At 57.2% G+C, this 186,232-nt stretch carries 175 protein-coding genes, 2 tRNA genes and 1 pseudogene; 66 read left to right on the top strand and 112 right to left on the bottom strand.

The genetic code is table 11. The features are described from left to right. The coding region (locus BLV81_RS15200) for an integrase core domain-containing protein (protein ID WP_143036344.1) at window positions 1-327 on the top strand (327 nt) is incomplete at its 5' end. 65 nt (window positions 328-392) lie between these two features. Here the strand turns inward: BLV81_RS15200 and BLV81_RS15195 are convergent. Continuing rightward, the gene (locus BLV81_RS15195) at window positions 393-935 is read right to left on the bottom strand and encodes an FKBP-type peptidyl-prolyl cis-trans isomerase (RefSeq protein WP_092357738.1); all 543 of its coding nucleotides are present in this window, start codon (window positions 933-935) and stop codon (window positions 393-395) included. A 201-nt stretch (window positions 936-1,136) separates the two neighbouring features. Between BLV81_RS15195 and BLV81_RS15190 the strand changes: the two genes are divergently transcribed. After that, window positions 1,137-2,258 (top strand): cupin domain-containing protein, encoded by a 1,122-nt coding sequence (locus BLV81_RS15190; protein WP_092357709.1) that lies wholly within the window; start codon window positions 1,137-1,139, stop codon window positions 2,256-2,258. A 570-nt stretch (window positions 2,259-2,828) separates the two neighbouring features. Continuing rightward, complete coding sequence (locus BLV81_RS15185; protein WP_092357707.1) at window positions 2,829-3,140, top strand: hypothetical protein; 312 nt, start codon at window positions 2,829-2,831, stop codon at window positions 3,138-3,140. Window positions 3,141-3,255: 115 nt separating this feature from the next. On the opposite strand, the gene BLV81_RS15180 is transcribed toward BLV81_RS15185, so the two are convergent. The 8 genes from BLV81_RS15180 to htpX all read right to left on the bottom strand — a co-directional run bounded on the left by BLV81_RS15180 (window position 3,256) and on the right by htpX (window position 10,644). Next, entirely contained in the window at window positions 3,256-4,032 is a 777-nt protein-coding gene (locus tag BLV81_RS15180) for an MBL fold metallo-hydrolase (RefSeq protein WP_092357705.1), read from the bottom strand. A gap of 54 nt (window positions 4,033-4,086) precedes the next feature. Further along, window positions 4,087-5,262: an outer membrane protein assembly factor BamC gene (gene bamC / locus BLV81_RS15175; RefSeq protein WP_092357703.1), complete on the bottom strand. Its 1,176-nt coding sequence runs from the start codon at window positions 5,260-5,262 to the stop codon at window positions 4,087-4,089. A 58-nt stretch (window positions 5,263-5,320) separates the two neighbouring features. Beyond that, window positions 5,321-6,199 (bottom strand): 4-hydroxy-tetrahydrodipicolinate synthase, encoded by an 879-nt coding sequence (dapA, locus tag BLV81_RS15170; protein ID WP_092357701.1) that lies wholly within the window; start codon window positions 6,197-6,199, stop codon window positions 5,321-5,323. Window positions 6,200-6,339: 140 nt separating this feature from the next. Continuing rightward, window positions 6,340-6,930, bottom strand: a complete 591-nt coding sequence (locus BLV81_RS15165; protein ID WP_369823886.1) for a class I SAM-dependent methyltransferase — start codon at window positions 6,928-6,930, stop codon at window positions 6,340-6,342. A 72-nt stretch (window positions 6,931-7,002) separates the two neighbouring features. Next, complete coding sequence (locus BLV81_RS15160; protein ID WP_092357697.1) at window positions 7,003-8,205, bottom strand: tryptophan--tRNA ligase; 1,203 nt, start codon at window positions 8,203-8,205, stop codon at window positions 7,003-7,005. Between the two features lie 37 nt (window positions 8,206-8,242). Next, on the bottom strand, window positions 8,243-8,902 hold the full coding sequence (locus BLV81_RS15155) for a site-2 protease family protein (RefSeq protein WP_092357695.1): 660 nt from the start codon (window positions 8,900-8,902) through the stop codon (window positions 8,243-8,245). Window positions 8,903-9,063: 161 nt separating this feature from the next. Then, on the bottom strand, window positions 9,064-9,687 hold the full coding sequence (locus tag BLV81_RS15150) for an L-threonylcarbamoyladenylate synthase (protein WP_092357693.1): 624 nt from the start codon (window positions 9,685-9,687) through the stop codon (window positions 9,064-9,066). Window positions 9,688-9,759: 72 nt separating this feature from the next. Next, a complete protein-coding gene (htpX, locus tag BLV81_RS15145; RefSeq protein WP_092357691.1) occupies window positions 9,760-10,644 on the bottom strand; it encodes a protease HtpX in 885 nt (294 codons plus the stop codon). Window positions 10,645-10,813: 169 nt separating this feature from the next. Between htpX and BLV81_RS15140 the strand changes: the two genes are divergently transcribed. Further along, entirely contained in the window at window positions 10,814-11,953 is a 1,140-nt protein-coding gene (locus BLV81_RS15140; protein WP_092357689.1) for an SLC13 family permease, read from the top strand. 24 nt (window positions 11,954-11,977) lie between these two features. Here the strand turns inward: BLV81_RS15140 and BLV81_RS15135 are convergent, their stop codons facing one another. The 8 genes from BLV81_RS15135 to BLV81_RS15100 form a co-directional block, all read right to left on the bottom strand. Then, complete coding sequence (locus BLV81_RS15135; RefSeq protein ID WP_092357687.1) at window positions 11,978-12,292, bottom strand: cytochrome C oxidase subunit IV family protein; 315 nt, start codon at window positions 12,290-12,292, stop codon at window positions 11,978-11,980. Window positions 12,293-12,300: 8 nt separating this feature from the next. Continuing rightward, window positions 12,301-13,005, bottom strand: coding sequence for a heme-copper oxidase subunit III family protein (locus tag BLV81_RS15130; protein WP_092357685.1), 705 nt, complete (start codon window positions 13,003-13,005; stop codon window positions 12,301-12,303). Window positions 13,006-13,029: 24 nt separating this feature from the next. Then, window positions 13,030-13,671, bottom strand: coding sequence for a cytochrome c oxidase subunit 3 family protein (locus tag BLV81_RS15125; protein WP_092357683.1), 642 nt, complete (start codon window positions 13,669-13,671; stop codon window positions 13,030-13,032). After that, a complete protein-coding gene (locus tag BLV81_RS15120; RefSeq protein ID WP_092357681.1) occupies window positions 13,668-15,419 on the bottom strand; it encodes a cytochrome c oxidase subunit I in 1,752 nt (583 codons plus the stop codon). Before BLV81_RS15120 ends, BLV81_RS15125 begins: the two co-directional genes overlap by 4 nt. Window positions 15,420-15,449: 30 nt before the next feature. Further along, the gene (locus BLV81_RS15115) at window positions 15,450-16,625 is read right to left on the bottom strand and encodes a cytochrome c oxidase subunit II (RefSeq protein WP_092357679.1); all 1,176 of its coding nucleotides are present in this window, start codon (window positions 16,623-16,625) and stop codon (window positions 15,450-15,452) included. Window positions 16,626-16,824: 199 nt separating this feature from the next. Continuing rightward, entirely contained in the window at window positions 16,825-17,325 is a 501-nt protein-coding gene (locus tag BLV81_RS15110) for a hypothetical protein (protein ID WP_092357736.1), read from the bottom strand. Window positions 17,326-17,554: 229 nt separating this feature from the next. Beyond that, entirely contained in the window at window positions 17,555-18,385 is an 831-nt protein-coding gene (locus tag BLV81_RS15105) for a 3',5'-nucleoside bisphosphate phosphatase (RefSeq protein WP_092357677.1), read from the bottom strand. 131 nt (window positions 18,386-18,516) lie between these two features. Beyond that, entirely contained in the window at window positions 18,517-19,572 is a 1,056-nt protein-coding gene (locus BLV81_RS15100) for an SDR family oxidoreductase (RefSeq protein WP_092357675.1), read from the bottom strand. 121 nt (window positions 19,573-19,693) lie between these two features. Between BLV81_RS15100 and BLV81_RS15095 the strand changes: the two genes are divergently transcribed. Continuing rightward, on the top strand, window positions 19,694-20,323 hold the full coding sequence (locus BLV81_RS15095) for a TetR/AcrR family transcriptional regulator (protein WP_092357673.1): 630 nt from the start codon (window positions 19,694-19,696) through the stop codon (window positions 20,321-20,323). Here the strand turns inward: BLV81_RS15095 and BLV81_RS15090 are convergent. Next, window positions 20,316-21,227, bottom strand: coding sequence for an alpha/beta fold hydrolase (locus BLV81_RS15090; RefSeq protein WP_092357734.1), 912 nt, complete (start codon window positions 21,225-21,227; stop codon window positions 20,316-20,318). The genes BLV81_RS15095 and BLV81_RS15090 overlap by 8 nt on opposite strands. A 29-nt stretch (window positions 21,228-21,256) precedes the next feature. Further along, entirely contained in the window at window positions 21,257-22,282 is a 1,026-nt protein-coding gene (locus BLV81_RS15085) for a patatin-like phospholipase family protein (protein WP_092357671.1), read from the bottom strand. Between the two features lie 568 nt (window positions 22,283-22,850). On the opposite strand from BLV81_RS15085, the gene BLV81_RS15080 reads away from it, so the two are divergent. The 5 genes from BLV81_RS15080 (at window position 22,851) to BLV81_RS15060 (ending at window position 28,218) form a co-directional block, all read left to right on the top strand. Continuing rightward, window positions 22,851-25,085, top strand: coding sequence for a TonB-dependent receptor (locus BLV81_RS15080; protein ID WP_092357669.1), 2,235 nt, complete (start codon window positions 22,851-22,853; stop codon window positions 25,083-25,085). Between the two features lie 30 nt (window positions 25,086-25,115). Then, window positions 25,116-25,802: a Fe2+-dependent dioxygenase gene (locus BLV81_RS15075; RefSeq protein ID WP_092357667.1), complete on the top strand. Its 687-nt coding sequence runs from the start codon at window positions 25,116-25,118 to the stop codon at window positions 25,800-25,802. 259 nt (window positions 25,803-26,061) lie between these two features. Then, window positions 26,062-26,649 (top strand): 2OG-Fe(II) oxygenase, encoded by a 588-nt coding sequence (locus BLV81_RS15070; RefSeq protein ID WP_255365239.1) that lies wholly within the window; start codon window positions 26,062-26,064, stop codon window positions 26,647-26,649. A 168-nt stretch (window positions 26,650-26,817) separates the two neighbouring features. Continuing rightward, complete coding sequence (locus BLV81_RS15065; protein WP_092357663.1) at window positions 26,818-27,588, top strand: slipin family protein; 771 nt, start codon at window positions 26,818-26,820, stop codon at window positions 27,586-27,588. 135 nt (window positions 27,589-27,723) lie between these two features. Beyond that, entirely contained in the window at window positions 27,724-28,218 is a 495-nt protein-coding gene (locus BLV81_RS15060) for a DinB family protein (protein WP_092357661.1), read from the top strand. 14 nt (window positions 28,219-28,232) lie between these two features. On the opposite strand, the gene BLV81_RS15055 is transcribed toward BLV81_RS15060, so the two are convergent. Beyond that, window positions 28,233-29,120: an alpha/beta fold hydrolase gene (locus tag BLV81_RS15055; protein WP_092357659.1), complete on the bottom strand. Its 888-nt coding sequence runs from the start codon at window positions 29,118-29,120 to the stop codon at window positions 28,233-28,235. Between the two features lie 262 nt (window positions 29,121-29,382). On the opposite strand from BLV81_RS15055, the gene BLV81_RS15050 reads away from it, so the two are divergent. From BLV81_RS15050 to BLV81_RS15035, 4 genes are all read left to right on the top strand, one after another. Next, window positions 29,383-31,113 (top strand): CocE/NonD family hydrolase, encoded by a 1,731-nt coding sequence (locus tag BLV81_RS15050; RefSeq protein ID WP_092357657.1) that lies wholly within the window; start codon window positions 29,383-29,385, stop codon window positions 31,111-31,113. Window positions 31,114-31,231: 118 nt separating this feature from the next. After that, a complete protein-coding gene (locus BLV81_RS15045; RefSeq protein ID WP_092357732.1) occupies window positions 31,232-31,666 on the top strand; it encodes a hypothetical protein in 435 nt (144 codons plus the stop codon). A gap of 34 nt (window positions 31,667-31,700) precedes the next feature. Further along, window positions 31,701-32,306: a pyridoxamine 5'-phosphate oxidase family protein gene (locus BLV81_RS15040; protein WP_092357655.1), complete on the top strand. Its 606-nt coding sequence runs from the start codon at window positions 31,701-31,703 to the stop codon at window positions 32,304-32,306. 3 nt (window positions 32,307-32,309) lie between these two features. Next, entirely contained in the window at window positions 32,310-32,834 is a 525-nt protein-coding gene (locus BLV81_RS15035) for a DUF1697 domain-containing protein (protein WP_092357653.1), read from the top strand. 111 nt (window positions 32,835-32,945) lie between these two features. On the opposite strand, the gene BLV81_RS15030 is transcribed toward BLV81_RS15035, so the two are convergent. From BLV81_RS15030 to prpB, 5 genes are all read right to left on the bottom strand, one after another. Further along, window positions 32,946-34,526 carry an isocitrate lyase gene (locus tag BLV81_RS15030; RefSeq protein WP_092357651.1) on the bottom strand — a complete coding sequence of 527 codons (1,581 nt, stop codon included), beginning with the start codon at window positions 34,524-34,526 and terminating at the stop codon, window positions 32,946-32,948. Window positions 34,527-35,262: 736 nt separating this feature from the next. Further along, entirely contained in the window at window positions 35,263-36,453 is a 1,191-nt protein-coding gene (gene prpF / locus BLV81_RS15025) for a 2-methylaconitate cis-trans isomerase PrpF (RefSeq protein WP_092357649.1), read from the bottom strand. Window positions 36,454-36,468: 15 nt separating this feature from the next. Further along, entirely contained in the window at window positions 36,469-39,075 is a 2,607-nt protein-coding gene (acnD, locus tag BLV81_RS15020; protein WP_092357730.1) for a Fe/S-dependent 2-methylisocitrate dehydratase AcnD, read from the bottom strand. A gap of 137 nt (window positions 39,076-39,212) precedes the next feature. After that, window positions 39,213-40,382: a bifunctional 2-methylcitrate synthase/citrate synthase gene (gene prpC / locus BLV81_RS15015; protein WP_092357647.1), complete on the bottom strand. Its 1,170-nt coding sequence runs from the start codon at window positions 40,380-40,382 to the stop codon at window positions 39,213-39,215. A 56-nt stretch (window positions 40,383-40,438) separates the two neighbouring features. Continuing rightward, the gene (prpB, locus tag BLV81_RS15010; protein WP_092357645.1) at window positions 40,439-41,326 is read right to left on the bottom strand and encodes a methylisocitrate lyase; all 888 of its coding nucleotides are present in this window, start codon (window positions 41,324-41,326) and stop codon (window positions 40,439-40,441) included. Window positions 41,327-41,587: 261 nt separating this feature from the next. Between prpB and prpR the strand changes: the two genes are divergently transcribed. After that, window positions 41,588-43,237: a propionate catabolism operon regulatory protein PrpR gene (gene prpR, locus BLV81_RS15005; protein ID WP_092357643.1), complete on the top strand. Its 1,650-nt coding sequence runs from the start codon at window positions 41,588-41,590 to the stop codon at window positions 43,235-43,237. A gap of 97 nt (window positions 43,238-43,334) precedes the next feature. On the opposite strand, the gene BLV81_RS15000 is transcribed toward prpR, so the two are convergent. The 6 genes from BLV81_RS15000 to BLV81_RS14970 form a co-directional block, all read right to left on the bottom strand. Next, window positions 43,335-43,409: transfer RNA gene (locus BLV81_RS15000), tRNA-Val, on the bottom strand. Window positions 43,410-43,503: 94 nt separating this feature from the next. After that, complete coding sequence (locus BLV81_RS14995; RefSeq protein ID WP_092357641.1) at window positions 43,504-45,768, bottom strand: RelA/SpoT family protein; 2,265 nt, start codon at window positions 45,766-45,768, stop codon at window positions 43,504-43,506. A gap of 10 nt (window positions 45,769-45,778) precedes the next feature. Beyond that, window positions 45,779-46,129: a RidA family protein gene (locus tag BLV81_RS14990; RefSeq protein ID WP_092357639.1), complete on the bottom strand. Its 351-nt coding sequence runs from the start codon at window positions 46,127-46,129 to the stop codon at window positions 45,779-45,781. A 42-nt stretch (window positions 46,130-46,171) separates the two neighbouring features. Next, window positions 46,172-47,038, bottom strand: coding sequence for an alpha/beta fold hydrolase (locus tag BLV81_RS14985; RefSeq protein ID WP_092357637.1), 867 nt, complete (start codon window positions 47,036-47,038; stop codon window positions 46,172-46,174). A gap of 250 nt (window positions 47,039-47,288) precedes the next feature. Continuing rightward, on the bottom strand, window positions 47,289-47,942 hold the full coding sequence (locus BLV81_RS14975) for a 3-oxoacid CoA-transferase subunit B (RefSeq protein WP_092357633.1): 654 nt from the start codon (window positions 47,940-47,942) through the stop codon (window positions 47,289-47,291). Between the two features lie 23 nt (window positions 47,943-47,965). Beyond that, a complete protein-coding gene (locus tag BLV81_RS14970) occupies window positions 47,966-48,664 on the bottom strand; it encodes a CoA transferase subunit A (RefSeq protein WP_092357631.1) in 699 nt (232 codons plus the stop codon). A gap of 183 nt (window positions 48,665-48,847) precedes the next feature. Between BLV81_RS14970 and BLV81_RS14965 the strand changes: the two genes are divergently transcribed. Next, window positions 48,848-49,423, top strand: coding sequence for a LuxR C-terminal-related transcriptional regulator (locus tag BLV81_RS14965; RefSeq protein WP_092357629.1), 576 nt, complete (start codon window positions 48,848-48,850; stop codon window positions 49,421-49,423). 10 nt (window positions 49,424-49,433) lie between these two features. Here the strand turns inward: BLV81_RS14965 and BLV81_RS14960 are convergent, their stop codons facing one another. Then, window positions 49,434-49,853 carry an acyl-CoA thioesterase gene (locus BLV81_RS14960; RefSeq protein WP_092357627.1) on the bottom strand — a complete coding sequence of 140 codons (420 nt, stop codon included), beginning with the start codon at window positions 49,851-49,853 and terminating at the stop codon, window positions 49,434-49,436. A 425-nt stretch (window positions 49,854-50,278) separates the two neighbouring features. Between BLV81_RS14960 and BLV81_RS14950 the strand changes: the two genes are divergently transcribed. Further along, window positions 50,279-51,970: an electron transfer flavoprotein-ubiquinone oxidoreductase gene (locus BLV81_RS14950; RefSeq protein WP_092357623.1), complete on the top strand. Its 1,692-nt coding sequence runs from the start codon at window positions 50,279-50,281 to the stop codon at window positions 51,968-51,970. A 78-nt stretch (window positions 51,971-52,048) separates the two neighbouring features. Here BLV81_RS14950 and BLV81_RS14945 read toward each other — a convergent pair whose 3' ends face one another. The 23 genes from BLV81_RS14945 to BLV81_RS14835 form a co-directional block, all read right to left on the bottom strand. Then, entirely contained in the window at window positions 52,049-52,606 is a 558-nt protein-coding gene (locus BLV81_RS14945; protein ID WP_092357621.1) for an NUDIX domain-containing protein, read from the bottom strand. Window position 52,607: 1 nt separating this feature from the next. Further along, on the bottom strand, window positions 52,608-52,928 hold the full coding sequence (locus BLV81_RS14940) for a DUF2818 family protein (RefSeq protein ID WP_092357619.1): 321 nt from the start codon (window positions 52,926-52,928) through the stop codon (window positions 52,608-52,610). Between the two features lie 4 nt (window positions 52,929-52,932). Next, window positions 52,933-54,438: an NADH-quinone oxidoreductase subunit NuoN gene (gene nuoN / locus BLV81_RS14935; protein ID WP_092357617.1), complete on the bottom strand. Its 1,506-nt coding sequence runs from the start codon at window positions 54,436-54,438 to the stop codon at window positions 52,933-52,935. Between the two features lie 79 nt (window positions 54,439-54,517). Then, on the bottom strand, window positions 54,518-56,008 hold the full coding sequence (locus BLV81_RS14930; RefSeq protein ID WP_092357615.1) for an NADH-quinone oxidoreductase subunit M: 1,491 nt from the start codon (window positions 56,006-56,008) through the stop codon (window positions 54,518-54,520). A gap of 58 nt (window positions 56,009-56,066) precedes the next feature. Continuing rightward, on the bottom strand, window positions 56,067-58,097 hold the full coding sequence (nuoL, locus tag BLV81_RS14925; protein WP_092357613.1) for an NADH-quinone oxidoreductase subunit L: 2,031 nt from the start codon (window positions 58,095-58,097) through the stop codon (window positions 56,067-56,069). Window positions 58,098-58,182: 85 nt separating this feature from the next. Further along, a complete protein-coding gene (gene nuoK, locus BLV81_RS14920) occupies window positions 58,183-58,491 on the bottom strand; it encodes an NADH-quinone oxidoreductase subunit NuoK (protein ID WP_092357611.1) in 309 nt (102 codons plus the stop codon). A gap of 13 nt (window positions 58,492-58,504) precedes the next feature. After that, window positions 58,505-59,173: an NADH-quinone oxidoreductase subunit J gene (locus BLV81_RS14915; RefSeq protein ID WP_092357609.1), complete on the bottom strand. Its 669-nt coding sequence runs from the start codon at window positions 59,171-59,173 to the stop codon at window positions 58,505-58,507. A gap of 118 nt (window positions 59,174-59,291) precedes the next feature. Beyond that, complete coding sequence (nuoI, locus tag BLV81_RS14910; protein WP_014005585.1) at window positions 59,292-59,780, bottom strand: NADH-quinone oxidoreductase subunit NuoI; 489 nt, start codon at window positions 59,778-59,780, stop codon at window positions 59,292-59,294. 17 nt (window positions 59,781-59,797) lie between these two features. Then, window positions 59,798-60,865: an NADH-quinone oxidoreductase subunit NuoH gene (gene nuoH, locus BLV81_RS14905; RefSeq protein WP_092357728.1), complete on the bottom strand. Its 1,068-nt coding sequence runs from the start codon at window positions 60,863-60,865 to the stop codon at window positions 59,798-59,800. Continuing rightward, window positions 60,865-63,219, bottom strand: coding sequence for an NADH-quinone oxidoreductase subunit NuoG (gene nuoG / locus BLV81_RS14900; RefSeq protein ID WP_092357726.1), 2,355 nt, complete (start codon window positions 63,217-63,219; stop codon window positions 60,865-60,867). Before nuoG ends, nuoH begins: the two co-directional genes overlap by 1 nt. Window positions 63,220-63,408: 189 nt before the next feature. Then, window positions 63,409-64,704 (bottom strand): NADH-quinone oxidoreductase subunit NuoF, encoded by a 1,296-nt coding sequence (gene nuoF, locus BLV81_RS14895; RefSeq protein ID WP_092357607.1) that lies wholly within the window; start codon window positions 64,702-64,704, stop codon window positions 63,409-63,411. Then, on the bottom strand, window positions 64,701-65,192 hold the full coding sequence (nuoE, locus tag BLV81_RS14890; RefSeq protein WP_092357724.1) for an NADH-quinone oxidoreductase subunit NuoE: 492 nt from the start codon (window positions 65,190-65,192) through the stop codon (window positions 64,701-64,703). The genes nuoF and nuoE overlap by 4 nt, the downstream gene beginning before the upstream one ends. 102 nt (window positions 65,193-65,294) lie before the next feature. Continuing rightward, the gene (locus BLV81_RS14885) at window positions 65,295-66,548 is read right to left on the bottom strand and encodes an NADH-quinone oxidoreductase subunit D (protein ID WP_092357605.1); all 1,254 of its coding nucleotides are present in this window, start codon (window positions 66,546-66,548) and stop codon (window positions 65,295-65,297) included. Then, the gene (locus BLV81_RS14880) at window positions 66,548-67,144 is read right to left on the bottom strand and encodes an NADH-quinone oxidoreductase subunit C (protein ID WP_092357603.1); all 597 of its coding nucleotides are present in this window, start codon (window positions 67,142-67,144) and stop codon (window positions 66,548-66,550) included. Before BLV81_RS14880 ends, BLV81_RS14885 begins: the two co-directional genes overlap by 1 nt. Before the next feature lie 9 nt (window positions 67,145-67,153). Beyond that, complete coding sequence (locus BLV81_RS14875) at window positions 67,154-67,630, bottom strand: NuoB/complex I 20 kDa subunit family protein (protein ID WP_014005578.1); 477 nt, start codon at window positions 67,628-67,630, stop codon at window positions 67,154-67,156. Window positions 67,631-67,633: 3 nt separating this feature from the next. Further along, window positions 67,634-67,993: an NADH-quinone oxidoreductase subunit A gene (locus tag BLV81_RS14870; RefSeq protein ID WP_092357601.1), complete on the bottom strand. Its 360-nt coding sequence runs from the start codon at window positions 67,991-67,993 to the stop codon at window positions 67,634-67,636. Window positions 67,994-68,144: 151 nt separating this feature from the next. Then, a tRNA-Leu gene (locus tag BLV81_RS14865) sits at window positions 68,145-68,229 on the bottom strand. A gap of 85 nt (window positions 68,230-68,314) precedes the next feature. Continuing rightward, window positions 68,315-68,737: a preprotein translocase subunit SecG gene (secG, locus tag BLV81_RS14860; protein ID WP_092357599.1), complete on the bottom strand. Its 423-nt coding sequence runs from the start codon at window positions 68,735-68,737 to the stop codon at window positions 68,315-68,317. A gap of 76 nt (window positions 68,738-68,813) precedes the next feature. Then, window positions 68,814-69,563, bottom strand: a complete 750-nt coding sequence (gene tpiA, locus BLV81_RS14855; protein ID WP_092357597.1) for a triose-phosphate isomerase — start codon at window positions 69,561-69,563, stop codon at window positions 68,814-68,816. A gap of 161 nt (window positions 69,564-69,724) precedes the next feature. Further along, window positions 69,725-70,738: a threo-3-hydroxy-L-aspartate ammonia-lyase gene (locus tag BLV81_RS14850; RefSeq protein ID WP_092357595.1), complete on the bottom strand. Its 1,014-nt coding sequence runs from the start codon at window positions 70,736-70,738 to the stop codon at window positions 69,725-69,727. Window positions 70,739-70,799: 61 nt separating this feature from the next. After that, window positions 70,800-71,576 carry a peroxide stress protein YaaA gene (yaaA, locus tag BLV81_RS14845; RefSeq protein WP_092357722.1) on the bottom strand — a complete coding sequence of 259 codons (777 nt, stop codon included), beginning with the start codon at window positions 71,574-71,576 and terminating at the stop codon, window positions 70,800-70,802. A gap of 93 nt (window positions 71,577-71,669) precedes the next feature. Then, window positions 71,670-71,921, bottom strand: coding sequence for a transcriptional regulator (locus BLV81_RS14840; protein WP_092357593.1), 252 nt, complete (start codon window positions 71,919-71,921; stop codon window positions 71,670-71,672). A 90-nt stretch (window positions 71,922-72,011) separates the two neighbouring features. Then, window positions 72,012-72,521 carry a GNAT family N-acetyltransferase gene (locus BLV81_RS14835; RefSeq protein WP_092357591.1) on the bottom strand — a complete coding sequence of 170 codons (510 nt, stop codon included), beginning with the start codon at window positions 72,519-72,521 and terminating at the stop codon, window positions 72,012-72,014. A gap of 109 nt (window positions 72,522-72,630) precedes the next feature. Between BLV81_RS14835 and BLV81_RS14830 the strand changes: the two genes are divergently transcribed. The 4 genes from BLV81_RS14830 to BLV81_RS14815 all read left to right on the top strand — a co-directional run bounded on the left by BLV81_RS14830 (window position 72,631) and on the right by BLV81_RS14815 (window position 76,099). Beyond that, window positions 72,631-73,518, top strand: a complete 888-nt coding sequence (locus BLV81_RS14830) for a type 1 glutamine amidotransferase domain-containing protein (RefSeq protein ID WP_092357589.1) — start codon at window positions 72,631-72,633, stop codon at window positions 73,516-73,518. A 30-nt stretch (window positions 73,519-73,548) separates the two neighbouring features. Continuing rightward, window positions 73,549-74,061: a putative toxin-antitoxin system toxin component, PIN family gene (locus BLV81_RS14825; protein ID WP_092357587.1), complete on the top strand. Its 513-nt coding sequence runs from the start codon at window positions 73,549-73,551 to the stop codon at window positions 74,059-74,061. Window positions 74,062-74,156: 95 nt separating this feature from the next. Next, on the top strand, window positions 74,157-75,359 hold the full coding sequence (locus tag BLV81_RS14820) for a pyridoxal phosphate-dependent aminotransferase (RefSeq protein WP_092357585.1): 1,203 nt from the start codon (window positions 74,157-74,159) through the stop codon (window positions 75,357-75,359). Window positions 75,360-75,406: 47 nt separating this feature from the next. After that, entirely contained in the window at window positions 75,407-76,099 is a 693-nt protein-coding gene (locus BLV81_RS14815) for a glutathione binding-like protein (protein ID WP_092357583.1), read from the top strand. A gap of 31 nt (window positions 76,100-76,130) precedes the next feature. On the opposite strand, the gene greB is transcribed toward BLV81_RS14815, so the two are convergent. Next, window positions 76,131-76,685 carry a transcription elongation factor GreB gene (greB, locus tag BLV81_RS14810; RefSeq protein WP_092357581.1) on the bottom strand — a complete coding sequence of 185 codons (555 nt, stop codon included), beginning with the start codon at window positions 76,683-76,685 and terminating at the stop codon, window positions 76,131-76,133. A gap of 128 nt (window positions 76,686-76,813) precedes the next feature. Between greB and BLV81_RS14805 the strand changes: the two genes are divergently transcribed. Next, complete coding sequence (locus BLV81_RS14805) at window positions 76,814-77,740, top strand: hypothetical protein (RefSeq protein WP_092357579.1); 927 nt, start codon at window positions 76,814-76,816, stop codon at window positions 77,738-77,740. A 267-nt stretch (window positions 77,741-78,007) separates the two neighbouring features. After that, a complete protein-coding gene (locus tag BLV81_RS14800) occupies window positions 78,008-79,228 on the top strand; it encodes an EAL and HDOD domain-containing protein (protein WP_092357577.1) in 1,221 nt (406 codons plus the stop codon). On the opposite strand, the gene pnuC is transcribed toward BLV81_RS14800, so the two are convergent. The 3 genes from pnuC to BLV81_RS14785 are packed head-to-tail and all read right to left on the bottom strand — an operon-like array spanning window position 79,225 to window position 83,274. Further along, entirely contained in the window at window positions 79,225-79,830 is a 606-nt protein-coding gene (gene pnuC, locus BLV81_RS14795) for a nicotinamide riboside transporter PnuC (protein WP_176992843.1), read from the bottom strand. The genes BLV81_RS14800 and pnuC overlap by 4 nt on opposite strands. Then, window positions 79,830-81,056 (bottom strand): phosphotransferase enzyme family protein, encoded by a 1,227-nt coding sequence (locus BLV81_RS14790; protein WP_092357573.1) that lies wholly within the window; start codon window positions 81,054-81,056, stop codon window positions 79,830-79,832. Before BLV81_RS14790 ends, pnuC begins: the two co-directional genes overlap by 1 nt. 19 nt (window positions 81,057-81,075) lie before the next feature. Continuing rightward, a complete protein-coding gene (locus tag BLV81_RS14785) occupies window positions 81,076-83,274 on the bottom strand; it encodes a TonB-dependent siderophore receptor (protein WP_255365233.1) in 2,199 nt (732 codons plus the stop codon). Window positions 83,275-83,575: 301 nt separating this feature from the next. Between BLV81_RS14785 and msrB the strand changes: the two genes are divergently transcribed. Then, entirely contained in the window at window positions 83,576-84,064 is a 489-nt protein-coding gene (gene msrB / locus BLV81_RS14780; RefSeq protein WP_092357570.1) for a peptide-methionine (R)-S-oxide reductase MsrB, read from the top strand. 38 nt (window positions 84,065-84,102) lie between these two features. On the opposite strand, the gene BLV81_RS14775 is transcribed toward msrB, so the two are convergent. The 5 genes from BLV81_RS14775 to BLV81_RS14755 form a co-directional block, all read right to left on the bottom strand. Continuing rightward, window positions 84,103-85,011, bottom strand: a complete 909-nt coding sequence (locus BLV81_RS14775) for a 23S rRNA (adenine(2030)-N(6))-methyltransferase RlmJ (RefSeq protein ID WP_092357568.1) — start codon at window positions 85,009-85,011, stop codon at window positions 84,103-84,105. A 165-nt stretch (window positions 85,012-85,176) separates the two neighbouring features. After that, a complete protein-coding gene (locus BLV81_RS14770; protein ID WP_092357565.1) occupies window positions 85,177-85,716 on the bottom strand; it encodes a hypothetical protein in 540 nt (179 codons plus the stop codon). After that, window positions 85,716-85,970 carry a GlsB/YeaQ/YmgE family stress response membrane protein gene (locus BLV81_RS14765; protein WP_092357563.1) on the bottom strand — a complete coding sequence of 85 codons (255 nt, stop codon included), beginning with the start codon at window positions 85,968-85,970 and terminating at the stop codon, window positions 85,716-85,718. The genes BLV81_RS14770 and BLV81_RS14765 overlap by 1 nt, the downstream gene beginning before the upstream one ends. A 196-nt stretch (window positions 85,971-86,166) precedes the next feature. Further along, a complete protein-coding gene (locus BLV81_RS14760; RefSeq protein ID WP_092357561.1) occupies window positions 86,167-87,918 on the bottom strand; it encodes a ClcB-like voltage-gated chloride channel protein in 1,752 nt (583 codons plus the stop codon). A gap of 42 nt (window positions 87,919-87,960) precedes the next feature. Further along, window positions 87,961-88,329 (bottom strand): winged helix-turn-helix domain-containing protein, encoded by a 369-nt coding sequence (locus tag BLV81_RS14755; protein ID WP_092357559.1) that lies wholly within the window; start codon window positions 88,327-88,329, stop codon window positions 87,961-87,963. 174 nt (window positions 88,330-88,503) lie between these two features. Here BLV81_RS14755 and modA point away from each other — a divergent pair, with 174 nt between their 5' ends. The 3 genes from modA to BLV81_RS14740 all read left to right on the top strand — a co-directional run bounded on the left by modA (window position 88,504) and on the right by BLV81_RS14740 (window position 90,727). Continuing rightward, a complete protein-coding gene (modA, locus tag BLV81_RS14750; RefSeq protein WP_092357557.1) occupies window positions 88,504-89,277 on the top strand; it encodes a molybdate ABC transporter substrate-binding protein in 774 nt (257 codons plus the stop codon). A 78-nt stretch (window positions 89,278-89,355) separates the two neighbouring features. Then, complete coding sequence (gene modB, locus BLV81_RS14745) at window positions 89,356-90,033, top strand: molybdate ABC transporter permease subunit (protein ID WP_092357555.1); 678 nt, start codon at window positions 89,356-89,358, stop codon at window positions 90,031-90,033. Window positions 90,034-90,043: 10 nt separating this feature from the next. After that, window positions 90,044-90,727, top strand: coding sequence for an ABC transporter ATP-binding protein (locus tag BLV81_RS14740; protein ID WP_092357553.1), 684 nt, complete (start codon window positions 90,044-90,046; stop codon window positions 90,725-90,727). A gap of 50 nt (window positions 90,728-90,777) precedes the next feature. On the opposite strand, the gene BLV81_RS14735 is transcribed toward BLV81_RS14740, so the two are convergent. The 6 genes from BLV81_RS14735 to BLV81_RS14710 all read right to left on the bottom strand — a co-directional run bounded on the left by BLV81_RS14735 (window position 90,778) and on the right by BLV81_RS14710 (window position 97,411). Then, the gene (locus tag BLV81_RS14735; RefSeq protein WP_092357551.1) at window positions 90,778-91,866 is read right to left on the bottom strand and encodes a porin; all 1,089 of its coding nucleotides are present in this window, start codon (window positions 91,864-91,866) and stop codon (window positions 90,778-90,780) included. Between the two features lie 209 nt (window positions 91,867-92,075). Beyond that, window positions 92,076-93,152 (bottom strand): 4-hydroxyphenylpyruvate dioxygenase, encoded by a 1,077-nt coding sequence (gene hppD / locus BLV81_RS14730; RefSeq protein WP_092357549.1) that lies wholly within the window; start codon window positions 93,150-93,152, stop codon window positions 92,076-92,078. Between the two features lie 44 nt (window positions 93,153-93,196). Further along, window positions 93,197-94,471: a Glu/Leu/Phe/Val dehydrogenase dimerization domain-containing protein gene (locus BLV81_RS14725; protein WP_092357547.1), complete on the bottom strand. Its 1,275-nt coding sequence runs from the start codon at window positions 94,469-94,471 to the stop codon at window positions 93,197-93,199. A 65-nt stretch (window positions 94,472-94,536) separates the two neighbouring features. Next, window positions 94,537-95,331, bottom strand: a complete 795-nt coding sequence (locus BLV81_RS14720) for an ABC transporter ATP-binding protein (RefSeq protein WP_092357545.1) — start codon at window positions 95,329-95,331, stop codon at window positions 94,537-94,539. Beyond that, window positions 95,331-96,278, bottom strand: coding sequence for an ABC transporter permease (locus BLV81_RS14715; RefSeq protein ID WP_092357543.1), 948 nt, complete (start codon window positions 96,276-96,278; stop codon window positions 95,331-95,333). Before BLV81_RS14715 ends, BLV81_RS14720 begins: the two co-directional genes overlap by 1 nt. Before the next feature lie 155 nt (window positions 96,279-96,433). Beyond that, window positions 96,434-97,411, bottom strand: a complete 978-nt coding sequence (locus BLV81_RS14710; RefSeq protein ID WP_092357541.1) for an ABC transporter substrate-binding protein — start codon at window positions 97,409-97,411, stop codon at window positions 96,434-96,436. Between the two features lie 203 nt (window positions 97,412-97,614). On the opposite strand from BLV81_RS14710, the gene BLV81_RS14705 reads away from it, so the two are divergent. Then, complete coding sequence (locus BLV81_RS14705; RefSeq protein ID WP_092357539.1) at window positions 97,615-98,091, top strand: Lrp/AsnC family transcriptional regulator; 477 nt, start codon at window positions 97,615-97,617, stop codon at window positions 98,089-98,091. A 73-nt stretch (window positions 98,092-98,164) separates the two neighbouring features. Here BLV81_RS14705 and aceA read toward each other — a convergent pair whose 3' ends face one another. The 5 genes from aceA to BLV81_RS14680 form a co-directional block, all read right to left on the bottom strand. Beyond that, window positions 98,165-99,460, bottom strand: a complete 1,296-nt coding sequence (aceA, locus tag BLV81_RS14700; RefSeq protein WP_092357537.1) for an isocitrate lyase — start codon at window positions 99,458-99,460, stop codon at window positions 98,165-98,167. A 282-nt stretch (window positions 99,461-99,742) separates the two neighbouring features. Further along, on the bottom strand, window positions 99,743-102,112 hold the full coding sequence (locus BLV81_RS14695) for a TonB-dependent receptor (protein ID WP_092357720.1): 2,370 nt from the start codon (window positions 102,110-102,112) through the stop codon (window positions 99,743-99,745). 141 nt (window positions 102,113-102,253) lie between these two features. Beyond that, entirely contained in the window at window positions 102,254-102,589 is a 336-nt protein-coding gene (locus BLV81_RS14690; protein ID WP_092357535.1) for a hypothetical protein, read from the bottom strand. 236 nt (window positions 102,590-102,825) lie between these two features. Further along, the gene (locus BLV81_RS14685) at window positions 102,826-103,458 is read right to left on the bottom strand and encodes a hypothetical protein (RefSeq protein WP_143036343.1); all 633 of its coding nucleotides are present in this window, start codon (window positions 103,456-103,458) and stop codon (window positions 102,826-102,828) included. 188 nt (window positions 103,459-103,646) lie between these two features. Next, window positions 103,647-103,859 carry a hypothetical protein gene (locus BLV81_RS14680; protein WP_092357531.1) on the bottom strand — a complete coding sequence of 71 codons (213 nt, stop codon included), beginning with the start codon at window positions 103,857-103,859 and terminating at the stop codon, window positions 103,647-103,649. A 108-nt stretch (window positions 103,860-103,967) separates the two neighbouring features. Here BLV81_RS14680 and BLV81_RS24235 point away from each other — a divergent pair. Together BLV81_RS24235 and BLV81_RS14675 are read left to right on the top strand one after the other, a co-directional pair. Next, window positions 103,968-104,117 (top strand): annotated as a pseudogene (locus BLV81_RS24235) (methionine ABC transporter ATP-binding protein); the annotation flags it as partial. Between the two features lie 98 nt (window positions 104,118-104,215). Further along, a complete protein-coding gene (locus BLV81_RS14675; protein WP_092357529.1) occupies window positions 104,216-104,794 on the top strand; it encodes an ATP-dependent Clp protease proteolytic subunit in 579 nt (192 codons plus the stop codon). Window positions 104,795-104,898: 104 nt separating this feature from the next. On the opposite strand, the gene metE is transcribed toward BLV81_RS14675, so the two are convergent. Further along, complete coding sequence (gene metE / locus BLV81_RS14670) at window positions 104,899-107,187, bottom strand: 5-methyltetrahydropteroyltriglutamate--homocysteine S-methyltransferase (protein WP_092357527.1); 2,289 nt, start codon at window positions 107,185-107,187, stop codon at window positions 104,899-104,901. Window positions 107,188-107,331: 144 nt separating this feature from the next. Here metE and BLV81_RS14665 point away from each other — a divergent pair, with 144 nt between their 5' ends. After that, window positions 107,332-108,252 (top strand): LysR family transcriptional regulator, encoded by a 921-nt coding sequence (locus BLV81_RS14665; protein ID WP_092357525.1) that lies wholly within the window; start codon window positions 107,332-107,334, stop codon window positions 108,250-108,252. Between the two features lie 21 nt (window positions 108,253-108,273). Here BLV81_RS14665 and BLV81_RS14660 read toward each other — a convergent pair whose 3' ends face one another. From BLV81_RS14660 to BLV81_RS14630, 7 genes are all read right to left on the bottom strand, one after another. Beyond that, complete coding sequence (locus BLV81_RS14660; protein ID WP_176992842.1) at window positions 108,274-108,867, bottom strand: CVNH domain-containing protein; 594 nt, start codon at window positions 108,865-108,867, stop codon at window positions 108,274-108,276. An 83-nt stretch (window positions 108,868-108,950) separates the two neighbouring features. Continuing rightward, complete coding sequence (locus BLV81_RS14655) at window positions 108,951-109,475, bottom strand: tetratricopeptide repeat protein (RefSeq protein ID WP_092357718.1); 525 nt, start codon at window positions 109,473-109,475, stop codon at window positions 108,951-108,953. 8 nt (window positions 109,476-109,483) lie between these two features. After that, a complete protein-coding gene (locus BLV81_RS14650; RefSeq protein WP_176992841.1) occupies window positions 109,484-110,683 on the bottom strand; it encodes a trans-sulfuration enzyme family protein in 1,200 nt (399 codons plus the stop codon). Continuing rightward, window positions 110,680-112,062 (bottom strand): pyridoxal-phosphate dependent enzyme, encoded by a 1,383-nt coding sequence (locus BLV81_RS14645; RefSeq protein ID WP_092357521.1) that lies wholly within the window; start codon window positions 112,060-112,062, stop codon window positions 110,680-110,682. Before BLV81_RS14645 ends, BLV81_RS14650 begins: the two co-directional genes overlap by 4 nt. Window positions 112,063-112,236: 174 nt before the next feature. Next, window positions 112,237-115,092: a TonB-dependent receptor gene (locus tag BLV81_RS14640; RefSeq protein WP_092357519.1), complete on the bottom strand. Its 2,856-nt coding sequence runs from the start codon at window positions 115,090-115,092 to the stop codon at window positions 112,237-112,239. 591 nt (window positions 115,093-115,683) lie between these two features. Beyond that, window positions 115,684-117,072: a sensor histidine kinase gene (locus BLV81_RS14635; RefSeq protein ID WP_369823885.1), complete on the bottom strand. Its 1,389-nt coding sequence runs from the start codon at window positions 117,070-117,072 to the stop codon at window positions 115,684-115,686. Beyond that, on the bottom strand, window positions 117,069-117,737 hold the full coding sequence (locus BLV81_RS14630) for a response regulator transcription factor (protein ID WP_092357517.1): 669 nt from the start codon (window positions 117,735-117,737) through the stop codon (window positions 117,069-117,071). Before BLV81_RS14630 ends, BLV81_RS14635 begins: the two co-directional genes overlap by 4 nt. 200 nt (window positions 117,738-117,937) lie before the next feature. On the opposite strand from BLV81_RS14630, the gene BLV81_RS14625 reads away from it, so the two are divergent. Together BLV81_RS14625 and BLV81_RS14620 are read left to right on the top strand one after the other, a co-directional pair. Next, window positions 117,938-118,333 (top strand): MerR family transcriptional regulator, encoded by a 396-nt coding sequence (locus BLV81_RS14625; RefSeq protein WP_092357515.1) that lies wholly within the window; start codon window positions 117,938-117,940, stop codon window positions 118,331-118,333. Between the two features lie 17 nt (window positions 118,334-118,350). After that, window positions 118,351-118,740 carry a carboxymuconolactone decarboxylase family protein gene (locus BLV81_RS14620; RefSeq protein WP_092357513.1) on the top strand — a complete coding sequence of 130 codons (390 nt, stop codon included), beginning with the start codon at window positions 118,351-118,353 and terminating at the stop codon, window positions 118,738-118,740. Between the two features lie 340 nt (window positions 118,741-119,080). On the opposite strand, the gene BLV81_RS14615 is transcribed toward BLV81_RS14620, so the two are convergent. Then, window positions 119,081-120,016, bottom strand: coding sequence for a LysR substrate-binding domain-containing protein (locus BLV81_RS14615; protein WP_092357511.1), 936 nt, complete (start codon window positions 120,014-120,016; stop codon window positions 119,081-119,083). Window positions 120,017-120,249: 233 nt separating this feature from the next. Here BLV81_RS14615 and BLV81_RS14610 point away from each other — a divergent pair, with 233 nt between their 5' ends. From BLV81_RS14610 to BLV81_RS14585, 6 genes are all read left to right on the top strand, one after another. Continuing rightward, complete coding sequence (locus tag BLV81_RS14610) at window positions 120,250-121,566, top strand: MFS transporter (RefSeq protein WP_092357509.1); 1,317 nt, start codon at window positions 120,250-120,252, stop codon at window positions 121,564-121,566. A 62-nt stretch (window positions 121,567-121,628) separates the two neighbouring features. Next, on the top strand, window positions 121,629-122,090 hold the full coding sequence (locus BLV81_RS14605; protein WP_092357507.1) for a GNAT family N-acetyltransferase: 462 nt from the start codon (window positions 121,629-121,631) through the stop codon (window positions 122,088-122,090). A 129-nt stretch (window positions 122,091-122,219) separates the two neighbouring features. Continuing rightward, window positions 122,220-122,546 (top strand): hypothetical protein, encoded by a 327-nt coding sequence (locus tag BLV81_RS14600; protein WP_092357505.1) that lies wholly within the window; start codon window positions 122,220-122,222, stop codon window positions 122,544-122,546. Between the two features lie 356 nt (window positions 122,547-122,902). Beyond that, a complete protein-coding gene (locus BLV81_RS14595; protein ID WP_092357503.1) occupies window positions 122,903-123,040 on the top strand; it encodes a DUF3096 domain-containing protein in 138 nt (45 codons plus the stop codon). A 561-nt stretch (window positions 123,041-123,601) separates the two neighbouring features. Beyond that, complete coding sequence (leuA, locus tag BLV81_RS14590) at window positions 123,602-125,308, top strand: 2-isopropylmalate synthase (protein WP_092357501.1); 1,707 nt, start codon at window positions 123,602-123,604, stop codon at window positions 125,306-125,308. Between the two features lie 202 nt (window positions 125,309-125,510). Further along, window positions 125,511-126,812, top strand: coding sequence for a class I SAM-dependent methyltransferase (locus BLV81_RS14585; RefSeq protein ID WP_092357499.1), 1,302 nt, complete (start codon window positions 125,511-125,513; stop codon window positions 126,810-126,812). A 104-nt stretch (window positions 126,813-126,916) separates the two neighbouring features. Here BLV81_RS14585 and BLV81_RS14580 read toward each other — a convergent pair whose 3' ends face one another. After that, on the bottom strand, window positions 126,917-127,534 hold the full coding sequence (locus BLV81_RS14580; protein ID WP_092357497.1) for an FMN-dependent NADH-azoreductase: 618 nt from the start codon (window positions 127,532-127,534) through the stop codon (window positions 126,917-126,919). 188 nt (window positions 127,535-127,722) lie between these two features. Here BLV81_RS14580 and BLV81_RS14575 point away from each other — a divergent pair, with 188 nt between their 5' ends. Further along, on the top strand, window positions 127,723-128,619 hold the full coding sequence (locus BLV81_RS14575; RefSeq protein WP_092357714.1) for a LysR substrate-binding domain-containing protein: 897 nt from the start codon (window positions 127,723-127,725) through the stop codon (window positions 128,617-128,619). A 23-nt stretch (window positions 128,620-128,642) separates the two neighbouring features. Here BLV81_RS14575 and egtB read toward each other — a convergent pair whose 3' ends face one another. Continuing rightward, a complete protein-coding gene (gene egtB / locus BLV81_RS14570; RefSeq protein ID WP_092357495.1) occupies window positions 128,643-129,920 on the bottom strand; it encodes an ergothioneine biosynthesis protein EgtB in 1,278 nt (425 codons plus the stop codon). 20 nt (window positions 129,921-129,940) lie between these two features. Continuing rightward, window positions 129,941-130,903: an L-histidine N(alpha)-methyltransferase gene (gene egtD, locus BLV81_RS14565; RefSeq protein WP_092357493.1), complete on the bottom strand. Its 963-nt coding sequence runs from the start codon at window positions 130,901-130,903 to the stop codon at window positions 129,941-129,943. 380 nt (window positions 130,904-131,283) lie between these two features. Here egtD and BLV81_RS14560 point away from each other — a divergent pair, with 380 nt between their 5' ends. Both BLV81_RS14560 and BLV81_RS14555 read left to right on the top strand, forming a co-directional pair. Next, window positions 131,284-133,080 carry an ABC transporter transmembrane domain-containing protein gene (locus BLV81_RS14560; RefSeq protein WP_092357491.1) on the top strand — a complete coding sequence of 599 codons (1,797 nt, stop codon included), beginning with the start codon at window positions 131,284-131,286 and terminating at the stop codon, window positions 133,078-133,080. A 21-nt stretch (window positions 133,081-133,101) separates the two neighbouring features. Beyond that, window positions 133,102-134,211 carry an NADH:flavin oxidoreductase/NADH oxidase gene (locus BLV81_RS14555; RefSeq protein WP_092357489.1) on the top strand — a complete coding sequence of 370 codons (1,110 nt, stop codon included), beginning with the start codon at window positions 133,102-133,104 and terminating at the stop codon, window positions 134,209-134,211. Between the two features lie 68 nt (window positions 134,212-134,279). Here the strand turns inward: BLV81_RS14555 and BLV81_RS14550 are convergent, their stop codons facing one another. Next, entirely contained in the window at window positions 134,280-135,230 is a 951-nt protein-coding gene (locus tag BLV81_RS14550) for a LysR family transcriptional regulator (protein WP_092357487.1), read from the bottom strand. Between the two features lie 222 nt (window positions 135,231-135,452). On the opposite strand from BLV81_RS14550, the gene BLV81_RS14545 reads away from it, so the two are divergent. The 4 genes from BLV81_RS14545 (at window position 135,453) to BLV81_RS14530 (ending at window position 139,151) form a co-directional block, all read left to right on the top strand. After that, window positions 135,453-136,082, top strand: coding sequence for a TetR/AcrR family transcriptional regulator (locus BLV81_RS14545; protein ID WP_092357485.1), 630 nt, complete (start codon window positions 135,453-135,455; stop codon window positions 136,080-136,082). Window positions 136,083-136,151: 69 nt separating this feature from the next. Then, window positions 136,152-137,309: an iron-containing alcohol dehydrogenase gene (locus BLV81_RS14540; protein ID WP_092357483.1), complete on the top strand. Its 1,158-nt coding sequence runs from the start codon at window positions 136,152-136,154 to the stop codon at window positions 137,307-137,309. Window positions 137,310-137,395: 86 nt separating this feature from the next. Further along, a complete protein-coding gene (locus BLV81_RS14535) occupies window positions 137,396-138,439 on the top strand; it encodes an NADP-dependent oxidoreductase (protein ID WP_092357481.1) in 1,044 nt (347 codons plus the stop codon). A gap of 34 nt (window positions 138,440-138,473) precedes the next feature. Next, window positions 138,474-139,151 (top strand): type 1 glutamine amidotransferase domain-containing protein, encoded by a 678-nt coding sequence (locus BLV81_RS14530; protein ID WP_092357479.1) that lies wholly within the window; start codon window positions 138,474-138,476, stop codon window positions 139,149-139,151. 105 nt (window positions 139,152-139,256) lie between these two features. Here the strand turns inward: BLV81_RS14530 and upp are convergent, their stop codons facing one another. From upp to BLV81_RS14460, 13 genes are all read right to left on the bottom strand, one after another. Then, complete coding sequence (gene upp, locus BLV81_RS14525) at window positions 139,257-139,907, bottom strand: uracil phosphoribosyltransferase (protein WP_092357477.1); 651 nt, start codon at window positions 139,905-139,907, stop codon at window positions 139,257-139,259. Between the two features lie 194 nt (window positions 139,908-140,101). Then, a complete protein-coding gene (locus tag BLV81_RS14520) occupies window positions 140,102-140,509 on the bottom strand; it encodes a MerR family transcriptional regulator (RefSeq protein ID WP_092357475.1) in 408 nt (135 codons plus the stop codon). Continuing rightward, window positions 140,506-140,949 carry an integration host factor subunit alpha gene (locus BLV81_RS14515; RefSeq protein ID WP_092357473.1) on the bottom strand — a complete coding sequence of 148 codons (444 nt, stop codon included), beginning with the start codon at window positions 140,947-140,949 and terminating at the stop codon, window positions 140,506-140,508. Before BLV81_RS14515 ends, BLV81_RS14520 begins: the two co-directional genes overlap by 4 nt. Before the next feature lie 114 nt (window positions 140,950-141,063). Further along, window positions 141,064-143,490 carry a phenylalanine--tRNA ligase subunit beta gene (pheT, locus tag BLV81_RS14510; protein ID WP_092357471.1) on the bottom strand — a complete coding sequence of 809 codons (2,427 nt, stop codon included), beginning with the start codon at window positions 143,488-143,490 and terminating at the stop codon, window positions 141,064-141,066. Between the two features lie 126 nt (window positions 143,491-143,616). Then, window positions 143,617-144,633, bottom strand: a complete 1,017-nt coding sequence (gene pheS, locus BLV81_RS14505; RefSeq protein ID WP_092357469.1) for a phenylalanine--tRNA ligase subunit alpha — start codon at window positions 144,631-144,633, stop codon at window positions 143,617-143,619. A 191-nt stretch (window positions 144,634-144,824) separates the two neighbouring features. Beyond that, the gene (rplT, locus tag BLV81_RS14500; RefSeq protein ID WP_014005489.1) at window positions 144,825-145,184 is read right to left on the bottom strand and encodes a 50S ribosomal protein L20; all 360 of its coding nucleotides are present in this window, start codon (window positions 145,182-145,184) and stop codon (window positions 144,825-144,827) included. A 20-nt stretch (window positions 145,185-145,204) separates the two neighbouring features. Continuing rightward, entirely contained in the window at window positions 145,205-145,402 is a 198-nt protein-coding gene (rpmI, locus tag BLV81_RS14495) for a 50S ribosomal protein L35 (RefSeq protein ID WP_061539612.1), read from the bottom strand. A 272-nt stretch (window positions 145,403-145,674) separates the two neighbouring features. Next, window positions 145,675-146,199, bottom strand: a complete 525-nt coding sequence (gene infC / locus BLV81_RS14490; protein ID WP_082814671.1) for a translation initiation factor IF-3 — start codon at window positions 146,197-146,199, stop codon at window positions 145,675-145,677. A gap of 60 nt (window positions 146,200-146,259) precedes the next feature. Further along, the gene (gene thrS / locus BLV81_RS14485) at window positions 146,260-148,167 is read right to left on the bottom strand and encodes a threonine--tRNA ligase (protein WP_092357713.1); all 1,908 of its coding nucleotides are present in this window, start codon (window positions 148,165-148,167) and stop codon (window positions 146,260-146,262) included. Between the two features lie 332 nt (window positions 148,168-148,499). Then, a complete protein-coding gene (locus BLV81_RS14480; RefSeq protein ID WP_092357467.1) occupies window positions 148,500-149,963 on the bottom strand; it encodes an efflux transporter outer membrane subunit in 1,464 nt (487 codons plus the stop codon). 35 nt (window positions 149,964-149,998) lie between these two features. Continuing rightward, window positions 149,999-153,094: an efflux RND transporter permease subunit gene (locus tag BLV81_RS14475; protein ID WP_092357465.1), complete on the bottom strand. Its 3,096-nt coding sequence runs from the start codon at window positions 153,092-153,094 to the stop codon at window positions 149,999-150,001. Then, window positions 153,087-154,244 carry an efflux RND transporter periplasmic adaptor subunit gene (locus BLV81_RS14470; RefSeq protein WP_092357463.1) on the bottom strand — a complete coding sequence of 386 codons (1,158 nt, stop codon included), beginning with the start codon at window positions 154,242-154,244 and terminating at the stop codon, window positions 153,087-153,089. The genes BLV81_RS14475 and BLV81_RS14470 overlap by 8 nt, the downstream gene beginning before the upstream one ends. A gap of 407 nt (window positions 154,245-154,651) precedes the next feature. Continuing rightward, on the bottom strand, window positions 154,652-155,317 hold the full coding sequence (locus BLV81_RS14460; protein WP_092357459.1) for a VOC family protein: 666 nt from the start codon (window positions 155,315-155,317) through the stop codon (window positions 154,652-154,654). Window positions 155,318-155,675: 358 nt separating this feature from the next. Between BLV81_RS14460 and soxR the strand changes: the two genes are divergently transcribed. Then, on the top strand, window positions 155,676-156,161 hold the full coding sequence (soxR, locus tag BLV81_RS14455; protein WP_092357457.1) for a redox-sensitive transcriptional activator SoxR: 486 nt from the start codon (window positions 155,676-155,678) through the stop codon (window positions 156,159-156,161). 11 nt (window positions 156,162-156,172) lie between these two features. On the opposite strand, the gene BLV81_RS14450 is transcribed toward soxR, so the two are convergent. Next, window positions 156,173-156,898, bottom strand: coding sequence for a hypothetical protein (locus tag BLV81_RS14450; protein ID WP_092357455.1), 726 nt, complete (start codon window positions 156,896-156,898; stop codon window positions 156,173-156,175). Window positions 156,899-157,237: 339 nt separating this feature from the next. Here BLV81_RS14450 and BLV81_RS14445 point away from each other — a divergent pair, with 339 nt between their 5' ends. Next, window positions 157,238-158,326, top strand: coding sequence for a two-component regulator propeller domain-containing protein (locus BLV81_RS14445; RefSeq protein ID WP_092357453.1), 1,089 nt, complete (start codon window positions 157,238-157,240; stop codon window positions 158,324-158,326). A gap of 36 nt (window positions 158,327-158,362) precedes the next feature. On the opposite strand, the gene BLV81_RS14440 is transcribed toward BLV81_RS14445, so the two are convergent. Next, window positions 158,363-159,118: a DeoR/GlpR family DNA-binding transcription regulator gene (locus tag BLV81_RS14440; RefSeq protein ID WP_092357451.1), complete on the bottom strand. Its 756-nt coding sequence runs from the start codon at window positions 159,116-159,118 to the stop codon at window positions 158,363-158,365. 113 nt (window positions 159,119-159,231) lie between these two features. On the opposite strand from BLV81_RS14440, the gene BLV81_RS14435 reads away from it, so the two are divergent. The 8 genes from BLV81_RS14435 to BLV81_RS14400 all read left to right on the top strand — a co-directional run bounded on the left by BLV81_RS14435 (window position 159,232) and on the right by BLV81_RS14400 (window position 166,597). Beyond that, complete coding sequence (locus BLV81_RS14435; RefSeq protein ID WP_092357449.1) at window positions 159,232-159,810, top strand: NUDIX domain-containing protein; 579 nt, start codon at window positions 159,232-159,234, stop codon at window positions 159,808-159,810. Between the two features lie 182 nt (window positions 159,811-159,992). Then, on the top strand, window positions 159,993-160,745 hold the full coding sequence (msrA, locus tag BLV81_RS14430) for a peptide-methionine (S)-S-oxide reductase MsrA (protein ID WP_369823884.1): 753 nt from the start codon (window positions 159,993-159,995) through the stop codon (window positions 160,743-160,745). Between the two features lie 104 nt (window positions 160,746-160,849). Beyond that, window positions 160,850-161,467, top strand: coding sequence for a CDP-diacylglycerol--serine O-phosphatidyltransferase (gene pssA, locus BLV81_RS14425; RefSeq protein WP_092357447.1), 618 nt, complete (start codon window positions 160,850-160,852; stop codon window positions 161,465-161,467). A gap of 120 nt (window positions 161,468-161,587) precedes the next feature. Beyond that, entirely contained in the window at window positions 161,588-161,911 is a 324-nt protein-coding gene (locus BLV81_RS14420) for a hypothetical protein (protein WP_092357445.1), read from the top strand. Window positions 161,912-162,050: 139 nt separating this feature from the next. After that, complete coding sequence (gene otsB, locus BLV81_RS14415; protein WP_092357443.1) at window positions 162,051-162,791, top strand: trehalose-phosphatase; 741 nt, start codon at window positions 162,051-162,053, stop codon at window positions 162,789-162,791. Window positions 162,792-162,842: 51 nt separating this feature from the next. After that, a complete protein-coding gene (locus tag BLV81_RS14410; RefSeq protein ID WP_092357441.1) occupies window positions 162,843-164,687 on the top strand; it encodes a glycoside hydrolase family 15 protein in 1,845 nt (614 codons plus the stop codon). Between the two features lie 70 nt (window positions 164,688-164,757). Beyond that, window positions 164,758-166,134: an alpha,alpha-trehalose-phosphate synthase (UDP-forming) gene (gene otsA / locus BLV81_RS14405; protein ID WP_092357439.1), complete on the top strand. Its 1,377-nt coding sequence runs from the start codon at window positions 164,758-164,760 to the stop codon at window positions 166,132-166,134. Window positions 166,135-166,393: 259 nt separating this feature from the next. Further along, the gene (locus BLV81_RS14400) at window positions 166,394-166,597 is read left to right on the top strand and encodes a cold-shock protein (protein WP_092357437.1); all 204 of its coding nucleotides are present in this window, start codon (window positions 166,394-166,396) and stop codon (window positions 166,595-166,597) included. A 483-nt stretch (window positions 166,598-167,080) separates the two neighbouring features. Here BLV81_RS14400 and BLV81_RS14395 read toward each other — a convergent pair whose 3' ends face one another. From BLV81_RS14395 to BLV81_RS14380, 4 genes are all read right to left on the bottom strand, one after another. After that, on the bottom strand, window positions 167,081-167,347 hold the full coding sequence (locus BLV81_RS14395) for a DUF1488 family protein (protein ID WP_092357435.1): 267 nt from the start codon (window positions 167,345-167,347) through the stop codon (window positions 167,081-167,083). Between the two features lie 197 nt (window positions 167,348-167,544). Further along, a complete protein-coding gene (locus BLV81_RS14390; protein WP_092357433.1) occupies window positions 167,545-167,964 on the bottom strand; it encodes a hypothetical protein in 420 nt (139 codons plus the stop codon). Window positions 167,965-168,160: 196 nt separating this feature from the next. Beyond that, on the bottom strand, window positions 168,161-168,529 hold the full coding sequence (locus BLV81_RS14385; protein ID WP_092357431.1) for a cupredoxin domain-containing protein: 369 nt from the start codon (window positions 168,527-168,529) through the stop codon (window positions 168,161-168,163). A gap of 3 nt (window positions 168,530-168,532) precedes the next feature. Continuing rightward, entirely contained in the window at window positions 168,533-169,057 is a 525-nt protein-coding gene (locus tag BLV81_RS14380; RefSeq protein WP_092357429.1) for a DUF4142 domain-containing protein, read from the bottom strand. Between the two features lie 140 nt (window positions 169,058-169,197). Here BLV81_RS14380 and BLV81_RS14375 point away from each other — a divergent pair, with 140 nt between their 5' ends. Beyond that, window positions 169,198-169,869 (top strand): helix-turn-helix transcriptional regulator, encoded by a 672-nt coding sequence (locus tag BLV81_RS14375; protein ID WP_092357427.1) that lies wholly within the window; start codon window positions 169,198-169,200, stop codon window positions 169,867-169,869. Window positions 169,870-170,108: 239 nt separating this feature from the next. Here BLV81_RS14375 and BLV81_RS14370 read toward each other — a convergent pair whose 3' ends face one another. Further along, complete coding sequence (locus BLV81_RS14370; RefSeq protein WP_092357425.1) at window positions 170,109-171,005, bottom strand: LysR family transcriptional regulator; 897 nt, start codon at window positions 171,003-171,005, stop codon at window positions 170,109-170,111. A gap of 159 nt (window positions 171,006-171,164) precedes the next feature. Between BLV81_RS14370 and BLV81_RS14365 the strand changes: the two genes are divergently transcribed. After that, the gene (locus BLV81_RS14365; protein ID WP_092357423.1) at window positions 171,165-172,577 is read left to right on the top strand and encodes a parallel beta-helix domain-containing protein; all 1,413 of its coding nucleotides are present in this window, start codon (window positions 171,165-171,167) and stop codon (window positions 172,575-172,577) included. A gap of 133 nt (window positions 172,578-172,710) precedes the next feature. Beyond that, window positions 172,711-173,934, top strand: coding sequence for an SO2930 family diheme c-type cytochrome (locus BLV81_RS14360; protein ID WP_092357421.1), 1,224 nt, complete (start codon window positions 172,711-172,713; stop codon window positions 173,932-173,934). A gap of 165 nt (window positions 173,935-174,099) precedes the next feature. On the opposite strand, the gene BLV81_RS14355 is transcribed toward BLV81_RS14360, so the two are convergent. Together BLV81_RS14355 and BLV81_RS14350 are read right to left on the bottom strand one after the other, a co-directional pair. Then, window positions 174,100-176,172: a sensor histidine kinase gene (locus BLV81_RS14355; protein ID WP_092357419.1), complete on the bottom strand. Its 2,073-nt coding sequence runs from the start codon at window positions 176,170-176,172 to the stop codon at window positions 174,100-174,102. A 34-nt stretch (window positions 176,173-176,206) separates the two neighbouring features. Continuing rightward, window positions 176,207-176,923, bottom strand: a complete 717-nt coding sequence (locus BLV81_RS14350) for a response regulator transcription factor (RefSeq protein WP_092357417.1) — start codon at window positions 176,921-176,923, stop codon at window positions 176,207-176,209. Between the two features lie 343 nt (window positions 176,924-177,266). Here BLV81_RS14350 and BLV81_RS14345 point away from each other — a divergent pair, with 343 nt between their 5' ends. Together BLV81_RS14345 and BLV81_RS14340 are read left to right on the top strand one after the other, a co-directional pair. Beyond that, a complete protein-coding gene (locus BLV81_RS14345; RefSeq protein WP_255365227.1) occupies window positions 177,267-178,532 on the top strand; it encodes a prohibitin family protein in 1,266 nt (421 codons plus the stop codon). After that, a complete protein-coding gene (locus tag BLV81_RS14340) occupies window positions 178,529-179,935 on the top strand; it encodes an SH3 domain-containing protein (protein WP_092357413.1) in 1,407 nt (468 codons plus the stop codon). Before BLV81_RS14345 ends, BLV81_RS14340 begins: the two co-directional genes overlap by 4 nt. A 471-nt stretch (window positions 179,936-180,406) precedes the next feature. On the opposite strand, the gene BLV81_RS14335 is transcribed toward BLV81_RS14340, so the two are convergent. After that, a complete protein-coding gene (locus BLV81_RS14335) occupies window positions 180,407-180,721 on the bottom strand; it encodes a hypothetical protein (RefSeq protein WP_092357411.1) in 315 nt (104 codons plus the stop codon). A 689-nt stretch (window positions 180,722-181,410) separates the two neighbouring features. Between BLV81_RS14335 and BLV81_RS24090 the strand changes: the two genes are divergently transcribed. The 5 genes from BLV81_RS24090 (at window position 181,411) to BLV81_RS14320 (ending at window position 185,468) form a co-directional block, all read left to right on the top strand. Next, window positions 181,411-181,602 (top strand): hypothetical protein, encoded by a 192-nt coding sequence (locus tag BLV81_RS24090; protein ID WP_143036342.1) that lies wholly within the window; start codon window positions 181,411-181,413, stop codon window positions 181,600-181,602. Between the two features lie 93 nt (window positions 181,603-181,695). After that, entirely contained in the window at window positions 181,696-181,896 is a 201-nt protein-coding gene (locus tag BLV81_RS23670) for a hypothetical protein (RefSeq protein WP_143036341.1), read from the top strand. Window positions 181,897-182,063: 167 nt separating this feature from the next. Further along, the gene (locus BLV81_RS14330) at window positions 182,064-183,413 is read left to right on the top strand and encodes a 2-hydroxycarboxylate transporter family protein (RefSeq protein ID WP_092357409.1); all 1,350 of its coding nucleotides are present in this window, start codon (window positions 182,064-182,066) and stop codon (window positions 183,411-183,413) included. Window positions 183,414-183,551: 138 nt separating this feature from the next. Continuing rightward, window positions 183,552-184,589, top strand: a complete 1,038-nt coding sequence (locus BLV81_RS14325) for an isocitrate/isopropylmalate dehydrogenase family protein (RefSeq protein WP_092357407.1) — start codon at window positions 183,552-183,554, stop codon at window positions 184,587-184,589. A 93-nt stretch (window positions 184,590-184,682) separates the two neighbouring features. Then, a complete protein-coding gene (locus BLV81_RS14320; protein ID WP_092357405.1) occupies window positions 184,683-185,468 on the top strand; it encodes an alpha/beta hydrolase family protein in 786 nt (261 codons plus the stop codon). A 196-nt stretch (window positions 185,469-185,664) separates the two neighbouring features. Here the strand turns inward: BLV81_RS14320 and BLV81_RS14315 are convergent. Continuing rightward, a partial coding sequence (locus BLV81_RS14315) for a porin (RefSeq protein WP_143036340.1) occupies window positions 185,665-186,232 on the bottom strand: 568 nt, incomplete at its 5' end.

The raw sequence follows: 186,232 nt of genomic DNA, 5'->3' as shown, positions 1-186,232 counted from the left end.
GCGCTTCGGGGACGTCGTAGCAAAGGGCCGTTGATTCATCATTCGGACCGAGGTATCCAATACTGCTCCAATTACTACCAGGACATCCATCGCCGCCACGGGCTGACCTGCTCAATGACGGACGGCTACGACTGCTATCAGAATGCCTTGGCTGAACGAGTCAACGGCATCCTCAAGGGAGAGCTCTTGCTAAGCCGGTCGGCCGATCTGAAGCAAGCTCGTAAAATGGTGGCCCAATCCGTTCAAATTTATAATCAAGAACGGCCGCACACCGCCTTGAAATACAAAACGCCCGATGCAGTGCATCAAGCGTTTCTATGGCAATAAATATTGTCAACCTATTTTAGGACTGGACAACCGTCCTGATTGCTCCGGCGCACAACACTAATGAATCAGTGGATAGGATGACTGCGGAAATGGTCGTCCGCGCCATCGTCGTCCAGATCGTCGTGATGATGACCGTGGGCGCCGTGGACATGCTGATGGGCGATTTCTTCTTCCGAAGCGGCACGGACTTCCGTCACGCTCAGATCGAAACGCAGGGCAATGCCGGCCAGCGGATGATTACCGTCGAGCACAACCTTGTCGTCGGCAATGTCGGTCACCGTGAAAATCAATGCCTGCTCTTCTTCATCCTCGTTGTCTGGCGTGCCTTCAAATTGCATGCCGACTTCCAGTGGTGTCGGCAAGCGATTGCGCGGCTCTATCTTGACCAGATTCGAGTCGTACTCGCCAAACGCGTCGTCCGGCTCAACTTGCAGCTCGGTTTGATAGCCGACTTCCTTGCCATCCAGTGCTTCTTCGATTTTCGGCAACGTGTTTTCGTAACCGCCGTGCAAATACACCATCGGTTCGCTGCCTTCTTCGATCAGATTGCCTTGGGCATCTGACAATTTGTAGTGCACAGTCACTACCGTATTTTTGGCAATCTTCATGATCATTCCTTTCATTTAACATGCGCTGGGATTATACCCGCCGGAACGGCCCTGCTTCGCCAACAGCACAAATTTTTACGAAACCTGTCCCGATCAAGCTTGCCGCGGCATATTGCGCACTTGCTGATTACAGGCCGATTTACACGCCAACTCATGCGCCCAAGCCTGATTTTACGGCATGCAACCCGATATAATGACGACATGAAAAATTCCACACTCCTGGGCGGCCTGTCCCCCGCGCAATTTTTACGCGATTACTGGCATAAAAAACCCTTGCTGATCCGTCAGGCCCTGCCCGGCTTCAAGCCCCTGCTCTCGCCTGAGGCCCTGTTTGAACTGGCGCAGCGGGACGACGTCGAATCACGCCTGGTGACGCATTTCAAGCAGCAATGGCAAGTAGCCAACGGCCCCGCAAAGGATTTGCCGAGCACGCGCCAAAAGGACTGGACCCTGCTGGTGCAGGGCGTCAACCTGCACCACGATGGCGCGGATACCCTGTTGCGCCAGTTCCGTTTCATTCCCGATGCGCGGCTGGACGACCTGATGATCAGCTATGCCACCGATACTGGCGGCGTCGGTCCGCATTTCGACTCCTACGATGTGTTTTTGTTGCAGGCTCACGGCCAGCGGCGCTGGAAAATAGGCGCTAGCCAAGACCTTACCCTGGTGGAAGGCAGCGCGCTGAAGATACTCAAGAATTTCAAGCCCGAGCAGGAATTCATCCTGGAACCCGGCGACATGCTCTACCTGCCGCCGCAATACGCCCACGATGGCACGGCAATTGGCGAATGCATGACGTATTCGATCGGCTTCCGCGCCCCGCCATTCCAGGAGTTGGGTGAAGCGTTCCTGCAATTCATGGCAGATTCCATCGACCTGCCTGGGCGCTATGCCGACCCTGACCTGAAACCCAGCAAGCATCCGGCGGAAATCAGTGGCGGCATGCTGACGCAAATCTCGGACGAACTCAATAAAGTCCGCTTCACCGAGGACGATATTGCCATTTTCGTCGGCGAATATCTGTCGGAACCGAAAGCCAATGTATTTTTCGAATCGCCGGCGCGGCCGCTGACGCTCGCTCGCTTTACCGCTGCATTAAGCAAACGCGGCGTGGCGCTTTCACGCAAAACCCAGATGCTGTATCGTGGCAAGCACGTATTCATCAATGGCGAGTCATTCGCCGCCGGACGTGCCGATAAAACATCATTGACGCTGCTGGCTGACCAGCGCAGGCTCGACAGCGAAGCCGCCGCCAAAGTCTCGACCGACGTGCTTGAGGCGCTCTATACCTGGTACGAAGACGGCTGGATTACCTTAGGTTGAGCGCTTCAAGTATAAACAATAAAGATCAGGATTTTATGGCTGATGTTTAAATAGGCATGAGAGATGAAAAAGATTCTCATAAAACATCGGGATAGAATACATAAAATACATAATATTTCGAATAAGACTTTATTTTAATGTCATGAATAATAAAACAAATACCGGATTGCCATTTAATCCAATTTGCATAAATATAATCTGCAAGTGACATTATTTAACAAATCGGCTGCGAAATGTGTGTATCTCAAGATATCTGCGCAGCATAGCCATGCAACGATGGCGAGTGCGTTTTAGGCAGCAAATCGAGCTAACGCAGCGAGTCGCGCCCGCCGATGAAATAGGAACGGTTACCAGCACATCTGAAAGCGCTGTTGCATTGATACAAATTCTTACCAAATAGCAAACCGTTAATGTCATATTTAACAAATTCCGGCTATAATTCTGAGCTGGAAAGTTTTTGTTGCATCGCGATGCGCAGTCCCGGCAAAGCACTGCGAAAACATCCTGTAGAGCGATAATTACCGGTAATTATTCATCGCAAAATTTTTGATTACTACTGAAGGAACATTCATGAAAAAAACACTGTTGATCGCATCCCTGTTGGCTCTGACTCTGGCTGCTTGCGGCAAAAAAGACGAAGCTCCTGCTGCTGACGCTTCCACTCCAGCGCCTATGGCTGCTCCTGCTGCTGCTGCCGCTTCCGCTGCTTCCGACGCTGCTGCTGCTGCAACTGCCGCTGGTTCCGCTGCTGCTGACGCTGCAACTGCTGCCGGCTCCGCCGCTGCTGCTGCTGGCTCCGCTGCTGCTGATGCTGCTCACACAGCTGTTGACGCTGCTGCTGACGCTGCTAAAGCTGCTGCCGCTCCTGCTGCTTCCAAGTAATCATTGGTTGCTTAAAAAAAGCCGACCCTTGGGTCGGCTTTTTTATTATCGAAAATATCGGATGAAGTTCGAATCCGCGCCTCACAGGCCACGCTTTACACGTCAAGCGTCACTTTTACATCTCGATCCACTCGAAACCTTCCTCCTGGCAAGCGATCGTCACTTCCACCAATTCGCTATGACGTGCGCCGCACAACGCCGCGTACGCCAACTCCGGTAAATTGTTACGCACACTCAGGTGCGCACCGACCACCTTGCGCAAACGCGACTGATCCAGCGCCGCCAGGATTTCACGCGCAACATCGTTCGACAAATGGCCGTACTGGCCGCCGATACGGCGCTTGAGCGATGGCGGATAAGCCGAATCGCTAAGCATCTGCCGATCGTGATTGCATTCCAGCACCAGCGCATCGCTACCGCCCAGGACTTGCACCAGATGCTCGGTAAGCTTGCCGGCGTCGGTCAGCACGCCGAGCCGGCGATCGCCGTCGGTTGCCACGTATTGCACCGGCTCGCGCGCATCGTGCGGAACCGTATAGGGAATTAATTGGAGATCGCCGATGGCGAAGCGGTCGCCGTCACGGCAAAAACGCAGCGCCACATCGGCGGTGCTGTCCTGGCGCAAGGCTTGATAGGTGCCGTAGGTGAGCCACACCGGCAAGCGATGGCGGCGGGCGAACTTGAAAACGCCGCCGACATGATCCTGGTGCTCGTGGGTGACGATAATTGCGGAGAGTGCGGCGCCATCCAGACCCAGGCGGGCCAGGCGGCGTTCGGTTTCCCGGATGCCAAAGCCGCAATCAAGCATCACGTTAGTGGTCGTGCCGCCTGATGTTGCTGAAATCAGCAATGCGTTGCCTTCGCTGCCACTACCCAGACTTGCGAATTTCAAGAGTGGTTCCTAGCAGCCACGGCGCCGCATTGCGTCTTATAACTGACGGCCAGCCTACTTCAGCTGTTCGTTCAATAAAGCCAGGATCTTGTCGGAAGTTTTCGACAGTTCAGGCTTGCCATCCTTGTTCAACACGGCAACCTGGCTGCCGGTTTCAGAGCCCTTTACCAGAATACGGTAACTAGCCGCATTTTTTGCCTTGTCGCTATCCGAGCTGCTGAAAATCTTGGCGAAGAAACCCTTGTCCGATTTCTTGTCCTTGGCATCGGCATCCTGATCGACATAGCGTACGAAGTAGGTACCTTGGGTGCGGTCACGATCTTCCACCGTGAAACCGACGCGGTCCAGCGCCAGGCCGACACGACGCCATGCGCGGTCGAATCCCTCATCAACCTGCACGTAATCGCCGGCAGCGTTCTTGACCAGCTTGGAACGTGCTTGCAACGACGGCGCATTGGCGACCGCAGCCTTAGCCTTCACTTCGTCGCTGCCCAGGCGCACCATCAGGCGCGACAGGAATTCAGCTTCCAATTGCGGATCGGAAGGACGTGCAGTCCAGATGCTCGATTCCTTTTGCGCACCGGACAACACTTCTTCCGCACCGCGCTGGCTGATGTAAATCTCGGTAGTGCCGTTCGGTCCGCGTTCCAGGCGGGTGCGGAACTTGTCGCGCTCACCGGTCGAATACAGCGAATCGAATACCTTGCCCAGCGTGTTGCGAACGAAATCCTGCGGAATCTTGGCGCGATTTTCAGCCCAGTCGGTTTCCATCACGCCGGTTTCCGAATTTTCGATATTGATCAGGAAGCCAGAGTCCTGCCAGAAATCCTTGACCTTGGGCCACAGGCTTTCCGGGCTTGCATTGACCACCAGCCAGCGCTGCGAACCATCGCGCTCGATGTGCATGTCAGGGGTGGCGTTAGGCGCAATCGCCGCGGCCGCCGCAGCCGGGCGCACGCTCTGATCGAGGTTGTAGCCGGAAGCGGTCGCAGTGCCTGCATTCGATTCAGGAATCGCATAACGATTCTCGCGCTGCAACTGGGTCAGGTCGGGAGGGATATCGAGTTTTGGCGCCGTCACCTTGCCCGCGCTTTTATAATCGATACGATCCGGCTCGAGCACCGAACTGATCGACGAGCATCCTGCAAGACCGGCTAGCGCCAAGGCGATGACAACGCTGCGTTGTGTGAGACTGATTTGAGTCGATGAAATGTTCTTGCGAATAGTCATGTGGATACAGGATCAAAAAGACGAGAGAAGTTCTAGGGAAAACGCCTGTCAGCGCAGCTTATTTTAATACACCCGATTCACGCAGCGCCGCCCGCACCGTTGCATGAAACTCGGCGGCCAGCGGCACCAGCGGCAAACGAATGCCGTCAGACATCATGCCCATCTCTGTGAGCGCCCATTTCACGGGCAGAGGATTCGGCTCAACAAACAATTTGTTATGCAACGGCAAAAGCTTGTTGTTCAGTTTGACTGCTTCAGCAACATTTCCGCTCATCGCAGCGACGCACAGCAGGTGCATATCGCGCGGCGCGACGTTGGCGGTCACCGAAATATTACCCTTGCCGCCGCAGAACATCAGCGCCATTGCCGTAGCGTCGTCGCCGGAATAGACGGCAAAATCGGCCGGCGCCAGGCGAATCAAATCCGAACCGCGGCCGATATTGCCGGTTGCATCCTTGATGCCGATAATGCCAGGCACTTGCGCCAGGCGCAGGATGGTCTCGTTGCTCATGTCCGCCACGGTACGGCCGGGGACATTGTACAAAATGATCGGTAAATCGACCGACTCGGCGATTTTCTTGAAATGCTGGTACATGCCCTCTTGCGTCGGCCGGTTGTAGTAAGGCACAACCTGCAGCGATGCATCGGCGCCGGCTTCCTTGGCAAAACGGGTCAGCTGAATCGCTTCTGCCGTGGAATTGCCGCCGCTGCCGGCGATGATTGGAATCCGTTTGGCCGCGTGGTCGACCGCCAGCTTGATCAGGGCACAGTGCTCTTCCACCGTGACCGTCGGCGACTCTCCCGAAGTACCGACGATGACGATAGCGTCGGTCCCTTCAGCGATGTGCCAGTCAATCAGCTTTCGCAAACCTGGCAGGTCGAGACTGCCGTCGGTGTGCATGGGAGTAACGATTGCAACAATGCTGCCCTTGATCATGATCGTGAATGCTAAAAAATAAAAGACTGATTGTAGCGGATCGCCGTGGCTATGGGTTATTTCAACTTGTAAATCGGCTTACAAATACAATTTCCACACGGAAATTTCCGATAATCCACTCGCGCCCTGGACCAAACTGCCTACGCGATACGCAAGCTTGAAGCTGCGCCGCCGGCTAGCTTAATGCCACACTTAATGGCGCAAATCCGCTGCACCATAGCCGGCTTCGGCCCAGCCGCATAGCCATCCTCAAAGGCCACCACACGCCAGCTGCCAGCCGCATCGGCAGCCAGCAAGGCCAACAATTCGCCGGGCTGCAATAAAAAATCGGGATTCGACGGCTTGCCAAATTGCTCATTGCCGGCGGCAAACGTTTCATAGAGTAATACGCCTTGCTTTGCCACGCTTCCCAGTATCGCGGGAAACAAGGGCCGATGCAGGTAGTTGGTCACGACCACGGCGCTGAACCGATCGGCCTGGAACAATGCTGCAAGCGCATCCGAGGGGCCGGCTTCCAGCTCGATCCGGCGCGTAGCGATAGCGCTTATGCCGGCGGCGTCGATTTCGGCCAGCAATTCCGGATTGCGGTCAACCGCCAGCACCTGCAGGCCCCGCTGCGCCAGCCACAGAGCATGGCGGCCATTGCCGCAAGCGAGGTCAAGTACGGTACCCGCCGAGATCGGTATCAGGCCGCCGAAGCGGCTGATCCAGGGTGAGATTGAATTCGTCACCACGTTTTTATCCGCTGAATTGATTCAAGAATTGACTTTACAGCAAGTATCCCGGCTTCAGCCATGGTGCTCTTAGTTATAGCTCAAGCCCATCGCCTCGCGCACATCGCGCATCGTATCCTGCGCCAGCTTGCGCGCATGATCGCAGCCATCTGCCACTATCGCCCGCACCAGTGACGGATCGTCAAGATACTGCTGGGCGCGTTCGTGCATCGGCTCTTGCTCCTTGATGATGGCGTCGATCACCGGCTGCTTGCATTCGAGGCAGCCGATGCCTGCGCTGCGGCAGCCCTTGGTGACCCATTCCCTGGTTGCATCGTCGGTATACACCACATGGAATTGCCATACCGGGCATTTGTCCGGATTACCGGGATCGGTGCGGCGCACCCGCGCCGGGTCGGTCGGCATGGTGCGGATCTTCTTGGTCACCACATCCTTGTCTTCGCGCAGGGCGATGGCATTGCCATAACTCTTCGACATCTTCTGGCCGTCCAGCCCTGGCAAACGCGAAGATTCCGTCAGCAGCGCTTGCGGTTCCGTCAGAATCAGCTTACGGCTGCCTTCCAGGAAGCCGAACAAGCGCTCGCGATCTATCATCGACAGGTTCTGGGCATCGTCCAGCATGGCCTTGGCCTGGCCTAGCGCGTCTTCACTGCCCTCCTGCTGGAACTGGGTGCGCAGTTCGTTGTAGAGCTTGGCGCGCTTGCTGCCCAGCTTCTTGACGGCTTCCTGGGCCTTTTCTTCAAAGCCCTTTTCCTTGCCGTACAGATGATTAAAACGACGCGCGATTTCACGCATCATTTCAACATGCGGCACCTGGTCGTCCCCCACCGGCACCTGGCTGGCGCGATAAATCAGCACATCGGCGGCCTGCAGCAGCGGATAACCGAGAAAACCGTAGGTCGCCAGGTCGCGGTCGGCGAGCTTTTCCTGTTGATCCTTGTAGGTCGGCACCCGCTCCAGCCAGCCCAGCGGCGTCGCCATCGACAGCAGCAGATGCAGTTCGGCGTGTTCCGGCACCCTGGACTGGATGAACAGCGTGGCCTGCGAGGGATCGACCCCTGCCGCCAGCCAGTCGATCAACATGTCCCAGGTACTGGTTTCGATCTGGCTGGGATCGTCGTAATGGGTGGTCAATGCATGCCAGTCGGCGACAAAAAACAGGCAAGGCAGCTCGGATTGCAGCCTCACCCAGTTTTTCAAAGCGCCGTGATAATGGCCAAGATGCAAAGCGCCAGTCGGGCGCATGCCAGAGACAACACGGTCAGGGTACATAGTTAGTGTGAGCGGTCAGAATAAAATGGGATCAAATTCAGTTTAACAACAATAGCAGCGGCGACACTATCCATTGCAAGGCGATACGAGCAATCGACATCACCGGCGTCATCCAGAAATACAATACTTTCAGCAGCACCAGCGCCATCACGATGAAGAAACCGTATGGTTCGATCTGCGCAAATTTATAGGCGTATTTATTCGGCAGCAAACTGGTCAGGATGCGGCCGCCATCCAAAGGCGGGATCGGGAACAGATTGAAGGCAAACATCACCAGGTTGGTCAGGATGCCGGCACGCGCCATCAAGGCAAAGAAGTCCTCCTGCACCCGAAACGCCGCCAGCCCGATCAGCACCAGCAGCCAGATCAGCGCCATCACGAAATTCGCCGCCGGCCCCGCCAGCGCGACCCAGGCCATGTCGCGCTTGGGCTTGCGCAATTGACCGAAATTAATCGGCACCGGCTTGGCATAGCCGAACAGAAAGGCGCCGCCGGTAGAGAAATACAGCAATATCGGAATCAGGATGGTGCCGAACGGATCGATATGCTTGATCGGATTGAGACTCATGCGGCCCAGCATATAGGCGGTGGAATCGCCGAAATACTTGGCGGCGTAGGCATGCGCGGCTTCATGCAGCGTGATCGCGAACAGCACGGGCAAGGCATACACTGCGACGGTTTGGATAAGATCATTCATGGGCGGGATTCTATCAGAGGGGCCGAGCGTGCGACAAAAGATCCGCAAGCGGGCTGTATCGGACGGGGAAATTTCAAAAAGACAATAAGGACCAAGTATCGAATATCGGGAACAGAGTCCTTATCGCAAGCTAACAATCCGACTTTCCAATGATCCAACCATCACAAGCCAAACAAGCCGGCATCGCCACGTCCCTGCCGTATCAGCTCCGGTTCATCGCCGGTCAGGTCAATCACCGTGGTCGGCTCCAGGCTGCAGGCGCCGCCGTCGATCACCAGCTCGATTTGCTTTTGCAGTTGATCGCGCACTGCTTCCGGATCGGTCAAAGCATGTTCTTCACCCGGCAAAATCAAGGTGGTGCCGATCAACGGCTGTCCGAGTTCCTCCAGCACCGCATTCACGATACTGTGTTGCGGCACACGCAGGCCGATGGTCTTGCGCGCCGGATGGCTCAGGCGGCGCGGCACTTCCTTGGTCGCCTCCAGGATGAAGGTATAGGCTCCCGGCGTTGCGCTTTTCAGCTGGCGGAACTGGCGGTTATCGACCTTGGCGTACAGCGAAATCTCGCTCAGGTCGCGGCACAGCATGGTCAGATGATGCTTGTCGTCGACACCGCGAATACGCCGAACGCGCTCGACCGCATCCTTGTTGTCCAGCTGGCACACCAGCGCATAGCAGCAGTCGGTCGGCAACGCGACGATGCCGCCGGCCTGGATGATTTGTACCGCCTGCTTGATCAGCCGCAGCTGCGGATTGTCTGGATGTATTTGGAAAAACTGGCTCATGGCTCGATATTCTAAAAAATGAAAAAGCGGCGCTAGCCTTCGGACTAGCGCCGCCTGCATACTATAAAGAAATTACAGGGCTGTCGCTTGCGGATCGCGCAACGCTGCAATACGTTGTTCTATCGGCGGATGGCTGGAAAACAGCGCCATGAAACCCGGCTTGTCGTTGATGCCCAGCGCGGCCATCGACTCTGGCAGGGTCGCCGGCGCAACTCCGCCCAGCCTGGCCAGCGCCCGCTGCATCGGCAAAGCACTGCCCAGCAACCTGGCGGAACCGGCATCGGCGCGGAACTCGCGATGGCGCGAAAACCAGGCGACTATCAGCGATGCGCCTATCCCCAGCACGATCTGCGACACCAGCACAGTCGCCATGTAACCGATGCCAGGGCCGGCATTATTGTCACGCGACAAAGCGCGATCGACAGCATAACCGATGACGCGCGACAGGAACACCACAAAAGTATTCACCACGCCCTGGATCAAGGTCATGGTCACCATGTCGCCGTTGGCGACGTGGGCGATCTCGTGGCCCAGTACCGCTTCGACTTCTTCCTTGGTCATGCTTTCCAGCAGGCCGGTGGAAACCGCGACCAGCGCAGAGTTCTTGAAAGCGCCGGTGGCAAACGCATTCGGATCACCCTGATACACTGCCACCTCTGGCATGCTGATGCCGGCGCGTTGCGCCAGTTTGGCCACGGTATCCACCAGCCACAGCTCGGTCGAATTGGAAGGTGTGGTAATGACGCGGGCGCCGGTCGACCATTTCGCCATCTGCTTGCTGATCAGCAGCGAGAAAATCGAACCGGTGAAACCGACCACCAGAGAAAACACCATCAGCATCGGCAGGTTAAGACCGGCGCGCGTCAGGAAACGGTCCACGCCCAGCAACGACAAAACGACGCTCATCACCAACATCACAGCGATATTGGTAGCGAGGAACAAGAAAATACGTTTCATGTAGAAAACTCCGGAATGGGAAAGAACTTTCTATAAAATAAGGTCGCCGACGCGAATTTCAAGGGCTAAGGAAGCAATTATGCCAGACTGCCGGCCTGTCAAAACAGCACATTTAAATAATATCTTTACAACAAAACCATCGTTTCGCACGATACGCCAAAAAACTCGCATGCTTGAAATCACTCAACCAGCCACGCCGCCATCTTTCATCCGTCAAATCAGCCGGCCGTTTCTGCGCGATCGCTTGCTGCACCTGTTGCTGATCGCCACCGTCATGCTGTCGATTCTTTCGCCACAGCCATTCACGGAATACCGGGCCTGGGTCGACTGGGACACCATCGCGACGCTGGCCGGCATGCTGTTGCTGACCACGGGCATCGAAGTCAGCGGCTATCTGGAACACCTGGGACGAACCATCATCAACCGGTTGCAGCAGGAACGGGGGCTGGCCATCTTCCTGGTGGCGGCATCCGCCCTATTGTCAACCGTGCTGACCAACGACATCGCGCTGTTTATCATGGTGCCGCTGACCGTCGGCCTGGGCAGCATCAGCGGCTTGCCGATCGGCCGGCTGGTCATCTTTGAAGCATTGGCGGTGAATGCCGGCTCATTGCTGACTCCGATCGGCAACCCGCAAAACATCCTGCTGTGGCAGCGCTCGCATCTGTCCTTTGCGGGCTTCACCTGGCAAATGGCGCCACTGGCGCTGGCGATTTTCCTGCTGTTGCTGCTGGCGACCTGGTTCTGCTTCCCCAAACAAACCATACACGTTGAACTGGAAGACAATCCTGCCTCTTATCGGGTCGGCTTGCTGCGGACTTGCGGGCTGCTCTACCTGGCGTTTGTGGCGTCGGTGGAACTGGGTCATCCTGGCTGGGGCTTGCTTGGCGTGGCGGCTGCAGCGTTATTATTCTGCCGGGAAATCATCGCTAAAGTCGACTGGAGCCTGCTCCTGGTGTTTATCCTGATGTTCATCGATATCCGCCTGCTGACGCAGTTGCATCTCATCCAGGACTGGGTGGCGGCGATCCCGCATTTTTCCCGGTTTGAATTGTTTATGACCGCCCTGCTCGGCTCTCAGGTCATCAGCAATGTTCCGGCCACCATCCTGTTGGTGAATTATTCCGATGCCTACAAGGTGATCGCTTACGGCGTCAACGGCGGCGGTTTCGGCCTGGCGATCGGCTCGCTGGCCAATGTCATCGCGCTGCGCATGGCGCCGGAGCGCCATCTGTGGCTGCGCTTCCACCTGTACTCCTGTCCCTTCCTGGTTTTGTCGGCGCTGATTGCGTGGCTGCTGCTGGCTTAAATCCCGGCTTCTAACCCGCAGTGTTCAGCGGAAGAACAAAAGCCTGGTGAGGAAGGTGTAATCGGCTTCGGTCGCCATCAAGCCCACCAGCACCAGCAAGCACATCGGCGGCAGCAAGATCGCGATAACCAGCGCCAGGCGCTCCCAGGCCATGTGCATGAAGAAGGCGACGATCAGCCCGGCCTTCATCAGCATCAAGGCCACGATCAGGGTCCAGCGCAGGTAGCTGTGAAAATTGAAGTAATCGACCAGATAGGAAAGCGTGCTGAGCACGAACAGCAGGCCCCATATCTTGAGATACAGGCTGATCGGATGTTGTTGTCCTGTGGCGGAAGTCATGAGCGCACCTACCAGAGATAGAACAAGGCAAAAATGAAAACCCAGACCAGATCGACAAAGTGCCAGTACAAACCGGCGATTTCGACAATCTGGTAATTCCCGCCGCTCTTGCCAACTGCGTCATAGCGGCCCCGCAGCAGGCGCACAGCCACCGTAATCAGGTAGATAACGCCCGCAGTCACATGCAAACCATGAAAACCGGTGATCATGAAAAAGGTCGAGCCGAATTGCGGCGCGCCCATCGGATTGCCCCAGGGGCGCACGCCTTCCTGCAAAATCAACTTGCTCCATTCGAAGACCTGCATGCTGACAAAACACACGCCGAAACCGGCGGTGGCAATCATCAGGATGGCCGCCTTTACGCGCTCGCGGCGATAAGCGAAATTGACCGCCATCGCCATGGTGCCGCTGCTGCTGATCAGCACGAAGGTCATGATGGCGATCAGCAAGAGCGGCACCTCGGTCGAGCCGATCTTCAGGCCGAACACCAGGCTTGGATTGGGCCATGGAATCGTGCTGGAGATGCGCACCGTCATGTAGCCGATCAGGAAGCAACTGAAGATGAATGTGTCGGACAGCAGGAAAATCCACATCATCGCCTTGCCCCACGATACCTGGAACGCCTGCCGGTCCGAGGACCAGTCCGCCACCAGTTGCCGCCAGCGGCCGGCAACCGGCGCTGTTGCAGGTGATGGCGCAGTTGTCATGCTCATACATCCTCCTTTATGGCAGCGCCATCAACGCGTACCGCAAACCAGCCTTACCAGTTCCGGCGTCAGCCAGCCCAGCGCAGCAAACAACACCACCCAGACCGCCAGCAGGAAATGCCAGTAACGCGCGCATAGTCCGACACGCCAGGCAAGCCGGTGCCGGTCTGGCCGCCACGCAGTATTCGCGGTGAGCCCCCAGGCCAGCAGTCCGCCCGCCACATGGAGGCCGTGCATGGCCGTCAGCAGATAGAAAAAACTGGCGGCCGGATTGCCGCTGGCCGTCACATGCAGACCCATCAGAACTTGCCACCCCCACCATTGCACGCCCAGGAAAGCGAAACCGCAGACTCCCGCGGTGATCAGCAAAGCACGGGTGCGCTTCACTTGCAATGCGCGCGCAGCGACCGCGGCCGCATGCAACAAAACGCTGGACAGCACCAGCATGGAAGTGCTGAGCCAAAGCTGCCATGGCATCGCCAGCGGCGACCAGTCATTGGCGTCCATGCGCATTACATACGCCGCCAGGAACAGCAGGAACAGCGCTGTCGCAACCCCCATGAACAACCACAAGGCGGTGCTGACCGCGCTGCTGCGCTGATTGCCGGCCAGGCCGTATCCCGGCTGCAGGTAGCCGCCTGCCGGCGGTTTCAAAATAGCGGCCTGATTCATGCCAGAGCCTCCTTCGCGATACGCGATTCAGCATCGCCCGCCACCGGCGGTGCATTTTGCGCGATGAAATCTTGTGGCGCGCCCGGCACGCTGTAAGTGTACGCACCGCGATACACCACCGGCAGCTGCAGGCCCCAGTTGCCATGGGTAGGCGGGGTCTCCGGCGTCTGCCACTCCAGCGACGCCGCGCGCCATGGATTCGGCGAGGCCGGCTTGCCGCGAAAGACGCTCCAGATCAGATTGAAGATAAACAAGAGTTGCGCCGTCGCCACCAGCAAGGCGACCACGGTAATGAAGGCGTTCAGCGATTGCGCCGAATCGGGAATGAATTTATAACCCTCGAAGGCAAAGTAGCGGCGCGGCATGCCAAGAATGCCGAGGTAATGCATGGGGAAGAAGATCGCATAGGTGCCGAGGAAAGTGAACCAGAAATGCACTTTCCCCATCGTTTCGTTAAGCATGCGGCCGCTTACCTTCGGATACCAGTGATAAATCCCGCCAAAAATCACCAGCAAGGGCGAGACGCCCATCACCATGTGGAAATGCGCCACCACGAAATAGGTATTGGAAAGCGGGATGTCGACACTAACGTTACCGAGAAACAGTCCGGTCAGGCCGCCGATCAGAAAGGTGCTGATGAAAGCCAGTGCAAACAACATCGGCACCGACAGGTGGATATCGCCATTCCACAGCGTCAGCACCCAGTTGTAGACCTTGATGGCGGTAGGCACCGCAATGATCAGCGTGGTAGTCGCAAAGAAGAAGCCGAAGTACGGATTCATGCCGCTGACGAACATATGGTGCGCCCACACCACCACGCTCAACACCCCGATCGCCAAAATCGCCCACACCATGGTGCGGTAGCCGAAGATGCTTTTGCGCGCATGGACGCTGATCAGGTCCGACACAATACCGAACGCCGGCAAGGCCACGATATACACCTCGGGATGACCGAAAAACCAGAACAAATGCTGAAACAGCAAGGGACTGCCGCCCTTGTAAGCGGTGATCTGCCCCATCGATACCAGCGCCGGCATGAAGAAGCTGGTGCCCAGCGTGCGGTCCAGCAGCATCATGATGCCGCTGACGAACAACGCAGGAAAAGCTAGCAGCGCCAGGATGGTCGCAACGAAAATCCCCCATACGGTGAGCGGCATGCGCAGCAAGGTCATGCCCTCGGTACGCAACTGCAGCACGGTGGTGACGTAATTCAAGCCGCCCATGGTGGCGGCGACGATAAAGATCAGCAAGGACACCAGCATCAGGATGATGCCCCACTCGTAACCCGGCGTGCCCGGCAAGATGGCCTGCGGCGGATACAGGGTCCAGCCGGCGCCGGTGGGCCCGCCCGGCACGAAAAAACTGCTCATCAGCACAATCACCGAGAGCAGGTAAACCCAGAAACTCAGCATGTTCAGGTAAGGAAAAGCCATGTCGCGCGCGCCCACCATCAACGGAATCAGGTAGTTGCCGAAACCGCCGAGGAACAGCGCCGTGAGCAGATAGATCACCATGATCATGCCGTGCATGGTCATGAACTGGTAGTAATGCGGTGCATCGATAAAAGCGAATTTTCCGGGGAACCCCAGTTGCAAACGCATCAGGTTCGACAGCCCTACCCCCACCAGGCCTGCCAGGATGGCAACGCTGGCGTACTGGATCGCAATCACCTTGTGATCCTGGCTCCAGACGTATTTCCGAAAGAAGCCTTGCGGTGCATGGTGTTGGCTGTCGTCGGTGTAGGCCATGGCTTTCCCTGATTAAGGTGATGAAATGCGTTATGGAGCGGATTTCTGTGCCTGCTGCGTCGACGGTGCTGCTGCCGGCGCACCATAGGATTTGATGTAAGCCACCAGCGCCTCCAGTTCTGCATCGCTCATCTCGATTTTCGGCATCATCGGCGCAAAGCCCTTGACCACGCGCGCCTGCGGATTGCGGATAAAATTCTTCAAATAAGCTTCGTCCACCAATGCAGTGGCGCCGTTCTCCATGGTTTCGGTTTTACCGAACAAACCCTTCCAGGTGGGACCGACGCGGGGACTGCCATCCACCGTATGACAGGCAACACAGGCTTTAGACTCAGCCAGCGCCTTGCCTTGCGCCACCAGGGCATCGCCAGCTGCGGCCGCAATGAAGGCGCCAGGCGCAGCAACCGGCGCAGGCGGCGCCATGCTCTGGGCAAACGTCGGCTGCGCTTTCAGCCATTTTTGAAAACTCGCAGCGTCCTCTACCACCACATAACCGCGCATGCCGGCATGGCCGACACCGCACAATTGCGCGCACAAGACTTCGTAGCGGCCGATCTTGTCCGGCGTGAACCAGAATGAAGTCACCATGCCCGGCACCATGTTCATGCGGGCGCGAAACGGCGGCACATAAAAATCGTGCAGCGTATCCAGCGATCGCAACAGCATCCTGACCGGCTGGTTGATTTGCAGATGGAGTTCGTTGTTATTGATCAGCACATTGTCCTGCCCGGCCGGATCGGCAGGATCCAGTCCGAACGGATTGGCGGCGCTGATCAGGTCGACGCTGGAGCGCCCCAGCTTGCCGCTGGCGCCCGGATAGCGAAACCGCCATTGCCATTGCTGGCCGATGACCTCGACATCCAGCGCATTCGCCGGCACCGTGACGTAAGCTGCGTAGACAAACAGGCCCGGCGCCAGCAAGCCCATGATGGCGATGCTGGTGGCGATAATCAGCCAGCGCTCGAGTTTCTTGTTGTCAGGCTGATAGGCTGCACGCCGCCCTTCGCGATGACGAAAGCGCAGCAGTATGTAGACGATGAGCAGATTGATAACGACGAAGAAAATGGCAGTGATGACCAGCGTAATGGTCAGTGTCTCGTCCATTTGCCGCCAGTTCGATGCCAGCGGGGTCGCCCACCACGGGCTGAAAAAGTGGAACAGCAGCGAGGCAACCACCATCAAGACGAGTGCAACAGCCATGGCCATAGCTATCCTCTCCCTGGCAAGCCCCTAGCCTGCCGAAATAATATAGGCACACTGAAATTTACGGTTCGATCGCTTCAAAACGATAACTGCGAACGACAACGGCGCCAAGCGGCGAACCAGCCCGACCGGCATGTTGCGCCCTGCGGACCAGAGCCGTAGCCCTGATACGCCTCAGTCGACAACAGACCGGCCTTCGCCCTTATTGTCCTATCGGCCGTTCCAGCTTCCAATAAATGATTGCCGCCGTCATACCGAAAATCAAATGGGCAACCATCGTCGCCAAGCCGCGCATGTCGGCAAACCATGAGAAGAAGCGGACCATGCCGTAGAAATTGAACAGGTAGACGGCCAGGCCGAACACAGCGCCGGTCAGCAATATCATGCCAACGCTGGAGTCAAAGTGGAAAGGTGCAATGATGGTGGCCAGAATCAGGCCCAAAACAATGCCCAGCACGTAATGGGTAGCAAGGGCCACCGCTACCACGCCGGCACTGAAGGTGCTTGCCTGCATCGTATCCGGTCCGAGTACGATGGCGGCAACCATGCGCGCCGTGATCCAGGGGCTGGTATCCATGAACAGGGTTGACCAGAGCAATTCCAGCACCATCACGACCGCACCGGCGGCAAAACCGGAGACTGCTGCGGCTGGCCAGTCTGGCAAGCGCTTCTCCAAGTGATGCGAATGCATGTGAAGTTCCATGACGACCTCCTGAAAGGCAAAAACCGACAACCACATCATCGTTACAGATATGGCAAGACCGGGAGCAATACACTCTGCTGCAGGCTCTCTTTCAGAGTAGTACAGAATCATAGACATGCAAAGGGAGTAACTATGCTGCGACGCAGCAGGCAACATCGCTGATGCAGGACTTGGCGAAGGAATTGTTGTGGCGGGTGATGGCGGGGTTACAGAATGCCCGCTTACGGAATTACCAGTTGTACCAAACCGGCGTGACGCTGTCAGGCAACGGCGGTAAAGCGCCAAGATCGACCCGCGACTCGGCCGGGCTGTGGAAATCGGAGCCACGCGAGGCCAGGAAACCATAGTTGGCGGCGACCTTGGCGTAATAGGCATATTGGTCTGGCGTGTGGCTGCCGGTCATGACTTCGATTGCGACGCCGCCGAGTTGTTTGAACTCGCTGAAGAAGGCGTCGAATGCCAGGTCGCTCAATTTGTAGCGCCCGGGATGCGCCACCACCGCCACGCCGCCGGCGTCGCGAATCCAGCACACTGCCTGTTCCAGCGAAGCCCAGCGATGCGGCACATAACCGGGATTGCCCTCAGTCAGGAAATGACGGAATACTTCACTGGTATCGGCGCAACGGCCGATTTCCACCAGATAGCGGGCAAAATGGGTGCGCGATATCAGATCGGGATTACCGACATGTTTCAAAGCGCCTTCGAAAGCATCGGGAATGCCCGCCGTCGCCAGCTGCGCCGCCATTTCATGCGCGCGCCGTTCACGGCCGCCGCGGGTTACGCGCAAGCCTTGCACCAGCTCGGGATTGGTTTCATCGATCTGCAAACCGACAATGTGGATGGTCTGGCTGGCCCAGGTAACCGAGATCTCGACCCCGGCCACGTACTGCAAACCAAGTGCCGCCGCAGCTGCCCGCGCTTCGCTGACGCCGTCTACTTCATCATGATCGGTCAGCGCCCAGATATCGACGCCATTCGCCTTGGCGCGCGCAGCCACCGCGGCCGGCGCCAAAGTGCCGTCGGAAACAGTGGAATGGCAATGCAGATCAACGTTCAACATCAATAATCCGTACAGGGAGAGCAACAGTCATGCCATGATTGTACGCTCCTTGAGGCGCTCATGCTGCGAGCGCACATATCCTCGCGCCCAGGATACTAATCTACACACAGGCTTGCCATCCAATCTCCCGCTCAGGGATGCTGCAAGCCGTCATCCTCTACCGGCAACCCCGGCAGCCATTTGTGCTCCCGATACCAGACAATGACTTCACGCAAGGTGTCGTCGACCGGCCTGAATTTCAGGCCTAGTTCGCGTTCGCTCTTGGCGTGGCTGAAGCGAGTCCGGTCGGCTTCTTTGACCATCAGCTGTACCGTGGCAATACTAAGCAAGATCGGCTTTCCGGTGAGGCGTGCATAGATTTCCTGCAAGCCGGCGAGCGCAAATAAAAGCGGCACGGGAAGCATTCGTTGCGGCGTGTCGACCCTGGCAATCCGACCTATCATGGGAATCAATTCGCGCATTGTCATGTGGCGACCGGCTGCGAGGTAACGCTCGCCGCTGCGGCCCCGCTCTGCGGCGGCGATGTGCGCCAGCGCCACATCGCGGGCGTCCACCACGGAAAAACTGCCTGGCACGAGGCCCGGCAATTTCCCCAGAACGGTGTCAAGCGCCACCTGCCCAGAGGAAGTCGGACCGATGTCGCCCGGTCCCCACATCCATCCTGGCAAAATAAAGCAGGCATGCATTTCGGGATGCATTTTAAGGAAGTCCGACACCGCATGATCGGCCAGAATCTTGCTGCGATAATAATCATCGGCATCTGCCGGGTCGCGTAGACTGGTTTCATCGATCGCCTTGCCCGGCACACCGTTCAACACCGCGATGGAAGACGTTTGCACAAAACGCCGGACACCGTGGCGATGCGCTTGCGCAATAAGTGCTGCCGAGCCGTCGACATTGATACGCTTGAGCATTTCCCAGTGGCGGCCGCCCTTGTAATTGTCGCGAAAAAAGGCGGCGGTATGGAACACCACGTCGCAAGCTCTCATAGCGGCAGAGAACGCGCCGACGTCCGCCATATCGCCATGCACCAGCTCAATTCCCGCAAGACTGCCGAACTGGCGAGCGGCCTTTTCCGGCGAGCGCACCAGCGCTTTTACGGCGACCCCGCGGTTCACCAGTTCGCGCACCAGGTTATTGCCAAGCAACCCGGTCGCTCCCGTCACAAAGGCGGTTTGTAGTTTCATGCTTGTTCCCAGTAGGCGATTAGATTTAAGATATCAGTTGATATCCGAAATTATATCAATTGAACTTCAAATTTCAATTGATATTTGAAATTATATTTTACTCACGTGACAACATGACAAAATGACCCGGCAAACCACAACAAAGCGCCTGAACCGCGAACAAAGCCAGGCACAGACGCGCGAGCGCCTGATTCAGGCGGGACGAAAATTATTCGTGCAGAACGGCTTCGGGGCAGCGTCGATTCGAGATATCGCTGAGGAGGCGGGTTACTCGCAGGGAGCTTTCTATTCAAATTTTGCGGATAAAGAAGCGCTCCTGCTTGAACTGCTGCGCACCCACATGGAGGCTGAGGCGACGCAGCTCGCGGCAGTGCTTGCAGCGACCGAGCTTAGCGGCGATGAAGTGTTTGCGGCGCTCGATGCTTGGGGCGCCACACTGCATGCCGACGCCAATTGGGCCATGCTCTCTGTCGAGTTACAGTTGCATGCCAGCCGCAGTCCCGCATTTGCGGCAGCGTATAACGCTGTCTGGGACGCTCACCGCGACGCACTCGGGCGCATTATCGAACGTTTGTTTGGACATCTGGGCCTGACCCCGCCAGCCGCCCCCGGACAACTGGCGGCCGGATTCATGGCCCTGGCCCACGGACTTGGATTACAACGTGCGGCCGTCCATCCCGCCCCTGCCGGCAAGCTGATCATGTTGTTTCTTCGTGGCTTGATTGCCAGCGCAGCAAGTACGGTCAGTTAGTCCGATTGCGCCCGGACTGCACGGACTCGTCTTGCAGGAACTGTTCAATCAAGTCCGCCAGCGCCTGCGGCTGGTCGTGATGCAACATATGCCCGGCATCCGCGACGATCGCGCTCCTGGCTTGCGGCAGCTGGGCGACGCGGCTGTCGATCTGGTCGCGCATCACTTCCTTGCCGCCCATCCATTGCCACATATTGGTATGTTCCGCCTCGACGCATAGCACCGGCGCCGTGGTGGCGCGCCAGCAGGCCAGCATTTCTTCCACTCTCGGCAACACCGGATTGATGATTTTATGCGCGGGATCGGCCAGGATTTCCCAGCGCCCCAAATCATTCTGGCGCGACCAGTTCCCGGCCAGAAATGCAGCGCGCTGATCGCTTAGGCGCGGATTGGTTTTCTGCAAGCGCGCGCCCACCGCGGCCTGGTCCGGGTAACTCTGCAAGGCAGCCGCTTGAGCCAGTTGATCCAGCCATTTGGCATAGCGCGCGGGCGCCAGTTCGGCTGACAGATGTTCGCCGCCGAAGCCTTCCAGGTTGATCAGCGCCTTGATCCGTTGCGGCCGGGTGCCGGCGTACAGCCCAACCGCGTAGCCACCCATGCTGTGTCCGAGCAGATTGACCGGCGCATCGGCTGAATAATGCTGCAAGATGGCATCCAGGTCGGCCAGGTAATCGGGAAACCAATAACTGTCCACCGGCGGCCCTGCCGTCAGGCCAAAGCCGCGCCAGTCCGGTGCGATCACATGCCAGTCGCGCCGCAGGCAATCGACCACGAATTGGAACGAGGCCGATACGTCCATCCAGCCATGCATCATGAAAATTTTCGGGGCGCCGGCGCGGCCCCAATGACGCACGTGATAACGCTGGCCGCGCAACGGCAGGAATTCAGAACGGGATACTTTCATTTGCATGGCGCGCGCACTAAGCTAAAAAATTAGGCAAGAAACTGCTCGAGATTGAAATTGGATTGCAGCTCGGCCCCGGAGAATTTCTCGGTCAGCCAGTGTTCGGCGCGCGTACGGCCGGCGTCGCGCAGGGCGTGGATGAAGGACGCTTTGGTATTCAGTTTGCTGGCGACGCTCAACTGGCTCATCAGCGCATCCGAATCGATCACATGGATGCGTAATTCCTTGAGCCGTTCATGCATTTTGCCGCGCGCCTCGGGATCGGCCTCGGTTTCGCGTTTGGCCAAGGCAAGCCCGCCCAGCTCGGTAAAAAAGGTCGAGCTGAAACTGATTTCACTCAAGCGCTGGCCGATCTCGTCGGTGCCGGTGGGTGTCAGCGGACGGCGGAAGGGATGCAGCAGCACCGCCAATATATCGGGCGAGCTGCACAGGTGCAGCAAGGGGAAGATCGGCGGATTTGCGGTCAGGCCGCCATCCCAATAAGCCTCGCCGTCGATCTCGACCGCATGGTGCATCGATGGCAGGCAAGCCGATGCCAGCAAAGCGTCTTGCGTCAGATCGCTATTGCGAAATATGCGCAAGCGGCCGGTGCTGACCTGGGTTGCGGCGATGAACAGCTTGACCTTGCCTTCTGCGCGCAAGCGTTCGAAATCAATCTGCTTGCTGAGGATATCGCGCAAGGGGTTCAGGTCAAACGGGTTGAGTTGATACGGCGAGAACATCCTGGTCACGGAAAACATGTGTTTCAGCAGCGCCGACGAGGTCGCCTGCGCGGCGATCCCGGCCTCGCTCAATGCATCCGGCCGCATGAAACTGTAGAGATCCCTGGTGCTGACGCTATCCCAGAAATCCGCCAGCGCCTGCCGCGCACCGTCACGGCCGCCGATCGCCAGGCCGTAACTCATCGCTACCGCATTCATGGCGCCGGCGCTGGCGCCGCTGATGCCCTCGACCTCAATCCTGGGATCTTCCAGCAGGCGATCCAGGGCGCCCCAGGTAAACGCGCCGTGCGAGCCGCCGCCCTGCAATGCCAAAGTCACTATCTTGTTTTGCATGAAAATAAGTCCTGAAGATTGCCGCCGGTTGAAATCGCTCCTGCCTCAACATTATTTGATGCTGATGACAAGACGCGACCATACGCTCCTTTTCCCCTAATTTACCAATCTTTAGCTCGTCGCGTTCGCAAAACATGGATTACATGGGTAATCGATTGACATCTTTTGACAGGTTTTGGGACTGAATGAGAACCGATTAACGAAGCACCTACTGCGCACGCATTTTTTGTTGCCAAAAAAATTACATATACCATCAAATAATGTTGCCACCACACCAGCAATTACCATCTTGAACCGGTCAACAAGGGAAACAATAGGAAATATGACAAGCTGTCGCCAATCCGGTTCTTTTTACAATTTCCGGCTATCCCGACTACTAATTGACGACGGATTTCGTTCAGTTTGATTTATAATTGCCCACCAATTAAATCTAAATAAGAATCGATTACAAAATCGCCCTCATTTACAATGCAATACATGGCAGCCAGCAAAACGGGTTCATACGCCGCAGTAGCCAGCCAAAAATTCTGCTTCCTCATCGAAGCCAAACTTTTTGACGACTACACCAATGAACCGCCTTAACCCGATTGCCGCTGCCTTGATTGCAGCGTTCGCCGCTCCCCTGCCCTTGTACGCACAACAAGCCCCAAGCCTGACAACAGACGCCGCACCAGCAATGCTGCAGGAAGTAAAGGTAGAAGGCAGCCGCGGCGACTTCAATGCCAACGGCACCTCCCTCACCAAATTGCCAGCCGATCTGCATGACGTGCCGCAATCGGTCGTGGTGGTGAACAAGGCGCTGATGCAATCGCAAGGCGCGAGCTCGCTGGCGGATGCCCTGCGCAACGTTGCCGGCATTACCTTGGGTGGCGCAGAAGGCGGCCAAATCGGCAACAACATTAATTTGAATGGCTTCTCCGCACGCACCGACATCTATCTGGACGGCTTCCGCGATCGCGGCCAGTACTATCGCGACACCTTCGCCATCGATGAAATCGAAGTGCTGATGGGCCCGTCATCGATGCTGTTCGGCCGCGGCTCCACCGGCGGCGTGATCAACCAGGTGACGAAAAAAGCCAATCTGCATGCATCGACTGAAGTCTCGGCATCGGCCACCACCAACGGCCTGATCCGCACCACCGCCGACTACAATCGTCCGCTGTCGGATACCTCTGCACTGCGCCTGTCGGCTATGGCGCAAAACGGCAAGGCAACTACGCGCGACCAGACCGACCTCCAGGATTTCGGCCTGGCCGGCTCCTATGTATTCGGCATCGGCACCCCGACTGAAATCACCTTGTCGGCCCTGGTGCAGCACAATCACGACATGCCGGATTACGGCCTGCCGCCGCTCAATGGCCATCCAGCTACGGTCGACCGCAATACCGCCTACGGCCTCAACAGCGACCACACTAACCAGGATGTCGCAGCGCTGAACGCCACCATCAGGCACAAGATCACGCCGGACGTCGTGTTGCGCAACCAGACGCAATTCAACTATGTCCGCACCAGCGCGGTAGAGACTGCGCCTAACACTATCGGCACGGTTTCAGCCGCCGGCTTTAAGCCGTTGGCGCCGGCGGCTGTCAGCGCGCTGCCCTTGAGCAGCTTGTATGTGCGCGGCCAAAGCCATGACCGCGACATCCGCGACTATTCGATTTTCAACCAGACCGAACTGTCTGCCAATCTCAGCACCGGCGGCATCAGGCATGCGCTGCTGGCGGGCCTGGAACTCGGTCATGACGGCTACGACAACCAAGGCTACTACCGCAACGGCAGTTGCAACGGCGTGGCATTGAACGCAGCCTCGACGACAGCCGGTTATAACGACTGCGTACCGCTGGTAAATCCGGGCTACAGTGCGGCTGGCAGCAATGTCGCCAGCCCGGCCGGCAACCGCGCCGGCGGCTCCGCCAACACGATTGCCGCCTACATCAACGACACCATGACGCTGACGCCTGAATTCAAACTGGTCGGCGGCCTGCGCTACGACAGGTACATCGCCAGCATCACCAATTCGCTGAATTCGACCAATGCGCCTGCGGCCGCCAAGAACACCGCCCTCGCCTCTGCCCAGCAGACGGTCAACTTCACCAGCGTGCGCCTGGGCGGCATCTGGCAGCCAAGCGCCGAGCAGTCCTACTACCTGTCCTACGGCACCTCGTTCAACCCGTCGCTGGAACAGTTGACCGGCACCACCGGCCAGCAAAACCTCGATCCGGAAAAGAACCGTTCTTACGAACTGGGCGGAAAATGGGATCTGCTCAACGGCAAGCTGTCGCTCAACTCGGCCATCTTCCAGATCAAGAAAGAGAACGCACGCAGCCAGATCAGCACCGGCGTGTACGAACTGGACGGCACGGTCAGAGTCAATGGCGCACGCGCCGGCGCCACCGGGCATATCACCAAGGATTGGCAAGTCGCGCTCGGCTATACCTACCTGGACGCCAAGGTGATCCAGTCTTCCGGACTCGACGGCACGCTGGGCAAGATCCCTGTCAACACGCCGAAGAATACCCTGACGGCCTGGTCCACCTACAAGGTCGCACCGCACTGGGAAGTCGGCGGCGGCGCCACTTACATGTCGGAACGCTACGCCAACCCTGGCAACACCGTGCAAGTCGGCGGCTATACACGCTGGGATGCGACACTGGCTTACACCCAGCCGAAATACGATATACGCTTGAATCTGCTCAACCTGAGCAACAAGATGTATTACGATGCGCTGATCCAGTCCGACGGCGGACGTGCGGTGCCAGGCAATGGCCGCACCGCCATGCTGTCGCTCAACTATCGTATGTAATCGGGGACGCCTAGTCTTGAAGAGCCGTTCATGCTGATTGCCATTCCCAAAGTACTCAACCCGCCGCAGCTCGACGCTGTGCGTGACTTGTTAGACCAGGCCGCAGCGGCATGGGTCGACGGCCGTGTCACGGCCGGCTACCAGGGGGCGGCGCTCAAGTTCAATCAGCAGATCGATGAACGCTCCGCAGTGGCGTTGCAATGCCAGCAGATCATCCTGGAGGTATTGGAGCGCCACCCGCGCTTTATCAGCGCAGCGCTGCCGAATACGGTCTACCCGCCGATGTTCAACCGCTACGGCGAAGGCATGGCCTTCGGCGCCCATGTCGACGGCAGCGTGCGGATCCATCCGCGTGACGGCCGCAAGCTGCGCACCGACATCTCCGCCACCCTGTTCTTGTCGGACCCGGCCTCCTACGACGGCGGCGAGCTGCAAATTGAAGACAGCTATGGCATGCACTCGGTAAAACTGGCTGCCGGCGATATGGTGATTTATCCGGCCACCAGCCTGCATCAGGTGACGCCGATCACGCGCGGCGTACGCACCGCCTGTTTTTTCTGGGTGCAAAGCCTGGTGCGCGACGATGCGCAACGCAGCATGCTGTTCGACATGGATAACGCTATCCAGAAACTGAATCAGACCGACGCCGACGAACAGGCGCGACGCACCTTGATCGGCTGTTATCACAACCTGATGCGGCAATGGAGCGAGACCTGAGGGGCAGCTGCAGGTCACCTGGCACCGCGGCAAGCCTCAATCCGCTGCAGTGTTACACTGGTTGGCCAGCCTCACGATTCGCTTGTGCGAACTGCTGATGGCGGCATCGTTGAAACATCATTCCCGGCGGCATTTCCGGCAGCGCTCCCGGACTCTTGACGATTTGCAGTTAACGCACCTTTTCCAGCAAAGAGTGGTCGCGATGTTTTCGGAGTCCCCAGTTTCCCCCGAGTACCTCAGCGAGGCGCTGCAGCTGCATTTGGCCGATGATTTGGTCGAGCATGGCTGGTCACAGCAAAACATCTTCTTGCCGGCGCAACTGACACTGGAACTGGCCGCCGAATGTCATTTGCTGGCAGCCGGCGGCGCCCTGCATGCAGCCAGGGTGGGCCGCGGCACGGCGCAAACGATACGGACCGATATCCGCGGCGACCAGATTCTTTGGCTGAAAGCCGGACAATCGGCGGCATGCGACCGCTATCTGCACATCATGGAGAACTTGCGCATAGCGCTCAACCGCACGCTTTACCTGGGGCTGGCGGAGTATGAAAGCCATTTTGCGCTTTACGCGCCGGGCGCCTCTTACCAGCCCCATCTGGACCGCTTCCGCGACGACGACTGCCGCACGGTGTCGGTCGTCATCTACCTCAATCACGGCTGGCTGCCGGAACAAGGCGGCGCCTTGCGTTTGCATCCGCAGGGCGAGCGCACGCAGGATATTGCGCCGCTAGGCAGCCGTCTGGTGCTGTTCCTGTCGGCTGACATGCTGCACGAAGTACTCCCGGCGACGCGTGAGCGCCTGTCCCTTGCAGGTTGGTTCAGACGGCGGCCCACCTTAGGCAACTAGTTGCGAATTGAGAAACCTCGATTCATCCTGGGCCATGCGCTGCGCCCGGTATGTCCATGTAGCGCACGGTGACCTATACTGTTTGTATGACTTGCCGCTTGCTGCCCGATCTATCCGCTTGCCGGGCAAGCAGCGCACGCTCATCCTCGATAAGGAAGGAGGCAGAAAATGCCCTGGAATTTCGCCTGGTTCGGCCTAGCCGCATGCATTTTCGTATTGATCATCCTGCTGAATGCGGCAGTCTACATTTTTCGGGAATATGAACGTTGCGTAATCTTCACTCTGGGACGGTTTTCCGGCGTCAGAGGGCCGGGGCTGGTGCTCCTGATTCCTGCCATTCAACAGCTGGTCAGGGTGGATTTGCGGACCGTCGTGCTGGAAGTCCCGACGCAAGACGTGATCTCGCGCGACAATGTCTCGGTGCGGGTGAATGCGGTGGTGTATTTCCGTGTCGTCGACCCCAAGAAAGCCATCGTCGAAGTAGCCAATTTTTTCAACGCAACCAGTCAGTTGTCGCAAACCATGTTGCGCTCGGTGCTGGGCAAGCATCAGCTGGACGACATGCTGGCCGAGCGTGAAAAGCTGAACCTCGCCATCCAGCTGGCGCTCGATGCGCAAACCGACTCCTGGGGCATCAAGGTTTCCAACGTCGAAATCAAGCAAGTAGACCTGACTGAATCGATGATACGCGCCATCGCAAGGCAAGCTGAAGCGGAACGCGAACGGCGCGCCAAGGTGATCCACGCCGAGGGCGAGTTGCAGGCATCCGAAAAACTCTACCAGGCAGCCCACGTTCTGGCGCAAGAACCGCAAGCAATCCTGCTGCGCTACCTGGAAACGCTGACAGTGATCGGCGCCGACAAAAACACCACGGTCGTATTTCCGCTGCCGATGGACCTGCTGTCTGCAATCCTGGGAGATAAAAGAAAGGCGCCGTAATGGGCATCTGGACAGCGCGATATCGGCTACGTTAGCCACGCAATAGCGGGGCTGACTTCAGCAGTGCCGCGACGCATTTTTGGCGTTGCCATATAATTGGCTTTCCAAAAATCCTCGTCTCCCGGCGCGCCAAGAATGCACCCAATTACGATCGACGCCCTCGCCGCTTTCCCGCTGCAGCTGGAAGCGCACTTTGCCGCCATTCCTAGCGAATTTCGACACTGGACGCCAGCTTCCTGGGAAGGCGTGCCGAGTGAACCGTTCACCGCCATCGAACAGATTTGCCACGTACGCGATATCGAGATCGACGGCTATCAACTGCGCTTCCGACGAACGCTAGCTGAAGTCAATCCGCTGCTGGTTTCGATCGATAGCGACGCCCTTGCCGGCGAGCGCGCTTACGCCGCCGCCGATCCTGGCGCGGTCTTCGCGGCATTTCGCGCAGCGCGGGCCGAGACAGTTGAACTGCTGTCGAGCCTGCATCAAGAGCAGTTCAAGCGCTGCGCCGAATTTGAAGGTTATGGCCCCGTAACGCTACGCGGCCTGGTGCACTATCTGTGCAGCCATGACCAGCAGCACCTGGCAGGCTTGCAGTGGCTGCTTGGAAAAATAGAGGCTGCTCGCCTGTAATACCCTCTGCCTCCTTACGCCACATCCAGGATTGCGGCGGCGAAATCTTGCGCCGCCTCCTGCGGCAGATTATGCCCCGCAACCGGGATCACCCGGCGCTGATACGGCCCGGTAAAAAATTTCTCGTGCTGTTCGGAACCGCCTTTCAAACTGACGCCATCGCCGGCGCCGTCCAGCACCACGGTTGGTACGCTGATCGGCGGTTGCGCGGCCAGCAGCAACTCCGTTGCCTCAAGCGCCGGATCGCCAGGCGCCAACCCGAAACGATGGCGATAGGAATGGATGACGACGTCAACGAAATCGGGGTTATCGAAAGAGACGGCGCTGCGCCGGTATGTCGCCTCATCGAAATGCCAGTTGGGCGACCATAGTCGCCACAGCAATTTGCAAAACGCGTAGCGATCCTGTTGCAGTCCGGCCCGGCCACGCTCGCCGTGGAAATAGTATTGATACCAGTAGCGCAATTCGTTTTCCGGCGTTTGCGGATTTACCGATGCGGCAATATCCTGGATGTTGTAACCATCCAGGGACACCAGGCCGCGTGCGCGCGCCGGCCACAGGGCAGCCACGATGCACGCTGCGCGGCCGCCCCAGTCATAACCCGCCAGCACCGCATCCGGGATCGCCAAAGCATCCATCAATGCCAGCAAGTCGTGGGCGAGCGCCGCCTGCTGGCCGGAACGCGGCGTATCGGCAGACAGGAATCGCGTCGGCCCGAAGCCGCGCAAATAGGGCGTGATGACGCGGCAACCTGCTGCGGCCAGCACCGCCGTCACATCATCGTAGGCATGGATATCGTATGGAAAACCGTGCAACAGCAAGACCGTAAGGCCGGTGGCAGCGCCGCTCCCGCTCTCGTTGTAGGCAACATTCAGAACGCCGGCATCGACTCGCTTTAACATGGCCTTGCTCCGATTTGTTTTCACTGTGAACAGTACGCATCGATAGTTAGTCGCTATCTTCTAATTTTTTTATTGATGCTGCAATGCGATGCGTGGGTTAATAAAAAGAAATAAAAGAACGATCGTTCATTTTTATTCAGCTTTCCGATGTATGCAGTTTTAATACCGCAGCAATCGTCATCCAGCAATTCCTTGCCGCAAAACCCGGCCCCCGCCTTACTGTGACACAGAATAATCAAACATAAATAAAGGAGAACGTCGCATGCGCATTTCGTCTCTGTCCATCCTATCTGGAATTGTCTTGACGCTGGGCTTGAGCCTGGCCTCCTCTGCCGCCAATGCCGAGTTGTGCCGCAACGCCAGTTCGGCGGAAGCGGCAAGCTACACCACGCCCATGCAGTCCCCGGGGATTGTCTCGCCGATAGACGGAACCTGCTGGATCCCCGCCATGACCATCGCCAGTTTCGACGGCACCAAATTGGCGGCCAACCTGTTCCTGCCCAAGCGCAGCAGCAGCGATCAGAAATTCCCCGCCATCGTGATGATCGCCAGCTGGGCCGCACCCGGCCGTGTCGAATATATCGGCCAGCAGCAGAAACTGGCGCAAGACGGCTATGTCGTGGCAAGCTATACCGCGCGCGGCTTCTATCTTTCCGAAGGGCAGGTCGACGTCGCCGCGCCGGAAGATGCGCGCGATGTCTCATCGGTGCTCGACTGGCTGCAAGCCAATGCGCCTATCGACATCAACAACGTCGCCGCCAGCGGCATTTCCTACGGCGCCGGCCTGTCGCTGATCGCACTCGGGCAAGATCCACGCTTCAAGACCGCGGCCGCCCTGTCTGGCTGGGCCACCCTGGCGGACCAGCTTTACACGGCCGGCTCGCCCAACCAGACCTGGGCCACTGTCCTCGGCCTGGCCGGCAGCGTCACCGGCAGGCCCGCGCCAGAAGTGAATCAAAACATACAAGCCCTGCTTGATCCCAGCACCAGCGCGGCCAGAATTGCGGACATCACTACCTGGGCCAAACCGCGCTCGCCATCCACCTATGTGGCAGCCATCAACAAACGCAATGCGCCGGTGTTCATCAGCAAGAACTTCCAGGACGACATGTTCACGCCGAATTCTTCGCTGGCGATGTTTGCCGCCCTCAGCGGTCCTAAGAAGATGCTGCTTAACGCGGGCATCCATGCCTCCGCGGAATTGCCCGGCGCTCTGCTGGGCGCTCCCAATTATCCCTACGACCAGGCGCATCGCTGGTTTAACCGCTGGCTGAAGGGAGAGCAAAACGGCGTCGATACCGAGCCCAAGGTCACCATGCAAATCAAATTCAGCGACCGCCGCGAATCGTTTTCGACCTGGCCTGCGCCCGAGTTGAGCAACCAGACTTATTACCTGGCTCCGCGTGGCGCGATCCGCTTCGATCTCAGTTGCTTCTGCGGCAAAGGCGACAAAGGAAGCATTTCTAGAGCGCCCAATCAGAGCACCGACTCCGACCTGATCCAGAATCTGTTCGACACCACTGCCAGCAGCGGCCTGATTCCTATCCTGTCCACCCTGGGCGAAACTCTCAATGTGCCGGTGATCAACTCTCTGCTGACAGTCAGCCTTGCCGCCGGCGTACGCTATGAGGCGCCGGCGCTCGCCGCCGCGCAAAAAATCAGGGGCATTCCGAAATTGAATTTACGCGTCACGCCTTCGCAGGCACGTGCGCAAGTCGTCGCCTATCTGTATGACGTGGACGCCATCGGCATCGGCGTCTTGATTACCCACGGCGCGACTACCCTGCATTGGGCGACGCCGGGCCAGACTGTCGATTTCCCGATTGAATTCTCGGCCACGGCATATGATGTGCCGGCCGGCCATCATATTGGCGTCGTGCTGGATACCGCAGACAGCCTGTATGCCTCTCCGGTGAATCCCGGCGAACGGTTTGGCGTGCGCTTTGAATTCAATCCGAGCCGACAATCAACCTTGACCTTGCCAACCTTATAGCGCCGCCACGGCAACTTGCGCGGCTTTGCCGTGCAAATTGCCTGGCCACCTTTTAATGCAGGCCGGCACTGCCGGCGTTCGTCGGGATCGACTCGATCATTTGGTGTATCCTGCCGGGATGAACAGCGAAACCGACATCCAACTCAGCGGGCCATTCAGCGTTACCGACGCAACCGGCCGTAGTCATAACATAAAAGCCATTCGCATTTTCGACGAAGGCTATGGAATCATCGACGTCTATATCGACTTCGCCTCGGCGATCGGCAAAGACCGTCTGTATGAAGACAAAATACTGATCGCCCAGGTCCTGGGCCAGTTGCGCAAGATCGGTTATGTCGGCCCGGACTTCGGCCACGGCGATCTCGGTTTGCAGGACGACAAACTGATCGTGCTGGAAGCACCTGAAGAATTCAATGCCTTTGCGGCAAGCAAAGGCTGGAAAAACCTGGCTGACGAATTTGCCGAAGAAGATGACCCGGAGATAGGCGACGACAATGGGCAGGCGCCATCAAGCTCGAAACTTGACGCTCTCAAGAATAAATTCAAAACCTAGTTCTTACTGAAAACGTCATATCGACCTCAACAATATGCTTACCACCATCGAGCAGCTGGAAGAAATTTATGGAAAACCGCATGAGCGCTCATTGTGGAAAGAAATAGATTACCTGAACGAAGACTACCAGGCCTTTGTCAAAGCCTCGCCATTTGTGGTGTTCGCTTCCAGCGGCCCGGAAGGCATGGATTGCTCGCCCAAAGGAGACGCCCCGGGTTTCGTCCAGATTCTGGATGAACGCACGTTGGCGATTCCAGACCGTCCTGGCAACAACCGTATCGATACCCTGCGCAACATCATTGCCGATCCGCGCATCGCGCTGCTTTTCATCGTACCCGGCGTCGGCGAAACCTTGCGCGTCAACGGCCGCGCCGAAATTTCCGCAGAGCCCGCGCTGCTCGAACGATTCGCGGTGGATGGCAAGCTGCCGCGCACAGTCATCATCGTCAAGGTAGAAGCGACTTACTTCCACTGCTCAAAGGCAGTGGTGCGCTCAAAACTGTGGGACCCGGCCCGGCAAATTGAACGCGCCAGCTTTCCAAGCCCCGGCGCTATCCTGAAGCGCCTGAGCAGCGGCGGTTTTGACGGCGACGCTTACGACCGTGACTTGCCGGAACGCGTGAAAGCGACCCTCTATTAAACCATGACAGTTTACGTGGCCCTTTTGCGCGCAATCAATGTCGGCGGGACCGGCATATTGCCAATGAAAGAACTTGCTGCCTTATGCAGCGGATTGGGCTTCAACCATGTCCGCACTTATATCCAGAGCGGCAACGTGATCTTCGACAGTCCGCTTGGCGAAGATGTCGTGCAGCAGGCGTTGGAACAAGCGTTGGACAAAAAGATGGGTAAGCCGGTCGATGTCTTGCTGCGCACTGCCGCGGAGTTGGGCGCCATACTGAAAGCCAATCCCTTCCCTGCGGCGGAGCCCTCGAAAGTCGCGGTGGTTTTTTGCAGCGGCAACCTGCCCAAAGGCTGGCTTGAATTGCTGCGCATCCCTGGCAACGAGCAAGTCCAGCCGGGGAAGAAAGAAATCTATATTCACTATCCCGAAGGCATGGGCAAATCAAAACTGAAGCTGCCGCCGTCAACCGGCGCCGCTACTGCGCGCAATATCAACACGGTGGCCAAGCTGCTCGCGCTGGCCGTCGCACTACCCCTCACCTAAGCTCTGCCAGCTTTTTGTTGTCCTTGCCGTCTAAGGAAGCATGGATTGCGAGGCGTTAATTTAACCAAAAAAGCTCGCCGCAGCGAGCTTTTTTCACACTGGATCCAGTTGTCAGAACTGGTTCATCGTGTTGTCTTTACCAGATGCTTTCAGGGCAGCTTCGCCGCTGAAGTAATCTTTGTGATCATCGCCGATGTCTGAACCGGCCATATTCTGATGCTTGACACAAGCGATACCCTGGCGGATTTCCTTGCGCTGAACGCCGGCAACATAACCCAGCATGCCCTGGTCACCGAAATATTCTTTTGCCAGGTTGTCAGTAGACAGCGCGGCAGTGTGATAAGTCGGCAGAGTAATCAGGTGATGGAAAATACCGGCTTCACGCGCTGAATCAGCTTGGAAGGTGCGGATTTTTTCATCTGCAGCAATTGCCAATTCAGTTGCGTCGTATTCAACGCTCATCAGTGCAGCGCGATCATAAGCGGAAACGTCTTTGCCTTCGCTTTTCATGATGTCGAAAATTTGCTGACGGAAGTTCAGTGTCCAGTTGAATGATGGGCTGTTGTTGTACACCAGCTTGGCATTTGGAATAACTTTACGAATCGCATTGACCATGCCGCCGATCTGAGCGATGTGCGGCTTCTCGGTTTCGATCCAAAGCAAGTCGGCGCCGTTATGCAGAGATGTGATGCAATCCAATACGCAACGCTCTTCGCCGGTGCCGGCGCGGAACTGGAACAAATTGCTAGGCAAACGCTTAGGGCGGAGAAGCTTGCCGTCGCGCTTGATGACAACGTCGCCGTTGTTCATGGATTCAGTAGAAACTTCTTCAACGTCCAGGAAGGAGTTGTATTGATCGCCCAAATCGCCCGGCTCGCGAGTTACCGCGATCTGCTTGGTTAAGCCTGCACCCAATGAGTCGGTACGCGCCACGATCACGCCGTCGTCCACACCCAGTTCCAGGAACGCGTAACGTACCGCACGGATCTTCGCCAGGAAGTCTTCGTGAGGAACAGTTACTTTACCGTCTTGATGGCCGCACTGCTTTTCATCGGAAACCTGGTTTTCTATCTGGATACAGCATGCACCCGCTTCAATCATCTGCTTAGCCATCAGGTAGGTCGCTTCAGCATTGCCGAAACCGGCATCGATATCGGCAATGATGGGCACAACGTGGGTGACGTGGCTATCAATTTTGTCCTGGATCGCTTGCTTGGCAGCGCCTTGAGCAGCGTCTAATTGGCGGAATAAACCGCCCAGCTCACGTGCATCGGCTTGACGCAAGAACGTGTACAGCTCTCTGATCAGGTCGGCTACGGCAGTCTTCTCGTGCATGGACTGGTCAGGCAACGGCCCGAATTCAGAGCGCAGCGCAGCAACCATCCAGCCAGACAGGTACAGATAGCGACGGTCGGTGTTATTGAAGTGCTTCTTAATGGAAATCATCTTCTGTTGACCGATAAAACCGTGCCAGCAACCCAAAGACTGGGTGTATTTGGACGAATCAGCGTCGTAGTTTGCCATGTCATCGCGCATGATCTTGGCTGTGTACTTGGCGATATCCAGACCGGTTTTGAATCTGTTCTGGGCGCGCATGCGTGCGGCGGACTCTGGATTAATCGCGTTCCAGGCACTACCTTCTTTGTCTTTCAGGCCGGCAATGGCTTTGATGTCGTCTTGATATTGTGACATGTGTATATCCTAGATAATAAAGCAAGGTTAAAAAAAACGTATTGTGTGTCGGTGCATCTGTTCACCCTCGTACGAAAACCAGGGTGGTGAAATCGAAGAAAACTGCATGGGACAATAATAGCCGTTTTTTTAGATATCGACCATGTCTTATATAAGACATATGACTAAAATTAATACGTTTATTTTCAATTACTTATATATTGTTTTTTGCTATGTGAAATTAATTTTCAAAAAAACGAATCCGATTTCCTGATTCGCTTCGCACTCGCATCCCACAATGTGGAGCCAATTTTTCGTATCGTGGAAAACGTGGCCGCGCCAGCGACATCGAACTTGCCGTTTGACGAGTGGAGCGGCGCCCTCGTCCGGAGCAGCTGAAGCGGGCTATGAATCCGGTGCAATGATTTGGATAGTTCAATTGCATCGCCGGAACTGGCGATTTTGGAGAAAAAAGTAGTTTTATACCAAGGCGTGACCTGCTGCTCGCAGGTGTATAGGAAGGCTTACCCGGATTGGGGCGCCGGGGATACGCCGATCTTGATTTACGATTTTGATTTATTCAGCAACGCATCTTCGCGTTAAAACTTGCAAGAGCAACGGAAATGCAAATTTCGACACATCGCCGCCAAGGATGGCAATTTCATGCACGATGGTCCCGGTATTCCAGCAAAGCTGCCAGTCACGGATTCATACACGCCGGCAGCGCAGCAACGCGCTGCCGGACCGGCGTAGTCACTCAGAACGCGTCGCCAGGCACGCGTACCCATCCCTCCATCAGCACCCGGGCGCTGCGGCTCATGATGGCTTTGCTCACGCTCCATTCGCCGTTGGCCTGGCTGGCTTCCGCACCCACCCGCAAGGTGCCTGAAGGATGCCCGAAGCGCACGGCGTTTTTCACACCGCCGCCGGCGGCAAGGTTCACCAGCGTGCCGGGGATCGCGGCGGCGGCGCCAATCGCAACCGCCGCCGTACCCATCATGGCGTGATGCAGCTTGCCCATGGACAGCGCGCGCACCAGCAAGTCGATATCGCCAGCGGCGACCTGCTTGCCGCTGGAGGAAACGTAGCTGGCTGGCTTGGCGACGAACGCCACTTTTGGTGTGTGCTGGCGCTTGGCTGCTTCATCGAGCTGCTTGATGAGGCCCATGCGCAGCGCGCCATGCGCGCGAATGGCTTCAAATTTGGCCAATGCCTCGACATCGCCGTTGATGGCGTCCTGCAACTCGGTGCCGGTATAGCCGATCGCTTCCGCGTTCACGAAGATGGTCGGGATACCGGCATTGATCATGGTGACCTTGAGCGTGCCGACTCCCGGAACCTCGAGCTCGTCAACCAGGTTCCCGGTGGGGAACATGGATCCGCCCTCGCCCTCCCCGTCGGCTGCCGGCGCCATGAATTCAAGTTGCACCTCCGCCGCCGGGAATGTGACGCCGTCGAGCTCGAAGTCGCCGGTTTCCTGCACCGCGCCATTGGTGACGGGTACATGTGCGATGATGGTCTTGCCGATATTCGCCTGCCAGATGCGTACAGTCGCCATGCCGTTCTGCGGAATGCGGCTGGCATCAACCAGGCCGCTGGCGATAGCGAATGAACCAACCGCAGCGGACAGATTGCCGCAGTTGCCGCTCCAGTCGACAAATGCTTTATCGATGGCGACCTGACCGAACAGGTAATCGACATCGTGACCGGGCTTGCCGCTCTTGGACAGGATCACCGTCTTGCTGGTGCTCGAAGTCGCCCCGCCCATGCCATCAATCTGCTTGCCGTAAGGGTCCGGGCTGCCGATGACACGCAGCAGCAACGCATCACGTGCAGCGCCGGGCAGCTGCGCTGCTTCGGGTAAGTCTTGCAGGCGGAAGAACACGCCTTTGCTGGTGCCGCCACGCATGTAGGTGGCGGCAATCTTGATCTGGGGTACGTGGGCCATTGTATGTTGTCCTGTTCAGGCAGCCGTTGACGATTCGAGGAAGTCCTGCGCGAAACGCTGCAGCACGCCGCCCGCTTCGTAAATCGAAACTTCTTCCGCAGTGTCAAGGCGGCAGGTCACAGGCACTTCCACGCGCTCGCCGTTCTTGCGATTGATAATCAGCGTCAGGGTTGTACGCGGTGTACGTTCGCCAATCACGTCGAAGGTTTCGCTACCGTCGATGTTCAGGGTGATGCGGTTGACGCCGGGCTTGAACTCCAGCGGCAGCACACCCATGCCGACCAGATTGGTGCGGTGGATGCGCTCAAAGCCTTCCGCCGCGATGGCTTCCACACCCGCCAGACGCACGCCTTTGGCGGCCCAGTCACGCGAGGAGCCCTGGCCATAGTCGGCGCCGGCGATCACGATCAGCGGCTGCTTGCGCTCCATGTAGATTTCGATGGCTTCCCACATGCGAATGATCTTGCCCTCGGGCTCCATGCGGGTCAGCGAGCCCGCTTTCACTTTGCCGCTCATCTCGCCATTTTCTCGCACCATTTCATTCCTCAGGGTGGGATTGGCGAAGGTGGCGCGCTGGGCGGTGAGGTGGTCGCCGCGATGGGTGGCATAGGAGTTGAAGTCTTCCTCAGGCAAACCCATCTTGGCCAGGTACGCACCCGCTGCGCTATCGAGCATGATGGCGTTCGACGGCGACAGGTGATCGGTGGTGATGTTGTCTCCCAACACCGCCAGCGGCCGCATGCCTGTCATGGTCCGCGCGCCAGCCAGTGCACCTTCCCAGTAAGGCGGGCGACGGATATAGGTGGTCTGCGGACGCCAGTCGTACAGCGGGCTGACTTTCTCGCCGTTATCGGCGACCACCGCAAACATCGGCTCGTAGACCTTGCGGAACAACTCCGGCTTGACGCTGGAGGCGACGATGGCATCGATTTCTGCATCGGACGGCCAAATGTCTTTCAGCGTCACAGGATGGCCATCGGCGTCGATACCCAGGACATCTTTCTCGATGTCGAAACGGATGGTGCCGGCGATCGCGTAGGCCACCACCAGCGGCGGCGAAGCCAGGAAAGCCTGCTTGGCGTAGGGGTGGATACGGCCGTCGAAGTTACGGTTGCCCGAGAGGACGGCGGTGGCGTACAGATCGCGCTCCACCACTTCCTTCTGGATAAGCGGATCCAGCGCGCCGCTCATGCCGTTGCAGGTGGTACAGGCAAAGGCCACCACACCGAAGCCCAGCGTTTCCAGTTCCGGCAACAGCCCGGCGGCTTCCAGATACAGTGCGACCGTCTTCGAGCCCGGCGCCAGCGAGCTCTTTACCCAGGGCTTGCGAGTGAGGCCCCGGGCATTCGCGTTGCGCGCCAGCAGACCGGCGGCGATCATGTTGCGCGGGTTGTTGGTATTGGTGCAGCTGGTGATAGCGGCGATGATCACGGCGCCGTCCGGCATCAGTCCTGGCTCGTTCTCGACCTTGCCGCTGATGCCGCGTGCAGCCAGTTCGGAAGTCGGCACGCGATTGTGCGGGTTGGATGGTCCTGCAATGTTGCGCACCACGGAAGACAGGTCGAATTTGATGACGCGTTCGTACTCGGCGTGCTTCAGGCTGTCGGCCCAGAGGCCGGTTTGCTTGGCGTAGATTTCCACCAGCTTGACCAGCGCATCGTCGCGACCGGTGAGCTTCAGGTATTTGATGGTTTGCTCGTCGATGTAAAACATCGCGGCGGTGGAGCCGAACTCCGGCGCCATGTTGGAAATGGTCGCGCGATCGCCCAGCGTCAGGTGGGAAGCGCCTTCACCGTAGAACTCGAGATAAGAGGACACAACCTTCTGCGCACGCAGGAACTCGGTCAGCGCCAGCACGATGTCGGTCGCCGTGATGCCCGGCTGCGGCTTGCCGCTCAGCTCAACGCCGATGATATCCGGCAGGCGCATCCAGGAAGCGCGGCCCAGCATCACGCTTTCGGCTTCCAGACCGCCGACGCCGATGGCGAGCACGCCCAGCGCATCCACCATCGGGGTATGGCTGTCAGTACCGACCAGGGTATCCGGGAAGGCCACGCCATCTTTCACCTGCACCACCGGCGACATGCGTTCGAGGTTGATCTGGTGCAGGATGCCGTTGCCCGGCGGGATCACGTCGACGTTCTTAAACGCCTTCTTGGTCCAGTTGATGAAATCGAAGCGGTCTTCGTTACGACGGTCTTCGATGGCGCGGTTCTTGTCGAACGCATCCGGGTCGAAACCTCCGCACTCAACCGCCAGCGAGTGGTCTACCACCAGCTGTGTCGGCACCACCGGATTGACCAGGGCTGGGTCTCCGCCCTGGGCGGCAATCGCGTCACGCAGGCCCGCGAGGTCGACCAGTGCGGTCTGGCCCAGGATGTCATGGCACACCACGCGAGCCGGAAACCACGGGAAGTCCAGGTCGCGCTTGCGCTCGATGAACTGCTTCAGGGAGTCGGCCAGGGTCGCTGGTTCGCAACGGCGCACGAGGTTTTCGGCCAGCACGCGCGACGTGTAGGGCAGTTTATCGTAGGCGCCCGGCTGGATGGCGTCGACCGCGGCACGCGTGTCGAAAAAATCCAGCTTGGTGCCTGGCAGGGGTTTGCGGTTTGCTGTGTTCATGGCTAAGTCGGGAAAGAAGGCATCACCTGGTTGCGTCATTCCCGCGAACGCGGGAATCCAAATTGCCGGCGACGGCAGGGAAAATGGATCCCCGCGTACGCGGGGATGACGGAGTTTTTAGAGGTCGCTTTAAATGACTAGCGTTTGCCGATCGGCACAAACTCCAGATTATCCGGGCCGACATAGTTGGCCGAAGGACGAATGATCTTGTTGTCGATGCGCTGCTCGATCACATGCGCGGCCCAGCCGGACGTACGGGAAATCACGAACAGCGGCGTAAACATCGCAGTCGGCACACCCATCATGTGGTACGAGACGGCCGAGAACCAGTCCAGGTTCGGGAACATCTTCTTGACTTCCCACATCACCGACTCCAGGCGCTCGGCGATGTCGAACATCGCAGTCGAGCCCGCTTCCGCCGACAATTTGCGCGCCACTTCCTTGATGACCTTGTTGCGCGGATCGGACACGGTATACACCGGATGGCCGAAACCGATCACCACTTCCCTGTTCTCTACCCGGCTCCTGATGTCGGCTTCCGCCTCATCCGGATTATCGTAACGCTTCTGGATTTCAAACGCGGCTTCATTCGCGCCGCCGTGTTTCGGGCCACGCAAAGCACCGATTGCGCCGGTGATCGCGGAGTAGAAATCAGAGCCTGTGCCGGCAATCACGCGGCTGGTAAAGGTGGAGGCATTGAATTCGTGTTCCGCGTACAGGATCAGCGAAACGTGCATCGCTTTTTCCCATGAGGCGGATGGTTTCACGCCATGCAGCAGGTGCAGGAAATGAGCGCCGATGGAATCGTCGTCGGTCTCGACTTCGATGCGCCTGCCGTTGCTGCTGAAGTGATACCAGTACAGCAGCATGGAGCCGAAGGAGGCCATCAGGCGGTCGGCGATGTCGCGCGCGCCCGGCGCATTGTGGTCGTCTTTTTCAGGCAGCGTGCAACCCAGCGCCGAGACGCCGGTGCGCATCACGTCCATCGGGTGCGATGCGGCAGGCAGCGCTTCCAGCGCGGCCTTGACGCTGGCCGGCAAGCCGCGCAGCGACTTCAGTTTTGCCTTGTAGCCCTTGAGTTCGGCGGCAGTCGGCAACTTGCCGTGTACCAGCAGATAGGCGATTTCCTCGAACTCGCAGGTGTCGGCGATATCCAGGATGTCATAGCCGCGATAATGCAGATCGTTGCCGGTTTTACCGACCGAACACAGTGCAGTATTACCTGCGGTCACGCCGGACAGCGCGACGGATTTTTTTGGTTTGAAACCGCCTGCAGCTGCTTGTGTGCTTGCTTGTGCTTCACTCATTTTTTCGTCTCCTGACGGCAAGGAATAGGTGTAATTAATTAATTAATGCGGATGTCTTATTTCTTCTGGGCCGCAAACAGGGCATCCAGATGCTGTTCGAAATCGTGATAGTTGATCCGGTCATACAATTCCATGCGTGTCTGCATGGTGTCGACCACATTCTTTTGCGTGCCGTCGCGGCGGATTGCTGTGTACACGTTTTCTGCCGCCTTGTTCATTGCACGGAAGGCCGACAGCGGATACAGCACCAGCCCGACATCGGCTGATTTCAATTCTTCTACCGTAAACAGCGGCGTGGAGCCGAACTCGGTGATGTTGGCCAGTACCGGCACCTTGACGGCAGCGGCAAACTGCTTATACATCGCCAGCTCCGTAATCGCTTCCGGGAAGATCATGTCGGCGCCGGCTTCGACGCAGGCCATCGCACGATCCAGCGCCGATTCCAGCCCTTCCACTGCGAGCGCGTCGGTACGCGCCATGATCACGAAATTGTCGTCGGTACGGGCGTCGACCGCGGCCTTGATGCGGTCGACCATTTCCTGCTTGCTGACGATTTCCTTGTTCGGACGATGGCCGCAGCGCTTGGCGCCGACCTGGTCTTCTATGTGGATCGCTGCCGCGCCGAACTTGATCATAGCTTTGACGGTGCGCGCCACATTGAAGGCGCTGGCGCCGAAACCGGTATCCACATCGACCAGCAAAGGCAGGTCGCAGACATCGGTGATGCGGCGCACATCGGTCAGCACGTCGTCCAGATTGGAGATGCCGAGGTCGGGCAAGCCCAGCGAACCGGCCGCGACACCGCCGCCGGACAGGTAAATCGCCTTGAAACCGGCGCGCTTGGCCAGCAATGCGTGATTCGCGTTGATTGCGCCTATCACTTGCAGCGGGGATTCTTCTTGCATCGCCTTGCGGAAGGCGGCGCCTGCGGAATATTGACTCATGTCTTCTCCTGATGGATTGCGGATGTGTTTCATGCAGACGTCTGCACCGTGACTTTCCAGCTATACAGCAATCGCCGTGCCAAGCAAAATGCAATGATAACAAGGCCGGCGGAAAACGAAAATAAACCAATAAAATCAATTATTTAAGCAATAAAATTGCAAATAATTAAATTAATAGAATTCGAGTACATGCAACGGAATTGTTTCAAATCATGTTACATTTATGAACGATGAAACGTTCACATTAATCATATTTGAAACATGCCGCCCTCACCTCCCGCTCCGCGTGACGCCAGCAACGCCAGCCAAAAGCCGGTGATCTGGACCGTCTCGGTCTCCCGCCTGTCCGACCTGTTTCGCGACATTACGCTGGAATACGACGACCGCGCGATTATCGAACCCATTCATCTGGGATTCGACGAGGCCGCGCGCCATATCCGCGAACGGATGGAAACCGAGCGCTGCGATGCGGTGATCGCTGCCGGCTCCAACGGCGCCTACCTGAAAAGCCGGCTATCGGTGCCGGTCGTGATCGCCAAGGCCAGCGGCTTCGACGTGCTGCAGGCATTGTCGCGTGCGCGCCAGATCACGCCCGACATCGGCATCATCACTTACCAGTCCACGATGCCGGTGCTCAAGGAATTCCAGAATGCATTCGGTTTCAACATTCAGCAACGCGACTACGCAACCGAAGAAGATGCGCGGGCGCAAATCAATGAACTCAAGGCCGGCGGCGTCAAGGCGATTGTCGGCGCCGGCCTGATCACCGATCTGGCCGAAGAAGCCGGCCTGGCCGCAGTATTCGTCTATTCCGCCGCATCGATCCGCCAGGCCTTCGACGACGCGCTGGAAATCGCGCTCCTGGCGCAACTGGAATCGAACCGCAGCCACAGCCGTAGCACGCCGTTGGCCGACACGCTGCGCGCCAAGCATGGCCTCAACGATTTGCGTGGCGACTCGCCGATGATGGAAACCCTGCGCCAAGCTATCGTACTGTATGCCAAATCGCAGGCCACGGTGTTGATCCAGGGCGAAACCGGCACCGGCAAGGAACTGGTGGCGCAAGCGATTCACCGCGAAAATCCGCGCGCGCTCATCGGCAACAAGCCGTTTGTCGCAGTCAACTGCGGTGCAATTGCAGAATCGCTGCTGGAGTCGGAATTGTTCGGCTATGAAGAAGGCGCATTCACCGGCTCGCGCCGCGGCGGCCACGCCGGCCTGTTCGAAGCGGCCCATCGCGGCACGCTGTTTCTGGATGAAATCGGCGAAATGCCGCTGGCGCTGCAAACCCGTTTGCTGCGGGTACTGGAAGAGCGCGAAGTGGTGCGAGTCGGCGGCACCCGGCCGATTGCGGTGGATGTCCGCATCATCAGCGCCACTCATTGCGACCTGGAGCAGCGCGTACGCGAAGGCCGTTTCCGGGCCGACCTGTTTTATCGCCTGGCCGTGCTGCGCCTGACGCTGGCGCCCTTGCGTGAACGCCCGCAAGACCTGATCGCGCTGGCCGAATGGTGCCTGAAAAAAGCGCTGGCAGCCCTCGGCGCCCGCCCGCACCCGAATCTGCATGCTGAAATCGTCGCTTGCGCGCCCCTCCTTGGCGCCTATGCCTGGCCCGGCAATGCGCGCGAAGTACGTAACCTGATGGAAAGGCTGGCATTGTTCCTGGCGGCTGAACCGCTGCAGGCGCTGTCCCCTGCCTTCATCCTCAGTGTCGCGCCGGAATTTGTCCGGGCATCGATGCCCGGGCCGGCAATCGCACTGCCGACCGCAGTGGCAACATTAACTGCCGCACCGGCGACCACTGAGAGCATCGCGCAAGTGCTGGCCCGTTTCGGCGGCAACCGCGAGGCGGCAGCGAAGCATCTCGGCATTAGTCGTACCACGCTATGGCGCAAGATCAGGAACCAATGATCGGCAGCGTTACGTGGTTTCAGAGGCAATTAATTGGGAAGCAATGGGCAGTATCGACATGCGTCAGAGAGAAGCCGCATGGATAAAGACTTGGAAATGGTGGGAAGTACAAGTTTCGAACTTGTGACCTATCGCGTGTGAGGCGATCGCTCTACCCCTGAGCTAACCTCCCGGAGAGGCCGCTATTATGGCATAAAATTTCCAGTAAATAAAGCAGGCGCCGAGACGATTTTGCACACCCTCGCCCAGCCCCTGCCGTACCAGCCTTATTGGCGCTTGGCTTCCAGCACCCCTTTTACTTCACGGATCACGGTCAAGGCTTTTTGCAGCTGGGCGGTGGAAGCGATTTCCGCAGTGAACGCCATCCGCGCATGGGCCTTCGCACTTTGGGTGCTGACGCCGATGACGTTGATTTTTTCACGCAAGAACACTTCCGAGATATCCCGCAGCAAGCCTTGGCGATCGCTGGCCAGCACGAAGATATCCACCGGGTAGACGGTTTCCGCCTCCGGTGCGCCCCAGGTGGTCTGGATCACGCGTTCGGGCGCTTTGATGCGCATTTCGGCGAAATTCTTGCAATTTTCGCGATGGATAGACACCCCTTTGCCGCGCGTGATGAAACCGACCACCGGATCCGGCGGCGCCGGCTTGCAACACTTGGCCAGCTGCGTCATCAAGCCATCGGTGCCAACCACCAGCACCCCTGACTTGCCGCCATGCGTCACGCTTGAGGCGCGGCTCTTGCGGGTAATTGCCGCTTCTTCCAGTTCGCTGCTGTGCTCGACCGGCTTGACGCCATCATCGTGCAAGGCTTGTTCTACATGACGCAGGCTGAATTCATCCTTGCCCAAAGCCAGCAGCAGATCTTCCAACTTGGGGAACTCGAGCTTGCGCGCCAGTTCTTCCAGGTTGACCGCAGTCTTGCCTTCGCGCTGCAAGGTCTTGTCCAGCAGGCTGCGGCCGGTGGCCAGGGTCTCTTGCTGTTCGATCGCGTTGAACCAGGCGCGCACTTTGGAACGGGTGCGGGCGCTGGCGGCATAGCCCGGCGTCAGCCAGTCACGCGAGGGACCGGCGCCGCCGGGGGCGTTTTTGGCGGTGATGATTTCTACCGTCTGGCCGTTCTTCAGCGGCGTATTCAACGGCACCATGCTGCCATCGACGCGCGCACCGCGGCAGCGATGGCCGACGTCGGTATGCAGATAGTAGGCAAAATCGATAGGCGTGGCGCCGCTAGGCAGTTCGATCACGCGGGCTTGCGGCGTCAACACGTAGATGTGGTCGTTGAGCGTGGCCTGCTTGAGCTTTTCCAGCCATTCGCGACGACTGTCTTCTTGTTCGACAACCGCATCCACCACATCGCTTTTCCAGGCCAGCAATTGGCGCAGCCAGGCAATTTTTTCGTCGTATTTCTGCGCCGAGAAATTGGAGCCGCCGGCTTCCTTGTAGCGCCAGTGGGCGGCCACCCCGTATTCGGCGAAATGGTGCATTTCCTTGGTGCGTATCTGCACTTCGAGCGCCCGCTCATCGTCTGCCAATACCACCGTATGCAGGGACTGGTAGCCGTTTTGCTTGGGACGTGAAATGTAGTCGTCGAATTCTTTCGGGATCGGCACCCAGATGTTGTGGACGATGCCCAGCACGGCATAACAGGTCTTGACGTCATCGACAATCACACGGAATGCGCGAACGTCATAGAGCTCGGAAAAATCGAGTTCCTTGCCCTGCATCTTGTTCCAGATACTGTAGATGTGCTTGGGCCGGCCCGACACTTCGGCCTTGATGTCGGCCGCTGCCAGCTCGCTGCGCAAACGCGTGATTGCGGCATCGACAAAACCTTCGCGTTCGATGCGCCGCTCTTCCAGCATCTTGGCGATGCGCTTGTAGGTAACCGGATCGATGAAACGGAACGACAGGTCTTCCAGCTCCCATTTGAGCTGCCAGATCCCGAGCCGGTTGGCCAGCGGCGCGTACAAATCCAGCGTCTCGCGCGCGTACTGGCTGGTGCGCGCGTTTTCCATCTTGTGCTCGGAAAAATAGCGCAGCGCGGTCACGCGCGAAGCCAGCCGTACCAGCACCACGCGCATGTCGGTCGCCATCGCCAGCAACATCTTGCGCAGGGTTTCCACCTGGCTGGCTGCCTGCTGCGCAGCATTCTTGCCGCGCATGACTTCTTGCGGCAAGCCGGAGGTAAAGCCGTGCAGCCGCATCAATTGCCGGATGCCGCCGACCAGATCCGAGATCTCCTTGCCGAACCGCTGTTCGATCAGGTCGGCGTGGCTGGCGTCGAACAATGGCAGTTCGAACAGCAAGGCCGCGATCCGGGTTTCGACATCGGTATCGAGCATGGCCAGTATGCTGGTTACGCCTTGCGAGAAATCGAGCGCGCTTTGGCCGGTAGCGATGAAGTTATCGGCATACAGCGGTTCGACGAAAGCCAGGGCGTCAAGCACGCGCGCGCTATCCTCGGCACTCAAGCCGGCGGTGCACTGCTGGATTTGCGTAGCGCGTTGTGTTGCAGTGAGCGAAACCATGCTTACATCTTTATTTTTGTGCTGCGACCACGATAATTTCTATCAGGATTTCCGGACGGGCCAGCTTGGCTTCCACCGTCGCTCGCGGTGGCGCGTTGTTGGTCGACACCCACGTATCCCAAACCGCATTCATGCCATCGAAATCCTTGACGTCGGCCAGGTAGATCTGGCACGACAGGATGTGATGCTTGTCGCTGCCGGCTTCCGCCAGCAGGCGATCGATATGGGCCAGCGATTCACGCGTCTGGCCTTCGATGTTCTGGGTAGTGTCTTCTGCCAGTTGGCCAGCCAGGTAAACGGTGCCGTTGTGGATGGCGACTTCGGAAAGTCTCTTGCCGACATGCAGGCGTTGGATAGCCATAATTCGTCTCCTGAGTTTAATAACAATCTGAACAATAACAAATCAGCCGATCAGAAAATCGGTGACCACTTTTATCTGGTCGGTATGCAGGAAGGTTGGCGCATGGCCGACGCCGGCCAGCTCCACCAGCTTCGCTTTCGGCCCGCTTTCCGTCATCAGCCGTGCCGTCTCCGCCGAGAGCAAATCGGATTCGGCGCCGCGCACCAGCAAGGTCGGACAGGTAATCGCCCGGTACGCTTTCCACAACAGCATTTCCGATAGTTTAAAGGTTTCTTCGCTGGTCGAAATGAAAGGCTGGGCCAGCTTCAAATCGTAGTGACGGATCCATTGGCCCTCCTCATTCTGACGCAAGACATCGCTAGCCAGCTTGTGCCATTCGATGTCGGTATGCGGGCCGAACGACGCCGAGATGGCGCGTATATAGGCTGCAGCCTCGTCAAATGTAGGGAAGCGCATGTCGGCGCCGATATAGACGCCGATGCGCCCCATCGCCTCCGGATTCAGGCTGGGACCAACATCGTTCAATACCAGCTTGCGTAGGGGGTTTTCCGGCAACGAAGCCAGTCCGATACCGATCAGGCCGCCCATCGAAGTACCGACCAGGTCGACGGTTTCGGCATTCAGCCGCGCCAGCAAGGTGACCACGTCGTTCAAATACTGCGGCAGCACATAATATTGCGGATCGCGCAGCCAGTCGGAGCGCCCGCGGCCGACCACATCCGGGCAAATTACGCGATAGGTATCGCAGACCGCGCGCGCCAGCTGATCGAAATCGTCCGAGACCCGGGTCACGCCATGCAGGCATAACAACACATTGGGATTGTGCGGATCGCCCCATTCCTGATAAGCCATCTTGTGCAAACCGGCGGGCGAAATACATTGGACAGTCTTGTGCGCGGCTATTGTCATTGCGATCCCGTTTCGGTAAAGACTTGATGGATGCGGCAAGCAAAACCGGGGCAAACATGATGTTTTGCTTTGCGTATGAACAACATCTTATCGCATATGCCGCTACCCTTGCACGTTACCTCACACAGAACTGCCTAAAAATGGCGCTATCGATTAAATACGATCGCTTTTCAACAGATTTCCGCAGGCAAAAAAAAACGGCGTTTGACACTGAGACTTAGTGTCAAACGCCGCCTGCCTACTGCAAATTTTAATGCAGCGCGCTCAGATCCAAGGGTGCGCCGGTTTGCGCGACGATATCTTGCTGGCTGACGCCAGGCGCCAATTCAACCACCTTCAGGCCTTGCGGCGTCACATCCAGCACGCCGAGATCGGTGATGATGCGATTGACGACGCCGACACCGGTCAGCGGCAAGTTGCAGGCATCGAGAATCTTGTGCGAGGTGGAGCCGTCCTTGGCCTTGGCAACGTGCTCCATCAACACCACCACCCTGCCGACACCGGCCACCAGATCCATTGCGCCGCCCATGCCCTTGACCATCTTGCCGGGGATCATCCAGTTCGCCAGATCGCCATTCTTGGAAACCTGCATCGCGCCGAGTATGGCGATGTTGATTTTGCCGCCGCGTATCATGGCGAACGAATCCGCCGAACTGAAATACGACGACCCCGGCAACGAAGTCACGGTCTGCTTGCCGGCGTTGATCAGGTCGGGGTCGACCGCATCGTCGGTCGGGAACGGTCCTATGCCCAGCAAGCCGTTCTCCGACTGCAGCCAGACTTCAATCTCTTGCGGCACATGGTTCGCCACCAGCGTCGGCAAGCCTATGCCCAGGTTGACGTAAAATCCGTCCTGCAATTCCTTTGCCGCCCGCGCGGCCATTTCATCACGTGTCCATGCCATGGTGTTCTCCGTATTTTCTTGTGTTATGCCGTACGAACGGTACGCTGTTCGATCCGCTTTTCCGGCGTCGCATTGACCACGATGCGATGGACAAATATGCCGGGCGTGTGCACCTGGTCCGGATCGATCTCGCCGACCTCCACCAGATGCTCGACTTCCACCACGGTGATTTTTCCTGCCATCGCCACGTTCGGATTGAAGTTGCGGGCTGTCTTGTTGAACACCAGGTTGCCGCTGCGATCTGCCTTATAGGCTTTGACCAAAGAGACGTCGGCCACCAGCGAACGTTCCATCACATACTTGGCGCCGTCGAACTCGCGGACTTCCTTGCCCTCGGCGACCAGGGTGCCGACGCCGGTTTTCGTGAAAAATGCCGGAATGCCAGCGCCGCCGGCGCGCAGCTTTTCCGCCAGCGTACCTTGCGGCGTGAATTCAAGCTCCAGCTCGCCCGCCAGGTATTGCCGTTCGAATTCTTTGTTTTCGCCGACGTAAGAAGCGATCATTTTTTTGATCTGGCGGGTGGACAGCAATTGCCCGAGGCCGAAGCCGTCGACGCCGGCGTTGTTGGAGATGGCAGTCAGGTTTTGCACGCCCGAATCGCGCAGCGCCAGGATCAGGGCCTCGGGGATGCCGCACAGGCCGAAACCGCCTACGGCGATGATCTGGCCATCCTTGACTATGCCGGCCAACGCGCTTGCCGCGTCAGGATAAACTTTGTTCATACCGATGTCTCCTGTTTGTGTAAACTCGCACTATTATTGCTTTAGGTTCAGTCTGTTAGGATATGCCGAAGCGATGCTTCCAACAATACCGTAAAAATACGAATTTCAAGCATATGGGCGGATTGTCTGCCGGTATGTAGCGACTGCCATAACCCGACCACCAACACCCGACTGTCTCATCAAGTGCCCTTGCCTAATATTGCCATTGATTATGCTTCCATCTTTGCCCACGCGCCGATCGGCATGTGCGTCTCCGAACGCCGCATCATGCAGGTGTGCAACCTGGCATTGGCGAAAATGTTCGGCTACCAGCCTGGCGAGTTGAACGGCCAGTCGTTTCAGGTCCTGTATCCGACGCAGGACGAATTTGAACGCACCGGCGCCCGCATCGTGCCGATCATGAATGCCAAGGGCATCTATTCCGACGAAAGAATCATGCGGCGCGCCAGCGGCGAATTGTTCTGGTGCCATGTCACCGGCCATGCGCTGGTGCCGGAAGACACGCACGCCGCGGGCATCTGGACGTTCGAAGATCTGAGCGAAAAGCGCCGGGCCTCGGCCACACTCTCGCCGCGCGAGCGCGAAATTGCAGCGCTGCTGGTGGAAGGTAAAACCAGCAAGCTGATCGGCAAGCAGATCGGCCTGAGCCCGCGCACGGTGGAAATGCACAGGGCCAATCTGATGAAGAAGTTCACGGCGTCGACGTCGAGCGAACTGGTGCACCGCTTGCTGGGCATTTCCCAGAGCGAAGGCGTTTAGGGCCTGACGCTTAGGCCGCAAGCACAGGATTGGTCAGCAACTGACGCAGATCGTCAGGCAAAGGCATCGATTTTTCCAAGTCGAAATCAACCCAGACTATCTTTGCCGTCCCTTCGGCAAACACCACTTCCGGCAAGTCGGCACGGCGGATTTCGTAGCTGGCCTCGAAACTCGAACGGCCAATCGCGCCGATGTAGGATTTGACCTCCACTTCACAGGGATATTTCAATTGCCGCAAGAAACTGCATTGCGCATTGACCAGCACCGGTCCGTGGCGAGCGTCAAAGTCGCTGCCCAGCTGCTGCAGCCATTCGATGCGCGCCTGCTCCATATAGCGGAAATAAACGGTGTTATTAACATGGCCGAGCGCATCCATGTCGCCCCAACGCATGGCAATCCGTGTTGTATGAACGTGTTTTTTGTTTTCCATTGCTCTGATTTTCCTGACTACTCCATTTGGGGGGGCTGCAACAAGCGAGGAACCTCACTATACTGCCGACGAGACCTAGGGCCTGTTAACACCTGATTTGGGAGTGCGAACGCTCGGCAGGCGTTGCGTGCCTAGGCGCAGCGACGCGACGTAGCGGCGCTACGGCAAGGATGCGGATGGCCGCCCCCTGCAACAACGGCATGCGACGCCTGCAGCCGTTCCCGGAGGGTTCAAACCAGAACGTGCGCTGGCCGCGTTGCATGGCTTGCAGGGGCCCCGGCCCCTGCTGTGCCACGCGCCTTGCCACCACACGTTCTGGTTTGAACGCATCTCCCAAATCAGGTGTTAACAGGCCCTAGCATTCTGCCGCAAAATCCCCGACAATTAGCACATCCGTTCGAAAATTAATTATAGGTAAAGAGACAATGACTCCAACCCCAGGGCAGAACCAGCAGAACCTCCTCGAGCAATACGGCCCGCGCGAAGCCATGGAATATGACGTAGTGGTGGTCGGCGGCGGCCCGGCCGGCCTGGCTGCGGCGATCCGACTGAAGCAGCAAGCCGCCGAACAAGGCCGCGAAGTGTCAGTCTGCGTACTGGAAAAAGGCAGCGAAATCGGCGCCCATATCCTCTCCGGCGCAGTGATGGACCCGCAGGCACTGACCGAGTTGCTGCCAAACTGGAAAGAGCTGGGCGCACCGCTGACGACTGAAGTCAGCGAAGACCGCTTCCTGTTCCTGACCGAGAAAAAAGCCTATAAGACACCTAACTGGATGTTGCCGGCCTGCTTCCAGAATCATGGCAATTACGTCATTTCGCTGGCAAATGTGGTGCGCTGGCTGGGCCAGCAGGCGGAACTGCTGGGCGTGGAAATTTTCCCCGGCTTCCCGGCCGCCGAAGTGTTGTATAACGACGACGGTTCGGTCAAGGGTGTCGCCACCGGCAATATGGGCGTGGACCGCCATGGTCAGCCGACCGACGCCTTCCAGCTGGGCATGGAACTGCATGCCAAATACACCCTGTTTGCCGAAGGCGCACGCGGCCATCTGGGCAAGCAGCTGATGGCAAAGTTTGACTTGAACAAGGGCAAAGACCCGCAAACTTACGCTATCGGCATCAAGGAATTGTGGGAAATCGATCCCAAGCTGCATCAGCCGGGCCTGGTGGTGCATACCGCCGGCTGGCCGCTGGATACCCAGACCTATGGCGGCTCCTTCCTGTATCACCTGGAAAACAATCAGGTCGCGGTCGGCTACGTGGTCGGCCTGGCTTATGAAAATCCCTATCTGTCGCCTTACGAAGAATTCCAACGCTACAAAACGCATCCGGAAATCAGCAAGTTTTTCCAAGGCGGCAAACGCATTTCCTACGGCGCCCGCGCGATTACCGCCGGCGGCCTGCAATCGCTGCCTAAGCTGACCTTCCCTGGCGGCGCCCTCATCGGTTGCGACGCCGGCTTCCTCAACGCCAGCCGCATCAAGGGCAGCCATGCCGCCATCAAGACCGGCATGCTGGCCGCCAACGCGGCTTTTGAAGCCTTGGGCAACAAGCGCCAGTTTGATGAGCTGAGCGCCTATAGCGAAGCATTCGAACAATCCTGGCTGCATCAGGAATTGCACAAGGCGCGCAATTTCAAACCGTGGATGAGCAAGGGCCTGTATCTCGGCACCCTGATGGTCGGTATCGACCAGGTGGTATTCGGCGGCAAAGCGCCATGGACCTTGCATCACACCCATGCCGACCATGAATGCCTGAAACCGGCAGCCAACTATGCGCCGATCAAGTATCCGAAAGCGGACGGCAAGCTGACCTTCGACCGCCTGTCGTCGGTGTTCATTTCCAACACCAACCACGCCGAAGACCAGCCGATTCATCTGACCTTGAAAGATCCGAACGTACCGGTGAATGTCAATCTGCGCGATTATGCCGGACCGGAAGCGCGTTACTGCCCTGCCGGCGTGTACGAATTCGTGACCAACGAAGACAATAGCGAACGCCTGCAAATCAATGCGCAAAATTGCGTGCATTGCAAGACTTGCGATATCAAGGATCCGACGCAGAATATCGTGTGGGTGACGCCGGAAGGCGGCGGCGGGCCGAATTATCCGAATATGTAATTTGCAAAAAAGGCTGCGTACGCAGCCTTTTTTATGTCTGTCAGTTTGCCAATGGGGCTGAATACCGCTCCACGATTTTTATGGCAACTTCCAATTCCCTGCCACGATTTTTTCCAGCCAGAAGGTGCCGATTACCGTTTTGACGTCGGTAACCTTGCCTTCCCTCACCCAGCTCAGCATGTCCGCAAGCGGCGCCTTGAATACATCCAGGAATTCACCGTCATCGAGTTTACGCTCACCCGCGACCAGGCCGCGCGCCAGGAACAATTCCAGATGCTCGTCGGCATAGGCAATCGCATTGTGAATCGTGCAGACATGTTGCCATTCTGTGGCGGTATAGCCGGTTTCCTCCAGCAGCTCGCGCTTGGCGCAACTCAGGTGGTCTTCGCCCGGGTCGATTTTCCCAGCCGGGTATTCAATGAATACGCGCGCCAGAGGATAGCGGTACTGCCGCTCAAGCAAGACCGTGCCATCGTCAAACAACGGCAGGATGACCACTGCACCGGGATGCTTGATGTATTCGCGCGTGGTCAGTTTGCCGTCAGGCAGTTGCACCGTATCGCGCTGCACTTTGAGGAAGTGGCCGTCATAGGCTTCAGCGCTGGCGATCCGGGTTTCTTTCAGGTGGCGATCCATGTCAGCGATGTTTTTTCAGATAGCGCAATACGTAGCCGGGATAGGCCAGCACCAGGAACATGCAGCCGGTCACCGCATAGAACTCCCAGCGTTGCGTGAACGTATTGCCGATATTCGCTTCCAGGACATAGGCAACGGCGCCAACCAGCGCATACAGCGCCAACAGCTCCAGCAAGCGCATCCAGACCGGCTTGACCGCAGCCTGACTCTGGCTGCGCGATTTGAGTGGAATCAGCGCGAACAGCCGTTCGTTAAAAAACGGCAGGTTGGCAGCCAGCAGCGCCAACAGAATCACGAACCAGCTGGAGAGCGAGACGTTCACGTAATCAGGACACTACTTTGCCAAGGAACGAGGTCAGCGTCTTGACGATCGCGGTGGTAGTCGCATCCATCAACACGCCAGGCCACAAACCCAGCGCCAGCACTACCAGGCCGTTCAGGCTGAGCAATACCCGTACATCGAGATGGGCGACAATCGCCGAGCTATCTTGCGGTTCATCAAAATACATCAGCTTGATCACGCGCAAATAGTAATAGGCGCCGATCAGAGAGAACACCACGGCGACCACCGCCAGCCAGACCTGGCCGGTGCCGAGTACCGCCTGCAGCACGGACAACTTGGCGTAGAAACCCATCAGCGGCGGAATCCCCGCCAGCGACAGCATCAGGACCAGCATCACGCCGGCAAACCAAGGGCTCCGTTGATTCAGGCCTTTGAAGTCGTCCATGTTTTCCGCTTCGAAACCGGAGCGTGCCAGCAGCATGATGACGCCGAAGGTGCCGAGCGTGGTCAGCACGTAAGTGATCGAATAGAACAAGGCTGAGCTATATGCATTGGCCGCCGAGAACAGATTGCCGTCGACTACGCCGGCCAGCAGGCCAAGCAGCATGAAACCCATGTGGGAAATGGTCGAATACGCCAGCATGCGCTTGATATTGGTCTGAGCGATCGCGGTGATGTTACCGATCGCCATCGACAGCACCGCCAACACGGTCAGCATTTGCTGCCAGTCGAAAGCCAGGGGCAACAGCGCTTCAATCAGCAAGCGGAAGCAAATCGCAAAAGCCGCCAGCTTCGGAGCGCCGCCCAGCAACAGGGTGACCGCAGTCGGTGACCCCTGATAGACGTCAGGCACCCACATATGGAACGGCACCACGCCAAGCTTGAATGCCAGGCCGGACACTACGAACACCACGCCGAATACCAGCACGGTCGGGTTGATGCCGCCGGAAGACGCAGCGCGGGTGACTTCGACCAGGTCGAGCGAACCGGTAGCGCCGTACAGCATCGACATCCCGTACAGCAGGAAACCGGAAGCCATCGCGCCCAGCACGAAATATTTCATCGCCGCTTCGGTCGCGGCAGCGCTATCGCGCCGCATTGCCACCAGTGCATACAACGACAAGGACATCAATTCCAGGCCCAGGTAAATGCTGAGGAAATTGCTGCCGGAGATCATCACCATCTGGCCCAGCAGGGCAAACAGCGCCAACGGGTAGAACTCGCCGCCGAGATGGCCGCTGACCATGCCGCGTTCGCTCACGTAACGGCGCGAATACACCAGCGTGATGGCGACTGCCACATAAGAAACCAGCTTCAACAGGCTGCTCAGAGGATCCGAGACAAACATGTTGTGGAAGGTATAGACCGTCTCCCCGCTTTGGAACGCACCCAGCGTCAATACGAAACACACGGCCAGCACGGCCAGCGTCAGGTAATAGGTGAGGTGGCGCTTGGCATCCGAAACAAACATATCGATCAGCAGCACGACCGAGGTCGCAATCAGCAGAAAGATTTCCGGATAAACAGGGATCAGATTCATGTTATTCATTTATTTGCCGCTTATTTTTTGTGCACTGCACTTCAATCTAGTCAGTTGAGGGCAGAGTCGCCCAGAAAAGGGTAATTCGTCAATTCAGCTTGGTGATCGCGACATGCTTCAGCAGATCGGCTACCGATACCTGCATCGCATCGGTGAACGGCGCCGGATACACGCCCATCGCGATGACGGCAAGCGCCAACACGCCCAGCATGAAGAACTCACGCTTGTTCAGGTCCAGCATTTCCTTCACATGCGAATTGGTAACGGCGCCGAACACCACTCGCTTGACCAGCCACAGCGAATACGCAGCGCCCAGGATCAATGCGGTTGCAGCCAGCAGGCCGATCCAGAAATTGAACTTGACGGAGCCCAGGATCACCATGAACTCGCCGACGAAACCGGAAGTGCCCGGCAGGCCCGAATTGGCCAGCGAGAACAACACGAACAAGGCGGCGAAACGCGGCATGACGTTGACCACGCCGCCGTACTCGGCGATCTCACGCGTATGCATGCGGTCATACAGCACGCCGATGCACAGGAACATTGCGCCGGACACAAAGCCGTGCGAGATCATTTGCACGATACCGCCCTGCAAGCCGATGTCGTTGAAAATGAAGAAGCCGAGGGTGACGAAACCCATGTGAGCAATCGACGAATAGGCGATCAGCTTCTTCATGTCGTTCTGCACCATCGCCACCAGGCCGATATAGATCACGGCGATCAGCGACAAGGTAATGATGAAGCCGGCCAGATAGTGGCTGGCGTCAGGCGTGATCGGCAACGAGAAACGCAGGAAACCGTAACCGCCCAGCTTCAGCATGATTGCCGCCAGTACCACGGAGCCGCCGGTCGGCGCTTCGACGTGGGCGTCCGGCAACCAGGTATGCACCGGCCACATCGGCACCTTGACGGCAAACGCCATCAGGAACGCCAGGAAAATCAGGATTTGCGCCGTCATCGGCAGCGGCAGCTGCTGCCAGGTCAGGATTTCAAAACTGCCGCCCGACTGGAAATACAGGTACAGCAACGCAACCAGCATCAACAGCGAACCCATCAGGGTGTACAGGAAGAACTTGATCGCTGCATAGACACGGTTGGCGCCGCCCCAGACGCCGACGATGATAAACATCGGGATCAGCGTCGCTTCGAAGAAGACATAGAACAGCATGCCGTCCAGCGCGCAAAAGACGCCTATCATCAAGCCCGACAAGATCAGGAAGGCGCCCATGTATTGCGCGACCTTCTTCTCGATCACCTGCCAGGCGGAGATCACCACCATCACGGTAATGAAAGCCGTCAGCGGTATGAACCACAGCGAGATGCCATCGATACCCAGAAAGTAATTGATGTTGAAACGGTCGATCCAGGCGGCCTTTTCGACAAACTGCATGCCATGCAAACCGTTATCGAACTGGCTCACGAGCGGCAAGGTCACCGCGAAGCTGACCGCTGCACCCAGCAGCGACAGCCAGCGCACCAGAGTTGGATTGTCGTCGCGGCCCACTGCCAGGACGAGGATACCGAACGCGACCGGACACCAGATCGCGAGGCTGAGAAGAGGGAAAGTTGACTGCATCATATTTATTATTTATCTACCTTGCTGAGTTTGCCGAGTTTGCTGAATTTGCTTTAGCTGCTTATTTGGCAAACGGGAACGGCATGAACCAAACCAGGAAACCCAGCACGCCGATAATCATCACGAATGCATAGTGATAGATGTATCCGGACTGCCAGAGACGGGTAATTTTCGAAAACCAGCTGACTGCCTTGGCGCTGCCGTTGACGATCAGGCCGTCGATCAGGCCACGGTCGCCGGCGTTCCACAAGCCGCGGCCCAACATGCGGGCACCACCGGCAAACACCACATCGTTGAACTTGTCCATATAGTATTTATTGTCGAGCAGCGTGAAGATCGGCAGAAACTTCTGCTTGAGCGCTGCCGGCAAACGCGGATTGACCATGTAGCAGTAATACGCCGACGCCACGCCGGCGATCGCCAGCCACAACGGCGCCGAGCTGAATGCATGCGCGATCATGGCGACCGGGCCATGGAAGTCATTGCGCAGTTCTTCCATTGCATGGTGCGCCTCGTTGACGAAAATCACGTCCTTGAAGAAACTGCCGAACAGCATAGGCTCGACCGCCAGGAAGCCGATGACGGCCGATGGAATCGCCAGCAGGATCAGCGGCAAGGTCACCACCCAAGGGGACTCATGCGGTTTTTCCCCCGCACTCAAGCCATGATGGCCCGGCTCTTCGTCGTCGTGTTCGTGGCCGTTATGCGCCAGGCCGAAACGCTCTTCGCCGTGGAACACCATGAAATACATACGGAACGAATAGAAGGCTGTGACAAATACGCTTGCCAGCACGGCAAAGTAGGCAAAACCGGAACCGAACAGCGTCGATGCGTGGGCCGCTTCGATGATGCTGTCCTTCGAATAGAAACCGGAGAAGAACGGCGTGCCGATCAATGCCAGCGAACCGACCAGCGAAGTGATCCAGGTGATCGGCATGTATTTACGCAGGCCGCCCATGTTGCGCATGTCTTGATCGTGATGCAGGCCGATGATGACCGAACCGGCGCCGAGGAACAGCAAGGCCTTGAAGAACGCATGCGTCATCAGATGGAATACCGCCACCGAGTATGCCGAAGCACCCAGGGCCACGGTCATGTAGCCGAGCTGGGACAAGGTCGAGTAAGCCACCACGCGTTTGATGTCAGTCTGGATAACGCCAAGGAAACCCATGAACAAGGCGGTAATCGAGCCGATGATCAGGATGAACGACAAGGCGGTGTCGGACAGCTCGAACAGCGGCGACATGCGGGTCACCATGAAGATGCCGGCGGTCACCATGGTGGCGGCGTGGATCAGTGCGGAAATCGGGGTCGGGCCTTCCATCGAATCCGGCAGCCAGACGTGCAACGGAAACTGCGCCGACTTGCCCATGGCGCCGATGAACAGGCAGATACAGGCCACGGTCAGCAACATCCAGTCGCTGCCAGGCAAGGTCAGTTGCGCCAGCATGCCCTTTTGCGCGAATACTTCGGTGTAGTTCATCGAGCCGGAATACGCCAGCAGCAAGCCGATGCCGAGAATGAAACCGAAGTCGCCGACCCGGTTGACCAGGAACGCTTTCATGTTGGCGAAAATCGCTGTCGGACGGGTGTACCAGAAACCGATCAGCAGATACGACACCAGGCCCACCGCTTCCCAGCCGAAGAACAGCTGCAGGAAGTTGTTGCTCATGACCAGCATCAGCATCGAGAACGTGAACAGGGAGATATAGGCGAAGAAACGGTTATAGCCCTCGTCGTCTTTCATGTAGCCGATGGTATAGATATGCACCATCAGCGAGACAAAGCTCACCACGCACATCATCATCGCGGTCAGGCTGTCGACCAGGAAGCCGATCTCCAGCTTGACGCCGCCCACCGTCATCCAGGTGTACAAGGTGCCGTTGAATGTGGCGCCGTCGATCACCTGCAGCAAGGTCTGCACGGAAATGATCAGGGCGATCAGCACGCCCAGGATCGTGACCGTGTGCGAGGTCTTGCGACCGACCAGGTTGCCGAAGAATTTGGTACCGAATAAGCCCGCGATCGCAGCGCCAGCCAGAGGCGCCAACGGTACGGCAAGAAGTAATTGTGGGTTAAGTTGCCCCGCCATGATGAACCTTATCTTTATTCGTTATTTGTCTGTGTATTCTTTATCTGCCCATCCCGCCAAACCTGAGTTCGCCGGAACAAACCGCTTAGCCCTTAAGGCTGTCCAGATCTTCCACGTTGATGGTGTCCAGGTTACGGAACAGCGCCACCAGGATTGCCAGGCCAATCGCCGCTTCGGCGGCTGCTACGGTAAGGATAAAGAAAACGAAAATCTGTCCGGCCGCATCACCCAGGTAATACGAAAACGCGATGAAGTTTATGTTCACCGCCAACAACATCAATTCGATTGCCATCAGCAATATGATGAGGTTCTTGCGGTTCAGGAAAATGCCGACGATGCCGATCGAGAACAGGATCGCGCCAAGGATCAGATAGTGAGCGAGCGAAAGTGCCATTATTGCGTCCTTGTTATTTTTGTGGTGCCGCTGGTGCCGGAGGGTTGGCAGCGGGGTTGACCGGACTTGCGGGCGCAACCGGGTCGACCTTGGCTTCCGATTTCATCTTCACGATGCGAACCCGGTCGCTGCTCTTGACCTTGACTGCGGCAGAAGGTGAAAAATACTTGGTGTCTTTGCGGCGGCGCAATGTCAGGGCGACAGCGGCGACGATCGCCACCAGCAGCACGACGGCGGCGATTTCAAAGGCGTACACGTATTCGGTGTAGATCAGCATGCCCAGCGCCTTGGTGCTGCCGATGTTGGCCGAGACCGCAGGAACGTCGGCATCGGAACCTTGGAAACCGTGGAATATGACGGCAGCCATTTCCAGCACGATGACCGTGCCGACTGTCGCCGCCAACGGGAAATACCCCCAGAATCCTTCTCGCATCTTGTCCAGATTAATATCCAGCATCATCACCACGAACAAGAACAGCACCATCACCGCGCCGACATACACCAGCACCAGCACGATGGACAGGAACTCCGCTTTCAACAGCATCCAGATAGCGGCCGCCGAGAAAAACGACAACACCAGGAACAGCGCGGAATGCACTGGATTACGTGCGGTAATTACGCGCAAGGCGGCGATCACCAGCACCACCGAAAACGCGTAGAACAAGAAGGTCTTAAATTCCATAATGGCCTATAAACAAATTGAGGGACAGACTTCAAGAGTCGCCAAGGTTAGCTGTGCGATGAATTACACGCTCCGTGCGACACTTCCCGTACAGCTCCGTCCCCAACTAATCAAACAGTTAACGGTATGCAGCATCCGCTGCGCGCGCCGCAGCAATTTCAGGTTCGTAACGATCACCCACCGCCAGCAGCATTTCCTTGGTGTAGTAGAGATCGCCACGTTTTTCGCCGTGATATTCCAGGATGTGGGTCTCGACGATCGAATCGACCGGGCAAGACTCTTCGCAGAAACCACAGAAAATGCACTTGGTCAGATCGATATCGTAGCGCGTGGTGCGGCGCGAACCGTCTGCACGCTGCTCGGACTCGATCGTGATCGCCATCGCCGGGCAAACCGCTTCACACAATTTGCAGGCGATGCAACGCTCTTCACCGTTCGGGTAGCGACGCAATGCATGCAAGCCGCGAAAACGTGGCGACTGCGGCGTCTTCTCTTCCGGGAACAGCACCGTAATCTTGCGTGCGAACAGGTAGCGGCCGGTCAGCCGCAGCCCTTTGAGCAACTCCAGCAGCATCAAACTGCCGAAAAAATCCTTGATGGCTTCCATTTACACTAAACCTTCCATTACTTCCAGATATTCCACGGACTTTGAATCCAGGCAGCGACGATCACCAGGTAGGCGAGAATCAAGGGGATAAATACTTTCCAGCCCAAACGCATGATCTGATCATAGCGATAGCGCGGGAACGAAGCGCGTACCCAGATGAACACCGACAGCAAGAAGAAGGTCTTCGCGCCGAGCCAGATCCAGCCTGGAATCCAGTCCAGCATCGCCAGCGGCGATGCCCAGCCACCCATGAACAACAGCGTTGCCAGGATCGAGATCAGGATCATGTTGGCGTATTCAGCCAGGAAGAACATCGCGAACGACATGCCCGAGTATTCGATCATGTGACCGGCGACGATTTCCGATTCGCCTTCCACCACGTCGAACGGGTGACGGTTGGTTTCGGCAATCCCCGAAATGAAGTAGATCAGGAACACCGGCAGCAAGGACAACCAGTTCCACGACAGCACGCCGACGCCGTGATCGTAGAAATAGCCCTTGCTTTGCGCCATCACGATATCGGTCAGATTCAGGCTGCCCGACACCATCAGCACGATGACCAGGGCGAAGCCCATCGAAATTTCGTAGGACACCATCTGCGCCGAAGCGCGCATCGCGCCGAGGAAGGCATACTTGGAGTTGGAAGCCCAGCCGGCAATGATCACGCCGTAGACTTCCATCGAAGTGATGGCCATCACGAACAGCAGGCCGGCGTTGACGTTGGCCAAAACGGTTTCCGGACCGAACGGCACCACCGCCCATGCAGCCAAAGCCGGCATGATGGTCATGATCGGTGCGATGAAGAACAATACCTTGTTGGCGCGCGCCGGCAAGGTGACTTCCTTCAACAGCAGCTTGAGGGCGTCGGCGATCGGTTGCAGCAAACCGGCCGGACCAACCCGGTTAGGGCCGAGGCGGATATGCATCCAGCCGATCAGCTTGCGTTCCCAGTAAGTCATGTAGGCCACGCACAACAGCAGCGGCACGACGACAACGATGATCTTGATCAGATTCCAGATCAGCGGCCAGAGGAAACCGAACCAGTCGGCGCCGGTGGCATTGATGGCGGCGATGAAATGATCCATCATGCTTTCTCCACTACGATAGAACCAAACATCGCACCCAAGGCTGCGGTCGAGGCATGCGAAGCGGCTACCCGCACCACATTTTCCGGCAGCGAAGGATCAATCGCCGCGGCCAGCGCAGCAGCGCCCTGCCCTTGTTTAAGATTAACGCGATCGCCGGCAGCGATGCCCAGCTTTGCCGCCAGCGCAGCCGACAACCATGCTTGCGGCGCCTGGCCGTCAACGGTTTCCTGCAACGATGCCGCGCGACGCACTACCGCATCGGCAAAATAGATAGGCACATCCGCTAAACGTTCCAGCCCGCCCTCGCCATTGGCGTTGGCAGCCCGTGCTGCAGCTTGCGGCGCCAGATCGCTGAAGTTGTTCAGACGTGCCGACAGGTTGGCTTCAGCAACTTCGCCGGTACCCAGCACTTCATCGCGAATCGCTTCGGAAGTGTCGTAGTCGAAACCAGGCAGGCCCAGCAGGTTACCCAATACGCGCAATACCTTCCAGGCCGGACGGGCATCGCCCATGGGCCGGACGGTGCCGTTGAAACTTTGGGCACGGCCTTCGCAATTGACGAAAGTACCCGAGGTTTCGGTAAATGGCGCAATCGGCAGCAATACGTCGGCGTATTCAGCGCCGTGCTGGTATGCGGACAAAGTCACGACCATCTCGGCCTGCTTCAGCGCCGCCACAGCGACTTGCGGGTCGAAGCTATCAAGCTCCGGCTCGGCGTTCAACAGCACATAAGCCTTGTGCGGCTGAGCGAAAATCTGTTGCGCGTTGCGGCCCTTGCCGGCTGCCGGCAAGGCATTCGCCCAATAACCGCCGACAGTATTGCCAGCCTCGGTCATGTAGCCGAACTTGGCGTCGGTCTGCTGTGCAATCCACTGCGCCACTGCGTGCAGTTGCGAAGCCTGTGGATGCTGTGCCGCGGCATTGCCGAGCAATACCGCTTTCGCAGCGCCGGACAACAGGCTGGCAGCGGTTTGCTTGGCTTCGGCCGAAGCTTCGACATTCTCGAAGCCGGCAGGCACTGCGATGCTCTTGGCCTGTGCCACAGCAACCGCCACCTGACCCAATAGCGACAACCAGGCCGACGGTGCAGCGATCATCTTGTTAGCGACCGGCATCAGCAGATCGTCGTCAGCCGCATGCAGGATGCTCAGCTTGGCGCCGCGCTTGACGCCCAGGCGCAGCCGCGCCGACAACAGCGGATGATCCTTGCGCAGGAACGAGCCGATGATGAAAGCGCGATCCAGCTGCGCGAATTCGTTGATCGACATGCCGAGCCACGGCATGACTTTGCCATCCAGGGCGAAATCGGATTGACGCAGGCGGAAATCGATGTTTTCCGAACCCAGGCCGCGCACCACTTTTTGCAGCAGCGACAATTCTTCCAGCGTCGAATACGGCGTACCGACAGCGGCAATGGCGTCAGCGCCATGCTCATGGCGAATGTTGCGCAAACCGTGCGCCACATATTCAAGCGCAGTTTGCCATTCGACTTCCTGCCATTTGCCGTCTTGCTTGAGCATCGGCTTGGTCAGGCGTTCGGCGCTGTTCAAGCCTTCATAGGCGAAGCGATCCTTGTCCGACAGCCAGCATTCATTGACGTCGTTGTTTTCCAGCGGCAGCACGCGCATCACCTTGCCGGATTTGACTTGCACCACCAGGTTGGCGCCCAGGCCATCATGCGGGCTGACCGATTTGCGGCGCGACAATTCCCAGGTCCGGGCGCTGTAACGGAATGGCTTGGATGTCAGTGCGCCGACCGGGCACAGATCGATCATGTTGCCGGACAGTTCGGAATTGACGGTCTTGCCGACGAAGGTAGTGATCTCGGAGTGTTCGCCGCGGCCAACCATGCCGAATTCCATCACGCCGGCGATTTCCTGGCCGAAGCGAACGCAGCGGGTGCATTGGATGCAACGGCTCATTTCCTGCATCGAGATCAGCGGACCGGCATCTTTCGGCGCCACGACCCGCTTCTCTTCTTCGTAGCGGGAAGACGATTTACCGTAACCGACCGCCAAATCCTGCAACTGGCATTCGCCGCCCTGATCGCAGATCGGGCAATCCAGCGGATGATTAATCAGCAGGAATTCCATCACGCTCTTTTGCGCAGTGGTCGCCTTTTCACTGCTGGTGCGCACGATCATGCCGGCAGTCACCGGAGTGGCGCAGGCAGGCAGGGCCTTCGGCGCTTTTTCCACCTCGACCAGGCACATGCGGCAGTTGGCCGCGATGGAGAGTTTTTTGTGATAGCAGAAATGTGGAATGTAAGTGCCAATCTTGTTGGCAGCATCCATTACCATGCTGCCCTCCTGGACTTCCACCTTCTTGCCGTCTATTTCGATTTCAACCATGGCTTTGCTTTTCTTGCCTATGTTTTGATTAGTTGAGGACTGAGTCGCACGGGTCGCGTAATTCACCATGCAACGGTGCCCCTTAAACCCTGTCCAGCTACTTTTCTTTGCTATTCAAGCGTCTTATCTAGTCAGTTGGGGACAGAGTAATTCGCCACGCTACGGTGGCTCTTAAACTCTGTCCCGCAATTATTGATAACTAGGCACCAAGCAATGCTTATGCTCGATGTGATATTCAAATTCTTCGCGATAATTCTTCAGGAAACCGCGCACCGGCATCGCTGCCGCATCGCCGAGCGCACAAATGGTGCGGCCCATGATGTTGCCCGCTACCGTATCCAGCAGATCCATGTCCTCCGGACGGCCATGCCCGGTTTCTATGCGATGCACCAGGCGATACAGCCAGCCGGTGCCTTCGCGGCAAGGCGTGCACTGGCCGCAGGATTCCTCAAAATAAAAGTAGGACAGGCGCAGCAGCGATTTCACCATGCAACGCGTTTCGTCCATCACGATCACTGCGCCGGAACCGAGCATCGAGCCGGCCTTGGCGATCGAATCGTAATCGAGATCGGTATCCATCATGACCTCGCCCCTGATCACCGGTGCGGACGAACCGCCAGGGATCACGGCCTTGATCTTTTTGCCGCCGCGCATGCCGCCTGCCAGTTCCATCAGCTTGGCGAACGGCGTACCCAGCGGCACTTCGTAATTGCCCGGCTTTTCGACGTCGCCCGAGATCGAGAAAATCTTGGTGCCGCCGTTGTTCGGCTTGCCCAGCGCTGCATAGGCTTCGCCGCCCATGTTGAGCAGGAACGGCACGGCTGCGAAGGTCTCGGTATTGTTGATCGTGGTCGGTTTGCCGTACAGGCCGAAACTGGCCGGGAACGGCGGTTTGAAGCGCGGCTGGCCCTTCTTGCCTTCGAGCGATTCCAGCAATGCAGTTTCTTCGCCGCAGATGTAAGCGCCGTAACCGTGGAATGCATGCAGCTGGAAGTTGAATTCGCTACCGAAGATCTTGTCGCCCAGCGCACCGGCGGCGCGCGCCTCTTCCAACGCTTCTTCAAAGCGCTCGTAGCCGGACCAGATTTCGCCGTGGATGTAGTTGTAGCCGACCGAGATACCCATGGCGTAAGCGCCGATGGCCATGCCTTCAATCAGCGAATGCGGATTGTAGCGGATGATGTCGCGGTCCTTGAACGTGCCAGGCTCGCCTTCGTCGGTATTGCAGACCAGGTATTTTTGCCCCGGGAACTGACGCGGCATGAAGCTCCACTTCAGGCCGGTCGGAAACCCTGCGCCGCCGCGGCCGCGCAGCGAGCCGGCTTTCAGCTCGGCGATGACTTGTTCCGGCGTGATGCCTTCGGAGAGGATGCGCTTGAGGGCGGTATAGCCGCCGCGCTTGACGTAATCGGCGTAGTGCCAGTTGTCGCCGTCCAGGTTAGCCAGGATCAGCGGGTTGATATGACGATTGTGCAAGCTGGTCATTTCGGGGTTACCTCATTGAGTTCCGCCAACAAGCCGTCAATCTTTTCGTTCGACATCCAGCTACACATGCGTTTGTTATTGACCAGCAGTACCGGCGCATCGCCGCAAGCGCCCATGCATTCGCCTTCAACCAGAGTGAACCGGCCGTCCGCGGTGGTTTCGCGGAAATCGATGCCGAGCTTGTGCTTCAGATGCTGCGCCGCCCGATCGCCGCCGGACAACTGGCATGGCAGATTGGTGCAGATGCTGATCTTGTGCTTGCCGACCGGCTTGGTGTTGTACATATTGTAAAAGGTCGCGACTTCCTGCACCGCGATAGCCGGCATGCCGAGGTAATCCGCGACATCCTGCATGGTTTCCGGCGCCAGCCAGCCTTTTTCATCTTGCGCGATCGCCAGAGCGGCCATCACCGCCGACTGTTTCTGGTCGGCGGGGAATTTCGCTACTTCGCGATCGATCTTTTTGTATGTATCTTGACTTAACAACATGTGTTGGCCATTCGTGCGCGGTGTTTTGCGCGAGTAGTTAATATTGACATGCGTGACATGCGTGACAACTGTGATTGCGAACTGCAAGTAACAACAGCGGACTTAACGGTCAATTTCACCGAACACGATATCTTGTGTACCGATGATGGTAACCGCATCGGCAATCATGTGGCCCTTGGCCATTTCGTTCAAACCCTGCAAATGCGGGAAACCGGGTGCACGGATTTTCAAGCGGTACGGCTTGTTGGCGCCATCCGACACGATATACACGCCGAATTCGCCCTTTGGATGTTCCACTGCAGCGTAAGCTTCGCCCGGCGGCACGTGGAATCCTTCAGTAAAGAGCTTGAAGTGATGGATCAGCTCTTCCATGTTGGATTTCATGTCGACCCGCGACGATGGCGCAACCTTGTGGTTGCTTGTCATCACAGGACCGCCGTTGTTGCGCAGCCATTCTACGCATTGCTTGATAATCCGGTTGGACTGGCGCATTTCTTCAACCCGCACCAGGTAACGATCATAGCAATCGCCGTTCTTGCCGACCGGGATGTCGAAGTCGAGCAAGTCATACACTTCGTACGGCTGCTTCTTGCGCAAATCCCATTCGACGCCGGAACCGCGCAGCATCGCGCCGGTAAAGCCCATCGCCTTGGCGCGCTCTGGCGACACCACGCCGATGCCGACCAGACGCTGCTTCCAGATCCGGTTATCGGTCAGCAAAGTCTCGTACTCGTCCACATATTTCGGGAAGCGCACGGTGAAATCTTCGATGAAATCGAGCAAGGAACCCTGGCGATTTTCATTCAGCGCATTGATGGCCTTTGCATTGCGCACCAGCGACGCCTTGTGCTGCGGCATGGTATCCGGCAGATCGCGGTACACGCCGCCCGGACGATAATAAGCAGCATGCATGCGAGCGCCGGAAACGGCTTCGTAGCAATCCATCAGATCTTCACGTTCGCGGAATGCGTACAGCAGCACCGCCATCGCACCCACGTCCAGCGCATGCGCGCCGATCCACATCAGGTGATTCAGCAGACGCGTGATTTCGTCGAACATGACGCGGATGTACTGTGCCCGCAGCGGCACTTCCAGGCCCAGCAAGCGTTCGATTGCCATCACGTAGCCATGCTCATTACACATCATCGACACGTAGTCGAGGCGATCCATGTAAGGCACTGACTGCAGATAGGTTTTTTGTTCCGCCAATTTTTCGGTGCCGCGATGCAGCAAGCCGATATGCGGGTCGGCACGCTGGATCACTTCGCCATCCAACTCCAGCACCAGACGCAAAACACCATGCGCGGCCGGATGTTGCGGACCGAAGTTCAGCGTGTAATTCTTAATTTCTGCCATTATTTGATCCCGTAATGTTCTTCACGAATCACCCGCGGCGTAATCTCGCGCGGATCAATCGTTACGGGTTGATAAATTACGCGTTTTTGCTCAGCGTCGTAGCGCATCTCGACATAGCCCGACACCGGGAAATCCTTGCGGAACGGATGGCCGATAAAGCCGTAGTCGGTGAGGATGCGGCGCAAGTCGTTGTGACCTTCGAACAGGATGCCGAAAAAATCGAAAGCCTCGCGCTCATACCAGTTGGCCGAGGCCCAGATATCGGTCAGCGAGGCCAGCATCGGCATTTCGTCGTCCGGAGCAAACACGCGGACGCGCAGGCGCCAGTTGTGCTCGATCGACAGCAAGTGGGAAACCGCCGCAAAACGGGCGCCCTCCCAGATACCGTCGCCATAGGTCGAATAGTCGACGCCGCAGAGGTCGATCAACTCTTCAAAACGGGTATCGGCGTGATCGCGCAGGACGCGCATCGCTGACAGGTAATTCGACGCCTTGACCACGATCGTGATCTCGCCAAAGGCCACAGTCAGACTTTGAAGGTCGTCGCCAAGCGCATTGCGCACGGCGGCTTCCAGGGTTTCCAGTTTGGTCGTCATGGTGTTCTCTTAGCGCGCAATCGTGTTGGTGCGGCGAATCTTGTTTTGCAGCTGGATAATGCCGTACAACAGCGCTTCCGCAGTCGGCGGGCAACCGGGAACATAAATATCGACCGGCACGATGCGGTCGCAACCGCGCACCACCGAATACGAATAGTGATAGTAGCCGCCGCCATTGGCGCAGGAGCCCATGGAAATCACCCAGCGCGGCTCCGGCATCTGGTCGTACACCTTGCGCAAGGCAGGCGCCATCTTGTTGCACAGCGTACCTGCCACGATCATCACGTCAGACTGGCGCGGCGACGGCCGGAAGATTACGCCAAAACGGTCCATGTCGTAGCGCGAGGCGCCGGCATGCATCATTTCTACGGCACAGCAGGCCAGACCAAACGTCATCGGCCACAAAGAGCCGGTGCGGGTCCAGTTGATCAATTTGTCAGCCGTAGTGGTGACAAAGCCCTCGTTCAATACACCTTCAATAGACATGGCTTACTCCCAATCCAGAGCGCCGCGTTTCCAGATATACCAGAAGCCCACCACGAATTCAGCGATAAACACCATCATCGTGATAAAGCCCTGCCAACCGAGGTCGCGCATGGCAACCCCCCACGGGAAGAAAAAAGCGGTTTCCAGATCGAACAAAATGAACAAAATGGCGACAAGGTAATAACGCACATCGAATTTCATGCGCGCATCTTCGAATGCTTCAAAACCGCATTCGTATGGAGAAGTTTTTTGGGAGTCGGGCCGATGCGGCCCAAGTACACGACCAAGCACTTGCGGGGCGATGCCAACCGCGATACCGATCAGAATAAACAGCAGGACGGGAAAATAATTTTCGAGGTTCACGATTTTACGCCAGTAGTTTGGTTTGAACGATTAGCAGAATGATTTGCCGGTTCGAATTCTCAAACCTGACGCCCCCAATCCGGCAAACCAGACCACAAGTTCCTCGACAAAAAGCCAGCGCAGGGGCAACCGTTGCTGGCCTCATATTCTTTGGTGCCGACGGCGAGACTCGAACTCGCACAGCTTTCGCCACTACCCCCTCAAGATAGCGTGTCTACCAATTTCACCACGTCGGCATAAGCGCGTATTTTAACCTGATTTGATACTTTTGTTCAATGCACAATCGAGTTAAAAGTCAGCATTTTCACTCTATAACACTACTTATTTAGGAATTTGATTCGACTGCGCGCTACCGGTCGATGGCGCAGGCGCGGAAGCAGCCGCACTAGCCGATCCGGAAGCAGCTGCAGGGGCCGCAACAGGCTCCGCCGATGTCGCCGGAATGGCTGCCGCAGGCGCAGCAGCCGCCGGCAAATTCTCCATCACGCCGCCGGTCACCGCCGAACGATGATTCCCCAGGTACACCAACGCCAAAGTCGCGATGAAGAAAATCGCCGCCGCCAGGCCGGTCGACTTCGACAGGAAATTCGAAGAACCGGTAGCGCCGAACAGACTACCCGAGGCGCCGGAACCGAAAGCCGCACCCATATCGGCGCCCTTGCCATGCTGCAGCAGCACGAGGCCGATAATCGTCAACGCCGACAACACCTGAACGATGACAATGATGTTAAATACTGTGTTCATTTAATGATTTCCAATGAGAGTTGATTCTTGGTGATTCTTTATGATTCTTTGTTTTTACTGAATTTCTAAATCCGCACTACCGGGCTGCAGCAACGATCGCCAGAAAATCAAGCGCCTTCAACGCCGCGCCGCCGATCAAACCGCCGTCTATATCCGGCATGGCCAGCAATTCGGCGGCGTTGTCGGGCTTCATGCTACCGCCATGCAAAATCTTTACCTCGGCTGCAGCCGCAGGATTTTTTTCAGCCAGCTTGGCGCGCAAGGCCAGGTGCACATCTTGCGCCATTTGCGGGGTCGCCGTCTTGCCGGTCCCGATTGCCCACACCGGTTCGTAGGCCACCACAATCCTGGCCAGATCAGCCGCATCCAGCACATCCAGCACCGCTGCCAGCTGCCGCCCTACTACCGCGTCGGTCTGGCCGGCTTCGCGCTCAGCCAGGGTTTCACCGACGCATACGATAGGCGTAACGCCGGCCTGCAAGGCGCGCACTGCTTTCTGCGCCACCAGCGCATCGCTTTCGGCATGATAAGCGCGCCGCTCGGAATGGCCGACGATAGCGTACTGGCAAGCAAAATCCTGCAACATGCTGACTGCGATTTCACCGGTATAAGCACCTGCGGCGTGCGCGGAAACGTCTTGCGCACCCCAGGCAATTGCCGATCCGGCAAGCTCAGCCTGGCATTGCGCGAAATAAGGGGCCGGTACGCATAAGGCGATATCGCAAGCCGGCGCTGTCAGGCCAGCCTTGATTTCCGCCATCAATGCAGCATTGGCAACCAGACTGCCATTCATCTTCCAGTTACCCGCTACCAGTTTACGACGCATATTTACCAAGGCCTAGGTTTTCAATAACCCGGCATTCTAACGCGTCGAGGGGAAAGCGGTCAAACCGGCAAGAAATAGTTACCAAGCAGTTATCAAACCAATTGGCGGCCGACTTTACAATCGAACCGCGGGCCGAGCGCATGGGTTTAGCACCAGGCAACTCAGGAAAATGCTTTCGCAGCGGCAATACTGTTCGCAAAAAGCGCCATATCGACATTGCCGCCACTCACTATTACGCCGACTTTTGCTCCCGCAAACGCCAATGCCCGGTGCATCACCGCGGCGGCAGCCAGGCAGCCGGCCGGTTCGACCACGATCTTCATGCGCTCGGCAAAAAACCGCATTTGCGTGCGCAGTTGATCGTCACTCACGGTAACGATGTCCTTTACATATGCCTGCAGGATAGGCAACACCAGCTTGCCGACATGCTGCGTTTGGGCGCCATCGGCAATCGTGTCCGGCACCGGGATATGCACGATATTGCCGCTTCGCAATGATTGCTGCACATCGTTTCCCGCTTCCGGCTCGACGCCGATCACGATGCAGTCGGGAGACAAATGCGCCGCGGCAATGGCGCAACCGGACAGCAAGCCGCCGCCGCCAGTGCACACGAACAAATAATCGAGCGGGCCGACAGCATCGAACAATTCTTTCGCTGCCGTGCCCTGGCCGGCAATCACGTCGGGATGATCATAGGCCGGAATCACGGCGCAGCCGCGCTCAGCGGACAGACGGGCGGCAATCACTTCCCGGTCTTCACGCTCGCGATCGTACAGAATGATCTCGGCGCCGTATTCGCGTGTCGCCGCCAGCTTCATTGCCGGCGCATTGCTCGGCATGACAATGGTCGCATGCACGCCAAGCATGCGCGCCGCCAGCGCCATCCCTTGTGCGTGGTTGCCGGACGAAAATGCCACTACGCCGCGCTGCTTTTGTTCTTCGCTGAGGCAGCTGATGGCGTTATATGCGCCTCGAAACTTGAATGCCCCTACCCGCTGAAAATTTTCGCATTTGAAGAAAACGCTGGCATCCGCTTGCCGGTCAGCCTGGCCGGAAGTCAGTACCGGCGTCTGGCGCGCCACGCCCGCAAGCCGTTTAGCGGCAGCGACGATGTCTTGATACGTGACAGCAAGCCCAGCGGCTGCAACAGGTCCGGCATGGTTGGCAGCAGTCATTTTTAATCCTTTGTATTAATTAAACATCGCCAGCGCAGCAAACGCTTCGAATCCCCGAGCGCTATTCCGCCAGGCGCCGCCGAAACATCCAGTGGCCGTTATCCGAATCCTGCGGAATATATTGATAGCCGCCCAGATCGAATGCCTTGAGTTTTTCCGCATCGGTGATCTTGTTCAATGCCGCATAGCGCGCCATCATGCCGCGCGCCCGCTTGGCATAGAATGAAATGATCTTGTATTTGCCGTTTTTCCAATCCTCGAAAACCGGTGTGACGATACTGGCGTCAAGCACTTGCGGCCGGACCACCTTGAAATATTCCTCAGATGCCAGATTCACCAGCGTGTCGGCTTTTTGCTGGCTTAATTGCTGGTTCAAAGCCTGGGTCACCGTATCGCCCCAGAAAGCATAGAGATTCTTGCCGCGCGGGTTGGCCAGGCCGGTGCCCATTTCCAGCCGATACGGCTGCATCCGGTCCAGCGGCCGTAATACGCCATACAAGCCTGACAGGATCCTGATGCGGCTCTGCGCATAGTTCAACTGTGCAGCGCTCAAAGAGGCGGCATCCAGGCCTTCGTAGACATCGCCGTTGAAGGCCATGATCGCTTGCTTGGAATTGCTGCTGGTGAATTTCTTCGACCACGACGCAAAACGCGCCGTGTTCAGCTGCGCCAGCGGATCGGAGATCTTCATCATGCTGCCGATCTCGGCTGGCGACAGCTGTTTCAAGACGCTGATCAACTCTGCTGAATGGTCGATGAAATCCGGGGTGGTGTGCGTTTCGGTAGTGCTGGGAGTGCTGTAATCAAGGGATTTTGCGGGCGACAAGACAATCAGCATGTGACATCCAAATAAGCAGAAGAATGTCCGCAATGATACCGAAACAAACATTTCGGCGCTGGCGCTGCCGCCATCGCCGACTGCTATCGACATTCAGTCGAAAACACCTTGCGACAGATCTCGTTCGAATTCAGCAACCCAGATCGAACCGTCGCCGGTCGGATATTGTTGTTTACGGCCAGTGGATTTCCTGCTTACCGTGACAAAGCCGGTGAGCGCGAATATCTCATCGGTTTTGGGATCCGTCGTATCCACTTCATGCAATTCAAAATCGTCGGCAGCCAGATTCTGCGCCGACAAGACCGCATGGAAATCATGCTTTTCATCCGGTTCGATGAGCTTCATGTGCGCCTCCCGAAGTGACAACAAGTGACATCGCGAGTTCTTACCATAGCACGCTAATGCCTGCGCCGCTGTTCGCCCGGGCCGGCGGCATTAAAATTGACTGGCGAACAATTTCGTCTCTGAACCGTCATCCTTCAGCTGCAGCATTTTTTCAAACCTCAGGCCTATTTTTTCCAGCACTTTGATCGATTGATGATTGTCCGGCGCGGTAATGGCGACTATCCGCTGCAGGCCGCAAGTACGATTGCCATACTCCAGTACTGCCGACGCAGCCTCAAAGGCGTAGCCCTTGCCCCAGAACTCCGGCAGAAAAGCGTAGCCGATATCGACATCCGGCAAAGTCTCTCTTTTGATCAGGCCGCATATGCCTATCGGCTGCGCGCCGTCTTTCAATTCCGTCATATAGAAACTGAATCCATAGCGCTCCTGTGCCGCTATCGGTCCGCTCAGGAGCGCCGCGCGCGCCGCTTCAAGGGTTCTGATGCCGCGGTCGCCGATGAACCGCAGCCATGAAGGCTGGTTCACCAGACGCAGATAAAATTCAGCATCGTCCTCGTGCAAGGTACGCAAAATCAAACGCTCTGTGTCAAGAACTTTCATGGGCTTCATTTTTCCTTGGAGTGGGAATTTACCTGTAGCATGGGAGCATAAGCACCAGGACGATAATTGTCTAGCGAACTTGAGTTTGCGCTGATTCTGAAATGATACGATGCCAAAAATTATCCTGATTCCGATCCCGAACCTGGATTTCGATCCTAGCGAAGTGGCGGTCTCCTGGCGCATTTTGACTTCACGTGGACACAAGGTGCTGTTCGCCACGCCCGACGGCAAAACCGCCGCGGCCGATCCGCTGATGCTGTCCGGCGAAGGCCTGGATGCCTGGGGCTGGATACCGCTGCTCAGGAAAATCAAATTGCTGGGGCTGATGCTGCGCGCCAATACCTCGGCCCGCGCCGACTATGCGGCGCTTGAAGCCGACCGCGCATTCCAGGCGCCGCTGGCTTATGCCGGGCTTGATGTCGCCGACTATGACGGCTTGCTGCTGCCCGGCGGCCACTGTGCGCGCGGCATGCTGGCTTACCTGGAAAGCCAGCCGCTGCAGCATTTCACCGGCGCATTCTTCGACAGCGGCAAACCGGTGGCCGCCATCTGCCACGGCGTCGTCCTGGCCGCCCGCAGCCGCTCGCCGCGCAGCGGCAAATCTGTTCTGCATGGCCGCATAAGCACAGCACTGACCTGGAAGCTGGAACGTAGCGCCTGGACCCTGATGAAGTTCTGCGGCCGTTTCTGGAATCCTGCCTACTACCGCACCTATGGCGAACAAGACGGCGAAGCAGCCGGCTATCGCAGCGTACAGGCCGAAGTGACGCGCGCCCTGGCGCAACCCGGCGATTTCATCGATGCCGAACCCGGCGCGCCGGATTACTTTCGCAAAAGCAGCGGCTTGTTCCGCGACACCGACCGCGACCTTCGCCCCGCTTTCGTAGTGCAAGACGGCAATTACGTCTCGGCCCGCTGGCCTGGCGACGTGCATCACTTCGCCGCCACTTTCTCGCGCCTGCTGGAAGATGGCTTGACGAACTGGCAGCCGAGGTAAAATGCGCGCTACCGATTGATGGAAACCCGCATGAATTCAGACATACCCGCAGACACAACCGCTGATCTACCCGCAGCCCCCAACAGTCGCCCAGACAAACCACGCATCGTGATCGACACCAATGTCTGCCTCGATCTCTTTGTCTTCCGCGATCCGCGCTGGGCCGGCTTGATGGCGGCATTGCAAAGCGGCGCAGTCGAAGCCGTCACCCGGGCCGACTGCCGCCAGGAATGGCAAACGGTGTTGCATTATTCGCATCTGCCCATCACCGATGACACCCGGCCCGCCTTCAATGCCGAATTTGACGCCTTGATCACCTGCCTGGCAGCCGAAGCGCTGACACCGCGTACCGACATCCGCCTGCCCATCTGCACGGACAGGGACGACCAGAAATTCCTCGAACTGGCGCTGGGCGCTCACGCTACGACCTTGATCACCAAGGACAAAGCCTTGCTCAAACTGGCGCGCAAGACGGCCAAGATAGGCCTGTTCGCCATCATTCCGCCGCAGGCATGGGGCTCGCCGGCCGCGGCCGGCTCTTAGCTCGCGGGAAGCCCACAGGAATTCGCAACGCGCTGTGCAGTCCCGGACAAAACGCTAAAATGCCAGATTCAGACAGACACCGAGATTGATAGCAGATGAACCGTGATTTAAGAATTCCTGGCGGCGACATTGCAGCAGACCGCGCCGCCACACAGCTTCAATCCAAACTCCCCAAGGTCGGCACCACTATTTTTACTGTGATGTCGACGCTCGCCAGCGAAAAATCGGCAGTGAACCTGGGGCAAGGATTCCCCGATTTCGATTGCGATCCGGTCTTGGTCGACGCGGTTGGCGACGCCATGAAGAACGGCTTCAACCAGTATCCGCCGATGGCAGGTGTGCCGGCTCTGCGCCAGGCCATCGCCGCTAAAATCGAAAAACTGTATGGCCACAGCTACGATCCAGCCACCGACATCACCGTCACCGCCGGCGCCACCCAGGGCTTGCTGACCGCCATCATGTGCACGGTGCATGCGGGCGACGAAGTGATCGTGATCGAACCGGCATACGACAGCTACGTGCCAGCCATCGAACTGGCCGGCGGCAAGCCGGTGCCGGTGCAAATGACATTGGGCGCCGGTGGCTACGCCATACCGTGGGACCGGATTGCAGCGGCAGTCAGCCCGCGTACCCGCATGATCATGATCAACTCGCCGCACAATCCTACCGGCAGCGTACTGACCCCGGCCGATATCGAAGCGCTGAAAGATATCGTGCGCGGGACCGGAATCCTGATCTTGTCAGATGAAGTCTATGAGCATATGGTGTTCGACGGTGTGCGCCATGAATCGATTTGCCGCCATCCCGAACTCGCGGCGCGCGCCTTTGTCGTCTCCAGCTTTGGCAAGACCTATCACGTCACCGGCTGGAAAATCGGCTATGTGGCGGCGCCGGCGGCGCTTTCCGCGGAATTCCGCAAAGTGCATCAATACAATGTCTTCACCGTCAACACGCCGGTGCAGCATGGGATTGCGCAGTACATGCAAAATCCCGCACCCTACCTGGAGCTGCCGGCGTTTTATCAGCACAAGCGCGACCTGTTTCGCGCTGGCTTGAAGCAAACGCGCTTCAAACTGCTGCCAGCTGACGGCACCTATTTCCTGTGCGTCGATTACTCCGCCATCTCATCGTTGAGCGAGGCTGATTTCGCGATCTGGCTGACTTCTGAAATCGGTGTCGCCGCAATTCCGGTATCGGCGTTCTATCAAGCTCCACGGGAATCGGGCATCGTCCGTTTCTGCTTCGCCAAGCAAGACCAGACCTTGCAGCAGGCGCTGCAGCGCCTGGCAAAAATCTGAACGTATTTCAAGCACGCAGCGATACAACTTTAAAAAAGGAAATAGTCATGATCGATGTCTATAGCTGGCCCACACCGAACGGTCACAAGGTACACATCCTGCTGGAAGAGCTGGGCTTGCCCTATCGCGTGCACGCAGTCGATATCGGCGCCGGCGACCAGTTCAAGCCGGACTTCCTGTCGATTTCGCCCAACAATAAAATCCCGGCGATCGTCGATGCCGACGGCCCCGACGGCAAGCCGATTTCTCTTTTTGAATCGGGCGCGATCCTGATTTACCTGGCCGGCAAGAGCGGCAAATTCCTGGGCCATACCGATCGTGAGAAATTCAGCACCCTGCAATGGCTGATGTTCCAGATGGGCGCGGTCGGGCCAATGCTGGGCCAGACTCACCATTTCCGCATCTACGCGCCGGAAAAGATAGAGTATGCCGTCAATCGCTATACCAACGAAGCCAAGCGCATCTACGGCGTGATCGACAAGCAATTGTCACAACACCCCTACCTCGCCGGCAATGAATATACGATCGCCGACATCGCCACTTTCCCGTGGCTTCGTTCCTGGAAAAACCAGGGCATAGAACTGAGCGACTTTCCGCATCTGAAAGCCTGGTTCGATATGATCAGCGAACGCCCGGCGGTCCAGCGCGGCGTCGCAGTGCTGGCCTCGGCCCGCAAGCCGCTGACCGACGACAAGGCGCGGGATATCCTGTTTGGCGCTCAGCAATATCAGAAACGATAAAGAATGTAGGGTGGGCACGGAAGTGCCCACCCTACGATGCAGGATAACTAACCGCCAATATTTCCAGTTCATCAAGCCCGGCCGGCGTCATCAAGGTTACGCTCTCGCCTTCATGGGCCTTGGTCAAGGCGCGCGCCACCGGAGAAATCCAGCTGATCTTGCCATGCAGCGGATCCAGTTCATCGATGCCGACGATGGTCACCGTGTGCTCTTCGCCGGCATGATTCTGGTAAGTCACCGTGGCGCCGAAAAACACCTGGTCGCGGCCGTGATGCACACTCGGATCGACCACTTCGGCCAGATCCAGGCGCTTGGTCAAAAAGCGGATGCGGCGGTCGATTTCACGCAGTCTGCGCTTGCCATAAATATAATCGCCGTTTTCGGAACGGTCGCCATTCGAGGCGGCCCAGGAAACGATGCGCACCACTTCCGGCCGGTCCACATCAATCAGACGCAACAGCTCGTCTTTCATGCGTTGATAGCCTGCCGGCGTCATGTAATTCTTGGTGCCGGGCGGGATCGCCGGCAGTCCGAATTCCAGATCGTCGTCATCGCCTTCAGATTCTTTTACAAATGCCTTGTTCATAGCTGACATTGTAGTTCCAATTGCGCTGCGACTGCCGATTCGGCTCCTGAACATGGCTTTTATTGCATGGCGGTATGGTAAAGTCAGGCCGGTGCAATGTTGCCCGCGTCGACTCCAGATCCCGTCATATGCCTGCCAATTCTTCCCGCAATGCCCCTTCCGCTCCTTTCCGGATCGGCCTCGCCACCAGCCGCAGCCATCAGAACGGCGCCGATTCGGCGCTGGCGCAACTGCTCGCGGGTAGCCGCCACCTCATCGAGCAGCAACTGAAGCCGCAACTGATCGTCGTCGGCCGCACGCTGGACGCCATGCAGCGGCTCGGCTTGCTGCTTGACTATCCGCACATCGAACGCTTCCCTTACGGCCGTCACGGCGGCCTGATGAAACTGGTGTCGCGGGTGGTCGACGCCGATCCGGCGCGGACCCTGGATGCGGTGATCTACCTGATGGATCCGGTCGATCCGTCATCGACCTTTCCGGAAGCGGTAGCCCTGAAACGGCAATGCGTGATTCACGGAAAACCGTTTTTATCGACGCTGGCCGGCGCCCGCGAATGGCTGGAGCTGGAAGGCATGGCGGCCGGCGCCGCACCGAACCCGGAGCTCGACCCGACTTTCAATCTGGCCCAAGAAGGCATCGCGCTGATCGCCCACGACGCCATGAAAGAGCGGATGCTGGACATTGCTGAACGTCATTTCCCGCTGCTCGATCAGTTTGCATTTCGCTGCGCCACCGGCACCACCGGCAGCCTGCTCAATAAGCTGGCGCAAAAAATAAAAGGTGAAGAAGCCGGACGCAACTGGGTAAAACCCTTCCTCAGCGGCCCGCTGGGCGGCGACGCCCAGATCGCTGAACTGATCCTGGATCGCCAGCAATGCCGGCGCGTACTGTTTCTGGAAGATCCGCACGTCGCGCGCCAGCACGAAGCGGATATCCAGTTGCTGGAACGCGCCGCCCGCACCGTCACCGACTACGCGCTCTGTATCAGCGATGCTGAATGCGGCGAACGCTGGCTGACCTTGCTGCAGCAGCGCGCTGCATTGGCAAAACGCTAAGCAGTCACCGCACGGCAGTGAAAGCTGCCGTCGCTGTTACCGGTACTCTGGCATTCGAGCGCAACGGTCGCAGTGCCGTTGGCGGAGATGCGGTTTTGTCGTGACAATGCGACATTTTTATAGTGGTCGTGGCAGATTTTCCTGTAGTTCAGATTATCGGCTCAATTTTTTTGAAAAACAGCCGTTAACAGTGTTTAGGCAGTATTTAGCCTGTTTAGGAAAATCGATTTTGCAGCATTCACCATCATCCACTATAAAAATTCCAAGATGCGTAACGAAAATTTCATAGTTCGAGAACCTTTGCTAGATCCGAAACAGGTCGTTATCGGCTACGACCTCACCTGGCAGGAAACTGACGACGATGCCGATGTGCAGACGAAAGAATATGACTTACTTGTTTTGCTGAGTTTCGTCGCCGACAAACTGAGCGACGAAAAAACCGGCTGGTTGCTGGGTAATAAACTGCTGTTCCTGGAGGCATCGCCGGCCCTGCTTAAAAGCGAGGCGCTCAAAAGGATGCCGGCCGCCAGCATCGTGCTGACACTCAAGCACAGCGACCTCGCCGATCCGGACACCTTGGCTGCGGTAAATACCTTGCGCGCCGAAGGCTATGGCATATCGCTGCGTGATGCAGAGCTGGCCGGCGCGGCGCTACCCGCTGACATCTCACATCTTGAAGTACGATTTTCCGCCGGCAATTTTGCGGCGCAGGCACGCCACTACGCGGCGCTGAAAAAATCGTCGTTGCGCATGGTCGGCCGGCCGGTCAGCAACTGGCAGGACTATGACGCTTGCGCCTTGCTGGGACTGGATGCTTTCATCGGCAAGCTGCACCTGACGCCGCGCCCCGGCAAACGCGCCACCGGCTTGAATCCTGCTCAGAAACACATTGTGCAAATCATGAACCTGGTTGCCAAGAACGAGAATCTGCAAAAAATCGAAGAAATCTTCAAACACGATCCGGGCTTGTCTTACGAACTGCTGCGCTTCATCAATTCCGCTGCATTCGGCTTGAAAACGGAAGTGCAGTCACTGCGCGCCGCCCTCGCCTTGCTGGGCTACGAAGCGCTGTTTCAATGGCTGTCCTTGTTATTGGCGACCGCCAGCAGCAGCGGCTATTCGCCGGTGCTGATGGAAACGGCGATCGTTCGCGGGCGCTTCTCCGAGTTGCTCGGAAAAAAATACCTGCCTAAGGGCGAATCGGAAAACCTGTTTGTGGCCGGTATCTTTTCGCTGCTGGACCGCTTGCTCGGCGTCAGCATGGAGGAAGTTCTCGCCAACATCAAACTATCCGACCAGGTGGCCGCAGCGCTGCTGACACGATCCGGACCGTATGGCCCTTATGTGGCGCTGGCCGAGGCTTGCGAGCTGAACTCGCCGCTGATCGGCCCGTTGGCCAGCTCGCTGAAGATCAGCCCGGCGGAAGTCAACCTGGCGCATCTGTCGGCGCTGGCATGGGCGCAGAATCTGGGCGTGAAGGCCGTTTAAACTGCGGCGGCGGCTGCCGGCTGATTGCCGACCAGCTGCCGCTGCCAGTTGCGCAAGCCGATAACGGCCAGCACGATGAACGCGGCGTACAAACCCGCGGTCAGGTTCAGATCCTTATAGATATACACGCCGACATAGATGATGTCGACCGCGATCCATAGCCACCAGTTGGCGACGTATTTGCGCGCCATCCAGAACTGGGCCACCAGGCTGAAGCTGGTCAGCGCCGAATCCAGCCAGGGAATGTGCGCATCGGTAAAGCTGGCCATGACATAACCCAGCACTACGCTGCCTGACGCCCCGGCCAGCAAGCCGGTCAGCCAGCCGGATTTCGACAAACGCCGCGGCTGAATATGATGGTTGTCTTGCCGGCTATGGTGCTGCTCCGGCACGGCCCTGCTCCACTGCCACCAGCCATACAATTGCATGACCGCAAAGATCAATTGCAGCAACAGATCCGAATACAGCTTCGCATCCAGGAATATGCGCGCATATAACAGCACCGAGACCAGGCCGATAGGCCAGCACCACAAATGGCGGCGCGCGGTCAGCCAGACTGCCAAGGCGCTGATGATGACTGCACTGATTTCCAAACCTGACATCAGGACTCCTGTTGTTTGTTTTTATGGTTGCTGCGGCGCTGCAGATGATCCAGCAGATATTCGCCGGCATCGCTATTAAACCACTCGGCATGGCCGAGGAAATATGTATCGTAGGCCAGCGCCGAGTTTTCGGCGGATTTCTGCACGCCATGAAAATAAGCCAGCTCCGACAGCGCGAATTCAGCATGCGCCAAAGGCAGCAATGCCGGCAAGGCAGCCGCTTCCAGCACCGACAATGGACGCACCGCCTCGTAAGCATCGAGCATGGCGTCCAGTTGATCGATATGCACCAAGCCACGTTGATTGACAGGCATCGACGGCAGGGCCAGCCATTCGATCAGGTTGCGCTCGATGGCGATGGCAAGATCGTAGACAGCGCAGGTACGATCGGCCAGGCCGAAATCGACCACGGTCGCGACCGCAGTCGATAGTTCAGCTGGCACATGCGGCTGCCACAGCAGGTTGGAAGCATGCCAGTCGTTATGCGTCCATAAGGGCGTCAAGCCATGCAACATGGGGCTTAAACGCGCATGGAACGGCAACAGCACGCGCCCCACTTCCTGTTGCCAGTCACGCTGCGCCAGGTAGTCGGCCAATGCCGGCCGCTCCTGCATGTAAAGCCCGATCCGGCTCAGCACTCCTTGCGGATCTTCAATATTGAACAAGGTAAAGCCGGACGCCAGCAATTTGGTGCTGCGCGCCGGCGCATCGTAACCGCGCGCCGCGAGATGCAGCCTGGCCAGCGCGCCGCCTGCCGCCGCCGCATCCGCAGTGCTGGCGAAAGGCGTCCATGAGGTTGCATCGCGATAGCGGTCAACGCCCTGTCCGACGCGCTGCACCTCGTAAGTCCAGTCGCCGTCGGCATGGGCAGTGTTGCCGTCGCTGGCTTGCAATACCTCGCTGACCGCCATTCCATGCTGCTGCAGATGTGCCATGAAGCGGTGCTCGTCCATCAATTCGTCCGCGGTCCGTATCACCCGCAACAAGCGCTTTACAAATACCGGGCCTGATACTGTGTCGGCTACACAAGCACTGGAAAACGGCCGCGGACTATGCCAGTTCAGGCGTGCGACTGTGCCGACCTGCGGATAATGGCGCAACAGCCGCGCTACCTCATCCAGGGTCAGCGCCGGCCAGCTTGACGCCACCGCATCCAGGCCCATGCCGTGGCTCAACACCGCAGGCATGCCTGGGCCGATCGCGTCATCTTGTCTGGGGTCGCTCATGCGGCGTTCCTGATCCTTATCAAAAGTCGTACTGAACCGACAAACGGGCGGTACGCGGTGCGCCCAGATGCAGATAGCCATCGCCGATGTATTCGCCGACATCTTTCCAATAACGCTTGTCGAACAGATTATCTACGCTCAGACGCACCGCCGTTGCATGACCCGCCACGCTGGTCTTGTAACGCAAGCCGGCATTGAACAAAGAATAGGCCGGCACGTCGACGCTGCCTTCCCGCGTGGCCGCTTTGCTGCCGCTGTATTGCCAGCCGCCCAGCACGCTCAGGCCAGTAATCTGCGGCACTGCGTAGGCCGCATACAGGGCGGCGCGCAGCCGCGGCACATTGATTGCTTGATGGCCGTCGTAAGCCGGCGTGCCGGTATCCTCGGCGCGTGCCTGGATCATGGCCAGGCTGGCCGTCAGCCGCAGTTGCTTGCTGACCTGGCCAGCTGCATTCAGCTCTATCCCGCGATGCGTTTCGCTACCTTGCCGGACATAGGTGAAGCCATTCTCGTCCGGCATGGGATATTCGTAAGGCCTGCTCATCTGGAATATCGCCGCGCTCAGGCTGAGCTGGTCGCGCCAATCGTATTTGACGCCGGCTTCGATTTGGCGCGACACGGCCGGCGGCAGGAAAGCAAAGGCGTTCTCGGTCCACCACGGGGCCTGGCCGCCCATCGTCAACCCCTTGCTGTAGCTGGTGTACAGGGACAGGTCCGCTTGCGGTTTGTACACCAGGGCGATCTGCGGCAACAGCAGTGTCTTGTCGGTGGTGCGCATCGCCGCGCCGGTAATATCCAGCGCCCGTTCATTCACCCACACCTGGCGGGCGCCGGCGATCAGTTGCCATTGCGGATTGAAACTGAGGCGATCTACCGCAAACAATGCCTTCTGCCGGCTGTCCAGGCGCAGATAGGAAGCGTCCGGCGTCAACGGCGACGGCGCATAGACGATCGGGTTCGGGTTATAGATATTATCGCTGCCGACATACTCATTGACGCCATCGCTCTGCGCCACGGTGCGGCGGAACATGCTCGCCCCCAAGGTCAGATCGTGGCGCAGCTTGCCGGTATCGAGATGTCCTTGCAGCACCGCCTGCAACTGGTCGTTGCGTCGGGTGTCGTCAGGGAAACGATAATCGTAGATATCGAAATCGCCGCCGGCGCTGAAATAACGCGCCGGCGTCCCGCCTGCGCCGCAGCTGGCGCCATAACCGCAGCCGTACGGAAACGCTGAATTATCGTCGATCACCACCCGGCTGTGGCTGGCCGCCAGATACGCATGCCAGTCAGGCGTCAGGTCAAGATCCAGGCGCAGATTCAGGTTAACCGAGTTGATCGTGACCGGCTTGGCCCACGGTTGCGCGCCCAGCAATTTTTCCGGAGAGACGTTGCTTGGGACGACTGTGCCGCCCAGCAGTTGATAGCCCGGCGCGGAGCGTTGCTCGCGGTGCTGATACTCGGCGTCGAATTGCAGCCGCGCCTGCGGTGTGATCACCCAGTCGGCGGCCAGCGAGGCGAAATTACGCTCGCCGTCGGCATCGTTCACATACGAATGCAGGCTTTCGTGGGCGGCGTTGATGCGGATCCCGAACTGCTTTTGCTCGCCGAACAAGGCGCCGATATCGGCCGCCAGGTAACGCGAGCCGCGCGAGTCTGTCTCAAGCGTGACAGAGCGTACATCGGCCGGGCGCTTGGTCACATAGTTGATCAGGCCGCCTGGAGCGGCCATGCCGCTTTGCAGGCCGGCCAGCCCCTTCAGGATTTCAACGCTCTCCTTGTTTTCAAGCGCCACATTCTGTTCGCCGGCAATGCTCATGCCGTTGATCTGGTAACTCGACGCCAGATCCAGCGCAAAGCCGCGAATGGTGAAATTTTCGTAGTAGCCGACCGGCGCGTAATTGTCGCCGACCGCGGCATCGTTGCGCACTACTTCACTGAGTAAGCGTGATTGCTGGTCATCCAGCTGGCTGCGCGTGATGACCGAAATCGAGGCAGACGTGTCCAGCAAGGAAGCTTCGCCGAATGTCCCGATCGACGCCGATCTCTTGCGATAACTGTCGGCGCCGGTTACGGTAACGGTCGGCAACGCAGGAGCGTCGTCCGCCTTGGTTTGCAATTGCCCGGTCTGCCCGGAAGCATGTGCCGCAGTCTCTTTTTGATCGGAAATGCTTTGCGCATGCGCCATGTGGGCGGTGGCTGCGGCAATTAATGTAATCAACAGTTTTTTTCTGGCTGGCAGCGGTAACGTGCGCGTACGGATAGCTACAGAGTGCAATTCTTTTATATTTATCATTATTTTATTGTCATATATACACATCAACACACGTCAATACATATCGATTGATTAATGTACATATATAAAATCTAAAAATCCGGAGGCAATTAAAACAGGACTCGCATTATCCGTCTTTTTGATTAGATTGGAATTAGAGCGTGAGCAATATCGGCGTTTGCATCCGCAGCCCCTATTGCTTCGTATACCAATGTGACGCCATTTGAGAACCAAAGGAGGTGAGCTCATGGTTAGCCGACGCAATATGATCCTGAGAGCTGGCGCCACGCTGTTGGCGGGCGGATTGCTGGCAAGCCGGGAGCGGCGGACGTTTGCCGCTGAAACGTTTGAAATCACCCATACCGATGCCGAATGGAAGCAACGCCTGACGGCAACCCAGTATGCGATCTTGCGGCAGGAAGGCACGGAGCGGCCGTTTTCCAGTCCGCTCGACCATGAAAAACGCGCCGGCACCTATTTTTGCGCAGGTTGCGATTTGGCGGCTTTTTCGTCCAGGAGCAAATTCGACAGCGGCACCGGCTGGCCCAGTTTCTGGCAACCGCTGCCAAACGCGGTTGCCACCAGAACCGACACCACGTTCGGCATGAGCCGCACCGAAGTGCATTGCCGCCGTTGCGGCGGCCATCTGGGCCATGTATTCAACGACGGGCCGAAACCTACCGGCCTGCGCTATTGCATGAACGGCGCCGTGCTGAAGTTCAAACCCGAAGTCTGAACTCCGGGCTTTAACCAGGCTCGGCTCTACACTCGGTCTTATACGCGACGGGTGCCGGTATCGACTGCCTTGGTCTGCCCCGACTCCAGCGTAAAGCCGGCGCCGGAATCGGTGCCCAGCACCTTGACCAGGTAAGGCATCAATTCTTTCAGCATCGGCTCCAGCGTCCATGGCGGGTTGATCACGAACATGCCGCTGCTGTGCAAGCCGAAGCCATCCGGCGACGGCGTCTTCACGGTCAGCGTGACGTTCAGCCAGCCGTTGGCTTTCATGCGCTTCAGCTTGTCCGGCATCTGGCGCGACTCCATCCGGTTCAACAGCGGATACCAGACGGCATAGGTGCCGGTGGAAAAACGCGTCAGCGCGTCTTCGATGGTGTTCTTGACGTGGCGGTAATCTTCTTTGACCTCATACGGCGGATCGATCAGCACCAGACCGCGGCGCGACGGCGGCGGCAGCAAGGCCTTCAGGCCGAGGAAGCCATCGCCCAGCTGGATCATGACGCGTTTGCCGCGGCCGTTGCCGCGCGGGTTGCGCTCGGCTTCCAGGCGGCGGAAATTATCGGTCAGGATCTTGCCGTCGCTCGGGTGCAGCTCAAACAGGCGCAGGCGATCCTGCTCGCGCATGACGGCATCGGCGCAATACGGCGAACCGGGGTAGTAGCGCAGCTTGCCGTCGGGATTCAACTGGCGGACTACGTCCACATACTCCGCCACCGCCGGCGGCAAATCCTTGCGGTCCCAGAGACGGCTGATACCGGTCTCGAACTCGGCGTTTTTCGACGCATAACCGCCATCCAGCGCATATACGCCGGCGCCGGCATGGGTGTCGATGACCATGTAGGAGGTATCTTTCTGGCCCAGGTAGCGCAATAACTGGATGGTGACCAAGTGCTTCAGCACATCGGCATGATTGCCCGCATGGAAGGCATGGCGGTAACTCAACATAGGAAACTCTATCGTGGTGAAGTGTGTTGCCACACTCTACATCAAAGAACCGGTCGGCTGCTGTGTAGAAGTGCGGCGAGGTGGCCTGGGAACTGCGTAGTGCAACAAAGCGCCCCGTGCGCAAACGACCCGCATTCTAGCATTGTGGCAATCGAGAAGAAAAAGCTATTCGATTACCCGATTTTCAGCTTGCATTTTCAACATCTCTTCCGCCACTTTGACGCAAGCTTCAATATGCCTGTTCCCGATCGCCCGGAATGCAGAAAAACCGATCGCCGCCGACACCATCTGGCCGGCGATGGGCACCAGCCGGGTAGCATTCTTCGACGCCAGCTTGACGCCGCTGCGCGTGAGGATGTTAAGCATCAGCTCACGTGTCACCAGCCGCCCCACCAGCGTGCTGCCGAGGCCGACGATAGTGCTATAGGTCGCTACCATGAGTTTAGGCTGGAGTTTTTCGATCTGCTGCGGCGTCATGCCGAATTCGGCATTGATGTCCTCGATCAGGCGCGACAGCAAATGGATATCGATTGCAACATCGACGCCCATGATCGGCAGAGCCGAAGCGGCGGCGGACAGCAGCGCGCGCCTGGCCACCATCTGCCGGCAGCGCTGACGCACCGTGTGCAGCGCATGTTCGGAAGCGGGAATCAGGATTCCCGCGACCTCCCTGGCTGGCTTGCGCCCACGCAGCCGGTCGAACATCAGCTCGCCGCCTTGCCTTTGACGAAGCCGTAAATCAACAGCAGGATGAAAGCGCCGACGATGGAGCCAATAAAGCCCGCGCCCTGGCCGGCGTGATACCAGCCCAGAGCCTGGCCGATATAGCCAGCCAAAAACGAACCGGCTATGCCCAGCAAGGTAGTCACGATAAAGCCCATGTTCTCCCTCCCTGGGTGAAGAAACTTAGCAATCACGCCAACGATGAAACCCACGACGATTGTCCACAGAATTTCCATTGAAGCTCCTCAGAGTTGTTGTCGGCTGCGGGCCGCTGGTTCTGGTAAAACCGGCGGCCCGGCGTCCAATATAGAGCAAAGCTTGCCGCTGCGCAGCGCCTGGACAGCAAATTTATGTGAAATATTGCATTAAAGATAAATAAATAACAAACAAGGCGAGCTGCGAATTTTCTACGAGTTTCTATTTTTGACCGGGCTACGCATGCAGCTCGTGCGAGCGATCCAGCCGGAAATACGCATCCAGCAAGGACGTCTTGTAGACCGCGCCCAACAATTCCGGATCCTCGTGGCTGCGCACCACCGGCAGCCGCTCGCCCTGATGATCCAGGAAAGATTGCAAGGCATCCCCCAGGGACATCTCCGGCGTCACCACATGCAGGAATTCGCGCCGCACAAAATCTGCCGCCACCCGCGTTTGCGTATCGCTCTTCTCCAGCAGACAGGAAGTAATATCTTGCAACGCCACCACGCCGCAATAACGATTGCGCTGGTCGACGATATAAATATATTTCACCGGATATTTCAGGAACAGCCCGCTGATTTCGGAGAATGACGCTGTCAGCGGCAACACGGTATCCGCCGGCCGTATCAGTTCGCTCATGTGGATGCCGCGCAGGCGCACCCGCTCTTGGGCGTCGCGATTGCGCTTGATCGTGATGTCGTACATGGAAGCGCCGTTGATGCTGCGCGCGATGAAGTAAGCCACCACGCAAGACAGCATCAGCGGCAACACCACCTGATAGCTCAAGGTCATCTCGAATATCATCAGGATCGCCATCAGCGGCGCGCTGGTCGCCGCCGCCAGGAATGCGCCCATGCCCACCATCGCATAGGCAAACGGCGCCGAGGTGGCGCCTGGCAGCACGACATGCAGCGCTTGTCCGAACAGGTAGCCGATGGCGGCGCCGACGAACAGCGTCGGCGTGAAGATGCCGCCGACCGCGCCGGAGCCGGTGGTGATGGCAGTGGCCGCCACCTTGAACAACAGCATCAGCAATACGCTCCACCACAGCCAAGGCGTATGCAGCAGCGAATTGACCACGCTATAGCCGTTACCCCAGACCTCCGGCATCCAGATCGAAATCAGGCCCACCAGCAAGCCACCAAGGCCCAGCCGCAGCGGTAACGGCAATGCGCTCTTGGTAAACAGTTTTTTGGAAAATCCCAGCAAACGCAGAAATTGCGGCGCAGCGATGCCGGCCATGATGCCGAGCAACACGAACCACAAAATCTCGATGCCGGCGATAGGCGGGAACGGCGGCATCTCATACGCCGGATGGTAGCCGGGCAATTCGCGCATGGTGATGTTGGCGACCACCGAGGCCACCACCACCGGACCGAAACTCTCCATGACAATCGCGCCCAGCACGATTTCGGTCACAAAAAATGCGCCGGCAATCGGCGCGTTGTAGGCGGAGGTAATCCCGGCCGCCGCACCGCACGCCACCAGCAGGCGCAAGCGCGCCGGGTTGAAATGCGTGAAACGGCCCACCAGCGATGCCGCCAGCGCCGCCAGCTGCACCATAGGGCCTTCGCGCCCGATCGAACCGCCGGTGACCACAGTCGCCAGCGAAGACAAACTGCGCAACAAACTCTGCCGCACCGGAATGTTACCGTCGCCAATCGCTACCGCTTCCATGTAGTCCGAGGTAGCGCTGGACGGCACGCGCTTCGCCAGCACCAGGATCGCGCCGGCGATCAGGCCGCCGGCGGCCGGCAGCAACAGCCGCATAGACCACGGCAAGCTTTTGGCCATGGCGACAAAACTGCCGCTCTGGCCGGTCAGCAGCAACTGCAAACCGTAGATGCATTCGCGGAACAGCATCGTCGCCAGGGCGCCCAGGAAACCGACCACCGCAGCCCACAGCAGCATCGAGTGGCTTTCCGAAAAATGGAACTGCCGCTGCAGGCGAATCCGGTATCTTAAGAGCGTACTACGTGGAAGCATAGTGTGTGATGACAAGGAGATGGTGGTTGGAATGCTGCCGCTTTACCTGGCTGCCGGGCTATCCGGCGCCGCCATCAGCGCGTCGAAATACGCCATATCGGCAGCCACCGCCGCTTCCGCCTTGATTTGCATGGCTTGATAACGGGCGATGATCTCATGCCCGCTTGGCGTGACTTGTGCGCCGCCGCCTTTGGCGCCGCCAGTCGCGGTCGCCACCAGCGGCGACTGGAAGCATTGGTTCATCGCCTCGACCAGCAACCAGGCGCGGCGATAAGACATGCCGATAGCGCGCGCTGCCGCAGAAATCGAACCGCTTTGATGGATGGCTAGCAACAGTGCCGCCTTGCCTGGCCCGAAGGCGATTGCATCGCCCTGCATCACCCTGAGTCGAATCGATTTGGAATTTACCATACCCGGGATTGTAGCAAGGCGCTAGGCAGCGATTCAGGTATTTTAATGACAAGCACGCTGCGCCGGCAGGATTTCACGGCGTTCCAATCTCAGTTCCAACGTTATTAAGGTTGACCAGCGCTGTATCCTGCCATATATTTCGATTTTGCCATTTGCTGTCCAGGAGATATTGCGATGTTGCTTCGAATGTTACTTCCTTTTAAGCGCCTCCTTCTTGCCAGCGCCCTTCCTTTGCTGCTGTTGACGCCGGCAGCGCACGCGGCCGACCTGGTGGTTTCGGCTGCCGCCAGCCTGACCAATGCTTTCAAGGATCTGAGCCAGTCTTTTGAAGCCCTGCATCCAGACACCAAGGTGATACTCAACTTCGCCGCATCCGACGTCTTGCTGCAGCAAATCATCAAAGGCGCGCCGGCAGACGTGTTTGCTGCCGCCGACCAGGAAGCTATGAACAAGGCCGAAGCTGAAAAGGCGGTACTCGCCGCCAGCCGCAAGAATTTTGCGAGTAACCAGATCGTGCTGATCGTGCCGGCCGACAGCCAGCTGCACATCCAGCAATTGCAGGATCTGACCCAGCCGGCAGTCAAGCGGATCGCCTACGGCAATCCGGCTTCGGTGCCGGTCGGCCGTTACACCAAAGCGGCGCTGGAGCACGCCAACTTGTGGGACGCGGTTGCCGCCAAAGGCGTGCCGGCACAAAACGTGCGGCAAAGCCTGGACTACGTGGCGCGCGGCGAAGTCGAAGCCGGTTTCGTTTTCTCGACCGACGCGGCGATCATGCCAGCCAAGGTCAAGATCGCAATGCGCGTACCTTCGCCAACCGCGGTCAGCTACCCGATCGCCGTCACCGCCAATACCAAGCAAGCTGAGATGGCGGCCAAATTCGTCGCCTATGTGCTGTCGCCGGCCGGCCAGGCCACGCTGGCGCGCTACGGCTTCTTGAAACCCTGATGGCAGAGTGTTATCGTCAAGTTCTTCAGCACAGCAACAGGGTATGCGGTGAATAGAAAGCAGAAGTCATGAGTAGCCATGAATAGCGGGGTCTGGGTCGCCCTCTCGCTGTCCTTGAAAGTTGCAGGCTGGGCGACCCTGCTTAACATGCTGTTCGGTGTCGCTGCCGCGTATGGCTTGTCGCGCTGGCGCTCGCCGGCGCGCGATCTGGCGGACGCCATCCTGACCCTGCCGCTGGTACTGCCGCCGACTGTGCTCGGCTATTATCTGCTGGTGCTGCTGGGCCGCCGCGGCGTGTTCGGCGCCTGGCTGGAAAAATGGGGCATCGAGCTGGTGTTCACCTGGCAAGGCGCAGTGATCGCAGCCACCATCGTCGCCTTCCCGCTGGTCCTCAAATCAGCCCGCGCCGCCTTTGACAATGTCGATGTACAACTCGAAAACGCCGCCCGCGTACTGGGCGTGTCCGAGGCCGGCGTGTTCTTCCGCGTCACCTTGCCGCTAGCGTCCAAGGGCATTGCCGCAGGTGTATTGCTGGCATTTGCGCGCGCGCTAGGTGAATTCGGCGCCACCCTCATGATCGCCGGCAATCTGCCAGGCCGCACCCAGACTTTATCGGTCGCCATTTATGAAGCAGTACAAGCCGGCGACGACCAGAGCGCCAACCTGCTGGTGCTGATTACTTCGGCTACCTGCATCGTGGTGTTGCTGATCGCCGGCCGCCTGTTGCCGAAAAGCCAGCGGCGCAGGCAATCGTGATGAACTTCCTATGACCATCGACATCCGCATACGCAAACATTTGCAAGCCGGCGACCGCGGCTTCAATCTCGATATCGTCATGCATGCCGAGAGCGACCGCGTGGTGCTTTACGGCCCTTCTGGCGCCGGCAAGAGCCTCACCTTGCAGGCGATCGCCGGCTTGCTGACGCCTGACGAAGGCCTGATACGCCTCAAGCAAAAGCCATTGTTCGATAGCGCGGCCGGGATCTGCCTGCCGCCGCAAGAGCGCAAGGTGGCCTATCTGTTCCAGGACTATGCGCTGTTCCCTCACCTTACCGTGGCCCAGAACCTGGCTTTCGGCTTACGCTCAGGCTGCTTCAATCTGCGCCGGCCGCACGATCATCCGGCAGTAAGGAAATGGCTGGCCTCGTTCGAACTGAGCGCCACCGCCAATAGCTATCCGCATCAATTGTCGGGCGGCCAGCGGCAACGCGTGGCGCTGGCCAGGGCATTGGTGCTGGAACCGGATATCCTGTTGCTGGATGAACCGTTTTCTGCGCTGGATTTGAATTTGCGCGACAGGATGCGGCGTGAATTATCCGAGTTGCAACAGCAATTGAACGTGCCGATGATGGTGATCACCCACGATCCTGCCGACCTGGCCCTGCTGGGCGACGAAATATTCGAAATCCGCGACGGCATGATTACGCCGACGCCATCCGCCAGGACGTAAAAAAAGCGCGGTCGAAGCTGCGCTTTTTTTATGCTGCCGGATTACTTTGCTTAGAAAATGTGACGGATACCGACGGCGACGCCAGTCACACTATCCTTGCCAACCAGTTCCGACAAGGCTGCGTTCTTAGCCTTGTTGTAATCCACCGTACCGTAGACCTGGGTCCGTTTGGACAAGGCGTATTCGGCGACGCCGACCAGCGCGTAACGGGTGCCGTCGCCCAGGTTGCCCAAGGTAGCGACCGTGACGTTCTTGCTCTTGTCATAATAACCGGCTGCGGTCAGCGACCAGGCTGGAGTCGCCTGGTAAGTCGCGCCCAGGAAGTAAGCATCGTCCTTACGCTCGACACCGGCGATGCCGCCGTTGATGGCAGCCACGCTATTGGAAACACCGAAATATGCAGGAGTGGTGCCGGTGCTGTCCTTGATCCGATAGTAGCCGCCGAACAGTTTGGCCGCGCCCAAGGTGTAGGAAAGGCTCAGATTATAGGCAGTGTCTTTCCAATCCGAATTGGTCGGGCTGACAGTTTGCTGAAAGCCGCCGCCAATGGCAAACGGGCCGGCGGTATAAGCCAGCGTACCGCCGATCTGGCTGCCCAGCTTGACCGATCCGGCCTTCTCGCCCGCGGCATAGCTCACGCCGGCAGCAAGGCCGCCGAAGGTGCCGTAATATTTGAGCATGTTCGAATTGCGAACCAAGGTCGCGCCGGCCGGCATCCATGCGTTCTGGTCGTAATTGCCGACTGTCAGCGGATCGAAGTGATCTGCCATGAGATCGAACAGCGGAGTCTGTTGACGGCCTACGGTAACCTGGCCGAAACTGCCGCTCAAACCAACGTAAGACTGGCGGCTGAACAAGACGCCGGGGCTGGCCATGCCGCCGTTATCGGAATTGAAGCCATTCTCGAGACGGAAAATCGCTTTCAGGCCACCGCCCAGATCTTCACTGCCTTTGAATCCCAAACGACTGTTCGAGATCGCGCCGTTCGTGACTATGAAGTTTTTCTGTCCGGCCGCGTTATCGCTGCTGAGATATCGGATGCTGGTGTCGACAATGCCGTAGATAGTGACACTGGTTTGCGCCATTGCGCTGCCGCTGACCAAGCCCGCCGCCGCCAATAACAAAGGGATTTTTTTCATGCATGTCTCCATAGATTAAACATTTTTAGATTTTGTTCGATGGCATGGCCGCATATTGCTACGTCGCCCTAGCCATCGCCTTACCGCCACTGCTGCTACTTGCTACTACATCGCGCTGCCATTTCAGCGTTGTCGGGGGTAAAGCTGAACGGACATCATATCAGCACAACTTTTCCCCAAGACAAGTTGTTGCAAAAACCCCACTAGGTTTATTCCGCTTTCAAAACACCGCGCCGTATCTGATCGCGCTCGATCGACTCAAACAGCGCCTTGAAATTGCCTTCGCCGAAGCCTTCATCGCCTTTACGTTGGATAAACTCGAAAAACACCGGGCCCAGGGTGGTTGCTGAAAATATCTGCAACAGCAGGCGTTGGCCCTGGTCGTCCGAGACGCCATCCAACAGGATGCCGCGCGCTTGCAGTTCGGCGGTCGGCTCGCCGTGGCCGGGCAAACGCCCTTCCAGCATCTCGTAATAGGTTGCCGGCGGCGCTGTCATGAACGGCGTGCCCATTTTCTTCAAGGCGTCCCAGGTCTTCACCAGATTATCTGTTTGCAAAGCAATATGCTGGATCCCTTCGCCATTGAACTGCATCAGGAATTCTTCGATCTGGCCAGAACCCTTGGACGACTCTTCATTTAAGGGAATCCGTATCTTGCCGTCTGGCGCGCTCATCGCCTTGGATGTCAGCCCGGTGTATTCGCCCTTGATGTCGAAATAGCGGACTTCGCGGAAATTGAACAGTCGCTCGTAAAAGGCGGCCCAGTGCGCCATCCGGCCGCGATACACATTGTGGGTCAGATGGTCGATGGTTTTCAGGCCGGCGCCGACAGGATTGCGCTCGACGCCGTCGATGAATTCAAAATCGATGTCATAGATCGATTTGCCCGGAGTAAAGCGATCGATCAGATACAGCGGCGCGCCGCCGATACCTTTGATCGCCGGCAAGCGCAGTTCCATCACGCCGGTATCGATCTCCATCGGCTCGGCGCCGCGCTCCAGCGCGCGCTGGTAGGCCAGGTGCGCATCATGGACGCGAAACGCCATGCCGCACGCGGACGGGCCATGCTCTTTAGCAAAGTAATAGGCGGGACTTTTCGGCTCGTAGTTGATGATGAAATTGATATCGCCCTGGCGATACAGCGTCACGTCCTTGGAGCGGTGACGCGCCACCTTGACGAAGCCCATGGCTTCGAACGCAGGCTCCAGCACGTTCGGCGCTGGTGATGCGAACTCGACGAATTCAAAGCCGCACAGGCCCATAGGGTTTTCAAAAAGGTCGGACATAAGGCACTCCTGAATATAAAGTCTGGTGGACTGGGTCAAACGGATCAGCTGCGGGTAGCAGTTTGCTCCGGGATTTCTGGCGTAATTTCCGGCGTAATCAGTTGTTGCAAGGCGATTTCAAAAGCCACTTTCGCAATGCCGGTATGGCTGGCGGAATGGCTGCGGCATTTTTCAAGTGCCGCGGCCACCGTTGCCGAGACGTCGCCGAAGATGGCTTCATCCGATATCTCGACCTGGCTTTGCATCAGAAATGCGAAGGCGCGCGCCATGCCGCAATTGGCGACGAAATCCGGTATCACGGCGACGCGGTTATCGGCATGCTCGTAGATCGGGCCGTAGAATATGTCGCTGTCGGCAAACGGTACGTTGGCGCCGCTAGCAACCACTTCGAGGCCGTTGGCGAGCAACTGGTCCACCTGCTCCTGCTTGACCAGGCGCGAGCCGGCGCAAGGCAGGAAGATGTCGGCGCCGACGCTCCAGATCGCCGCATTGCAGGCGGCGAAGGACAGCATGTTCTCGGAGATCAGCTGATTGCCCTGCTTGGCCAGGAACAAGGCATGCACTTCTTCATGGCTGTAGCCAGCGGCATTGATCAGGCCGCCATTGCGGTCGATGATGCCGACCACGCGCGCGCCGGCCCTGGACAAGTAATATGCAGCAGTCGAGCCGACATTGCCCCAGCCCTGCACGATCACGCGCTTGCCTTCTACGCTGCCGCCATACAGCCGGTAGTAATGCAATACGGATTCGGCCACGCCCCAGCCGGTGATCAGGTCTGCCACCAGATATTTGCGGCTGGCAGCCGGCGTGTAGCGCACGTCTTCCACCACCTTGGCCACGCCCATGCGCAACTGTCCGACTTTCTGGATCCGTTCACTGTCGCTAGGCTGGAAATGGCCATTCACAATCCCTTCCTGCGGATGCCACAAGCCATAACTTTCAGTCATCGGTATCACTTCATGGACTTCGTCGACATTCAGATCGCCGCCGGTGCCGTAATAGGTTTTCAGCAAAGGCGTCACCGCCTTGTACCAGCGGCTCAGCACGCCATCCTTGCGCGGATCGGCGGGATCGAAATCGATACCCGATTTAGCGCCGCCGATGGCCGGACCAGAGACGGTGAATTTGACTTCCATGGTCTTCGCCAGCGACTCGACCTCGCGCCGGTCCAGGCCGCTGCGCATGCGGGTGCCGCCGCCGGCAGCGCCGCCGCGCAGCGAATTGATGACAATCCAGCCGCGCGCCGGGGTTTGCGCGTCATGCCATTCAAAGACGATTTCCGGCGCTTTGCTTTCAAACGCATTGAGTAAAGCCTTCATACTTCTCCTTGGTATATCTGTAGCGGCAATAATGCCGTGCGCCGCTATGTCTGCCCTTGTGTTTTTTAGCCGAGCAACAATTTGTCGTCATCAATTTTTTCACCGCGCGTGGTTTCAAACATGCGCAGCAGATCGGGCACGTCCAGACCGCGCCGCTGTTCGTCATGCACATCCAGAATCACTTTTCCTTCGTGCAGCATCACCGTCCGCGTACCGTAGTCGAGCGCCTGCCGCATGCTGTGCGTCACCATCATTGCCGTCAGCTGGCCGGACTCGACGATCTTGGCGGTCAGCGCCAGAATGAAGGCCGCGGTTTTCGGATCCAGCGCGGCGGTATGCTCATCCAGCAGCAAGATGCGCGACGGCTGCAACGAAGCCATCAACAGGCTGACTGCCTGACGCTGGCCGCCGGACAGCAAACCCATGCGATCGGACAGGCGGTTTTCCAGCCCCAGGCCGAGAATGCTGAGCTTTTCCCGGAACAGTTCACGCATCGAACGGTTCAAGGAGAAACGCAGGCCGCGCGCCGCGCCGCGCTTCCAGGCCAGCGCCATGTTTTCTTCAATCGTCAGGCTCTCGCAGGTACCCGCCATCGGATCCTGGAACACCCGCGCCACCAGATCGGCGCGCTGCCAGCTGGTGCGCCGGGTAGCGTCGGCGCCGTCGATCGTGATGCTGCCGCTATCCACCATCAGGTCGCCGCTGACCGCATTCAACATGGTCGACTTGCCGGCGCCGTTGGAGCCGATTACGGTGACAAACTGCCCTGACGGAATTTCCAATGAAAGACCGCGCAATACCTTGTTTTCGATGGGAGTGCCGGGATTGAAGGTAATTTCCAGATTATTCAGTTGCAACATCAGTTTTCCCCTTCCCGGGTGGCCGCCACGACACTGCCGCCAGAAGGTTTGAGTTTCACATTGCCGCGCATGCGGCCGAAGCGGCGCTTGAAATTAGGTATCAACAATGCGAACCCGACCAGCAATGCGGTCACCAGATTCAGGTCCTGCGCCTTGAGGCCGATAAAATCCATGTCCAGCGCCAGCGCAATGAAGAAGCGGTACAGCACGGCGCCGAAAATACAAGCCGCGGTAGTGATCACCAGGCTGCGCGCCGGCACCACTGTTTCGCCGATAATCACCGCCGCCAGTCCGATCACGATGGTGCCTATACCCATCGAAATATCGGCGCCGCCCTGCGTCTGCACATACAGCGCACCCGCCAGCGCCACCAGCGCATTGGAAATAGCCAGGCCCCAGACGGTCTGGCGGTTGGTGGAAATACCTTGGGCGCGCGCCATGCGCGCATTGGCGCCGGTAGCACGCATCGACAGCCCGGTCTCGGACGCAAAAAAGGCATCCAGCAGGATCTTGGCAATCAGTACGATCACCGCCATCACCACCGGCTGTACCCAGTAATCAGGCAAATCGCCGATACGTATCATGCTGAAAACCGTCGGCTCGCTGATCAGCGCCACGTTAGGTTTGCCCATGATGCGCAAGTTAACCGAATACAAGGCAATCATCACCAGGATACTGGCCAGCAATTGCATGATCTTGAGATACACGTTCAAACAAGCGGTCACGCAGCCGGCCAGTCCGCCGGCCAGCAGCGCGACGAAGGTGGCGAGGAAGGGATTCCAGCCAGAGACAATCAGGGTTGCGGCGACTGCGCCGCCGAGGGGAAAACTGCCGTCGACCGTCAGGTCGGGAAAATTGACGACGCGGAAAGACAAGAACACGCCAAGCGCAACCAGGCCGAAAATCAGGCCGATCTCGATGGCGCCAAGCGAAGCGATGAGCGACATATACTTCCTTTACTTCCTTAAACAAGCTACATGACTAAGCTACAGAATCGCCGCCCCAGCCAGGCGGCAGGCGGTTCGCCAACTAAACAGATCACCAGCAATACATCGCTGGCAAGACGAAGTGCGAACGGCCGCGACGGCCATCCGCGCACATCTTATTGTTCGACCACCTTGGCCGACTTGATCAATTCGGGCGACAAGGTCAGCCCCTGTCTCTGCGCAGCTTTAGGATTAACGTAGAGTTCAAATGTCGTGCTGGTTTGCGAGGCGATCTTGCCAGCCGCTTCGCCCTTCAGGATGCGCACCACGATCTTGCCGGTTTGACGGCCGAGATCGTAATAATTCAAACCGATGGCGGCCGCCGCACCGCGCTTCACCGCGCTGGTATCGGCTGCGACGATAGGCAGCTTGGCTTGTTCCGCCACCTTGACGATGCCTTCAAATGCCGACATGACGTTGTTGTCGGTAGGCGCGTAGATCACGTCGACCTTGCCCACCAGGCTTTGGGTAGCGCTAGGTACATCGATGGTGCGGGCGGCAGCGCCCTCGACCAGGGTCAGGTCGGTGCCGGCCAGCAGCTTCTTGAGCGATTCGACGATAGACACCGAATTCGCTTCGCCCGGGCTGTAGATCACGCCGATGCGCTTGGCCTTAGGCGCAACCTGGCGAATCAGATCGATCTGCTTGGCCAATGGCGACATGTCGGACACGCCTGTGACATTGGTGCCGGATGCATCCCAGCTCTTGACCAGCTTGGCCGCGACCGGATCGGTCACCGCGGCATACACGATAGGCACGCTCTTGGTGGCGGCCACCAGCGCCTGGGCTGAAGGAGTGGCAATCGCCACCGCGACATCCGGCTGGCTGCCGGCATACTTGCGGGCGATTTGCGAAGCCGTAGCGTTGTTGCCTTGCGCGCTTTGGTATTCGAATTTCAGATTCTTGCCAGCCTCGTAGCCGGCAGCTTTCAACTCATCCTTGACGCCATCGCGCACAGCGTCAAGCGCCGGATGTTCAACGATTGCAGTGACCACCACCGTTTTGTCGGCGGCATAGACGGCGGAAGCGGATACGCCCGCCAGACTGAGCAAGACTACAGATGCGATAGCGGAACGCAAGAAAGGAAATTTCATGACTTTGTCTCCAGATAAGTCAGTTTGGGTGCCGGGAATCGGCTTCTTTATTATATTGCAACAGAGATTTTCCCTCTGTGGCGCCATATGTTATTTTGAAAAAAGTATAGCTTTGAACGTTGAAAATTGGTTTGCGAGTTGAGACCGTTTTTTAATGGCTTATGAAATATAATTTCGCTACAAACCTATAAATCGAGAATAAATTGCACAAAATTGATATCGATCAAATCGACCGCAAAATGCTGACGTTTTTGCAGAAGAACGGTCGCGCATCCAATCTGGAGCTGGCGGCAGCAGTCAATCTGTCGGCTCCGCAATGCCATCGCCGCCATCGGCGACTGGAGGAAGCGGGCTTCATCGTCGGCTATGAGACCAGGTTGAGCCCCGCCAGCCTGGGTTTGAACGTGATTGCCTTCGTCCATGTATCGATGGAAAAAGGCCATATCAACGATCTGTCCGGATTCAGAGCCGCCATCAACGAATGGCCGCAGATTCTGGAATGCTACTCGATTACCGGTGATTTCGATTATGTGCTGAAGGTCACCGCACACGATCTGAAAGAGCTGTCGGATTTTCTGATGGAAAAGCTGATGCGCATGCGCGGCGTCAGCGGCGTCCGTTCCAGCGTCTGCCTGGATGAAATCAAAGCGACCAACATGCTGCCGTTGCCGGCCGCATAAAACGGCGGCCGAATAAAAAGGCCGCATCCTTGTGGGATGCGGCCTTTTGGACTACTAGCGAGATTCAAGCAGGTCAAGCAACCTTCGCTGCGAAGAATTGCTCATCTTCAGTCGAACCGTGCAAAGCGGTAGTCGATGACTGACCTTGCTGGATAGCCTGGGTCACTGCATCGAAATAGCCGGTGCCGACTTCACGTTGATGCTTGACCGCGGTAAAGCCCTTGTCGGCGGCTGCGAATTCGGCTTCTTGCAGTTCGACGAATGCGGACATCTGGTTGCGTGCATAACCGTGCGCCAGGTTGAACATCGAGTAGTTCAATGCATGGAAACCGGCCAGCGTGATGAACTGAAACTTGTAACCCATGGCGCCCAGTTCTTTCTGGAACTTGGCGATAGTCGCGTCGTCCAGGTTCTTTTTCCAGTTGAACGACGGCGAGCAGTTATACGCCAGCATCTTGCCTGGGAACTTGGCATGCACCGCTTCTGCGAATTTCTTGGCGAAAGCCAGGTCCGGCTTGCCGGTTTCACACCACACCAGATCGGCGTATGGCGAGTAAGCCAGTGCGCGCGAGATAGCCTGGTCGATCCCTGGACGCGTCTTGTAGAAGCCTTCGACAGTACGTTCGCCAGTCAGGAAGGGCTTGTCGTTTTCATCGACGTCGGAAGTCAGCAAATCAGCTGCTTCAGCATCGGTCCTAGCGATCACCAGAGTCGACGTGCCGGAAACGTCGGCCGCCAGACGCGCTGCGTTCAGCTTTTCGATCGCTTCGCGGCTTGGCACCAGTACCTTGCCGCCCATGTGACCGCACTTCTTGACGGATGCAAGCTGATCTTCGAAGTGAACCCCGGCTGCCCCGGCATCGATCATCGACTTCATCAGTTCGTAGGCATTCAGCACGCCGCCGAAACCGGCTTCCGCATCGGCCACGATAGGAGCGAAAAAGTCGATATCGTTTTTGCCTTCCGACCATTGGATCTGGTCAGCGCGCTGGAAAGTATTATTGATGCGCTTAACCACCAGCGGTACCGAATTGGCAGGATACAGCGATTGGTCAGGATACATTTCGCCGGCCAGGTTGGCGTCGCCGGCAACTTGCCAGCCTGACAGGTAGATCGCTTTCAAGCCAGCCTTGACTTGCTGCATCGCCTGATTGCCGGTCAGCGCCCCGAGAGCGTTGACGAAAGGCTCGTCGTGAACCAGGTTCCACAGTTTTTCGGCGCCGCGCTTTGCCAGCGTATGTTCGATCTGTACGGAACCGCGCAAACGGACCACGTCTTCCGCCGAATAGTTGCGGGTAACGCCTTTCCAGCGCGGGTTCTCGGCCCAGTCCTTGGCCAAGGCTGCTACTTGCTGTTCACGTGTGGTCATCGTCGCTCTCCTGTTAAAAACAAAAAGTAAAATCAAATCCGATGACTAAATAGTAGGCTTATCTGTGCGCGGCAACAATGTCTTATATAAGACATATAAGTATTTTTATATCGTTTAAATTCAATAACTTAACTATTAATTTTCGCGATGTGGAATAAAATTCCTGAAAGTGAAATATCGAAATGCTGCCTCGCATTTCTGATTTTCATATTATGAAACGCAAATTTCGCATACTGAAATATCGTGTTCGAAAGCGGGGAAGCCAACTCCCCCGCCTTACATTCAGAACGATTTTGTCATCGACAGATAGAAACCACGCCGCTGTCCAAACTGCGGCGCGCCGACGCCGATGCCGGAACCGTCGCGTATTTCATAGACCTTGTCGAACAGATTGATCACGCTTAAACGCGTAGTGAACTTGCCGATCGGGCTACCGCTGAACACATGGCTGGCGCCCAGGTTGACCTCGGTATACGCAGGCAGGTGCTCGGTATTGGCGAAGCCGCTGCGCAAGCCGCTGCCGAACAACGCGTCCGCGGTCCATGTCGTGCCTTGCCACAGATAGGAGACGCCGGTCGATGCGGTGATGGCCTGGTCATGATCGAGATGCACCCAATTGCTGGCAATGTAATGTAGTTCATCCTGCCCGAAGTTGTACTGGCTGGAAACGATGTTCTTACCCAGTGCGGTTGAGCGCGCCACATTCAAATATGCGCCCAGATCGCCCTTGCGGTAGTTGAGCGTCAGCTCCAGGCCATAGACCTTGCCTTGGGCATAGTTGAACGGCGTGTACAACAAGGCCGATCCGAACTGTCCCTCATCCAGCAGATTCTTGACTTTCTTGTAGTAACCATCCAATCCCAGCGTCAAATGCTGTGTCAGCTGATGATTGACGCCGAGATCGAAGTAATCCGAACTTTCCGCCTGCACCGGATCGTTCTGGCTGCTGGGAGATGCATTCGTGGTGCCGTTGAAGCTGGCGATGGTGCTGGAGCCGATCAGTTCGCTGGCCGGCGGCGTGAAGTATTTGGCGTAACCGGCATGGAAGGTGGTCTGCGGCGTCATCTGGTACACCACGCCGATGCGCGGGCTGAACTGGCTGGCGGTGACATAGGCATTGACCCAGTCGGCGCGGGCGCCGTAGTTGACGGTCACCTTGTCGCTCAGCTTCCATTCGTCTTGCAGGTACAAGCCGGTCTGGTTGGTGGTCTTCCGGTTGCTGTCGGCCAGCGCAATCGGCTGCGTAGCCAATTGATTACCGCTGTCGTCGGCCGGAAAGGTCAGGGAGTCGCTGCTGTTTTTTAAATTCTCTCGCGTATAGTTGATGCCGGCGCGCAGAGTATGGCTGGCGTTCAAACGGTAGCTGCCGTCAGCCTGCAAGCCATTCGCCAGACCGGTCCGCAATACGCGGGAAGCAACGCCGGTATACAAAAGGTCGCCGACCTGATCCGGCTCGAACAACACTTTCGAATAGCGGCTGAACGCGGCCACCTGATAGTCGATGTCAGAGCCGATTTTTCCTTGCAAGGCAAGAATCCCGTAGCGATTGGTTTCGCGCTGCCGTTCGTTCAGGTTGGCCGACGGGAAGTCGGTTACGCCGTCGAGCTGGAAACCTGGCGTCTGATCCGGGCGGTTCGGAATCTGGAAGCGGCCGTCCGAATTACCCAGGATCAGGCTGACGCGCGTATCCGCATCGAGCATATAGGAAAAATAACCGAAAGCCTTGTTTTGCAAAGTCCGGTCATGCAAGGCGCTCGAGGCGCCGGTAGGATTTTCGATGCCCAGGTTGTTGGCTTCGAAGGAACCGTTGAGGTAATAGCTGAAGGAGTCGGTGCTGCCGCTGACATCGCCGCTGACCTGGCGCGTATTGTAGCTGCCGACCTGCACGCCGATATTGCCGCCATTGACCAGTTCGCCGGTCTTGGTATGAATATCGACGACCCCGGCAGTCCGATAACCATATTGCGCCGGCAAGGCGCCGGTAAGGACGCTGACGCTATCGACAAAGCGGGTATCCAAAGTCTGGCCGAACCCGGAAATACTTTCCGGCAAAATGATGCCGTTCAGCCGATATTGCAGGTCGGCGTGGTCACCTCGCACATGCAACTGGCCGAAAGAATCCTGCGCCACGCCGGGGGCGCGCAGCAGGACTTCATTGAACGCCGTGTCTTCTCCCTGCGGCATGGCGGCGATTTCCTTGCGGCCGATACGATAAATGCTGCTGCCGGTTTCTACCTGGATCCCGTTCCTGGCGCGATCCAGCCGATCGGCTGTGACCACCACGGCGCTGCCCGCCTGGACCGTGTTTGCCTGGCTGGCTTTCAACGTGATATCGGCGGTTGCGCCGGCCTCGTCGGCCACCGTCACCGTGCCGTTTTCCGATTGGAAGGAAGGCTTGCCAACGCTGATGGCATAGCTGCCTGGGGCAATGTCGCTAAAGACAAAGTGCCCTTGCTGATCGCTCCTGGTGCTGCCGACCGCCTTGCCGGTCGCGTCTTTCAAGGCGACGGTGGCGTCCGGCAAAGGATGGCCGAGCGCATCATGGATGGCGCCGCTAATCTGTTTGGCGGCGGACTGCGCATAAGCCGCGGGAATAGCAAAGCCGTAGGCAAGCGCAATCAGGGCGCTCAGGTGCAACAGGCGTGTTTTCATTCTCAAACTCCAGTAAACGGAATAACCCAGCCGCCGGACCGCCGGCCGCCGGATCTGCAGCAAGCGCTGCATACAATCGGGAAATGGCATACAAACAGCTTCAAGGCTGTTTCAGGTCGGAAATAATGGGATAACAGAAGGTCAAACGACGACGGTCGGCGGGGCTTGAGAATGCGGGATCAGGAAATGTTTCTGCGCTGGTATAAAGGCATAGGCCGGTTCGATAGCAGTGCGATACGCAAACACCAGGACCGGCGTCAGCACCGGCACCGGGCTGGGTGGGGCTGGAGAAGGAAAATCGGCAGCCAGGTCGCAGCTGACGCAGTCGGACGAAGTTTCGGCCAGGCTATGATTATGGAATGCCATCCCGACCAGTTGCAGCACCAGGATCGCCAGCGCCAGCCATAGCGCGAACTGCTGCAAGCGCAGCTTGAAGCGGCGCCGGGCATGAAAATGCGGTTCGACGATCAGCCGCATGAGAAGCTCGCGCGGTTGCAGGGCACTGCTATCCCTCGCAAATCTGCAGACGTGCCTGCCGCGCGCGCTAAGCGCGGCGATGACGGAGCAGGACTGGTCTGAAGATACATGCGGTTCTGGCCTGGCTTATATGGTTTATATGGCTTACGTGGCTGACGGAAATCAAAGACGGCAAGCTGCAAGTGTAATCGCGAACCGGTATTGCTTGCAAGGCAATTGCAACAGAGTTGCATAATTTAGTTGACGACAAGCCCGGATGGTAGCGAACCAGCCCATGTGCCGGCGGCCGCAGTATCGGCCACATCCATGTCGATCTTGATATATTCAATGTTCAACGTAATGGCCTCGCTATAACGCAGCACGAAATAATCGCCATCGACCCCGTAGAAGCGCGCCAGATCTTCTGCTACGGTGCTGCTGTCTTCCTTGTCGGCGACCAGCGGCCGCCGCATCACCTGCGACAAGATGAGGCGATCCAGGCTGCCGCCGGCATCGACAAAAAAATCATCCAGGATGCCGGTAAACAATACCGCCTGCCCGGCCACATTCACAATCGCAGATACGGCAATCAGGTCGGGTTGCTGATCCCGGTCGAAATCGGCGCCGGTCAGCAGGTAGTACCAGGGCGCCTGGTTAAAGCGTAGCCAGGGAACAAACCAGCCGGCGTCGGAGCGATCCAGCCGAAAGCGGGTGATGGCGAGCCGAAAACAATTGGGCACGACCCAGGCGCCGCCATACAAACTCAGGAAATAAGCGCATATCCAGGAAAACTGCAGGGCGATCCCCTGGATTGCCCTGGACTGGCTGGCGGGATCGGAAGACAAGAGTTCCAGCAACAATAGCGGTTGCAGCGCACGGCCGAATAACACTGCGGACGCGAGCAACCACAAAGGGTGGAAAACGCAGTTCCACAGCATGGCCTCAGTGACAATCTGTCCGAACGGAGAATAATCAAGGGAAATGCGCTCTGCCCGCTTAAATCGGGAACGGGCAATAAAACCGGGGAGTAACAGCAGGAAGACGATTAAAGCAGGCAGCGCTACGTTCATCGTTCCGCTCAGGCGGCCTTGGGAACGATTTTGATACGGTACTGGACAGTTCCCTCTTGCGCGGAATGCAAGCTGATCACGTCTTCGTCATTGGAGACTGCGGTGGCCGTAGTGGATAGCGACGACTTGGAGTTCTTGCTGGCCAGGTAGGCGCGCAACTGCAGCGTCGCGCTGGGGTCAGCGAGAACTCTTTTGGCCAATTCGCTCTGGAGTGCTTTCATAGTGAGCTCACTATGCCATAAAAAAACATCTTTTGCATGATGTCATTCCAACATCTTCATCCGACATCTTTATGAAACGGAAGCATGGCCTAACACCGCTATTGTTAAATAGCGATCGACGGTGAAGACATCACTGCGCTGGACAATAACGGCCTGCATCGGCTGCGCCGGCGGATCGGCATGATTTTCCAGCATTTCAACCCGCTCAACGCCAAGACCGTGGCCGCCAATATCGATTGGCCGCTAAAGATTTCGGGCAAGTACATACAACTGGAACGAGTAGCAAATTGCGAGGGATTTTTAGTTTACACTGACTGTTTGACGATTAACGAACACATCGACCTCAGAGGCAAATCATGGAAGAAAAAGTGGAAACAAACGCATCTCAGCGCGATGCATTCCTGGAAGAAAAAGCATTTAAATCACGTACCGTGCTGGTCTTCGGCCAAATCAACGATACGCTTGCGCGGGATGTTGTCAGGCAGCTGATCGCCCTGTCCGGCGAATCTACAGCGCCGATCAATCTCCTGGTTTGCTCACCCGGCGGACACGTCGAGTCGGGCGACGTGATCCATGACGTCATTCGATTTATCGACGCGCCGGTCAACATGATCGGCAGCGGCTGGGTTGGCAGCGCGGCAGTCAACGTATTCCTGGCAGTGCCTAAAGAACGGCGCTACTGCCTGCAAAACACGCGCTTCCTGATTCATCAGCCGAGCGGCGGTGTAGGCGGCCAGGCTTCCGATATTGCGATTCAGGCGCGCGAGATCATTCGCGTGCGCGAACGCATCGGCGCCTTGATTGCTAAAGAAACCGGGCAGAAACCGGAAAAAGTGATGACCGACATCGACCGGGATTACTGGATGTCGGCGCCAGAAGCAATAGAGTATGGCCTGGTGTCGAAATCCATCGTGAGCGCCAAAGAACTTTCGTAACTCCAGACCACGATCGGTCCAATCAAGCTGAAACCTGATCTGGCGCGCAATGAACAAAAAGGGGGGCAAGTAAAACTTGCCCCCCCTTTTTTTTATTACCCCTGTTAAGCCGCCTTACGCTCCTGCGCCACGCTCTCACGCAGGCGCTTGGCTGCCAGCACCATGTTTTCCAGCGCCTCGTAAGTCTCAGGCCAGCCGCGCGTCTTCAGGCCGCAATCCGGATTGACCCACAAGCGCGCATCGGGAATCACACCGCGTGCCTTGTGCAACAGGCGTTCCATCTCGTCGACTTGCGGCACCCGCGGCGAATGGATGTCGTAGACGCCGGGACCGATGTCGTTCGGATAGGCGAACTGCCCAAAACCGTCCAGCAATTCCATATCCGACCGCGAAGTCTCGATAGTGATGACGTCCGCGTCCATCGCTGCGATCCATGGCAGGATATCGTTGAATTCCGAATAGCACATGTGGGTGTGGATCTGGGTTTCGTCGCCGACGCCGGCGGCGCTGATCTTGAACGCGCGCACCGCCCAGTCCAGGTAATGCGGCCAGTCGCGTGATTTCAACGGCAAACCTTCACGGAACGCCGGTTCGTCGATCTGGATCATGCCGATGTTGGCTCGCTCCAGGTCGCAGACTTCGTCGCGCAAGGCCAGGGCGATCTGCAGCGCGGTGGTTTCGCGCGGCTGGTCGTCGCGCACGAAGGACCATTGCAACATGGTCACCGGACCGGTCAGCATGCCCTTCATCGGCTTGCTTGTCAGGGTCTGGGCAAACTGGCTCCAGCCCACGGTCATCGCTTCCGGACGATACACGTCGCCATAAATGATCGGCGGTTTGACGCAGCGCGAACCGTAGCTTTGCACCCAGCCGTTGGCGGTGAAGGTGTAACCCCACAATTGTTCGCCGAAATATTCGACCATGTCGTTGCGCTCCGGCTCGCCATGCACCAGCACGTCAAGACCGAGCTGTTCCTGTTTCTCCACCACGACGCGGATTTCTTCGCGCATCTTGTCGAGGTAATCCAGGTGACCGATTTCACCGCGTTTGTAAGCGGCGCGCGCCTGGCGGATTTCCGCGGTCTGCGGGAAAGAGCCGATGGTGGTGGTCGGGAAAGCCGGCAATTGCCATTTGGCTTGCTGCTTGGCGATGCGCTCGGCAAAACCAGCAGAGCGCTCGGCATCCGCCGCCGTTACCGCAGCCAGACGCTTTTGCACCAGTGGATTGTGGATGCGGCTGGAGCTGCGCCGGCTGGCCTGGGCCGCACGTGAAGCGACGAATTGCGCTTCCACTTCGCCTGCCTTGCCATTCAATGCCAGCTTGAGGGTGACGATTTCGGCCAGTTTCTGGGTAGCGAACGCCAGCCAGCTTTTCAATTCGTCGTCGAGCTTGGTTTCGCTGGCCAGGTCCACCGGCACATGCAGCAACGAGCAGCTGGAAGCCACCCACAATCTGTCGCCGAGTTGCGCTTGCACAGGCTTGAGCCTGGTCAATACCTGATCCAGGTCGGTACGCCACAGGTTGCGGCCGTCGACCACGCCTAGCGACAGCACTTTGTCTTGCGGCCAGCCGGCAACGATCTGCTCCAGCTGATCGGCGCCGCGCACCAGATCCAGATGGACGCCGGCCACCGGCAGCGAACGCAGCAGTTCAGCGTGCTCGCTGACTTCGCCGAAATACGTGGTCAACAGCAATGCCGGCGCAGTGCCGGCCAATTGCGCATAGGCAGGGGCAAAGGCGGCACGCCAGGTCGCGTCCAGTTCCAGCGCCAGGATCGGCTCATCGATCTGTACCGATTCGATGCCGGCAAGCTGCAAACGCTGCAGCAATTGCTGATAGCCGGCCAGCACCTTGGGCAACAGATCCAGCTTGTGCGCGACGCCGGACTTGATCTTGCCTTGATACAGCAGCGTCAACGGACCGACCAGCGCTACTTTCACACGATGACCGAGCGCACGTGCTTCGGCAATCTCGTCGTGCAGCCAGTCGACGCCGCCGTCGAACTGCACATCGGCGCTCCATTCCGGCACCAGATAGTGATAGTTGGTATCGAACCACTTGGTCATTTCCATCGCGAAGTGATGCTTGCTGCCGCGCGCCAGGGTGAAATAGTCGGCCAGCGTCAGCTGTTTCGGATCGAAGCCGAAACGGCTTGGAATTGCGCCCAGCAGCGCCAGCGTGCCCAGCACCTGGTCGTACCAGGCAAAGTCGCCGACTGTCACGAAGTCGAGGCCGGCATCGGCCTGTGCCTGCCAGTGACGGGCGCGCAGCGTGGCACCGGTGGTGCGCAATGCAGCTTCATCGGATGCGCCCTTCCAGAACGATTCCTGGGCAAACTTCAGTTCGCGGTGAGCGCCGATGCGCGGAAACCCTAATACGTGTGCCAATGCCATCTTTATCTCCATAAAAACAAATTCAATGACTCGCATATTGGGCCAAGCTGGATTATGATTCAAACGATAAATATTAAGAATCAACTTGAATTTTACTCATACACAGTATTTTAATTACCATTTAAGCAATATATAAGCAAGCATATGCAATCCATCCTGGAACTACGCCACCTGAAAACCCTGCACGCCCTGCGCGAAGCCGGCAACCTGCTGCGTGCGGCGACGCTGCTCAACGTGACCCAGTCGGCGCTGTCGCATCAGATCAAGCAGCTGGAAGATCATCACGGCACCACGCTGTTTGAACGCAAATCGGTGCCGGTGCGGTTTACCCCGGCCGGCGAACGCCTGCTGAAACTGGCGGATGCGGTATTGCCGCAAGTGGCGGAAAGCGAGCGCGACCTGGTGCGGCTGGCGCAAGGCGTGGCCGGCCAGTTGCGGATTGCGGTGGAGTGCCATACCTGTTTCGACTGGCTGATGCCGGCCATGGATATTTTCCGCAAGCGCTGGCCGGAAGTGGAGCTGGATATCGTCTCGGGCTTCCAGGCGGATCCGGTCGGGCTGCTATATGAGCATCGCGCCGATGTCGCGATCGTGGCTGAAGTCGATCTTGATGAAAAGGTGGATTATCATGCCCTGTTCAGCTTTGAAATCGTCGCGCTGGTGGCGCACGATCATCCGCTGGCAGGCAAGGAATACCTGGTTGCCGAAGATTTTGCCGGCGACACGCTGATTACCTATCCGGTGCCGGACGACATGCTCGATGTGGTACGCCAGGTGTTGAAACCGGCCGGCGTCCAGACCGCGCGCCGCACCACGGAATTGACGGTGGCGATGCTGCAGCTGGTCGCCAGCCGCCGCGGCATCGCTACCTTGCCGATCTGGGCCGCGCAGAACTATCTGACGCGCGACTACGTGCTGGCCAAGAGAATCACCGCCAGCGGCCTGACCGGGCGGCTATATGCGGCTTGCCTGCCTGAGATGTCGCAGCAATCGTATCTGGCCGACTTTGTCAGCACCACGCGCGAGAGCTGCTACGTCAATCTGCTGAGCGTGGAATTGCTCTGATTGCTGCGGCTGCCTCTGCAACTAGCGGTCGCATTGCAGGTAGCCGTTTATATTGCTGAAGCTGCCGCTTCTGCAGGAACGCAGGGAGATTGAAGAGCGTACCCTGCGGTTGTCGCTGCCGCCGCAGGTTGCTTCCAGCACACCACCTCGTATCCCGACATCCGAGCAAGACTGGAGGTAGCTCCCCGGCGGCAAGTCTCTGTTGGAACCGCCGTAGTCACGGTCACGGCCACCCATGCACTGCAGGTTGCCGTTGATGTTTTCAAAACTGCCGCTGCGGCAAGATGACAGGGGAATCGCCGTCCTTCTGCCGCCGTTATCGCCTCCGCAAGTAGCTTCCAGCATGCCGCGCCGCACCACAATATCGCGGCAAGAATCGCGATAGCTTCCTGGCGGCGTCCAATTGCTGTCGCCGTAACGGTCGTCGTACCGGTCGGCGCGACGATCGCCATACGAGGGCGTATCATCATAGCCGCCATAAGCGACGACCGGCGCATTGCCATAACCGCCGGCAGCGGCAGGTGAATATCCGCTATAGCCGTTGTCGTAAGGGCCTGCGGCACAGGCGGTAAACACGCCGCAGGCAACGATGGCCAGCACGGATTTGATTGTCATTTTTATCTCCATTCAACAAAGCATTTGGTAGTTTCTAATTATACTTCGACAAAATAGAGATTTTCCTTAGGATTTCCTGACGATCAGGACCAGCTGGGGACCAGGGCCGTGTTCTTGAGAATTTCAGCTGCGTTTGCCGCCACCGAGCGATTGTAGCGAGACAAATGCGGCGCCAGCGTACCCAGCGCCAGGCAAGCGGCTTCCGTCGCTCTTCCCTGCAGCAGATAAGTAAGAGCAAGAATGGCCCGTGTTTCATCGTATAAAGCGTTGCCATAGCCGGCTTCTGCATAACGCTGAAGCTGAGCTGCAAGCAGCAGCTCGCTCTCTTCCAGCCGCCCCAGCAGACGCAAAGTACTGCCGAGCTGGATCGAGGCGCGAGCCTGGCGATATGGATCAAGATCTTTGCTCGCCAGGGCGGCCCGGTAAAACGGTTCCGCCGCCGATTCCAGTCCCGCTGTATCGCGCGCGCAGGCGCGCTCGAACAAAGCCCGGGCATCATCCGCCGGGCGCTCTGCCGCCAGCGCATCGATAGCGCTGACCAGCGCCGTGGGCGAAATCGCATCGACCTGCTGCCAAAGCGCAGCTACACGGGCTTCCCAGTCTTGCATGGCGACGCTCATGCTTGCATGGCCGCCAAGGCACTCTGCAGATCTTTTTTCAGGTCGCTGATATTTTCTACCCCGACCGACAACCTGACCAGTGAATCGCTGATCCCGAGCTTGGCCCGATGTTCCGCCGGAATGGTGGCATGGGTCATGATGGCGGGATGTTCGATCAGGCTTTCCACCCCGCCCAGGCTTTCTGCCAGTGCAAAAATCTTGCAGTGTTCCAGGAAACGTTTGGCGCCGGCCAGGTCGCTATTGAGTTCCACCGAGATGATGCCGCCATAACCCTGCATCTGGCGCTGCGCCAGTTCATGCTGCGGATGCGAAGCCAAACCCGGATAGTGGACCCGTTTAACCTCCGGCAGGCTTTCCAGCCAGCCGGCCAGCTCCAGCGCATTTTCGCAATGACGTTCGACCCGCAGCGCCAGTGTCTTGACACCGCGCAGAGCCAGGAAACTGTCGAACGGTCCGGCGATGGCGCCCACCGCATTTTGCAGGAACGCCAGGCGCTCGCGCCATTCCGCCTGGCGTGCTTCGCGGCCGACCACGGCGATGCCGCCGATGATGTCGGAATGCCCGTTCAGATATTTGGTGGTCGAATGCAGCACCACATCGAAGCCGAAGGTGAGCGGACGCTGCACCATCGGACTGGCGAAAGTATTGTCGGCGACGGCGATGATGCCGCGCTCACGGCAGATCTTGGCGATCGCGGCCAGATCGGCCAGCTTCAGCATCGGATTGGTCGGCGTTTCGACCCAGACCATTTTGGTTTCCGGCCGGATCGCTGCCAGCAGGTTGGCCGGATCGACCAGGTTGACGAAGCTGAACGACAAGCCGGCGCTGCGCTTGCGCACCTTGTCGAAGAGACGATAGGTGCCGCCATATAAATCGTCGCCGGCCACCACATGAGCGCCGCTATCCAGCAATTCCAGGACGGTAGCTGCTGCAGCCATGCCGGAGGCGAAGGCGAAGCCCTGAGCGCCCTCCTCCAGGTCGGCCACGCAGCGCTCCAGCGCCCAGCGCGTGGGATTGTGGGAGCGGCCGTAATCGAGCCCCTTGTGGACGCCCGGGCTTTGCTGCACGAAGGTCGAGGTGGCGTAAATCGGCGGCATGATGGCGCCGGTAGTAGGATCGGGAGCCTGCCCGGCATGAATTACGCGGGTGGCGAAATGCATGTCGGATGGATGCTCGGCGTCGTTGCTGCTGGTCATGACAGACTCCTTCGAAGATGGTTGAGCAGATCGAAACGGGTAATCAAACCGTAGAAGCGGTCGCCGTCGGCAATGATGGCGACCAGGCCACGGGCTAGCGTACTGCGTAGCGCATCGACACTTGCGGTCGGCGCCAGTTTTTCTATCGCACTGGTCATGGTGCTGCTCACCGGATCGCTGAAATGGACGGCATCGGCGGCGACTTTCAGCAACACATCGGATTCATCGATAATCCCGATCACATGCTGGCCCTGCCCCTCCATCACCGGCAATTGCGAAATCTCCGCGCTGCGCATGCGGTTAAACGCTGTCATCAAGGTATCGCCAGGCGTCACGCTGATGACGCTGCCCTCGTCGTAACGGCGACCGATGATGTCGCGCAAATCGCCCAGTGGTTCGCGCTTGAGCAAACCCTGGTCGTGCATCCAGTTGTCGTTGTACATCTTTGACAGGTAACGCGTGCCGGTATCGCAGACGATGGTGACGACGCGCTTCGGCTTACTCTGCTCACAGCAATAACGGAGCGCCGCCGCCAGCAAGGTGCCGGTCGACGAGCCGCCCAGGATGCCCTCCGCGCGCACCAGCTCGCGGGCGCTGCTGAAACTTTCTTCATCGCTGATCGTATACGTGTGTTTGACGCCGGACAGATCAGCGATGGCGGGCACGAAATCCTCGCCGATTCCCTCGACTGCCCAGGAACCCGGGATGGACTCTATTTTCCCGGTATTGACATATTCGGCCAGGATAGAGCCTTTGGGATCGGCCAGGACAAACTCCAGTTCCGGCTGCGCCTTGCGGAAAAACCGCGTAAGGCCGGTAAGCGTGCCGGCCGAACCGACACCGCACACGATGGCATCGAGCTGGTGCCCGCATTGCTCCCAAATCTCGGGGGCGGTGCTTTGCTCATGTGCCAGGGGATTGCTTGGATTGTTGAATTGGTCGGCATAGAAAGCACCTGGCATTTCACGCGCCAGGCGCGCTGCGTAATCCTGGTAGTACTCGGGATGGCCCTTGCCGACATCCGACCGGGTGATATGGACTTCGGCGCCGAGCGCTTTCAGATGCTGTATTTTTTCCACCGACATTTTGTCCGGCACCACCAGGATCACACGATAGCCCTTGGCGCAAGCAACCAGCGCCAGGCCCAGGCCGGTATTGCCGGCGGTCGCTTCTATCACGATGCCGCCAGCTCGCAGACGGCCATCCTGTTCGGCCGCCTCGATCATGGACAGGCCGATACGGTCCTTGATAGAGCCGCCGGGATTTTGCGATTCCAGTTTCAGAAAAAGCTGGCAACAACCGGTATCCAGCCGTGTCACTTCTATCAACGGCGTGTTGCCGATCAGGTCCAGCACTGCGGGGCGGCTTGATAAGTTCATGGGCGACCTTCCTGTTAGAAAATCGACAGCACTCGCTGCCTGTTTCAATTAAGGTGATCGGCCTATCTTATCAGTTCTTCACCGGAACATTTTGGTGCGGGAAATTGACGGCTGGCGCAAAAAAAAAAGCCGGACGCAAATATCGCGCCCGGCCGCTGCTACCTCACAAGTAAATTAGAACTTGTAGGCGCCTGTGATATAGAACTGACGTCCGAGCGGATCGGTGTAGCGAGCATCGTAACCAACCTGATTGCCGCCGCCTGCAACCACCAGAGACAACGGCGGAGTACGCGCAAACAGGTTCTTGATGCCAGCCGTAATCACCAGGCCTTTTTGCACTTGCGCCTTTACTTGCCAATCGAACGTGGTGTAAGAAGCCACGTTGTGATTAGGCATAGCCACATACGGACCGAACGAACCGTCCGGATTGACGATACGCACCGTAGCATCGTCGGCTGTGAAAGTTTGGTCGTGATAGCCGGAACGGTAGTTGGCGATCAGCGTATGCGTGAACATATCCGACACCTGCAGTGACGCTGCCAGTCTGGAGATCACGCGGAACACCACGTTCTGGTCCGCACCATACTTGCCAAGGCTGCTCTGCGTGCCGCTTCCAGGGAAGTTCTGCTCGGCTTTCAGCATGTAGGTACCAGTCCATTGCAGGCTCATGTCACCGATCGGTGACTTGGTCTTGAATGTATGATCCCAATCGATGCCGCTATACTTCGCGCTTGCCAGATTGACCGGAACCGAGGTGAACGCAACGGTCGGGCCATTGAACGGATCATTGAACAGCGTGAACAATTTCGAATAGGTCACAGGATCATTGAACGCCAGGTTTTCCTGGACTTGGCTGATTTGATCCTTGATCTTGACTTGCCACCAATCGAAACCAATCGACACATTGCGCACCGGTTCAAGCCGGAAGCCGACGGTGCTCTGCTTTGACGTTTCCGGTTTCAGACCGGCGGAGCCGGTGCTCGGATTACCGACTTGCAGCAAGTCATATTGTGTTTCGCCCTGACAACCTGCAGCTCGTGGATCAGGCGCCGAAAATGGACATGGATGCGAATTCGCGGTGCTGCCCAGGATAGCCGGCGAAGTGATCTGCGCCAGCGTAGGCGCCTTGAAACCGGTACCGTACGAAGCACGCAACAACAATGTCTCTACCGGCTGCCAACGTGCCGAAACCTTGTACGTGGCTTTGCTGGCGGAGTTACCTTGAGTCGCCGATCCAAGCGGATTGCCGACGTCGTCGAACACCATGTCGTTCTTGGCGGCTTCGTAGCTGTCGTAACGCAGTGCGCCGGTGACGTCCAAGTTCTTCGCCACGGGAACCAGCAATTCAGCGAACGAGCCGTAATTGTTCCGCTTGGATGAGGATGGCAGCGCGCCAAAACCGCCACCGAGGATGTTGTCGGTGAAGTTAGGCTGCATTCCGTTTTGACCTTGCAGAATGGCGCTAGGACTGTCGGTATGCGATTCCCGGGTAGCTTCGATACCGACGCCCAATTGCGCAGTACCGCCCGGCGCCTTGAACAAGTCGTGCGAACCGTGCAGGTTGAGGATATCGAGTTTCGAAGTCGATTGATCGAGGGTCTGGTGCAGCACGGATGGCGCCAGTGCAGCTACCCCTGATCCTGCAGGCAGGAAAGGATCGTAAGCGCCGCTGGCCAAGATGGCATTAAACGCGTTGTTGCTGGCATAGCCGCCTAGCGCATTGTCGTACCATCTGTTTTGCGAGTGGGTATAGGAAGCATTGTAGTCCCACCCCTTGAAGTTGCCATCGACACCGAATGCCATATGCAATGCGTCGGTCCGATACTCGTCTCTGCGGCCACCTGTATCGAACAGGCGCAAGCCCAACGAAGCGCTCTTGATGTTGGCTGGGTCTTCACCAAGTCGCGCCAGATAAGGCGTCACATATTTGGCATACAGCGGGCTGCTCAGCGACAACCCCACCGGCTGCGCCGGAGGCGCATATTGCGGCTTGATCGAGAACTTGGACACAACGATATCCGAGAACAGCGTGGTATCGCTATTGAGCTTGAGATTTCCCGAAGCCGTAAAACTGTCGCGCGTCGACTCGGGGATCAGTTCAACCGTTGACGCATAGTCAAATTTGCAATAGTTATTCGACCTGAATGTATGCGGTCCGCACACGCCATTTTTTAAGAAATCAGGTGAAAACTGCGTCGTCGAACCATCATTGTGATGCAATGTGACGCCAGCCGGCGACGTATTGCTGCTCAACTGATACAGCGAATAATTTTGCCCTCCGACACTGAAAGGCACCACGCCGGACTTGGCAAAACCCCGTTGATCGGCAACCAGATTTTTTTGTTCGTCGTGGCTGTATGCCAGCAGCACGTTGTAACCGTCTTTATCCAGATCGCCGAAGCCTTTGGAGATGCCGACATTAAAACTCTTGCCGCCCGCTTTCGTCGGCGCATTGTAGGTGGCAGAGATGTCAGTTGAAGTTGAATTTTTCTTGAGAATGAAGTTGACAACGCCGGCAATCGCATCGGAACCGTACAGTGCGGAAGCGCCATCGGTCAGGATTTCGACGCGCTCGACGGCTGCCAGCGGAATACTCGCCAGATTGACTGCGTAGTCGTTGTTGTTGATCGCCGATTTGGCCATCCGTCGTCCATTCAGCAGCACCAGGGTATAGCCGGAACCCAGGCTATGGATCGAAGCCGTCTCAACGCCGGCACCGCTGCCGTTGACAGAATTCGATGAAGGAACGAAGCCCTGCATCGCAGGCAGGGCCTGAATCAGATCGGCGACGCTTTGGGCGCCGGTCTTTGCGATATCTTCCTTGGTGAGCGTCTGTACCGGCAGCGCTCCTTCTTTGGTGATCCGCTTGATGGACGAACCGGTAATTTCGACCTTTTGCATTTGTTGCGGAGCATCGTCAGTCTTCGTCTCCTGCGCCTGCACTGAATGGGCCAACAAGCCCACTCCTACCACCACGCTGCCGGAAAACATCAGTCGTAGCAAATGCGGCAATCTTCTTTCTTTTATCATCACAACTCCCTATGGGTAAATTTCAGAGCGGAACTTTTAAGTTTTATAAAAAAAACAAACAGTTTTGTTAATCGCCTTCTGAGCGATGCTTTGGAAACCCATGCGCAACTGAAAACAGGTTTCTTCCGCTGTAATGCCACTTCTTACGGAGTTGCCCTCGGATCGCAATTTGTAATTGCCACTCGAAAAGATTTCCGCACAAACACCTAGCAACAAACATGCCACAAAACACTGCGGCACTGAGACCATGCCTCTCCTCCTGGCACGCCAGCAGCAGCGCGCCAGAGCGCGGAGGAGCGATCGCTCGGCGCCTAAGTTACCGCAAAGAAATTAATTATGGGAATGGACGAACGGGGGTGTAATTGGGATACAACAATTTCCCCTCAAATGAGTAAAAAGAGTAAAAATTGTGTCACTGAGAAATAATTTAGTGCATAGTCTTGGCCCCGGACTTGTGCCCCAGGCCTTTCGCTAACACTTCGACAACAGTTGTTGTTGCATGGCAGCAGATAGCTTGATAACGTCGCTTGAGCAGGTCTGCAAGGTGGCGGCATGCAGCTATTCGGTGCTTAAGCGGGCAATTGTGAGCAACTAAGCCGGCAATTTTGATGGCGTGCCCAAAATTGGGAATGGAAAATGCACCGAAAAAATCGTCCCGCCCACGGCGCCAGGCTCGACCGTGATCCTGGCGCCATGATCTTTGGCGATATCGCGCACGATCGCCAGGCCTAAACCGTTGCCGGCGACGCTATCGTCGAGCCGATGATGGCGGTTGAAAATCAACTCCTGCTCGGACGGCGCAATCCCGGCGCCGGAATCTTCCACCGAGAAAACCCCGCCGTCTTTGCCCTGCAGTGTGTTGACCGTGACCGTGCCGTTAAGCGGTGAATAACGGATTGCATTGTCAACCAGGTTATCGATCAGATCCCGCAACAGGAAATGATCGCCCATCACCCGTGTCGGCTGCAAGTTGAAGCCGAGGTCAATATTCTTTTTGTGCGCCTGTTCGACAAAATGCTGGATTGACTCCTCCACCAATTTATTGAGATCAACCACCCGCAAGCGCTCCTTCTCGAACTTGGCCGGTTCGGCGCGCGCCAGCGTCAGCAACTGGTTGGTCTGGCGGATCATGCGTTCGGTCGACGATGTCATCAGCGCGATCGAATACGCGCTTTCCGGTTCGTTCGCGTGCTTCTGCAACAGCCATTCCAGCTGGGTCCGGAAGCCTGCCAGCGGCGTGCGTAACTGATGCGCGACATTGGCGAGAAAATTCTGCTGCGCCTTGGCATCCAGTTGCACCTTGTCCAGCAAGCCGTTGATGGCCTTGACTACCGGGCTGAGTTCGAGCGGCACATGTTGTTCGTCCAGCGCCGACAAGTCGTCGGCGCTACGGGCATTCAGGTCCAGTTTCATTTTTTTCAGCGGCAGCAGACCCTTGCTGACCGCCAGCCAGATGGCGGCAATCAGCACCAGGGCCAGTACTCCCTCCAGCAGCAGCAGCGCAAAAAATATCACTGAACGGATATGCGTGCGTTTGCGTAAAGTTTCAGCGACGCCGATGAATACCGGCTGATTGCCGATCATGGTTTTCAAGGCCACGACCCGCACTGGTTCGCCGCGCATGAGGCCGTCGTAGGGAGTCGGATCGTTCAACTGTTCGTTTTGCGGCAGCACGGGAAAATCGGCGTCGCCGGCGAGCAGCTTGCCCTGGCGGTCGCGCACCGCCAGAAATATGGCGTCGAAATGATCGACTCGCAACACTTGTTCGGCCTGCTTCGACAAATCGATTTCGACCTCCGCGCCTGCCTCGTGCAAACGTGGAATCATGGCCCAGCCCGCATCCGCCAGGCTCTGGTCGAAAGCAATCTGGGCCGGAATCCAGGCCAGCCAATAAGTCAGGCCGGCGCCGACGAAATTGACAATCAGCAGCGGCACAATCAGCCACTTGAGCAGGCTGATACGGATGCTGGACATGCTCATGACTCGATTTTTTCCAGCATATAGCCGAACCCTCGTATGGTCCGGATCTCGATCCCGGCATCGGCGATTTTCAAGCGGATCCTGGATATGTAGACCTCGACTGCATTCAGGGTCAGCTCTGCGCCCCAAGGCAAAATGGCGTCGATAATCTGCTGCCGCGATACCACGCGCGAAGCTTGCTGCAGCAGATATTCAAGCACCGCCCATTCGCGCACCGACAAATCGATAATCTTGCCGTTGATTTTCGCGCGTCTCGATGAAGTGTTCAGCGACAAGCCACCCAGATGCATCTCAAGCGGTTGCGGCGCGCTACGACGCAACAGCGCACGCACCCGGGCCACCAGTTCCTGAGTCGCAAACGGCTTCACCAGATAGTCGTCCGCCCCCAGCTCCAGGCCATAGACGCGGTCCTGCACCGAATCGCGGGCGGTCAGCAATAGCACCGGCACATGGCTGCCGCGCGCGCGCAGGCGGCGAATCACCTCGAAGCCGTCGATACCCGGCAAACCGATATCCAGCACCACCACTGAAATTTCCGTGCGCTGCAGCAGCGCGTCGGCATCGTTACCGTTCTGCACCACGTCGACTACCATGCCGTGGCCTCTGAAAATGCGCAAGATGCCATCTGCCAGCACCGAATCGTCTTCTACCAAAAGAATATGCATATGTCCTTCATCATTCTTGAAATTTGCCCTAGGGCTTAGCCATTGGACATTGCTTTTATTGAATTTTTTTCTTGCATGAGATGCGCTAATTTTAATCGGTCCTCATGCACTTGCGGTGATCTGCCGTTGTTGCACGGGGCGAGGCCCTGCGATAATAAACGCTTGACCTAGAGCGCACTCTAACTTTTAGACTTTATTCCATGGCCACTACCATTACGATCCAACAAGCTGCGGCAGCCACCGGACTGAGCATCCACACTTTGCGCTATTACGAAAAGATAGGGTTGATCGATCCTGTCCCGAGGCAAAGCAATCAGCATCGCATGTATCGCCAGGAAGACCTGCGCTGGATAGCATTCCTGCTCAGGTTGCGCGCTACAGGCATGTCGATACAGCAAATGCTGCGTTACGCCGAACTGCGCAGACTGGGGGAGCAACTTGGCAGTGTGTCAGAGCGCAAGGTAATGCTGGAGCGGCATACGGTAGCGCTGGAAGCTGAACTGTTGGAGTTACAGGAAACGCTGGGAATATTACGCGACAAAGTCGCGCTGTATGCCGGCCTGGAACAAAAACTGAAAGCCGCCATCGACGCATAATTCATTTGGAGAATCGCATGGAACAAAGCATTTACGAAAGAGGTTTGCAACGGTTGAAGGAAGTGGATGATATCGCCGGCGAGAAAGTGATCGACAGCCTGGCCGACATCTGTCCCGACCTGGGACGCTATGTCATCGAATTCGGCTTCGGCGAAATCTATTCCCGTCCCGGACTCAGCTTGCAACAGCGCGAACTGGCCACGGTGGCGGCGCTTACCGCCATGGGCACAGCGCAACCGCAATTGAAGGTGCATCTGGCGGCCGCCTTGAACGTCGGCCTGTCACGCCAGGAAATTACTGAGACGATTATCCAGATGGCGCTGTATGCCGGTTTTCCTGCGGCCTTGAACGGCATGTTTGCGGCGAAAGAAGTGTTTGCCGAACACGATAAGCTGGCCTGTTCGTAGACGGGTTCGGCCGGAATCAAACTTGCTTCCGGCTCGCTCCGTTTGATCAGGACGGAGCCGCAGCACAGATTCCAGACGGCACATCAACAGAAAACCTGGCATGAGCGATTAGACCAATTCCCAGAATGATGATCCGGAAAACATCTGCCATGTGGATACCCGATAAGGTATCCGACTGCCAGACGACGCGGCCATGGTGGCGGCCCTCGCAACACAGCACGGGTTGAACTCTGCTGTGATTGAAGTCTAAGGGAGCAGCGCGTTTACAGGAAATACCGATTCTGGATATGGCTATAAGGAAAAACGATGGCTCATCGCCTTCGTCAATTGCATCCGATACCTAGCGCGCAAGAATTTTTGCATGCAGCCACTCGCCGCTACGGCACAACTCATCGGTCACCTCCAACACCAGCCGTTCGACCGCCGCCGCCGCGGTGGTCAGCGGAATATTCTTGGAAGAACATAAGGTCAGTGTGCGCGACAGCTTTGCGCCGCTGATCGAGTAGGCCGTCATCTCGCCGCGCTTGATTTCCGGCAGCAGCGGCGCTACCGGCAAAATGGTGGCGCCGATATCCGCCAGGATGGCCGATTTCATGATCGTCACCGAACTGATTTCGATTACGTTATCAAGCGTCAGGCCGGCGGCCCGGGCCACGCTCTCGATGCGCGGCCGCACGCCGTGCTGCATGCCGGGCAATATCAGCTTTGCCTTGACGGCGCGCGCAAAAGTCACTGAACGGCGGGTTGTCGCATACTGCGAGCCGGAGCGCGTGATAAACATCATCTCTTCCTCAACCAGCGGCGTCGTAGCAAATGAAGTCAGCTGGCCATCATCGAACAACACCGCCAGGTTGATGCGCCCGGTCTTCAATTGCTCGATCAGGTTGCCGGTCAGTTCTTCCGTCAGTTGCAGCGAAATATCCGGATATCTTTCACGCATTGCCGTCAGCAAGGGCAACGCCAGGATGCCGGAAGCACTTTGCGGAATGCCCAGGGCGACCGTGCCTGCCGGTTTGTCGGTAGACTGGGCGACAGCCGATCTGGCATCGCTTACCTGTTTCAGGATCGCCTGCGCATGTTCGTAGAAAATCTTGCCGGCGTCGGTGGCTATCACCCCTTGCGCGGAGCGATGCAGCAGCTGCGCGGCCAGTTCGTCTTCCAGTTGTTTTATCTGTTGCGTCAAGGCCGGCTGGGCGATATGCAACACCCGCGCGGCGCGCGACAGCGAACCATGATCGACGATGGCGACAAAATAGCGCAGTTGACGCAATTCCATAAAGCGCGGACCTTAAGATATGTATGGGCGGTATTCTGAACTAGCTCGACTAGCTCGGCTAACTCATCCAGCACACGGCAGTGTAAACGACTTCGCCCAGCCAACCGTAAAATCGCCTCGTAGCCATTCCACACCCGTACGGCTACAATGCCCTTCAGCAATACGATCAAATCGAAATTTGCAGCTGTCGCTTCATATAAGTTTCTTATAACTAAACCAATAGGTAGAGAGACATGTCAGATAATCCAAGCGCCACAAGTTCAAGCAGCACTCCCGCCAGCAGCGCATTCGAAGCAGCGACCTATGCCAAGGTGACCTGGCGCCTGCTGCCCCTGCTGTTCCTCTGCTATGTCGCCTCCTATCTGGATCGCGTGAATGTCGGTTTCGCCAAGCTGCAAATGCTGAGCGACCTGAAATTCAGTGAAACCGTCTACGGTCTCGGTGCGGGGATTTTCTTTCTCGGCTACTTCATTTTTGAAATACCCAGCAACATGATTCTGCACCGGGTCGGCGCCCGGCTCTGGATCGCCCGCATCATGATCACCTGGGGCCTCGTCTCCGGCGCCATGATCTTTGTCGACAGCCCGACTACGTTTTATGTCATGCGCTTCTTGCTTGGCGTGGCCGAAGCCGGTTTTTTCCCTGGCGTCATCCTGTATCTGACTTATTGGTATCCATCTAATCGGCGCGGTAAGATAACGGCGCTGTTCATGACCGGGGTGCCGATCTCCGGCGTCATCGGCGGCCCGCTGTCAGGCTGGATCATGAAAGCCATGCCTGGCGTGCATGGCCTGGCGGGCTGGCAATGGATGTTTATCCTGGAGGCGATTCCTTCTTTGGCGTTGGGTGTAGTCGTGATCTTTTATTTGCAAGACCGGATCCGCGGCGCCAGCTGGCTGAGCGAGGAAGAAAAGCAACTGCTCGAATCGCAAATACAGGCCGAAAGCAGCCAGAAGACAGAGGCTTCCCTGGGCCAGATGTTTGCCAATCCTCGCGTGTGGCTGATGGCGCTGATCTATTTTTGCTTCGTCATGGGCCTGTATGGCGTCAGCTTCTGGCTGCCGACCATTATCAAGACTACCGGCGTCACCGACACCTTCAACATCGGCATGCTGACGGCCATCCCTTACGCCACAGCGGCGGCCGCCATGATCTTGATCGGTCAAAGCGCCGACAAGCAACGCGAACGGCGCTGGCATGTGGCGATTCCGGCGCTGCTAGGCAGCATCGGCCTGGTCTTGAGCACCGTGTACGATCACAATACGCTGCTGGCCATGTCGGCACTCACCTTGGCGACCATCGGCATCATTACCGTATTGCCGCTGTTCTGGAGTTTGCCGACTGCGTTACTCGGCGGTGCAGCGGCGGCGGCCGGGATTGCTTTGATCAATTCGCTCGGCAACCTGGCCGGTTTCGTCAGCCCTTACCTGGTCGGCTGGCTCAAAGACCAGACCCACAGCACCAACAGCGGCATGTTTGTATTGGCGGCGTCGCTGGTACTGGGCGCGCTGCTGACGCTGTCGGTGCCGAAACGTCTGGTGAACAAGTAAATCGCGGTTGTCTGCATAGGCGTACATCGGCGCACAGCGCCGGCAGAAAGGAAGAGGACGGCATGCCAGCCCTGGAATTCAGAAACGCTACTGAAGCGGACATGCCGTTCCTGATCGCGCTGCGCAATGCCACCATGAGCGAACACTTGGCGCGGGTTAACGCCGCACGCGACGATGCCGCGCAACTGGCGCGCGTCCAGGCTCTGTTCGAACATGCTCGGATCGTCTCCATGAACGGCCAGGATATCGGTTTGCTGAAAGCCTATAAGGAGGCAACCCGATGGTATATCGCGCAGATCCAGATTGCCCCGGAATTTCAGAGGCGAGGCCTGGGCCGGGCCATCATCGAAAACGTCTTGAACCAGGCCAGTCGCGATCAATTACCCACGGCGCTGAAAGTATTGACGGGCAATCCGGCAAGGCGGCTATACGAAGCGCTGGGCTTCCGGGAAGTCAGCCGGGAAGGCGTGGACCACCTGATGGTCTGCCCGCCTCGGCCAGACCCGTTCCCCGCTTCCGCTTAAGCCGCACCGAAGGTCCGAAACTCCCGATCAAATTAAAAAACAGCAAAGTGCTTGCATTCAAACTCGCGTTGGATAATAATTTAAATGAGAATCATTACTATTTAAAGATATCCGCTCAAGGAGTTTTTGATGAACAATTCGCGCACAGCAGCAGACCCGGCCGCGGCCGGGGACTATCGTACGCCGCCGGAGTTGTTGATTTCGGCGGTATTGCACCTGATCTCTCAATACAATATGCACAACCTGGCGAGCGACGCCTGCGTACAGTCGGCCCAGACGATTGAACGGCACTTGCGCACCCTGTCGGACTGGCCGGGACTGGCGCCGGTGCTGCGTGCAACTTGCCAGCAACTGTCGGAGCAATGGACCTCGATGATTGAGCGCGCCCTACCCAGGAAAAAATCTGAACGTTCGGCGTTTATTACGCGCTTGATTTCGGGCACGCGCGCCCTCTGAAGCCAATGATTAACGCGCGTTTCAGCGATCTTGCGAGAGCGCCAAAGTATTCCCCGGGAAGGGAGTGAATCCGTCTCCTGCCCGATCTGAAATGGTGATCGCCAACGACCTGCCCGTTGCTGACGATGACCGCCAGGTTTCAGCTCGCGCACCTGACGGAGTGTGTGTCCTTATCGGCATTAGCCAGCACTGTAACGGTCTCTCCTCCTGATACAGTCGATAGCCAAGCCGTTTTTTTCCGGAAATCAGCGTAATCCTACTATGTTTGGTGACCTTGTCCTACAATGGAAATACCGTCGGCGACGTATCATCGAGCCAGATGCAACCTGATTCTTCACTCGAAAAAAGGAGCGCATATGATTTCCGGCCTGCACCTGACCCCCATCGTTTCGCTGGTCGCCGGGGTGCTTATCCTGATAATTCCACGCCTACTGAACTACATTATCGCGCTGTATCTGATAGTTATCGGCCTGATCGGCTTGTTCGGCCGCTAAGCGAGCTTTCCCGTGCCCGTATGCAAAATCCGCACGGCTTGGTCAATATTTTGCGCCATGCAGCAAGCGGCGCTTGACAAGGCCCGACTTTATCCCATACATTAAGTGCATGTTTTCCACACGCATCCAATCCCGCTCTCTACTGCACGTTGCTGGCGCCCTGCCGGCAATGCTGCTAGTGCCGCTACTAGCGCTATCGCTACTACGCGCACTATGATCTCGACCCCGTTCTGACGGGGGGACACAACTGGCAGCAACAGCAACAACAGCGCCAGTCAAGAAATCAACGGTAGTAAAACTGAGATTCGTCAATGAATCTTCATTTTAAAGAGCAAGATTCCATGTACTCCACGCCACTTCGTTTTACCTTCTTCCGCCACAACTACACGCTCGCCGCCAAGCGTTTGCCAGCTCTGCTACTGCTATCGCTCCAGCTACTGCTACCGATCGGTTGCCTGGCCTCGCGTTAATTTTCGAGTGGCAGTCAGGCAACCTTCTTGCCACGACAGAATTCCTTTTCATTTCATCAGCACACTTCACTAGCTCCAAGAGAGGCCTAACATGATGTTGCACAATCCCGCTGTCAAGTATCGCCCGTTCCCGCCGATTCCATTGAGTGATCGCACCTGGCCCAATCAAATCATCAGCGCTCCGCCGATCTGGATGAGCACCGATCTGCGCGACGGCAACCAGGCCTTGATCGAACCGATGGACGCCGATCGCAAGCTGCGCTTCTTCAAGTTGCTGGTGAAGATAGGTCTCAAGGAAATCGAAGTCGGCTTCCCTTCCGGCTCGCAAACCGATTTCGACTTCGTCCGCAAGCTGATTGAAGAAAAGCACATTCCGGACGACGTCACCATCATCGTCTTGACCCAATCGCGCGATGACCTGATCCGCCGCACCGTCGATGCGCTCAAGAACGCCAAGCAAGCCATCGTCCATCTGTATAACCCGATCTCTCCGGCCTGGCGCCGTATCGTGTTCGACAAGAGCCGCGAAGAAGTCAGGGAAATCGCCGTCTCCGGCACGCGCCTGATCAAGGAATTGACCGACGCCCGTCCGGAAACACAATGGCGTTATGAATATTCGCCGGAAACCTTCAGCACCGCCGAGCTGGATTTTTCGAAAGAAGTCTGCGATGCCGTGGTTGAAGCCTGGCAAGCCAGCCCGACGCGCAAAGTCATTCTCAATTTGCCGAGTACAGTCGAATGCAGCACACCGAATGTGTTTGCCGACCAGATCGAATGGATGCACCGCAATTTGGCGCGCCGCGACGCCACCATCATCAGCGTCCATCCGCACAATGACCGCGGCACCGCCGTTGCCGCCGCCGAACTGGCTGTGATGGCCGGCGCCGACCGGGTTGAAGGCTGCTTGTTCGGTAACGGCGAACGCACCGGCAACGTCGACCTGGTGACGCTGGCTTTGAATTTGTACACGCAGGGCGTCAATCCGGGACTCGATTTTTCCGACATCGACGAAGTGCGTCAATGCGTCGAAGACTGCAACCAGATTCCGGTCCATCCGCGCCACCCCTACGTCGGCGACCTGGTATTTACCGCCTTCTCCGGCTCGCATCAGGATGCGATCAAGAAAGGCTTCGCCGCGCAGAAAGCCGACGCCATCTGGGAAATTCCCTATTTGCCGATCGACCCGGCCGACCTCGGCCGCAGCTACGACGCGGTGATCCGCGTCAACAGCCAGTCCGGCAAAGGCGGCATGGCGTATCTGCTGGAACAGGAATACGGCCTGGCCATGCCGCGCCGCCTGCAAATCGAATTCAGCCGTGCGATCCAGAAAGCGGCCGATGCAAGCGGCAAGGAAATTGCCGCCAGCAATATCTACAGCATTTTCAAGCAAGAGTACCTGGACAAGCAAACTCCTTACGTGTATCGCGGCCACCGCATGAGCGAAGATTCCAGCAAGGCGCAGCCGGTCAAGATTGACATCGACATCGTCCGCGATGGCCGGGCCCACACCGCGAGCGGCCATGGCAACGGCCCGATCGACGCCTTCGTCAATGCGCTGGGGCTGGATATCAAGCTGATGGATTTCCATGAACACGCCATCAGCGCCGGCGCCGACGCACAGGCTGCCAGCTATATCGAATTGCGCCTCAACGACGCTCCCACCGGTTTCGGCGTCGGTATCGACGCCAATACCTTGACGGCATCGTTCAAGGCGATATTGAGCGCGGTGAACCGGCAAATTGAAATTGCCGGCAACGCAGCCAATCAGGGCGTCGTCGGCAGCGCGGCGGCGGCCTAGTTTTTTTTATTTGATTGTTGTGGCGATCACACGGCAATCGATTTCAGTGCAGCCCGGGTATTACCGTACCGCGGACTCGCACCAGGGTTGCAGGATGCCAGCTACAAACCGGCATCCTGCGCACTACCGCCTGGCTATTACTGCTACGATATGATCCCCGATATTCGTTCAGCAAGAAATCCTTCTTCAGCCAGGTACTTACATGTCCGCCAACTATCTACCGAAAGTACGGGATCAGTATGAATCCCTGCCTTACCCTCCCTGCAATCCGCAAGACGAAAAAAAACAATTGACGCGAACATGGCTGGAAAGCCTGGCGATGATCAATCACTATTGTTTCTCAGGGAAACAATCGTTCAGGGAAGGCTTCCGGGTCTTGGTGGCAGGCGGCGGGACCGGTGACGCAACAATTTATCTGGCCGAACAATTACGCAACACCGATGCTGAAATCGTGCATCTGGATTTGAGCCAGGCAAGCATAGCGCTTGCCCGCGAGCGGGCAGATATAAGAGGTTTGAAAAATATCACGTGGATCCAGGATTCGCTGTTGAACCTGCCCGAACTTCGCTTAGGCAAGTTCGACTACATCAACTGCAGCGGCGTCCTGCACCACCTTGAAAATCCTGATGCCGGCTTGAAGATGCTGCGTGCCGTGCTCACGGACACTGGCGCCATGGGCCTCATGCTCTATGCCACCCATGGCCGCACCGGCATCTACCAGATGCAAGAGTTGATGCGCCTGGTGAATGGCGATGAATTCGACCTGGGCGCCAAGATCGGCAACACGAAAGAGATTTTAAACACCTTGCCTGCTACGAACTGGTTTATGCGTGGCGAGGACTTGCATCACGACCATAAATTGGGCGATGCCGGCATCTACGATTTGCTGTTGCACTCTCAGGACAGAGCGTACACGGTGGGAGAACTGTTTGACTGGATCCAGGATATGCATGGCCTTAACCTGGAGCTTACGGACGTTGGACGGGGACGCTCGCCATACCTGCCACATATGGTCTTAGGCAAAAAGCCGCCAAAGAGTGTAGATGCGCTGAAGAAGCAATCAATCCGGCGACAATATGAAATCGGCGAACTGTTGATTGGCGACGTCATCACCCATTCATTTTATGTCACCCGCTCGGCAACCTGTAAAGCGCCGTATGGCGACGCCGATTACGTTCCGTTTTTCTATCACGAGCCTTTAACCGGCCCGCTGATGGCTCAGGTATTCGATACGAACAAGGGACGCCCGTTTGCTCTTAACCATCAGCATTCAGGAATGGGGCTGACAGTGAACCCCGGAAAATACGGAGCAAAAATTTTACGTCATATCGACGGCAAGAACAGCTTCCAGCAAATATTCGACGCCATCAGGACGGAACCGGAATTTAGCCACGCAGCTCCGAGCAATCAGGATTTTTTTGCCGACTTCCTTGAGTCCTTCGACACGCTCAACGCACTGGAGCGGCTGTTACTGCGGCACGTTTCGACAGATGGAATTCCGTAATGCAGAGATCAGTGAAAGAGCGCAAAGCGCTCTTTCACTCTATTTCAACTGATCAGACCGCTACCAGGTTGCCGGTAAGCGGTCTTTGATTCAACCCTGGCCAATCAAGCCATTGCCACTGCGCTGGTCAGATCGGTGATACGCGCACGCGCTGCCGCAAAGCCGGCTTCTTTCGCTTCCGGACCGTAGTTAAGGCCGTCGGCGCGAACTACTTCGATATCGGTAATCCCGACGAAGCCGAACACCAATTTCAGATAGTCTTCATGAGCGATGCCGGTAGGGCCGCCTGCATGTTTGCCGCCTGTGGTCGACACGATCACGACGCGCTTGCCTTTGGCCAGGCCTTCCGGACCTTTGTCGCTATAACGGAAGGTAACGCCGGCAACACAAATCTGGTCGATCCATGCCTTGAGCTGGGTCGGCACGGTGAAGTTGTACATCGGCGCGCCGAGCACGATCACATCGGCTGCCAGGAATTCATTGAGAATCGCTTCGTTCAGTTCGACTTCCAGCTTTTGCGACAGATTGCGTTTTTCCGCAGGTGTGCCCTTGGCCGCAAAGGTCGCGCCGCTCAAATGGGCAGTGACGTCTTTGCTGAGGTCGCGGTAAGTCAGTTCAAGATCGGAATCCGCAGCTTGCAGCGTTGCCACTACTTCGCGGGTCAGTTGGCGCGAGGCCGAAGCGTCGCCAAGAATGCTGGAATCAATGTGTAAGAGTTTCATGATATATGCCGTTCGATTAAATTAAGAGTGGGTCAAAATCTATAGCGATCCGTGCATCACGATGCCAACAGAGTTTGATTTACCTGGTTATCTGAACCATTGACGACATGCTACCCCTGCATCGACAATAGAACTAGATAGCAAAAATAAGATATATTGTTCCATATACAGAACAATGGATGCTTATCATGCAAGATCTGAACGACCTGTATTTCTTCGCTAACGTGGTGCAGGAAGGTGGCTTTACGGCTGCCGGCCGCAGCTTGGGCATCCCCAAATCGCGCTTGTCCAGACGCATATCGGAGTTGGAAAGCCGGCTGGGCGCCCGCTTGCTACAGCGCAATACGCGCGGTATCGCCATGACCGACCTCGGCAATCGCTATTACCAGCATTGCCAGGTAGTGATTGCCGCCGCCGAGGCAGCCGAGCTGGCCGTCACCAGCTCGCTGGCGGAGCCGAGCGGCACGGTGCGGGTAAGCTGCGTGGTGCCGATTGCCCAGTCCGAGGTGGCCACAGCGCTGCCGGCTTTCCTGGAACGCTACCCGAAGGTGAATATCGATTTGGTGTTTACCAACCGCCGCGTCAACCTGCTGGAAGAAGGGATCGATGTCGCGGTCCGGGTAAGAGCCCCCGAAGATGAAGATCCGAACCTGGCTACCAGGCGCTTGCGCGCTGCCTCCGGCTTGCTGGTGGCGGCGCCTGCGCTGATGTCCAGGTACGCTGTTGCGCAGCATCCGCGCGACCTGGTGAAACTGCCCTTCCTCGGCGCCGCCGAGCGTGACCGCCGCGTCCACCTGCAACTCGATGGCCCGCATAACGAGCGTTACGAACTGGTGGCGGTACCGCGACTGGCAGTGGAAGATTTTGCGTTGCGCAAACAGGCGGCGCTGCGCAGCCTGGGCTTGACCATGCTGCCGAGCGACTACTGCATGGAAGAACTGCGCCAGGGAACCCTGGTGCATGTGCTGCCGGAATGGACCATGCCGGCTGGCCATGTGCAGGTGGTCTATCCGACCCAGAGAGGTTTGCTGCCGGCAGTGCGCGTGTTTGTGGATTTCCTGATCGAGCATTTGAGCAAGCTGTAGTTCAAGCTGTAACCCGCGCTGATTCAGGAACGCGCCAGCCGGATCCCGCTGAACTGCCAGCGCGCAGTCGCGGGGAAAAAATTGCGATAACTCAGGCGCGCATGGCCGTCAGGCGTGGCGGATGAAGAACCACGCAACACATACTGGTTCACCATGAACTTGCCGTTGTATTCGCCCACGGCTCCCGGCAACGCAACATAGCCGGGATAGGGCGCATAGCTGCTGCTAGTCCATTGCCAGGCGACGCCAAAGTAATCTGTTCCAGAAACTGCTGCCTGAACCTGCGCCGCTGCACGTTCCCATTCCGCCTCGCTAGGCAAGCGTGCGCCAGCCCAACGCGCATAAGCCTCCGCTTCAAAAAATGAAATGTGGGTGACGGCCTCATGCAAGGCCAACGGCTGCAAGCCGTGCAAGGTAAATTCGCGCCAGGCGGAATCGAATTGCGTATACGCCGCTTGCCAATATAGCGGCCGCGTCAGCTTCTGCTGTTGCACCCATTCCCAGCCGGCAGCCAGCCACAATAAGGGATTCTGGTAGCCGCCATCTTCCACAAAGGCCAGGTATTCGCCGTTGCTGACCAGGCGCGACGCCATGGAAAACGGTTCGACGAACTGCCGGTGGCGCGGCGTTTCATTATCGAAGAAAAACCCCTGTCCGGCATGCCCGATCTCGACAATCCCGGCTTCAAACGGCTGCCATTGCAAGGCTGCCGCCGCAGCGGTGTTAGCGGCCGCTTCCGCCATCGCATCCGATGCCAGATAGGGCGGCAGCAAGGGATTCATGGACAGCAAATGCTTGATATCGGTCAGTATTAATTCCTGATGCTGCTGCTCATGCTGCAATCCGAGTTCGACCAGCGCGGTCAATTGTCGCATCTGGTCCGGCGCCCGCGTTTGCCCTAGCAAAGCCAGCAGCCGCTGATCGACGTTCTGCCGATAAGCTTGTACTTCAGCCAGCGACGGCCGGGTGATCAAACCACGTTGCGCGCGCGGGTGCTGCTCGCCTACCCCTTCATAATACGAATTGAACAGAACCCGGAAGGCTGGATGAAACGGCTGGAAGCTGGTTTCAAATTGTTCCAGGATGAAGGTTTCAAAAAACCAGGTGGTATGCGCCAGATGCCATTTTGCAGGACTGGCGTCTGGCATCGATTGCACGCAGCAATCCTCCGCCGACAATGGCTGCACCAGCCTGCCGGTTTGGTCGCGTATCGTGGAAAACGCTTTTGCCAGCTCATTTGCCAGCGCATTTTCCAGCTTGTTTGCCAACTTATTTGCGAACTCATTTTTCAGCTTATGCATCGCGCTCCTGCCTGGCCTGTTCATGCTACCTGGGCATGGCAAACCATGAACCAGTTGTTCGGATCGCACCAGGTCTGCACCGCGCCGTATCCGGCTTGCTGCAACATGTCGACAAATCCTTCCCGGGTGTATTTGTAGCTGCTTTCGGTATGGATCCGCTCGCCCCGCGCAAAACGCCGCATGCCGCCGTTCTGCCAATGGACGGTGAGCTCGTTCCTGGCTTCCAGATGCATTTCTATGCGATGCTGTTCGCTATTGTAGAAAGCCCGATGACGCCAGTCGCGCGGACGGAAGTCGGCGTCCAGCAAGCGATTGACATGATGCAGCAGATTCAGGTTGAACGCTGCGGTGACGCCCAGCGCATCGTCGTATGCCGGATTCAGTATCGCCTTGTCCTTGATCAGATCGACCCCGATCAGCAGGCCGCCGCCGCTGCTGCCGATGCCCTTGCGAATCCGGCGCAGGAACATCAATGCCTCCAGCGGCGCGAAATTGCCTATCGATGACCCCGGATAAAAAAACTGCCGGCGATCCATGCCTAACGTTGCCGGCAGCTCCAGTTCGGAAGAAAAATCCATACCCAGGCAAGTCATCTCAATCTGGGGAAACTGCTGCCGCAGCGCGCTCACGGCCTCCTCCAGGAATTGCACCGAGATGTCGACAGCCACATATTGCCTGGGCCGCAAACTCGGGAACAACCTTGCGGCCTTGCTGCAATTGCCCGCCCCCAGATCGATCAGAATCGCATCCGGTCCGACGGCAGCGGCTATCTGCTGCGCATGAAGGGCGAAAATCGCCGCTTCGGTACGCGTCGGATAATACTCAGGCAGCTCGCAGATCGCAGCGAACAGGCGCGAACCGAGAACGTCGTAGAGATATTTGGGAGAGGTATGTGCGTGCGCTGCCAGCAGGCCGGCCGCCAGTTGCTGCTGAATCTCGTCCTGCACAACGCAATTTTGCGCTGGTTGCGACAATTGAGCCAAAGGATTCTCCTGAGATGGCAATCATTAAGAAATCACACATTTCACTACAAGAATTCGGTTCCGCTCCATTGAGAGCCTGCGCTATGGCGCAACATCCACTACACTAGCAAACGCAAACTGCTGCGCAAAACCAGGCACGCTGTACAAAGTATATCGATATTCGTTTGATGGATGAAGTTCCCTTTCAAGAGAATGCGCATGAATGCATATTTCAGGCGATTTGGAGCCGGACTCTTAACCGATTGCAATACGAACAGATGAAATATTGCCACGAATACATTTTTTTCAAAGTCTCGTCGTAAGATCCCGTCGCAAGACCTTGCAATAGGCTTGCCAGACGAAGCTTGCAGCGAATTGCGCTGCCCCCTACTGAAACCGACATGACAACCATAACTTCCAAAGAACCTCAAAAACGCAGTCTGAGCACGCTCATAGGGCTGGTTCCCTTCCTGGCCCCGTATAAACGGCAATTTGTGATGGCCAGCCTGGCCCTGCTGGTGGCCGCCGGCGCTACTCTGGCAATTCCCTACGCATTCCGGCAGATGATCGATCTGGGCTTCAGCACCGGCGGCATTCAGGGCGCCAATCATATCGACCTGTATTTCCTGGCCTTGTTCGGCGTCGCCTGCGTGTTGGGAGTCGCCACCGCAGCGCGCTTTTACATGGTGTCCTGGCTTGGCGAGCGGGTCACGGCGGACTTGCGCAGCGCGGTCTACTCGCACGTCGTCACGCAAAGCCCGCAGTTCTTTGAAACCACCAAGACCGGCGAAGTGCTGTCGCGTATCACCACCGATACCACATTGATCCAGGCGCTGGTCGGCACCAGTATTTCAATGGCCTTGCGCAACGCCCTGCTGTTCACCGGCGGCATGATTATGCTATTCATCACCAGCGTCAAGCTGAGTGCGATCATCCTGGTCATGCTGGCGCTGGTGGTGCTGCCGATCGTCTGGTACGGCCGCCGCGTGCGCAAGCTGTCGCGCGCCTCGCAGGACCGGGTTGCCGATGCTTCGGCGATGGCTGGCGAGATTCTCAATGCGATGCCGACGGTGCAGGCCTTCACCCACGAAAATATTGAAGCGCAGCGCTTCGACGTCTCGATTGAAAATGCGTTCGGCACGGCGATGGAGCGCATACGCGCGCGTTCCCTGCTGACCATGATGGCGATCCTGCTGGTGTTCGGCGCCATCGTGTTTGTGCTCTGGCTGGGCGCCCACGCCGTGGTTCAGGGCCGCATGAGCGGTGGCGAACTCGGCCAGTTCATCTTGTACGCAGCCTTGCTGGCGGGTTCCATTGGCGCCTTGGCCGAAGTCATGGGCGACGCCCAGCGCGCCGCGGGCGCCACTGAACGGCTGCTCGAATTATTGTCAGCGCAGTCGCCGGTGCAATCCGTGTTGCTGCCGGATACGCTGCCGCCGCGCACCGCGCAAGGCGCCGCTTTGACCCTGGAAAACATCAGTTTCCGCTATCCGTCGCGGCCGGAGAGCGCCGCCCTGTCTGGCCTGTCGCTAGACATCCGGCCGGGTGAAACCGTCGCCGTGGTCGGTCCTTCCGGCGCCGGTAAAACCACCCTGTTCCAGCTGCTGCTGCGCTTTTACGATCCGCAGCAAGGCAGCGTCAAGCTCGATGGCGTCGACATCAAATACCTCGACCTGCATACCTTGCGCAATGCCATCGGCATTGTGCCGCAAGACACCATCATCTTCTCCGCCAATGCGATGGAGAATATTCGCTACGGCCGGGTCGGCGCCAGCGACGCTGAAGTCATCGCTGCAGCAAAAATGGCCGCCGCCCATGAGTTCATTGAACGCTTGCCGGAGGGTTACCAAGCCTTCCTCGGCGAGCGCGGCGTACGCTTGTCCGGCGGGCAGCGGCAACGCATTGCGATTGCCCGCGCACTGTTGAAGAATCCGCCGCTGTTGCTGCTGGACGAAGCCACCAGCGCGCTCGACGCCGAGTCTGAACGCGCGGTACAAGGCGCACTGGAAGCGGCGATGGTCGGCCGCACCACCCTGGTCATCGCCCATCGCCTGGCTACCGTGCAGCGCGCCGATCGCATCATCGTGCTGGAGCACGGCCACATAGTCGAAACCGGCAATCACGCCGAACTGGTCGCGCAAAACGGCTTGTACGCCAGCCTGGCGGCATTGCAGTTCAACGGCCTGGTCGACGCATAAACAAACCTGCAGGAAAAGAACATGACTTTTTTATTTTCCCCGCTGAAGTTGCGCGATGTGACGCTGGCGAACCGGATTGCCGTTGCGCCGATGTGCCAGTATTCCGCAGAAGACGGCTTCGCCAATGACTGGCATCTGGTGCATCTTGGCAGCCGCGCGGTCGGCGGCGCCGGCCTGATCATTTTCGAAGCCAGCGCGGTGCTGCCGCAGGGCCGTATCTCGCCGCAGGATCTCGGCATCTGGAAAGACGACCATATCGCGCCGCTGCGCCGCATCACCCATTTTATCGAGCAGCAAGGCGTGGTCGCCGGCATCCAGCTGGCCCATGCCGGCCGCAAAGCCAGCGTCTGGCGTCCCTGGGAAGAGCAGCAAGGCCGGGTCGATCCGGATCAAGGCGGCTGGCAAACCGACGGACCGTCGGCGATTCCGTTCGACGCCAGCTACACCACGCCCAGAGCGCTCACACTCGACCGCATTCAAGACATCGTCAAGGCATTTGCCGATGCGGCACTGCGCGCGCATCAAGCCGGATTCAAAGTAGTCGAGATCCACGCGGCGCATGGTTATCTGTTGCATCAGTTCTTGTCGCCGGTCAGCAACCATCGCACCGACCAGTATGGCGGCTCGTTTGAAAATCGCGCGCGGCTGGCGCTGGAAGTGACGGCGGCGGTGCGCCAGGTCTGGCCGGAGCAACTGCCATTGCTGGTACGCCTGTCCGCTACGGACTGGATTGACGGCGGCTGGAATGTCGACGAAACCGTGGCTTTAAGCAGCCTGTTGCGCGAGGCTGGGGTCGATCTGATCGACGTCTCCAGCGGCGGCAATATTGCAGCTGCCACCATTCCGGTGGGGCCCGGCTACCAGACCCAGTTCGCGGCCAGAGTCAGAAAAGAAGCTGGCATCGCCTGCGGCACGGTCGGCATGATTACCGATCCCGGCCAGGCCGAACACATCTTGCGCACCGAACAAGCCGATCTGGTGCTGATGGCGCGCGAACTGTTGCGCGACCCCTACTGGCCGCTGCACGCAGCCGACGCACTGCACGATGTCACTTCCTGGGCGCCGCAATACATGCGCGCGACTTCACGCAAATCGCCGCAACGGCCAACGGCGGACTTCAGCGATAAATAAGGAAACACTGAAATAGTGTTGCCGTCATTATTTGGCCCAGGGCCCGCTTCCGTAGAACGTCCAAGGATTTACGGAGCGGGTTTTTTGCTGCCCGACTTGCCTAGGTCAGCCGACACCTCGGCAATCAGCCGCCGCAGCCACACCACATCCGGCGCCACATGCGAGCGCGCATGCCACAGCATGTAAAAACGCATCTTCGGCATATCGAAAGGCAGTGTAAACATGCCTATCGGCCAATCCGCGATAACGTGCTCGGCAAATTGCCGGCCGGTGGTGAAAATCAAATCCGATTTCGCCAGCACATGCGGCACCAGGGCGAAATACGGAATCGTCACCTGCACGTTGCGCTTCAAGCCTTGCTCGGCCAAGGCAGCATCGATGCCGCTGCGGTGCCCTTCAATATAGGGCGTAGGCGCCAGATGCGGCATTTCCAGATAATACTTCAGGGTCAGGCCCTTCTTGGCGACCGGATGATCGCGATGCATCATGCAGACCACATCGTCGTCGAACAATTGCGCCAGATGCAGATGCTCGGGCGGATCAGGCCAGTTGCCGATCACCAGGTCGAAGCGGCCATTTTCCAGTGCATTGGCGTAGTCCAGATTGGCGTCCAGCGCATGCACCATCAGGCTGGCGCCGGGCGCGCGCCGGCGCAGCTGCTCGATGATGGACGGAATCAGCAGCATGTTCAGATAATCCGGCGTGGCGATATGGAATACCCGCGCCGTGCTGTCGGCCTCAAAGGCCGCCACCGGCGCAGCGATTCTCTCGATGATTTCCAATCCCTGTTTCGCCAGCGCCAGCAATTCCTGCCCGCGTTCGGTAGGCACCATGCCAGTCTTGCCGCGCACCAGGATGGCGTCGCCGGTCAGCTCACGCAGGCGCTTGAGCGTATTGCTGATGGTCGGCTGCGATTGTCCCAGCTTGATCGCGGTGCGCGATACGCTCTTTTCCACCAGCAAGGTGTGCAAAACGCGTAACAAGTAGGTATCGAGGTGGTGATTGGTACGGGATGTCATGGGCGGCGCTGAAATTAGTATAGGGATGCGAACCTTCAGACAAGAAAATTGCACAATAAGCTTCACTAGCATAACGGATATGCATTGGCATGGGTAGCCATCGCCAAAGCACGACAGGCGTGACCTCAGGTATCGAATCGATAGCGATTTTCCGTACTGTAAGCACGATAAAGCCAGATCAAATTAGACGACCGGTCTAATTTAGATTAGAATGCAAAGATCATGAGAGCAAACTACGATACAACCAAGCGCCACATCCTGGACGCCGGCCAAAAAATCATTGCCGTCAAAGGCTTCTCGGGCGTCGGGCTCAGCGAGATATTGAGTGCGGCGGCGATACCCAAGGGCTCCTTCTACCATTACTTCGAATCGAAGGAACAATACGGCCGGGCGCTGATGGAGCAGTATGTGGACGACTACCTGCAAGCGCTGGAAGAAGTCCTGCAGATTGCAGTGCAGCCGGCGCAAGAGTCTGCCCGCGAACGTTTGCTGCGTTACTGGAGTCACTGGCTCGATACGCAATCGGGCGCAGAAGCCATGGACAAGTGCCTGGTAGTCAAACTCAGCGCCGAGGTCGCCGACCTGTCGGATGACATGCGCCTGGTTTTGTGCGAAGGCACGCGGCAAGTGATGGCGCGCCTGGCGGACTGCATCGCCGAAGGGATCGCCGACGGCTCCCTGCGGGTTGAACTGGAACCGCAAAAAACCGCGCAAATGCTTTACCAGCTATGGCTGGGCGCCAGCCTGCTGGCCAAGCTCCAGCAAGATCGCAGCGCGCTCGACAACGCCATGGAAATTACCTTGGATGTCCTGACGGTAGCGACACCATCGACAGCACCGACACCAACCTGAAGCACGCTGCAAGTCCGTGCTTTTTTTACCGCTCGATTAGTTGAGCGGTCTACTTTTGAAGGAATCCGCATGCTGAATTTTGAATTCTACAATCCCACCAAGATCGTTTTTGGCCGCGACACCATCGCCAAGCTAGCCGATCTGGTTCCCCACGACGCCCGCGTACTGATTCTGTACGGCGGCTCCAGCGCTCAGAAAACCGGCACCCTGGCTGAAGTCAAAGCCGCGCTCGGCCAGCGCGAGATTCATGAATTTGCCGGTATCGAGCCCAACCCGAGTTATGAAACGCTGATGCAGGCAGTGGCTCAGGTGCGCGCCGAGAACATCGACTTCCTGCTGGCGGTCGGCGGCGGTTCAGTCATCGATGGCACCAAATTCGTCGCAGCCGCGGCGAACTTTGATGGCGAACCATGGGACATCGCCGTCCAGCGCGGCGCCAACATCACCCGCGCCCTGCCCTTTGGCAGCGTGCTGACATTGCCGGCCACCGGATCGGAAATGAATAACGGCGGCGTCGTCACCCGCAAATCGATACAGGCCAAGCTGGCGTTCCACAGCCCGCTGGTATTTCCGCAATTCTCTATCCTCGATCCGAGCAAGACTTTCACGCTGCCAGAGCGCCAGATTGCCAACGGCGTGGTCGACGCGTTTGTCCACACCGTCGAGCAATACCTGACTTATCCGGTGCAAGGCCAGGTGCAAGATCGTTTTGCCGAAGGGCTGCTGCTGAGCCTGATCGAAACCGGACCGCGCGTGCTGGCCGAGCCGAACGACTACGACGCCCGCGCCAACCTGATGTGGGTGGCCACCCTGGCGCTCAACGGTCTGATCGGCGCCGGCGTGCCGCAAGACTGGGCCACGCACATGCTGGGCCATGAACTGACTGCACAATACGATATCGATCATGCCCGCACGCTGGCGATCGTGCTGCCTTCATTGCTGTCCGTCCGGCGCAACAGCAAACGCGCCAAGCTGCTGCAATACGCCGAGCGCGTCTGGCAAATCACTGAAGGCAGCGAAGATGCGCGCATCGATCTGGCCATCGGACGCACCCGCGATTTCTTTGAAAGCCTGGGCATCAAGACCCGGCTGTCGGACTATGAACTAGGCCAGGGCGCGGTCGAGACCGTGCTCGGGCAGCTGGACAAACACGGCATGACAGCACTGGGCGAGCATCGGGACCATACTCTGGCTGTCAGCCGCACTATCCTCGAAGCCGCCTTGTAAATTTGACATCCAATCTAATCTCTGGCTGATTTCACCCATGCCGGCAGAACATCGCCGGCACTTATTCCACCGAAGGAGTAGCCAACATGTCGCAAAATACAACCCAGAGCACGACAATCAATCGCCGCATCCTGCTGGCCGCGCGCCCGCACGGCGCGCCGACTGCCAATAATTTCAAGATCGATGAAAGCCCGGTGCCCACGCCTGGCGCCGGCCAGGTATTGCTGCGCACCGTCTACCTGTCGCTCGATCCCTACATGCGCGGCCGCATGAGCGACGCTCCTTCTTATGCGCCGCCGGTCGCGGTCGGCGAAGTGATGGTCGGCGGCACCGTGTCGCGGGTCGCAGCGTCCGGACATGCCGACTACAAAGCCGGGGACCTGGTCCTCGGTTACAGCGGCTGGCAGGACTACGAGCTGTCGGACGGCAAGGGCCTGACCAAACTTGACGCCAAGCTCGGCAAGCCATCCTACGCCTTGGGCCTGCTTGGCATGCCCGGTTTCACCGCCTACATGGGCTTGCTCGACATCGGCCAGCCGCAAGCCGGCGAAACCGTGGTGGTGGCAGCCGCTACCGGCGCCGTGGGTTCGGTGGTCGGGCAGATCGCCAAGATCAAGGGTTGCCGCGTAGTCGGCATCGCCGGCGGCGCCGACAAGTGCAAGTATGCGGTGGAAGAACTGGGTTTTGACGCCTGCGTAGACCATCGCACCGCCGATTTCCCGCAACAGCTTGCCGCCGCCTGCGATAAAGGCATCGATGTGTATTTTGAAAACGTCGGCGGCGCCGTCTTCAGCGCCGTGCTGCCCCTGCTGAATGAGCGCGCGCGGGTACCGGTATGCGGCCTGATCGCCAACTATAACGCCACCGACAAGCCGCAAGGACCGGACAATCTGCCAGGACTGATGGGCAGACTGCTGGTACGCCGTATCAAGATGCAAGGTTTCATCATCTTCGACTACAACCATCGTTACCTGGAGTTCTTCCAGGAGATGAGCGGCTGGGCCGCCGCCGGGAAAATCAAATACCGGGAAGATATCGTCGACGGTCTGGAGAATGCGCCGCAAGCCTTTATCGGCCTGCTGGAAGGCAAGAACTTCGGCAAGCTGGTGATACGCGCCGGCGACGAATGAAACATCAGGCAACACACACTCGAAAGGAATTCAGATGAAAATATTAATGGTGCTTACCTCCCACGACCAGTTGGGCGACACTGGCAAGAAGACCGGTTTCTGGCTGGAAGAATTTGCGGCGCCTTACTACGCCTTCCTGGATGCCGGCGCCGCCATCACGCTGGCATCGCCGCAAGGCGGACAACCGCCGCTCGATCCGAAAAGCGACGAAGCCGATGCGCAAACCGAGGCCACTGAACGGTTTCGCAAAGATGCGGCGGCACAGGCGGCATTGGCATCGACCATTAAACTGTCGAGCGTGCAAGCTGCATCTTATGACGCCGTGTTCTATCCGGGCGGCCACGGGCCATTGTGGGATTTGGCGGAAGACAAGGATTCGATTGCATTGATCGAAACCATGTATGCCGCGGGTAAGCCGGTATCGGCGGTATGCCACGCACCTGGCGTACTGCGGCATGCGCGCGTTGCAGACGGCAGCCCGCTGGTGAAGGGTAAGAAGGTTACCGGCTTTTCAGACAGCGAGGAAGCGGCTGTGCAATTGACGGATATTGTGCCGTTTTTGGTGGAAGCGGAGTTGAAACGGCTGGGCGGGAATTACAGCAAGTTGGCCGATTGGCAGAGTTATGCGGTTACCGATGGTAATTTGATTACCGGGCAGAATCCGGCGTCTTCGGTTGCTGTGGCGGAGCAGGTGTTGAAATTATTAGGGTGATTTATATTCCCGACTGCCACGGGATGCACTCCGTGGTCCGTGTGTGGGGTCAGAGTAATTTTCGCAAAGGACGCGAAAAGAACTATGCCCCCATTTAACTGCGGCTTATTTGGTGCCGAAAATACGATCGCCGGCATCGCCCAAACCAGGAACGATGTACGCGTGTTCGTCCAGATGCGAATCCAGGCTCGCCACATACAACTTGACTCCTGGATGCGCATTCTGGAATACCTGCACGCCTTCGGGTGCAGCCACCAGCGCCAGGAAGATGATTTGCTCGTCGCTGACGCCGCGCTTCTTCAGCACATCGACCGCATGTACCGCCGAATTGCCAGTCGCCACCATCGGATCGCACACGATAAAGATACGCTCCGCCAAATCCGGCAAACGCACCAGATATTCAACCGGCTGATGCGTCGCAGGATCGCGATACACGCCAATATGACCGACCCGCGCCGAAGGCACCAGATCCAGCAAACCATCGCTCATGCCAATCCCTGCCCGCAACACCGGCACCACCGCCAGCTTGCGGCCCGCAATCACCGGCGCTTCCATGCTTTGCATCGGCGTCTCGATCAGCTGCGTGGTCAGCGGCAGGTCACGCGTGATTTCATACCCCATCAACAGCGTGATTTCACGCAGCAGCTGACGAAATGTGCGGGTGGAAGTTTCCTTGCTCCGCATGTGCGTCAGCTTATGCTGGATCAGAGGATGGTTAAGAATGAAAAGATTGGGGAAACGCGGGTCGCTGAGCATAAGTGTAATTTTTGCGGGACAGAGCTGCCCGGGTAGGGTTTAAGAGCCACCGTAGCGTGGCGAATTACCCTTTTCTGGGCGACTCTGTCCTCAACCGATCAGATAAAACGGTGAAATTGCAAAGAAAGATATTTATAACGTCCAATATTCCAAATACAAAAAAGGGAGATTTCTCTCCCTCGTTTCTTCAGCATTCATTCAACTGCTTGCGCTACCTTGGGCATCAGCAAATCCAGTATCTGTTCCAGTTCGCGACGCACTTCGACAAGATTGATTTCGTCTTGCTTGGGCTCGGCGGCAAGCTCGGCTTCCGTGCTGCTGCCGAGGCGGCCATCGAGCTTGTTACGGGCGCCGCTGATGGTGAAGCCGTGTTCGTACAGCAGTTCACGGATACGGCGGATCAACAACACCTCGTGGTGCTGGTAATAGCGGCGATTGCCACGCCGTTTAACCGGTTTAAGCTGGGTAAACTCCTGTTCCCAGTAACGCAGCACATGCGGCTTGACACCGCACAGGTCGCTCACCTCGCCAATGGTGAAATAGCGCTTGGCCGGGATCGGCGGCAATACGACAAGCTCGGACTTACTCACTTTATCGTTCATGAATTAGTTTGGAGAACGGCGGCAAACTGTTGGATAGGCTGGATTGGTTGCAGGCTTGCGGCTTCAACCATGCCCTTGAGTTTTTGACTGGCGTGAAAAGTCACCACGCGACGCGCAGTGATAGGAATTTCTTCCCCGGTTTTTGGATTGCGGCCCGGACGTTGCGGCTTGTCGCGCAATTGGAAATTGCCGAAACCCGACAATTTCACCGACTCGCCGCGTTCCAGCGCGTCGCGGATTTCATCGAAAAACGTTTCAACCATGTCTTTGGCTTCACGCTTGTTGAGGCCAACCTGTTCAAACAAAAGTTCAGCCAGTTCCGCCTTGGTTAATGTCGGCAAATTCTTTTCTGCCTGCGAACGGGCTTGCGCTTCACGCATCGCCCGATTCAGGTCGGCGTCCAGAACGGATTGAAATTCTACTGTCTGCATGTCGTTCATTCTGTTGTTACGCCCCTGTCTTTTTGAGATTGCGGCCGCCGGTGCTGCGGGTATATCGCGTGCACCGGCATTTTGCTGCAGGTTTTATCATCGCTAAAGCCATTCAATGACAGATCAAGTGCGCAGTTTTGCTGTCGGCACCTTACCGACAGCCGCGATCAAAGCCGACATGGCGGCTTCTACGGTGTCTTCTTGAAGGGTATTTTCAGTATCTTGCAAGGTAAAACGGAAAGCAAGACTTTTTTCGTCATTTTCCAGCCCTTTGCCATGATATTCATCAAATAAAACAATGGCTTGCAGAATTCGGCAGGCAGGATTATGTTGCTGCTCGGCAGCAAAAACATCCAATAAATCCTGCGCATAAACCGCTTGTTTGACTACCACGGCGAGATCGCGCACCACGGCCGGGAATTTCGAAATTTCGACATATGCAGGTACTTGCCGTTGCTGCAACGCCAAGCCGTCGACTTCGAACACAACCGGCGCCAAAGGCAGCTCGTATTTCTGTTGCAGACGCGGATGCAGCTCGCCGATGAAACCGACCACCTGCTCACCCAGCAGTACTTGCGCCGAACGGCCGGGATGCAGCGCCGGGTGCTCGATTTTGGCAAAACGCAAAGCGGCAGGTGCAAACAAGGCTTCCAGATCCGCTTTCACATCGAAGAAATCGACAGTACGGCTGGCCTGGCCCCATTGTTCGTCAGCTTGCGGGCCGTAAGCCAGGCCGGCTACACGCTTGGGCTGTTCGAACCCGGCCACTTGCAGCGGGCCGTTCTGGACTTCCTGGTTACGCATGTAGACAGCCCCAGTTTCAAAAATCCGGACCCGGTTCAGCTTGCGGTTGAGATTGTATTTGACGTTGGCAATCAGGCTTCCCACCAGCGTTGAACGCATCACGCCCATCTGGCTGGCGATCGGGTTGAGCACCTTGATCGGCGCCAGGTTGCCTGCAAAATCGGCTTCCCATGCTTCTTCCACGAAGCTGAAATTGATCACTTCCTGATAATCCAGGTCGGCCAGCTGACGGCGAATCGCAAACAGCGAACGCTGGTTTTCCGGCGCGATATACATGGCGTTGGGCGCCACCGGCGGCAAGGCCGGGATATTTTCAAAACCGTAGACGCGGGCGATTTCTTCGATCAGGTCTTCCTCGATCTCGATATCGAAACGATACGATGGCGGCGTCACGGAAAATACGCCGCTCTCTTGCGTGAAGGCCAGGCCCAGGCGGGTGAAGATATCGGCGATCTGGCTATCCGACAAAGGCACGCCGATGACCCGCACCGCACGCGCGGTACGGACCTTGACCGGATCACGCTTTGGCAAGTTGACGCTCTGATCGTCGACCGGGCCGACTTGCGTCTGCGGTGTACCGCAAATTTCAACCAGCAAGGCGGTGATGCGTTCGATGTGTTCAACCGTGGTCGCAAAATCGACGCCGCGCTCGAAGCGATGACCGGCGTCGGTCGAGAAATTGAAACGACGGGCGCGGCCCTGTATCGCTTGCGGCCACCAGAATGCGGCTTCCAGATAGATATTCTGCGTTTCCAGCGAGACCGCGGTAGCGTCGCCGCCCATGATGCCGGCCAGCGATTCGATTTGGCGGTCGTCGGCGATCACGCCGATCCACTCGTCGACGCTGACGGTATTGCCGTTCAACAGTTTGAGCGATTCGCCTGGCTTGCCCCAACGGACATCGAGGCCGCCGTGGATCTTGTCCAGGTCGAACACGTGCGTCGGACGGCCCAGCTCCAGCATCACATAGTTGGAAATGTCGACCAGGGCCGAGATCGAACGCTGACCGCTGCGCTCCAGGCGCTGCTTCATCCAATGCGGCGTTGCCGCCTTGGCGTTCAAGCCGCGGATCACGCGGCCGGAGAAACGGCCGCACAAATCCGGCGCCGAAATCTTGACCGGCAAGGTTTCGGCGATGTTCGCAGCCACAGCCTTGAACACCGGCTGCTTCAGCGGGGTGCCGGTCAGCGCCGACACCTCACGCGCCACGCCCAGCACCGACAGGCAATCGGCCTTGTTCGGCGTCAGCTTGATGGTGAACTTGAGGTCGTTCAGTTCGTAATAATCACGGAAATTCTGACCGACCGGCGCGTCGTCAGGCAACTCAAGCAAGCCGCTCTGGTCTTCCGACAATTTCAATTCACGCGCTGAACACAGCATGCCTTGCGACTCGACGCCGCGCAACTGGCCAAGCTTGATCTCGAACGGTTTACCATCCGCGCCGGGCGGCAGGATGGCGCCAACCATGGCGCAAGGAACCTTGAGGCCGGGCCGCACATTCGGCGCACCGCACACGATATTGAGCATGGTGCCGGTGCCGACGTCGACCAGGCAGACGTTCAGGCGATCGGCATTCGGATGTTTGGCGGTCTCGACCACCAGGCCAACCACGATATGGGTAAAGGGCGGCGCAACCGGCTCGACCTCTTCCACTTCGAGACCGGACATGGTCAGCAGATGGGACAATTGGTCCGAAGTCATCTTCGGATCGACCATGGAACGCAGCCAGCTTTCAGAGAATTGCATAGGTAAAACCTTCAAAAACCTTTAGTCACAGAAGCAGGGAACGCTGGATTATCGGGGCACGATGTCAAATCAATCTCAGCGTTTTCGGCGTGGAGCTCGCTTCAAAAATCAGCTTGGTTCGCAAGCCTAATTAAATTGTTTCAGGAACCGCAGATCGCCTTCGTAGAACAGGCGCAGATCGTTGATGCCATAACGCAGCATCGTCAGGCGCTCGATACCGGAGCCGAATGCGAAGCCGATGAACTGTTCCGGGTCCAGGCCCATGTTGCGCACCACGTTAGGATGCACCTGGCCGGCGCCGGAGACTTCCAGCCAGCGCCCTTTCAGCGGACCGCTGCCGAAGGCGATGTCGATCTCGGCCGAAGGTTCGGTGAACGGGAAATAAGACGGACGGAAACGCACTTGCAAGTCGTCGGTTTCAAAGAAGGCCTTGACGAAATTCAGGTACACGCCCTTGAGGTCGGCGAAGCTGATGTCTTCGGCGATCCACAAACCTTCGACCTGATGGAACATCGGCGAATGGGTGGCGTCGCTGTCAACGCGGTAAGTACGACCCGGCGCGATAACCTTGATCGGCGGTTTGTTCATGCGCGCATAACGCACCTGCATCGGGCTGGTATGTGTGCGCAGCAGCAATTGCTTGCCGTCGCTGTCCTTGCCATCGATATAGAAGGTATCCTGCATCGAGCGCGCCGGATGATTTTCCGGGCTGTTCAATGCGGTAAAGTTGGTCCAGTCGGTTTCGATTTCGGGGCCGTCAGCCACATCGAAACCGATCGAACGGAAAATTTCTTCGATACGCTGCCACGAGCGCATCACCGGATGGATGCCGCCAACGCCACGGCCGCGGCCCGGCAAGGTGACGTCGATCGCTTCCGCATTCAGACGCTCTTGCATCTGCGCATCGGCCAATGCATCGCGGCGCGCAGTCAGCGCGGCTTCGATCTGCTCTTTGGCCTGGTTGATGACCGCGCCCTGGACTTTGCGTTCGTCCGCAGCCAGTTTGCCCAAGCCCTTCATCTGCTCGGTGATCTGACCGGTCTTGCCGAGATACTTGGCCTTCGCATTTTCCAGCGCGGCGGCGTCGACAGCGGCAATGAAATCAGCTTGGGCTTGCGTTACTAGTTGTTCTAGGGAGTTCATGCAGTTTTCCTGCTAGTTTTTAGTATTGCGGGACAGAGTTTATGAGCCACCGCAGCGTGGCGAATTACTCTGTCCTCAACCAACTAAAACAGAATGTTAAAAACACAAACGGGGCATAAGGTGTTGACCTCTGCCCCGCTCGGGATTGCCACGCTGCCTTTACACAGTGACGGCAAAACTACGTAAATAACTTACGCAGCGATGTTGGCCTTGACCTGATTGACAATCGCAGCAAACGCTGGCTTGTCCATCACTGCCATATCAGCCAGAACCTTACGGTCCAGTTCGATCGAAGCACGCTTCAGACCGTTCATGAATACGCTGTATGTAACGCCATGCTCACGCGAAGCGGCGTTGATACGGGCGATCCACAATGCACGGAATACGCGCTTCTTGTTACGACGGTCACGGTATGCGTATTGACCAGCGCGCATAACCGCTTGCTTGGCTACACGATAGACTTTACTGCGGCGACCGCGGTAACCCTTGGCTTGCACCAAGATTTTTTTATGACGGGCACGAGCTGTAACCCCACGTTTTACTCTAGGCATAATAACTCCTTAGTATGAGGTTAAGCGTTCGGCAACATGCGCGAAACGGATACCATGTTGTGGTCATTGACCCCAACGGAACCGCGCAATTGACGTTTGTTTTTGGTGGTTTTCTTGGTCAGGATGTGGCGTTTGAACGCTTGACCGCGCTTGACTGTTCCACCCGGACGCACACGAAAGCGCTTTTTGGCGCTGCTTTTCGTCTTCATTTTTGGCATGACACTATCTGTCCTCTAGGGACAGCTCCTTTTTTAACATGATTGCAGGTGGCAACATATCGTTACGCTTGGATGCCTGCTCTCACTTGTTTAAACCCAGCTGAACGATAACCACAACTGGATTTCGCAGCAGAGTCTGGTCTGCTGCTTTTGGGTGGCTTGCCCGAGTAAACCAGCATGCCACCACAAAATTTAATCAGTTGAGGACAGAGTCGCCCAGAAAAGGGTAATTCGTCGCGCTTCGGCGACTCTTAAACTCTGCCCCCAAGTTGTTATTTTTTCTTTTTAGGACCGATGATCATGATCATCTGGCGCCCTTCCATCTTCGGCCACTGCTCGACCTGTCCGTACGGCTCCAGGTCTTGCTTCAGACGTTCCAGCATGCGCACACCGATATCCTGGTGAGCCATTTCACGACCGCGGAAACGCAGGGTGATTTTGACCTTATCGCCGTCCTCATCCAGGAACCGGGTCAAATTGCGCAGCTTGATGTTGTAATCCCCATCATCGGTACCCGGGCGGAATTTAACTTCCTTCACCAGAATGACCTTCTGCTTCAACTTGGCTTCGTGCGCCTTCTTCTGCTCCTGGTACTTGAACTTGCCGTAGTCCATCAAACGGGCTACTGGCGGCTGTGCCGTCGGCGCGATTTCCACCAGATCGACGTTTGCCTCTTCCGCCAGGCGGAAGGCCTCAGCCAGACTGACGATACCGAGTGCTTCGTTCTCGACACCGGATAAGCGCAATTCTGGCGCAGTAATTTCGCCGTTGATGCGATGTGACTTGTCCGTAGCTATTGCAGTTTCCTTTAAAAATCAAATAATTAAGCCGTGCTCCGGCGCGTCGGGTTGCCCCGTTCAGGCTTTGGTTTCGACCTCGTTCCGGAGGCGCTCCACCAGTACGTCGATAGGCATCACACCCAGATCGACATTGCCCCGCGCTCGCACGGCCACTGTGTTTGCATCCCGCTCTTTATCACCGACAACCAGTATATAAGGCGGCTTCTGCAAAGAATGCTGCCGTATTTTATAGGTAATCTTCTCATTACGCAAATCGGCCTCTACTCTAAACCCTTGTTTTTTCAGCGTTTGTGCAACATTTTTAACATATTCCGACTGTGCGTCAGAGATATTCAAAACAACAACTTGCACAGGAGCAAGCCACAGAGGCATCGCACCGGCGTGGTTTTCGATCAGGATCCCGATAAAACGCTCCAGCGACCCAACGATAGCACGATGCAACATGACCGGCACTTTACGGCCATTGTCTTCAGTGACATATTCCGAACCGAGGCGACCCGGCATCGAAAAATCGACCTGCATGGTACCGCACTGCCAGGAACGGCCAATCGAATCCTTCAAGTGATACTCGATTTTAGGACCGTAGAAGGCGCCCTCGCCCGGCAATTCTTCCCATTCTGTGCCGGAAGCCCGGATCGCTTCACGCAGAGCGCTTTCCGCCTTGTCCCAGACTTCATCTTCGCCGACCCGCTTGTCAGGACGCAAAGCCAGCTTCACCGCTACTTCGGTAAAGCCGAAATCGGTGTACACCTGACGCACCACCTTATCGAAGGCCGCCACTTCTTCCTGCACCTGCTCTTCGGTACAGAAAATATGGCCGTCATCCTGGGTAAAGCCGCGCACCCGCATCATGCCGTGCAAAGCGCCGGACGGCTCGTTGCGATGGCATTGACCGAATTCGCCAAAACGCAGAGGCAGGTCGCGATAGCTATGCAAGCCGGAATTGAAAATCTGGATATGGCCGGGGCAGTTCATCGGTTTCAACGCATAGCTGCGGTTTTCCGACTCTGTTGTAAACATGTTGTCGCGGTAGTTGTCCCAATGACCGGTTTTCTCCCACAAGGAACGGTCCAGGATTTGCGGCGCCTTGACCTCCTGATAGCCATTGTCCTGATAGACGCGACGCATGAATTGCTCAACCTGTTGCCAGATAGTCCACCCCTTCGGGTGCCAGAAAATCAGACCGGGCGCCTCATCCTGAAAATGGAACAGGTCCAGCGCACGCCCCAGCTTGCGATGGTCGCGCTTTTCCGCCTCTTCCAGCATATGCAGGTAAGCATCTTGCTCATCTTTCTTGGCCCAGGCGGTGCCATACACACGCTGCAACATTTCATTTTTTGCGTCGCCGCGCCAGTAGGCGCCGGCCAGCTTCATCAGCTTGAAGACTTTCAGCTTGCCAGTCGACGGCACGTGCGGGCCACGGCACAAGTCGGTGAACTTGCCTTCGGTGTACAGCGAAACTTCCTGATCCTGCGGGATCGAGCCGATCAGTTCCGCCTTGTAGGCTTCGCCGATCGATTCGAAATAAGCGATCGCTTCGTCACGCGCCACTACCTTGCGGGTAACCGGCTCATCCTGCTTCGCCAGCTCAGCCATCTTCTTTTCAATTTCCAGCAAGTCTTCCGGGGTAAACGGACGCTTGTAGGCAAAATCGTAGTAAAAGCCGTTTTCGATCACCGGCCCGATCGTCACCTGCGCATCTGGAAACAGTTCCTTGACCGCATACGCCAGCAAATGCGCTGTCGAATGGCGTATCACTTCCAGGCCGTCGGCATCCTTGTCGGTAACGATCGCCAGCTCGACATCGCGTTCGATCAGGAAAGAAGTATCCACCAGCTTGCCGTCGACCTTGCCGGCCAAAGCCGCCTTGGCCAGACCGGCGCCGATACTGGCGGCGACCTGCGCCACAGTCAGCGGCGCATCGAATTGACGCTGTGAACCATCGGGAAGTTTGACTGCTATCATTTTGAGCCCCATATCGGCGGTCACTCGGGACGACGCCGGATTGAATTGAATTAACGTATGCCTTACAAAAATGCGGACGAAAAAAAACGCGGACCAGCCGCGCTTTTTTCATCATGCAAGTAGAAAAAGGCCTCGACTAGCGTCGCTCACAGATTGTGGTGGTAGTTCGCGGTGTCATAACCGGGATGCCTTTCTCGCTCTTACAGATGTTGAATTCGTTTTAGTTAATCTGCCGCATAGGGTGATAACAGCGGCGACAACAGAATGCTACCGATCATACCAGAAAACGGGCGCGGCATGGCAAGCGCGCAATATATTCTATTGCGTGCCGCCTAAGCTCCATCGTTCCCGCGATTCCACCACCCTCCTCCCAACGCTTGAAACAAGGCCGCCGTATCGGCAAACCGCGCCGCCTGCGCTTGCGCCAGATTGATCACCGCTTGCTGATAGCTTTGTTGCGCCGTCAATAAGGTTTGCGGACTGGACGCACCCAGCTGCACCGATTTTCGCGAGATCTCAAGACTGTGTGCGGCAGCGCGTTCGGCGACGGCTTGCGCCTGCAGCGCATCGGCATCGTATTGCAAGGCGCGCAAACTGTCGGCAACGTTTTGAAAGGCAAGGATCACCGTACTTTTATACTGCGCCGCAGCCTGCTCCAGCAAGGCTTCCGAAGCGCGCTTCTTATGCAGCAGTGCGCCGCCGGCAAACAGGGGTTGCGTCAGACCGCCAACCAGACCCCACAAACCGCTACCCGCAGTAAATAAATTCCCCATCTGCGCCGCTGCAGTGCCGATATTTGCGCTCAAGGTAATCTGCGGCAGCATGTTCGCAGTAGCAACGCCGACAGCGGCGCTGGCAGCGTGCAACTGCGCTTCAGCCGCACGCACGTCCGGCCGTTGCCGCACCAGGCTGGACGGCAGGCTGACCGGCAATTGCTGCGGCAGACTGAGACTGGCAAGATCGAACTTCTGCTCCAGCCCCTGGCTTGGGAAACGCCCGGCCAAAGCGGTCAGACGATCCCGTTGTTGCGCCAGCGATTTCTGCAAGGGCGGCAAGCTGGCCCGGGTCTGCGCCAGTGCTGCCTGTTGCGTCAGGACATCGGCTTGCGCGACGTCGCCTAATGCATACTGACGCTGCAACAATGCGAGTAATTCGGCCTGGACTTTAAGCACCTCCTGAGTCGCGCTGATCTGCGCCCGCAGCCCGGCTTCCTGTACTGCCGCAGCCACCACATTCGAGGTCAGCGTCAGGTAAGCCGCTTCCTGCAGAAACTTCTGTTGTTCGGCCTGTGCTTGCAACCCCTCTACCTGGCGCCGATTACCGCCAAACGCATCCAGCGTGTAAGACACGCTGACCTGCGCCGTATGCAGATTGAATGGCGAAGCGCCCTGCCCGGCAGACTGCGGCTGCTTCTGCCGGGTCGGCGTCAGGCTGGCGCTGACGCTAGGGAAAAACGCCCCCTGCTGCACCGACACTTGTTCCTGCGCCGCACGCAGCGCCGCTTGCGCTGACTGCAAATCGGGGCTGGCCTTGAGCGCCTCTTCGATTACAGCATTCAATGCCGGTGAATTGAACAGGGTCCACCACTGGGCAGGAATATCCATGCCATCGACAAACTGCTGCGCATCGCCGCCCAGCGTCGCTGCGGAAGAAGTTTTTGCTTGCAAGGGCTGTTTGGTATATCCATGCACCTGAGGTGCGTCCGGCTGTTTAAAATCCGGTCCGGCCGCACAACCTGTCAGCGCCAGTAGCGCCGCCAGCGCCGAAGCCCTGAGTTTACAATCTATTGCGTTCATGTTTTCACCTGCTCAAGATTCGTTCGATCGTCCGCCTAGCGGCCGTCATTTTCCTTGCTTATACCGCGCCGTTTTTCAATCCAGCTCTCCAGCGAGTAATAGAAGGCAGGCAGGATGAACAGCGTCAGCATGGTGGCGACAATCAGGCCGCCCACCACCACCGTTGCCAGCCCGCGCTGGACATCGGTGCCGACACCGGTGGCCAGGGCCGCCGGCAACATCCCTACCGAGGCTACGGTTGCCGTCATCAGCACCGGCCGGAAACGTTCGAAGGCGCCTGCCAGCACTGCCTCCAGCAATGCCACGCCTTGCCGCCGGACCCGATTGATATTGGATACCATGATGATGCCGTTCTGCACCGCCACGCCAAACAACGCGATGAAGCCGACCCCGGTAGCCACGTTGATCGTGCCGTTGGTCACCCGCAGCGCGATCAAGCCCCCTAGTGCGGCCAGCGGCACCACCCCCAGGATCAGCAATGCTTGCCGCAGCTTGCCGAAACCCGCATATAAAATAACCGCCATCAAACCCAACACCAGGCCGAACACCAGTATCAAACGCGATTGCGCCCGCTCCTGGTTCTCGAATTGCCCGGCCCATTCGAGACGGTATTTGGTTTTATCGAAATGCACTTTCTGCGCCACCTGGGCTTGGGCATCCTGGTAATACGACAGCAAATCGCGATTGGCATAGTCCAGGCGTACGGTCAGCTGGCGATGTGTATTCTCATGGGCAATCGTGCTCTCGCCGGTGGTGGTGCGGATATGCGCCACCTGCGACAAGGGGATCCGTGCACCGCCAGCGGTCGTCAGCAACAAATCGCCCAGCGCTTCCGAGCTATTGCGGCTGCTCTTGGGGAAGCGCACCGTAACGTTATGCACCTTATCCGCCAGATACAACTGGGTGACCGGCGCGCCGCCGATACCGGTCTGTATCAGATTGGCGATATCGGCCACGTTAATCCCCAGGCGGGCGGCGGCAGCGCGATCGATGTCGATCGCCACCTGCGGCACCGGAGGCTCCTGGAATATCGCCACGTCAGCAGAGCCTTTCACGCCATGCAGCACCTCGACGATCTGATTGCCGATGCGGCGCAGTTCCTTGAAATCCTCGCCATACACGCGAATTACCAGCGGACTGTGCGCGCCACCCACCGCATCGTTGACGCCATCGCTGATCGGCTGGCTGATGCCGACTGAAAAACCGGGCAGCTGCGACAGACGCGCGTTCAGCCGCTGTACAAACTGTTCCTTGGTTTCGCCGTTGGGCCAGGTACTGTACGGTTTCAGGCCGACCGGAACTTCCATATGCGACGGCGTCCACGGATCGGTGCCATCATCGCTGCGGCCGAGCTGAGTCACGGCATAGGACACCTCGGGAAATTCCAGCAATGTGCGGCGCAATTCGCTGGCCATCTCGCTGCCCTTGTCGAGCGACAAACCCGACGGCATTTGCACCTGCAGCCAGAGCGTGCCTTCATCCAGATTCGGCATGAATTCACGGCCGGTAGCGGCGCCCAGCACGATCACGCCGGCCAAAGATGCCGCGCCGATCCCATATGAAACCGCAGGATTATTCAACAAGCGCCCCAGGGTCTTGCGGTAGCCGGCGCTGAGCCATTCCAGCGGCTGGTTATGAAAAATCCGGCGCGGCTTGTGCAATGCCATATAGGCCAGCCCGGGCACCAGCACGATGCTGCACAATAAAGCGCCGATCAATGCATAAGCCACGGTGAAAGCCATCGGCGACAGCAATTTTCCTTCGGCGCGCTCGAAAGCGAACAGCGGCAGATAGGCAACGATGATAATCAGGGTGGCGAAGAAGATCGGCCGGATCACCTCGGTGGTGGCATCGCGCACGTCGGTCTCGGTCAGCACCACCTCGGGCCTGGCTTCGCGCCTGCGCAAGATCGCTTCGGTGACCACGATCGCACCATCGACAATGATGCCGAAATCAATCGCCCCCAACGAAAACAGGTTGGCCGGCATCTTGGTCAGGTACATCATGATGAACACCGTCACCAGCGCCAGCGGGATGGTCACTGCGGCCACCAGCGCGCTGCGCGGGCTGCCGAGAAACAGAATCAGGACGATGCAGACCAGGCCGATACCCTCCATGACGGTATGGCCGACCTTGTGGATGGTCAGCTGGATCAAATCATCGCGATCGATATACGGCACAATCTTGACATCCATAGGCGCCAGCTGCTTTTGCAACTGATCTACCTTGGCATGCACATCCTTGATGACTTCCGATGCGTTCTGATACTTCAGCAGCTTGACGACGCCCTGGATGGTGTCGGGGTTATTGTCTTTACCGAGAATGCCTTGCCGTTCCTGGTGGCTATATTGCAGCTTGCCCAGATCACGCACCAGCACCGGCACGCCATTGGCTTGCTTGACCACGACGTTGCCGAGGTCGGTCAGGCTACGCATGAGGCCGATGCCGCGCACGACATAACCTTGTTCGCCGCGCGTAATGCGGCTGCCGCCGGCGTTGGCGTTATTGTTGGTAATGGCGGTCGTCACATCCGACAGAGAAACGCCAAAGCGCTGCAACTGCTTCTGATCGACCTCCAGTTGATACTCCATCGTCAGGCCGCCAAAATTGCCGACTTCAGCAATGCCGGGAACTTGCTGCAACTCCGGGATCACGATCCAGCGCTGGATCTCGGACAGCTCCATCAGATTCTTGCTGTCGGATTCCAGCGTATAGCGATATATTTCGCCGGCGGGACTGGTCACCGAGTCCAGGCTGGGTGTAATACCGGCGGGCAGCGCCGCTTGCGCCATGCGTTCGGTGACACGCTGGCGCTCCCAGTAATCTTCCGCGCCATCTTTGAATGTCAGCGTAATCAGCGACAGGCCGAAAGTACTGGACGAACGCATGTGCACCAGCCCCGGCGTGCCGCTCAACTGCCGTTCCAGCGGGATGGTGATCTGCTGCTCGATTTCTTCGGCAGCCAGACCTGGCGCCTGAGTGGTCACTTGTGCGGTTACATCGGATAACTCAGGATAGGCTTCGACCGCCATCCGGGTCCACGAGTAATAGCCGAACAGTGTCACCATCAAGGTCACCAGGATTACCGCATAGCGCTTTTGCAAGCAATAGCGAACGATATTATTAATCATTGAGCAACACTCCGCCCTTGATCACAATCCGGTCGCCGACCAGCAATCCTTTCCGGATCCGCACGCTGCCATCTTCTTCGTTGCCGGTTTCTATCGTGCGCCGTACAAATGTCCAGGGAGCGACTTCCACGAATACAGTCGTGTTTTCGTTATTCATCAATAAGGCCGACGGCGGAATTACCGGCGCCGAAGCCTGCGCCACGGCAAAAGACGCGTTGGCAAACATGTTCGGCTTGAATTTCCCATCCGTATTGGGCACGCTGATACGCACCAGCGCCCTGCGCGTCTCTGCTTGCAGCACGTCGCTGACAAACGCCACGTTGCCGTGGAATTGTTCGCCTGGGTAAGCCGGCAAGCTGATGCTCGCTGGCTGCCCTTTCTTGATCGACGCCAGCATGTTTTCCGGTACGCTGGCGGTAATCCAGACCGTGTCCAGGTTGGCAATCGTCATCAAGACGGCGTTCGGATCGTTGGCGGCTTGCCCGGCGCCGATGGCCAGGGCGGTGATGCTGCCGGCAGCCGGCGCCACCAGATTCAGGCGTTGCCCGCCGCTGTCGGCGGCAGTTGCGCCACCGGCGCTGAGCGATTTGAGACGCGTATCGGCGCGCGCGAATTCAGCCTGCACCTGGACATAAGTACTTTCAGCTTGCTCCAGGTCTTTGGCCGCACCGGCGCCAGCCTGTTGCACGCCGCGCTGCCGCTCCAGTACCCGCTTCGCCAATTGCAACGCATCGCGGGCTTTTTGCATATCCGCGGTAGCCTGGGCAAAATCGCCGGAAGTCATCACCAGCAGCAACTGCCCCTTACGAACACGATCGCCAAGGCCCACCTTCAACTCAAGCACTTTGCCGGCAACCGGCGGCAGGATGTTAATGGTGCGGGCAGGATCCGCCTCCACCTGCGCCGGCAGCTCCAGCGCATGCGCGGCGTCCAGCGCTGTCACGGTTTGTACCGCAATGCGCTGCCGCAAGGGCGAATGCTGCGGGATTGTGATGCGCTCGCCCTGCCTGGTGAAATTCGCGGCCGGTTCACTATTGGCGGCGCTGGCGGAAGCCTTGCTGCCGGACTCGGCGAAAGCAAGTCCGCCGGCGATCAATATGCAGACGGCAAGGATCGCCAGAGGTTTGCGTTGAAAAAGAGGATTGTTCATGATCGTGCTCGCGCTTGTGCTCATGTTAAGAGATTGTTTTTCACGTAAGCCCCTAGCGATGTCGCCATCTGGAGGGCCGGACGCCATTTTTTTCAACCGGGATAGTTGCCAGAGATTGCAGGCGGTATCGGTTTTGGTCAGCGCGGCTGAAGAGCGGCGCAAGGAGCTCGCGTGCGGCGACATAAGATGCATGCCGTTCGCCGCGGCTCTGCAAGGTGGACATAGCTAGCCCCACCAAACTGGGACTCGTATAGGCTACAGACCGATTCTGTCAGAAACCTGAAGGAAAGCTGACAAAATCCTGACAACGCGATTCTGTCGACAGATCGTGTCAAGCGCTCGCAGCGCCATAGGTCGCTGCGACAGCAATCAGATAGCGCATGACCTGTGTATGGAGGAAGGGCTATTTAGCGGTGAATCACGGGCGCACCCAACTGGCGGGGGCCGGCAGGAGTTTGAATATGTGCGATCAGCCAAGGCTGTTCACCGGCGGCGATGGGCGTTGCGGAAAATGCATCGTCAAATCCCAGACGCGCCAGCATCTGGTTTATCTGCTCCGCTTCTGCATGAAACGCTTCCAGGCGTATCAAGGAACAACCCAAGTCCTGCAGTTTGCTGGCGGGATGCGTTTCCGTCTGCCATTCGATGAGCGCGGGTACGATGCCATGGAAAGGTAGCCTGCCATCGGCAGGAATGCTGATCAGCCAATTCAACTGGCCGCGCGTCATAGGCTCAATTTCTCCCACAGGAACCGGCGATGCCGCTACTGCCGCCACCGCTGCATAAATGTCGCTGGTCCGCGCCACCCACGTCGCTAGCCGCGGCAGGCAATCGGGAGCCAATTCGTCAAGCTGGAACCAGCGCGGCCGATCAGGGCGCGCGGCATCCGGATTCACCGCGATCACCTCAAGAAAAATTTCGTTGCCGAGCCTCAAAAGGCAATTGTGCGTCCCCATGCGCGGATGTTCGCCACCGATTTCAAGTGCGACGCCGAGCGCGCGGCGCACATATTCCACGCCGTCCGCCAAGGATGGCGCAGTAATGACTATGTGGTCGATGGCAGTACGCGGCATGAGATGGCTTTTCGAGATTCGGTACAGAAGACTTCGCCACAAGCTACCACAGCGAGACAAACCCCGCAAAAACCAGCAATGCGGAAGCAACCAGGGAACTCCCGGCGCCGACCATATTACCCAGGTAGGGCCGCCGCGCCCAACTTCTTCCGCCACGAATTGACGACTTGCGCGGGCGCACCTTGCTTGATGGATCTTGCAAATGTAATCAATTGCATCATTATTTGATTAACAAGCAATCACACGTATAGTTGGCGCAACTCAACACCAATACGTCGATAGAAGTTGTCCATGGCTACGCAGCGGACGCCTCAAAGTTCAAGTAAACTTGAAGCGGCATACTTTTCGAGGAATCCGGATGAGCGAGATATTGATCACTATCGGCGAACTGGCGAAACGGTCCGGCGTAGCCGCAAGCGCATTGCGTTACTATGAAGAGCAGGGACTGTTAAGCAGCAAGCGTGAAACAGGACGGCAACGGCAATTTTCCCGCGATGTATTGCGCCGGGTTGCCTTCATCCGGGTGGCACAGACGGTGGGCCTCAGCCTTGACGAGATCAAGACAGCCCTGTCGACGTTGCCGCAAAAACGCACGCCGACCAGGCAAGACTGGGAGCAACTATCGCGCTCCTGGCAACCCGTGCTGCAACAGCGCATAGATACGCTGACGGCGCTGCGCGACCAACTTACATCGTGCATCGGCTGCGGCTGCCTGTCGCTTAAAAAATGTGCGCTATACAATCCTGACGATGCCGCCCACCGGCGCGGCACAGGGCCGCGCTATCTATTGGGCGACGATCCAACCAGGGTTCTCGTCGGGGACGATACTGATGAGCGCAACTAGGCCCGATTAAGTCACTCGCTCAATTTGAACGATTCCAACTCGCCCGTATAACGTTCGGTACGGACGCCGCCATTCCCATAATATTCTTCGACCGACTTCACCCATCGTTTAACTTCCGGGACATACCAGAATGCTTTATAGGTTCTGCCGGTTGCCGGCACTGCTGTAGTTTTTTGCACCTGTGTGACCATGGTGGTGCCGCCCTGCCCCATCTGCGCCCCTTGAACCACGCTCTGGCCAGGCTCCAGCTCCGCATTCCATCGACCTTCTGATTCGACTTTTATTGCCTTGAATTTTCCAGCCGGCACTTCCACCGTTTCAAAGCCGACAACCGTAAACTTGTTGTTCCACTGTTCAAACCGGTGCACCTTATTAGGATGCTGTTCCGTATATTGCACTTCCCAGGTTTTGCCGGCGGTCAATGGAAATGAAAATGGCTTATTGACCACTGTTTCTTTGCCGTTGACATCGCGGCTACGGCTCCAGTCTGCACCGGAAAACACCTCGGTTGCGGCCTGCGTCGAACCGCTTTGTTTCGACGAGTAGTAAATACTGGAAGAAGTCACATGGGAAACCGTCACCTCGGAACGGCTCTGGCCCCACCCTGACGGCCCTTTCTCCACCGTAGTTCGATAAGTCCAGCTATCTCCCGCCTTGACCGACGGGGCATCAACGGATTGCGCTAAACCAGGTAATGCAAGGGCCGCGCCGATCAAACCTAGAACGATGTTTTTCATAAAGAAATATTATTATAGAGAAAAGTACATCATATCGGCTTCAATCCCTCGCGTCACCAAAGAGATCAAAATGGAAACATTTGGAAACAACTTTGTTTCCAAATAGAAAAATACCAACTTATACTTCACGTCGCAAGTTGGATCTCCCTACATAATTAACAACAATATCAAGGTAAATTTATGCGCCCTTCTTTTCGGCCGACGCTGATGCTCGGACTGATCACCATATTGACGGCGTGCGGTGGTGGAGGTAATTCAAGCAGTACCGCGTCAACCGGGAATTCAACGACAACCGCAGCTAGCACGCCGGCAGTCGTGCCAAATGGGTCGACGTTGACCATGACGCAAAACAGTTCAGTGCTGGTGCCGTCCGGCACGACAGTTAGTTCCCCCAACGGCAGTATCGTCACTATTAGCGGCACGTCCAATACGGTTTATACCCAGGTAGGTGCGACCGTCAGCGTGCCAGCCAATGCAACCGGCCCGGCTAACAATCTGGTATCTACGGGACAAGCTACAAACGGTGCGCTAGCCACAACGCCAGCAACGGTTAGCGTGATCGCCGGTTCGGCAACGACTAATCTTGCCCCTGTCGATGGCTCAGGCGCATCGGCTATTTTCTGGGGTGGCGGACACCTGGCCCTTGACAGCAGTGGCAACATCATCGCTTCTGACCGGGGCGCGCTAAGAAAGGTGACACAGGCCGGCGTTGTAACCACACTGGTACCAGGCTATCAACCCGCAGACTGGGAAGGACTCGCCATTGACAGTAGCGGCAACATTTACGGAGCAGGCTCTTCCGCACAACTAGTTTCGTCCCCTCCTGCTACATGGGGCGCATCGATTTACCAGCTGCCGGTGACGGGAGCGATTAAGGGCATTGCCCTAAACTGGGAAACCTCCACCACCAATCCGTCTATTGGCTGGGGTGGTCTCGCAGTTGACGGCAACGGAAATTTATACTTGGCAGACGGGCCAAACAATCGTATCGTGAAATTCACTGCGACTGGCGTCATGTCGGTATTTGCAGGAAGCGGTACGAGTGGCGGTGGCGACGGAATCGGTACCGCAGCAACGCTGAATAATCCGACGGATTTGGCAATCGATGCCAACGGCAATCTGTATTTTACTGACTCATCCACCAATCAGGGAAAATCGACCATCCGGAAAATCACAGCTGACGGCACCGTCAGCAGTATAGCCACGCTGGGGCAACCAGGGATCCCGATTGCCGTTGACCCGTCTGGCAAGATATATACAACTGACGGCTTCTCAAACATAGTCCGCGTAGATTCCAAAGGTAGTGTCACCACATTTAACACAGGAATAACATCTGGATTTATCACGTCGATAGCCGCTGACGCCAACGGGAATCTATATGTTGGTACCCGCGGTCTTGGCGCGCAGATTCTCAAAATCTCGTTTTAATTTTCACGCTATCTGGCTAAAACGCGTTGCCGCTAATTACGCCAGGGTGACTGCTATTCCCATTTTACGGTATGGCGCAATCAAGGCTTCCGCCACACCGGTGTTCACCACGATTTCACCGATTTGAGTTAACGGCACAATCTGGTACGGCGATGCCGTATCCAGCTTTTCCGGCGAGGCCAGCACCACCGTCTTCAAAGCTGCATGGCACAGTGCGCGCTTGACACAGGCTTCCTCATAATCGCCGGTACTGATGCCGGCCTCGGGATGCAAACTGCACACACCCATGAAATACAGGTCGGCGCGGATCTGGCCGATGGCCTCGATCGCGGCCGCGCCGACGCCGACGATCGAATGCTTGAACAAACGGCCGCCGATCATGACGACTTCGATATGCGGATGCGCCACCAGCTCGATCGCAATCGACGGGCTGTGCGTCACCACGGTCGCCCGCAGCGTCTGCGGCAACTGCCGCGCCAGCTGCACGGCGGTGGTGCCGCCATCGATGAACACCACCTGTCCCGGCTGGATCATGGCAGCGGCGGCACGGCCGATGGCTGGCTTGGCCTCGCTCGAAATCCGTTGCCGCTCAACGAAGGGAGCCGCCGCGGGCGACGCCGGCAAGGCGCCGCCATGGACGCGCTGCAGCAAACCCTCCTTCGCTAGTTGGCGCAGATCGCGCCGAATGGTGTCTTCCGACAGGCCGAGCCGTTCACTAAGCGACTTGGCGACTATCTGCCCGTCTCGCTCCAGGATTTCCAGGAGATGTTGTTTGCGTTGCAGTGTCAGCATGGTTTTTCAGACTCTATTTAAATATTATTTGCACGTTTTTTCTTGATATTTAACGATGTTGCATGATAAATTCCCGAAACGCAAGCTCATGGCGCACCGACAGGAGAATTCCCATGCAAGATGACAGAGTCAAGATACGCAACGTTGAAGTATTGTCGAACGATTGGTATCTGCTGCAGAAAACCACCTTCGATTACCGCCGCGCCGATGGCGACTGGCAAACCTTGACGCGCGAAACCTATGATCGCGGCAACGGCGCCACCATCCTGCTGTACAACCGCGAGCGTCGCAGCGTGATCCTGATTCGCCAGTTCCGCTTCCCTACCTACGGTAACGGCCATGACGGTTTTCTGATCGAAACCGCAGCCGGACTGCTCGACCAGGCCAGCCCCGAGGTGCGGATCAAGGCTGAGGTGGAGGAAGAGACCGGCTATCGTGTGACAGAAGTGCGTAAAGTATTTGAAGCCTTCATGAGCCCGGGCTCGGTCACTGAAAAGCTGTATTTTTTTGTAGCCGAATACGAACCCGGCTCAAGAGTCAGCGATGGCGGCGGCCTGCAAGCTGAAGGCGAAGACATCCAGGTGCTGGAACTGGCGCTGGACCAGGCATTGCAGATGGTAGCCAATGGTGAAATCGCCGACGGCAAGACGATCATGCTGCTGCAATACGCGCAACTGCATTTGCTGCCGTAGCTGGCAATCGCGAGGCGATCTTTTTTCGCAAAACAACATCAAATTCCTGAAATATCCCAACTGCAAAGCCAAGGTGTAAGCTAAGACTTGGAAATCTGCTGATATGGGATGCATCCCTCGTAAGGAAATCCAGACTTTGCCGACTAATCACCAGCTCCGCAAAAACTTAGCTATCGAAGAGGATGGATATCATGGATAACTTATCAACAAAAACCAGGCAAGCATCTGCACTGCCTTATATCAAGGGATTGCTGACGGCATGCGGACTCGGGCTGGCCCTGCTGCTTGGACAAAATCTCGCATTGTCGTCGGAAGCGGCGAAAATCGTACCCCCGCCCGCCAGCGACGAACAGGCATCGGGCGCGGAGCATTCGGCAACCGCCGTTTTCGCAGGCGGCTGTTTCTGGGGCGTGCAAGGCGTTTTCCAGCATGTGCGCGGAGTCACCGATGTAGTCTCGGGTTACGCAGGCGGCAGCCGCGATACAGCACAATATAACCGGGTCAGCGAGGGCGATACCGGACATGCGGAATCAGTGCAAATCACTTACGATCCGACGCAAATTACGTATGGCAAGCTGCTCCAGATATTTTTCTCGGTTGCCCATGATCCTACCGAGCTGAATCGCCAGGGACCGGATTCCGGCACGCAATATCGATCGGCAATCTTTCCCGCCAACGACATGCAGCGCAAGATCGCACTGGCGTACGTCGGGCAAATCGATAAAAGCAAAGTGTTCAGCAAACCGCTGGCGACGCGTATAGAAACCTTCCACGGCTTTTATCCTGCCGAGGCCTACCACCAGAATTTCCTGACACGCAATCCCGGCTACCCTTATATCGTCGTCAACGACTTGCCCAAGATCGATGAGCTCAAGCGCTTATTCCCGAACCTGTATGGTGCCCAACCGGTACTTACCAAGGTCGCGTCGCGCTAGAACGAACTTTCGGCTTTAGATTGGTGCATCGCATGTGATAAATTCGGTGTGGGCTGTCATCTTGATCGCCCGCCCATTTCTCTTATCGCATCCGGATTCAATTAATGACCAAACCTAAGCCTTTTTCGATGATTCGCGAATTTCACCTCGCCGACTGGTTCACGCTCAGCAATGCGTTTTGCGGCGTGGGCGCCTTGTTTTCAGTGATGACTTATCTGCAGACACGCGAAGTGCTGCACATCTTCATCGCATGCGGCTTGATTCCGGCAGCGCTGGTGTTCGACATACTCGATGGCCGCATTGCGCGTTGGCGCGCTCAAAGCTCGGCCATGGGGCGCGAGCTGGATTCACTGGCCGACATCATTTCGTTTGGCGTCGCGCCCGCGGTGATCGCCTATGGCTGCGGCATGCAAGGGCTGGTGGATCGCATCATCCTGGTATTTTTTGTCGCTTGCGGCGTATCGCGCCTGGCGCGTTATAACGTCACCTCTGAAAAACTTTCCGAAGGCGGCGACAAGGTAAGATACTTCGAGGGCACGCCGATTCCCACCTCATTGCTATTGGTCATGGTGCTGGCTGCCGCCGCCTGGCACGACGCTTTGGGCGAGCAACTGTGGCTAGGCGTGATATACGTCGCTGGCTTTCAGTTTCACCCCCTGGTGTTGATGTTTGCCGCTTCAGGCGCGTTGATGGTGAGCCGGATCCGGATCCCGAAACTATAAGACATAAGACCCAGGTAGTTTCACGGGGTCGGTTTCCCTGTCATAAAACTTCCCAAGATCTCCACTAGCGGACGCAATAGGTCTACACTAAAAGCTGGCGTAAATGGGGGGAGTTACATCATGACCGACATCGATCCCAAGAGCAGTTTCCGAGGACTGCCGTTGACCCCGGAGCAAGACGCGGAAATCAGGCACTACATCACCGTGAAAAAACGCCATGGCGAGCCGTGGGACACGCCAGAGCTGAGCGCCATGCTGAAAGACATGCTGGAGCCGCCGAGCGAAGACGATGAGGAAGATGAGTTCGGCGCTAGCCTGGATCAGACCAAAGCCGTAGCCGAACGGGCTGCCGCAGCTATCGAAGATATCATCGACCCCATCGAAGCCAGCGAGGAACGCAATGCCGCGATGGAATCGGAAGCGATGAAGAAACAAATGCGCTGACCGGCGGCGAGGCATCAGCCGCGCCGCCGTGCCGCTTGCGGCCAATCTCCAGCTAACTTTCAGTTTCATTCCAATGATAAATTGATATCATTAATTTTTATCACGGGAACTAATCCGCCATTAATCCGCCATACATGACATGCCTCTACAAAATCGTGACTACGACTTTGCAGCCGATGCGTTGTTTCTGGATTTTGACAATACGCTGGTCGATTTTGCCCCGCTGCCGGAAAGCGTGGTGCTGCCGCCAGGCTTGATAACAACTTTGCAACGACTGCAACAAGCTGCAAACGGCGCGCTGGCCATCATCAGCGGCCGTCCGCTAGAACAGATCGATCATTTCCTCTCGCCCTTGCGTTTGCCTGCGGCCGGCGTCCACGGCGCCGAGCGGCGCGGTAGCGATGGGCGCGTGGCGCAACTGCCGGTGCCGGACATAAAACGTTTGCTGGCTTATCTGCAACCGCTGGCAACGCAGCATGCCGGCTTGCTGCTGGAGGCTAAACGCGGCGCACTGGCATTGCATTACAGGCGCGCTCCGCATCTGGAGCAGATTTGCGTGCAAGCAATGACCCAAGCCATGGCCCACGAGCAAGGATTTACGTTATTGCGCGGCAGCATGGTGGTCGAAGCCAAAGCGGCCGATGCCGACAAAGGCCGGGCCATTGCGGCATTCATGAATGAAGCGCCGTTTGCCGGCCGCCGCCCGGTATTTATCGGCGACGACATCACCGATGAAGCCGGCTTCGCCTGGGTCCAGTCGCAGCCGGCAGGCGGCCTCGGCATCAAAGTAGGTGCAGGTCCAAGTCTTGCACATGCACGTATCGCCAGCCCGGCGGCAGTGCGCAGGATGCTGGCGCACGTATCGGGGCAACTCGGGTAACCGGGGCATCCGCATTAGGGCAACCGCAATACACTGAACGCGAAGGAAATCATGACCAAGCCACCCACCGAAACCTTGGGCGCTGCAGCAGAGATCGACAGCGCCGCAATCCCATCCACGTCCTCCCTCGACCTCGCCGTCATCGGCAATTGCTCCCTCAACGCCCTGATAGATAAACTGGGACGCATGGTCTGGTGCTGCTTGCCTCGCTTTGATGGCGATCCTGTCTTTAACGCCCTGCTCGACCCCACTGAAAACGGCAGCCTGTGGAGTTTCGAGCTGGAGAATTTCTCACATAGCGAGCAGTGGTATGAACCGAATACCGCGGTGCTGCATACCCGCCTGTTTGACACCCTGGGGCAAAGCGTGGAAATTACCGACTTCGCCCCGCGCTTTCCTAGCCGCGGCCGCTACTTCCGCCCCTTGACCGTGGTGCGCCGCCTGCAAGCACTGAGCGGCGCGCCACGGCTGCGCGTTTTATTGCGCCCGAGTTTCGACTGGGGACGCGAAATACCGGCAATCACACGCGGCAGCAATCACTTGCGCTTTGTCGGATCGGAACAGACCCTGCGCCTGAATACCGATGCCCCCATCAGCTATCTGCTGGCGGAAACCGCATTTGTCATCAGCCGGCCATACAATTTCATACTGGGGCCGGATGAAACCCTGCTCAATGGCGTCGGCGACACCGCCAGAAGTTTCGAACAGGAAACCCTGACATACTGGCGCGGCTGGAGCCGCGCGTTGGCCACGCCGCTGGAATGGCAATCCGCTGTGATTCGTGCCGCAATTACCCTGAAGCTGTCCTTGTATGAGGACACCGGCGCGATCGTCGCCGCCATGACCACCAGCGTGCCGGAAGCGCCTGGCAGCGCGCGCAATTGGGACTATCGCTACTGCTGGCTGCGCGACGCATTTTTCGTGGTGCGGGCGCTCAACAGCCTGTCTGAGCTCGGCACCATGGAAGACTATCTGCGCTGGCTAGGCAATGTGGTGGTCAGGAGCGCCGGCGGTCATGTGCAGCCTTTGTATGGCATAGGCCTGGAACAATCGTTACCGGAAATAACCATCGATCACCTGCCCGGATATCGGCATCATGCGCCGGTGCGTGTCGGCAATCAGGCTTACGAACATTTCCAGCATGATGTCTATGGCAATATCGTGCTCGGTGCGGCGCAATCGTTTCATGATGAACGGCTGCTGAATCGTTCCGGCGTCGAACAATTCCTGCATCTGGAGGCATGCGGCGAACGCGCCTTTGCGCTCTACGATCAAGCGGACGCCGGCATGTGGGAATTGCGCACCCGTTCGCGCATCCACACCTCATCGGCATTGATGAGCTGGGCCGCCTGCGACCGCCTGGCCAAGATCGCCGCCAAACTCGAACTCCAGGAGCGCGCCGCCTGTTGGCAGGAACGCGCTGAAATCATAGGAAAACGCATCCTGGCCGAAGCCTGGAACGAAGAGCGGCAGACTTATGCCGAAAGTTTCGGCGGCCGCGATCTCGACGCCAGCGTGCTGCTGATGGTGGAAGTGGGCCTGGTCGCGCCTACCGATAAACGCTTTATCGCCACCGTTGACGCCCTGGAAAAATATCTATGCGACGGCCCCTATATGCGGCGCTACGAAGCACCCGACGATTTCGGCCGGCCGGAAACGGCATTCAATATCTGTACTTTCTGGCGCATCGATGCGTTGGCGCGCATCGGCCGCAAAGAACAGGCGCGCGAGATTTTCGAGAGCATGCTGGCCACCCGCAATCATGTGGGCCTGCTGTCGGAGGATACCCATCCTGTCACCGGCGAAATGTGGGGTAACTTCCCGCAGACTTATTCCATGGTCGGCATCATCAACTGCGCCATGCGCTTGTCGGCGGCGTGGGAGACTGCCATCTGAACGCCTTTACTCAGCATCAGCGTCGCCGGCTTCGCACTACCCACATCAAGAACAAGAAAGGAATCTGCCTATGTCGCGCCTGGTAGTAGTATCCAACCGGCTTGCCGATCCACGCAAACCGGCAGCAGGAGGTCTGGCGGTGGCGTTGGGCGAAACCCTGAAGAAAACCGGCGGTCTCTGGTTCGGCTGGAGTGGCGCTGTGCTCAAGGATGGCACGCCCGGCGAAGGAGAACTGCGTGTGCATCAAGCCGGGCCGGTGACCCTGGCGGAAATCGATTTGTGCCAGGAAGATCACGACGCCTATTACCGTGGCTATGCCAATGGCGTGTTGTGGCCGATATTCCATTACCGGCTGGATCTGGCCCAGCTGGAGTCCGGCTATCTGGCCGGCTATCGGCGCGTCAATCATCTGTTTGCACGCAAGCTGATGCCGCTGTTGAAGCCGGACGATCTGATCTGGATTCACGACTACCACCTGATCCCGCTGGCGGCGGAACTGCGCGCCATGGGCTGCGATAACCGCATCGGTTTCTTCTTGCATATCCCGCTGCCGCCGCAGCAAATCCTGGCGGCGATTCCATCGCATGAATGGCTGATGCGCGCGCTGTTTGCCTATGATTTGATAGGCTTCCAAAGTGAAGCCGACTTGCTGAATTTTTCCAATTACGTGAAAGCCGAAGCTACCGCGGAAACTGTCGGCGTCGGCCAGTTCCGCGCCTTCAACAGCACGGTCCAGGCCGGCGCATTTCCGATCGGGATCGACGTCAATGACTTTCTCCGTATGGGACGCGCGCGCGAGGCGCAGGAAACGTATGAGACCACATGCAGCGAATATTCGCGACGGCGCTTGCTGATCGGCGTTGATCGTCTCGACTACTCGAAAGGACTGCCACAACGGATCCGCGCATTCGGCGAACTGCTCAACGCCTATCCGGAAAACCGGCATAGCGCAACCTTGCTGCAGATAGCGGCGCCGAGCCGCGAAGATGTCGATGCCTATACCGACATCCAGCATGAACTGGAAAGCCTGTGCGGCGCGATCAACGGCCACTACGGCGATCTCGACTGGATGCCGATACGCTATATCCACCGAGCCGTCGTCCGGCGACGCCTGCCCGGCTTATACCGGGCTTGCGACGTGGCGCTGGTTACGCCGCTGCGCGACGGCATGAACCTGGTAGCCAAGGAGTTCATCGCCGCACAGGATGAAGCCGATCCGGGGGTGCTGGTGCTGTCCCGATTCGCCGGCGCGGCAGAACAATTGAAAGAAGCGCTGCTGGTCAATCCCTACGATATTCCCGGCACCGCCCAGGCCATCCAGCGCGCGCTGCAGATGCCGCTGGCCGAACGCCAGACGCGTCATGCCGCGCTATTGGCCAATGTTCGCAAATACGATGTCCACTGGTGGTGCGGACAGTTTTTGCAAGCGCTGAAAAATGTTCGCTGAACCGACAGCAAATGCAGCCCATGCTTTGCGACGCTTATCTAATCGACATCAAAAAGCCTGGCGCCCATATTTATTTCGACAACTTTCTTGGCTAAACCGGAAATTTTGGAGGATACTCATTGATGTCGAGGGCAAAAATGCGACGACAGCACCGAAGCTTGTTTCCGCCCGGCCCGCGGCACCATGTTAGTTAACGTACAGAAGCAATTTCTCGACGTTACTCATCTAGGCTCGCAGCTAACACATTTGAAAGATTATTATGGCAACAGGTACTGTTAAGTGGTTCAACGACTCCAAAGGCTTCGGTTTCATTACACCGGACGATGGTGGTGAAGATTTGTTCGCTCACTTTTCCGCAATCCAGATGGATGGCTTCAAGACTCTCAAAGAAGGCCAAAAAGTGAAATTCGATGTGACAGACGGTCCAAAAGGGAAACAGGCATCCAACATTCAAAATCCCTGAAAATCGATTCCGGATTACAAACAGGAAACCTCGGAAGCTTTTCTGTAGCTGACGAATAAAAAAACTGGCGTCGAAAGATTTGCCAGGACAAGGCTGGATCCCTCTCGCTGATTCCGTCCACATGTGGATCAAACAGATGGCTCCAGGCATTGCATGCGGCAAGCAAGACTGAGCGCCGCGACATACTTCCATTGCCGCGATATTTGCCGATAAATTTTTCCAGCAAATTTGTAATGCACGGCACTTGCCCGCCACAGTGCGCTTCCTTCAAATACTTCCCTACCGTACTGCGTCCCCACCTATTACTTCTCTACAATCGGTTCGATGCGTACGACTTTGCCCCTCGCACTTATCTGCAACTACCGAATTTGGAATGTAATTATTACGAACGCAATAAAAAAAACAGCCGACCTCGATGAACGAGGTCGGCTGGTTTCAATATTACTGGGAATGGCGAGAGCCGGCCCCGGCTCTTGAAAAAATCTAGTCCTTAAAATCGGCAGCCAACAGCGTTACGCCGTTGCGGCGCCCGCTTGCCCTGAGCTTGTGGGCAAGCGCCAACTGGATTTCGATCTTGTGACCGCGATAGGTGGCAAGCCGGTCTTCCGGTTGCGGCCCTGCATAGAATTTATTATCCAGACATTCTTTTGTGACATTGCATTTTGTCAGCTTATTATCAATGACAACTGGAATGATGACGCTGTCTGACTTTGGATCGTGAGTTATCGCGCCGAGAAAGGAAATTCGCATTTTCTTCTCTCCTGAAAATAGGTGGCAAAATCACAATTCCCGTCGCGGCACCAAGCACAAAAACGTCAATGTCATGAACGTCATCAGGTGCGTGACGGGGTTGAGAGATTAAGACAACGCGCCTATTCAGCAAGTTCAAATCGGGATGCACGAATATTGACTAATGCGTGGAAATTTCCGCGTTGGACGCATTTAGTTTATTTTCGATCCGGCACAGTCAGTTCACGCAACAAGCCGCCCTCAAGTACGCTACCGCTAGTCGTACCTTCGCCATTTATCCGACGCTGGCACGCATCCTTGTCATCGGGAGGCAAGGCATTGCATCTTAACAAGGCATTTTGACTATCTGCCGCCGAATCGTCCTGGAGGCGCCCTCTTCTCGCCTCTTGCAAAGCCGCTCCAGCCTCCCTCAGGCAAGTCGCGCGCGGCTGGTTCGACTGTCCGCTGATGCATGCCGCCCGTTCTGCCTGATAGCGTGCGTTCGCATCTTGTGGGTTGGCGGCGGCCATGGCGGCCCACGTGGCGCCTGATAGGAACAGCGCCAGCAGCAACTGCCGAGCCGCATTGCGATGGAAATACGTAGCTGCTGAATTAATGAGATTTCGGTAATTTGGCATGATAATCTCCAAACCAAAATTTGAATCTACCGAAAACGGCAGCTGCCGTCTGTGCGCTGCCGAGCTTTGTGCGTATTTTCCCTTTCTCTCAGGTAAATTCACTGTATGCGTCGGCATTGAGGGTGAAAACGATCCCGTTAACCGATTACTAGGCCAGCGAGAATTTCGATTTGCTATCGGGATTTTGCGGCACTCGTCATTTCACCACCAGCGTCCCTTTCATCGCCGGATGAAAAGAACAGGCGTATGGGAATACGCCTTTCACCGTCGCCTTGAATTTCCACGAGCGGCCGGAACCAATTTCCTTCGAGTCGAAGCGATGGTTTTCCGCAGTAACCGTATGAGGAAAGGCATCGTTGTTGGTCCATGCAATAGTGTCGCCCGCATTGACTTCGATCGCCTCAGGCGAGTATTTCATACCCTCGATAATGATCGCGTGGCTCACTGGCGGAGCACCCGCATCTGCCCCCGCCGCCGCACCGGCAAATGCGCAAAACAGCAGCAGCGCTGAAGCGGTCCGTTGACGCCGCCAACCGGCGCAGCTTGAGAAGGCAGGCATGTTCATGCTCTATTTCATCGATGCTTGAATTTCTTTGGCGTGCTGCAAATGAGCATCGATTGCAGGCCGGACTTTCGTGATCAGGTCTTTCAACTCGGCGTTCTGGGCGCTGGGCAGAAGAGTCTTGTCAATCGCATCCAGCACTGCTTGATGATAGATCACTTCGTTGTCGACATAGGCCTTGTCGAATGCTTTGCCCTTAAGCGAGTGGAGGTGCTTCAGGTTCGCCACGCCGCCTTCTTTGAGGCTAGTGCTGGTTGCGCTCTCCTCTGGTGCGACATGCAGCTTGGTAACTAAAGCCGTGGCCTGTTTGTTGACGCCGGAATGGTCGGTAACCATGCGTTGCGCAAATTCTTTTACTTCCTTGTTATGCGATTTCGATTTGGCCACCATGCCGGCATTGATATCCACTGTATTGGCCGCGACCACGATTCCGGCAATCTGCGCATCGCTCGGCGCCGCTGACTGCGCCATTGCTGCCGTAGTTCCCAACGTCAACATGCCAGCGATCAAGGCGCTTATTGTCCGGTTCATTGCTGTGTTCATTTTGAGCCTCATTATCTGGTTAAAAATTCAGAATAATCATGTTAAAACACTTTGTAAAGCCTTTTATGTTTTAAGTAGACCTGTCATAATAAGGACTGGCTTCGCCAGATGCGAGTTGAGGAATGCAAATGACTGACATGATAGGAGTGCGGCACAGGGAGTTTCTTGAGCTGCTCATCAAAAACAAAACTGGGCTGACGGTTGACAACTTCTCCAAGGCTCTGGGCATAACACGTACAGCGGTCAGACAACACCTAGCCACGTTAGAAGCCAACACGCTTGTGACGAAAAGCATTACCCGGCCATCCGGGGGACGTCCGGAACAGCTATATGTATTGACCGACAAAGGAAGCAGCTCTTTCCCGCGTCAGTATTCCTGGTTTGCACAATTACTGATGGCCATGCTGGAACAGGAAGCCGGCCAAGAAGGCGTCGGCGAACGCCTCGCCGCCATGGGCGAGAAAGTGGCGAAACAATTGCGCGCTAACGGCACACCAGAAGAAAGTTTGCCCGCCAAGGTGCAGAGTCTGGCTGTACTCATGGAACAGCTTGGTTACAGGGTCAACCCCAACGCCCCAGCCAATATAAAAGGCATTCCGGTTATCGAAGCCGACAATTGCGTGTTCCATGATCTGGCAAGCAAACATCCTCAAGTGTGTCGGTTTGATCTTGCCTTGCTCTCCACATTTACCGACAGCAAAGTCGTGCATGAAGCATGCATGGCGAAAGGCGCCGATGTTTGCCGCTTCAGGTTCGATACAGACGCGCCAGAGTCAATTTCGGCAGGCCTCACTAAATAAGCACTTCATGAGAAGTAGCCCCGATCCCTTCGCCCAACTACTTTCCGGCTTCGATTCCCTCAGCGCGACAGAAGAATATCCAGATCGACCGCCATGCCTATTTTCATATAGCCGAGACGATTGGGATGAAGCTTGTCGCCAGCAGCGCCACATGAGCAGAGATTTTTTGGGGGGGCAAAGATACGAGCAAAATCCGAATCGCTCTGTGAATGATGCTACCAAGCTATGACATTAAAAAATCAAAGCGACATCATCTTATCGACGATCATCTGCTCCAATAAATTCGACACCAGGGCAATGCTGCGCGCTCGCATCCTGACTATCCCAAAATGCACATTCATCGCTGGCAAATCCTCTACATGCAAAGCACGTAATTGGCCGCACTCCAATTCTTCGCGCAATACAAAATTTGTGGAAAAAAGGCAGGCATTGCTGTTTTGAGTTATACGTTTAAGAATAGTGACATCGTCACAGATTAACTTCACGTATTCACGCGCCTTCAACCCCAATTTATTCCAGGCCCGCTCTTCCAGCATCGTAGGTATGCTTGGCAACGCCAAGTGATACTGCAATAGCGCGCTCACCGTCGTTGTTACACCTGCGCATAGAGGATGATCAGGGCGCACGAAGAATCCCGCATCCTCTTTGTCTAACCAGCGAGTCGTAAAATCCGCCTGTTGCCGCAAGCCGCGCACATCTGCCACAAAAAAATCAATCTGTTCTGCTTGCAACTGCCGCAATAGCTGATCGGCACCGGCCACATATGTACGGACACTTATCTTCGGGTGCGTTTCCATAAACTGAGTCAAGAGCGATGGCAACAAGATCCCTGATGGAAAAGAGCTCAGCCCAAACGAAATCTCGCCGTATTCCCCTCCCTTCAGCAAATCCACATCACGCATGAACGCGCGCGTCTCAGATAGCAAATTCTGCGCATGACGCGCCACTACCCGGCCGGCACTGGTCAGCAGAACAGCCTTCGGCGTTCGCTCAAACAACACCAAATCCAACTCTTTTTCGAGCGTCTGAATACTGCGTGAAAACGCCGATTGGGATAGATGAGAACGTTCGGCAGCGCGGGCAAAACTACCCTCTGCCGCCAAGGCCAGCATATGTTGTAATTTTCTGGGTTCCATGTCTCTATTTTTTTTCTGATTTCAATCCCGATGCAAACAATGCATGGCATGGCCTTGAAGAATGCATTGGATATTGCTGGAAATCAAGGCTTTAATAACGACAAAGCAAAAAAACAATGGCACAAGCAATGCCTTCGTTAAAAAAAAAGGAGATTCTTGATGATGCAATTTCAGTTTCGCTCGCGCCTCGTAACAGCAGCGATAGCTACCGCCCTCGCAGCCTGCAGTGACGGCGGGCTCAATAACAGCAACACCTCGACAACGCCCGACAACGCGAGCAGCACCGTCAAAGTGACTGCCTCTCAAATGAATGACAGCGATATGAGCAACATCCTCTATCAAGTCAAACCTGGCAGCACTATCATTCTGCCCCCGGGAAAATTCATGTTTGACGGTCCGCTGACCATGAATACCGACGCCATCACGATTACCGGACAAGGCAGCGGTAATGATCCGTCCAAAGACACCATATTATCTTTTGCCGGAGCTTCTTCAAAAAATGGCTTCCAAGCCTTTAACGTGGCCGGCATCACGCTTAAAAATTTTGCGGTGGAAGATGCGGTCGGTAATGGCGTGTTCGTTTCAGCCTCATCGAAAGTGACGATGGATGGCCTGCGCGCGGAATGGACCAATGACCCCGTCAAAACTTCGCAAATGGCCTATGGTCTATATCCGGTCAATTGCAAAGGCGTGGTCGTCAAAAATAGCAAGATCGTCGGCACCCGCGATGCCGGTGTATATGTAGGACAGTCTGAGAATATCCGCGTGCAAAAAAACGAAGCCTATCTGAATGTGGCCGGCATCGAAATCGAGAACTCTGACAATGCCATCGTCGAAGACAATGACATCCATGACAATACCGGCGGCATCCTGGTATTTTCCTTGCCCGGCACCTCCTATGTCATCAAGAAAGGGGCGAATACAAAGGTAAGAAACAACCATATTCATAGCAACAATACTCCGGTCGCCGAGAATGCCACCGGCTACGTGACCGCCGTGCCGCCAGGGACCGCGGTGATGGTATTGGCTGCCGACAACACCGAAATCCTTAACAACAACATCGAAGATCACAAAACCACCAGCATTCTGGCCGTCAGTTTCCAGGCGACCGGCATTGCCTATAACGACCCCAAGTACCAACCTTATGTGCATAGCGTGTACGCGCACGACAACACGATTTCCAAATCGGGCTATGCGCCAGGCGGCGCTTTTGCCGATCCAAAGCAGCTCAAACCAGTGGTGGACGGTTTGTTTGCGCAACTAAAATTATTTTCTCAACCTGAACAACTGGCATACGGCATTTGGGATGGCATCGTCGACACCGATCCGGCCATCGGCAGCGGTACTGCGAGCGATGGCAGCGGCGGCGTACTCAAGCCCGAGTTCGCGATCTGCGTCAAAGGCAACACCCTTGACACGCCATTTTTAGATGGCTTGCTGTCTTATGAAAGCATGGATCTGAATCTTTTGGGATTGTTGGCCGGCAGCGCACAAGGGCCAAACTTTCCTTTCCCTGCTCGTATGAATTGCACTCTCAGTTTGCCTGCAATTCCTGACATGCCGGTTTTTTGAATCTGCGCGCCAAGATAAGGACGCATTTTGGCATGGACCAAATTCAGAAAAATCGCTGACAGATCAGGCGATTTTTTCAAAAACAACCAAAGCACCCACGCACGCAGTACCCGCGTCAGTACGGAGAATATGTATGAAAATCGCACACGCTCTTGCACACCCTCTTCGCCCCTTGATATTTGCCGCCCTTTTGTCAGCCGCCTCCGCCGTATTGATTAGTTGCGGCGGTGGCGGAGGAGGCAGCGACGCATCGCCCGCCAATTCCGACGCGATCAAGGTATTTGACAGATACACAGCCCCAGCCAATCTTTCGTCCTGGAAGTTCCTGCTGTCTGATGGACAGACTCTGAAATTGAACGCCGGCGCAGTACCGTATGATTTGAATTCAAGCCTGTTCTCTGACTACACCTACAAATTCCGCGCCATCTATGTACCCCAGGGCAAACAAATCGCCTATAACGCCGATACCTCCTTCGATTTCCCCGTCGGTTCGGTGATCATGAAAACCTTCTACTATCCGAAAGCCGTCTCCAGCGATCCCGCCTTTATCGGCGCTGAACGCAATGGTCATCAGACCATCCAGGGAGAAAGCGTCGATCTCACAAAAAACCGTTTGATCGAAACGCGGGTTTTGGTACGCCAAGCCGACGGTAGTTGGGCTGGTCTGCCCTATGTCTGGAATGAAGATCAAAAAGATGCCATGCTCAAAACCGGAGGCGCTAACGTTCAAGTGGAATTGCTTGCCGCAGACAACACGCGCGAGCAATTCAAATACTCCGTGCCGAACGCCCAAGCCTGTCAACAATGCCACGCGACCGCCAATGCCGGCGGCAACGCCATCCTGCCTATCGGTCCCAAAGCGCGGAATATGAACAAGTCATATCAATACGACAGCGGCTTGAAAAATCAGCTGGTCAATTTAGACGAACTCAAACTCCTGGCAGGCTTTCCTGGACTTAACAACTCGCCCAAAGCTGCTGATTGGAGCGACGCCTCGCAAACTCTGCCCGAGCGAGCCCGCGCTTACCTGGATGTCAACTGCGCCCACTGTCATAGCACCACTGGGCAAGCATTGCAAAGCGGTTTGTTTTTAGGATTTAATGTGGTGAACGACGTTAACGCGTCTGGCAAATGGGGCGTGTGCAAAAAACCCCTGGCCTATGCAGGACCTGGGCAGCCGTATCAATATGATATTCAGCCTGGCAAACCGGATGAATCCATCTTGGCTTACCGTATCAGCCACACCGATACCGAGGCGGTGATGCCCGTCATCGGCCGTCATGTGAATCACACTGAAGGAGACGATATGATTCGCGCTTGGATAACACAGTTGCCGCAAGCAGCGTGCCAGCCGTAGGATCTTGAAGCCGGTAATTGGATGAAACAGGATTCGATGCAATTCCGCAGATTGACTGGAGCGATTATAGGAGATTCCCGTCTCTAGCATCTCTCCGGCCATGCATCCGGCATTCAGCAGCCAGCGCCAGAAAATCAGGATGGCGCTCGCGGCTTTTTGGCAGCATCACACGCGTTGCAGTCCCAGTGAAAACACCACGCCGTCCGCGACATTTTGCGCGGTAATGGTCCCGCCCATCTTGGCCATATACGTCTTGGCGACAAAAAGCCCTTGTCCCCGGCTGCCATTCGCGCCCGCATCAAGCTGATCGGATACGCCGTATTCGAAAATTTTATCGATCAATTCTTCAGCGATATTCGGCCCGCAATTATGGATGGCGATGGTGGCTGCGGTTTCGGTGGTTTTCAGGCCGATGGAAATCATGGAGCCCGGTTCGCGACAGCGATCTGCATTGCGCAGGACGTGCGTTACCACGTCCTCCAGGGAATAATCATCCGCCCTGACCAGCACGCCCTCCCGGTCGCCGGAAAACCCGACGTCTGCGATACCGACCAGCGGGGCATTATCGGCGACGTTGCCGAGGAATGCGCCGATGTCGATTGCCGTTACCTGCAGCACCGTGGATTGAAACGCCTCGCTGGGAGAGGCGCTGCCATACAGCACCCGCACTGCCTGCTGCATGCGGTTGATGTAGCGGCTGCTCTGGCTTTCGGCTGCGCCGTGCAGAGCTATCAGCGACTGCAGCGGCGACATGATTTCATGGCCCACCGCATGCCACATTTCCTTTTCCTGCTCGGCGCGGATTTCCTCTCGCTCGAGATCTTCCTTCACGCGCCTGAGCAGGTCATGCAAACAACTCGCCAATACGCCAAGTTCATCGGCGCCGCGCAAATCGGTCAGGTCGAACTGGTCGAGGCCACCCGAACCCTTGACGATCTTCGACACCTTGGCTGCGCGCCGGGTCAGCAACGTGATGCGGCGAATGATACCGATCTCGATGATCAGCCAGGCGACGAACAATGCCAGCAGCATCGCGCCGACAAACCACGATACCCGCGCAGCCACCACGCCCAGGCTGCGATTGACGCTGCGCTCGTCGCCCGTCAGGGTCACATCATAGATTCCCGCCGAGGTCACGACCGATTCCCTGCTTTCGTTCCGCGGACCGACTTCGTCCACAGGCAGGCGGCGCACCAGGCGGCTCAGCAGGCGCGAGTTATCGTCCGGATGATCTTCCGCTCCGGTCAGGCTGACCATATCAGTGCCGTCTGCTGCGCCGCGCTTCCTGATGCGCAGGCTCTCGCCCGGCAACAGCAACGAAGCTAGGTCGCCCACGGAAAATGCCCGTGCTGCGCCGGCGCTTTTGCTGTCGAGGAGCAGCGGGCCGTCGCCCGGGGGCAAGACCTCAATGCGCACCTGGATCTTATCCAGATCGGCCGGCGGCCAGACCGGCAGATTTTTCTGGAACAGGGCATCCTGCAAGACACCCACCGGCAGGCGCAACGAGAAAAACGAACTGCGCGGGCAACTGGCATCGCCGTCGTCCTGCCCCGGCTTGCTGCATAAGGTGCTTTGCCAGATCCAGCCGCGAAAATCCTTGACCGGCCTGGATCCCACGCGGCCGCTATCGTCATCGAGAAAGCCGGTTAGGCGGCCATGCGCTCCACGCGTTTGAACGGCATTCGGGTCGCCGTTCTTTTCAAACGGCGCAATCCAGCGATAGGTCTGCCCGCGCAGCGTTATCGTCACCCGTACGCGATGCGCGTCTTCGATATCCTGCTCGCCGCGCTGGTGCGGCATCAGTTCATTGCTGACGAAACTGCCGGCGACATAAATGAAACCGCCGGCCCAGGGGTTGTTGCCGACGGCCACGCATAGCGCACCGTCGTCGCCATACTGCACCAGGCAGCCGGACATGGTAATGGCCTGCCGCACCTTGTTCTGGTCGTCGAAATCGAGCGAGGGAAACGGCAGCAATACCGGGTGCAGCGACGCCGCGCCGCCATTTTCGGTGCGCGGATTCAACAGCGCCAATTGGCCGGCCGGATGACGCAGGGTGGCCAGGATCTGGTCGCTGGTCTTGCGAAAACTGGCCTGGTAATTCTTGTAACTCAGCTGTTTTTCCTGCTGCAGCACGTACAGCGCCAGCGCAACGGTAGCCACGGCCAGGAGCAGGAAGGCGCCGCGAAACAGGATCCGCAAGCGGTATTGGGCGAGATTCGGGAAACCGATCTTCATGTGCAGTCGTTCCCTCTGTTGAAGTGGCGGCGCATCACTTTTCCTGGTCAACCCAGCGAAAGCCGCGCATCGGGATATTTTCAATGCAGGCGAACTCCGCATCGACCTCGCGAAACGCATCGCGGATGGTGCTGACGTGCTTGCGGATATTATCGCGATTGCGCCCGCTCTTGACCACCTGGAACAGCTGCTCATACGTCACCACCTGGCCTCGATGTGCGTACAGCGCAGCCAGCAGGCGTTGCGCCGTCAGCGGCAGGTTGATGCGTTGCGCGCGCCAGATCGGGGTCTTCTGGCGCAGCGGGTCGATCGACAGTTCATCGCTGCTGGCCGCGGGCAGATTCTCCTTCGCGCTGGTGCGGTCCTTGGCAGCGCGCAGGATTTCCAGGAAGGTGTCGATGAAATCGGATTCCTCGAAGGTCGCCTTTTGCAGGTAATCCCAGGCATCCAGCGCCTTCATGATGCTGCGGTAGATGGTGGCCGGCATGGCCGACACCACCAGCACCGGCGTAGCCTGGCCCTTGTTGATGGCATTGATGATGGCGACGCCGGCATGGCGCTCGCGCCCCAGCTCGATGTCGAGCACCACCAGGTCGTAGTTTTCACGCGCCAGCGCCGCCTCGGCATCGTCGCGCGTATACCACTGGTCGACGTGGATGCCCGGCTTGGCCGCCTCGATCCAGCCCTTGAGCTGGTTGCTGGTCGGGATGTCGTCTTCGATCACCGCTACTTTTTGTACCTGCTTTGACATTTCTTCTCCGCTGCTTCCAACATAAATGACGCCCCTCACCCCCACCTCTCTCGTGGGCCGCCCTCTTCCCTGTGCTCATGTAAGAAGAGGAAACCGCTTGCTGGAGCGGGGCTCATGAAAGTATCCACGCTTTCCCATGAAATGTCTGCGCCGCGCTGTGAGTATTTCTTCACATGGCTTACCGGACTGCGACGTTGCGGAGCATTCACCACCCCCGGATAACGCGACTGCCCCTGCCTGCCCATTGTTGCTTCCGCCACCTGGAGCGCAAGATTCTTCCAAGGGAAACGCACTGCATGCCGCTCCCAACCAACGAATTACTACATCAACCAGGAGAAATATCATGTCTGAACGACTCGAATCATTGGTGCAGGGTCTGCTTGCACTGCTCACCACAACTATTTCGGCAATCGGCGCCACGCTGGTCGGCTTGAGCCGCGCAGCGCTACGCGCCTGGATGTTATTGCTGGCGATCGGGCTGATAGGCGGCGCCGGCTATGAATTGCTTACCCACCCGCCGTTCAAGACCCTGGAGCCCGGTGAAGTCGGCATCCGCGCCAACAAGCTCACCGGCGGCATCACCGAGGTGAAAGAGGGCCTGGTGGCGGTCATTCCCGGCCTGCATGAATTGCGGCGCTACTCGCTGCTCGACCAGGTATATCGCCCGGTGCGCAGCAGCAAGGCAAATGGCGAAGCGCCCTTCCAATCGATTGAAGGCCTGTCGCTGGGCGTGGACCTGACCATACGCTACGCCCTCGACCCGGCCAGGCTGGCAGGCATCGCAGCGAAACTGCCAGCCGATATCAACGGCGAAATCGTCGAGCCGATGGTGCAAGGCGTGATCTACAAGTCCTTCACCCGCTATTCGGTACGCGACATCTTTTCCACCAAGCGCGGCGAGATCCAGAAAGAAATTGAAAACGAATTGAAACCGAAACTGGCGGCCGACGGTATCATCCTGCGCGGCGTGCAGATGGGCCAGGTCGACCTGCCGCCGGAATACCGCCAAGGCATGGAAAAATTGCTGGCAGAGGAACTGGAAAGCGAAAAAATGAAATACACGCTGGAGTTGAAAAGCAAACAAGTCCAGCAAACCGAACTGGAAGCCGAAGCCGACAAGGTCAAACGCGAAAAATCGGCCGAAGCGGCCGGCAACGAACAAATCATCGCCGCCAAGGCCCAGGAAGAAGCCATGAAACATGTGCTGCCGTTCAAACAAAAGCAGATCGAGCAGCGCCAGTATGAAGCTGAAGCGGAAAAAGTATCGCGCATCAAGACCGCAGAGGGTAGCGCAGAAGCGCGCCGCATCGAAGCCGCCGGCGAAGCAGATTCACGCCACAAACTGGCCGACGTCGAAGCCTATCGCCTGGAAACGGTCGGCAAGGTCACCAGCGCCCAGCTCGAACGCGACGGCGCGCTGATCACGAAGAACCCCTTGCTGATCCAGAAAACCATGGCCGACAAACTGTCCGACAAGATCTCGGTGATCATCGCCCCGCCTCCTGCCAACGGCGGCTTCATCGGCTCGACCCTGCTCGGCAGTACGCAGGCGGTTGCCTCCCAAAACCCACAAACCGGCGCTATCGCTTCTCAGGAGACACAACAATGATGCTCGCCGCCCTGGCCCTGGTCGCCATTGTTACCCAGGATAGCGCCGCCCTGCGCGCCGCGCCCCGTGAATCGGCCCAGCAGCAAGCCGTGCTCTGGCAAGGCGACAGTCTGGAAGTGCGCGGCGAGAAGATGGACTACCTGCAGGTGTACGACCACCGCCGCGAACGCGGCGGCTATATCCGCGCCTCGCAAGTGCGCACCCAGCAGCTGGAACCGAAAGACGCGCCCGACCTGCTGGCAGTCGTGCGCTTCCTGCGCGACACGCCGGGAGCTGAGGCGCTCGGCATCAGCTACGCAGCGGCCTATCTGAAAGCGGCGCCGGCCGAAGCCATCGGCCCCGAACCATTCGATGCGCTGGGCACCATGGCGGAGCGCCTGGCGCGCCGCGCCTCCGCCAAACGGGGTAAAACCGACGACACCGTATTGGCGGCCCATCTGGAAGTGGCATCCAGCTATGGCGTCAACATGCAGGGATTCGAGCGCGACGGCCGCGTTCAGCTATGCTACGACGGCCAAGCCTTCCGCCGCGTGCTGGCCATGAAATCGACCGACGGGCAGCGCGCCCGCGCTGCCTTGGCGCTGACCCGGCCCGAATGCGTAGACCCTAACCTCACGCCCACCACCCGCAACAGCCTCGACGCCTGGCGCGCCGACATCCTCGACCGTGTACAACTGGCCGAGCTGCCCGAATACGAAAAAAACCGCCTGCGCCTGCGTCGCGCCAGCGTCTGGGCCAGCATCGCCTTCGAACGCGCCAGGCTGCACCAGCCCGCCCAGGAAGCCGCCAACCGCGCCTTGCAGGAACTGGCCGCCGTCAACAAGGAAGAAATCGCCGAACCGGACGCCACCGCCTATACCGATGCCGCCGTGCGCGTCGCCGCCTCGCGCTGGGCGACGGAACCGGAACCCGCCGCCGGCAGCGGCCTGGCGGTCATCACCACGCCCGGTGAAACCGGCGCAACCTGCGTCGCGTTGGTAGACGCCAGACACGATCAAAAAAATCCGCTCGTCAAACACTGCACCTATGGTCTGGTCTGGAAAGCCTCCGCCAGCGTCAACGCCCAGCAAACCGCACTGGCGCTCGCCGTGCAGCCGCTCGATTCATGGCGTGAGCTCTGGCTATTCCATCAGGGAGAAAACGGCTGGACCATCGACATCCTGCCGCCGGCCGCGAACACGCCCGATGCCGGCTACCTGGAATTCGCCGGCTGGGTGCCGGGCGGCGCCAAGATGCTGGCGGTGCGCGAAGCGCGCGTGGACGGGCGCTTCAGGCGCAGCTTCGAAGTAATCCGGATGGACATCATGGATGTCGAAAAACAGGCTGACAACCCGCGCTCGCTGAGCCTGTTTTATCGCTGGCAGGATCCGGCGTGGAAGAGAGGGACCTTGAGCATGCGGTGACGGGCGAACAAGTACGGAACGCGAATTCATAGCTTGGACTGGAAAGCCCGATATTAACGCTCTGGGAGAGCCGCTAGCGGCATTAAAATTCTCGTCGACCCGCTCGAAGCATAGCGCTTGCGGGGCGTTCGCTTAAATATCGAATCTCCGATGGCGTCGCTTCCAGGGGCAGCCAGCAACAATCATTTTTTGGCTGATCCCATCACCAACGAACAACCAAAGTGAGTGCAGCAGCTCCAGCATTTGGGCGAAAAAAAGCCCGCGGACCTTGCGGCGGCGGGCTGAATCCAAAACTTAGGGAGAGTTGGAGGAGACGAATTCAATATAGTCCGATAAAACCAATTCTCCACGAATCTTTACAGCTTTTTACAGCCGCAACAGTTCCTTACAACCGGAGAAAGAAAAAAAGCCCCGAGCTGATGGAGGCGCGAGGCTTCGACATGCCATTCATCCGAGGGCCAGTCTATGAGACTAGCCTAATACCTCACTCAAAGCTACTTTACGAGTATTCTGATCAGGAGCTTTGTTATGGAAGAAGTCGATCGTTTGACCTTCGGCACAAGCATAATAACGATCAACCGAGTCAAGAGTCACCACAGCACCGAAGTGCTTCGGGTTTCCAACGGATGGATCTCCACCCATGGTTGTGTTGTTGATGGTCACCACTCCTTGCTTTCGATCTATGGCCACTTGCAGTACGTCCTTTACGTTTCTAACCTGACTTGCATCTTGATTTCCCTTGTTGAGGGCACCATACACAGCAAATTTTACGGTAAGAGTTGCCATGGCAATTAACCTCCAATTTTAAAAAATCTTGTGGTTGTATCGAATATGTCGTCGGCTCATCGACTGCACGACGTCTGCCCGTTACATCGTAGTTTGATTTTTCCCACACGACTTGAAATCAGGATTAGTCCATCACGGTGGGAGATTGCAATGCGCGATGCAACCAATACAGCGTAGTTCATTAAACTGGGAAAGCACCTGTGAAATATGACAGGCAGGCCACATCCGCAGTCTGTCCAGCCGGCAGATGTATTCCGTACGAAAAAGCAAAAAACCCCGAACCAATGAAGGAGCGAGGCTTTAGAAACATCTGATATTTGAGGAAATTCGCGCATTCAAGTGCTATCTGCAAAGTGACCGCAGCGCGAAAGAATCTGCTCAAATACCTGTCGCCGATAGCAACGGAATCGGCTGCTGCAAAGTATTTGGGCTGAGTACATCCAGGGTTATTCTGCCACCTGTCCGATGATTCGGATGTGCCCCGGTTTCGGTGGCAGAAAATTCCGTGTAGGAATTGAAAATATTGACTTGATAGTCGACCTTGAACAATTCTGTTTTTCAAGAATCTGCGTGGCTCACCAAGGCCGGTATTCGAAACACCTGCAAGAACATTGCAAAAATGTCCGCAAAAAAAACCGGAGCTTTCGCATGATCAGACACAGATTGTGGCTGGTGCCGCACAGGACTGCATGCATAGCATCGCCGACAAGGGCGTGAGCGGATCGCGCATGTACGATGCTTTGCCGGGAACGGCTTCTGATCAGACATTACCCCGGGATGTTACCGCCTGGGAAATCTCCACCAGAGTCTTGATTTGTATGTCGCACGGAAAATTAAATACTGGAAAATTGGAAAGCTGGATGAAAGTTACACCATTATAGAATCCGTCAACGTTGATAAGTAATTGAGGAAGATCGCCGTCGCTATATGTTTGGCGGCAGATCGCAATCCTCAAATGATGGAGACAAAAATTAATGCATATTTTTTACGGTTCAATGAATTTGGCCGTAATACCGGCGACACCAGCGAGTACCGTCTTGATTGCATCGGCTCAAGTCATTGCTGCCGACTCGTCAAAAAATCACCTTCATGATTGCGGCATCGCCGAAATAATTCATTTATCGGCAAAGCTGACTGCTCAGCCTCCAATCCGCATGTTCAACGCGCGTGATTGAACACCCGCAAGACAAATGCGCGCAAAAGGGCGTGCATAACATGCCTGCCAGTATTGCAACTTAGCCGTAAGGCCATGACCGTATGTGTTCATCATGGTTTTAGCACTTAAATGCGCCTCATCGCGGGCCGGGCGTTAAATCTAAAATTAGAATCAAAGGAGAAAGAAATGAAAGCTATACCTGCAGAGCAGCTTATGCCGATCACGGAGAAAATATCCGAGAAATTCTGGCCACATGGATGGTGGAAATTGATGGAAATGCGCATTGGCGTTATCCCGTTGCCGGTGTACCTGTTGTTGCTGGCATTGATAACAGGATTTGTCGCCACTGGCAAAGTGCCGTCCGATATCTCGGTATCGATTGCGTTGCTGGCAGTGGGCGGCTTTTCTTGCGCAGAATTGGGCAAGCGACTTCCTGTCATGCGCAATATAGGCGCCGCGGCAATTTTTGCGACCTTCATTCCTTCCTACCTGGCATTCCAGCATCTTTTACCTGCCATGGTTTTAAAGAACGTAGTCGATTTCACCAAGTCGACCAATTTTCTTTATTTGTTCATTGCTTCGATCATTGTCGGCAGTATCTTGAGCATGGACAGAGCGGTTCTCATCAAAGGCTTCATCAAGATTTTCGTGCCGCTTGCCGCCGGTTCTGTCGCGGCAGCTGTTGTCGGCACGACCGTAGGCACTCTGCTGGGCTTGGGTACCTACCATACCTTCTTTTACATTGTTGTTCCTATCATGGCCGGCGGTGTGGGTGAAGGCGCCATTCCCTTATCCATTGGTTACTCCGGAATATTGCACCAGGCTCAAGGCGACGTCTTTGCGCTGGTCTTGCCCCCTGTAATGCTCGGCAGCCTGACCGCAATCATGCTGGCCGGCGCGTTGAATTTTGTGGGTAAGAAATACCCGCACCTCACTGGCGAGGGCCGGCTACAGCCGGGCGAGCATGACGAAATGCATCCGGCGGAGGAAGCCGGGCCCGGTTATACGGATGTCGGTAATATTGCGGCCGCAGGCATCACGGCGATCTCGCTGTATATGTTTGGATTGATGTGTTACAAGCTGTTCGACTTTCCGGCACCGGTCGCCATGCTGTTCATTGCCGTAATTTTCAAGTTGTCACGCGCTGTCTCGCCGCAATTGCAGCAGGGCTCTGTCGTTGTCTACAAATTCTTTTCCACGGCTGTAACTTATCCGTTGCTGTTCGCCATCGGCGTATCCATGACGCCCTGGGACAAACTTGTGTCCGCATTCAACGTGCTCAATCTCATCACCATCGTTTCGACGGTGGCGACGTTGATGGCGACAGGCTTCATGGTCGGGCGATGGCTGAATATGTATCCGATTGAAACGGCAATTGTAAATGCCTGCCACAGCGGCCAGGGCGGTACCGGCGACGTAGCTATTTTGACGGCTGCGAATCGTATGCAAATGATGCCGTTTGCACAGATTGCGACACGCATTGGTGGCGCGATTACCGTAACGCTCACCTTGATTGCCATGTCCCAGCTGAAATAAGTGTCTGAGGCAAATTTCTCAGGTGATTGCATTCAAGGTTGCCGCCAGTCCGCTCTGTTGATGGAAACGGCGCAGAAAATTGCCCGGCAATCGCATTGGTCAATGCTATTCGATTAAAGAGTTTTTTAAAAATATCTCATGAAAAACACAATAACTACCCAAATTCCAGCCACGCTGATCCCCGGCGACGGCATCGGCCCTGAAGTGGTCGAGGCGACGGTCCAGGTGTTGGCCGCTCTGGGATCTCCTTTCTCCTGGGATATACAACAAGCAGGCGTGGCCGGCGTCAACAGCAGCGGCGACCCGCTGCCGGAAGCCACCCTGGCCAGCATCCGCAAGACCAGGCTCGCCCTCAAAGGCCCGCTGACCACGCCGATAGGCGAAGGCTTCCGTTCCTCCAACGTCAGACTGCGCGAAGAGTTCCAGCTATATGCCAATGTGCGGCCGGCAAGGACCATTGTTCCGGGCCGCTATGAAGACATCGACGTCGTCCTGATCCGGGAAAACATCGGCGGCTTCTATGTAGCGCACGAATACTATATTCCGGTCGGCGACGATCCGCGCGCCGTTGCCGTCTCCACCGGCATCAACACGCGCGAAGCCTGCCGGAAGATTGCGCGCTTCGCCTTTGAATACGCGGTAAAGAACGGCCGCAAGAAAATCACCGTGGTGCACAAGGCCAACATCCTCAAGGCGCTGACCGGCATCTTTCTCGAAGCCGCCCGCGAAGTTGCGCGCGAGTACGAAGGCAAAGTGCAGATGAACGACATGATCGTCGACGCCTGCGCGATGCAGCTGGTGCTCAATCCCTGGCAGTTCGACATGCTCCTGTGCACCAATCTGTTCGGCGATATCCTGTCGGATCAGCTGGCAGGCCTGGTGGGCGGCCTCGGCATGGCGCCCGGCGCGAATATCGGCGATGACGTCGCGATCTTCGAAGCAGTGCACGGCTCGGCGCCGGACATTGCCGGCAAGGGCATCGCCAATCCGATCTCGTTGCTGCTGGCGGCGGGGCAGATGCTGGACCATGTGGGCCACGATGATCTGGCCCTGCGGTTGCGCACCGCGATCACCGACACGCTGAACAAGGATCACATCGCTACCGGCGATCTGAAAGGCAAGGCATCCACTCAGGAATTTACCGATGCGATTGTGCGTCGGCTTGAGGTGAGCTAGTTTGCGATCCACCTAACTGCGCAGCGGCGGAATGCATCACGCTCAAGTTGGCACGATAAAGGTTTCTATTTTTAATATGCCTGGAGAACAAAAATGCCAACGGAACGTTTCGAGTTCTTAGGGACCGAAAGGCAAAAACTTGCCGCTCGTCTTGATATTCCAGCGGGAGAAACACGCGCGTATGCTTTGTTCGCCCATTGTTTCACGGGCGGCAAAGACATTCTCGCGGCCAGTCGAATTGGGCAGGCTCTCGCCACCTGCGGCATAGCGGTGTTGCGCTTCGACTTTACTGGCTTGGGTGCAAGCGAGGGGGAGTTTGCCAATACCAATTTTTCCTCAAACCTGGCAGATCTGACCGCAGCGGCAAATTATTTGCGGCAGACATATCGTGCGCCGTCCATGCTGATCGGACATAGTCTGGGCGGCGCGGCGGTACTTGCCGCCGCTTCCAAGATACCAGAGGTGCGCGGTGTTGTTACCATCGGTGCGCCAAGTGATCCGGCGCATGTCAAAAAACAGTTCAATGGGTATATTGATGAGATTCAAACTAATGGTGAAGCCGTAGTTAAGCTCAGTGGGCGACCATTCAGAATCAAGAGGCAGTTTCTCATCGATGCGGAGAAACAGCGATTGCTGCACAATATTTCGGAGTTTAATGGGGCGTTGCTGGTAATGCATTCGCCGCAAGATGAGACAGTCGCGGTGCAGAATGCGAGCCATATTTTCAGCGTTGCGAAACACCCGAAAAGCTTCGTATCCTTAGATGATGCAGATCATCTTCTTACCCGGAAAAACGATGCTTTGTATGCAGCAAACGTCATTGCGGCATGGAGTGAGCGTTACATCATCGACGACGCTAAAAAGGTCCAGCGAAGTTAATCCCTTGATTTTCTTGGCGATTGGGGCGGCATCTAAACACTGACATAAGAACCCGTCGGCTGCGCGCATTGGTATATTTTTCTGAATATGTACGTACCCGCACCGAGCTAAAACAGCTTGACCCCATATCCGTTGTTGAACTCCTGATTCACCGAGGGCAGAGTTTTTTATTCTTTGCCCCCGGCGACGACATCAATTAGAAGCGAGTACGCATGCCGACCGCGAACTCAGTCTGGTTCTTGAAGCCGTTAGCCGATCCTACACGATAGCCGTCGTCAAGTTTCATATAGTCGGCAGCCAGGTACAGTTCGGTACGCTTCGACAGATGGTAGAAAGTGGAACCGTACAGTGTTTTCTTTTTGCCGCTACCGGTCGCGGTCGAGCCGCTGGCATCGTTGTAGGCATTCAAGGTGCTGGTCCCGGCCGCATTGTAAGCAGCGTTGTCGGCTTTCATTACTTGATAACCGAGTTCATAGTCGAACGAACCTTGCGGCGTGAACTTGGCCGATACGGTATATGCATTGTCCTTACGCTTGCCGAGTGCACCCTGTTCTGCCGTGTAATGGAAATAGCCCGCGTTCAAACGCACCAGATCGAAAATGTAGCTGCCGCCCAGCGAATAGGACTTGTGCTTTTCGAGACTGGAGTCGATGCCGTTGCCGACGTCAGCCTGGTTGATGAAACCGGAAACGATGAAGTTGGAGCCGTTGTAGCCGATCGCAGCAGATTTTGTGGTGTTGTGCGCGAATTGACCAGCAACGTTG

It is taken from the genome of Collimonas sp. OK242, assembly GCF_900107095.1.
GTDB lineage: Bacteria > Pseudomonadota > Gammaproteobacteria > Burkholderiales > Burkholderiaceae_D > Collimonas.
The sequence above is the reverse complement of the archived record's forward strand: the minus strand, read 5'-3'. Positions and strand labels throughout refer to the sequence as shown.

Bases quoted from the DNA above. Each gene is read 5' to 3' on its own strand.
- BLV81_RS15195 (WP_092357738.1), bottom strand. From the start codon at position 935: ATGAAGATTGCCAAAAATACGGTAGTGACTGTGCACTACAAATTGTCA.
- BLV81_RS15190 (WP_092357709.1), top strand. From the start codon at position 1,137: ATGAAAAATTCCACACTCCTGGGCGGCCTGTCCCCCGCGCAATTTTTA.
- BLV81_RS15185 (WP_092357707.1), top strand. From the start codon at position 2,829: ATGAAAAAAACACTGTTGATCGCATCCCTGTTGGCTCTGACTCTGGCT.
- bamC (WP_092357703.1), bottom strand. From the start codon at position 5,262: ATGACTATTCGCAAGAACATTTCATCGACTCAAATCAGTCTCACACAA.
- dapA (WP_092357701.1), bottom strand. From the start codon at position 6,199: ATGATCAAGGGCAGCATTGTTGCAATCGTTACTCCCATGCACACCGAC.
- BLV81_RS15160 (WP_092357697.1), bottom strand. From the start codon at position 8,205: ATGTACCCTGACCGTGTTGTCTCTGGCATGCGCCCGACTGGCGCTTTG.
- BLV81_RS15155 (WP_092357695.1), bottom strand. From the start codon at position 8,902: ATGAATGATCTTATCCAAACCGTCGCAGTGTATGCCTTGCCCGTGCTG.
- BLV81_RS15150 (WP_092357693.1), bottom strand. From the start codon at position 9,687: ATGAGCCAGTTTTTCCAAATACATCCAGACAATCCGCAGCTGCGGCTG.
- htpX (WP_092357691.1), bottom strand. From the start codon at position 10,644: ATGAAACGTATTTTCTTGTTCCTCGCTACCAATATCGCTGTGATGTTG.
- BLV81_RS15140 (WP_092357689.1), top strand. From the start codon at position 10,814: ATGCTTGAAATCACTCAACCAGCCACGCCGCCATCTTTCATCCGTCAA.
- BLV81_RS15135 (WP_092357687.1), bottom strand. From the start codon at position 12,292: ATGACTTCCGCCACAGGACAACAACATCCGATCAGCCTGTATCTCAAG.
- BLV81_RS15130 (WP_092357685.1), bottom strand. From the start codon at position 13,005: ATGAGCATGACAACTGCGCCATCACCTGCAACAGCGCCGGTTGCCGGC.
- BLV81_RS15125 (WP_092357683.1), bottom strand. From the start codon at position 13,671: ATGAATCAGGCCGCTATTTTGAAACCGCCGGCAGGCGGCTACCTGCAG.
- BLV81_RS15120 (WP_092357681.1), bottom strand. From the start codon at position 15,419: ATGGCCTACACCGACGACAGCCAACACCATGCACCGCAAGGCTTCTTT.
- BLV81_RS15115 (WP_092357679.1), bottom strand. From the start codon at position 16,625: ATGGCCATGGCTGTTGCACTCGTCTTGATGGTGGTTGCCTCGCTGCTG.
- BLV81_RS15110 (WP_092357736.1), bottom strand. From the start codon at position 17,325: ATGGAACTTCACATGCATTCGCATCACTTGGAGAAGCGCTTGCCAGAC.
- BLV81_RS15105 (WP_092357677.1), bottom strand. From the start codon at position 18,385: ATGTTGAACGTTGATCTGCATTGCCATTCCACTGTTTCCGACGGCACT.
- BLV81_RS15100 (WP_092357675.1), bottom strand. From the start codon at position 19,572: ATGAAACTACAAACCGCCTTTGTGACGGGAGCGACCGGGTTGCTTGGC.
- BLV81_RS15095 (WP_092357673.1), top strand. From the start codon at position 19,694: ATGACCCGGCAAACCACAACAAAGCGCCTGAACCGCGAACAAAGCCAG.
- BLV81_RS15090 (WP_092357734.1), bottom strand. From the start codon at position 21,227: ATGAAAGTATCCCGTTCTGAATTCCTGCCGTTGCGCGGCCAGCGTTAT.
- BLV81_RS15085 (WP_092357671.1), bottom strand. From the start codon at position 22,282: ATGCAAAACAAGATAGTGACTTTGGCATTGCAGGGCGGCGGCTCGCAC.
- BLV81_RS15080 (WP_092357669.1), top strand. From the start codon at position 22,851: ATGAACCGCCTTAACCCGATTGCCGCTGCCTTGATTGCAGCGTTCGCC.
- BLV81_RS15075 (WP_092357667.1), top strand. From the start codon at position 25,116: ATGCTGATTGCCATTCCCAAAGTACTCAACCCGCCGCAGCTCGACGCT.
- BLV81_RS15065 (WP_092357663.1), top strand. From the start codon at position 26,818: ATGCCCTGGAATTTCGCCTGGTTCGGCCTAGCCGCATGCATTTTCGTA.
- BLV81_RS15060 (WP_092357661.1), top strand. From the start codon at position 27,724: ATGCACCCAATTACGATCGACGCCCTCGCCGCTTTCCCGCTGCAGCTG.
- BLV81_RS15055 (WP_092357659.1), bottom strand. From the start codon at position 29,120: ATGTTAAAGCGAGTCGATGCCGGCGTTCTGAATGTTGCCTACAACGAG.
- BLV81_RS15050 (WP_092357657.1), top strand. From the start codon at position 29,383: ATGCGCATTTCGTCTCTGTCCATCCTATCTGGAATTGTCTTGACGCTG.
- BLV81_RS15045 (WP_092357732.1), top strand. From the start codon at position 31,232: ATGAACAGCGAAACCGACATCCAACTCAGCGGGCCATTCAGCGTTACC.
- BLV81_RS15040 (WP_092357655.1), top strand. From the start codon at position 31,701: ATGCTTACCACCATCGAGCAGCTGGAAGAAATTTATGGAAAACCGCAT.
- BLV81_RS15035 (WP_092357653.1), top strand. From the start codon at position 32,310: ATGACAGTTTACGTGGCCCTTTTGCGCGCAATCAATGTCGGCGGGACC.
- BLV81_RS15030 (WP_092357651.1), bottom strand. From the start codon at position 34,526: ATGTCACAATATCAAGACGACATCAAAGCCATTGCCGGCCTGAAAGAC.
- prpF (WP_092357649.1), bottom strand. From the start codon at position 36,453: ATGGCCCACGTACCCCAGATCAAGATTGCCGCCACCTACATGCGTGGC.
- acnD (WP_092357730.1), bottom strand. From the start codon at position 39,075: ATGAACACAGCAAACCGCAAACCCCTGCCAGGCACCAAGCTGGATTTT.
- prpC (WP_092357647.1), bottom strand. From the start codon at position 40,382: ATGAGTGAAGCACAAGCAAGCACACAAGCAGCTGCAGGCGGTTTCAAA.
- prpB (WP_092357645.1), bottom strand. From the start codon at position 41,326: ATGAGTCAATATTCCGCAGGCGCCGCCTTCCGCAAGGCGATGCAAGAA.
- prpR (WP_092357643.1), top strand. From the start codon at position 41,588: ATGCCGCCCTCACCTCCCGCTCCGCGTGACGCCAGCAACGCCAGCCAA.
- BLV81_RS14995 (WP_092357641.1), bottom strand. From the start codon at position 45,768: ATGGTTTCGCTCACTGCAACACAACGCGCTACGCAAATCCAGCAGTGC.
- BLV81_RS14990 (WP_092357639.1), bottom strand. From the start codon at position 46,129: ATGGCTATCCAACGCCTGCATGTCGGCAAGAGACTTTCCGAAGTCGCC.
- BLV81_RS14985 (WP_092357637.1), bottom strand. From the start codon at position 47,038: ATGACAATAGCCGCGCACAAGACTGTCCAATGTATTTCGCCCGCCGGT.
- BLV81_RS14975 (WP_092357633.1), bottom strand. From the start codon at position 47,942: ATGGCATGGACACGTGATGAAATGGCCGCGCGGGCGGCAAAGGAATTG.
- BLV81_RS14970 (WP_092357631.1), bottom strand. From the start codon at position 48,664: ATGAACAAAGTTTATCCTGACGCGGCAAGCGCGTTGGCCGGCATAGTC.
- BLV81_RS14960 (WP_092357627.1), bottom strand. From the start codon at position 49,853: ATGGAAAACAAAAAACACGTTCATACAACACGGATTGCCATGCGTTGG.
- BLV81_RS14950 (WP_092357623.1), top strand. From the start codon at position 50,279: ATGACTCCAACCCCAGGGCAGAACCAGCAGAACCTCCTCGAGCAATAC.
- BLV81_RS14945 (WP_092357621.1), bottom strand. From the start codon at position 52,606: ATGGATCGCCACCTGAAAGAAACCCGGATCGCCAGCGCTGAAGCCTAT.
- nuoN (WP_092357617.1), bottom strand. From the start codon at position 54,438: ATGAATAACATGAATCTGATCCCTGTTTATCCGGAAATCTTTCTGCTG.
- BLV81_RS14930 (WP_092357615.1), bottom strand. From the start codon at position 56,008: ATGATGCAGTCAACTTTCCCTCTTCTCAGCCTCGCGATCTGGTGTCCG.
- nuoL (WP_092357613.1), bottom strand. From the start codon at position 58,097: ATGGCGGGGCAACTTAACCCACAATTACTTCTTGCCGTACCGTTGGCG.
- nuoK (WP_092357611.1), bottom strand. From the start codon at position 58,491: ATGGCACTTTCGCTCGCTCACTATCTGATCCTTGGCGCGATCCTGTTC.
- BLV81_RS14915 (WP_092357609.1), bottom strand. From the start codon at position 59,173: ATGGAATTTAAGACCTTCTTGTTCTACGCGTTTTCGGTGGTGCTGGTG.
- nuoI (WP_014005585.1), bottom strand. From the start codon at position 59,780: ATGGAAGCCATCAAGGATTTTTTCGGCAGTTTGATGCTGCTGGAGTTG.
- nuoH (WP_092357728.1), bottom strand. From the start codon at position 60,865: ATGGATCATTTCATCGCCGCCATCAATGCCACCGGCGCCGACTGGTTC.
- nuoG (WP_092357726.1), bottom strand. From the start codon at position 63,219: ATGGTTGAAATCGAAATAGACGGCAAGAAGGTGGAAGTCCAGGAGGGC.
- nuoF (WP_092357607.1), bottom strand. From the start codon at position 64,704: ATGACCAGCTTGCACAATCGTCATATCAACCCGCTGATCCTGGCTAAC.
- nuoE (WP_092357724.1), bottom strand. From the start codon at position 65,192: ATGTTGTTAAGTCAAGATACATACAAAAAGATCGATCGCGAAGTAGCG.
- BLV81_RS14885 (WP_092357605.1), bottom strand. From the start codon at position 66,548: ATGGCAGAAATTAAGAATTACACGCTGAACTTCGGTCCGCAACATCCG.
- BLV81_RS14880 (WP_092357603.1), bottom strand. From the start codon at position 67,144: ATGACGACCAAACTGGAAACCCTGGAAGCCGCCGTGCGCAATGCGCTT.
- BLV81_RS14875 (WP_014005578.1), bottom strand. From the start codon at position 67,630: ATGTCTATTGAAGGTGTATTGAACGAGGGCTTTGTCACCACTACGGCT.
- secG (WP_092357599.1), bottom strand. From the start codon at position 68,737: ATGAACACAGTATTTAACATCATTGTCATCGTTCAGGTGTTGTCGGCG.
- tpiA (WP_092357597.1), bottom strand. From the start codon at position 69,563: ATGCGTCGTAAACTGGTAGCGGGTAACTGGAAGATGAATGGCAGTCTG.
- BLV81_RS14850 (WP_092357595.1), bottom strand. From the start codon at position 70,738: ATGACTGCTGCCAACCATGCCGGACCTGTTGCAGCCGCTGGGCTTGCT.
- yaaA (WP_092357722.1), bottom strand. From the start codon at position 71,576: ATGCTGATTGTCTTGTCGCCCGCAAAATCCCTTGATTACAGCACTCCC.
- BLV81_RS14840 (WP_092357593.1), bottom strand. From the start codon at position 71,921: ATGAAGCTCATCGAACCGGATGAAAAGCATGATTTCCATGCGGTCTTG.
- BLV81_RS14835 (WP_092357591.1), bottom strand. From the start codon at position 72,521: ATGAAAGTTCTTGACACAGAGCGTTTGATTTTGCGTACCTTGCACGAG.
- BLV81_RS14830 (WP_092357589.1), top strand. From the start codon at position 72,631: ATGCCAAAAATTATCCTGATTCCGATCCCGAACCTGGATTTCGATCCT.
- BLV81_RS14825 (WP_092357587.1), top strand. From the start codon at position 73,549: ATGAATTCAGACATACCCGCAGACACAACCGCTGATCTACCCGCAGCC.
- BLV81_RS14820 (WP_092357585.1), top strand. From the start codon at position 74,157: ATGAACCGTGATTTAAGAATTCCTGGCGGCGACATTGCAGCAGACCGC.
- BLV81_RS14815 (WP_092357583.1), top strand. From the start codon at position 75,407: ATGATCGATGTCTATAGCTGGCCCACACCGAACGGTCACAAGGTACAC.
- greB (WP_092357581.1), bottom strand. From the start codon at position 76,685: ATGAACAAGGCATTTGTAAAAGAATCTGAAGGCGATGACGACGATCTG.
- BLV81_RS14805 (WP_092357579.1), top strand. From the start codon at position 76,814: ATGCCTGCCAATTCTTCCCGCAATGCCCCTTCCGCTCCTTTCCGGATC.
- BLV81_RS14800 (WP_092357577.1), top strand. From the start codon at position 78,008: ATGCGTAACGAAAATTTCATAGTTCGAGAACCTTTGCTAGATCCGAAA.
- pnuC (WP_176992843.1), bottom strand. From the start codon at position 79,830: ATGTCAGGTTTGGAAATCAGTGCAGTCATCATCAGCGCCTTGGCAGTC.
- BLV81_RS14790 (WP_092357573.1), bottom strand. From the start codon at position 81,056: ATGAGCGACCCCAGACAAGATGACGCGATCGGCCCAGGCATGCCTGCG.
- msrB (WP_092357570.1), top strand. From the start codon at position 83,576: ATGGTTAGCCGACGCAATATGATCCTGAGAGCTGGCGCCACGCTGTTG.
- BLV81_RS14775 (WP_092357568.1), bottom strand. From the start codon at position 85,011: ATGTTGAGTTACCGCCATGCCTTCCATGCGGGCAATCATGCCGATGTG.
- BLV81_RS14770 (WP_092357565.1), bottom strand. From the start codon at position 85,716: ATGTTCGACCGGCTGCGTGGGCGCAAGCCAGCCAGGGAGGTCGCGGGA.
- BLV81_RS14765 (WP_092357563.1), bottom strand. From the start codon at position 85,970: ATGGAAATTCTGTGGACAATCGTCGTGGGTTTCATCGTTGGCGTGATT.
- BLV81_RS14760 (WP_092357561.1), bottom strand. From the start codon at position 87,918: ATGCTTCCACGTAGTACGCTCTTAAGATACCGGATTCGCCTGCAGCGG.
- BLV81_RS14755 (WP_092357559.1), bottom strand. From the start codon at position 88,329: ATGGTAAATTCCAAATCGATTCGACTCAGGGTGATGCAGGGCGATGCA.
- modA (WP_092357557.1), top strand. From the start codon at position 88,504: ATGTTGCTTCGAATGTTACTTCCTTTTAAGCGCCTCCTTCTTGCCAGC.
- modB (WP_092357555.1), top strand. From the start codon at position 89,356: ATGAATAGCGGGGTCTGGGTCGCCCTCTCGCTGTCCTTGAAAGTTGCA.
- BLV81_RS14740 (WP_092357553.1), top strand. From the start codon at position 90,044: ATGACCATCGACATCCGCATACGCAAACATTTGCAAGCCGGCGACCGC.
- BLV81_RS14735 (WP_092357551.1), bottom strand. From the start codon at position 91,866: ATGAAAAAAATCCCTTTGTTATTGGCGGCGGCGGGCTTGGTCAGCGGC.
- hppD (WP_092357549.1), bottom strand. From the start codon at position 93,152: ATGTCCGACCTTTTTGAAAACCCTATGGGCCTGTGCGGCTTTGAATTC.
- BLV81_RS14725 (WP_092357547.1), bottom strand. From the start codon at position 94,471: ATGAAGGCTTTACTCAATGCGTTTGAAAGCAAAGCGCCGGAAATCGTC.
- BLV81_RS14720 (WP_092357545.1), bottom strand. From the start codon at position 95,331: ATGTTGCAACTGAATAATCTGGAAATTACCTTCAATCCCGGCACTCCC.
- BLV81_RS14715 (WP_092357543.1), bottom strand. From the start codon at position 96,278: ATGTCGCTCATCGCTTCGCTTGGCGCCATCGAGATCGGCCTGATTTTC.
- BLV81_RS14710 (WP_092357541.1), bottom strand. From the start codon at position 97,411: ATGAAATTTCCTTTCTTGCGTTCCGCTATCGCATCTGTAGTCTTGCTC.
- aceA (WP_092357537.1), bottom strand. From the start codon at position 99,460: ATGACCACACGTGAACAGCAAGTAGCAGCCTTGGCCAAGGACTGGGCC.
- BLV81_RS14695 (WP_092357720.1), bottom strand. From the start codon at position 102,112: ATGAAAACACGCCTGTTGCACCTGAGCGCCCTGATTGCGCTTGCCTAC.
- BLV81_RS14690 (WP_092357535.1), bottom strand. From the start codon at position 102,589: ATGCGGCTGATCGTCGAACCGCATTTTCATGCCCGGCGCCGCTTCAAG.
- BLV81_RS14680 (WP_092357531.1), bottom strand. From the start codon at position 103,859: ATGAAAGCACTCCAGAGCGAATTGGCCAAAAGAGTTCTCGCTGACCCC.
- BLV81_RS14675 (WP_092357529.1), top strand. From the start codon at position 104,216: ATGGAAGAAAAAGTGGAAACAAACGCATCTCAGCGCGATGCATTCCTG.
- metE (WP_092357527.1), bottom strand. From the start codon at position 107,187: ATGGCATTGGCACACGTATTAGGGTTTCCGCGCATCGGCGCTCACCGC.
- BLV81_RS14665 (WP_092357525.1), top strand. From the start codon at position 107,332: ATGCAATCCATCCTGGAACTACGCCACCTGAAAACCCTGCACGCCCTG.
- BLV81_RS14660 (WP_176992842.1), bottom strand. From the start codon at position 108,867: ATGACAATCAAATCCGTGCTGGCCATCGTTGCCTGCGGCGTGTTTACC.
- BLV81_RS14655 (WP_092357718.1), bottom strand. From the start codon at position 109,475: ATGCAAGACTGGGAAGCCCGTGTAGCTGCGCTTTGGCAGCAGGTCGAT.
- BLV81_RS14650 (WP_176992841.1), bottom strand. From the start codon at position 110,683: ATGACCAGCAGCAACGACGCCGAGCATCCATCCGACATGCATTTCGCC.
- BLV81_RS14645 (WP_092357521.1), bottom strand. From the start codon at position 112,062: ATGAACTTATCAAGCCGCCCCGCAGTGCTGGACCTGATCGGCAACACG.
- BLV81_RS14640 (WP_092357519.1), bottom strand. From the start codon at position 115,092: ATGATAAAAGAAAGAAGATTGCCGCATTTGCTACGACTGATGTTTTCC.
- BLV81_RS14635 (WP_369823885.1), bottom strand. From the start codon at position 117,072: ATGAGCATGTCCAGCATCCGTATCAGCCTGCTCAAGTGGCTGATTGTG.
- BLV81_RS14630 (WP_092357517.1), bottom strand. From the start codon at position 117,737: ATGCATATTCTTTTGGTAGAAGACGATTCGGTGCTGGCAGATGGCATC.
- BLV81_RS14625 (WP_092357515.1), top strand. From the start codon at position 117,938: ATGGCCACTACCATTACGATCCAACAAGCTGCGGCAGCCACCGGACTG.
- BLV81_RS14620 (WP_092357513.1), top strand. From the start codon at position 118,351: ATGGAACAAAGCATTTACGAAAGAGGTTTGCAACGGTTGAAGGAAGTG.
- BLV81_RS14615 (WP_092357511.1), bottom strand. From the start codon at position 120,016: ATGGAATTGCGTCAACTGCGCTATTTTGTCGCCATCGTCGATCATGGT.
- BLV81_RS14610 (WP_092357509.1), top strand. From the start codon at position 120,250: ATGTCAGATAATCCAAGCGCCACAAGTTCAAGCAGCACTCCCGCCAGC.
- BLV81_RS14605 (WP_092357507.1), top strand. From the start codon at position 121,629: ATGCCAGCCCTGGAATTCAGAAACGCTACTGAAGCGGACATGCCGTTC.
- BLV81_RS14600 (WP_092357505.1), top strand. From the start codon at position 122,220: ATGAACAATTCGCGCACAGCAGCAGACCCGGCCGCGGCCGGGGACTAT.
- BLV81_RS14595 (WP_092357503.1), top strand. From the start codon at position 122,903: ATGATTTCCGGCCTGCACCTGACCCCCATCGTTTCGCTGGTCGCCGGG.
- leuA (WP_092357501.1), top strand. From the start codon at position 123,602: ATGATGTTGCACAATCCCGCTGTCAAGTATCGCCCGTTCCCGCCGATT.
- BLV81_RS14585 (WP_092357499.1), top strand. From the start codon at position 125,511: ATGTCCGCCAACTATCTACCGAAAGTACGGGATCAGTATGAATCCCTG.
- BLV81_RS14580 (WP_092357497.1), bottom strand. From the start codon at position 127,534: ATGAAACTCTTACACATTGATTCCAGCATTCTTGGCGACGCTTCGGCC.
- BLV81_RS14575 (WP_092357714.1), top strand. From the start codon at position 127,723: ATGCAAGATCTGAACGACCTGTATTTCTTCGCTAACGTGGTGCAGGAA.
- egtB (WP_092357495.1), bottom strand. From the start codon at position 129,920: ATGCATAAGCTGAAAAATGAGTTCGCAAATAAGTTGGCAAACAAGCTG.
- BLV81_RS14560 (WP_092357491.1), top strand. From the start codon at position 131,284: ATGACAACCATAACTTCCAAAGAACCTCAAAAACGCAGTCTGAGCACG.
- BLV81_RS14555 (WP_092357489.1), top strand. From the start codon at position 133,102: ATGACTTTTTTATTTTCCCCGCTGAAGTTGCGCGATGTGACGCTGGCG.
- BLV81_RS14550 (WP_092357487.1), bottom strand. From the start codon at position 135,230: ATGACATCCCGTACCAATCACCACCTCGATACCTACTTGTTACGCGTT.
- BLV81_RS14545 (WP_092357485.1), top strand. From the start codon at position 135,453: ATGAGAGCAAACTACGATACAACCAAGCGCCACATCCTGGACGCCGGC.
- BLV81_RS14540 (WP_092357483.1), top strand. From the start codon at position 136,152: ATGCTGAATTTTGAATTCTACAATCCCACCAAGATCGTTTTTGGCCGC.
- BLV81_RS14535 (WP_092357481.1), top strand. From the start codon at position 137,396: ATGTCGCAAAATACAACCCAGAGCACGACAATCAATCGCCGCATCCTG.
- BLV81_RS14530 (WP_092357479.1), top strand. From the start codon at position 138,474: ATGAAAATATTAATGGTGCTTACCTCCCACGACCAGTTGGGCGACACT.
- upp (WP_092357477.1), bottom strand. From the start codon at position 139,907: ATGCTCAGCGACCCGCGTTTCCCCAATCTTTTCATTCTTAACCATCCT.
- BLV81_RS14520 (WP_092357475.1), bottom strand. From the start codon at position 140,509: ATGAACGATAAAGTGAGTAAGTCCGAGCTTGTCGTATTGCCGCCGATC.
- BLV81_RS14515 (WP_092357473.1), bottom strand. From the start codon at position 140,949: ATGAACGACATGCAGACAGTAGAATTTCAATCCGTTCTGGACGCCGAC.
- pheT (WP_092357471.1), bottom strand. From the start codon at position 143,490: ATGCAATTCTCTGAAAGCTGGCTGCGTTCCATGGTCGATCCGAAGATG.
- pheS (WP_092357469.1), bottom strand. From the start codon at position 144,633: ATGAACTCCCTAGAACAACTAGTAACGCAAGCCCAAGCTGATTTCATT.
- rplT (WP_014005489.1), bottom strand. From the start codon at position 145,184: ATGCCTAGAGTAAAACGTGGGGTTACAGCTCGTGCCCGTCATAAAAAA.
- rpmI (WP_061539612.1), bottom strand. From the start codon at position 145,402: ATGCCAAAAATGAAGACGAAAAGCAGCGCCAAAAAGCGCTTTCGTGTG.
- thrS (WP_092357713.1), bottom strand. From the start codon at position 148,167: ATGATAGCAGTCAAACTTCCCGATGGTTCACAGCGTCAATTCGATGCG.
- BLV81_RS14480 (WP_092357467.1), bottom strand. From the start codon at position 149,963: ATGAACGCAATAGATTGTAAACTCAGGGCTTCGGCGCTGGCGGCGCTA.
- BLV81_RS14475 (WP_092357465.1), bottom strand. From the start codon at position 153,094: ATGATTAATAATATCGTTCGCTATTGCTTGCAAAAGCGCTATGCGGTA.
- BLV81_RS14470 (WP_092357463.1), bottom strand. From the start codon at position 154,244: ATGAACAATCCTCTTTTTCAACGCAAACCTCTGGCGATCCTTGCCGTC.
- BLV81_RS14460 (WP_092357459.1), bottom strand. From the start codon at position 155,317: ATGCCGCGTACTGCCATCGACCACATAGTCATTACTGCGCCATCCTTG.
- soxR (WP_092357457.1), top strand. From the start codon at position 155,676: ATGAGCGAGATATTGATCACTATCGGCGAACTGGCGAAACGGTCCGGC.
- BLV81_RS14450 (WP_092357455.1), bottom strand. From the start codon at position 156,898: ATGAAAAACATCGTTCTAGGTTTGATCGGCGCGGCCCTTGCATTACCT.
- BLV81_RS14445 (WP_092357453.1), top strand. From the start codon at position 157,238: ATGACGCAAAACAGTTCAGTGCTGGTGCCGTCCGGCACGACAGTTAGT.
- BLV81_RS14440 (WP_092357451.1), bottom strand. From the start codon at position 159,118: ATGCTGACACTGCAACGCAAACAACATCTCCTGGAAATCCTGGAGCGA.
- BLV81_RS14435 (WP_092357449.1), top strand. From the start codon at position 159,232: ATGCAAGATGACAGAGTCAAGATACGCAACGTTGAAGTATTGTCGAAC.
- msrA (WP_369823884.1), top strand. From the start codon at position 159,993: ATGGATATCATGGATAACTTATCAACAAAAACCAGGCAAGCATCTGCA.
- pssA (WP_092357447.1), top strand. From the start codon at position 160,850: ATGACCAAACCTAAGCCTTTTTCGATGATTCGCGAATTTCACCTCGCC.
- BLV81_RS14420 (WP_092357445.1), top strand. From the start codon at position 161,588: ATGACCGACATCGATCCCAAGAGCAGTTTCCGAGGACTGCCGTTGACC.
- otsB (WP_092357443.1), top strand. From the start codon at position 162,051: ATGCCTCTACAAAATCGTGACTACGACTTTGCAGCCGATGCGTTGTTT.
- BLV81_RS14410 (WP_092357441.1), top strand. From the start codon at position 162,843: ATGACCAAGCCACCCACCGAAACCTTGGGCGCTGCAGCAGAGATCGAC.
- otsA (WP_092357439.1), top strand. From the start codon at position 164,758: ATGTCGCGCCTGGTAGTAGTATCCAACCGGCTTGCCGATCCACGCAAA.
- BLV81_RS14400 (WP_092357437.1), top strand. From the start codon at position 166,394: ATGGCAACAGGTACTGTTAAGTGGTTCAACGACTCCAAAGGCTTCGGT.
- BLV81_RS14395 (WP_092357435.1), bottom strand. From the start codon at position 167,347: ATGCGAATTTCCTTTCTCGGCGCGATAACTCACGATCCAAAGTCAGAC.
- BLV81_RS14390 (WP_092357433.1), bottom strand. From the start codon at position 167,964: ATGCCAAATTACCGAAATCTCATTAATTCAGCAGCTACGTATTTCCAT.
- BLV81_RS14385 (WP_092357431.1), bottom strand. From the start codon at position 168,529: ATGAACATGCCTGCCTTCTCAAGCTGCGCCGGTTGGCGGCGTCAACGG.
- BLV81_RS14380 (WP_092357429.1), bottom strand. From the start codon at position 169,057: ATGAACCGGACAATAAGCGCCTTGATCGCTGGCATGTTGACGTTGGGA.
- BLV81_RS14375 (WP_092357427.1), top strand. From the start codon at position 169,198: ATGACTGACATGATAGGAGTGCGGCACAGGGAGTTTCTTGAGCTGCTC.
- BLV81_RS14370 (WP_092357425.1), bottom strand. From the start codon at position 171,005: ATGGAACCCAGAAAATTACAACATATGCTGGCCTTGGCGGCAGAGGGT.
- BLV81_RS14365 (WP_092357423.1), top strand. From the start codon at position 171,165: ATGATGCAATTTCAGTTTCGCTCGCGCCTCGTAACAGCAGCGATAGCT.
- BLV81_RS14360 (WP_092357421.1), top strand. From the start codon at position 172,711: ATGAAAATCGCACACGCTCTTGCACACCCTCTTCGCCCCTTGATATTT.
- BLV81_RS14355 (WP_092357419.1), bottom strand. From the start codon at position 176,172: ATGAAGATCGGTTTCCCGAATCTCGCCCAATACCGCTTGCGGATCCTG.
- BLV81_RS14350 (WP_092357417.1), bottom strand. From the start codon at position 176,923: ATGTCAAAGCAGGTACAAAAAGTAGCGGTGATCGAAGACGACATCCCG.
- BLV81_RS14345 (WP_255365227.1), top strand. From the start codon at position 177,267: ATGTCTGAACGACTCGAATCATTGGTGCAGGGTCTGCTTGCACTGCTC.
- BLV81_RS14340 (WP_092357413.1), top strand. From the start codon at position 178,529: ATGATGCTCGCCGCCCTGGCCCTGGTCGCCATTGTTACCCAGGATAGC.
- BLV81_RS14335 (WP_092357411.1), bottom strand. From the start codon at position 180,721: ATGGCAACTCTTACCGTAAAATTTGCTGTGTATGGTGCCCTCAACAAG.
- BLV81_RS24090 (WP_143036342.1), top strand. From the start codon at position 181,411: ATGCATAGCATCGCCGACAAGGGCGTGAGCGGATCGCGCATGTACGAT.
- BLV81_RS23670 (WP_143036341.1), top strand. From the start codon at position 181,696: ATGCATATTTTTTACGGTTCAATGAATTTGGCCGTAATACCGGCGACA.
- BLV81_RS14330 (WP_092357409.1), top strand. From the start codon at position 182,064: ATGAAAGCTATACCTGCAGAGCAGCTTATGCCGATCACGGAGAAAATA.
- BLV81_RS14325 (WP_092357407.1), top strand. From the start codon at position 183,552: ATGAAAAACACAATAACTACCCAAATTCCAGCCACGCTGATCCCCGGC.
- BLV81_RS14320 (WP_092357405.1), top strand. From the start codon at position 184,683: ATGCCAACGGAACGTTTCGAGTTCTTAGGGACCGAAAGGCAAAAACTT.